The sequence below is a fragment of the Hyphobacterium sp. genome (assembly GCF_965229905.1).
Lineage (GTDB): Bacteria > Pseudomonadota > Alphaproteobacteria > Caulobacterales > Maricaulaceae > Hyphobacterium.
Genome location: NZ_OZ245930.1, coordinates 1,455,252 through 1,676,885 on the forward strand (window position 1 = coordinate 1,455,252; position 221,634 = coordinate 1,676,885).

Annotated in this window: 230 protein-coding genes, 1 tRNA gene and 2 pseudogenes (2 of these 233 running past the window's edge); 140 read left to right on the forward strand and 93 right to left on the reverse strand. The window is 62.8% G+C overall.

The window, feature by feature from the left end:
* The 3 genes in view from ACO08C_RS07350 to udk are tightly spaced (each overlapping or abutting the next) and all read left to right on the forward strand, a layout consistent with a single transcriptional unit that may run on beyond the window.
* Positions 1-113 carry the end of a COG4223 family protein gene (locus tag ACO08C_RS07350; RefSeq protein WP_421784475.1) on the forward strand. The gene continues 1,108 nt to the left of window position 1, outside the view, so the window shows 113 of its 1,221 coding nt (coding positions 1,109-1,221); its start codon lies off the left edge, out of view; the stop codon is at positions 111-113.
* On the forward strand, positions 110-1,549 hold the full coding sequence (locus tag ACO08C_RS07355) for a heme biosynthesis protein HemY (RefSeq protein ID WP_421784477.1): 1,440 nt from the start codon (positions 110-112) through the stop codon (positions 1,547-1,549). Before ACO08C_RS07350 ends, ACO08C_RS07355 begins: the two co-directional genes overlap by 4 nt.
* On the forward strand, positions 1,546-2,205 hold the full coding sequence (gene udk, locus ACO08C_RS07360) for a uridine kinase (protein ID WP_421784479.1): 660 nt from the start codon (positions 1,546-1,548) through the stop codon (positions 2,203-2,205). The genes ACO08C_RS07355 and udk overlap by 4 nt, the downstream gene beginning before the upstream one ends.
* On the opposite strand, the gene ACO08C_RS07365 is transcribed toward udk, so the two are convergent.
* Positions 2,186-2,845, reverse strand: coding sequence for a hypothetical protein (locus tag ACO08C_RS07365; RefSeq protein WP_421784481.1), 660 nt, complete (start codon positions 2,843-2,845; stop codon positions 2,186-2,188). The genes udk and ACO08C_RS07365 overlap by 20 nt on opposite strands.
* A 92-nt stretch (positions 2,846-2,937) precedes the next feature.
* Between ACO08C_RS07365 and ACO08C_RS07370 the strand changes: the two genes are divergently transcribed.
* Positions 2,938-3,013, forward strand: a tRNA-Thr gene (locus ACO08C_RS07370).
* Between the two features lie 331 nt (positions 3,014-3,344).
* Positions 3,345-4,871: a sodium/proline symporter PutP gene (putP, locus tag ACO08C_RS07375; RefSeq protein WP_421784483.1), complete on the forward strand. Its 1,527-nt coding sequence runs from the start codon at positions 3,345-3,347 to the stop codon at positions 4,869-4,871.
* Here the strand turns inward: putP and ACO08C_RS07380 are convergent.
* The 7 genes from ACO08C_RS07380 to ACO08C_RS07410 all read right to left on the reverse strand — a co-directional run bounded on the left by ACO08C_RS07380 (position 4,868) and on the right by ACO08C_RS07410 (position 12,071).
* Positions 4,868-5,800: a glutaminase gene (locus ACO08C_RS07380; RefSeq protein WP_421784485.1), complete on the reverse strand. Its 933-nt coding sequence runs from the start codon at positions 5,798-5,800 to the stop codon at positions 4,868-4,870. The two genes, putP and ACO08C_RS07380, sit on opposite strands and share 4 nt — an antisense overlap.
* A 42-nt stretch (positions 5,801-5,842) precedes the next feature.
* A complete protein-coding gene (locus ACO08C_RS07385) occupies positions 5,843-6,526 on the reverse strand; it encodes a hypothetical protein (RefSeq protein ID WP_421784487.1) in 684 nt (227 codons plus the stop codon).
* 68 nt (positions 6,527-6,594) lie between these two features.
* On the reverse strand, positions 6,595-7,260 hold the full coding sequence (locus tag ACO08C_RS07390) for a hypothetical protein (protein WP_421784489.1): 666 nt from the start codon (positions 7,258-7,260) through the stop codon (positions 6,595-6,597).
* Between the two features lie 106 nt (positions 7,261-7,366).
* Positions 7,367-9,334 carry an acetate--CoA ligase gene (gene acs, locus ACO08C_RS07395; RefSeq protein WP_421784491.1) on the reverse strand — a complete coding sequence of 656 codons (1,968 nt, stop codon included), beginning with the start codon at positions 9,332-9,334 and terminating at the stop codon, positions 7,367-7,369.
* A 68-nt stretch (positions 9,335-9,402) separates the two neighbouring features.
* The gene (locus ACO08C_RS07400) at positions 9,403-11,334 is read right to left on the reverse strand and encodes a sodium:solute symporter family protein (RefSeq protein ID WP_421784493.1); all 1,932 of its coding nucleotides are present in this window, start codon (positions 11,332-11,334) and stop codon (positions 9,403-9,405) included.
* Positions 11,335-11,342: 8 nt separating this feature from the next.
* Positions 11,343-11,633 carry a DUF4212 domain-containing protein gene (locus ACO08C_RS07405; protein WP_421784495.1) on the reverse strand — a complete coding sequence of 97 codons (291 nt, stop codon included), beginning with the start codon at positions 11,631-11,633 and terminating at the stop codon, positions 11,343-11,345.
* A gap of 135 nt (positions 11,634-11,768) precedes the next feature.
* A complete protein-coding gene (locus tag ACO08C_RS07410; RefSeq protein WP_421784496.1) occupies positions 11,769-12,071 on the reverse strand; it encodes a hypothetical protein in 303 nt (100 codons plus the stop codon).
* Between the two features lie 155 nt (positions 12,072-12,226).
* Between ACO08C_RS07410 and ACO08C_RS07415 the strand changes: the two genes are divergently transcribed.
* Complete coding sequence (locus ACO08C_RS07415) at positions 12,227-13,528, forward strand: PLP-dependent cysteine synthase family protein (protein WP_421784498.1); 1,302 nt, start codon at positions 12,227-12,229, stop codon at positions 13,526-13,528.
* A 20-nt stretch (positions 13,529-13,548) separates the two neighbouring features.
* Positions 13,549-14,718, forward strand: coding sequence for a cystathionine gamma-synthase (locus tag ACO08C_RS07420; protein WP_421784500.1), 1,170 nt, complete (start codon positions 13,549-13,551; stop codon positions 14,716-14,718).
* On the opposite strand, the gene ACO08C_RS07425 is transcribed toward ACO08C_RS07420, so the two are convergent.
* On the reverse strand, positions 14,715-15,551 hold the full coding sequence (locus ACO08C_RS07425; protein WP_421784502.1) for an SDR family NAD(P)-dependent oxidoreductase: 837 nt from the start codon (positions 15,549-15,551) through the stop codon (positions 14,715-14,717). The two genes, ACO08C_RS07420 and ACO08C_RS07425, sit on opposite strands and share 4 nt — an antisense overlap.
* A complete protein-coding gene (locus ACO08C_RS07430) occupies positions 15,548-17,038 on the reverse strand; it encodes a flavin-containing monooxygenase (protein ID WP_421784504.1) in 1,491 nt (496 codons plus the stop codon). Before ACO08C_RS07430 ends, ACO08C_RS07425 begins: the two co-directional genes overlap by 4 nt.
* Positions 17,039-17,166: 128 nt before the next feature.
* Between ACO08C_RS07430 and ACO08C_RS07435 the strand changes: the two genes are divergently transcribed.
* Both ACO08C_RS07435 and ACO08C_RS07440 read left to right on the forward strand, forming a co-directional pair.
* Entirely contained in the window at positions 17,167-17,964 is a 798-nt protein-coding gene (locus ACO08C_RS07435) for a DUF1295 domain-containing protein (protein WP_421784506.1), read from the forward strand.
* 165 nt (positions 17,965-18,129) lie between these two features.
* The gene (locus ACO08C_RS07440) at positions 18,130-18,996 is read left to right on the forward strand and encodes an SDR family oxidoreductase (RefSeq protein ID WP_421784508.1); all 867 of its coding nucleotides are present in this window, start codon (positions 18,130-18,132) and stop codon (positions 18,994-18,996) included.
* Here ACO08C_RS07440 and ACO08C_RS07445 read toward each other — a convergent pair.
* Positions 18,993-19,409, reverse strand: a complete 417-nt coding sequence (locus ACO08C_RS07445) for a DUF1330 domain-containing protein (protein WP_421784510.1) — start codon at positions 19,407-19,409, stop codon at positions 18,993-18,995. The genes ACO08C_RS07440 and ACO08C_RS07445 overlap by 4 nt on opposite strands.
* A gap of 131 nt (positions 19,410-19,540) precedes the next feature.
* On the opposite strand from ACO08C_RS07445, the gene ACO08C_RS07450 reads away from it, so the two are divergent.
* Positions 19,541-20,296: a hypothetical protein gene (locus ACO08C_RS07450; protein ID WP_421784512.1), complete on the forward strand. Its 756-nt coding sequence runs from the start codon at positions 19,541-19,543 to the stop codon at positions 20,294-20,296.
* Between the two features lie 106 nt (positions 20,297-20,402).
* Positions 20,403-20,837: a hotdog fold thioesterase gene (locus ACO08C_RS07455; protein ID WP_421784514.1), complete on the forward strand. Its 435-nt coding sequence runs from the start codon at positions 20,403-20,405 to the stop codon at positions 20,835-20,837.
* 737 nt (positions 20,838-21,574) lie between these two features.
* On the opposite strand, the gene polA is transcribed toward ACO08C_RS07455, so the two are convergent.
* The 3 genes from polA to ACO08C_RS07470 all read right to left on the reverse strand — a co-directional run bounded on the left by polA (position 21,575) and on the right by ACO08C_RS07470 (position 26,799).
* Positions 21,575-24,352 carry a DNA polymerase I gene (gene polA, locus ACO08C_RS07460; protein ID WP_421784516.1) on the reverse strand — a complete coding sequence of 926 codons (2,778 nt, stop codon included), beginning with the start codon at positions 24,350-24,352 and terminating at the stop codon, positions 21,575-21,577.
* Between the two features lie 767 nt (positions 24,353-25,119).
* Positions 25,120-26,601, reverse strand: a complete 1,482-nt coding sequence (locus ACO08C_RS07465; RefSeq protein WP_421784517.1) for an SLC13 family permease — start codon at positions 26,599-26,601, stop codon at positions 25,120-25,122.
* A gap of 9 nt (positions 26,602-26,610) precedes the next feature.
* Positions 26,611-26,799: a zinc-finger domain-containing protein gene (locus tag ACO08C_RS07470; RefSeq protein WP_421784519.1), complete on the reverse strand. Its 189-nt coding sequence runs from the start codon at positions 26,797-26,799 to the stop codon at positions 26,611-26,613.
* Between the two features lie 79 nt (positions 26,800-26,878).
* Here ACO08C_RS07470 and ACO08C_RS07475 point away from each other — a divergent pair, with 79 nt between their 5' ends.
* Complete coding sequence (locus tag ACO08C_RS07475) at positions 26,879-27,820, forward strand: ABC transporter ATP-binding protein (protein ID WP_421784521.1); 942 nt, start codon at positions 26,879-26,881, stop codon at positions 27,818-27,820.
* Positions 27,821-27,876: 56 nt separating this feature from the next.
* Positions 27,877-28,242, forward strand: coding sequence for a hypothetical protein (locus ACO08C_RS07480; RefSeq protein WP_421784522.1), 366 nt, complete (start codon positions 27,877-27,879; stop codon positions 28,240-28,242).
* Here ACO08C_RS07480 and ACO08C_RS07485 read toward each other — a convergent pair whose 3' ends face one another.
* The 6 genes from ACO08C_RS07485 to ACO08C_RS07510 all read right to left on the reverse strand — a co-directional run bounded on the left by ACO08C_RS07485 (position 28,243) and on the right by ACO08C_RS07510 (position 34,131).
* Positions 28,243-29,124 (reverse strand): ParB/RepB/Spo0J family partition protein, encoded by an 882-nt coding sequence (locus ACO08C_RS07485; protein WP_421784524.1) that lies wholly within the window; start codon positions 29,122-29,124, stop codon positions 28,243-28,245.
* Complete coding sequence (locus ACO08C_RS07490; protein ID WP_421784525.1) at positions 29,121-29,963, reverse strand: ParA family protein; 843 nt, start codon at positions 29,961-29,963, stop codon at positions 29,121-29,123. The genes ACO08C_RS07485 and ACO08C_RS07490 overlap by 4 nt, the downstream gene beginning before the upstream one ends.
* Entirely contained in the window at positions 29,953-30,606 is a 654-nt protein-coding gene (gene rsmG / locus ACO08C_RS07495; protein ID WP_421784527.1) for a 16S rRNA (guanine(527)-N(7))-methyltransferase RsmG, read from the reverse strand. The genes ACO08C_RS07490 and rsmG overlap by 11 nt, the downstream gene beginning before the upstream one ends.
* Entirely contained in the window at positions 30,607-32,469 is a 1,863-nt protein-coding gene (gene mnmG, locus ACO08C_RS07500) for a tRNA uridine-5-carboxymethylaminomethyl(34) synthesis enzyme MnmG (RefSeq protein WP_421788665.1), read from the reverse strand.
* A 94-nt stretch (positions 32,470-32,563) separates the two neighbouring features.
* A complete protein-coding gene (gene mnmE / locus ACO08C_RS07505) occupies positions 32,564-33,889 on the reverse strand; it encodes a tRNA uridine-5-carboxymethylaminomethyl(34) synthesis GTPase MnmE (protein WP_421784529.1) in 1,326 nt (441 codons plus the stop codon).
* Positions 33,890-33,894: 5 nt separating this feature from the next.
* Positions 33,895-34,131 (reverse strand): DUF6489 family protein, encoded by a 237-nt coding sequence (locus ACO08C_RS07510; RefSeq protein WP_421784531.1) that lies wholly within the window; start codon positions 34,129-34,131, stop codon positions 33,895-33,897.
* 80 nt (positions 34,132-34,211) lie between these two features.
* On the opposite strand from ACO08C_RS07510, the gene ACO08C_RS07515 reads away from it, so the two are divergent.
* The 5 genes from ACO08C_RS07515 to ACO08C_RS07535 all read left to right on the forward strand — a co-directional run bounded on the left by ACO08C_RS07515 (position 34,212) and on the right by ACO08C_RS07535 (position 37,288).
* Entirely contained in the window at positions 34,212-34,910 is a 699-nt protein-coding gene (locus ACO08C_RS07515) for a dienelactone hydrolase family protein (protein WP_421784533.1), read from the forward strand.
* Complete coding sequence (locus ACO08C_RS07520; protein ID WP_421784535.1) at positions 34,911-35,528, forward strand: glycerophosphodiester phosphodiesterase family protein; 618 nt, start codon at positions 34,911-34,913, stop codon at positions 35,526-35,528.
* Positions 35,525-35,740, forward strand: a complete 216-nt coding sequence (locus ACO08C_RS07525) for a hypothetical protein (RefSeq protein ID WP_421784537.1) — start codon at positions 35,525-35,527, stop codon at positions 35,738-35,740. Before ACO08C_RS07520 ends, ACO08C_RS07525 begins: the two co-directional genes overlap by 4 nt.
* Positions 35,737-36,531: a LytR/AlgR family response regulator transcription factor gene (locus ACO08C_RS07530; RefSeq protein WP_421784538.1), complete on the forward strand. Its 795-nt coding sequence runs from the start codon at positions 35,737-35,739 to the stop codon at positions 36,529-36,531. Before ACO08C_RS07525 ends, ACO08C_RS07530 begins: the two co-directional genes overlap by 4 nt.
* Before the next feature lie 133 nt (positions 36,532-36,664).
* Positions 36,665-37,288, forward strand: a complete 624-nt coding sequence (locus ACO08C_RS07535) for a hypothetical protein (RefSeq protein ID WP_421784540.1) — start codon at positions 36,665-36,667, stop codon at positions 37,286-37,288.
* Positions 37,289-37,298: 10 nt separating this feature from the next.
* Here the strand turns inward: ACO08C_RS07535 and ACO08C_RS07540 are convergent, their stop codons facing one another.
* The 8 genes from ACO08C_RS07540 to hemE all read right to left on the reverse strand — a co-directional run bounded on the left by ACO08C_RS07540 (position 37,299) and on the right by hemE (position 44,081).
* A complete protein-coding gene (locus ACO08C_RS07540) occupies positions 37,299-37,925 on the reverse strand; it encodes a glutathione S-transferase family protein (protein ID WP_421784542.1) in 627 nt (208 codons plus the stop codon).
* Between the two features lie 66 nt (positions 37,926-37,991).
* Complete coding sequence (locus tag ACO08C_RS07545) at positions 37,992-38,933, reverse strand: alpha/beta hydrolase family protein (RefSeq protein ID WP_421784544.1); 942 nt, start codon at positions 38,931-38,933, stop codon at positions 37,992-37,994.
* Between the two features lie 30 nt (positions 38,934-38,963).
* Positions 38,964-39,536: a DUF1700 domain-containing protein gene (locus tag ACO08C_RS07550; protein ID WP_421784546.1), complete on the reverse strand. Its 573-nt coding sequence runs from the start codon at positions 39,534-39,536 to the stop codon at positions 38,964-38,966.
* Complete coding sequence (locus ACO08C_RS07555) at positions 39,536-39,886, reverse strand: PadR family transcriptional regulator (RefSeq protein ID WP_421784548.1); 351 nt, start codon at positions 39,884-39,886, stop codon at positions 39,536-39,538. The genes ACO08C_RS07550 and ACO08C_RS07555 overlap by 1 nt, the downstream gene beginning before the upstream one ends.
* A gap of 87 nt (positions 39,887-39,973) precedes the next feature.
* Positions 39,974-41,230, reverse strand: coding sequence for a transcription termination factor Rho (gene rho, locus ACO08C_RS07560; protein WP_421788667.1), 1,257 nt, complete (start codon positions 41,228-41,230; stop codon positions 39,974-39,976).
* 328 nt (positions 41,231-41,558) lie between these two features.
* Positions 41,559-42,023: a CopD family protein gene (locus ACO08C_RS07565; protein WP_421784550.1), complete on the reverse strand. Its 465-nt coding sequence runs from the start codon at positions 42,021-42,023 to the stop codon at positions 41,559-41,561.
* Positions 42,016-43,056: a ferrochelatase gene (gene hemH / locus ACO08C_RS07570; protein ID WP_421784551.1), complete on the reverse strand. Its 1,041-nt coding sequence runs from the start codon at positions 43,054-43,056 to the stop codon at positions 42,016-42,018. Before hemH ends, ACO08C_RS07565 begins: the two co-directional genes overlap by 8 nt.
* A 5-nt stretch (positions 43,057-43,061) precedes the next feature.
* Positions 43,062-44,081 carry a uroporphyrinogen decarboxylase gene (gene hemE, locus ACO08C_RS07575; RefSeq protein WP_421784553.1) on the reverse strand — a complete coding sequence of 340 codons (1,020 nt, stop codon included), beginning with the start codon at positions 44,079-44,081 and terminating at the stop codon, positions 43,062-43,064.
* 455 nt (positions 44,082-44,536) lie between these two features.
* Here hemE and ACO08C_RS07580 point away from each other — a divergent pair, with 455 nt between their 5' ends.
* Genes ACO08C_RS07580 through dnaQ form a run of 5 tightly spaced genes read left to right on the forward strand, consistent with a single transcriptional unit; the run spans position 44,537 to position 48,093 of the window.
* The gene (locus ACO08C_RS07580; RefSeq protein WP_421784555.1) at positions 44,537-45,373 is read left to right on the forward strand and encodes a pyruvate, water dikinase regulatory protein; all 837 of its coding nucleotides are present in this window, start codon (positions 44,537-44,539) and stop codon (positions 45,371-45,373) included.
* Positions 45,370-45,957 (forward strand): Maf family protein, encoded by a 588-nt coding sequence (locus tag ACO08C_RS07585; protein WP_421784557.1) that lies wholly within the window; start codon positions 45,370-45,372, stop codon positions 45,955-45,957. Before ACO08C_RS07580 ends, ACO08C_RS07585 begins: the two co-directional genes overlap by 4 nt.
* On the forward strand, positions 45,954-46,796 hold the full coding sequence (locus tag ACO08C_RS07590; protein WP_421784559.1) for a shikimate dehydrogenase family protein: 843 nt from the start codon (positions 45,954-45,956) through the stop codon (positions 46,794-46,796). The genes ACO08C_RS07585 and ACO08C_RS07590 overlap by 4 nt, the downstream gene beginning before the upstream one ends.
* Positions 46,789-47,397, forward strand: a complete 609-nt coding sequence (gene coaE, locus ACO08C_RS07595) for a dephospho-CoA kinase (RefSeq protein WP_421784561.1) — start codon at positions 46,789-46,791, stop codon at positions 47,395-47,397. Before ACO08C_RS07590 ends, coaE begins: the two co-directional genes overlap by 8 nt.
* Positions 47,398-47,400: 3 nt before the next feature.
* Positions 47,401-48,093 (forward strand): DNA polymerase III subunit epsilon, encoded by a 693-nt coding sequence (gene dnaQ, locus ACO08C_RS07600; protein ID WP_421784563.1) that lies wholly within the window; start codon positions 47,401-47,403, stop codon positions 48,091-48,093.
* Positions 48,094-48,105: 12 nt separating this feature from the next.
* On the opposite strand, the gene secB is transcribed toward dnaQ, so the two are convergent.
* Positions 48,106-48,621 carry a protein-export chaperone SecB gene (gene secB / locus ACO08C_RS07605; RefSeq protein ID WP_421784564.1) on the reverse strand — a complete coding sequence of 172 codons (516 nt, stop codon included), beginning with the start codon at positions 48,619-48,621 and terminating at the stop codon, positions 48,106-48,108.
* Positions 48,622-48,793: 172 nt separating this feature from the next.
* On the opposite strand from secB, the gene ACO08C_RS07610 reads away from it, so the two are divergent.
* The 3 genes from ACO08C_RS07610 to ACO08C_RS07620 all read left to right on the forward strand — a co-directional run bounded on the left by ACO08C_RS07610 (position 48,794) and on the right by ACO08C_RS07620 (position 51,106).
* Positions 48,794-49,396 (forward strand): Tim44/TimA family putative adaptor protein, encoded by a 603-nt coding sequence (locus ACO08C_RS07610; protein ID WP_421784566.1) that lies wholly within the window; start codon positions 48,794-48,796, stop codon positions 49,394-49,396.
* Positions 49,356-50,570 carry a murein transglycosylase A gene (locus ACO08C_RS07615; RefSeq protein WP_421784567.1) on the forward strand — a complete coding sequence of 405 codons (1,215 nt, stop codon included), beginning with the start codon at positions 49,356-49,358 and terminating at the stop codon, positions 50,568-50,570. The genes ACO08C_RS07610 and ACO08C_RS07615 overlap by 41 nt, the downstream gene beginning before the upstream one ends.
* Before the next feature lie 113 nt (positions 50,571-50,683).
* Complete coding sequence (locus tag ACO08C_RS07620) at positions 50,684-51,106, forward strand: Smr/MutS family protein (RefSeq protein WP_421784569.1); 423 nt, start codon at positions 50,684-50,686, stop codon at positions 51,104-51,106.
* Here the strand turns inward: ACO08C_RS07620 and hslU are convergent.
* Entirely contained in the window at positions 51,103-52,407 is a 1,305-nt protein-coding gene (gene hslU, locus ACO08C_RS07625; RefSeq protein WP_421784571.1) for an ATP-dependent protease ATPase subunit HslU, read from the reverse strand. The two genes, ACO08C_RS07620 and hslU, sit on opposite strands and share 4 nt — an antisense overlap.
* 87 nt (positions 52,408-52,494) lie before the next feature.
* On the opposite strand from hslU, the gene ACO08C_RS07630 reads away from it, so the two are divergent.
* Positions 52,495-52,926, forward strand: coding sequence for a VOC family protein (locus ACO08C_RS07630; RefSeq protein ID WP_421784573.1), 432 nt, complete (start codon positions 52,495-52,497; stop codon positions 52,924-52,926).
* Here the strand turns inward: ACO08C_RS07630 and hslV are convergent.
* From hslV to ACO08C_RS07645, 3 genes are all read right to left on the reverse strand, one after another.
* Positions 52,923-53,477: an ATP-dependent protease subunit HslV gene (hslV, locus tag ACO08C_RS07635; RefSeq protein WP_421784575.1), complete on the reverse strand. Its 555-nt coding sequence runs from the start codon at positions 53,475-53,477 to the stop codon at positions 52,923-52,925. The two genes, ACO08C_RS07630 and hslV, sit on opposite strands and share 4 nt — an antisense overlap.
* A gap of 63 nt (positions 53,478-53,540) precedes the next feature.
* Complete coding sequence (locus ACO08C_RS07640) at positions 53,541-55,640, reverse strand: putative bifunctional diguanylate cyclase/phosphodiesterase (RefSeq protein ID WP_421784576.1); 2,100 nt, start codon at positions 55,638-55,640, stop codon at positions 53,541-53,543.
* 221 nt (positions 55,641-55,861) lie between these two features.
* Positions 55,862-56,869, reverse strand: coding sequence for an adenosine kinase (locus tag ACO08C_RS07645; RefSeq protein WP_421784578.1), 1,008 nt, complete (start codon positions 56,867-56,869; stop codon positions 55,862-55,864).
* A 104-nt stretch (positions 56,870-56,973) separates the two neighbouring features.
* Between ACO08C_RS07645 and ACO08C_RS07650 the strand changes: the two genes are divergently transcribed.
* The gene (locus ACO08C_RS07650; RefSeq protein ID WP_421784580.1) at positions 56,974-57,876 is read left to right on the forward strand and encodes an ATP-grasp domain-containing protein; all 903 of its coding nucleotides are present in this window, start codon (positions 56,974-56,976) and stop codon (positions 57,874-57,876) included.
* Positions 57,877-57,927: 51 nt separating this feature from the next.
* Complete coding sequence (locus ACO08C_RS07655) at positions 57,928-58,395, forward strand: DUF6438 domain-containing protein (RefSeq protein WP_421784582.1); 468 nt, start codon at positions 57,928-57,930, stop codon at positions 58,393-58,395.
* Here the strand turns inward: ACO08C_RS07655 and nth are convergent.
* Positions 58,392-59,054: an endonuclease III gene (gene nth / locus ACO08C_RS07660; protein ID WP_421784584.1), complete on the reverse strand. Its 663-nt coding sequence runs from the start codon at positions 59,052-59,054 to the stop codon at positions 58,392-58,394. The genes ACO08C_RS07655 and nth overlap by 4 nt on opposite strands.
* Before the next feature lie 38 nt (positions 59,055-59,092).
* The gene (locus tag ACO08C_RS07665) at positions 59,093-59,710 is read right to left on the reverse strand and encodes a LysE family translocator (protein ID WP_421784586.1); all 618 of its coding nucleotides are present in this window, start codon (positions 59,708-59,710) and stop codon (positions 59,093-59,095) included.
* A 70-nt stretch (positions 59,711-59,780) separates the two neighbouring features.
* Here ACO08C_RS07665 and ACO08C_RS07670 point away from each other — a divergent pair, with 70 nt between their 5' ends.
* The 4 genes from ACO08C_RS07670 to ACO08C_RS07685 are packed head-to-tail and all read left to right on the forward strand — an operon-like array spanning position 59,781 to position 62,241.
* Complete coding sequence (locus ACO08C_RS07670) at positions 59,781-60,323, forward strand: DUF2244 domain-containing protein (RefSeq protein WP_421784588.1); 543 nt, start codon at positions 59,781-59,783, stop codon at positions 60,321-60,323.
* Between the two features lie 26 nt (positions 60,324-60,349).
* On the forward strand, positions 60,350-61,207 hold the full coding sequence (locus ACO08C_RS07675) for a methylated-DNA--[protein]-cysteine S-methyltransferase (protein WP_421784590.1): 858 nt from the start codon (positions 60,350-60,352) through the stop codon (positions 61,205-61,207).
* A 9-nt stretch (positions 61,208-61,216) separates the two neighbouring features.
* Positions 61,217-61,774 (forward strand): hypothetical protein, encoded by a 558-nt coding sequence (locus ACO08C_RS07680; RefSeq protein ID WP_421784592.1) that lies wholly within the window; start codon positions 61,217-61,219, stop codon positions 61,772-61,774.
* A gap of 2 nt (positions 61,775-61,776) precedes the next feature.
* The gene (locus ACO08C_RS07685) at positions 61,777-62,241 is read left to right on the forward strand and encodes a VOC family protein (RefSeq protein WP_421784593.1); all 465 of its coding nucleotides are present in this window, start codon (positions 61,777-61,779) and stop codon (positions 62,239-62,241) included.
* Between the two features lie 557 nt (positions 62,242-62,798).
* On the opposite strand, the gene ACO08C_RS07690 is transcribed toward ACO08C_RS07685, so the two are convergent.
* A complete protein-coding gene (locus ACO08C_RS07690; protein WP_421784595.1) occupies positions 62,799-63,413 on the reverse strand; it encodes a helix-turn-helix transcriptional regulator in 615 nt (204 codons plus the stop codon).
* 51 nt (positions 63,414-63,464) lie between these two features.
* On the reverse strand, positions 63,465-64,277 hold the full coding sequence (dapB, locus tag ACO08C_RS07695) for a 4-hydroxy-tetrahydrodipicolinate reductase (RefSeq protein WP_421784597.1): 813 nt from the start codon (positions 64,275-64,277) through the stop codon (positions 63,465-63,467).
* Positions 64,278-64,601: 324 nt separating this feature from the next.
* Between dapB and ACO08C_RS07700 the strand changes: the two genes are divergently transcribed.
* Positions 64,602-65,231: a TetR/AcrR family transcriptional regulator gene (locus ACO08C_RS07700; protein WP_421784599.1), complete on the forward strand. Its 630-nt coding sequence runs from the start codon at positions 64,602-64,604 to the stop codon at positions 65,229-65,231.
* On the opposite strand, the gene dnaJ is transcribed toward ACO08C_RS07700, so the two are convergent.
* Positions 65,232-66,404 carry a molecular chaperone DnaJ gene (gene dnaJ, locus ACO08C_RS07705; protein ID WP_421784601.1) on the reverse strand — a complete coding sequence of 391 codons (1,173 nt, stop codon included), beginning with the start codon at positions 66,402-66,404 and terminating at the stop codon, positions 65,232-65,234.
* Between the two features lie 60 nt (positions 66,405-66,464).
* Positions 66,465-68,384: a molecular chaperone DnaK gene (dnaK, locus tag ACO08C_RS07710; protein ID WP_421784603.1), complete on the reverse strand. Its 1,920-nt coding sequence runs from the start codon at positions 68,382-68,384 to the stop codon at positions 66,465-66,467.
* A 302-nt stretch (positions 68,385-68,686) separates the two neighbouring features.
* Here dnaK and ACO08C_RS07715 point away from each other — a divergent pair, with 302 nt between their 5' ends.
* Together ACO08C_RS07715 and ACO08C_RS07720 are read left to right on the forward strand one after the other, a co-directional pair.
* Positions 68,687-69,097: a DUF4157 domain-containing protein gene (locus tag ACO08C_RS07715; RefSeq protein WP_421788668.1), complete on the forward strand. Its 411-nt coding sequence runs from the start codon at positions 68,687-68,689 to the stop codon at positions 69,095-69,097.
* A 48-nt stretch (positions 69,098-69,145) separates the two neighbouring features.
* A complete protein-coding gene (locus ACO08C_RS07720; protein ID WP_421784604.1) occupies positions 69,146-69,769 on the forward strand; it encodes an alpha-ketoglutarate-dependent dioxygenase AlkB family protein in 624 nt (207 codons plus the stop codon).
* On the opposite strand, the gene ACO08C_RS07725 is transcribed toward ACO08C_RS07720, so the two are convergent.
* From ACO08C_RS07725 to hrcA, 6 genes are all read right to left on the reverse strand, one after another.
* Positions 69,766-70,974, reverse strand: a complete 1,209-nt coding sequence (locus ACO08C_RS07725; RefSeq protein ID WP_421784606.1) for a hypothetical protein — start codon at positions 70,972-70,974, stop codon at positions 69,766-69,768. The two genes, ACO08C_RS07720 and ACO08C_RS07725, sit on opposite strands and share 4 nt — an antisense overlap.
* A gap of 82 nt (positions 70,975-71,056) precedes the next feature.
* Complete coding sequence (locus ACO08C_RS07730) at positions 71,057-72,580, reverse strand: FMN-binding glutamate synthase family protein (RefSeq protein ID WP_421784608.1); 1,524 nt, start codon at positions 72,578-72,580, stop codon at positions 71,057-71,059.
* A gap of 114 nt (positions 72,581-72,694) precedes the next feature.
* Entirely contained in the window at positions 72,695-73,042 is a 348-nt protein-coding gene (locus tag ACO08C_RS07735) for a hypothetical protein (protein WP_421784610.1), read from the reverse strand.
* A gap of 11 nt (positions 73,043-73,053) precedes the next feature.
* Positions 73,054-74,346, reverse strand: coding sequence for a M48 family metallopeptidase (locus tag ACO08C_RS07740; protein ID WP_421784612.1), 1,293 nt, complete (start codon positions 74,344-74,346; stop codon positions 73,054-73,056).
* Between the two features lie 68 nt (positions 74,347-74,414).
* Complete coding sequence (gene grpE, locus ACO08C_RS07745) at positions 74,415-75,083, reverse strand: nucleotide exchange factor GrpE (RefSeq protein ID WP_421784613.1); 669 nt, start codon at positions 75,081-75,083, stop codon at positions 74,415-74,417.
* 20 nt (positions 75,084-75,103) lie between these two features.
* Complete coding sequence (gene hrcA / locus ACO08C_RS07750; RefSeq protein ID WP_421784615.1) at positions 75,104-76,174, reverse strand: heat-inducible transcriptional repressor HrcA; 1,071 nt, start codon at positions 76,172-76,174, stop codon at positions 75,104-75,106.
* A gap of 120 nt (positions 76,175-76,294) precedes the next feature.
* On the opposite strand from hrcA, the gene rph reads away from it, so the two are divergent.
* On the forward strand, positions 76,295-77,005 hold the full coding sequence (rph, locus tag ACO08C_RS07755; protein WP_421784617.1) for a ribonuclease PH: 711 nt from the start codon (positions 76,295-76,297) through the stop codon (positions 77,003-77,005).
* Between the two features lie 148 nt (positions 77,006-77,153).
* On the opposite strand, the gene ACO08C_RS07760 is transcribed toward rph, so the two are convergent.
* Together ACO08C_RS07760 and ACO08C_RS07765 are read right to left on the reverse strand one after the other, a co-directional pair.
* Positions 77,154-77,384, reverse strand: coding sequence for a helix-turn-helix domain-containing protein (locus ACO08C_RS07760; RefSeq protein WP_421784619.1), 231 nt, complete (start codon positions 77,382-77,384; stop codon positions 77,154-77,156).
* A 13-nt stretch (positions 77,385-77,397) separates the two neighbouring features.
* The gene (locus tag ACO08C_RS07765) at positions 77,398-77,940 is read right to left on the reverse strand and encodes a DUF2975 domain-containing protein (RefSeq protein WP_421784621.1); all 543 of its coding nucleotides are present in this window, start codon (positions 77,938-77,940) and stop codon (positions 77,398-77,400) included.
* A gap of 342 nt (positions 77,941-78,282) precedes the next feature.
* Between ACO08C_RS07765 and rdgB the strand changes: the two genes are divergently transcribed.
* Together rdgB and hemW are read left to right on the forward strand one after the other, a co-directional pair.
* Positions 78,283-78,900, forward strand: a complete 618-nt coding sequence (gene rdgB, locus ACO08C_RS07770; protein ID WP_421784623.1) for an RdgB/HAM1 family non-canonical purine NTP pyrophosphatase — start codon at positions 78,283-78,285, stop codon at positions 78,898-78,900.
* Positions 78,893-80,029 carry a radical SAM family heme chaperone HemW gene (hemW, locus tag ACO08C_RS07775; RefSeq protein WP_421784625.1) on the forward strand — a complete coding sequence of 379 codons (1,137 nt, stop codon included), beginning with the start codon at positions 78,893-78,895 and terminating at the stop codon, positions 80,027-80,029. Before rdgB ends, hemW begins: the two co-directional genes overlap by 8 nt.
* Before the next feature lie 7 nt (positions 80,030-80,036).
* Here hemW and ACO08C_RS07780 read toward each other — a convergent pair whose 3' ends face one another.
* Positions 80,037-81,371 (reverse strand): penicillin-binding protein activator, encoded by a 1,335-nt coding sequence (locus ACO08C_RS07780; RefSeq protein ID WP_421784627.1) that lies wholly within the window; start codon positions 81,369-81,371, stop codon positions 80,037-80,039.
* Between ACO08C_RS07780 and rsmI the strand changes: the two genes are divergently transcribed.
* The 7 genes from rsmI to ACO08C_RS07815 all read left to right on the forward strand — a co-directional run bounded on the left by rsmI (position 81,370) and on the right by ACO08C_RS07815 (position 89,255).
* Positions 81,370-82,269 (forward strand): 16S rRNA (cytidine(1402)-2'-O)-methyltransferase, encoded by a 900-nt coding sequence (gene rsmI / locus ACO08C_RS07785; protein WP_421784629.1) that lies wholly within the window; start codon positions 81,370-81,372, stop codon positions 82,267-82,269. The genes ACO08C_RS07780 and rsmI overlap by 2 nt on opposite strands.
* On the forward strand, positions 82,266-82,652 hold the full coding sequence (locus ACO08C_RS07790; RefSeq protein WP_421784631.1) for a YraN family protein: 387 nt from the start codon (positions 82,266-82,268) through the stop codon (positions 82,650-82,652). Before rsmI ends, ACO08C_RS07790 begins: the two co-directional genes overlap by 4 nt.
* Positions 82,653-82,711: 59 nt before the next feature.
* The gene (locus ACO08C_RS07795) at positions 82,712-83,377 is read left to right on the forward strand and encodes a BON domain-containing protein (protein WP_421784633.1); all 666 of its coding nucleotides are present in this window, start codon (positions 82,712-82,714) and stop codon (positions 83,375-83,377) included.
* A gap of 11 nt (positions 83,378-83,388) precedes the next feature.
* Complete coding sequence (gene gshB / locus ACO08C_RS07800; protein ID WP_421784635.1) at positions 83,389-84,333, forward strand: glutathione synthase; 945 nt, start codon at positions 83,389-83,391, stop codon at positions 84,331-84,333.
* 146 nt (positions 84,334-84,479) lie between these two features.
* Positions 84,480-86,018, forward strand: a complete 1,539-nt coding sequence (locus ACO08C_RS07805; protein ID WP_421784636.1) for a YifB family Mg chelatase-like AAA ATPase — start codon at positions 84,480-84,482, stop codon at positions 86,016-86,018.
* Between the two features lie 41 nt (positions 86,019-86,059).
* A complete protein-coding gene (locus ACO08C_RS07810) occupies positions 86,060-87,898 on the forward strand; it encodes an ATP-binding protein (RefSeq protein ID WP_421784638.1) in 1,839 nt (612 codons plus the stop codon).
* Positions 87,899-87,914: 16 nt separating this feature from the next.
* A complete protein-coding gene (locus ACO08C_RS07815) occupies positions 87,915-89,255 on the forward strand; it encodes an AmpG family muropeptide MFS transporter (protein WP_421784640.1) in 1,341 nt (446 codons plus the stop codon).
* Between the two features lies 1 nt (position 89,256).
* Here the strand turns inward: ACO08C_RS07815 and ACO08C_RS07820 are convergent, their stop codons facing one another.
* Complete coding sequence (locus tag ACO08C_RS07820; RefSeq protein ID WP_421784642.1) at positions 89,257-91,536, reverse strand: NADP-dependent malic enzyme; 2,280 nt, start codon at positions 91,534-91,536, stop codon at positions 89,257-89,259.
* A 119-nt stretch (positions 91,537-91,655) separates the two neighbouring features.
* Here ACO08C_RS07820 and mutS point away from each other — a divergent pair, with 119 nt between their 5' ends.
* The 5 genes from mutS to ACO08C_RS07845 all read left to right on the forward strand — a co-directional run bounded on the left by mutS (position 91,656) and on the right by ACO08C_RS07845 (position 100,412).
* Positions 91,656-94,325, forward strand: coding sequence for a DNA mismatch repair protein MutS (gene mutS, locus ACO08C_RS07825; protein WP_421784644.1), 2,670 nt, complete (start codon positions 91,656-91,658; stop codon positions 94,323-94,325).
* Positions 94,326-94,356: 31 nt separating this feature from the next.
* Positions 94,357-97,170, forward strand: coding sequence for a [protein-PII] uridylyltransferase (locus tag ACO08C_RS07830; RefSeq protein WP_421784646.1), 2,814 nt, complete (start codon positions 94,357-94,359; stop codon positions 97,168-97,170).
* A 3-nt stretch (positions 97,171-97,173) separates the two neighbouring features.
* Complete coding sequence (murJ, locus tag ACO08C_RS07835) at positions 97,174-98,736, forward strand: murein biosynthesis integral membrane protein MurJ (protein ID WP_421784648.1); 1,563 nt, start codon at positions 97,174-97,176, stop codon at positions 98,734-98,736.
* A gap of 36 nt (positions 98,737-98,772) precedes the next feature.
* Entirely contained in the window at positions 98,773-99,804 is a 1,032-nt protein-coding gene (gene trpS / locus ACO08C_RS07840; protein WP_421784649.1) for a tryptophan--tRNA ligase, read from the forward strand.
* A 74-nt stretch (positions 99,805-99,878) separates the two neighbouring features.
* Positions 99,879-100,412, forward strand: coding sequence for a copper chaperone PCu(A)C (locus ACO08C_RS07845; protein WP_421784651.1), 534 nt, complete (start codon positions 99,879-99,881; stop codon positions 100,410-100,412).
* Here ACO08C_RS07845 and ACO08C_RS07850 read toward each other — a convergent pair.
* Complete coding sequence (locus ACO08C_RS07850; protein WP_421784653.1) at positions 100,399-100,959, reverse strand: hypothetical protein; 561 nt, start codon at positions 100,957-100,959, stop codon at positions 100,399-100,401. The two genes, ACO08C_RS07845 and ACO08C_RS07850, sit on opposite strands and share 14 nt — an antisense overlap.
* 52 nt (positions 100,960-101,011) lie before the next feature.
* Here ACO08C_RS07850 and ACO08C_RS07855 point away from each other — a divergent pair, with 52 nt between their 5' ends.
* The 19 genes from ACO08C_RS07855 (at position 101,012) to infB (ending at position 119,090) form a co-directional block, all read left to right on the forward strand.
* Positions 101,012-101,488 carry a universal stress protein gene (locus ACO08C_RS07855; RefSeq protein WP_421784655.1) on the forward strand — a complete coding sequence of 159 codons (477 nt, stop codon included), beginning with the start codon at positions 101,012-101,014 and terminating at the stop codon, positions 101,486-101,488.
* Between the two features lie 62 nt (positions 101,489-101,550).
* Positions 101,551-102,102 (forward strand): NifU family protein, encoded by a 552-nt coding sequence (locus ACO08C_RS07860; RefSeq protein ID WP_421784657.1) that lies wholly within the window; start codon positions 101,551-101,553, stop codon positions 102,100-102,102.
* An 81-nt stretch (positions 102,103-102,183) separates the two neighbouring features.
* Entirely contained in the window at positions 102,184-102,798 is a 615-nt protein-coding gene (locus ACO08C_RS07865) for a malonic semialdehyde reductase (protein ID WP_421784659.1), read from the forward strand.
* Positions 102,799-102,809: 11 nt separating this feature from the next.
* On the forward strand, positions 102,810-103,442 hold the full coding sequence (gene tsaB / locus ACO08C_RS07870) for a tRNA (adenosine(37)-N6)-threonylcarbamoyltransferase complex dimerization subunit type 1 TsaB (protein ID WP_421784661.1): 633 nt from the start codon (positions 102,810-102,812) through the stop codon (positions 103,440-103,442).
* Positions 103,439-103,873 carry a ribosomal protein S18-alanine N-acetyltransferase gene (gene rimI, locus ACO08C_RS07875; protein WP_421784662.1) on the forward strand — a complete coding sequence of 145 codons (435 nt, stop codon included), beginning with the start codon at positions 103,439-103,441 and terminating at the stop codon, positions 103,871-103,873. Before tsaB ends, rimI begins: the two co-directional genes overlap by 4 nt.
* Positions 103,874-103,927: 54 nt before the next feature.
* Entirely contained in the window at positions 103,928-104,350 is a 423-nt protein-coding gene (locus ACO08C_RS07880; protein ID WP_421784664.1) for a Fur family transcriptional regulator, read from the forward strand.
* Positions 104,351-104,366: 16 nt separating this feature from the next.
* A complete protein-coding gene (locus ACO08C_RS07885) occupies positions 104,367-105,593 on the forward strand; it encodes a TCR/Tet family MFS transporter (protein ID WP_421784666.1) in 1,227 nt (408 codons plus the stop codon).
* Positions 105,594-105,659: 66 nt separating this feature from the next.
* Positions 105,660-107,030, forward strand: coding sequence for a tRNA (N6-isopentenyl adenosine(37)-C2)-methylthiotransferase MiaB (gene miaB, locus ACO08C_RS07890; protein WP_421784668.1), 1,371 nt, complete (start codon positions 105,660-105,662; stop codon positions 107,028-107,030).
* Complete coding sequence (locus ACO08C_RS07895) at positions 107,027-108,037, forward strand: PhoH family protein (RefSeq protein WP_421784670.1); 1,011 nt, start codon at positions 107,027-107,029, stop codon at positions 108,035-108,037. Before miaB ends, ACO08C_RS07895 begins: the two co-directional genes overlap by 4 nt.
* A complete protein-coding gene (ybeY, locus tag ACO08C_RS07900; RefSeq protein ID WP_421784671.1) occupies positions 108,024-108,497 on the forward strand; it encodes an rRNA maturation RNase YbeY in 474 nt (157 codons plus the stop codon). Before ACO08C_RS07895 ends, ybeY begins: the two co-directional genes overlap by 14 nt.
* On the forward strand, positions 108,494-109,345 hold the full coding sequence (locus tag ACO08C_RS07905; RefSeq protein ID WP_421784673.1) for a hemolysin family protein: 852 nt from the start codon (positions 108,494-108,496) through the stop codon (positions 109,343-109,345). The genes ybeY and ACO08C_RS07905 overlap by 4 nt, the downstream gene beginning before the upstream one ends.
* Positions 109,342-110,967 (forward strand): apolipoprotein N-acyltransferase, encoded by a 1,626-nt coding sequence (gene lnt, locus ACO08C_RS07910; RefSeq protein WP_421784675.1) that lies wholly within the window; start codon positions 109,342-109,344, stop codon positions 110,965-110,967. Before ACO08C_RS07905 ends, lnt begins: the two co-directional genes overlap by 4 nt.
* Before the next feature lie 100 nt (positions 110,968-111,067).
* Positions 111,068-111,490: a helix-turn-helix domain-containing protein gene (locus ACO08C_RS07915; protein WP_421784676.1), complete on the forward strand. Its 423-nt coding sequence runs from the start codon at positions 111,068-111,070 to the stop codon at positions 111,488-111,490.
* 100 nt (positions 111,491-111,590) lie between these two features.
* Positions 111,591-112,757 carry a methionine adenosyltransferase gene (metK, locus tag ACO08C_RS07920; RefSeq protein ID WP_421784678.1) on the forward strand — a complete coding sequence of 389 codons (1,167 nt, stop codon included), beginning with the start codon at positions 111,591-111,593 and terminating at the stop codon, positions 112,755-112,757.
* A complete protein-coding gene (gene trmB / locus ACO08C_RS07925; protein WP_421784680.1) occupies positions 112,735-113,424 on the forward strand; it encodes a tRNA (guanosine(46)-N7)-methyltransferase TrmB in 690 nt (229 codons plus the stop codon). The genes metK and trmB overlap by 23 nt, the downstream gene beginning before the upstream one ends.
* Positions 113,425-113,552: 128 nt before the next feature.
* Positions 113,553-114,095, forward strand: coding sequence for a ribosome maturation factor RimP (rimP, locus tag ACO08C_RS07930; RefSeq protein ID WP_421784682.1), 543 nt, complete (start codon positions 113,553-113,555; stop codon positions 114,093-114,095).
* Positions 114,092-115,801, forward strand: coding sequence for a transcription termination factor NusA (nusA, locus tag ACO08C_RS07935; protein WP_421784684.1), 1,710 nt, complete (start codon positions 114,092-114,094; stop codon positions 115,799-115,801). The genes rimP and nusA overlap by 4 nt, the downstream gene beginning before the upstream one ends.
* 15 nt (positions 115,802-115,816) lie before the next feature.
* A complete protein-coding gene (locus tag ACO08C_RS07940) occupies positions 115,817-116,416 on the forward strand; it encodes an RNA-binding protein (protein WP_421784686.1) in 600 nt (199 codons plus the stop codon).
* 118 nt (positions 116,417-116,534) lie between these two features.
* Positions 116,535-119,090, forward strand: coding sequence for a translation initiation factor IF-2 (gene infB, locus ACO08C_RS07945; protein ID WP_421784688.1), 2,556 nt, complete (start codon positions 116,535-116,537; stop codon positions 119,088-119,090).
* A gap of 36 nt (positions 119,091-119,126) precedes the next feature.
* Here infB and ACO08C_RS07950 read toward each other — a convergent pair whose 3' ends face one another.
* Together ACO08C_RS07950 and ACO08C_RS07955 are read right to left on the reverse strand one after the other, a co-directional pair.
* Positions 119,127-119,630 (reverse strand): nuclear transport factor 2 family protein, encoded by a 504-nt coding sequence (locus ACO08C_RS07950; RefSeq protein WP_421784690.1) that lies wholly within the window; start codon positions 119,628-119,630, stop codon positions 119,127-119,129.
* A 9-nt stretch (positions 119,631-119,639) separates the two neighbouring features.
* Entirely contained in the window at positions 119,640-120,095 is a 456-nt protein-coding gene (locus ACO08C_RS07955; RefSeq protein WP_421784692.1) for a nuclear transport factor 2 family protein, read from the reverse strand.
* A gap of 178 nt (positions 120,096-120,273) precedes the next feature.
* On the opposite strand from ACO08C_RS07955, the gene rbfA reads away from it, so the two are divergent.
* Genes rbfA through pnp form a run of 4 tightly spaced genes read left to right on the forward strand, consistent with a single transcriptional unit; the run spans position 120,274 to position 124,139 of the window.
* Positions 120,274-120,702, forward strand: coding sequence for a 30S ribosome-binding factor RbfA (rbfA, locus tag ACO08C_RS07960; RefSeq protein WP_421784693.1), 429 nt, complete (start codon positions 120,274-120,276; stop codon positions 120,700-120,702).
* Positions 120,702-121,658, forward strand: coding sequence for a tRNA pseudouridine(55) synthase TruB (truB, locus tag ACO08C_RS07965; RefSeq protein ID WP_421784695.1), 957 nt, complete (start codon positions 120,702-120,704; stop codon positions 121,656-121,658). The genes rbfA and truB overlap by 1 nt, the downstream gene beginning before the upstream one ends.
* A 32-nt stretch (positions 121,659-121,690) precedes the next feature.
* The gene (rpsO, locus tag ACO08C_RS07970) at positions 121,691-121,960 is read left to right on the forward strand and encodes a 30S ribosomal protein S15 (protein ID WP_421784697.1); all 270 of its coding nucleotides are present in this window, start codon (positions 121,691-121,693) and stop codon (positions 121,958-121,960) included.
* 37 nt (positions 121,961-121,997) lie between these two features.
* Complete coding sequence (pnp, locus tag ACO08C_RS07975) at positions 121,998-124,139, forward strand: polyribonucleotide nucleotidyltransferase (protein ID WP_421784699.1); 2,142 nt, start codon at positions 121,998-122,000, stop codon at positions 124,137-124,139.
* 57 nt (positions 124,140-124,196) lie between these two features.
* On the opposite strand, the gene ACO08C_RS07980 is transcribed toward pnp, so the two are convergent.
* Positions 124,197-125,048 carry a LytTR family DNA-binding domain-containing protein gene (locus ACO08C_RS07980; RefSeq protein ID WP_421784700.1) on the reverse strand — a complete coding sequence of 284 codons (852 nt, stop codon included), beginning with the start codon at positions 125,046-125,048 and terminating at the stop codon, positions 124,197-124,199.
* A gap of 180 nt (positions 125,049-125,228) precedes the next feature.
* On the opposite strand from ACO08C_RS07980, the gene ACO08C_RS07985 reads away from it, so the two are divergent.
* From ACO08C_RS07985 to ACO08C_RS08000, 4 genes are all read left to right on the forward strand, one after another.
* Positions 125,229-126,440 carry an acyltransferase family protein gene (locus tag ACO08C_RS07985; RefSeq protein ID WP_421784702.1) on the forward strand — a complete coding sequence of 404 codons (1,212 nt, stop codon included), beginning with the start codon at positions 125,229-125,231 and terminating at the stop codon, positions 126,438-126,440.
* Positions 126,441-126,523: 83 nt separating this feature from the next.
* Positions 126,524-128,986 (forward strand): prolyl oligopeptidase family serine peptidase, encoded by a 2,463-nt coding sequence (locus ACO08C_RS07990; RefSeq protein WP_421784703.1) that lies wholly within the window; start codon positions 126,524-126,526, stop codon positions 128,984-128,986.
* 70 nt (positions 128,987-129,056) lie between these two features.
* Positions 129,057-129,275 carry a hypothetical protein gene (locus ACO08C_RS07995; RefSeq protein WP_421784705.1) on the forward strand — a complete coding sequence of 73 codons (219 nt, stop codon included), beginning with the start codon at positions 129,057-129,059 and terminating at the stop codon, positions 129,273-129,275.
* Positions 129,276-129,306: 31 nt separating this feature from the next.
* Positions 129,307-130,107 (forward strand): DpnI domain-containing protein, encoded by an 801-nt coding sequence (locus tag ACO08C_RS08000; RefSeq protein ID WP_421784707.1) that lies wholly within the window; start codon positions 129,307-129,309, stop codon positions 130,105-130,107.
* A gap of 3 nt (positions 130,108-130,110) precedes the next feature.
* Here the strand turns inward: ACO08C_RS08000 and ACO08C_RS08005 are convergent, their stop codons facing one another.
* The 4 genes from ACO08C_RS08005 to ACO08C_RS08020 form a co-directional block, all read right to left on the reverse strand.
* The gene (locus tag ACO08C_RS08005; protein ID WP_421784708.1) at positions 130,111-130,929 is read right to left on the reverse strand and encodes an enoyl-ACP reductase FabI; all 819 of its coding nucleotides are present in this window, start codon (positions 130,927-130,929) and stop codon (positions 130,111-130,113) included.
* 18 nt (positions 130,930-130,947) lie between these two features.
* Positions 130,948-132,162, reverse strand: a complete 1,215-nt coding sequence (gene fabB, locus ACO08C_RS08010; protein ID WP_421784710.1) for a beta-ketoacyl-ACP synthase I — start codon at positions 132,160-132,162, stop codon at positions 130,948-130,950.
* 24 nt (positions 132,163-132,186) lie between these two features.
* Positions 132,187-132,717 (reverse strand): 3-hydroxyacyl-[acyl-carrier-protein] dehydratase FabA, encoded by a 531-nt coding sequence (fabA, locus tag ACO08C_RS08015; RefSeq protein ID WP_421784712.1) that lies wholly within the window; start codon positions 132,715-132,717, stop codon positions 132,187-132,189.
* Between the two features lie 136 nt (positions 132,718-132,853).
* A complete protein-coding gene (locus ACO08C_RS08020; RefSeq protein WP_421784714.1) occupies positions 132,854-133,348 on the reverse strand; it encodes an SH3 domain-containing protein in 495 nt (164 codons plus the stop codon).
* A 112-nt stretch (positions 133,349-133,460) separates the two neighbouring features.
* Here ACO08C_RS08020 and ACO08C_RS08025 point away from each other — a divergent pair, with 112 nt between their 5' ends.
* Complete coding sequence (locus tag ACO08C_RS08025) at positions 133,461-134,369, forward strand: MBL fold metallo-hydrolase (RefSeq protein ID WP_421784716.1); 909 nt, start codon at positions 133,461-133,463, stop codon at positions 134,367-134,369.
* A 97-nt stretch (positions 134,370-134,466) separates the two neighbouring features.
* On the forward strand, positions 134,467-136,557 hold the full coding sequence (locus ACO08C_RS08030; protein ID WP_421784717.1) for an alpha/beta hydrolase family protein: 2,091 nt from the start codon (positions 134,467-134,469) through the stop codon (positions 136,555-136,557).
* Positions 136,558-136,595: 38 nt separating this feature from the next.
* Here ACO08C_RS08030 and ACO08C_RS08035 read toward each other — a convergent pair whose 3' ends face one another.
* Positions 136,596-137,345, reverse strand: a complete 750-nt coding sequence (locus ACO08C_RS08035) for a HesA/MoeB/ThiF family protein (protein ID WP_421784719.1) — start codon at positions 137,343-137,345, stop codon at positions 136,596-136,598.
* Between the two features lie 70 nt (positions 137,346-137,415).
* Between ACO08C_RS08035 and ACO08C_RS08040 the strand changes: the two genes are divergently transcribed.
* Positions 137,416-138,693, forward strand: coding sequence for an ATP-dependent DNA helicase (locus ACO08C_RS08040; protein ID WP_421784720.1), 1,278 nt, complete (start codon positions 137,416-137,418; stop codon positions 138,691-138,693).
* 9 nt (positions 138,694-138,702) lie between these two features.
* Here ACO08C_RS08040 and dut read toward each other — a convergent pair whose 3' ends face one another.
* Both dut and coaBC read right to left on the reverse strand, forming a co-directional pair.
* A complete protein-coding gene (gene dut / locus ACO08C_RS08045; protein ID WP_421784722.1) occupies positions 138,703-139,155 on the reverse strand; it encodes a dUTP diphosphatase in 453 nt (150 codons plus the stop codon).
* Positions 139,156-139,179: 24 nt separating this feature from the next.
* Positions 139,180-140,378, reverse strand: a pseudogene (coaBC, locus tag ACO08C_RS08050) (bifunctional phosphopantothenoylcysteine decarboxylase/phosphopantothenate--cysteine ligase CoaBC).
* A gap of 93 nt (positions 140,379-140,471) precedes the next feature.
* Here coaBC and ACO08C_RS08055 point away from each other — a divergent pair.
* A complete protein-coding gene (locus ACO08C_RS08055) occupies positions 140,472-140,882 on the forward strand; it encodes an MAPEG family protein (protein WP_421784724.1) in 411 nt (136 codons plus the stop codon).
* On the opposite strand, the gene ubiB is transcribed toward ACO08C_RS08055, so the two are convergent.
* The 5 genes from ubiB to ACO08C_RS08080 form a co-directional block, all read right to left on the reverse strand.
* The gene (ubiB, locus tag ACO08C_RS08060; RefSeq protein ID WP_421784726.1) at positions 140,879-142,447 is read right to left on the reverse strand and encodes a 2-polyprenylphenol 6-hydroxylase; all 1,569 of its coding nucleotides are present in this window, start codon (positions 142,445-142,447) and stop codon (positions 140,879-140,881) included. The genes ACO08C_RS08055 and ubiB overlap by 4 nt on opposite strands.
* A 60-nt stretch (positions 142,448-142,507) precedes the next feature.
* A complete protein-coding gene (locus ACO08C_RS08065) occupies positions 142,508-143,737 on the reverse strand; it encodes an RNA polymerase sigma factor (RefSeq protein WP_421784727.1) in 1,230 nt (409 codons plus the stop codon).
* Complete coding sequence (locus tag ACO08C_RS08070; protein ID WP_421784729.1) at positions 143,730-144,068, reverse strand: YciI family protein; 339 nt, start codon at positions 144,066-144,068, stop codon at positions 143,730-143,732. Before ACO08C_RS08070 ends, ACO08C_RS08065 begins: the two co-directional genes overlap by 8 nt.
* A 3-nt stretch (positions 144,069-144,071) precedes the next feature.
* Complete coding sequence (locus ACO08C_RS08075; RefSeq protein WP_421784731.1) at positions 144,072-144,422, reverse strand: YciI family protein; 351 nt, start codon at positions 144,420-144,422, stop codon at positions 144,072-144,074.
* Positions 144,423-144,506: 84 nt separating this feature from the next.
* Positions 144,507-145,274, reverse strand: a complete 768-nt coding sequence (locus tag ACO08C_RS08080) for a class I SAM-dependent methyltransferase (protein WP_421788670.1) — start codon at positions 145,272-145,274, stop codon at positions 144,507-144,509.
* A gap of 47 nt (positions 145,275-145,321) precedes the next feature.
* On the opposite strand from ACO08C_RS08080, the gene mutM reads away from it, so the two are divergent.
* The 7 genes from mutM (at position 145,322) to recF (ending at position 152,658) form a co-directional block, all read left to right on the forward strand.
* Complete coding sequence (gene mutM / locus ACO08C_RS08085; protein WP_421784733.1) at positions 145,322-146,185, forward strand: bifunctional DNA-formamidopyrimidine glycosylase/DNA-(apurinic or apyrimidinic site) lyase; 864 nt, start codon at positions 145,322-145,324, stop codon at positions 146,183-146,185.
* 99 nt (positions 146,186-146,284) lie between these two features.
* Positions 146,285-147,160, forward strand: a complete 876-nt coding sequence (locus ACO08C_RS08090) for a TraB/GumN family protein (RefSeq protein WP_421784735.1) — start codon at positions 146,285-146,287, stop codon at positions 147,158-147,160.
* A 131-nt stretch (positions 147,161-147,291) separates the two neighbouring features.
* Positions 147,292-148,068: an enoyl-CoA hydratase gene (locus tag ACO08C_RS08095; RefSeq protein WP_421784737.1), complete on the forward strand. Its 777-nt coding sequence runs from the start codon at positions 147,292-147,294 to the stop codon at positions 148,066-148,068.
* Between the two features lie 113 nt (positions 148,069-148,181).
* A complete protein-coding gene (gene rpsT / locus ACO08C_RS08100; protein ID WP_421784738.1) occupies positions 148,182-148,448 on the forward strand; it encodes a 30S ribosomal protein S20 in 267 nt (88 codons plus the stop codon).
* Between the two features lie 430 nt (positions 148,449-148,878).
* The gene (gene dnaA / locus ACO08C_RS08105; RefSeq protein ID WP_421784740.1) at positions 148,879-150,234 is read left to right on the forward strand and encodes a chromosomal replication initiator protein DnaA; all 1,356 of its coding nucleotides are present in this window, start codon (positions 148,879-148,881) and stop codon (positions 150,232-150,234) included.
* Between the two features lie 153 nt (positions 150,235-150,387).
* Entirely contained in the window at positions 150,388-151,506 is a 1,119-nt protein-coding gene (dnaN, locus tag ACO08C_RS08110) for a DNA polymerase III subunit beta (RefSeq protein WP_421784742.1), read from the forward strand.
* A gap of 18 nt (positions 151,507-151,524) precedes the next feature.
* Positions 151,525-152,658 carry a DNA replication/repair protein RecF gene (gene recF / locus ACO08C_RS08115; protein WP_421784744.1) on the forward strand — a complete coding sequence of 378 codons (1,134 nt, stop codon included), beginning with the start codon at positions 151,525-151,527 and terminating at the stop codon, positions 152,656-152,658.
* Here recF and ACO08C_RS08120 read toward each other — a convergent pair.
* Entirely contained in the window at positions 152,643-153,392 is a 750-nt protein-coding gene (locus ACO08C_RS08120; RefSeq protein WP_421784746.1) for a CPBP family intramembrane glutamic endopeptidase, read from the reverse strand. The genes recF and ACO08C_RS08120 overlap by 16 nt on opposite strands.
* 79 nt (positions 153,393-153,471) lie before the next feature.
* Here ACO08C_RS08120 and ACO08C_RS08125 point away from each other — a divergent pair, with 79 nt between their 5' ends.
* From ACO08C_RS08125 to ACO08C_RS08150, 6 genes are all read left to right on the forward strand, one after another.
* Entirely contained in the window at positions 153,472-154,116 is a 645-nt protein-coding gene (locus tag ACO08C_RS08125) for a TetR/AcrR family transcriptional regulator (RefSeq protein ID WP_421784748.1), read from the forward strand.
* Positions 154,116-154,733: a LysE family translocator gene (locus ACO08C_RS08130; protein WP_421784750.1), complete on the forward strand. Its 618-nt coding sequence runs from the start codon at positions 154,116-154,118 to the stop codon at positions 154,731-154,733. Before ACO08C_RS08125 ends, ACO08C_RS08130 begins: the two co-directional genes overlap by 1 nt.
* A 145-nt stretch (positions 154,734-154,878) precedes the next feature.
* Complete coding sequence (gene gyrB / locus ACO08C_RS08135; protein WP_421784752.1) at positions 154,879-157,299, forward strand: DNA topoisomerase (ATP-hydrolyzing) subunit B; 2,421 nt, start codon at positions 154,879-154,881, stop codon at positions 157,297-157,299.
* A 175-nt stretch (positions 157,300-157,474) separates the two neighbouring features.
* Positions 157,475-157,798 (forward strand): hypothetical protein, encoded by a 324-nt coding sequence (locus ACO08C_RS08140; protein ID WP_421784754.1) that lies wholly within the window; start codon positions 157,475-157,477, stop codon positions 157,796-157,798.
* A gap of 99 nt (positions 157,799-157,897) precedes the next feature.
* The gene (locus ACO08C_RS08145) at positions 157,898-158,599 is read left to right on the forward strand and encodes a histidine phosphatase family protein (protein WP_421784755.1); all 702 of its coding nucleotides are present in this window, start codon (positions 157,898-157,900) and stop codon (positions 158,597-158,599) included.
* 12 nt (positions 158,600-158,611) lie between these two features.
* Positions 158,612-159,064: a methyltransferase family protein gene (locus ACO08C_RS08150; RefSeq protein WP_421784757.1), complete on the forward strand. Its 453-nt coding sequence runs from the start codon at positions 158,612-158,614 to the stop codon at positions 159,062-159,064.
* Here ACO08C_RS08150 and thpR read toward each other — a convergent pair.
* Entirely contained in the window at positions 159,061-159,600 is a 540-nt protein-coding gene (thpR, locus tag ACO08C_RS08155; protein ID WP_421784759.1) for an RNA 2',3'-cyclic phosphodiesterase, read from the reverse strand. The two genes, ACO08C_RS08150 and thpR, sit on opposite strands and share 4 nt — an antisense overlap.
* 168 nt (positions 159,601-159,768) lie before the next feature.
* Here thpR and ACO08C_RS08160 point away from each other — a divergent pair, with 168 nt between their 5' ends.
* Positions 159,769-160,512, forward strand: a complete 744-nt coding sequence (locus ACO08C_RS08160; protein ID WP_421784761.1) for a Bax inhibitor-1/YccA family protein — start codon at positions 159,769-159,771, stop codon at positions 160,510-160,512.
* Between the two features lie 60 nt (positions 160,513-160,572).
* On the opposite strand, the gene ACO08C_RS08165 is transcribed toward ACO08C_RS08160, so the two are convergent.
* Positions 160,573-160,902, reverse strand: a complete 330-nt coding sequence (locus tag ACO08C_RS08165; RefSeq protein WP_421784763.1) for a DUF2794 domain-containing protein — start codon at positions 160,900-160,902, stop codon at positions 160,573-160,575.
* 407 nt (positions 160,903-161,309) lie between these two features.
* Here ACO08C_RS08165 and ACO08C_RS08170 point away from each other — a divergent pair.
* The 6 genes and pseudogenes from ACO08C_RS08170 to ACO08C_RS08195 form a co-directional block, all read left to right on the forward strand.
* Positions 161,310-161,651: pseudogene (locus tag ACO08C_RS08170) on the forward strand (ATP-binding cassette domain-containing protein); the annotation flags it as partial.
* Positions 161,628-161,969, forward strand: coding sequence for an AAA family ATPase (locus ACO08C_RS08175; protein WP_421788672.1), 342 nt, complete (start codon positions 161,628-161,630; stop codon positions 161,967-161,969). The pseudogene ACO08C_RS08170 and the gene ACO08C_RS08175, both read left to right, overlap by 24 nt.
* Positions 161,966-162,718: an ABC transporter permease gene (locus ACO08C_RS08180; protein WP_421784765.1), complete on the forward strand. Its 753-nt coding sequence runs from the start codon at positions 161,966-161,968 to the stop codon at positions 162,716-162,718. The genes ACO08C_RS08175 and ACO08C_RS08180 overlap by 4 nt, the downstream gene beginning before the upstream one ends.
* On the forward strand, positions 162,715-164,541 hold the full coding sequence (locus tag ACO08C_RS08185; protein WP_421784767.1) for a Gldg family protein: 1,827 nt from the start codon (positions 162,715-162,717) through the stop codon (positions 164,539-164,541). Before ACO08C_RS08180 ends, ACO08C_RS08185 begins: the two co-directional genes overlap by 4 nt.
* The gene (locus ACO08C_RS08190) at positions 164,538-165,563 is read left to right on the forward strand and encodes a DUF4340 domain-containing protein (RefSeq protein ID WP_421784769.1); all 1,026 of its coding nucleotides are present in this window, start codon (positions 164,538-164,540) and stop codon (positions 165,561-165,563) included. Before ACO08C_RS08185 ends, ACO08C_RS08190 begins: the two co-directional genes overlap by 4 nt.
* Positions 165,564-165,572: 9 nt before the next feature.
* On the forward strand, positions 165,573-165,950 hold the full coding sequence (locus tag ACO08C_RS08195; RefSeq protein WP_421784770.1) for a VOC family protein: 378 nt from the start codon (positions 165,573-165,575) through the stop codon (positions 165,948-165,950).
* On the opposite strand, the gene ACO08C_RS08200 is transcribed toward ACO08C_RS08195, so the two are convergent.
* Positions 165,947-166,684 (reverse strand): DUF1223 domain-containing protein, encoded by a 738-nt coding sequence (locus ACO08C_RS08200; RefSeq protein ID WP_421784772.1) that lies wholly within the window; start codon positions 166,682-166,684, stop codon positions 165,947-165,949. The genes ACO08C_RS08195 and ACO08C_RS08200 overlap by 4 nt on opposite strands.
* Positions 166,685-166,820: 136 nt before the next feature.
* On the opposite strand from ACO08C_RS08200, the gene ACO08C_RS08205 reads away from it, so the two are divergent.
* Together ACO08C_RS08205 and ACO08C_RS08210 are read left to right on the forward strand one after the other, a co-directional pair.
* Positions 166,821-167,372 carry an RNA polymerase sigma factor gene (locus tag ACO08C_RS08205; RefSeq protein ID WP_421784774.1) on the forward strand — a complete coding sequence of 184 codons (552 nt, stop codon included), beginning with the start codon at positions 166,821-166,823 and terminating at the stop codon, positions 167,370-167,372.
* Positions 167,365-167,733 carry a DUF6768 family protein gene (locus ACO08C_RS08210; protein WP_421784775.1) on the forward strand — a complete coding sequence of 123 codons (369 nt, stop codon included), beginning with the start codon at positions 167,365-167,367 and terminating at the stop codon, positions 167,731-167,733. The genes ACO08C_RS08205 and ACO08C_RS08210 overlap by 8 nt, the downstream gene beginning before the upstream one ends.
* A gap of 21 nt (positions 167,734-167,754) precedes the next feature.
* Here ACO08C_RS08210 and acnA read toward each other — a convergent pair whose 3' ends face one another.
* Positions 167,755-170,433: an aconitate hydratase AcnA gene (acnA, locus tag ACO08C_RS08215; RefSeq protein WP_421784777.1), complete on the reverse strand. Its 2,679-nt coding sequence runs from the start codon at positions 170,431-170,433 to the stop codon at positions 167,755-167,757.
* A gap of 244 nt (positions 170,434-170,677) precedes the next feature.
* On the opposite strand from acnA, the gene ccmA reads away from it, so the two are divergent.
* Genes ccmA through ACO08C_RS08245 form a run of 6 tightly spaced genes read left to right on the forward strand, consistent with a single transcriptional unit; the run spans position 170,678 to position 174,192 of the window.
* Positions 170,678-171,208, forward strand: a complete 531-nt coding sequence (gene ccmA, locus ACO08C_RS08220) for a heme ABC exporter ATP-binding protein CcmA (RefSeq protein ID WP_421784779.1) — start codon at positions 170,678-170,680, stop codon at positions 171,206-171,208.
* Positions 171,205-171,870 carry a heme exporter protein CcmB gene (locus tag ACO08C_RS08225; protein WP_421784781.1) on the forward strand — a complete coding sequence of 222 codons (666 nt, stop codon included), beginning with the start codon at positions 171,205-171,207 and terminating at the stop codon, positions 171,868-171,870. Before ccmA ends, ACO08C_RS08225 begins: the two co-directional genes overlap by 4 nt.
* A 28-nt stretch (positions 171,871-171,898) precedes the next feature.
* Positions 171,899-172,726 carry a hypothetical protein gene (locus ACO08C_RS08230; RefSeq protein ID WP_421784782.1) on the forward strand — a complete coding sequence of 276 codons (828 nt, stop codon included), beginning with the start codon at positions 171,899-171,901 and terminating at the stop codon, positions 172,724-172,726.
* A 58-nt stretch (positions 172,727-172,784) separates the two neighbouring features.
* Positions 172,785-173,513, forward strand: coding sequence for a heme ABC transporter permease (locus tag ACO08C_RS08235; RefSeq protein ID WP_421784783.1), 729 nt, complete (start codon positions 172,785-172,787; stop codon positions 173,511-173,513).
* Positions 173,510-173,668: a heme exporter protein CcmD gene (gene ccmD / locus ACO08C_RS08240; RefSeq protein ID WP_421784785.1), complete on the forward strand. Its 159-nt coding sequence runs from the start codon at positions 173,510-173,512 to the stop codon at positions 173,666-173,668. The genes ACO08C_RS08235 and ccmD overlap by 4 nt, the downstream gene beginning before the upstream one ends.
* Positions 173,665-174,192, forward strand: a complete 528-nt coding sequence (locus ACO08C_RS08245) for a DsbE family thiol:disulfide interchange protein (protein ID WP_421784786.1) — start codon at positions 173,665-173,667, stop codon at positions 174,190-174,192. Before ccmD ends, ACO08C_RS08245 begins: the two co-directional genes overlap by 4 nt.
* Here the strand turns inward: ACO08C_RS08245 and ACO08C_RS08250 are convergent.
* The 6 genes from ACO08C_RS08250 to dapF form a co-directional block, all read right to left on the reverse strand.
* Positions 174,189-174,755: a MarR family winged helix-turn-helix transcriptional regulator gene (locus ACO08C_RS08250; protein WP_421784788.1), complete on the reverse strand. Its 567-nt coding sequence runs from the start codon at positions 174,753-174,755 to the stop codon at positions 174,189-174,191. The two genes, ACO08C_RS08245 and ACO08C_RS08250, sit on opposite strands and share 4 nt — an antisense overlap.
* Positions 174,756-174,843: 88 nt before the next feature.
* On the reverse strand, positions 174,844-175,500 hold the full coding sequence (locus ACO08C_RS08255; protein WP_421784790.1) for an inner membrane-spanning protein YciB: 657 nt from the start codon (positions 175,498-175,500) through the stop codon (positions 174,844-174,846).
* A gap of 17 nt (positions 175,501-175,517) precedes the next feature.
* The gene (locus tag ACO08C_RS08260) at positions 175,518-176,357 is read right to left on the reverse strand and encodes an EamA family transporter (protein ID WP_421784792.1); all 840 of its coding nucleotides are present in this window, start codon (positions 176,355-176,357) and stop codon (positions 175,518-175,520) included.
* Positions 176,358-176,359: 2 nt separating this feature from the next.
* Positions 176,360-177,307, reverse strand: a complete 948-nt coding sequence (gene ftsY, locus ACO08C_RS08265; protein ID WP_421784794.1) for a signal recognition particle-docking protein FtsY — start codon at positions 177,305-177,307, stop codon at positions 176,360-176,362.
* Complete coding sequence (gene mtaB / locus ACO08C_RS08270) at positions 177,304-178,608, reverse strand: tRNA (N(6)-L-threonylcarbamoyladenosine(37)-C(2))-methylthiotransferase MtaB (protein WP_421784796.1); 1,305 nt, start codon at positions 178,606-178,608, stop codon at positions 177,304-177,306. The genes ftsY and mtaB overlap by 4 nt, the downstream gene beginning before the upstream one ends.
* Positions 178,609-178,642: 34 nt before the next feature.
* Positions 178,643-179,449 (reverse strand): diaminopimelate epimerase, encoded by an 807-nt coding sequence (gene dapF / locus ACO08C_RS08275; protein ID WP_421784798.1) that lies wholly within the window; start codon positions 179,447-179,449, stop codon positions 178,643-178,645.
* An 84-nt stretch (positions 179,450-179,533) separates the two neighbouring features.
* Here dapF and ACO08C_RS08280 point away from each other — a divergent pair, with 84 nt between their 5' ends.
* Entirely contained in the window at positions 179,534-181,723 is a 2,190-nt protein-coding gene (locus ACO08C_RS08280) for a prolyl oligopeptidase family serine peptidase (protein WP_421784799.1), read from the forward strand.
* A gap of 53 nt (positions 181,724-181,776) precedes the next feature.
* Here the strand turns inward: ACO08C_RS08280 and ACO08C_RS08285 are convergent, their stop codons facing one another.
* Complete coding sequence (locus ACO08C_RS08285; protein ID WP_421784800.1) at positions 181,777-182,670, reverse strand: hydrogen peroxide-inducible genes activator; 894 nt, start codon at positions 182,668-182,670, stop codon at positions 181,777-181,779.
* 129 nt (positions 182,671-182,799) lie between these two features.
* Between ACO08C_RS08285 and ACO08C_RS08290 the strand changes: the two genes are divergently transcribed.
* The 5 genes from ACO08C_RS08290 to ACO08C_RS08310 all read left to right on the forward strand — a co-directional run bounded on the left by ACO08C_RS08290 (position 182,800) and on the right by ACO08C_RS08310 (position 186,499).
* Positions 182,800-183,351, forward strand: a complete 552-nt coding sequence (locus tag ACO08C_RS08290; protein ID WP_421784802.1) for a peroxiredoxin — start codon at positions 182,800-182,802, stop codon at positions 183,349-183,351.
* Between the two features lie 88 nt (positions 183,352-183,439).
* A complete protein-coding gene (locus ACO08C_RS08295) occupies positions 183,440-183,973 on the forward strand; it encodes a carboxymuconolactone decarboxylase family protein (RefSeq protein ID WP_421784804.1) in 534 nt (177 codons plus the stop codon).
* 212 nt (positions 183,974-184,185) lie between these two features.
* Positions 184,186-184,452 (forward strand): hypothetical protein, encoded by a 267-nt coding sequence (locus ACO08C_RS08300; protein ID WP_421784806.1) that lies wholly within the window; start codon positions 184,186-184,188, stop codon positions 184,450-184,452.
* Positions 184,453-184,513: 61 nt separating this feature from the next.
* On the forward strand, positions 184,514-185,791 hold the full coding sequence (locus ACO08C_RS08305; RefSeq protein WP_421784807.1) for a dicarboxylate/amino acid:cation symporter: 1,278 nt from the start codon (positions 184,514-184,516) through the stop codon (positions 185,789-185,791).
* A 114-nt stretch (positions 185,792-185,905) separates the two neighbouring features.
* Positions 185,906-186,499 (forward strand): hypothetical protein, encoded by a 594-nt coding sequence (locus ACO08C_RS08310; RefSeq protein WP_421784808.1) that lies wholly within the window; start codon positions 185,906-185,908, stop codon positions 186,497-186,499.
* A 1-nt stretch (position 186,500) separates the two neighbouring features.
* On the opposite strand, the gene ACO08C_RS08315 is transcribed toward ACO08C_RS08310, so the two are convergent.
* Positions 186,501-188,711 carry a patatin-like phospholipase family protein gene (locus ACO08C_RS08315; protein ID WP_421784810.1) on the reverse strand — a complete coding sequence of 737 codons (2,211 nt, stop codon included), beginning with the start codon at positions 188,709-188,711 and terminating at the stop codon, positions 186,501-186,503.
* Between the two features lie 315 nt (positions 188,712-189,026).
* On the opposite strand from ACO08C_RS08315, the gene ACO08C_RS08320 reads away from it, so the two are divergent.
* A complete protein-coding gene (locus ACO08C_RS08320; RefSeq protein ID WP_421784812.1) occupies positions 189,027-189,359 on the forward strand; it encodes a VOC family protein in 333 nt (110 codons plus the stop codon).
* On the forward strand, positions 189,359-189,778 hold the full coding sequence (locus ACO08C_RS08325) for a DUF3052 domain-containing protein (protein WP_421784813.1): 420 nt from the start codon (positions 189,359-189,361) through the stop codon (positions 189,776-189,778). The genes ACO08C_RS08320 and ACO08C_RS08325 overlap by 1 nt, the downstream gene beginning before the upstream one ends.
* Before the next feature lie 759 nt (positions 189,779-190,537).
* Here the strand turns inward: ACO08C_RS08325 and ACO08C_RS08330 are convergent.
* Both ACO08C_RS08330 and ACO08C_RS08335 read right to left on the reverse strand, forming a co-directional pair.
* A complete protein-coding gene (locus ACO08C_RS08330; RefSeq protein WP_421784815.1) occupies positions 190,538-191,002 on the reverse strand; it encodes a hypothetical protein in 465 nt (154 codons plus the stop codon).
* Positions 190,983-191,195, reverse strand: a complete 213-nt coding sequence (locus ACO08C_RS08335) for a hypothetical protein (RefSeq protein ID WP_421784817.1) — start codon at positions 191,193-191,195, stop codon at positions 190,983-190,985. The genes ACO08C_RS08330 and ACO08C_RS08335 overlap by 20 nt, the downstream gene beginning before the upstream one ends.
* A 1,426-nt stretch (positions 191,196-192,621) precedes the next feature.
* On the opposite strand from ACO08C_RS08335, the gene ACO08C_RS08340 reads away from it, so the two are divergent.
* The 4 genes from ACO08C_RS08340 (at position 192,622) to ACO08C_RS08355 (ending at position 195,978) form a co-directional block, all read left to right on the forward strand.
* The gene (locus tag ACO08C_RS08340; RefSeq protein ID WP_421784819.1) at positions 192,622-193,041 is read left to right on the forward strand and encodes a DUF2306 domain-containing protein; all 420 of its coding nucleotides are present in this window, start codon (positions 192,622-192,624) and stop codon (positions 193,039-193,041) included.
* A gap of 95 nt (positions 193,042-193,136) precedes the next feature.
* Entirely contained in the window at positions 193,137-193,916 is a 780-nt protein-coding gene (locus tag ACO08C_RS08345; RefSeq protein WP_421784821.1) for a succinate dehydrogenase iron-sulfur subunit, read from the forward strand.
* 10 nt (positions 193,917-193,926) lie between these two features.
* Entirely contained in the window at positions 193,927-195,075 is a 1,149-nt protein-coding gene (locus tag ACO08C_RS08350) for a helix-turn-helix domain-containing protein (protein WP_421784822.1), read from the forward strand.
* A gap of 45 nt (positions 195,076-195,120) precedes the next feature.
* A complete protein-coding gene (locus ACO08C_RS08355; RefSeq protein ID WP_421784824.1) occupies positions 195,121-195,978 on the forward strand; it encodes a type II CAAX prenyl endopeptidase Rce1 family protein in 858 nt (285 codons plus the stop codon).
* Here ACO08C_RS08355 and ACO08C_RS08360 read toward each other — a convergent pair.
* On the reverse strand, positions 195,975-196,796 hold the full coding sequence (locus ACO08C_RS08360) for a 1-acyl-sn-glycerol-3-phosphate acyltransferase (RefSeq protein WP_421784826.1): 822 nt from the start codon (positions 196,794-196,796) through the stop codon (positions 195,975-195,977). The two genes, ACO08C_RS08355 and ACO08C_RS08360, sit on opposite strands and share 4 nt — an antisense overlap.
* Before the next feature lie 161 nt (positions 196,797-196,957).
* Between ACO08C_RS08360 and ACO08C_RS08365 the strand changes: the two genes are divergently transcribed.
* Positions 196,958-197,518, forward strand: a complete 561-nt coding sequence (locus ACO08C_RS08365) for a hypothetical protein (protein ID WP_421784828.1) — start codon at positions 196,958-196,960, stop codon at positions 197,516-197,518.
* 31 nt (positions 197,519-197,549) lie between these two features.
* Here the strand turns inward: ACO08C_RS08365 and ACO08C_RS08370 are convergent, their stop codons facing one another.
* A complete protein-coding gene (locus ACO08C_RS08370) occupies positions 197,550-198,221 on the reverse strand; it encodes a hypothetical protein (RefSeq protein WP_421784829.1) in 672 nt (223 codons plus the stop codon).
* Positions 198,222-198,468: 247 nt separating this feature from the next.
* On the opposite strand from ACO08C_RS08370, the gene ACO08C_RS08375 reads away from it, so the two are divergent.
* The 4 genes from ACO08C_RS08375 to ACO08C_RS08390 all read left to right on the forward strand — a co-directional run bounded on the left by ACO08C_RS08375 (position 198,469) and on the right by ACO08C_RS08390 (position 202,128).
* Complete coding sequence (locus ACO08C_RS08375; RefSeq protein ID WP_421784830.1) at positions 198,469-199,449, forward strand: cation diffusion facilitator family transporter; 981 nt, start codon at positions 198,469-198,471, stop codon at positions 199,447-199,449.
* Positions 199,450-199,480: 31 nt separating this feature from the next.
* Entirely contained in the window at positions 199,481-200,146 is a 666-nt protein-coding gene (locus ACO08C_RS08380) for a glutathione S-transferase family protein (protein WP_421784831.1), read from the forward strand.
* A complete protein-coding gene (gene queG / locus ACO08C_RS08385) occupies positions 200,127-201,173 on the forward strand; it encodes a tRNA epoxyqueuosine(34) reductase QueG (protein ID WP_421784833.1) in 1,047 nt (348 codons plus the stop codon). The genes ACO08C_RS08380 and queG overlap by 20 nt, the downstream gene beginning before the upstream one ends.
* A 586-nt stretch (positions 201,174-201,759) precedes the next feature.
* Positions 201,760-202,128, forward strand: coding sequence for an endonuclease domain-containing protein (locus tag ACO08C_RS08390; RefSeq protein WP_421784835.1), 369 nt, complete (start codon positions 201,760-201,762; stop codon positions 202,126-202,128).
* Between the two features lie 171 nt (positions 202,129-202,299).
* Here the strand turns inward: ACO08C_RS08390 and ACO08C_RS08395 are convergent, their stop codons facing one another.
* The gene (locus ACO08C_RS08395) at positions 202,300-202,695 is read right to left on the reverse strand and encodes a metallopeptidase family protein (RefSeq protein WP_421784837.1); all 396 of its coding nucleotides are present in this window, start codon (positions 202,693-202,695) and stop codon (positions 202,300-202,302) included.
* A gap of 79 nt (positions 202,696-202,774) precedes the next feature.
* Here ACO08C_RS08395 and ACO08C_RS08400 point away from each other — a divergent pair, with 79 nt between their 5' ends.
* Positions 202,775-203,227 (forward strand): MmcB family DNA repair protein, encoded by a 453-nt coding sequence (locus tag ACO08C_RS08400; protein ID WP_421788674.1) that lies wholly within the window; start codon positions 202,775-202,777, stop codon positions 203,225-203,227.
* Here the strand turns inward: ACO08C_RS08400 and ACO08C_RS08405 are convergent.
* Positions 203,224-203,772, reverse strand: a complete 549-nt coding sequence (locus ACO08C_RS08405) for an ActR/PrrA/RegA family redox response regulator transcription factor (RefSeq protein ID WP_421784838.1) — start codon at positions 203,770-203,772, stop codon at positions 203,224-203,226. The two genes, ACO08C_RS08400 and ACO08C_RS08405, sit on opposite strands and share 4 nt — an antisense overlap.
* A gap of 37 nt (positions 203,773-203,809) precedes the next feature.
* A complete protein-coding gene (locus tag ACO08C_RS08410; protein ID WP_421784840.1) occupies positions 203,810-205,123 on the reverse strand; it encodes an ActS/PrrB/RegB family redox-sensitive histidine kinase in 1,314 nt (437 codons plus the stop codon).
* Between the two features lie 113 nt (positions 205,124-205,236).
* On the opposite strand from ACO08C_RS08410, the gene ACO08C_RS08415 reads away from it, so the two are divergent.
* Together ACO08C_RS08415 and ACO08C_RS08420 are read left to right on the forward strand one after the other, a co-directional pair.
* Positions 205,237-205,887, forward strand: coding sequence for an SCO family protein (locus ACO08C_RS08415; protein ID WP_421784841.1), 651 nt, complete (start codon positions 205,237-205,239; stop codon positions 205,885-205,887).
* Between the two features lie 27 nt (positions 205,888-205,914).
* Positions 205,915-207,144, forward strand: coding sequence for a polyhydroxyalkanoate depolymerase (locus tag ACO08C_RS08420; protein WP_421784843.1), 1,230 nt, complete (start codon positions 205,915-205,917; stop codon positions 207,142-207,144).
* Here the strand turns inward: ACO08C_RS08420 and ACO08C_RS08425 are convergent.
* A complete protein-coding gene (locus ACO08C_RS08425) occupies positions 207,141-207,599 on the reverse strand; it encodes a hypothetical protein (RefSeq protein WP_421784844.1) in 459 nt (152 codons plus the stop codon). The two genes, ACO08C_RS08420 and ACO08C_RS08425, sit on opposite strands and share 4 nt — an antisense overlap.
* A 60-nt stretch (positions 207,600-207,659) precedes the next feature.
* Here ACO08C_RS08425 and ACO08C_RS08430 point away from each other — a divergent pair, with 60 nt between their 5' ends.
* Entirely contained in the window at positions 207,660-208,778 is a 1,119-nt protein-coding gene (locus tag ACO08C_RS08430; RefSeq protein ID WP_421784846.1) for a PQQ-dependent sugar dehydrogenase, read from the forward strand.
* On the opposite strand, the gene ACO08C_RS08435 is transcribed toward ACO08C_RS08430, so the two are convergent.
* Together ACO08C_RS08435 and ACO08C_RS08440 are read right to left on the reverse strand one after the other, a co-directional pair.
* Positions 208,775-210,400, reverse strand: coding sequence for a hypothetical protein (locus ACO08C_RS08435; protein ID WP_421784847.1), 1,626 nt, complete (start codon positions 210,398-210,400; stop codon positions 208,775-208,777). The genes ACO08C_RS08430 and ACO08C_RS08435 overlap by 4 nt on opposite strands.
* 83 nt (positions 210,401-210,483) lie before the next feature.
* Complete coding sequence (locus tag ACO08C_RS08440; RefSeq protein ID WP_421784849.1) at positions 210,484-212,328, reverse strand: transglycosylase domain-containing protein; 1,845 nt, start codon at positions 212,326-212,328, stop codon at positions 210,484-210,486.
* Positions 212,329-212,600: 272 nt separating this feature from the next.
* Between ACO08C_RS08440 and ACO08C_RS08445 the strand changes: the two genes are divergently transcribed.
* Together ACO08C_RS08445 and ACO08C_RS08450 are read left to right on the forward strand one after the other, a co-directional pair.
* Entirely contained in the window at positions 212,601-212,744 is a 144-nt protein-coding gene (locus ACO08C_RS08445) for a hypothetical protein (protein WP_421784850.1), read from the forward strand.
* Positions 212,745-212,838: 94 nt separating this feature from the next.
* Positions 212,839-213,054, forward strand: a complete 216-nt coding sequence (locus ACO08C_RS08450; RefSeq protein WP_421784851.1) for a hypothetical protein — start codon at positions 212,839-212,841, stop codon at positions 213,052-213,054.
* Between the two features lie 61 nt (positions 213,055-213,115).
* Here ACO08C_RS08450 and ACO08C_RS08455 read toward each other — a convergent pair whose 3' ends face one another.
* The gene (locus ACO08C_RS08455) at positions 213,116-213,643 is read right to left on the reverse strand and encodes a hypothetical protein (RefSeq protein WP_421784852.1); all 528 of its coding nucleotides are present in this window, start codon (positions 213,641-213,643) and stop codon (positions 213,116-213,118) included.
* Between the two features lie 62 nt (positions 213,644-213,705).
* Here ACO08C_RS08455 and ACO08C_RS08460 point away from each other — a divergent pair, with 62 nt between their 5' ends.
* Positions 213,706-214,686, forward strand: a complete 981-nt coding sequence (locus ACO08C_RS08460; RefSeq protein WP_421784853.1) for a glycerophosphodiester phosphodiesterase family protein — start codon at positions 213,706-213,708, stop codon at positions 214,684-214,686.
* Positions 214,687-214,982: 296 nt separating this feature from the next.
* Here ACO08C_RS08460 and ACO08C_RS08465 read toward each other — a convergent pair whose 3' ends face one another.
* A complete protein-coding gene (locus ACO08C_RS08465) occupies positions 214,983-215,546 on the reverse strand; it encodes a sterol desaturase family protein (protein ID WP_421784855.1) in 564 nt (187 codons plus the stop codon).
* 62 nt (positions 215,547-215,608) lie between these two features.
* Between ACO08C_RS08465 and ACO08C_RS08470 the strand changes: the two genes are divergently transcribed.
* Positions 215,609-216,253, forward strand: coding sequence for a TetR/AcrR family transcriptional regulator (locus ACO08C_RS08470; protein ID WP_421784857.1), 645 nt, complete (start codon positions 215,609-215,611; stop codon positions 216,251-216,253).
* 55 nt (positions 216,254-216,308) lie between these two features.
* Here ACO08C_RS08470 and ACO08C_RS08475 read toward each other — a convergent pair whose 3' ends face one another.
* A complete protein-coding gene (locus ACO08C_RS08475; RefSeq protein ID WP_421788676.1) occupies positions 216,309-216,524 on the reverse strand; it encodes a cold-shock protein in 216 nt (71 codons plus the stop codon).
* Positions 216,525-216,786: 262 nt separating this feature from the next.
* Here ACO08C_RS08475 and ACO08C_RS08480 point away from each other — a divergent pair, with 262 nt between their 5' ends.
* Both ACO08C_RS08480 and ACO08C_RS08485 read left to right on the forward strand, forming a co-directional pair.
* On the forward strand, positions 216,787-217,362 hold the full coding sequence (locus ACO08C_RS08480) for a hypothetical protein (protein ID WP_421784859.1): 576 nt from the start codon (positions 216,787-216,789) through the stop codon (positions 217,360-217,362).
* Positions 217,359-217,709 carry a hypothetical protein gene (locus ACO08C_RS08485; protein WP_421784860.1) on the forward strand — a complete coding sequence of 117 codons (351 nt, stop codon included), beginning with the start codon at positions 217,359-217,361 and terminating at the stop codon, positions 217,707-217,709. Before ACO08C_RS08480 ends, ACO08C_RS08485 begins: the two co-directional genes overlap by 4 nt.
* Positions 217,710-217,875: 166 nt before the next feature.
* On the opposite strand, the gene ACO08C_RS08490 is transcribed toward ACO08C_RS08485, so the two are convergent.
* Positions 217,876-218,046, reverse strand: coding sequence for a hypothetical protein (locus ACO08C_RS08490; RefSeq protein ID WP_421784862.1), 171 nt, complete (start codon positions 218,044-218,046; stop codon positions 217,876-217,878).
* Between the two features lie 188 nt (positions 218,047-218,234).
* Here ACO08C_RS08490 and ACO08C_RS08495 point away from each other — a divergent pair, with 188 nt between their 5' ends.
* The 3 genes from ACO08C_RS08495 (at position 218,235) to ACO08C_RS08505 (ending at position 221,192) form a co-directional block, all read left to right on the forward strand.
* Positions 218,235-219,251 carry an aspartate-semialdehyde dehydrogenase gene (locus ACO08C_RS08495; RefSeq protein ID WP_421784863.1) on the forward strand — a complete coding sequence of 339 codons (1,017 nt, stop codon included), beginning with the start codon at positions 218,235-218,237 and terminating at the stop codon, positions 219,249-219,251.
* A 100-nt stretch (positions 219,252-219,351) separates the two neighbouring features.
* Positions 219,352-220,242: an EamA family transporter RarD gene (rarD, locus tag ACO08C_RS08500; RefSeq protein WP_421784865.1), complete on the forward strand. Its 891-nt coding sequence runs from the start codon at positions 219,352-219,354 to the stop codon at positions 220,240-220,242.
* On the forward strand, positions 220,239-221,192 hold the full coding sequence (locus ACO08C_RS08505) for an alpha/beta fold hydrolase (protein WP_421784867.1): 954 nt from the start codon (positions 220,239-220,241) through the stop codon (positions 221,190-221,192). The genes rarD and ACO08C_RS08505 overlap by 4 nt, the downstream gene beginning before the upstream one ends.
* Positions 221,193-221,335: 143 nt before the next feature.
* Here the strand turns inward: ACO08C_RS08505 and ACO08C_RS08510 are convergent, their stop codons facing one another.
* Positions 221,336-221,634: the 3' end of a serine hydrolase domain-containing protein gene (locus ACO08C_RS08510; RefSeq protein ID WP_421784869.1), read on the reverse strand. 835 nt of this gene lie beyond the right edge of the window; the window shows 299 of its 1,134 coding nt (coding positions 836-1,134); the start codon falls outside the window, past its right edge; its stop codon occupies positions 221,336-221,338.

Here is a 221,634-nt window from a genome sequence, read left to right on the forward strand (position 1 = left end):
TGGCCGCGCAGGCCTGGCTCAACCAGGCCCAGAGCCGAATCGAGCTTAATGCGATTCTGAACCAGTTGCGCACCGCCCTGATTGCCGATGCCGGAGGCGCAGACCCGTCATGATCCGGCTGATCCTCGTTGTCATCGTCATCATCCTGGCTTGTGCGCTCAGTGTTTTCCTGACGCTCAATCCCGGCTCAGTGACATTTGATTTCCTGGGCCTGAGCGGACGCATGCCGTTTGCCTTGGCGCTCGGCCTGTTCCTGATTGCGACCTTCGTCATCTTGGTCGCCTGGCGGCTGATCCTCGGCCTGTGGACGGCGCCCGACAGTTTCCGGAAATTCCAGCTGCGGCGGCGCAAGGAGAAGGGGTTCGATGCACTGGAGAACGCGCTGATTGCAGCCGCTGCAGGCGAGGGCGAAGTCGCTGTGCGGCAAGCTGCCCGGGCCGATGCGCTGCTCGACCGGCCGGCGCTGTCGCGGCTGCTTGCGGCACGCGCGGCCGAGGCCGCCGGCAATCTCCCGGGGGCCGAAGCGCATTACGAGGCGATGCTGGATGATCCAAAGTCCAGGCTAGTGGCCCAGCGGGGATTAGCCCAGATCGCCCAGGGACGCGGCGCACATGCCGAGGCTGCGCGACATGCCAAGGCGGCCTTCGAAACGTCGAAATCAGCGAGCTGGGCGTTCGATTCCCTGTTCGATGCGCAAGTCGCGCAAGGCGATTGGACGGCTGCAACCGAGACCCTACTGGAGGGCGAGAAGCGGCGGCGAATTCCGCAAGACCGCGCCCGGCGTCGCCGCGCCGTTCTGCTCACCGCGCAGTCGCTGGAATGTGAGACGTCCGACCCGGATGCAGCGCGGAGTTTGGCGGAAAAGGCGGTCGCGGCAGCACCGGGCTTTGCTCCTGCCGTGGTACTGGCGGCGCGGCTTTTAGCTCCCGTGCGCAAGCACAAGAAGGCGGAAGACATGATCAAGACCGCCTGGTCGAGCGAGCCCCACCCCGCGCTGGCACGTGCGCTCGGCGATTTGCGCAAATCCGATACCAAGGCGAAGCGCGCCGAGCGGTTACGCCAACTGGCGACGGCCCGGCCCGAACATCGCGAATCCAAGCTGTTGCTGGCGGAGGCCGCATTGGATGAGGGCCAGACCACAGCAGCGAAGTCTGTGCTTGAGCCGGTGCTGAATCTCGGCACGCCCTCCGCTCGCCTGTGTGCGCTAGCAGCCCGAATGGCGCGGCAGGAGGGCGATGACCCAGCCGCGCGGCGGTGGATGACCCGCGCGTCGCACGCGCCGGGCGAAGCCGATTGGTCGGATATCGATGGCGAAGGCCGGCCCTTTGCCTATTCGCCGGACGACTGGAAACGCATGGTCTATGCCTATGGCGATGAAGGCCGATTGACCCATCCAAGATATGAGCGCTTCGAGATTGCGGCCGGTGCAGTGCCCGAGAATGCGTTGCTGGAAGCGCCGAAAGCGGCGCGCAGGACCGGCGCCCAACCGGCATATTTCGATGCTCCCCGTCCGCCGGATGATCCCGGCGTCGACGAGGAGGAGACATGACCCCGATAATTGTGGCGGTGACCGGAGGATCGGCCTCCGGAAAATCAACCTATGCCGACGCGCTGCGACGTCTGCTGGACCCGCTTGAGGTTCGGTTGATCGCAGAGGACGAGTATTACGGCGATCATGCCGATGAGCCCGGCTTCGACCCCCTGCGTTTCAATTTTGATGACGTCACCGCCCACGACCATGCGCTGCTTAGCGACCATATCCAAAGATTGAAGGCTGGCGAGACGGTCGAGGCGCCGCATTATGATTTCGTCACCCATCGCCGGCTGGAACAGACGCGGACGGTGAAACCGGCCGATGTCATCATTGTCGAAGGCATTCACGTGCTGGCCGATCCGGCTTTGCGTGATTTGTATGATCTTTCCATATATGTCGACGCGCCCGCCGATATCCGCTTGGCACGCCGGCTGCTGCGCGATGTGCGCGAGCGGGGGCGGAGCGTTGAATCAGTGGTGACGCAATATCTGCGGACGGTGCGACCGATGCATCTGGCACATACCGCGCCGGGAATCGAAACGGCCGATCTGGTCGTCGTCAACGATGCCGCTGCGGCCAGCCCCGAGCTGGAGGCCCTTTCGCCCTCGTTCGACAAGCTCGCCGCGCCCGCAGCGGTACGGATCAAGGCGCTTATGGAGGCGCGCGACTAGGCCGTTTCGGCGGCTCCGTAATGGCGTCGGGCTGCACCGCATTCCAATAGGCTTCCCGCCGGGATTGGCTGTTGATCCAAACTTCTTGATCGGCCTCGGCTCGCAAGATCCCCGCCTTTTCGGCGAATGGCGAGACATGCCACATGGTCTCATCCTGCCGGACAGGCTGGGGATTCGGGCTTTCGCGCTCTGGGCCAATCCAGGCAGAATCCACCTGGAAGAGGGGCGTTCTCTGTAGCGCCAGCTGCCAATGACGCGCCGGGCCGGCGACCGGTTCGTGCGGCAGGAGCATGCCCCACTGAATGAGACTGACCGAGACCATGGCCCCGATCAGGAGGAACTGGAATAGGCGCGTCGCGGCGGCCACCCGTCCCGGCTTTGGCCGGACGATGTCGGCCAGGAACAAAGCTGCGAGCGCTGCGAGCATGACCGTTATTGTGCCGAGCAGGCTGCCACTGGTGCCGCGATTGGCCAGAAACCAGTCATAGTACGCCCGATCTTCCATCGTGATCGCCGAGAAAGTCTGGAGGATCGCGAATAGCGCCGCTACGAGGACGATGCTCGTTGTCAGATCTGGCGCGTAGGCGACGCTCGGCCGAGCCGCCCGGGCCTGTTTAACGCGACTTGCGATTCGTCTCATGCCGCAACCTTAGCACGACGCATCGTCAAGCACATTTGGGATATTGCGGATTGCGGGAAGTGCGGTTAGGTTCCGCCGCCTTCAAGCCCGGCGCCGCTTTAGCTCAGCTGGTAGAGCAACGCATTCGTAATGCGTAGGTCGCGTGTTCGAGTCACGCAAGCGGCACCATCCTTCGCTCGCTCCGCGAGCTTCGGCTGGGCAAGCCAAATCGTCGAATTCGAGTGAAGGATGTCCCGCCGTAGCCTTGGCGAAGGCGGACTAAGTCCAATCCTTCCTCGCCTCCGCTCGGTCGATCGCCACGCGCCGAACGATATCGACAAAAGCAGATGCTGGATTGCGGCCGATTCCATCCCCGCCTTGACGTGAACCGCGCTAGATGTTCCACACAGGCGCACACACCCCAGTCCTATGCCTCGTGCTTGGCAAGTTGCCCGGTGAACGACGCGCGCGCTGCAATCCATCGCAGCGCCGGACAAGCGAAGAAGCGGAAATCAGATCCATGGAATTCGGAACCGGCGTTTCGTTGGCCGCATATTTCGTTCTCATGATCGGCATCGGTCTTTACGGATTCAAGGAATCGACCAGTGACAGCTCGGGCTATCTGCTCGGCGGGCGCAAGCTCGGACCGGCGGTCACATCCCTGTCCGCCGGCGCATCCGACATGTCTGGTTGGATGCTGCTCGGACTGCCCGGCGCGATGTTTGCCTCCGGATTGCCGGCGGCGTGGATCGCCATCGGGCTGCTGATGGGCGCGCTGGCCAATTACCTGATCGTGGCGCCGCGGCTGCGCGTCTATACGGAGACCGCAGATGACGCGATTACGATTCCCGACTATTTCGAGAAGCGTTTCGAGGACAGGTCCCGCCTGTTGCGGGTGATTTCGTCTTTGGTGATCATCCTGTTCTTCACGCTGTATACGTCTTCCGGCGTGGTTGCCGGCGGCAAGCTGTTCGATTCGGCCTTTGGCCTGCCGTATGAGCTCGGCCTGTTCGTGACCGCCGGAGTGGTCGTCGTCTATACATTGCTCGGTGGATTCATGGCCGTCTCCATGACGGATTTCGCGCAGGGCTGCATTATGTTCGTGGCGCTGGTCATGGTGCCGCTTGTCGCGCTGACGGGCATTGGCGGTTTCGACGGGCTGAACACCACGATCCGCGAGATCGACCCCTCCCTGCTGAATATTTTCGGCGGTGTGGGCCTGATCGGCATTATTTCCGCAATGAGTTGGGGTCTGGGCTATTTCGGCCAGCCGCACATCATCGTCCGCTTCATGGCGATCCGCTCGGTGAAGGATATTCCCACAGCGCGGAATATCGGCATGAGCTGGATGCTGGTGACGATCGTCGGCGCCATGGCGACCGGCCTCATCGGACTAGCGTGGGTTACTCAGAACGGTATTCCGCAGGATTATCTGGTGGGCGGCCAATTCGACGGCGAAACGATCTTCATCGTGCTGTCGCAAATCCTGTTCAACCCGTTTATCGGCGGCTTCCTGCTGGCAGCGATTTTGGCGGCCATCATGTCGACAATCTCCTCGCAGCTGCTGGTCTCGTCGAGTTCGCTGACCGAGGATTTCTACAAGATTTTCCTGCGCCGCGGCGCCAGTCAGAAAGAACTCGTCCTCATTGGCCGTGTCGCCGTTGTCGTCGTAGCGCTGGTAGCGATTGCGCTGGCCTGGAATCCGGACAGCAATGTGCTGACCTTGGTCTCCAATGCCTGGGCCGGTTTCGGGGCCGCTTTCGGACCGATCGTCATCCTGTCGCTGTTCTGGAAGAAGATGACTCGGTGGGGCGCCCTCGCCGGCATGGTCATAGGTGCCGCCACGGTTCTGATCTGGACCTATGTGCCAGTTCTGCCGACCGAGGCGGGCTTGTTGCCGCTCGGCAGCTGGCTCTATTCGATCGTGCCGGGCTTTCTCTTCTGCTTTGTGGCGATCATCGTCGTCAGCCTGATCTCACCGGGGCCGAAGCCATCGGTCGAGGCCACGCATGAAGAGGTAGAAGCCGAAATGGGCGGTGCTTCCTAGAAGATCGACAGCCGGGTCTTGCGCGCGAAGAGTTCCAGCGCCCGCGTGCCGGCCAGCGAATTGCCCAGCTCGTCGAGCTCTGGCGACCAGACACAGATCGCATATTTGCCCGGAATAACGGCGGCGATGCCACCGCCGACGCCGGACTTCGCCGGAATGCCAACCCGGAAGGCAAAATTGCCAACGCCGTCATACAAACCGCAGGTCAGCAAAAGCGAATTAATGCGCTTGGCGCGTAGTGGCGTCATCAGCTTTTCGCCGGTGCGTGGTTGGCGACCGCCCGCTGCGAGCGGCAGGAAGGCGCGGGCGACATCGCGGCAGCTCATCGCAATGGCGCATTGCCGGTAATAAACCGACAAAACGTCCTCGACCTTTGCGTTGAGATTGCCCTGGGCTTTCAGCAGGTGCGCAATGGCCGCGTTGCGATGGCCATGCTCAGCCTCCGAGCGCGCGACTTCCTCGTCGATATAGATGTCCTGTCGCGCGGCATACCGGCGGACCGAACCGAGCAGCGCCAGAACCGGGCTGACAGTGCGGGCCGTGATCGCGTCGGTGACCACGAGCGCGCCGGCATTGATGAAGGGATTGCGAGGCAAACCCTGCTCGGATTCGAGCTGGACCAGGGAGTTGAAAGCATTCCCGGACGGCTCGCGGCCGACCCGCTTCCACAAAGCGGCGGATCCCACCATTTTGAGTGCCAATTCCAGCGTGAAGACCTTGGAGATGCTTTGGATCGAGAAACAGCTGTCGGCATCGCCGGTGACGAATTCCGTGCCATCGACCGCGCAAACCGCCATGCCGAACCGGTCCCGCGGGACACGGGCGAGGGCAGGGATGTAATCGGCCACCTTGCCGCGGCCTATGGACTTGCGGGCTTCGGTCTCGATGTTCTCGAGCAGCGGCGTGAGATCGTTGGCGTTATTGCTCATCCCGGCAAAGGTAGAGAGAGGTTCAGCTTTGTGAACCTGCGATCAGAGGATTGATCTCACCTCGGCAATGCGAGCGTTAATATCCGCAACCGGTGCCGGGGTTGATTCTGGCAACGGCCCGCCTTCCGGCCAAAGCGCAATTAACCCATCCAGCGCGTCGATGAGATCGGGATTGTCCAGCCCTCGGGCATATTGGCGCGCCACAACGGAGAAGCCGTAAGCGTCCTGGTATTCACCGGGGTCTGTCACAATGCCATCGGTGACGCCGATCGCATATTCTTCTGCGGTGACGTCCATCAAATAGGCGATTATAGCGCGGGCGTCGCCACCGGCATTGTCCTGGAGCAATGCCAGATCGGCTTCAGCCGCGGCGAGCATTGGCTCAATCTCGTTGGCCGGACGGCCGGCGCCGAGTGCGGCGGAGACCTCTTCGAACACGCCAGCCTCGAAGCCCAGCGCGTCTATGCCCTCGCGCTCGGCCGCATGGGTTTCCGATACGGGATGTAAGAGATGCGGGGCGGCCTGTTCCGGCGCGCCAGCGCGATACAGTGCCAATCCCGCTTCGACATGCCCTGACATAAAGGCAACACGGAATTCGACCGGCAGGGTTTCCATGTCGCCGTATACTGCGACCGTTTCGCTCGCAGCGTCATCGCCAGCGCTGCACGCCGCCAGCGCGCTAGCCGCGACGACGATCAGGATCCCCGGTTTTACGATTGCCACCATGTTTGTCTCCCACGCAAACTCCGGAGACTACGCGATCGCAAATGGCTCGCAAGTCATACGGTAACGCTCTAGTCCGACGCCAAGCCGAGCATCAGATAGAAGGCCACCGGGGCCGCGATCATCGCCGGAATGACCAGCACCACAAAACCAAACTGCCAGACCAGCAATGCCGTCGCCATGGCTAATGTTGCCAGCGCGAAAGGCGCCGCCCGGTGCGGATCGCGCCCGAATTCGCGCAGCAGGCTGCCGAGCACGGGTACCGCCAAAACGATGCGGCCGAGAATTCGTACGCTCGCGAGACCGAAAGCGACCGATCGGCGATGAAAGTCGAGCGGTCCGATAAAGCCGTCCGCCTTGGCCAGGCCGATGGCGAGCACAGCCCCGCAGGCCACCGTCAGGCCGATGGCGGGCCAGGGCTTGCCGATCTGGTGAAGAAGGATGGCAGCGCTAGCCGTCAGCAAGAGTGTGGCCGGCATCATGGCGTGTTGGACCCAGCGGGCGGGCGCCCAGCGCGGCCGGGTGGTTCCAGCATAGCCCTCGATCGAGTTGGCGATGAAGGCCAGCCCCGCGATGTAGTGATAAAGTACAAGCGGGATCGACATGGCGATCAGCGAGGCGATCAGCGGCGCGTCCGAAATGCCCGGCTTGGGTCCAGGGAAGGCCATCCAAAGTCCGGCCCAGATAAAAAGCGGTGACAACATGAAGACGCCGATGGCGTAGGGCAAAAAGCGCATGAACCAAACCCTCCTCTCGATCGCTCCGCGATATGGGGATGTTGGCTGCCAAAGCCAGAGGCCATGCCTGCGGCCCGGGCGCACATAATTTGAGTGGGGATATTCGTTAAACGGCGGGACGGTTGGCAACGAGGTCGTCGACGACGGCAGGTTCGGCGAGCGTCGACGTGTCGCCCAGCGAGCCGAGCTCGTTTTCGGCGATCTTGCGCAATATCCGGCGCATGATCTTGCCGGAGCGGGTCTTGGGCAAACCCGGCGCGAACTGGATCACATCCGGCGTGGCGACGGGTCCGATCTCCTTGCGGACATGGGCTTTGAGCTCGGTTTCCATATCGGCGGTCGGCTCGGTGCCGGCATTGAGCGTGACGAAGCAGTAGACGCCTTGGCCCTTTATGTCGTGCGGATAGCCGACCACGGCGGCTTCCGCGACGTCGGGATGGGCGACCAACGCACTTTCGATCTCGGCGGTGCCCAAGCGGTGGCCGGAGACGTTGAGCACGTCATCGACCCGGCCGGTGATCCACCAGTAATGGTCGGCATCGCGGCGCGCGCCATCGCCGGTGAAATAGAGGTCGCGATAGGTGGTGAAGTAAGTTTCGGCGAAGCGCTTGTGATCACCATAGACGGTGCGCATCTGACCGGGCCAGGAGCGCTTGAGGACGAGATTCCCGGCCAGTTCGCCCTCACCTTCAATGAAATTGCCCTCGTGGTCGACCAGCGCCGGCTCGATCCCGTACATTGGCTTGGCGGCGGCGCCTGGCTTGAGATCGTGCGCACCGGGCAGCGCTGAAATCATGCAGCCGCCGGTCTCGGTCTGCCACCAGGTGTCAACGATCGGACAGCGGCTTCCCCCGACAACACGGTGATACCAGGCCCAGGCCTCAGGATTGATCGGCTCGCCGACGGAGCCGAGCAGACGCAGGCTGGAAAGATCATGTCCTTCCACCAGCGCGTCGCCTTCGCGCATCAGGGCGCGCAGCGCGGTCGGGGCGGTATAAAGCACGTTGACCTTGTGCTTGGCGCAAACCCGCCAGAACCGGTCGGCGGCCGGCCAGGTCGGAATCCCTTCGAAAACCAAGGTAGTAACGCCGTTTACCAGCGGGCCATAGGTCAGATATGTGTGACCGGTGACCCAGCCGATATCGGCGGTGCACCAGAAGATTTCACCGCGCTGGACCTCGAAGACCGTATCGAAGGTGAGGGCGGCCCAGAGGAGATAACCGCCGGTGGTGTGCAGGACGCCCTTGGGTTTTCCGGTGGAGCCCGAAGTATATAGAATAAAAAGAGGATCTTCCGCGTTCATCGGTTCCGGCGCGCATTTGGCATCGACCTCGAGCGCCAGTTCATGATGCCAGAAATCGCGATTTTCGACCCAATTGACCTTGGCGCCGGTGTAGCGGACGCAAAGGACCGCCTTGACATTGCCAGCAATTTCAATGGCCTTGTCGACATTCTCTTTCAGGGGGACCGGCTTGTTGCCGCGCACGCCCTGATCTGCCGTGACGATGAATTCGCTTTCGCAATCCTTGATCCGCCCGGCCAGCGCTTCAGGGGAAAACCCTCCAAAAACAACGGAGTGGACGGCCCCGATCCGCGTACAGGCGAGCATCGCATAAATCGCTTCGGGGATCATCGGCATGTAGAGCGTGACCCGGTCGCCCTTCGCTACACCGAGCTTTTTGAGCTCGTTGGCCATGCGGCAAACATGATTGTGAAGCTGCCTATACGTGATCGCAGAGTGAACTCCAGGATTATCTCCCTCCCAGATCAAGGCGACATCATTACACCGCTCTTCGAGATGCCGGTCGATGCAATTGTAAGAGACGTTCAGAACGCCGTCGGCGAACCATTCGATCGACAGATCGTCCGGGTCCCAGCTGACGTTCGAGATCTCGGTCGGCGTCTTGATCCAGTCGAGGCGCCGTACCTCCTCGGTCCAGAAAGCATCGGGCTCCTCGATCGAGCGGCGGTAGCGCTCTTCGTATTGCGCCCGGCTCGTCCGGCTGTACGGCTCGTATTCCTCAGGAACGGGAACCCGCTCCGGCGCGGTTCCGATCTTAGAGTCCTGCGGCATGGCCCTCTCCTTCAGCGCGCGGCGGATGCTTGCGCAGTGAAGGCCAAGTCCCTGAAGGCATCAAGGCGCTAATCTGCAGAGGAAGGCGGGTGACCGACATGGGCGCGGGCTGACGGAATGCGGATGTCCTCGACCATGTCGCGGATCGCGGCCGGCGGTGCCGGCGTTAGAAGCGCCACGCCGATCGAGGCGCCGAAGGCGATGATCATGCCGATCGTCCCGAATCCTTCCGGCGAGATGCCAAGGAACCAGTCGGCTTCGGCGCCCATGGGTAAGCCCGGCACGATGCCGGTAAAGGCGGTGACCGCAAGTGCGGCTGTCGCCGCGGCAGACAGGAGCATCCAGGGCATTCGTCCCTTCGCATGGGTGCCGAAATGCAGGATCAGAAGGGCCAAAGTCGCCAGGACCCCACAAGCTCCGAGAACGGCGGGCGAGAAGCCGATCTTGAAATGGACGATATAGGCGGCGGTGACGACGAGGCCGGTCGTCATGCCGGCAATCGCGCCCTGTTTGTTCATCCGGGTCCAGAAAATGCCCAGCAATATCGCCGGGAAGAAGCTGGCGGCTGCCAGGCCGAACGCGAAGGCGACAACGGCGGCAACAAAGCCCGGCGGGTTGATGCCGGCATAGATCGCCACGAGCACGGCGGCGACAGCGGCGAGCCGGGCGGTCAACAATTCCTGGGTGTCGCTCATGCCGGTGAACAGAACCTTGCGGCAAAGATCGTGCGAGACCGCCGAGGAAATGACCATCAACAGGCCCGCCGCGGTCGACAGCGCCGCCGCCAGCCCGCCGGCGACGACCAGCCCGATAACCCAGGGCGGCAGGCCGCCGATCTCCGGGTTGGCGAGCACGAAAATGTCGCGGTCGAGGCGGGTAACCTCATTGGTTTCGGGATCGGCACGGTACTGGATGCGTCCGTCGCCATTGCGGTCCTCGGCATCCAACAGGCCGACATCGCGCCAATTGTAGAACCATTCCGGCGTGTCGCCCTCGCCCAGCGTCGAGCGATCAATCGTGCCGGCGGCGGCTTCCTCCGACCAGGCGCTTTCATTGACCGTGTCGATAAAATTGGCGCGGGCGAAGACCGCCACGGCCGGTGCCGTGGTGTACAGGATGGCGATGAAGACCAGCGCCCAGCCGGCGGATTTGCGGGCATCCGAGGCCTTTGGGACCGTGAAGAATCGGATGATGACATGCGGCAGGCCGGCGGTGCCGACCATCAGGGCGAACGTAATCGCGAACACGTCGATCTTCGGCTTGCTGCCTTCGGTATAGGCATTGAAGCCAAGATCGGTGAGCGTGCGGTCGAGGTTCTGGAGGAGTGGCGTGCCGTCCTGCGCATTGCCGATGAAACCGAGCTGCGGAATCGGCGTGCCGGTGATCTGCAGCGACAGGAAAATGGCCGGCACCATGAAAGCGAAGATCAAGACGCAATACTGGGCGACCTGGGTGTAGGTGATGCCCTTCATGCCGCCGAGGGCGGCGTAGAAAAGCACGATGATGGCACCGACGATGACGCCGGCCTCGATCGGCACGTGCAGGAAGTTGGAAAAGGCAATGCCAACGCCGCGCATCTGGCCGGCAATGTAGGTGAAAGAGATGAAGAGTGCGCAGATCACGGCGACGATGCGGGCTGCCTGCGAGTAATAGCGGTCACCGACAAAGTCCGGCACGGTGAACTTGCCGAATTTGCGCAAGTATGGCGCCAGCAGGAGGGCGAGCAGAACGTAGCCGCCGGTCCAGCCCATCAGATAGACCGAGCCGTCATAGCCGGAGAAGGCAATGATGCCGGCCATCGACAAAAAGGAGGCGGCGCTCATCCAGTCGGCGGCCGTGGCCATGCCGTTGAACACAGGCGGCACATCGTGACCGGCCACATAGAAATCATTGGTCGAAGCGGCCCGGGCCCAGATCGCGATGGCGATGTAGAGGCCAAAAGAGGCGATGACGAAGAGACCGGTCCAGAACAGGGTGGGCTCAAGGCCGAGAAGGGTCATGGCGCGCCCTAACCCTGGTCGTCATCAATGTCGTATTTCCGCTCGATTCGGTGCATCAGCGCGGAATAGACAAAGATCAGGATAACGAAGACATAGATCGCGCCCTGCTGGGCGAACCAGAAGCCAAGCGGCGCGCCGCCGATCGAGAAATTGTCCAGCCAGTCGCGGAACAGGATGCCGGCCCCGAAGGACACCGCCGCCCAGATGGCGAGCAACACTGCCATCAGCCGCAGATTGTCCCGCCAATACGCCTTGTAGGCGGCCTCCGAGATATCGTGATCGGGTCGCGATTCGGACATGTCGGCCATTCCTCCCCAGCTGAGCCGGAGCCGACTTTATCGCAGCCATTCCCGACGGCCACCCTTGAATAAACGGACGGAAGAAGCGGGCCGGCAGAGCGCGGCCGGCCCGCCGATCGGGAAGGAATCAGGCGGCTACCAGCGCCGGTCGCGACGATCCTCACGACGATCGCGAACGTCCTCCTGCGTATCGCGCACATCTTCACGGGCGTCGTAGACGTCCTCGATGATGTCGCCGATGCCGGTAAAGCGCTTGGCGTCGCGAACATCCTCGCGGGCGTCCCGCACGTCTTCCCTGCGGTCACGCACATCCTCGTGGCGATCGCGAACGTCTTCCAGCCGGTCGGCCCGCTGACCATGACCGGGATGGGCAAGGGCGGGCGCCGACAGGCCGCTACACAGAATGGCAGCGGCCATCAGGGTGTTTACAGTCCTCATAACGGACCTCCAGACTTCATCCCTCGCCGGAAGAACGCCCGGCGCCGTGAATTCCGTCGCTGCGGCTGATCGCCGACGGAGCGCCCTTGTGGACTTTCGGCACGGCCCCAAATAGGAGGTGGTCGAGATATCCGCCGGCCCGCTGGGAGCGCCAGATGAAATTCCACGCAAACATTCTCGATGCCATCGGTAATACGCCGCTGGTCAAGCTCAACAAGATCGTGCCGGAAGGCGCCGCGACAATCCTGGCGAAATGCGAGTTCCTGAATCCGACGGGTTCGATCAAGGACCGGATGGGCCCCTACATTATCGAGCGGGCGGAAGCCGAAGGGCTCTTGAAGCCGGGCGGCACGATTGTCGAAAACACGTCGGGAAATACCGGCCAGTCGCTGGCCATGGCCGCGGCCGTGAAGGGCTATCGATGCGTCTTCACGCTGCCCGACAAGATGAGCCAGGAAAAGATCGACATGATGCGCGCCTATGGCGCCGAAGTGGTGATCACGCCGACCGACGTGCCGGGCGACAGCCCCGACCATTATGTCAACACCGCCAAGCGTATCGCCGAGGAGACGCCGGGCGCCTTCTATGTCGACCAGTATCACTCGCAGTGGAATATCGAGGGCCATTACCACAATACGGGCCGCGAGATTTTCGAGCAGACCGATGGCGGAAAATTCGACGTCTTCATGGGCGGAACCGGCACGGGCGGAACGGTGTCCGGCGTCGGCCGCTACATGAAAGAGCATGCGCCCAACGTGCGGATCATCGGCGTCGATCCGCTGGGTTCGGTCCACTACAATTTGTTCAAGACCGGCCGGCTGCCAGCGGCCTATGTCTATTCGGTCGAGGGGATCGGCGAGGATATCGAATGCCGCGCCATGGATTTCTCCGTTGTCGACGACATGGTGCAGATCGACGATTGGGAGAGCTTCCATGTCGGCCGCGCGTTGGTCCGCGAGGAAGGCCTGTTCTGCGGCGGGTCGTCCGGCTCGATCGTGGCCGCGGCGATCGAAGTCGCCAAGAAGCTTGGACCCGACAAGACGATTGTGGTGACACTCTGCGACAGCGGGACGCGCTATATCTCCAAATACCTGTCCGACCAGTGGATGGAGAAAAACGGCTTCTTCAGCGAGCATAATTTGCTGGGGCCGGTCGCCGATCTGGTCGCCCGGCGCTCGTCGCTGACCGCCGAGGCCAAGGCCGACGCCGCCGACATCCAGAAGATGATGGATGAGGGCGATCTCGATTATCTGCCGCTGCACGAAGGCGACGACTTTACCGGGATCGCGACCCGCGATGGCCGGCGGCTGTCGATCGGCGGCATCCTCTTCGCCGAAGCCCGGATCGAGGAAATACCGCACATTCTCAAGCGCGGCGATACGGCGCTGGTGATGACGCGCGACGGTGTCGTCGGCGTGGTCACGCAAAAGGAATATGCCGCCCGCGTTGGCGGTTAACACGAGGAAGGACGCGCGAGATGAGCGGCGAGAACCAGAAGTTTGCCACGCGGTGCATTCATGCCGGCCAGTCGCCGGATCCGACGACCGGCGCGATCATGACGCCGATCTACCAGACCTCGACCTATGTGCAGACCAGCCCGGGCGAGTTCATCGAGAATTATGACTATTCCCGCTCGGCGAATCCGACGCGGACTGCGCTCGAAGCGAATATCGCCAGCCTCGAAGGCGGCCGGCACGGAATCGCCTTCTCCTCTGGCGTGGCGTCGCTGGCGGCCTGCATTCATCTTCTGAAATCCGGCGATCACGTCCTTTTATGCGACGATGTCTATGGCGGCACGTTCCGCATGTTCAACAATGTCTTCGCGCAGCTCGGGATCGAATTTTCGCGCGTCGACATGACCGACTTTGACGCCACCCACGCGGCGATGACCGAAAAGACCAAGCTGGTCTGGCTGGAAACGCCGACGAATCCGACGCTGAAAGTGGTCGATATAGAAGCCGTCGCGCAGATCGCGCATGAGGGCGGCGCACTGTGCGTGGCCGACAATACCTTCGCCTCGCCCTATCTGCAGAACCCTTTGGCGCTGGGCGCGGACATCGTTTCGCACTCCTGCACCAAGTATCTCGGCGGCCATTCCGATCTGGTCGGCGGCATCCTGGTGACGGCGGACGACGAGCTCGCCGACAAGCTGCATTACATCCAGAATGCGGTCGGCGCTGTGCCGGCGCCGATGGATTGCTTCCTGCTGCTGCGGTCGACAAAGACGCTACATGTGCGCATGGAGCGGCATTGCGAGAACGCCGGGCGGATCGCCGACTGGCTGGTCGGCCGCAAGGGTATTTCCGACGTCATTTACCCGGGGCTGAAGAGCCATCCGCAGCACGCGATCGCCGCCAAGCAGATGCGCGGCTTTGGCGGCATGATCACGGTTACGCTGGAGGGCGGACTGCCGGCCTCGCGGAAATTCCTGGAATCACTGCAGATCTTCTCGCTCGCGGAAAGCCTGGGCGGGGTGGAATCGCTGGTCGAACACCCGGCGATCATGACCCACGCTTCGGTCGATGCCGACAAGCGGGCTGCGCTGGGCATTGATGACGGGCTGGTGCGCCTGTCCTGCGGGATCGAGGATGGCGACGATCTGATCGCCGATCTCGAACAGGCGCTGGATGCTGCGAATTCGGTCTAGCTGGCGTCAGGCGCGCTCATCATGAGACGTTTGCGGATCAGATCCCAATATCGGGTCGGCAGGATCCGTTCCATCCACATCAGGGTGTGAGCGTCCCGACCCACAAAGATGCGGGGCTTGCGGCGCTCGATACCGCGCAGGATAATTCCGGCGGCTTTGGGCGGCGGCATGACCAGCGACTGGTCCGCCGCCTTTTGGCCGATGGCATATTCCTCGTCACTGACCCCCACGCCGCGCTCCGCCGTCTTGGCGATATTGGTCGCGACGCCGCCCGGATGCACGGTGGACACGCCTATCGGCGTTCCGTGCAGCTCGTGGCGCAAGGCCATGGTAAAGCCGCGGACGCCGAACTTGGCGGCCGAGTAGGCGGTCTGGCCGGCCGGCGCGATAACACCGAAGATCGAGGAGATATTGGTGATATGGCCTTGGCCGGTTTCACGCATCAGCGGCAGGAAGGCGCGCGTTGTTCGGATGACTCCTTGCAAGTTGATGTCGATGACGCGGTCGAATTGTTCCGCGGTGACCTGATCGAACATGCCGCCCAGCGCCACACCGGCATTGTTGAACAGAAGATGCGCTTCGCCATGCGTCTGGCGGACCTCGGCAGCGAAGGCCTCGATGGCCGCCGGATCGGAAACATCGACGATGTGGGTGGTGACGCGGCGGTCATTCGAGCGCAAACCCGCTGCGGTCTCTTCAAGACCCTCGGCATTGATGTCGGCGAGGGCAAGATGGCAGCCGCGATCGGCAAGCTTTTGGGCCAAGGCGCGGCCGATTCCGCTGGCACCCCCGGTAACGATGGCGGTCTTGCCGGCAAAAGCCAGGCGGCTCATTCGGCCGCCTCAAGAACCGGCGTGTCCCGCTTCGCGGCAGCTGCCTTGCGGAATTGCATGGCGCCGTCATCGATCCGCCCGAAGCGGATGGCCAGCATATCGGCCATGTAATTCATGTGGACCTGCCAAGGCGTTTTCGGTCCCTGTTTGGGCAAACGATCGCGGGCGCGCTGGAAATAGCCCGAATCGAGCAGTTTCAGCGGCTCGCGCGGCATGGCAGGGTCCGGCACCGGAACCGCATAATCCGCCCCGGTCTTGTCGAGATAGTTCAGCGTCCGGAAAACCCGTTCGCAGGTCAGATCGATCTTCAGTGTCCAGGAGGCGTTCGTGTAACCGAAGGCCATCGCCATGTTGGGCACATCGCTGACCATCATGCCGCGATAGACGACGTGATCAGGCGGATTGACGGTATGGCCGTCGACATTGAGCAGGATGCCGCCCATCAGTTGGAGGTTCAGCCCGGTGGCCGGGATGATCAGATCGGCTTCCAGAAATTCACCTGATTTCAGCTGGATGCCGGTTTCGGTGATGCGCTCGATATGATCGGTGACGATTGAGGCGCGGCCTTCGCGGAGCGGGGTGAAGAAGTCACCGTCGGGCGCCGCGCAAAAGCGCTGGTCCCAGGGCTTGTAGCTGGGCGAGAAGTGTTTCCCGACATCAATGTCCGGACCCAGCGCCTTCTGGGCTTCTTTCAGCACCGCCTTTTTCACGAAGTCCGGGAAACGCTGCGCCATCTGAAAGATCAGCATGGTCTGGAGAATATTCTTGTAGCGGGTGATGCCATAAGCCATTCGCGCCGGCAGCACTTTGCGCAGAAAGTTCGCGGTGCGATCCACGGTCGGTCGCGCGGCGATATAGGTCGGCGAGCGCTGCAGCATGGTGATGTGAGCCGCGGTATCGGCCATGGCCGGCAACAGGGTCACCGCCGTGGCGCCGGAGCCGATAATCACCACTTTCTTGCCGGCATAATCGTAATCTTCCCGCCATTTCTGGGGATGAATAAAGTCACCCCGGAAATCCTCGACGCCCGGAAACTCCGGCAGATAGCCAGCGTCATAGCTGTAATAACCGGAGGCGAGGAAGAGGAAGCGCGCGGTATGCTGTTCGACGCCGTCGGGTCCGTTGACCTTGACGGTCCAGCGCGCGGTGTCCGAGTCCCAGCGGGCCGAGGTCGCTTTCCGCTGGAAACGGATATGCTCCATCATCCCGTCCTCGCGGGCGGTTTCGGACACATAGTTGCGGATCGCCGGCCCGTCGGCGAAGACCTTGCCATCGACCCAGGGCTTGAAGGCGTAGCCGAAGGTGTACATGTCGCTGTCCGAGCGGATGCCCGGATAGCGGAAGAGGTCCCAGGTGCCGCCGATCTGTTCGCGCGCCTCAAGGATGCGGTAGGTCTTTCCCGGGCAGCGCTCGATGAGATGGTGGGCCATGCCGATCCCGGACACGCCCGCCCCGATGATCAGGACATCGACTTCGGTTTCCGCCATCCCATTCCTCCCCAAGGCCGAATGCGGGTGAACGCTGTTCACTATGCCAGCGGCGGCGCGCGCGTCAAACCGGAGCGGCATGACGGATCGGCAAATCACGCTAGATTGCACGATCAGGGGAGGACGCAATGGACAATATGACAATGCATCTGCTGGCCGGGATCAATCTCGGCCTTGCCGTGGTGCTGTTTCTGGCGCTGTGGCTGGTTGCGCTGCGGATCCGGGATGCCAGCTTTGTCGACGCCTTCTGGGCGCTCGGCATGGTGGTGATCGCCATTGCCAGCCTGTGGCTGCATGCCGGCGATCTGGAGCGCCAGCTGGTGGTGACCGGGCTGTGCGTGATCTGGGGGCTGCGGCTGGGGCTGCATCTGTTCGGCCGCTGGCAGCGCGAGGGCGAGGACCGGCGCTATGCCAGCCTGTTCCAGCGGGCGCAGAACCGCGGGCTGGGATTCGCGGCGGCGAGCCTTGTCCTGGTCTTCCTGCCGCAATCCGTCCTGATGTGGATGGTCAGCCTGCCGGTGCAGCTGGGCCAGTTCGGCGAGGGTTTCGGCCTACTGGGCATGGCGGGAATCGGGCTCGCGATCTTCGGGATCGCCTTCGAGAGTATCGGCGATTATCAGCTCGAACGCTTCCGGAAGGACCCGGCCAATGCCGGTAAGGTGATGGATCGCGGGCTGTGGCGCTATACGCGCCATCCCAATTATTTCGGCGATTTCTGTACCTGGTGGGGATTGTTCCTGATTGCCGCCGAAGCCCCTTGGGGCTGGCTGGCTTTGCCGGGCCCGCTGTTCCTGAGCTGGACGCTGATCAAATGGAGCGGCGCGCCGCTGCTGGAGCGCGGCATGGCCGAGCGCCGGCCCGGCTATGCCGACTATGTCCGGCGGACCAGCGGATTCTTTCCCTGGTTTCCGCATAATCCCCGCTGAACTCGGCCGCTCCATCGGCATTGTCGCCGTCAGGGCTTCGGCGGCCACACCGTCGCGACTTCGGGAATTTCCGGTTCGATTGTTCCATCTCTCAGGCGAGTGCCTACATAGGGCGGGCTGTGCCGCGCTATGGTGTGGCGGCGCAGACCTATTGGGGAGATCTCCATGAAGATCCTGCTCACTGGCGCCAGCTCCGGCTTTGGGCGCCTCTTTACCCAAAGCCTGATTGCCGATGGACATGAAGTCGCTGCGTCGATGCGGGGCGCATCGGGCAAAAACAAACCGGCGGCCGAAGATCTGGAAAAACTGGGCGCGACGATTGCCGAGATCGATGTGACGGACGATGACAGCGTGACGTCGGGAACGCAGGCGGCGATTGAGGCGCTAGGCGGGCTCGACGTCCTCATCAACAATGCGGGCGTTGGCGTGAATGGTGTCACGGAAGCCTTTACGGCGGATGACCTCCATCGGCTTTTTGATGTCAATGTCTACGGCGTCCAGCGAATGAACCGCGCCGTGCTGCCGACCTTCCGGTCGCAGGGGTCGGGCCTGCTGGTTCACATCTCCAGCCTGCTCGGACGCATCACGCTGCCCTACTACGGTCCCTACAATGCAAGCAAGTGGGCTCTGGAAGCGCTCGCCGAAAATTACCGCACCGAGTTGTCCGGGTTCGGAATCGAGTCGGTCCTGATCGAGCCGGGTGGTTTTCCGACGGAATTCGGCGCCAACTTGTTGAGCCCGTCCGACGCTGACCGCGAACGCCAGTATGGCGGCTTTGCCGAAGCCAAAACGGCCGCCGGCGAAAGGTTCGCGGAATTGTTGGCCGCCAATCCGCAACAGGACCCGCAGATTGTTGCCGATGCCGTACGCGATCTGATCGCCATGCCGCGCGGCAAACGGCCTTTCAGGACGCCTGTCGACAAGATCGGAATGGGCGATCCGGTAGTCGGCTACAATGATTACGCCGCCAAGATCACCAAGGGAATTTACGGCAATATGGGCCTTGGCGATCTGCTCAAGCTCGCTGACTAGCCGAAGCGGTTTTCGCCTGTCGATGGCGCGTGACGGATCAGGCGGCTGTCGCTGACCGCGGCCCGGCGATGCGGTACCGCATCGGCCTGATAGAGTGGATCGGTCACCATTTCGAGAAAAGCGGCGGCTGCCGGATAGTGGGCGACAAAGGCGATGTCCCAGAGCTCGTCGGCCGGTCCAATCAGCACCAGCCGCGGTTCGCCGCGCCAGACAATTCTTCCACCCACACGCTGGAAAATCGGCGCGCTGCGGCGGCCATATTCGGCATAGGCTTCAGCACCGGTGGCAGCACGGCCGTCGGGATAATCCGCCTTGTCGCGCAGGCGGATGAGATTAAGCATCTCGACCGGCTCGTCGCGTGGCAGCGACTTGAAGGTGTCAAAGGCGGAGCGTTCGGGGTCGATATAGGTCATATCGGTACAAGTCCTGATCCAAAAAGCGCAACGATGCTAACCGGTTCGCCTAACACGCGAACAAATATTTCTCGCAATTGAAGGTGACCTCTCCCGGCTTTCCTGTTAACTTATGCGTAAGGGGAGAGTTGATGAAGCGGACGATCGAGATCATCTGTGCTGGCAGCGTCGCGCTTGGCGGGCTGACCATTGGCATGGTCGGACCGGCCGGTTCCGAGGCGCCCGATTGGGATCCACAGTCCGCTGTGCTGGCCTCCTTTAGGACCGATCCCGTACCGCAGGTTTCGGCCGCGACGGCGCGTACCGCCACGGCTGTGATGAGCGTGCGCGAAAACTATCGCGATGATTTCTCCAGCTCGCGGACGCGGTTCGTGCTGGCCGACCCGCCCGGTCCCGGCGAGCTGGTGATCGAGGGAGAGACCTCTGTCGAAGAGGCCTTCCAGCGCAATTCCTTTACCGAGGACGATGTGATCCGGCCGACGACAACGGTGCGCGTGGCCGCACCGGTCGCGAACACGGCCGGCGATACGGTAGTGACACCCTATGCCGGTGTCGCGCTGACACCGGAAGGCACGGAGGCGCGCGTGGGTGCGCGGTTGCGGATCGGCGATGGGCGCGGGTCGAAATCGCGCTGGTATCTGTTCGCTGCAGCCGAACGCCAGGCGCTGTTCTATGACACCCAGGAATTCCGCCGTCCGATGCGGGCGATCGACATCACCCCCTACACGGTGATCGGCGATATCCAGGCCGGTGTCGCCTACCGCATGAATGACAGCACGGACCTAGCGCTGGCTTATGTACATCGCGACTGGGCCTATCGCTATGGCGTCGATGAGTGGGAAGAAACCGAAGGCTTTGCCGCCTTCTCGGTCGTCTCGCGCTGGTAGCGTCCAACCGCTCGCCGTTTCCGAATAGACCTCATTCTGCATTGCGGACCTGATCCGCCGTGGCGGCATGCTTATATTTGCCCCAATAGATGCAGGAGGCGAGCCAATGGCGGCGATCTGGCATGGCGGGGCGTTTCCGCTGGAGAAAGTACAATTCAGCGACCGCAAGACCATGGCGGATGCCATCGGCATCGAAATCATCGAAGCCGGCGATGACTGGGTGCGTGGCCGCATGCCGGTCGATCACCGCACGCACCAGCCTTTCGGCCTGTTGCACGGCGGTGCTTCCGTGGCACTGGCTGAAACGCTGGCCTCGGTCGGCGCTTATTGCACCGTCGATCCCGCAACCCATGCCGCGGTCGGCATGGAGATCAATGCCAACCATTTGCGCCCGGTTTCCGACGGTTTCGTCTATGGCGAGGCGAAAAATGAGTCGATGGGCCGGACGACGCAGGTCTGGACGATCCGCATCACCAATGAGAAGGGCAAGCTGGTCTGCCTGTCGCGCTGCACGATGGCGATCATCAAGACCGGCGGGTGAGGCGGCGTCGCGAAGAAGCTGAACGAGTATGTCATCCCGGTCAGGCAGAGCCTGATCCGGGACCCGTGCCGGGCCTTCAACGTTACGGAGTGGATCCCGGGTTCTCGCTAACGCTCACCCCGGGATGACGGGGGAATTGTTCCAATAGTCGGCCCCTTCCCCTTCCCTTGATGGGGAGAGAAGGCCGCGAAACCAAAAACGCACCTCATGGTGAGGCGCTGGCCGCTTGCCCCCGCGAAAGCGGGGTCAGACCAGCCCCGAACCATGCAAAGCGGGTGGTCTCTCGTCTTTCGAGGGCGGCGCCGCCGCCACCTCAAGATGAGGTGAGAGGGTGGCAATGGAGTGGTCACGCCCAGCAAAAGGAGGAGGGCAAGCTGGTCTGCCTGTCGCGCTGCACGATGGCGATCATCTAGCATGGCGGGTGAGGAAGGTTCTCGGGTCAAGCCGGAGGATGACGGGTGTGTTGATTTGAGCGGCGCGTTTTTCCCCTCCCCTTGATGGGGAGGGTCGACGATCCGTCAGGATCGGCGGGGTGGGGTGATTGCTGTATCGCCGTGCTGAAAAACCCCCACCCCTACCCCTCCCCACAAGGGGGAGGGTAAAGAAGTCCTTTTCTCAAAATCCCCGCCTCCCTCCGGCTTGCCTGCACTCACGAAAGTGGGTGACCGGAGGGTCTCAATGCAAAGTGCCGTTCATCGAGATGCTCCGATTAAATCGAAGGAAGACGGGTGGGCGCGCTAATGCGCTTCGCCCCAATGGGCGCCGGCATTGGCGTCCACGTCGAGCGGGACCGATATCTCGATAGCCGGGCCGGCGGCTTTCGACATGACGTCCTTGGCAAGCGCAATGAGGTCGTCGGCCTGGTTTTCCGGCACTTCGAAGACCAGCTCGTCATGTACCTGCAACAGCATGCGCGCGTCGAGCCCGGCCTTGTCGATCGCGCCGGGCAGGCGGATCATGGCGCGGCGGATGATATCGGCGGCCGAGCCCTGGATCGGCGCATTGATCGCCTGGCGCTCGGCGAACTGTCGCATGTTCGGATTCTTGTCCTTGATCGAGGGCAGGTGCGCGCGGCGGCCGAAAATCGTCTCGACATAACCCTTGTCGCGAACCTCCTCGCGTTTGGCGTCCATATAGGTCTTCACGCCCGGGAATTTCTCGAAATACTTGTCGATGAAGCTTTTCGCCTCGTCGCGGTCGATGCCGAGATTGTTGGCGAGGCCGAAGGCGGAAATCCCGTAAATGATGCCGAAATTGATGGCCTTGGCCTGGCGCCGGACCATCGGGTCCATGTCCCTGACCGGCAGGTTGAACATTTCCGACGCCGTGAGCGCGTGGATGTCGTCGCCGCGCTTGAACGCATCCTTCAGCGCCGACACGTCGGCGATATGGGCGAGCAGGCGCAATTCGATCTGAGAATAATCGGCAGCAACCAGCACATTACCGGGCTCGGCGATGAAGGCTTCGCGGATCTTGCGCCCCTCCTCGGTGCGGATCGGGATGTTCATCAGGTTGGGATCGGACGAAGCCAGGCGCCCGGTCGAGGTCGCGGCCAGCGAGAAGGAGGTGTGGACCCGCCCGGTGTCGGGATTGATCGCCTGGCCGAGCGCATCGGAATAGGTGGATTTCAGCTTCGCCGCGCTGCGCCAGGCGAGGATGGCCTGCGGCAATTCATGGCCGTCATTGGCGAGGCCTTCGAGTACGGAGACATCGGTCGACCAGGCGCCGGTCTTGGTCTTCTTGCCGCCAGGCAGACCCATTTCACCGAACAGGATCTCGCCGAGCTGTTTCGGGCTGCCGAGATTGAATTTCGAGCTGGCGAGGTCGTGCGCGCGATCCTCATGCTCGGCCATTTTCTGGGCGAAGTCCGAGGACAGGCGCGCCAGCTGCGCCTTGTCCACCTTGATGCCGGCGCGCTCCATGTCGGCGAGCACTTTCGGCATCGGCCGCTCGATCGTTTCATACAGCGTGGCCTTGCTTTTGCCCGCGACGCTGGGCTTGAGAATTTCCCAGAGGCGCAGGGTCACATCGGCGTCTTCAGCGGCGTATTCGGTGGCCATGGCCAGATCGACCTCGGCGAAGCTGATCTGGCTCTTGCCGGTGCCGCAGACCTCCTTGAAGCTCATCGGCGTGTGGCCGAGATGCAGTTCGGACAATTCGTCCATGCCATGGCCGTGCAGCCCGCTTTCCATCACATAGGAGAGGAGCATGGTGTCGTCATAGGGCGCGACATTGATGCCATAGCGGGCGAGGACGGCGAGGTCGTATTTGATATTCTGGCCGACCTTGAGGACAGAGGGGTCCTCGAGCAGCGGTTTGAGCGCGGCGATGGCATCGTCCATCGCGATCTGGTCCGGCCGCTCGCCGCCGCCCAAGAGATCGCCGGCCGTGCCGTGATCGAGCGGGATGTAGCAGGCTTTTCCCGGCCGCGTGGCGAGGGAGATGCCGACCAGCCTGGACGCCACGGCAGAGAGACGGTCGGTCTCGGTGTCGACGGCGATGACCCCGGCCGCGTGGCTGGCGGCGATCCAGTTTTCGAGATCGGCCATCGTCGTGATGCATTCGTATTTCGAACGGTCGATGGGCGCGGTTGCATCGCCGGTCGGATCCGCTGCCGGCGCGCCCAGCGCCTCTTCCACCCGCCGGGTGATGGTGCGGAATTCCATGGATTTCAGAAACGCCACCAGGGTCTCGGCCTCCGGGTCGGCTGTGCCGAAGGCATCGAGGCCGGTTTCCACCTCGACATCGGTCTTGAGTGTAACCAATCGCTTGGAAATAAGCGCTTTTTCGGCAAATTCGATGAGGTTCTCGCGGCGCTTATTCTGCTTGATCTCCTCGGCGCGCGACAGGAGCGTTTCGAGATCGCCATATTCCTCGATGAGCTGGCTCGCCGTCTTCGGACCGATGCCCGGCACGCCGGGCACATTGTCGGTGGAATCGCCCATCAACGATTGCACTTCGATCACCTTGTCGGGGCCGACGCCGAATTTCTCGACCACCCCGTCCGGGCCGATGCGCTTGTTCTTCATCGTGTCGAACATGGTGATGTTGTTGTCGACCAGCTGCATCAGATCCTTGTCGGAGGAAACGATGGTGACCTTGGCGCCCTTGGCCTCGGCCTGGCGGGCATAGGTGGCAATCAGATCGTCGGCCTCGAAGCCCTCCATCTCGATACAAGGCGCCCCGAAAGCGCGGGTGGCATCGCGGATGATGGAGAATTGCGGGACGAGGTCTTCCGGCGGCGGCGGCCGGTTGGCCTTGTATTCGGGATAGATGTCGTTGCGGAAAGACTTGCCGGAATAATCGAAGATCACGGCGAGATGGCTCGGCTCGTCCTCGCCCTTAAGATCTTCGAGGAGCTTCCAGAGCATGTTGCAGAAGCCCTGCACCGCGCCGACCGGCGTGCCGTCCGAGCGGGTCAGCGGCGGCAAGGCGTGATAGGCGCGGAAAATATAGCCGGAGCCGTCGATCAGATAGACGTGAGAGGTCTCGTCGACTTTGCGTTCCACCGCCATTTTGCCGTCCTTCCTCGCTGGAGCGTCAAGCTAGGCGGGGTTGCGGGGTGAGGCAATTGGCGGGTGCGGCTGGGGCCTGCCGAACGGCTCGATTCGTGCCGTTCTATTTGGGCACCGCTCTTTTCCCCGTCATCCTGACGAAAGTCAGGACCCAGAGTGACGGTGACGCGCCGCACACCGGCGCGCAGTCGGCGCAGCGGCAATGCTGACGGCTGGTTGGCTCAGGGCGTGCCGATGGAGAAGGCGCAACTGGGTCCCCGCTTTCGCGGGGATGACGTATGGGGCATTCGCGAAGGGAATCTGCGAACAGAGATGACCTTTCATGCCTTGCCGAGATTTTTTCGGCGCCAGGTTTTCAGGTCACGGGCGCGCTAGTGCCGCTTCGCGGTTTCACCCTTGAGCTGACAACCCGGCGCGAAAGACTGGCCGGCATGGCTTGTAAGGCGGGGTCGGCCTTGGCTTTCCCCTCCCCTTGCTGGGGAGGGTCGGCTATCCTTCAGGATCGGCGGGGTGGGGTGAACCAAGCTACGGAATACCCCCACCCCTACCCCTCCCCACAAGGGGGAGGGGAAATCTCGTCTTCTCCCACACGTCATCCCCGCGAAAGCGGGGAACCAGAGCCACGGTGACGCCGTAATGACAGGCGCGCAGTCGGCGCAGCGGCAATGCTGACGGCTGGTTGGCTCAGGGCGTGCCGATGGAGAAGGCGCAACTGGGTCCCCGCTTTCGCGGGGATGACGGATTTTATTGAACCATCGGTGGCGATCTCACCCCGGAAACACCACGGGTCCCAAGAGGGCGCCCAGCGCCGCGATCACCACCGCACCGGCAAGATTCAGGCGTACGCCCGCCTTCATCATCTGACCTTGAGTGACCGCGCCTGAAGCATAGACAATCGCATTCGGCGCGGTGGCCACCGGCAGCATGAAGGCGAAGCTGGCGGCAATCGCCACCGGCACGATGAGGCGCTCGGCGGGGAAGCCGGCGCCGGCCGCCATCGCCGCGAGGACAGGCAAGAAGGCCGAGGTGGTCGCGACGTTCGAGGTCAGCTCGGTCAGGAAGATCACCATCAGGACGAGGCAGAAGATGAGGAGCGGTGCCGGAAAGGCGGCGAGAAAGCTCATCTGTCCGCCCAGCCAGTCGGCGAGACCGGTGGCGGTCAGCGCGGCGGCCAGCGACAGCCCGCCGCCGAAGAGGACGATGACATTCCAGGGCAGACGAGCGGTATCTTCCCAGTCCATCAGCATGCGGCCCCTGTCGGCACCTTGCGCGCCGGCCGGAATGAGGAAGGCAAAGAGCGCGCCCAGGAGCGCGATCTGGGTGTTGGACACGCGAAGCGTGATCGAGAGATCGAGCGCCTCGGTGATCCAGCCCAGTAGCGGGTTCCAGAGATAGGCCTGGCCCATCCACAGCGCTGCGACGATTGAAAACAGGATGGCGACACGCGCTTCCGGCGCGGTGATGCCGCCGAGCGCCTTGAGATCGTCCTCGACGATGCGGCGCGCGGCGGCGCTGTCGACCTTGCTGGTCAGATTGAAGGCGAAGCGGGTGAGAATGAACCACATGATCGGGATAAAGAGGATGACGGCGGGCAAGCCGATCATCGACCAGGTGACCGGATCGATGGTTCGGCCGAACTCGGCCTCGAGAAATCCGATGGCGATGAGATTGGTCGGCGTACCGACAAAGATACCGACGCCGCCCACCGAGGCGGCATAAGCGACGCCCAACGCCAGCGCGACCGGAAAGTGCGGGCTGGCATGGCCCTCCTTCATCACTTCCTGCGCGACGCGCAGCGCGATCGGGATCATCATAATCGTCGTTGCCGTGTTGGAAATCCACATGGAGAGGAGCGCGGCGGCGGTCATGAAGCCGAAGACGAGAAAGGACGGGCGGCCGCCGAAAACCTTCACCACATTGAGCGCGATGCGGGTGTGGAGATTCCACCGCTCCACCGCCAGCGCGATGATGAACCCCCCGAGTAGCAGCATGACGATGGGGCTGGCATAGGGACTTGCCGTTGCGCTCACCGAATTGATCCCCAGCAAGGGAAACAGTGCGAGCGGGACAAGCGCCGTCGCCGCGATCGGGATGGCTTCGGTCGCCCACCAGGTAGCCATCAGCAAGGCCAGCGAAGCGAGCAACCAGGATTCGCGCGAGAGTCCGTCGGGCAGGGGTAAGAGCTGGAGTCCGAGAGCGAGGAGGAGACCCGTGACCAGGCCGATATTCTGGGCGGAGCTACGGGCCATGTTTCCGGGCTAGTCGCCGGCGTGCGCCGGACCGCCGCGCAAGACAAAACGGCGGTCGCAATAGCCGCATTCGGCATAGCCGGTATCGCGGTCGATCTCGTAATATACCTTGGGATGGCCGAGTGCGCCGCCGCCACCGTCACAGGACACGCGGTGCTGGTCCGTCACGAGGATCTCGGGCGGTTGCGGTGCGGTCATGTCAGGGCTCCGATAGACAGGCGGGTATGCGCCGCATAGTTATGGCTCCGACCCCGAAGCGTCAATCAGGACATGTGCCATGACCGACCTCCCCGACCATGCGCTTGAAGCCGTTGATCTGAAGAAGACCTATGCCGGTGGCAAGGAAGCGCTGAAAGGCGTGACTTTGCGCATCAAGCGCGGTTCGATTTTCGGCCTGCTGGGGCCGAATGGCGCGGGCAAGTCGACCTTTATCAATATTTTCGCCGGCCTGGTGAACAAGTCCGCGGGGCAGGCTGTGATCTGGGGCCGCGATATCGACAAGGAGCCGCGCGATGCGCGCGCCGCGATCGGTATCGTGCCGCAGGAAATCAATATGGACGTGTTCTTTACGCCGTTCGAAACGCTGGAGCTGATGGCCGGCTTCTACGGCGTGCCGAAATCCGAGCGGCGGAGCGAGGAAATTCTGGCCGCGGTCGGCCTTACGGACAAGCGCGATGCCTATGTCCGGCAATTGTCCGGCGGGATGAAGCGGCGGCTGCTGGTCGCCAAGGCGCTGGTCCATAACCCGCCCATCTTGGTGCTCGACGAGCCGACGGCGGGCGTCGATATCGAGCTGCGGCGTCAGCTCTGGGCCTATGTGCGTGAACTGCATGCCGCCGGGACGACGATTGTGCTGACAACACACTATCTCGAAGAGGCACAGGAATTGTGCGACGAGATTGCGATTGTCGACCAGGGCGAAGTGATCGCCTGCGAGCCGAAGACCGAGCTCCTGAAACGCATGGACACCAAAACGCTGGTGATCGATCCGGTGTCGCCGCTTAGCGCCGTGCCGGAGAGTCTGGCGGGGCACGAGGCGGAGCTGCGCGACAGCGGGGAGCTGGCCGTTTCCTACAAGTTCGGACGGCAGTCGGTCGCGGAAATCATTGAAAAATTTAATGCTTCGGGCGCGCGAATAGCGGATCTGCGGACCGAGGAGCCTGATCTTGAGGACGTGTTCATGGCGCTGACCTATCAGCGCAAGGACAGCGCCGCCTAGACACGCCTTGATTTGGCCGCATGCGGCGGCAAGGCTCTTCGGCAAGGAGAATTGCCATGTCCGCCATACGCCGCGCCTTTGCCTTCATCGTCTCGGTCGGCCTGTTCCTGTTCCTGACCTATGTCTTCACGCTGTTCTTCGAACCGCAAGGGCAGGACGGTTGGGTGACGGCGCTGATCCTGATTGGCGTTTCGGGGATCGGATGCGTGCTGCTCTATGCCTGGATCGCCAAGCCGGGGCGGAAATTTCGTTCCCGTGAACCGGATGACAGCGACCCTGGCGCGCTCGGGCTCGGACTGACAGGGCTGGGCGTTGGCGCACGGCGGCGGCGCGATGATGTCGAGCCCGACAATCTCGGTGGGCGGCGGCGCGATCGCGACTCGGATGGCGAGACCGACGGCGATCTCAGCGAGATGGGCTGATCAGCCGGCGTTCAGGCGGCGGCATATATCGTCGAGCTGATCAAGCTTGGTATAGCGGATCGTCACCGATCCAGCCTCGCCGGACTGGCCCTTGCCATGATCGATTTCGACCGTAAGCCCGAGCCGATGCGAGAGATCGGCTTCAAGGGCGCGCGTATCCGCGTCCTTGGCCGGTTTGGCCGGCCTCGTTTCGGCGGCGCTCTTGCCCACAGGCGCCTTGGCCAGCTTCTCGGCCTGGCGGACATTAAGCCCATCGCGAATGATCTGCGCGGCCAGCGCAGCCGGATCCGGTGCAGTTGCAGCCGCGCGGGCATGGCCGGCGGATAAGCGCCCCTGCACCAGATGGTCCAGCACGGGGTCCGGCAGGGCGAGCAGGCGCATCATGTTGGCGACGTGGCTGCGGCTTTTTCCGACGGCGCGGGCGATTTCGTCCTGGGTGTGCTCGAAACGATCCACCAACTGCTTGTAGGCGCGGGCTTCCTCGACCGGGTTGAGATCGGCGCGTTGGACGTTTTCGACGATGGCGATTTCCAGCGTCTCGCGATCGGTGAGATCGCGGACGAGAACAGGAATCTCGTGCAGCTTCGCGCGCTGGGCGGCCCGCCAGCGGCGTTCGCCGGCAACGATCTGATATCCGGGACCGTCGGGTGCCGGACGGACGAGAACTGGCTGCAGAAGGCCCTTCTCGGCGATGGAATCGGCGAGCGCATCGAGCTCATCGCCGGAAAAGGAGCGGCGTGGCTGGTCGGGATTGGGCGTAATATCCTCAATGGCGATCAGCCGGGTGCCGCGAGCGGCATCGCCCTCTTTTTCTTGGACATCACCGTCGTTCAGAAGCGCGGAAAGACCCTTTCCGAGTCCGCGCGTGCGTTCCGCGCTCATGCCGGAACCCTTTCATTATCAACAGCTTGTCGTTTTTCCTGTTGGACGATTTCTTTGGCGAGGGCGAGATAGGCCTGGCTGCCCGTGCAATTGAGGTCATAAAGCAGGACCGGCTTGCCGAAGGAGGGCGCTTCGGACACCCGGACATTCCGCGGGATCAGTGTCTTGTAGACTTGGTCGCCGAAATGTTCGCGCACATCTGCCTCGACCTGGCCGGACAGATTGTTACGGCCATCAAACATGGTGAGGACGACGCCCTGGATGGCGAGCTTCGGATTGAGGTTGATGCGGACGAGATCGATCGTGCGCATGAGTTGGCTCAATCCCTCCAGTGCGAAGAACTCGCATTGGAGTGGAACCAGCACAGAGTCAGCAGCTGTCAAAGCATTGACGGTCAACAGGTTCAACGAGGGTGGGCAATCGATCAGGACATAGTCGCAATGCTGACCGGCGTCAGCCAAGCGCTTGCGCAATCGGTCGATCGCATGCCGCATCCGGTAGGAGCGGCGCGGCGCAGCGGCCAATTCGAGTTCGGCGCCCGAGAGATCCGGATCCGAAGGGGCCAGTGCGAGGTTCGGCACGAGTGTGTCAACGAGCGCGCGCTCCAAAGGTTGCTCGCCGACGAGCACATCATACGTCGTGACCTTGCGGTCCGCTGGCGGCACGCCGAGGCCGGTGGAGGCGTTGCCCTGCGGGTCGAGATCAAGGATCACAACCTGCTTACCGACGGCAGCGAGCGCAGTACCGAGATTGATCGTCGTCGTGGTCTTGCCGACACCGCCCTTCTGGTTGGCAATGGCGACCACCTTGGGCGCTTTCGAACGCGGATCAGCGGGCATGACGGTTTCCCTTCTTCGGCCGGATCGCGGAGAGCCGGAGTATGACTCCGTCTGCGCTGGTCTGACTCGGCAGAACTTCCGTGTCGAAGGTCCAGTATTTACGGGCATCCGTCAATTCCTGACGGTAGCTCTGACCCTTCGGAAAGAGGGCGATGCCGCCGGTTTTCAACAGCGGATAGGCATATCCCAGAAGTTTGTCGAGCGCTGCGACGGCGCGCGCCGTAACAATGTCGAAGCGCTCGGTGCGGTCGATCGCCTCGACGCGGCAGTTCTCGACGCGCGCCTTGGCGCCGGTCGCGTCCAGCGAAGCCTGGATGAAGCGGGCTTTCTTGCCCACCGATTCCACCATGGTCAGCGCGGAGTCGTCGAGCTGCCGATCGGCGATGGCGAGCGCAAGGGCAACGCCGGGAATGCCGGCGCCGGCGCCAATGTCGAGCCAGCGCTGCGGACCCGGCGGAGCGTGGTCGATCAACTGGAATCCGTCCAGCGCATGACGACTCCAGAAATCGTCCATCGTCGACCGTCCCACCAGGTTGGTGGAGCGGTTTGCTTCCGCCAACAAGTCGTGCCAGCGCTGAAACGCCGCCAGTGTTTCACGTGAAACACCAGTCGCTTTCTGAAAGTCTTCAGGGCCGAACGCCACTTAGCCCGCCTTCCGGGCCGATTTGAGGTGGGCCAGAATCGCGGTGATAGCACCTGGCGTCACGCCCTCAATGCGGCTGGCCTGACCCAGCGTTGCCGGGCGGACAACGCCGAGCTTCTCTTGGGCTTCCGCCGACAGGCCGCCGACACGGCGATAATCGAAATCGGCAGGAAGGCGGATCGCCTCGTCCTTGCGGAAGGCGAGGATGTCGGCTTCCTGGCGCTCGATATATTGCGCGTAGACCGCCTCGATCGAAAGCTGTTCGGCGATGGACGATGGAATGTCCGCAAATCCATCGGAAAGCCGGACGATGTCCTCCCAGCCAATATCGGAATAACTGAGCAATTCGAGCGCCGAGCGTCGGCGGCCGTCCTGATTGATGGTCAGGCCGGCACGCCCGGCCTCTTGCGGAGTCAGGGAGAGTCCAGCCAAGGCCTGGCGCGCCTCATTAAGGCGAGTCAGCTTGAGTCGGTAAGTACGCTCGCGCACCGCAGATACGCCACCCCATTCCATGGCAAGAGGAGTCAATCGTTGATCGGCATTGTCTGCGCGCAGCGACAACCGGTATTCGGCGCGGCTGGTAAACATCCGATAAGGCTCACTGACACCTCGAGTCACAAGATCGTCGATCAACACGCCGATATAGGCGTCCGAGCGCCCGAGCGTGATCGGGTCCGAGGCGGCGGCGCGACGCGCTGCATTCAGTCCGGCCATCAGGCCCTGCGCCGCGGCTTCCTCATATCCGGTCGTGCCGTTGATCTGGCCGGCAAGATAGAGTCCGGGCGCAGCGCGCACTTCGAGAGTCGCGTCGAGCTCACGTGGATCGACATAATCGTATTCGATGGCATAGCCGTAGCGTGCGACTTCGACATTCCCGAGCCCGGGAATGGTGCGCAGGAACTGATCCTGGATCGCGTCCGGCAGCGAGGTCGAGATGCCATTGGGATAGATCCAATCGCTGTCCAAGCCTTCGGGCTCCAGGAAAATCTGGTGGCTATCCTTGTCGGCAAAGCGATGGATCTTGTCCTCAATCGACGGGCAGTAACGCGGTCCGCGCCCGGAAATGCCGCCCGAATAGACTGCAGATTGGTCCAGATTGTCAGCGATAATGGCGTGCGTCTTTGCAGTCGTTTGCGTGATCCTGCAGGCGATCTGCGGCACCCGAATCGCGTCGGTCAGGAAGGAAAACGGCACCGGCGTTTCGTCCGCAGGCTGCATGTCCAGGCCGGACCAGTCGATACTGTCCTTGATCAGGCGTGCCGGCGTGCCGGTCTTCAGCCGTCCCATGCGCAGACCAAGACCATAAAGCCGGTCGGCCAGGCCGATCGCCGGCTTCTCGCCAAACCGGCCGGCCGGGATCCGCTCCAGGCCGCGATGGATAACACCCTTGAGGAAGGTGCCGGTAGTCAGCACGATGGCGGCACACCTCCAGCTGCGCCCGTCGGCGGCGGAGACTCCCGTAACGCGACCAGCATCGTCGACGATCAGATCCTCAATGGCTGCCGCGTCAATCGTCAGATTGTCGATCGCCGCGAGCTCCACTTGCATGGCCTCGCGATAAAGTTTCCGGTCTGACTGGGTACGCGGACCGCGCACTGCGGGCCCCTTCGACCGATTCAGCAGGCGGAACTGGATTCCGGAGGCATCAGCGACGCGGCCCATCAGCCCGTCGAGCGCGTCGATTTCGCGCACGAGATGGCCCTTGCCGAGCCCGCCAATCGCCGGATTGCAGGACATTTCACCGATCGTCGCCGGATTATGTGTGAGCAGCAGCGTCCGCGCGCCCATGCGGGCGCTCGCTGCCGCGGCTTCGCAGCCGGCATGGCCGCCGCCGATCACGATGACATCCCAGGTCGCGGACATCGGTTTCATTACCTCCAATTCGGGCCGCGCTATGTATGCGTTCCGCGCGTCCGAGTCGAGGGGGCGCCCGATTGTTTCACGTGAAACAGTCCGGCTATTTCCCGATACAGAAGCGCGAAAAGATCGCATCGAGGACGTGCTCGACATCGATACGCCCTGTCAATTGCTCCAGCGCGCGCACCGCCAGCCGCACATCCTCACCCGCCAATTCGGGGTCGAAGAGTTGTTGTTGGGCCCGCACCAATGCGTCGCGCGCTGCCTCCACACTGCGCCGGTGGCGGATACGGGAGAGGGCTGGAAGCTCACGCTTTGACAGCCGTTCCGCGACGATTGCGGAAAGCCGGCGCTCCAGCCCACCCATGCCCTCACCGGTGCGGGCGGAAACCGAGAGATCGGGCGCACGAGAGTCAGGAAGAGTCAGAGCCGCCGGCAAGTCCGCCTTCCCGAATACGATGATATCCGATTTCTCCAAGACTGGAGTCATCTCCTGATTCCAGCGGGCACCACCATCCAGCAAACCGATCACGAAATCCGCCGAGTCAGCACGAGTCAGGGCGCGCTTCACGCCTTCGCGTTCGACCACGTCCTCGGTCTCGCGCAATCCCGCCGTGTCAGCTAGAGTCACCGCAAAGCCACCCAGATCCATGCGGACTTCAACGATGTCGCGCGTCGTACCGGGAATCTCGGTGACGATGGCGGCGTCGCGCCGTGCGAGCGCATTCAGGAGGCTCGACTTGCCGGCATTCGGCGGGCCGATAATGGCGATGGAAAAACCGTCGCGAATCCGTTCGCCACGGCGGTCATCGTCGAGATGCCCGGCCAGGTCGTCAGCAAGCGCCGCGAGAATGGGCCCGGCTGTCCGGGCCAGCTGTTCGGGTACGCCCTCTTCATCGGGAAAGTCGATCTCACCTTCAATGGCGGCCAGAACGTCAATCAGACGCTGTCGCCAGTCTTCGTATAACGCCCGCAGCGAGCCTGACATCTGCGCCAGCGCCTGCTCGCGTTGCGCCGAGGTCTCGGCATCGATCAGGTCGGCGAGTCCTTCCGCCTCGGTGAGGTCGAGCTTGCCGTGTTCGAAAGCTCGCCGCGTGAACTCGCCCGGTTCCGCCAAGCGCGCACCGAGCTCCGACAACCGGGCCGCCAGGGCCTCGATGACGGCGGGGCCGCCATGGATCTGGAACTCGGCACTGTCTTCGCCGGTAAAGCTGTGCGGGCCGGCAAACCACAAGACGAGGCCCTCATCGATCAGCGTGCCGTCTCCGTTCTGAATCTGTCGCAGGGCGGCATATCGGGGGGGCGGTCGCCTGCCTGTAATCGTCGCGTCAACAATCGCACCGGCCTGCGTTCCCGACAGGCGCATCACGGCCACGCCAGACCGGCCCGGCGGCGTCGCCAGGGCAAAAATGGTGTCCGCAGCCATAGCGGTCAGTCCTTGCCGGTCTGCCCCGCCTGGCGCATCAGCGACAGGAACTGGTCCTGCATCTGGCCGCCGAAGCTCATCCAGTTGCGCATCAGCACGTCGGGCTCCAACGACGCCATGTTCTCCTGCATCCGCTTGGTCATTTCCTTGACCATCAGCTCGTTGACCGGCGCCACATCGGGCAGGCCGAGAAAGGCGCGCGCTTCTTGCGGCGTGCAGTCGATATCGATCTTGACCTTCATCGCAGCCCCACTTGTTGTCACGGTTCAGCGTTATATCCTGCCCAGCGTTTCGTTCAAAAATCAATGATTGGGAGATCTCCATGGCCTCCGAAAGGATCACGATCCACTCACCTGACGGCGACTTCTCGGCCTACCGCGCCAAGCCGGCCGGAGGAAAAGGTCCGGCGATTGTCGTTCTGCAAGAAATCTTCGGCGTGAACCAGGTCATGCGGGACATTTGCGATGATCTTGCCGGGCAGGGCTATGTCGCGATCTGTCCCGACCTATTCTGGCGTATCGAACCCAATATCGACATCACCGACCGGAGCCAGGCCGAATGGAACAAAGCCTTTGATTTATTCGGGAAATTCGACATTGAATCGGGGCTGAAGGACATCGCGCAGACTGTCGATCTGGCCCGCCGCGACGCGTCAGGCAATGGTAAAGTCGGCGCGATCGGCTACTGCCTGGGCGGCTTGCTGGCCTATCTGACCGCGTGCCGCACCGATGTCGAAGCGTCGGTCGGATATTATGGCGTCAACATACCGAAATTCCTTGAAGAATCGGAGAAAATAACCGGGCATCTCATGCTGCATATTGCCGGCCAGGACCAGTTCGTCGATGCGGATGCACAAGCCGCCATGCATCGCGGCCTCGATGACAATCCGCACGTGACATTGCACGATTATCCCGAACAGGATCACGCATTCGCGCGTCGCGGCGGAGACCATTTCGACGCCGATGCCGCCGATCTCGCCAATACGCGCACCCGCGCCTTTCTTCAGAAACACCTGCGCTAGATGACGCCCTGGCTCGTCTTTCTCGCCGGCCTCGGCGCCGGTCCGGACCTGCCGCCGGTCAGCGCCTTGCTGGATTGTGCGCGTGAGACCGATATCACGTTGGTCGCCGCCCATCGCGCCGGCGGGTTTGCTTCGGGTGTGCCGGAAAATTCCCTGGCCGGGATACGCGCTGCCGCCGAGCTTGGTGCCGCCTTTGCCGAAGTCGATCTGCGCGAAACTGCCGATGGCGAGATCGTGCTGATGCATGACGTCACGCTGGATCGGACAACCACCGGCACGGGTGCGGTCAGCGATTACACGCTGGACCAGCTCCGGCAGTTCTTCGTGGTTGATCTCAACGGTACTGAAACAGGCGAGCCTATCCCGACACTGGAGGATGCCTTTGCAACGGCGCGCGAGGCAGGCATTTATCTCGAACTTGACCTGAAAGGGATTTCCCCGGAACGCGCAGCGCAGATCGTGCGCGACGCCAACATGTCCGCCCATTCGATCATCATTGTGTACGACGCCGATGATGCCGCCCCGATCCAGGCGGTCTCGCGCGAGATCGGCATTTCCTTGCCTTTCGCGGATCGCGAGCGAGTGCTCAACAGCGAGCTGGATTTTCTCCGCTGGTGAGCTGGATGGGCCGCGGCATTCCCGATGCGCGGACCGAAGCCTTTCTTACCGGGCAGGGGATCGAGACGGCAATGCATGACTTTCCCGGAGAGCGCGACGGCACGATCGACTATGCGTTTATCGACGCCATGCACATCGAATTGCTGGCGTCCGACGATCCGGCCGCGGCCGTCGAGGTGCTGGGATCGTGGAGAGGGGTCTGCCCGCGATGAGCCGATACCGGCGGGTTCTCGGCTATGCCGCGCTCGGCCTGATTGCCTGGCTGGCCATGATGGTGGTGTCAGTCGTTCCGGTCTGGATCGATCGGGTGCGGCTGGACCTGCCCGTTGACCCTGCCTATCTCGCGCTTGGCTATGCGATTGGATTTGCGCCCTGGCTGGTCCTGTTTCCGGCAGTTTTCGCTTTCGGTGAGCGCGAATCCCTGAATCGCGTGCGATGGCCGGCCACGGTGTTGCGCACCGCCTGGCTGGCGCTGTCGGTGTTCGGCTTCATCATCGCCTATTTGTTCTTCGTCTATGCGCCGCTGACCGGACAATCGGCGACGCAGGCGCTGGCCTCGCAACAAATCACGCAATGGCTTTGGGACGGATCCTTCTTTGTGATCAGCTATCTGGCCGGCCGGCTGTACGGGCTGCGGCAACGGCACAATCCTCCGGCCGGGCGCATCGCGGTGAAATCGCCCGACCGCGTTGATTTCGTGCCCATTTCGAGCCTTCTGGCGGTCACCGGTCAGGGCAATTATGCCGCGCTGATCAGCGAAACCCGCGAAGTGCTGCACCGGGCGACGCTGGCCGAGATGGAGAAAAAGCTGTCGCCGCACGGTTTCTGCCGTATCCACCGGTCGCATCTCGTGCGGCCCTCGGAAATCGTTTCGGTGCGTCTCAAGGCCGGGCGCGTCCGCGAGGTGACCCTGCCGGGCGGGCATCGATTACCGGTGAGCGAGTCGCATGCCGGACATCTGTCGGCGCATCTCTCCGATCCGGTCACCACGCTTATCGACTGAATGTTTTTGTCCTTCCAGAGCGCGATTTCGTCCCTTGGCGGGCGCGTTCCATCCCTTCCTCATGGCAGCCCACTGGCGGCTGCGACGTCCAAGCGCTAACGCGAATTCTCCAAACCTTATCAGGGAGAAAACCGTGAAAGCCATCCTCCTCGCGTGCTCCGCGCTCGTCCTGGCTGCGCCTGTGCAGGCGCAAATCCCAGCGGCGGCGCCCGACGAATACGTCAATATCTGCGACAGTACGCCCTATACCGAATTCGATTTCTGGGTCGGCGACTGGGTCGCGCTCGATTACGACACCGGCATCGTCCAGGGCATCGATCGGGTCGAGAAAATCGCCGATGGCTGCGCCATTCATCAAGACTGGACGCAGCTGACGGACCGCTATCGCACGCCCGGAGCGCCGGTCCGCTATTTCGGCGAGTCGATTACCGCACCGATCAATCCGCCCGATGGCGGCTGGCAGCAGGTCTGGGTCAATCAGGGTGGCGGCGGCGCCGTGACACTGCGCGGCGGCCTCGATGAGGACGGCACCATGGTCATCGCAACCGACGATCGCGAAGTGCCGGACGGGCGGTCCTTCCGCCAGGTGTGGTATTGGGATCCGCTGGATGACGGCCGCATTCATTCCTGGGGCGAGGTGCAGATCCGTCAGGCCGGCGAAAGCGAGTATTCAGAGACCCAGATTCCCTGGAATCTCATATACATTCCGCGTGCCGATGCGCCCGATCTGATGGCCGCTCCGGACGACGCTGAATAACCTTCAGGGCCTAGTCGGCGCTCGCACGCTTCCAGCTGTCGAGCGCCGTCACCCGCTTGAAATAGGCTTTCAGCCCGTCAGGCACATCGTTGAATTGCTTTGCCAATTTTACCAGAAGCAGCATGTAGACCACTGACATGTCAGCAAGAGTCAGGCGGTCGCCGGCTAGCCATTCACGTCCGTCCAGACCGCGCTCGGCAATGAGTTTGGCCTGCTTGTCGAATTCCGCTTTGGCCCAGCGGGCGAGCGCCGGATTACGCTTGTCCTCGGGTAGCAACATGGTGTGCGCGAGCATCAGGCTGTTGGCCATGACCATGCTGGCCTCGCCAAAATGAAGCCATTCCAGATAACGCGCATAATCCGGTTCGTCCGGGGTTACGACCAAATCTGTCGGCCCGTAGCGGCCGGTCAGATACTGCATCATGGCAAGCGATTCGAGCATCAGCGTGTCGCCATCGCGCATGGCCGGGATCTTCTGCAACGGATTGACCGCCTTGTAGGCCTCTCCGCCGACCCGGCCGTGCACGAATTCCGGCCGCTCGAGCGTGTAGGGAATGCCCATCTCCTCCATCACCCAGCGCGGACGAATGGCGCGCGTCATTGGCGCGTAATACAGGGTGATATCGGGTGTAGGCATGGCGGGCTCCGTTTCCGGTGAGGTCGGTCCGCCTACCTCACCGGAAACCGCCAAAGGATCAACCGCCTATTGCGTGGCCTTCAGTACCCAATCCACACCCGTGGACAGTAATTCCGCATCCAGCGTGAAATCCGTCAGGTTCTGGTATTCGGTTTCGCCAGCCGGATCGCGAATCAGTAGGTGGTTTACGTCAGCAAACATGTGAAGGTCCACAGAGCCGCCGGTTTCGCGGATCGCCTGTGCCAGGGACCAGGCCTGCTCCGGTTCGATCTGCCAGTCCGACCACCCCTGCAAAATGATCACCGGCGATTGAATACCGGCCGCAAGGGCCAAAGGATCCATGTGGAAGGCTTCCAGCAGCGTCGCATTCTGCTCGATCATACCCATCCATTGGGCCCGCAGGTTTTCGAATACGATTTCGCGCTCGGCCGGATCCTCTGTTTGTTCAGCAGCGTTCAGCCGCAACTGGTAGTCCAGGACGTCCGGCAGAGACCGGCCGGGCGAAGCCACCAGCACAAGTCCCGCCAGATCTTCGTCCTGCGCAGAGATCAGCGACGCGATCATGCCGCCCTCGCTATGGCCCAGCACAAAGACGCTATGAGGATCAATGGCGGCATGGTTGCGCGCCCGTACGATCAGGCGCCGGCCGATCTCCACCATGTCGTGGATCCCCATATCACTCCAATTGCCGCCGGATTCACCTTGGCCGGCTTCGTCAAAGGTCAGCACCGCTACTCCAGAATCGATAAAGGCATCGCGCCACGCAGGGTGGGCCGCATACCGGCCATCGAACAGCGAGGCTTCGCGATCCTGCGCGCCAGAGCCCGAAATCAGCAGCACGACCGGGACCGCTGCACTCACCCCGTCCGGCAGAGCCAGATCGGCCGCGATGGTGTGGCCGTCCGGAGCGAGGATCTCGAAGGTCTCGCGGGACTGGGCCTCGGCGAAGGCTGAATTTAGGCCAGCCGATAGCGCTGCCGCGCCAAGCGCGGCTATTAACATGTTCATTTTACTTTCCTTTTTTAATCCAGGCCGGGTCTACCGGCGCTTCAACAATCCCGACACGACGAGGCGGGAAAACAAAAGGGTGAGAACGGTCGTGATCCCGCCGGCGAGCGCCATTGCGGGTGCCATGAGAACGCCAAGATATTCACTGGTTCCGGGCGGTGGACCATCGCCTGCCATCACCCCAAGGGCAAACGGCCTTACGTCCGGTCCGATCCAGAGCCCGGTCTGGGCCGGGAGGATGAGTTCAACGACGACCAGCAGGAAGAAAGTAGCCGCGAAAAGATAGCCAATGGACACAATGATGAAGCCCGCGAAGGCGACCAAGCTGCGTCCCGCCCGCGCCAGCAGACCGATCAGCAATCCGCCGGGCATTCCGCTGAGCAGGGCCCGCCGCAATTGCGCATCTTCGAGAAACCCTCTCGCATACCGTTCGGGCGATCCGAAACCGGCCAGTGCCTCTGACAGGCTGTCACTGCCCTCGCGTTCGCAATCCTCGAGATGGGACCGCGTCTCATCCATGATTTCCCGCCGCTCCTCGGCACTCAGTGACGCCAGACAGGCTTCCAAACGCTTCAGGAATCCGGATGTCGTGGGATGGGCCATTATTGTCCTCCATCGACCATGTTGGAGAGATCCCGCTGAAAGCCGTGCCATTCGGACGTCATCAATCCGAGCAGCCGTTCACCGTCAGCGGACAGTTTGTAATATTTGCGGCGCGATCCGCCGTCTTCGGCCTCGACCCAGCGGCTTTCGATCTTGCCGGCTTTTTCGAGACGTTTGAGCAGGGGATAAATGCTGCCTTCGCTGACCTCGAAACTCGAGCCGCGCGACAGGGCGTTGAGGATTTCAAGCCCGTAGGCTTCGCGGCGGCCAAGATAGGCCAGTACGGCCAGTTCGGCCGCGCCCTTGCGGAGCTGGGATTTCCAGGCGGTGAGCAGGTCTTTGTCTTGCATAACACGTATACATGTAATGCAAGTAACCTTGCTATGCAAGTATTAAGTCCACAAAAGAGGGCGCGGTGAGCGCCCTCCATTGCAAAATCAGGTGTTCATGGAGTCGAAGAAATCGGAATTCGTCTTCGTTTCCTTGAGCTTGGACAGAAGGAAGTCGATCGCATCCTGGGCGCCCATCGGGTTGAGGATTCGGCGCAAGACATAGGTTTTCTGGAGATCGACCTTGTCGACCAGCAGCTCTTCCTTGCGGGTACCTGATTTGAGAATGTCGATCGCCGGGAAGACGCGCTTGTCGGCGACTTTCCGGTCGAGCACGATTTCCGAGTTACCGGTGCCCTTGAACTCCTCGAAGATCACCTCGTCCATACGCGAACCGGTATCGATCAGGGCCGTCGCGATAATGGACAGCGATCCGCCATTCTCGATATTCCGCGCGGCGCCGAAGAAACGCTTGGGCCGCTGAAGCGCATTGGCATCGACACCGCCGGTCAGCACCTTGCCCGAGGACGGAACCACGGTGTTGTAGGCGCGGCCGAGACGGGTAATCGAGTCCAGAAGAATGACCACGTCGCGGCCATGTTCGACAAGGCGCTTGGCTTTTTCGATCACCATGTCGGCGACCTGGACGTGGCGCGTGGCGGGCTCGTCGAAAGTCGAGGAGATGACCTCGCCCTTCACCGTGCGCTGCATGTCGGTCACTTCTTCCGGGCGTTCGTCGATCAGCAGGACGATGAGGTAGCAATTCGGGTGATTGGTCTCGATCGCGTGAGCAATATTTTGCAAAATCATCGTCTTACCGGTACGCGGCGGGGCGACGATCAGCGCCCGCTGACCCTTGCCAATCGGTGAAACGATGTCGATGACGCGGCCGGTCTTGTCCTTCTTGGTCGGATCCGGCAGTTCGAGATTGAAGCGCTCATCAGGATAGAGCGGCGTCAGATTGTCGAAATGCACCTTGTGGCGCGCCGATTCCGGATCGGTGAAATTGATCGCGGAAATCTTGAGCAGAGCAAAATAGCGCTCGCCATTGCGCGGGGATCGGATCTCGCCTTCCACTGTATCGCCGGTGCGCAGGCCGAATTTCTTGATCTGGTTGGGCGAGACATAGATGTCGTCCGGCCCGGCCAGGTAATTCGCTTCCGGAGAACGCAGGAAACCGAACCCGTCCTGCAGGATCTCCAGCGTGCCGCCGCCATAGATCTCGACGCCGCGCTGGGCGACTTCCTTGAGAATGGCGAACATCATGCCTTGTTTGCGCATGGTCGCGGCGTTCTCGATGTCGAGCGCCTCAGCGACCTGCAGCAATTCCGTCGGCTTTTTCTCCTTCAGCTCCTGGAGCGACATGCGGGCAATGCCTGCCAGCTCAGGCGGAAGGGTTTTGGGTTCATCATCGGCGTCGACATCGCCATTGTTCTCGTTTTCGGAGTCAAGATCGTCGTCGTCGTTATCGATCTCGTTTTCATTGTCGGACATGGAATTCTCTAAAGGGCTGGACTTGAAGCGGAAGCCGGGCGCGCCGGTCTGACGGACTCCGCCCGTCAGCGGGCAGAACAAAACGGGTTTGTCAGGGTCGTCGGGTTCGCCAATCTGGCGCACACCGCAGGATAGGCATTCCGCGGAAGCGGAACTTGGTTGACGAGTGACACACGCCTTGCGGCGCGTCAAGGCACATTCAGGTCAAGGCGACAGTCGCAACAAGCACAATGATGATTGCTACAAGAGCCGGAATTTCATTGTAAATCCGGTATTTGCGCTGAGACCATGTATTGTTGCCGGCCTCGAACGCCTTTTTCCTGACGGCGAAGATATGGTGAAGACCGGTCATGACCGCAATACCGGCGAATTTCACCAGCCAATCCCATTGATGGAAAATCGCCCATCCTCCAGCGCGCTCGGTATTCGACCAGACGAGCAAAATGCCGAAAATCCAGGCCGCGATCATGGCAGGGTTCATGATGAATTTCAGAAGGCGATGTTCCTGCAGTTTCAATACGGTATCGAGTTCGCCGCCCGGCTCCGCCTCACAATGATAGACGAACAGCCGGGGCAGATAGAGCAAACCCGCCATCCACGCGATCACCGCAAGGATGTGCAGACCCCGCAGCCAATCGTAAGCACCAAGAATGAAATCAGCCATGGGCCTTATTTGCCGGGTTGGGACATTGGGAAAAGCCTGACGGACAGATACGTTTTCCGCAAGGCGGTTTCAGGCCGACAGGACCTGTCAGCGCGTCCAAAGTCAATGCGACCAGGCTGTCGATAAAGGCTGTGTCGACCCCCAGCGCCGGTACCCGAAGATAGGTCCCGATGCCCTTTTCATGGGCGAGTTCGGCATATTCGTCATCAAGCTCTACAAGGGTTTCGATGTGTTCCGACACGAATGCGATCGGCGTCAGGAGAATGCCCTTTTCGCCCGCTGCGGCGCGGTCGATGGCATCTTCGGTTGACGGCCCGATCCATTTCAGCGGCCCCACGCGGGACTGGTAGCAGATCTGCCAGTCCGGGAGTTCGGGCAGGCGTTTCATCACCGCGGCACAAGTCTGCTCGATCTGCCACTGATAGGGATCGCCCTTCTTCACCGTGCGCTCCGGCAATCCGTGCGCGGACAGCAGAACGCGGATGTCCTTCGGCGCTCCGGCGGCCTGCCAGCGCTTTCGCAGCAGATCTGCATGTGCCGCAATAAAGCCTTCGGCCATCGGATAACAGCAGATGGTTCGCGCCTCGCCGCCCCCAGCCTTCATCCAGCCGGTCAATGACGAGCCTGTGGTTGAGGTCGAGAATTGCGGATAGAGCGGCAAGAGCACAATCTCGTCCGGCGACCAGGCTTCGACTTCGCGGACAGTGTCTTCGAGGAATGGGTGCCAATAGCGCATCGCCGTGAAGATGCGGAACTCATGATCGGGCGATCGGTCAGCAAGCCGCTCGTGTAACGCCTGGGCCTGTTTCCGGGTTTCCGCGAGCAGCGGCGACCCGCCGCCCATCTTGGCATAATTCGCCTGCGCTTCCGGTGTGCGTGTGGTCGAGATCAACCAGGCCAGGAATTCGCGGATCGGTCCAGGCGCGGAAATGATCGCCGGATCCCTGAAAAGGTTGCGCAGGAAGGGTTTTACGTCATCGGGCCCATCCGGTCCGCCCAGATTGAACAGCACCACTGCGATTTTCTGCGCCATCGGCTTTAGCCTCGTATCCGCTCCACCAGCTGCTGCACATGTTCGATCGGTACGTCCGGCGTGATGCCGTGACCGAGATTGAAGATATGTGGCCGGCTTTCGAACGCGGAAATGATCCGGTCTGTTTCCGCGTCAAGCGCCTGGCCTCCGGCGCCGAGTACTGCCGGATCGAGCTGGCCTTGCAGGGGCATTCCTTCCGGGAGATTGTTTACCGCCCAATCTGCGTCGAGACCATGATCGAGGGCTAAGGCCGTTACACCGGTCTGCTCGGCATAGCGGCGATAGCTGATACCGGCGCCTTTCGGAAATCCGATAACGGGCTGGTCGATTCCGGCGGCGCGCAGGCCGTCAATGATCCGCTTGGTCGGCCGGATCACGACATCGTTGAACATTTGCGGTGGCATGCCTTCTGCCCAGCTATCGAACAGTTTCAGGACTTCGGCGCCCGCCCGTGCCTGCATGACGAGATACCGCACGGTGGAATCGGCGATCAAATCGAGCAATCGGGCCATGGCTTCTGGATGCTGCCAGTACATCCGCCGGGCATTCCAGCGGTCCTTCGAACCACCCCCCTCAATCATGTAGGTCGCGACCGTCCAGGGTGAGCCGGCAAAGCCGATCAGCGTGGTCGTACCGGGCAGCCGGCCGGAGACGATCGAGACGGTCTCGCCCACCGGTCCGAGTATGTCTTCAACAGATCCGATCTCGAGTGTCCTGATGTCATCTGCTGTCAACGTATCCAGCCTTGGTCCTTCGCCCGGCTCGAACCAGACTTTCCGGCCCAGTGTCATTGGGATGAGAAGAATATCTGCAAACAGGATTGCAGCGTCGAAGCCAAACCGGTCGATGGGCTGCAAGGTGACGGCTGCTGCTTTTTCCGGCGACAGGCAGAAGTCGATGAAGTTCTTGGCGGTCGCCCGGACCTGGCGGTATTCCGGCAGGTAGCGCCCAGCCTGACGCATTAGCCATACCGGAGGACGTTTCGGTCTGACTCCGTTCAGGACGTCGAGAATAATCTTGGTCATGACCGGAGGGTTAGGGGCGAAGGTCCCGGAAGGCAATCCAGATTAACCACATGTCCTCCTGATCCCTTATTATAATTAAGAAATATTGGGGGAGTCGTTGGCGTGTTCGCATCCGGGGAGAACGCCATTCTGCACGGAATTCACGTTTTCCGAACCTGTTTGTAAAAATTCGAACATCATTCTGTTTGTAATCGGCATAAATCAAAATACGGTATAACTTTCAATATTTTGGTATGAAATTATCGCCGGATAAGCTGTTGATAGGTGACGTAATGTGTTAACCGGTGCCGATCCGCTCGGATTTGTCCACGAATGTGTCAGGATGTGAATTGCCGTTGGACAAGTTATGGCTCTTTCCCCGATGATTAACGCTTGGCCTCGACCGGTCTGGCGAGGTGTTAACGGGGCCCGAATTTGTTAACAGTCTGTTAACCCCGAACTGGTGTGCAATCACTATGACTTCCCAAGCATCTGGCCAGCGCCGGTTCCATGTCCATCTTGTCTCGGATTCGACCGGTGAAACACTGGGCGAGGTGATGCGCGCATCAGTGGCGCAGTTCGAAAGCGTCGAAGTGATTGAACATCTCTACGCCCTCGTGCGATCGCCGCGGCAGATGGATCGTGCGCTTGCCGAGATCGAGCGTTCGCCCGGCGTGGTCATGTACACGATCGTGTCGGCGGCCATGCGGCAGAGGCTGGAAGATCATTGCCAGAAAATCGGCACGCCCGCGATCGCGATCCTGGATCCGATCATTGCGACCCTATCTGGCTTCCTCGCGTTGCCGCCGTCGAGCCGCGCGGGCGCACAGCATGACCTCGATGCGCAATATTATCAGCGGATCGAGGCGCTCAATTACGCCATCATGCATGATGACGGGCAGGGCGGTAATCTCGAGGGCGCCGACGTTGTGCTTCTCGGCGTCAGCCGGACGTCCAAAACGCCGACCTGTATTTACTTGGCGCATCGCGGAATCAAGGCCGCGAACATTCCGTTGGTGCGCGGCGGCGAAACACCGCCGGCCGTTACGGCCCTGAAAAACCCGCTGGTTGTCGGCTTGACGGCGTCGCCCGAGCGGATCGTGCAGATCCGGCGGAACCGCCTTTTGTCGCTGAACGAAGCGCGCGATACGGATTATATCGACGATGCGTCGGTGAAGGACGAAATCATTGCGGCGAAACGCATGTTTGCGCGCCATGGCTGGCCGACGATCGACGTGACGCGGCGGTCGGTCGAGGAGACCGCGGCGAAAATCCTCAACCTGGTCAATGACAGAAAAGGCAAGTCGACGTGACACCGCTCATACTGGCCTCTGGGAGCGCCATCCGGCGGCAGATTCTCGAGAGCGCCGGTATTCCGTTCTCCGTCCAGACATCGGGTGTCGACGAGGACTTCATCAAGGCCGGCTGGCAAGGCGGCGATCCCTCAGAACTCGCTGTCCGGCTGGCGGAAGCCAAGGCGCGGGCGCCGCAGGTTGCGTCCGATGCGCTGGTGCTGGGTGCCGATCAGGTTTTGAGTTGCGAAGGCGAACTGTTCGACAAGGCGCGCTCGGTCGAAGAGGCGCGCCAGCGATTACAACACCTTCGAGGCAAGACGCACACACTCCATTCCGGTCTCGCGGCGGTCAGGAGCGGTGACGTCGTCTGGCGATATCGCACGGAAAGCCATCTCACGGTCCGGACCTTCTCCGACGCATTTCTTGCAGACTATCTGGATAAGGCCGGTGATGTGTTGACCGCCAGTGTCGGAGCTTACGCCTATGAAGGTCTTGGTGCGCAGTTGTTTGATCAGGTGGAAGGCGATTATTACGCCATTCTCGGCCTGCCGCTGCTGCCGGTCCTGGATCTCCTGCGCCGCGAAGGCGTGATCGCGTTATGATCAGTGCGCAAACCCGGATTGCCGGCGTGATCGGACATCCGATCGGGCATTCGCTGTCGCCGGTCCTGATGAATCACTGGATTGAAGCCACCGGGCTCGACGCAGCCTATATCGCCCTGCCCGCGCAGGCCGATCTCGATGCCGCCGCGATCCGTGACCTGGCGAAGACCGGTTTCGCGGGCCTCAACGTCACCCTGCCGTTCAAACCGCTTGCCCTGAAGGCTGCCGACAGCGCGTCCAATGTGGCGCGCTCGGTGGGCGCAGCCAATCTCTTATTGTTTCGCGAGGGCTCGATCATCGCCGACAACACGGATGTTGCCGGGGCTCGCGACGCACTGGCGGCGGCCGGTTCCGGATTTGAAGGCCGGACCGTCCTAGTCCTGGGCGCGGGAGGTGCCGCTCAAGCGATCTGCGCGGCCGCGCAAGCCGATGGCGCGGTGCGCATCCTTTTGGCCAACCGGACGCCTGAACGGGCCACGAAGCTGGCCGCCCGTTACGAGGGGGCCGAGTTCATCGCGTGGGATCGCCGTTCGGAAGCGCTAGAGATCGCAGATATCGTCGTCAATGCGACGCAATTGGGGCTGGATGGACGGTCCTGTCCCCTTGAGAGCTGGGATGGCGCGCGAGCGGATACGGTCGCCTTCGACACGGTGTATTCGCCCGCTTCGCGTCCGTTCCTCGATGATGCGCGAAAGGCTGGCCTAACCTGTATTGACGGTCTCGCCATGCTGATCGGACAAGCCCGGCCATCCTTCCGGCAGCTCTTTGACTGCGAGGTACCAGAGCGTGTTGACGCCGAAACCCTCCTGAGAAAAGCGTTGGCGGATAAAAATGTATAAGCTCGGCCTGACCGGATCGATCGGAATGGGCAAGTCGACCACCGCCCGCATGTTCGCCGGGGCCGGCGTGCCGGTCTTCGATTCCGATGCAGTCGTACACAGGCTCTATGCGCAAGGCGGGGCGGCTGTCGCGCCTGTCGAAGCGGCGTTTCCGGGCGTGACAGAAGCGGGCGCGATATCGCGCCAGAAACTGTCGGCCGCGCTGTCGCGCGATCCGTCAGGATTCGATCGTCTCAACCGCATCGTTCATCCGCTGGTGGCTGAAGAACGCGCGCGCTTTCTCGCCCAAGCGAAAGCCGGCCGCCATGAACTGGTTGTCTTCGATATTCCACTTCTTTTCGAGACCGGCAGTGAAGCCTTAGTCGATGGCGTTCTGGTGGTGACGGCGCCGACCGACGTGCAGCGCGAGCGCGTTCTTTCACGTTCCGGCATGACCGAAGAAAAATTCGCGAAAATACTGGCGCGGCAGACACCGGACGCCGAAAAGCGGGCGCGCGCCGATTTTCTGATCGATACGTCAGAGGGCTTGGAGGCCGCGCAGAAAGCTGTGGAGTCCCTGATCGCGGAATTGAGCGCACGCTCAAATCAGGACAGGACTTAGTCCATGCGCGAGATTGTCTTCGATACGGAAACCACAGGACTCGACCCGCAGACCGGCGACCGGATCACCGAGCTCGGCTGCGTCGAGGTCGAGGATTTCATTCCGACGGGCCGGACCTGGCACGCCTACGTCAATCCGCAGCGCGGCATTCCCGAAAAAGTTACGGAGATTACCGGGCTGACCGAGGAATTCCTGGCGGACAAGCCCCTGTTCAAGGACGTCGCCGACGGTTTCCTCGACTTTGTCGGCGATGCCCGTGTGGTGGCCCACAATGCGCCTTTCGACCGTGGCTTCATCAATATGGAGCTGGAGCGGATCGGCAAGCCGGTGATCGCGAACGAGCGCTGGGTCGATACCGTGGTGATGGCGCGCAAGAAGTTTCCGGGTGCGCATGCCTCGCTCGACGCGCTGTGCAAGCGCTTCGGAATTTCACTTGAAAGCCGCGACAAGCACGGCGCGATTATCGATGCGTTGTTGCTGGCCGATGTCTATCTCGAGCTCAATGGCGGGCGCGAACGCGCGCTCGACCTGGCCGGCGACAGTGGTGAATCCGGAGGCGTCGTCACTTTCCCGAAGCGGCCGGCGCGCCCGGTGCCGCTAAAATGCCGCCTGTCGAAAGACGAACAGGCGGCTCATGAAGCTTTTGTCGAATCGCTCGGCGAGCGGCCGGTCTGGAAGTCGACCGGTCTGCTTTAGGCGCTGAACCGGTTACTGAACCGGCGTTTCGCCATCCTTCGCTGCGGCGCCGGCCTGCTGTTGACGCACTAATTGCTGGCGGTAGAGGCCAGCAAAATCGATCGGCTCCAGCATCAGCGGCGGGAAGCCGCCATCGCGGGTCGCATCCGCGAAAACGCGTCGCGCATAGGGGAAGAGGAGCCGCGGGCACTCGACCAGCAGCATGGGCTGACGCGCGGCATCGTCGAAGTTCAACAGTTCGAACAGGCCACCATAGGCGAGTTCGCAGATGAATGTCGTATCGTCTTCGCGCTTGGCTTGGGCCGACATCATGATGGTGACTTCGTAGGTGTTGTCCTCAACGCCGCGGGCCTGAACATCTATATTGATATCGATGCTGGGCTGCGCCTGGTTGGCCCGCAACGTGGCGGGAGCACCCGGATTCTCGAAGGACAGGTCCTTCACATACTGCACCAGCATCCGCATTTGCGGCATGTTTTCAGGAATATTGTTCTGCGGATTACCGCCTGTTTCCGGCGTATCAGCCATACTTGTATCTCCAGCCCGTAGTCCGGCGGTCAGCGCGTGACGGCCGTTTGACGAAGCCGCGCGGGTAACATGTGCGCGCGGAGGGGGCAAGACGCAGGCTGCGGGCTGACTCAGACCGAAACCCACCCTATGTTACGCTATCGCAGATCAAGCAGGAGTCCTCGGACGCGCCATGGAGTTGATCACTCTCCTCATTGCCGCCGGAGCAGCGGCGTTTTTCGGTTATCGCCTCTTCACAGTGCTGGGCCGGAAAACCGGCCATACGCCTGATCTGCGCCCGGTGACCCCGGCCAGTGACAAGAAGGCCGATCCGGCCGAGCTGTCGCCGGCAATGACTGAAGGTCAGCAACCGAAAGGCTGGGTCGTCGACATGGATCCGGCGCTCTTCCTGGAAGGCGCACGCAAGGCTTATTCGATGATCGTGGAAGGCTTCGCCAAAGGCGACCGCGATGCGCTGAAGCCACTGCTCACACCGAAAGTCTTCGACCGGTATGAGAAAGCGATTTCCGACCGCGAACACAAGCAGCAGGTTTCGACCACGGAGATCGAGCGGATCTCCGAAGCCGAATTGCTGGAAAGCCATTGCGACGGTGACACGATCCGCGTCAAAATCCGGTTCAAGGCCGATATATCAACCGAAACGAAAGACAGCGCCGGCAAGACCGTGTCAGGTGATCTGACCCGCCTGACGACGGTCGAAGAAATCTGGACGTTCGAAAAGGATGCCGAGAGCCGTGATCCGAACTGGAAGCTTGCCGGCGTTCGCACGGCTTAGCGTTTTATCGCTGTGCCTTGTTCTTATCGCATGCAGCCGGGAGCCGGCCGCGCCCCCGCCTGAACCCGAAATCGAGACCGATACGCCGGCCCGACCGGTCTTCGAGGTATTGCGCTGGGACGATATTGCGGCTTGGCCGCAGCTGGATCTTGGCCCCGCGGCGCAAGCTTTCGCGCGATCATGCCGCGCGATCGAAGATCAGGCCGCCGATTCTCCACTCTCCGAACTTGGCCCGGCCTATGGAAGCCGAGGCGAATGGCAAGCCGTGTGCGCCGAGCGCAGCGCCTTGGCGCCGCGCGCATTCTTCGAATCCCGGTTCATACCCGTTCGTGTGCGTTTCGGTGGCCAGGCCACCGGCCTGCTGACAGGTTATTACGAACCCGAAGTCGCGGTCCGGCGCGCACCGGGAGGGGAGTTCACCCATCCGGTCCGGGCGCGACCGGGCGACCTTCTAAGTGCCGATCTCGGGGCTTTTGCCGACGACCTGGCCGGACGGCGCCTTGTCGGGCGGGTGGAGGGAAATCGCTTCATTCCCTATCGCGAACGCGATGAGATCGAACGCAGCGATAGTGGCGATGTACTCGCCTGGGGCCGGCCGGTCGACATCTTCTTCCTGCAAATTCAAGGCTCCGGCAGGTTGGTGTTTGAGGATGGCGAAACCGTGCGGGCAGCGTTCGCCGCCCATAATGGCCAGCCTTACGTCTCGATCGGCCGCGAGCTGGTCGCGCTCGGCGAGCTGGAATTGCATGAGGCGTCGAAAGCTGGAATCGAAGCCTGGCTCGCGGAAAACGGGCCCGGCGCGACCGCCGAACTGTTCTCAGTCAATCCGCGCTATGTTTTCTTCGGACTTGAGCCTTTGCCGGATCCCAACCTCGGTCCCCGCGGTGCGGCGGGTTTGCCGCTGACGCCGATGGGGTCTGTAGCCGTCGATCCGGGCTTTCTGCCATACGGCGTTCCGGTCGTGCTCTCGGCCGATCTTCCCGGAGAGGACGGGTGGACGGGTGTCGTGGTGACCCAGGATACAGGCGGTGCCATCACCGGGCCGCTGCGCGGCGATCTGTTTTATGGCTGGGGTGAAATGGCGGAGCGCCGTGCCGGATCGACGCGATCTGAAGCCGGCTGGATTGTGCTTGTGCCGCGAAGCGTGGCCGAGCGTCTGACCCGCGCGTCATGAAAAAGCGGGTTCTCCGCCCGGAAGAGCGTCAAATCTGGCGGCACGTGACCAGGACGGTCACACCACTCGATCCAAAGGGCGTGCCCGAACCCGACCGACCAACGGATCAAGCCGTGCCGGATGTGACCGGGTTGGGGCGCGCCCGGCCGGTTTCCAAGCCGAAACCGGAGTCGCCGCGATCACCGGCACCGCCTCAGGACCGGTCGGCAGAACGGCGGTTAAGACGTGGCCGGGTCGAGGTCGATGCGCGCATCGATCTGCATGGCATGACGCAGGACGCGGCCCGCACGGCGCTCGGTCATTTCCTGCATGGCGCGCGCTCGCGCGGCTTTCGCTGCGTGTTGGTGATCACCGGCAAGGGGAAAGCCCTCTCGCGGCTGCGCTCCGAAGGTGAATCCGCGACCGGGGTGTTGAAGCGGCTTTTGCCGGACTGGCTCGCCGAAGCGGAATTGCGTCATCTGGTGACCGGATTCGCACCGGCCCACCGTCGCCATGGCGGCGACGGGGCGTTCTATGTCACGATCCGGGCGCTCTAGAGGATGAATTTTGACAGATCGGTGTCCTGCGCGAGATCACCGACAGCGTCACGCACATAATTTCCGTCGATATGGATCGATTCACCCGCGCGATCCGACGCCGTGAACGAGATTTCCTCGACCAGTTTCTCCATGATGGTCTGCAATCGCCGCGCTCCGATATTCTCGACACTCTCATTGACGCGCGCGGCCAGGCCGGCGATTTCCTCGACGGCGTCGTCGGAGAAATCGAGGGTCACATCTTCAGTGCCGATCAGGGCTGTGTATTGCTTGATCAGGCTGGCCTCGGGCTCGGTCAGGATACGCTTGAAGTCGTCCTTGGTGAGGGCCCGCAGCTCGACCCGGATCGGCAAACGCCCCTGTAATTCCGGCAGCATGTCAGAGGGCTTGGCAATGTGGAAGGCGCCCGAGGCGATGAACAGGATGTGGTCGGTTTTCACGGGGCCGTGCTTGGTCGAGACGGTCGTGCCCTCGATCAATGGCAAGAGATCGCGCTGCACGCCTTCGCGGGAGACATCCGCTCCGCGGGCATCCGAGCGCGCGGTAATCTTGTCGATCTCATCCAAGAAAACGATACCGTCATTCTCCGCCAATTGTATGGCCTCGGCGGTGATCGCCGCGTCGTCTATCAACTTGTCGGCTTCCTCGGCAATCAGCGGATCATACGCTTCGCGTACCGTTGTGCGCACCCGCTTTGTCCGTCCGCCAAAACCCTTACCGAGGATATCGGAGAGATTGAGCACGCCAGCCCCACCGGGCATGCCGGGTATATCAAGCTGCTGGAAGGGCGATCCTGAATCCGCCAGCTCGACCTCAATCTCCTTGTCGTCGAGCTCTCCGTCGCGCAGACGTTTGCGGAAACTTTCCTTCGTGGACTCACTGGCGCCCGGCCCCACCAGCGCCTTCAGCACGCGGTCTTCGGCGGCTTTGTGGGCGCGCGCCTTTACCGATTCCCGCTTTTCTTCGCGAACCATGCCGATAGCGACTTCGACGAGGTCACGGGCGATCTGGTCGACATCGCGGCCAACATAGCCAACTTCGGTGAACTTGGTGGCCTCGATCTTGATGAAGGGCGCCTTGGCGAGCTTGGCCAGGCGCCGCGAGATCTCGGTCTTGCCGACACCGGTCGGGCCAATCATCAGGATGTTCTTGGGCGTCACCTCTTCGCGCAGACCTGGCTCGAGACGGCGGCGGCGCCAGCGATTGCGCAGGGCGATGGCGACGGCGCGCTTGGCGTCCTTCTGCCCAATGATGTGGCGATCAAGCTCGGACACTATTTCGCGGGGCGAGAAATCGGTCATGTTCAGAAAGGGCTTTCCGGTCTAGGTGTTGAGGCGAGATGTAGTCCCGCGAGACGGGTTCCACAAAGGCTGAAGCTGAGAAAACTCATGACAGATGCGCAAAGGCCCCGCTTTCACCTCGCCTTCCCGGTTCACGATCTGCAAGCGGCGCGCACTTTTTATGGCGATTTGCTGGGCTGTCCGGAAGGACGGGAAGATCCCGGCCACTGGATCGATTTCGACCTGTTCGGCCACCAGGTCGTGGCGCATTACGCGCCGGAGGAATGCGGCGGTGCCATTGCCAACGATGTCGACGGCAAGAAAGTGCCCGTCCGCCATTTCGGCCTGTTGATGAAATGGGCGGATTGGGAGGCGCTGGCGGACCGGCTTCAGGATGCGGGGGCAGATTTCCTGATCGAACCGTATGTGCGCTTTGCCGGCAAACCCGGTGAGCAGGGCACTTTCTTCATCATCGATCCCAGCGGAAATGCACTGGAGTTCAAAACTTTCCGCGATGAAGGCCAGATTTTCGCGCGTTAGGTCTCCATCACCTCGATGGTCAGCTGGTCATTGGTGTAGACGCAGATGCGCGCGGCAATCGCCATCGCTTTGCGGGCGAGCGTTTCGGCATCATCCTCGTATTCCATCAGGGCGCGCGCCGCAGACAGCGCGTAATTGCCGCCCGAGCCGACCGCGACAACCCCGTCTTCCGGATCGAGCACATCGCCGGCGCCGGTGATCAGAAACGTCGCGTCAGCATCGCCGACGATGAGCATGGCATCGAGGCGGCGAAGGTAGCGATCGGTCCGCCAATCCTTGGCAAGCTCGACACAGGCGCGGGCCAGCTGGCCGGAATGCTTTTCCAGTTTCGACTCGAGGCGTTCGAACAGGGCGAACGCATCGGCTGTGGCGCCGGCGAATCCGGCGACCACCTTGCCGCCGGCAAGGCGCCGGACTTTCTTGGCGTTGCCCTTCATGACCGTCGGTCCGACCGAGACCTGACCATCCCCCGCGAGGACGAACTTGCCGTTCTTGCGAACACCGAGAATGGTGGTGCCGCGCCAGCCGGGATTCGGTTTGTCTGTGGTCATACCTGCCTCCGCAATGGGACAGCAGAGTTGGGCTTCGCGGAAGCGAACGTCAAGCCGTGCCGGTCAGGCGGAGGCGGCCTGGATGTCGTCGGCGAGGCTCGCGCGGGCGTAGGATTCGAAGTCCTCCGCTGGCACTGGCTTCGAGAACAGATAACCCTGGGCCAGTGTCGCGCCTTCCTCGCGCAGCGCGGTCAGCTGCTCGGTGGTTTCGACACCCTCAGCCACCGTTTTCAGCTTGAGCGCTTTGGCCAGGGCCAGGATCGTCTCGACCACGGCATGCGAGTGCGGATCTTGCGCCATCGACCGGACGAAGCTCTGGTCGATCTTGAACACGTCGAACGGCATGCGCGTCAGATAGGACAAAGAGGAGTGACCGGTGCCGAAATCATCGATGGCGAATTTGACGCCACGATTCCGGAGCGGCTGGACCTGATCGATCACGCGTTGCGGATCGCGCATCGCAATCGATTCGGTCAGCTCGATCTCGAGCAGCTCAGGCGGCAGTCCGGTTTGCTCCAGGACTTCCATCACATTGTCGGCAAAGCCCGGACGTTCAAACTGAATTGCGGAGACGTTCACCGCGATCGGCAGGACCAAGCCCTCACTGGCCCAGGACGCGGCCTGTTCGCATGCGGCTCGCAGAACCCAGTCGCCGATCTCGCCGATCAGACCCGATTCTTCCGCCGCTTCGATGAAGTGGCCGGGTGTGAGCAAGCCCGATGTCGGATGGTTCCAGCGCACGAGCGCTTCCGAGCCGGCAATGACGCCATCTTTCATGCGCACTTTCGGCTGATAGAAGACGGCTAGCTGATCGTTCTTGACCGCATCGCGCAGCTCGTTCTCTAGCACCAGGCGCTCGAATGCGGACTGATTCATAGATTGCTCGAAGAAATGCACGGCATTGCCGCCGGACTGCTTGGCGTGGGCCATGGCCAGATCGGCATGGCGCAGCAGGCTTTCCGGCTCTGCACCGTCCTGCGGGAAGGTCGCGACGCCAACGCTGATGCCGAGGAAGACCTGGTGACCGGAGACGTCAAAGGGGCGGCTGACGGCATTGATTATCTGTTGGGCGAACCGGGCGATATCGGATGAATTCTCGACGTGCGGCACCAACAGCGTGAATTCGTCTCCCCCCAGGCGCGCCACCATGGACGGCTCGCTCTGGCCGCCTTTGGACAGGTCGAAGCCGCGTGCCGTCTCGCGCAGCCGGCGGGCGACCATTTCCAGAAGGCGGTCACCTTCGCCGATGCCGAGAGAATCGTTCACCCGCTTGAACCGGTCGAGGTCCAGGAACATGACGGCGCCCGTGGTGTTTTCCTCGACAGCCTTGCGCGTCACCCGCTCGACCTCCTTGCGGAACCGCTCGCGGTTCGGGAGCTCGGTGATCATGTCGACATAGGCGAGGCGGTGGATCCGTTTCAGGTTGGAGTCGATCCGGGAGAGCATGCGATTGAACGCATTGGCGAGCACTTCCAGCTCGTCGCCGGTTTTCACATTCAAGCGGATATCCAGCGATTTGGACGACGCCGTCCGCGCCGCATCGGTCAGCTGGCCGATGGGGCGCAGCGAGAAGTAAACAAGCGCCCCTGCGACTGGCAGCAGGATCAACATGGCAAGGGTGGCGGTCAGCATGTGCCGCTGCAAAGCCCGGCGTCCGGCGGCCCGCAATTCGTCCATCGGCGACTGGGTGTAGACCACGCCCGTCAGCCGGCCCGCAGAACTGTAGATCGGCGCGGCGACATGTACGGCGCCATCGCGGGTTTCAGTGCGCGTTTCGCCAGAGCCGAGGGCCATGACGACGAGCGGATCGGCGGCCAGAGCGGATTCGATCGCATTACCGGCATTGCTGTGTACCAGGATCCGGCGCCGGGCATCCGCAATGAAGGCTTCGGTGACATCGTCTCGTTCGGCGAAACGGGCGATCCGGGCTTGCAGGCGGTCACGATCGTCAGAAACAATGTCTTCGGATGCGTTGAGCGACAACATTTGCGCCTTCATGCCGGCGCGCTCGATCAGTACGGCCGTATGTTCCTGGCGGTCGCTCATATTCTCGATCACCATCAAGAGCGCTGCGGTCGCGATCATCAAGAAAGCCGTCATGACCGTGAATTTCATGGTCAACGACCGCATAAAGCGCGATATCAGGCTGTGAAGCGGTGCCATTGAACGCCCTTAATTCCTGAACCAAGGGCCGTTCGATGCCGCGGCAAGTCCCATGTTCCGATGGATCTGTCCGCCAAACATTTTTCCAACCACCCTGATTTTTCTTCTCATTCAGGATGAAAATGGCAGAAAGGGCTTGAAACGTGGTTAAGGCGCGAATCAGTTTTCGTTAATGGGTATGGATCGCATTTTCAGACCGGGATTAAGCCACCGGTAAGACCTCATGCGCTGTCGAGGTCGATGCCGCGTTGCTGGGAGAGGACTTTCAGATTTGTGTTCGGCCGCGCGCCGATGTGGGAGATGATTTCCGCGGCGGCGATCGCGCCGAGGCGGCCGGAGGTTTCGAGATCGCGGCCTGTCGCCAAGCCTGTCAGCATGCCAGCGGCGAACAGATCCCCCGCCCCTGTCGTGTCGACAATTTTTTCAACCGGTTCCGCTTCGATGGCGACCGAATGACCATCCTCAATCAGGACAGCGCCTTTCTCGGAGCGGGTGACGGCGGCGATGCGGGTTTCCGCTTTCACGGCGGCCAGCGCGTCGTCGAAATCGTCGGTCTCGTAGAGCGACAGCAATTCGGCTTCGTTCGCGAAGAGGATATCGATGTGATTGCGGACCAGCTGGCGGAAGGAGGCCCGGTGGCGATCAACACAGAAGCTGTCGGACAAGGTCAAGGACGTCAGGCGGTCTGCGGCCTGCGCGATCTCCGCGGCGCGCACGAAAGCCGCCTTGGCCTCGTCGCGATCGAACAGATAGCCTTCAAGGTAGGTGATGCGGGCCGCGCCGATCTTCTCGGCGTCGATATCCTCTTCCGAGAAGAAGACCGATGCGCCGAGGAAGGTCGACATGGACCGTTGCGCGTCAGGCGTCACATTGATCAGGCATCGTGCCGTGAGTGGGCCGTCTTTTAGCGGCGCCGTGTCGTAATCGACCCCGGCGGCATTCAGATCGTGACGGAATATCTTGCCCAGCTCGTCGTCGGCGACCTTGCCGATGTAGGCGCCCCGCGCGCCCAGGGCGGCGATACCCGCCAGCGTGTTTGCTGCCGATCCGCCCGAGACCTCCTTGCCCGGCGCCATGGCACTGTACAGCGTTTCTGCGCGCGCCTCGTCGATCAGGGTCATGGCGCCCTTCTCGATCGATTGAGCCCGCAGGAAGTCATCATCGCACTGCGCAATCACATCCACGATGGCATTGCCCACACCAATGACGTCGTAACGGGCTCGACCCATTTTCAGCTCCTTTTATTGCCGATGTCCGGCAAGACGGCGGCCTAGCGCGGCCCCGGCGCAGCCGCAAGCTTGCGGACTGCGTTGCAAAGCGCTAACCGCGCCGCATGAGACGCGTCGCCTTCCTTACCGCCTCCTGTGTTGCGGGCGAGTCGCCGGATGCCCGCGAGGATGCCTGGGAGCATGCGTTAGAAATGGCCGCGCTGGCTCCGGCCTGCAAACACCGCATGATCGCCCTCGAAGAGGTGATCTGGGATGATCCGGCATTCCAGCCTTCAGAGTTCGATGCTGCTGTTGTCGGCACCTGCTGGGACTATATGCAGAAGCCGGAATTGTTCTTGTCTCAGATGGAACGGGTTTCGACGGCGACGCGCTTGTTGAATCCGCTGGCGATATTGCGCTGGAACAGCGACAAGGCCTATTTCCGCGACCTGGCAGAGGCCGGCGTTCCGACCATCCCGACAATCTGGGAAGAGCGTGCGACCGCGAAGGCCATCGCGGCGGCGTTCGATGAACTCGGCGCTGACCGGATCGTGATCAAGCCAAGGATCGGCGCCAGCGCCTGGCGGCAATGCCGGTTGCGCCAGGGGGACAGCCTGCCCGATGCGGCGCTCTTGCCGCCGGGCGATTGTCTGATCCAACCCTTTCTCAAAGCGGCCGAAAGCGAGGGCGAACTCACGCTCCTTTTCTTCGATCGCGTTTTTTCTCACGGATTGATCAAAAAGCCGAAGGCCGGCGATTACCGCACACAATCGCTTTATGGCGCGACCGAGGCACCGGTGGACCCGCCCTCCGACGCCCTGGCGGTTGCGCGTGCCGCATTGCAGGCGGTGGACGGCGCCCTGCTCTATGCGCGGGTTGATCTGATGCGGGGCGATGATGGCGGGTGGAAGATCATGGAGCTCGAACTGATCGAGCCTTATCTTTATCCCGAGCAAGGCCCGTATACCGGCGCCCATTTTGCGGCTGCGCTCGACCGGTTGTTATCCAAGCACGATCTAGTGTCATGACACCATCGGCGTTTTGCGGCAGGGTGCCGCTTAGCCCGCCGGGAGACTTTCATGCGCGCTTTCCTGCTGAGTACATCGCTGTTCGCGCTCGCAGCCTGTGCGACCGAGCATAATTCCATTGAAGCGATTCAGGTGTCAGAGAGTGCCTGTTTTGGATCTTGCCCCATTTACGAGCTTACTGTCACGCCGGACGATCAATACGAGCTCAATGGCCGCCGGTTTACGCGGATCAACGGGTTTTCGGAAGGTGAGCTAACGCCCGGGAGTTATGCGCTGATGCAGGATCTTCTGGAGAACGCGAATTTCTTCTCACTGCCCGAAAACTACACATTCGCCAATCCAGACGTTTGTCCCGGCCCGCAGCTCTCCGACATGCCGTCGATCACGATCAGCTATACGACGCAGCGGCGGATGCACACCGTGACGTGGTATCAGGGGTGCAGCGCGCCTGTGATGCGGGATTTGCGTGACGGATTGCGCGATGCGTTTGGCTATGAAGAGATTGTGCGCCCGGGCTAGGCAGGCGTTTTTTCCTCAAACCGGCAGAGATCGGCGACCGCGCAGTTCGGGCAATCCGGCTTGCGCGCCTTGCAGGTATAGCGGCCGTGCAGGATCAGCCAGTGATGCGCGCCTTTCAGATATTGCCGCGGGGTGATGGCCTCGAGCTTTTGTTCGACCTCAAGCGGATTCTTGCCGGGCGCAAGGCCTGTCCGGTTCGATACGCGGAAGATGTGCGTATCGACAGCGATGGTCGGCTCTCCAAACGACTCGTTCATAACGACATTGGCGGTCTTGCGCCCAACGCCAGGGAGTTTCTCCAGATCCTCGCGGTTGCGGGGCACCTCCCCGCCGAAGTCCTCAAGGATCATCTTTGACAGCGCGTAGACATTCTTGGCTTTGTTGCGGAACAAGCCGATCGTCTTGATATGTTCGCGGATACCGTCTTCGCCGAGCGCGATCATCTTTTCCGGCGTGTCGGCGATCGCAAACAAAGCCTTCGTGGCCTTGTTGACTCCGACATCCGTTGCCTGTGCCGAGAGCGCGACGGCGACCACGAGCGTGTAGGGATTCACATAGTCGAGCTCGGTCGCCGGTTCCGGCCGCACTTCGGCCAATCGCGCGTAAAAATCGGTCGCTTCTTCGACGGTGAACGGGCGGAGTTTGGGCTTTCGCGGCATGGACGTGACCTAACCTGCCCTGCCGCGCCCGCCAAGGCTTATCGCGCTGCGGACAGGAAGAGCCAGACCGCGATGCCGACCAGCGCCACCGACAGGACGCGCCGGATCATCCGGTTTTGCGCTTCGTCGTCGATGAACGTCCGCAAGCTCCCTGCGAGCAGAACAAGCAAGGCGTGAATGGTCGTGGCGATGGCAACCGAAGACAGGGCGAGCAGCAAGGCCTGCGGCTGTGCGGGGAGGCTGGGCGAGATAAATTGCGGCATGACCGTGATGTAAAAAACCGCCGCTTTGGGATTCAGGGCATTGATAACGAAACCGCGGGCCGCATGAGCTGTATGCCGCGCGGTGCGGAGGGCTGTGGACGACTCGCCGGCGGCTCGCCAGCCTTCCCATGCGAGATAGAGCATGAACAGCGCGCCAGCCCACCGCAAAGCCTCATAGGCGAGGTCGGAACTGGCGATGACCGCCGCCAGGCCTATGGCTGAAAGGCCGGCGAGAAATGCAAGCCCCAGTCCGATGCCCACTGTCGCGGCAAGCCCGGCTTTGCGGCCTTCCGAGATGCTCAGGGTTACGAGCCACGCCATGTTGGGGCCGGGCGTCAGCTCAATCAGCAGTGCTGCGAACGCAAAACCGAAAAACAGTGCGGGATCTATCATGTCTCGCGCTTAGCCGGAATGTGCGCATGCGTCACGCGACATCGGGCAGGTAGCGTCTATATTGCAAAGCGTGAGCGCACCAATTGAAACCCTGCCGCCCGTTGCGGCTTTGCCGGACGACGTTGACGGAACGCTATTCATGGATGCCATTCTGGCACCTCATCGCTCATTGCCGAATCCCGGTTTCGTAATTCTGATGGCGGTTTTGTGCGGTGTGAGCTTCGTGGCGGGCATTGTGTACTGGCGAATGGGGGCCTGGCCGGTGCCTTTCTTTTTCGGTCTTGACGTTCTTCTGGTCTGGCTGGCTTTCAAGATCAGCTACCGGGACGGACGCCGCCGGGAAATCATTCGCATCGCGCGCGATCGTATCCTGGTCCACCGGCTGCATCCGAATGGAGCGGTCCGGCATTTCGTGCTGCCCACAGGCTGGACACGGGTGATTGTGCACAAGCCCGGCCTGCATGATGCGGCCGTCGAGCTTGCGTTTGCCGGCCGGCGTTTGCTCGTCGGGTCGTTTCTGAGCCCTTCAGAACGGCCGGACCTTGGCAAGGCCATTGAGAAGGCGATCATCCGGGCGCGCGCGATTCCGGCGCAAGAAACGGGTGGCGATTAGATCCGGCGGAGTTCATCCTCAATTGCATGACACGCTTTTCCGAGCCGATTTCCTACGACCTTCATGCCGCGCAGCGCGACTATGAACGGGTGAGCGAAGCGCTGAGTTTTCTCGGTGAACACTGGCAAGACCATCCCGATCTCGACGCGGCAGCGCGTTCGGCCGGTCTGTCGCCGCATCATTTTCAGCGCATATTTTCCCGCTGGGTCGGCATGAGCCCGAAGAAGTATATTGGCGCACTTGCGCACGATGCGGCACGCGAAGCGCTGGATGGGGGTGCGAGCGTTCTCGATGCCAGCTTCGAGGCCGGACTGTCCGGCCCCAGCCGTCTGCACGACCTGTTCATCGCGCACGAACAGGTGACGCCTGGCCAGGCACGCGCGAAGGGCCAAGGTCTCGATTTTGTCTGGGGTGCCACGCCGACGCCTTTTGGAACCGGCGTGTTTCTGGTTGCGCCACGGGGCCTGTCGGCGCTGGCATTTGCCGAGCCTGATATCGAAACGGCCTTCGAGGATTTGCGGTCGCGTTTTCCGGCGGCGCGATTCGATCGCGATGATGCTGTCGCCAATGACTGGGCGCAGCGGATTTTCACCGCTTATGGTCAGCCTATACCCTTGGCCCTGTACGGAACGCCTTGGCAGCGTCAGGTCTGGCGCGCCCTGCTATCCATACCGCCGGGCCGGACGGTCAGCTATCGCGATATCGCCGCACAGGTCTGCCTGCCGAAGGCGGCGCGCGCCGTCGGTGCCGCGGTCGGAGCCAATCCGGTCAGCTGGCTCATCCCGTGCCATCGCGTGCTGGCTGCCGACGGACGCCTCACCGGGTATCACTGGGGTGTCAGCCGGAAGCGCGCCATGCTGGCCTATGAGGCCGTCAGCGCCTAGATTTGGCGCATGATCAATCCGTTTGTTATCGCTGCGGTCGTCGCGGTGCTTGCCGTGATCGCCCTGCTGCTCCGCTGGATCATCGCGGTGCGAAGCCTGTCGGCCGATGCCCGCGCCGAATATGTCGGCCGGCAGGCCGACCGGGCGCACACGATCAGCGGCGTGGATGCGGCGACATTTGTGCGCATTTATGTCGATGCCTATGCGCCGCGCTGGACACTCTATGCATCGTTGGCACTGCTCGGGGCGATTGTCATCACCCCGCCGGCGCTGCTCGGCCTTGTCGCCTTCTGGAACTGGCTAACGGCGGTGCTCGCGGCCAGCGATCTGTTCGCGCCGGGCTATTACCCTTGGATGTTCTATATCTTTTTCGGTCTCGTCGGCGCCTGGGCGCTGTGCGGCTTTCTCGCCGCCCGGTTCCATCATCAGCGTGCGCCGGAGGCCTTTCAGGCAGCATTGATGAGGGCGCGCGGTGAGCCGCTGGACGATGTGGTGATCAAGCGTCAGCGGCCGAAATGGGCGCGCCGGGCCAGCGTTATTGCTGCCAGCAAGGAAAACAGGACTTAGAGATGGAATATCTGCACACCATGATCCGGGTATCGGATGTCGACGAGACGTTGCGGTTCTTTTGCGACGGGCTGGGGATGAAGGAAATCCGCCGGGTCGATAGCGAGCCGGGACGGTTCACGCTGATTTTTCTGGCCAGTCCCGACGATCTTAAGCGGGGTGGTTACACTGGCGATGAAAGCCCCATTCCGGCCGGACTACCAACAATCGAGCTCACGTATAACTGGGATCCCGAGGCGTATTCCGGCGGCCGGAATTTCGGCCATCTGGCCTATCGCGTGCAGGACATCTACGCAGTGTGCTCGCGGATGGCCGGCCTCGGTTACACGGTGCACCGCCCACCCCGTGATGGCCGCATGGCGTTCCTGAAATCTCCGGACGGAATTTCCATCGAACTTTTGCAGGCCGGCGAGGCACGGGAGCCGCAGGAACCGTGGGCGTCGATGGAGAATTCGGGCAGCTGGTAAAGTGGTGGCTTAGCCGAACCAACGGCTAAGCCACGCTATCGCAGAAACTACGCGTACTGTATGAGTTTCCAAGTAACCGCTTTGCCTCCGTAAGGCGGCATGCGGTTGCCCTTGGCAATCGGGGCGGTTGTCGTTGGGGTGGTCGTTACCTTCCACACTCCACTTTCCGGGCAGCTCTCACCAGTGCGTGCAGTCGTTCCAATAGGTTTTTTCATCTTGATTTCTTCCTACGGCCAACTGTTGACAAAACGTTCGGGCGCAGTGAAAGAAGAAACCGTTCGTAGCGTCTTCTGACGTGACCGACACGATTCGGTGGCCGTGAGCCGCTCGTTTCGATCAAGGGGGCGGTGTGGACTAGACATCGCCCCCTCCCTAATTTCTGGATGCCATAAAATCAGGATCGATCAAGCGGTTTTTTGGCACTCAAAACCTGCGAGTGTCAAGCGTCTGAAAATAATCTGATTCCGTGATGTCAAGAACATTATTGAGGCGCTATGCTTTCCGCAATTGATAGCGAATCAGCTGAATAATCTAATAAATCGAATCATTTAGCCGAATCAGGCGCGTAGCTTGATCCGGCGGATGCGTTCGGCCCGCAGATGAACCAGATTGTCATCTACTGACAGTGTAAGCACGCGCATCTCGCCGATCGGCGTCATCGATACGGCGAGCCCCTCGACTTCCTGATCGGCCTCATCGAGATCGACATAGACGATGCGGACTTTGAACCGATTGGCGATAGCGCGCTCGAAGGCCGCCAAAACCGGCGCAGCGGGCCGCAGCTTGTCAGTAAGTGACAGCAGCGGATGGGATTCAAGCCGCCGGACGCGCTGATCTCCTAGCATTTTCGCCAGCGCGTCCTGGGCGTGTACGGCGTCACCGGCCGCTTCTTCATCGGCTGTCAGCGCGATCAGGCGGGCACCGCGCCACAGGATCTGCGCCTGCCGCCAGGTTAGCGAGATCGGCGGTGGCCCGTCATCCGGTGCCAGCCAGTATCCGAGACCGGCCTCGCCCTCGATCGGCACGCCGGAATCGATAAGCTTGGCCATGTCACGATAGATCGTGCGCTCGGACACGCTGAAACGGTCGGCGATCTGCTGCGCGGTCAGGGAGCCCGGCGCGGCGGCTTTCAGCGTCCTGACGATGTCGACGAGGCGGCGGGCACGGCTCATGTCAATTCCTGACTGACTTGCCGTTGTTATGCCCCGGACCGTGATTTGCGGTCAATCGCTGCCGATGACATCCCGCATGCTGTAGAGGCCCGCGGATTGATCATGAAGCCAGTGCGCGGCGGTCAGAGCGCCGACGGCAAACACGCGGCGGTCGAGGGCGCGGTGGCGGATCGTGATCTCTTCATGGTTGGATAGAAAGCTGACATCGTGATCGCCGATCACGGCGCCGCCGCGTTGCGATGCAAACCCGATGGCACCGGGCCGCCGCCGGCCATTCCCGGCCGCGCGGCCCTTCTCGGCTACCATGTCGAGCATCTGTTGACGGGCGTTGGCGATGGTCTCGCCGAGCGCCAGGGCGGTGCCGGACGGGGCATCGATCTTGAAGCGATGATGGGTTTCGGAAATCTCTGCATCCCACAATTCCGCCGGCAGCGCGGCCGCCGCGGTGGCGACCAGCATCTCGACCAGCGACACGCCAATCGAAAAATTGCGCGCAGTGAGGATGGGAATCGTCTTGGAAGCCTTCTCGATGAGATCCGATTGTTCTTCCGACAGTCCCGTTACGCCGCAGACCAGGGCCGGACCGCCGCGGTCACTTAGGCGCTGGGCTACCGCGGCAGCGGACTGAGGGGTAGACGCGTCGATAACAATGTCCGCTCCATCGAGGGCATCCTCCAGCCTCACGACACTCATGCGGTCCATCCAGGCGGCGCCCGCGAGCTCGCCGAGATCCCGCTCAACATGTTCGGAATCCGCCCTGACAACACCGCCGGCCAATGTGAAGCGTTCATCGTCAATCACTTCGCGGGCAATCGTGCTGCCGAGTCGGCCTCCGATACCGATAATTGTGACGCCCAGCGGCATTCGCCTCTCCATTTCCTTCGACCAAATCGCGACCAAACCCGGACCGGGTTGCGGACGCGATCCTTCTTATATCGGTGACAAATCTAAGAGGAGTCTGAACGCGGCCATCGGTACCGGTGGGGCAAGGCCGGACCCGGTAAGAGTCCCGCCAGGCGGAGTCCGAAAAACTGAATCAGAAATTCGGCCCAACCGTGTGGAAAGGCGATAGAATTCGCGCGCGGCGTGTCCCTCCTCTATAAGAACTGGAATTCAATTCTAATAATGGCTAGACTGCCGGTTCCTGATGAGTTTCAGCATGATGCAATAGGAATGAAGGCGAAAGCGATGTCGCTCGATACAGAGGCTGGCCGTGAACCCGGCGTCCGCCCGGCGATGCAGGCGCGCAGCCGGGCGACGCGAAAACGCATTCTGAAAGTGCTGGCGCGGGCTTTGGACGATCAGACGATCGACAAGCTGACGGTTGCCGATATCGCCAAGCAGGCCAAGTCATCGGTCGGAGCCTTCTATGGGCGATTCGAGGATAAGGCCGCGGCTTTGGATGCGCTTTACGCTGATCGCATGGAGTCACTTATCCTGTCCTTGACGGACGCTAATGATGAAGCCCGGCGGCACCGTGACGTGCACCGCTGGATCGGACAGATGGCCGGCGCCTGTCTGACGCACGCGATCACCAACCGGACGCTGCTGGTGAGGATCGCCGGGCGCACCGGCGACTTGGCCGCGCCGCCGGACTCGTTCCAGACGCATCTGGCGCAGACGATCAGCGCGCTGAGAATAAAGCCGCCCCACTTCGCGCCGGTGGCGGCGGATTTCATGTTGCGGCTGGTGCTGGGGCTGAGCCGGGATGCGGCCCTGTTTCAGCCGGAGCTGCAGGACGATGAAACGGCCCGCAAGGCGTTCGCGGCCGATGTCCAGAAAGCGGCGCTCTGGTATCTGACGGCGCCGTCAGCCTAGCTAGACGCTGGGCCGCCCGTCCTCGCTGGTGAGATCGTCCCAGAAGCGCTTGGCCTTGCCCATGAATCCGTCAGATTCCGGATTGCAATTGCCGCCGGATATTTCACAGAATTCCTGCAACAGCTCTTTTTGCCGTTCGGAGAGATTGCGCGGCGTTTCGACATAGAGCTCGACGATCATGTCGCCGCGCGGTCCACCACGCAGGCGCGGCATGCCCTTGCCTTTCAAGCGCATCCGTTTGCCGGTCTGGGACCCGGACGGAATTTTCAGCTCGGCCTTGCCGCCATCGATGACCGGGCAGCAGATTGACCCGCCAAGCGCGGCGGTCACCATGGGCACGGTCGCCCGGCAATAAAGGTTCGGTCCGTCGCGTTCGAACAAATCATCATGCCGAATCGACACGAAAATGTAGAGATCGCCGCGCGGACCGCCGCGGGCCCCGGCCTCGCCCTCACCGGCGAGGCGGATGCGCATGCCGTCCTCAACGCCGGCCGGAATGTCGACATCCAGCTTGCGGATCTTGCGGACCTGGCCGACGCCGTCACATTCACCACAGGGCGTCGTGACAGTCTTTCCCTGACCGCCGCAGCGCGGGCAGGTCTGGCGGATGCGGAACATGCCATTGCCGGCGGTGACTACGCCGGCCCCCGCACATTGCGGACAGGTTTCCAGCGAGGTGCCGGGCTCGGCGCCGTCGCCGTCACAGCGCTCGCAGGTCAGATTGGTCGGGACTTTCAGGGTTTCCGACTTGCCGCCGAAGGAGTCCTGGAGCGAGATTTCGAGATCATAGCGCAGATCGGATCCGCGCGCGGGGCCGGTCCGGCGGCCACCGCCGCGGCGACCGCCCATCCCATTGAACACATCGCCAAAGACCTGTTCGAAAATGTCCGCGAAATCCGCGGATTGGGCACCCCCGCCGAACGGACCCTGACCGCCACCCATACCGTTCTCGAAAGCGGCATGGCCCATGCGGTCATAGGCTGCGCGTTTCTCGGCATCGGACAGGACCGCATAAGCCTCGCCGACTTCCTTGAAGCGCGCTTCGGCTTCCTTGTCGTCCGGATTGCGGTCCGGATGGTATTGCATGGCGAGCTTGCGGTAGGCGCTCTTCAGCGCCTTGGCGTCGACCGACCGGTCAACGCCGAGCACTTCGTAGTAATCCCGCTTGGCCATGAAACCACCTCATCGTGACGGAGGCGCCTGGCGGCACCCCCGTCATTAAGACTGAAAGCCTTAAGCGCTTTCTTTCTTGTCGTCGTCGGATTCATCGCCATCGACTTCGGAATATTCCGCGTCGACCACGTCCTCATCCTGATCCGAGGCCGCATCATCGTTCGAGGCTTCGGCCTGCTGCGCGGCATACATAGCCTCGCCGAGCTTCATGGCGGCTTGGACCAGCGCTTGTGTCTTGGCCTGGATCTCGGCGGCATCCTCACCGTCCTTGACGGCTTTCAGCTCATCCGCGGCTGTGGTGATCGCGTTCTTTTCCTCATCACCGACCTTGTCGCCGAACTCTTCGAGCTGCTTCTCGGTCTGGTGCAGGAGCGCCTCGGCATTATTGCGGGCCTCGACCAACTCCTTGCGTTTCTTGTCAGCGTCGGCATTGGCTTCGGCATCCTTGACCATCTTCTCGATGTCATCGTCGGACAGCCCGCCGGAGGCCTGGATCCGGATCTGCTGTTCCTTGCCGGTGGCCTTGTCCTTGGCCGACACGTTGACGATGCCGTTAGCGTCGATGTCGAAGGTGACCTCGATCTGCGGCATGCCCCGCGGTGCCGGCGGAATGCCCATCAGGTCGAACTGGCCGAGCAGCTTGTTGTCGGCCGCCATCTGGCGTTCGCCCTGCGAGACCTTGATGGTCACCGCCTGCTGATTGTCCTCGGCCGTGGAGAAGGTCTGCGACTTCTTGGTCGGGATCGTCGTATTGCGCTCGATCAACGAGGTGAAGACGCCGCCCAGCGTTTCGATGCCCAGCGACAGCGGGGTGACATCAAGCAGCAGCACGTCCTTCACATCGCCTTGCAGCACGCCGGCCTGGATGGCTGCGCCCATGGCGACAACTTCGTCCGGGTTCACGCCCTTGTGCGGCTCCTTGCCGAAGAAGCCCTTCACGGCTTCCTGGACCTTGGGCATGCGTGTCATGCCGCCGACCAGCACGACATCGTCAATGTCGGAGGCCGACATGCCGGCGTCTTTCAAAGCTTTCTTGCACGGCTCGATCGTGCGCTTGACGAGATCCTCGACCAGCGCTTCCAGCTTGGCGCGCGACAGCTTCATGGTCAGGTGTTTCGGACCCGAGGCGTCAGCGGTGATGAAGGGCAGGTTCACCTCGTAAGACGAGGCCGATGACAGCTCTTTCTTGGCCTTCTCGGCTTCTTCCTTGAGGCGCTGCAGGGCCAGCTTGTCATTGCGGAGATCGATCGCGTTCTCTTTCTTGAACTCGTCGGCGAGGTAATCGACGATGCGGAGGTCGAAGTCTTCGCCGCCGAGGAAGGTGTCGCCATTGGTGGCCTTCACCTCGAACACGCCATCGCCGATCTCGAGAACCGACACGTCGAACGTGCCGCCGCCGAGGTCGTAGACCGCGATCGTCTTGTTTTCACCCTTGTCGAGGCCGTAGGCGAGCGCCGCCGCGGTCGGCTCGTTGATGATGCGCAGGACTTCCAGCCCGGCAATCTTGCCGGCGTCTTTTGTCGCCTGGCGCTGGGCGTCGTCGAAATAGGCGGGAACCGTGATGACGGCCTTCTCGACCTTGTCGCCGAGATAGGCTTCGGCGGTTTCCTTCATCTTCTGAAGGATGAAGGCGGAAATTTCGGAGGGCGAATATTTCTTGTCGCGGCCCTGAACCCAGGCGTCATTGTTGTCGGACGGGACGATCTTGTAGGGCACCATGTCGGCGTCCTTCTTGACCATCGGGTCGGACATGTTGCGGCCGATGAGGCGCTTGATCGCGAAAAAGGTCTGTTCGGGGTTGGTCACCGCCTGGCGCTTGGCCGGCTGACCGATCAGGCGTTCACCGTCTTCGGTGAAGGCCACAACCGACGGCGTGGTCCGCATGCCCTCGGCGTTCTCGATTACCTTGGCGTTGCCGCCGTCCATGACCGCGACACACGAGTTCGTGGTCCCGAGGTCAATACCAATCACCTTGCTCATGACGTCATCGTCTCCGTTTTCTTCTTGGGCGGGGTTTTCCCGAGCGGCCGGCTGGCCCGAAGCGCCAACCGGCGTGATGAAAACCCCCCATGGGTTCAGGCCCTGCCGCCTGCGTCATCTGTTACGTTTGCCGGTGACCCGGCTCGATGGCGGAGATAGGAAGGCGCGCCATAACCCGCAAGGGTTTACGGAGAATCAATTCAGGCGGTTATCGCAGGGTTTTCAGCTATAATGTCCATTCAAGGGAGGTAAGGCCGATGATTGCTTGGCATAGATCACTTGGACTGCTGACCGCCGCCGGTATGGCGTCCACCGTATGGGCTCAGGACGGCAATAGCGGAAATTCCCCTAGCGGGGGCCTGACCGACGCGCAGCGTGACAGGTTCGAGAACGCCATCAACAACGATCTAGACTCCGTCCGGGATCATTCAGGTTCGCCGGCAGAAACGATCAGCGACAGTACCAGCTCACGCGCCGTCACCCATGGCGAAGGTCTCGTTCTCGGGGATACGGCATACAGTCCCGGCAGCAATAGCGGTGGGATCATTGAATACGAGCTTGAACATGTCGTCGATCAGGCCGGCAACGAATCCCAACCACAGAGCTCCGAGGCTGGCGAGGGCGAGACGGACGATGAGCGCGTCGGCCGGCAACGGCTTGATCGCCCCATCGAGCGCCGGACCCGAAGCCGAAGTATTCCCGATTCAAGGTAAGGGACAGCGGATTCGGGGGTCGGTCGGTTTCCAAACCATAGCTTGACGATGATACAGGCCGCTTTCCCGGCAGGATTTCGGTTCCTGCCTGAGTACTTCAACCGGCAGGCGCAGCGCGCCCTGATGGACGCCGTTCTGGCTGCAAGGGAGACAGCCCCCTTCTATCGGCCTTCCATGCCGCGCACCGGCCAACCCCTCAGCGTCACAATGACGAATTTCGGTCCGCTCGGCTGGGTGACGGACAAGGAAAAGGGCTATCGCTACGAAGCGTCCCATCCGGAAACCGGGGCGCCCTGGCCGGATCCGCCGGAGTTGCTGACGACGCTCTGGCGGGATGTGGCCGATTATCCGGCACCGTTCGAAGCTTGCCTCGTCAATTATTACGACGGCCAATCGCGCATGGGCTTGCATGTCGACTGGGATGAAGAGGCGACCGATGCGGCGGTGGTCTCGGTTTCGCTGGGCGACAAGGCACGCTTCCGGATTGGCGGGCCGGCGCGCAAGGGCAAGACGCACTCACTGATCGTCTCATCGGGCGATGTGGTGGTGCTGGGAGGTGACGCACGGCGCTGCTATCACGGCGTGGACCGTATCTATCCGGGGACTTCGACGCTGGTGCCCGGCGGCGGGCGGATCAATCTGACCTTAAGACGCGTGTCCGTGCCGCGTTAGTCGTCGTTTGCGGCGAGGGAAATCGCAGCAATTGTCACAAGCAAGGCGCCGAGACTGACCGGATCGCGATCGACTGTCACCGATGTCAGCACACCATCGGAAAATGTCAGACTGGTCGCGTCGCTCGATACTGCAGTCGCAAACATGTCCGCCGACATGGCGTGACCGGGCGGCCCCATCACGATCGTGTTCAGCTGGAAGGCCGGAACGACCATCGAGATCTCGCTTCGAAGGGTTTCACCGAAGGTGTCCGGGTCCGATGGGCAAGCGCGATCAATCGCGGCTGCAGCCGCATTGGTCATTGCCGCGCCGTCCGGCGATACCGAGCTGAGGCAATGGAAGGACACGTCAAAGCGGTCCGGTGCAGCCAAGCGGAAATATGTCGACCGGTCGCTGTTCTGGCCAATGTCAACATAGAGCCGGCCCATTGCCTGGCGGACGGAGGGGGAGTCACCGTGTCCGGCTGGGCGCCTGATCACAGCAAGCCCAATGCTGCCAACATCCTGCCGATGGGTTCGGCGCAGATTGTCGCCGCACTCGCCGACCGAGACTTCACGGCCCGGCAACGGTGCCGACGCGGTGCAGGACCGGGTTACCTCCAGGATGAGACTGCCGATTTCGGCCGGCGGACAAACACTGATCGTCTCGGACGCGAGCAGGCAGGATGCCTGGCTGCTCCTCAAAGCATAGCTCGTCGAATATACGGGTGCGCCGTCCGGGCCGCCGGCTGTAGGCACCGCCGGGTCAGCCGGTTCGATGCCGGGCGCGAAGGGTTCACTAAAAAAATCGATCGTATCGCGCAGATTGCCGAGCTGTGACAGGATTTCGACGGTTTGCGGTTCGGACGATGCGTTGGCTGTGTTGAGCAGCCCATCGGCGACCGTGAGGGTGAAATTGTCCGATGTCAGCAGATTGGTCGAATAAGTGAGCTGGAACCAGTTCAGCGGATCGCTATCGGGAACGGTGTTCGCCGACGCGCCCACCGTCCAGCGCCCATCCTTGGCGTGGGCGAAATCAATCTGAAGGCGTGTAACCGGCAGGCCATAAAGCATGTAGTTTCTGCGTTCGAAGCGGGTCGAGGCATCCGTCGCGCTTCGGCAAGCCTGAAGCGATGTTCCGTTGGCGCAAAGCTGAGCCGACTGCACCATGGTGCCGCAACCGGCTGCTGCGCAGGCCAACAATATGGCCGCCAATATCCTGATCATGCCCACCTCCCCACTTGAAAACAATCTATACGGGAAAGGCTTGCAATTCAATCGTGCATAAGGCGAGCGCGATCTGGAGCGATCAGGGCTGAACCGGGAATTTCGGTTCGCCTGCCGTCCGGCCGGGCGGGATGAAGTTAAGATCGTCCATGGAGATCGAGCGTCCGTCGGCCTGGACCAAGCGCACATGCATGGGTTTGAGGCGGCGCGGTTCGGCGACACCGCAGGAATGGGCGATGATCTCGACATGCCGGCGAAGCGTGTCGGCATAGGTCGCGACCTTTTCCGCCTTGTCTTTCGGTACAAGCCCGCGCTGTAGCGACTTCTTGTGCGTGGTGACGCCGGTGGGGCAGGTATTCTTGTGGCATTTCAGCGACTGGATGCATCCCAGGGCGAACATGAAGCCGCGGCCGCACTGGACGAAATCCGCACCCGCCGCGAGTGCCCAGGCGGCGGCCGAGGGCAGCAACAGCTTGCCGGACGCGATGATGCGAATGCGGTCTTTCAAATCGTGCCGGCGCAGAATGTCGGCGACCATGGGCAGGCTTTCGCGGATCGGCAGGCCGACATTGTCCATCAGCGCCATCGGCGCGGCCCCGGTGCCGCCATCTCCGGAATCGACGGTCATGAAGTCGGGCGCGCTCTCCATGCCGCGCGCCTTGATGTCCTCGCACAGCTCCTCGATCCAGCCATAAGCACCGACGACAAATTTGATGCCCACCGGCTTGCCGGCGACCTCCCGGATATGGGCGATCATGTCGAGCAGGTCGCCATTGCTGGCGATTTCGGGATGACGGTTGGGAGAGTGCGAGGCCTGGCCTTCCGGAATGCCGCGGATCCGCGCGATCTCGCGGTTGACCTTGCGTGCCGGCAGAATGCCCCCCTTGCCGGGCTTGGCGCCCTGCGAGAGTTTGAGCTCGAACATCTTGACCTGCGGGATGGCGGCCATGTCCTTCAGCTTGTCGTCCGACAGGCGGCCCGTGTCATCGCGGACGCCATATTTGGCCGTGCCGATCTGGAAGACGATGTCGCAACCGCCCTCGAGATGCCATTCCGACAGCCCGCCCTCGCCCGTGTTCATCCAGATGCCGGCTTTTGCCGCGCCGCGCGACAGGGCTTGCACTGCCGGCTTGGACAGCGAGCCATAACTCATGGCGGAAATGTTGAAGAAGGAGGGCGCGTCATAGGGTTCGCGGGCCTGCGGGCCGATGCGCATCGGTTCGGTCGCGGCGATGTCGTCTTCGAGCACCGGATAGGGGCAGTTGACGAAGATCGCCGTGCCGACCGGGGTCAAAGGCTTGGTGGAGCCGAAACCGATCGTGCCGCCATGGCCGCGCGAGGAGCGCTCAACCCAGTCACGCTCGGCGCGGTTAAAGGGTAATTCCTCGCGGTCCAGGGCGAAGAAATACTGCCGAAAGAACTCACCCAGCGAGGTGAACAGGCTGCGGAAGCGGCCGACGACGGGATAGTTGCGGCGGACAGCATCGCGGGTTTGGCTGATGTCGCGCACATACATGAACAGCACGGCCAGGGCGGCCAGTCCGATCGCGAAAATGAAGAGCTGGGTCAGAATGCTCAGCGCTTCCATCGCCCATGTTGGCAGCATGATGTCCTCCCGGTCCTCGATCGCGCCGCGAAGCATGGCAGAGGCGCGCGGGCGAGAGAAGGAAAATACCGGTCACGGCAGCTGACGAGACCGTCAGGCGCGCCGGTTTCGGGTTCACGCCAGGGCGAGGCGGGCGAGTGTGCCGATCACGGCGAGCGTGAAGGGCAGGATGAACGCGCGGACCACGCGGACGGCCCAGCTTTCCCGGAGGAAGAAGATGTCCCGCACCCAGCCGTCGGGTTGCCCGGTCAGCTTGCGGGCGCGGGTCTGCAGGACGCAGCGCCCTCGATTGATCAATAGTCCGGCCAGAATGGTGAAGGGCGCGATCAGCGCCCAGATTGCAGCCATGCGCCAGTGTCCGGTTGTCGCAAAGACAATCAGAACCGCGAGCGCCGCCAGACAGGCGGCAAGGATCGCTGTGTGGACCAGCCGCAGCCAGAACAGCTGTTGGTCTGTCGTCATGCGGTGAGCGGTCAGTCGGTTGCCGATTGCGCGGCCAGGTCGCGCATGATTGCTTCGGCGCGGTCGAGCCGCAATTCCGGTGTCTGGTCTTCGGCGCCGAGTGCCAGCTGACCGGCTTTCCACTGCATCGACATGGCGACCCGTGCACGGCCCGACGGATGATCGAAGAAGACAAATTCCTCCAGCGCGCCGGGATCGATTTTGCGATACGCAGCGAGGCGTAGTGCGGCGGTCGCGAACCCGTCGGGCGCGCGCGCGGCGTTGAGCCCGAACAGGTCGGCCTCGGCCTCATTGGTCCGGATGACCGTGTTGGCGACCGGCGTCATCAGGAAGAAAAAGACGGACAGGCAGGCCGCGAGCAGCGGCAGGCCGGCGATGTCGGAAATTCCGGTGATGCCCCAGCGCGCGCCGAAGCGCTCGTTCAGGACACGAAAGAGCGCGTCGGTGAAGGCAAAGCCGATGGCCAGCAGCACTGCAAAGACGGTGAACATCTCCCAGAGATGGTTGAGCGCGTAATGGCCCATCTCATGGCCCATGACGGCGAGCACCTCGTCGGAGTCGGTATTGTCGATCAGCGTGTCGGACAGCGCGATCCGGGTCGTGCCGAAGAGGCCGTTCACATTCGCGGTGATGCGGTTGGACTGGCGCGAGACATCGAAGACATAGACGTCATCGGCGGGAATGCCATTGGCTTCGGCGAGGGCGAGAATGTCGTCGCGCAGCTCGCTCTCCTCCATCGGCGTGTACTCGTTGAAGAGCGGATCGATATAGACCGGCGAGACGAAGATCGCGACCGCCAGCAGGACCACCGACACCGCCGCGCCCCAGATCCACCAGGCGCGCTTGGCGATCCGCAGCACCAGGTAGAACAGGGTCAGGAAAATCGCGGCCATGATCACGCCGGTGACGAGGCCGATCGCCTGTTCGCTCATCCAGCCGCCCAGCGTCATGGTCGACAGGCCATAGGCATGCTCGCGGAAATAGCCCTGCCAGAGCGTCAGCGGGAACAGGAGGAGGGTCGTCACGACGGTGTAAACCGCCGCGTAGATCGCGACCGTCAGGGAGGTTGATTTCACCATGCCCTTCACGCGATCGCGCAAGCCTTTGGAAAGCCCGGTCTGCAAGAGCAGGAAGGCGACCACCAGGCCGGCGACCAGATTGATCAGGATGAGCCAGTAGCCGCCCTCATAATAGGCGTCCGAGCGCGCCCGGGCAGCGGCATCCATGGTGGCGATATAGGCATCGGTCGCAGCGGCGGGATCGAAACCGGTCACCGACGCTGCGGCAAACAGGCCGTTCAGCATGACATCTCCTCCCCTGTCAGGAGCGGAGGGGACGCCAATTCCGGTGGGAAATCAATCCTTGCGGACGATCAGGCCTTCACGTCGACGCCGGATCCCGGCTCGTCATCACCCGCCGCAGCGGAGTCATCATTGGCGGCCTGCGCTCCGGCGGAGACCGCAACCATGGCGGCCCGCAAGGTCCGATCGCCGATCATATAGCCGGGCGCGAAGCTGGCGGCGATGCGGCCGGCCTTATGTTCGGAAGGGATCTGGGTTGTGGCCTGGTGGCGGTTGGGATCGAAGGCTTCGCCCGGTTCCGGATCGATCTTCTTCACGCCATGGCGCTCGAGCGCGGAAAGCAGCGATTTTTCCGTCAGGGCGACGCCATCGACGAGGGTTTTCGCGGGACCTTCGAGATTCTCGGCCTGCGCCGCCTGCAAGGCACGCGAGAGATTGTCGGCCACGCTCAACACGTCGCCGGCAAAGCGCGAGATCGCGTATTCGCGGGCATCCTTGACGTCGCGCTCGGCCCGGCGCCGTGTGTTCTGGATCTCGGCGGCGGTGCGCATCAGCTTGTCGCGCGTTTCCTCGAGCTCATCCTGTAAAGCCCGCACAGCGTCTTCAGGGGAAGGATCGGCGCTTGCCGCCGCTTCGGCTTCGGCGGTTTCGAGCGCGGCTTTCTCGGCCGCTTCGATTTCCGCGATCCGATCCTCGATCGGTTGATCGTCCGTGTCCTGTGCGGTCTTGTCTTCAGCCATTTTCACGTCCTCTTGCCCGTCTAGCTGCGGGATTTATCCAGTAGCCGGCCCACCACGCGGGCCGTGTAATCGACCATCGGGATCACGCGCGCATAATTCAGACGCGTCGGGCCGATGACGCCCAGCGCGCCGATGATGCGGCGGTCGGAGTCCATATAGGGAGCCACGATCATACTTGAACCCGACAGGGAGAAGAGCGGGTTCTCGGCGCCGATGAACAGGCGGACGCCGTCGGCATCGCGGGCCTTGTCCAACAGGGCGATCAGGCCCTCCTTGCGCTCCAGCTCGTCGAACAGCAAGCGCACGCGTTCCAGGTCTTCGGCGGCCTGGAGATTGTCGAGCAATTGCGCCTGACCGCGGACGATGAGCGCACGCTCGGTACCGCCCGACCAGTCGGCAAGCCCCTGTTCGACAAGGGATTGTGCGGCTTCGTCGAGCGCCGCGCGGCGTTCGGCCATTTCCGCGCGGATCTCATCGGCGGCCTCTTTCAGCGTGCGGCCCTTGAGCCGGGCCGACAGGTAGTTGCCGGCTTCGATCAGCGCCGAGGACGGCAAACCGTCCGGCGCGATCATCATGCGGTTCTCGACCGAACCGTCCGCACCGACGAGAATGGCCAGCGTCTCATGCGCCGAGACCGGCACAAATTCGACATGCTTGAGCGGCATCTCCCGCGAAGGTGAGGTCACCAGCCCAGCGCCGCCCGCGAGCCCGGCCAGCATGGAGGAGGCTTCCGAGAGCACATCGCGGACATTGCGTTGGCTGCCGGCGACGCGGGATTCGATGGCGTCCCGGTCTTCAGGCGCCGGTTCGCCGACTTGCAACAGGCCATCGACGAACAGGCGCAGACCGGCATGCGTGGGCAAGCGACCGGCGCTCTGGTGCGGCGCCGTCAGAAGGCCGATCGCGGCCAGATCCGACATCGTGTTGCGAATCGAGGCGGGCGACAGCGCCATGCCCTGGCGCCGTGACAGGGTCCGCGAGCCCACCGGATCGCCGGTATCCAGATAGGTTTCCACGATCTCGCGGAAGATCATCCGCGAGCGTTCGTCGAGATCCGTGAGATTCGGCGTGGACCGGTTTTCTTCCGACATATCGGCTCTCAGTTAGGACAAGGCTGAAACGGGTTCAATTGTGGCGTGCCGCTGGAAACGGTTTACGCCTGCCAGACCCGCGTCTAGACGGTCGGGCGAGAACCGATTGGAGACCGCCCCATGAGACCTTATGGCCGTGCCCTCGACGCGCTTCGCGATGTCAGCATCGAAACCGGCGTATCGCCTTATGCCGAGGGGTCCTGCCTGATCCGCTTCGGCAATACGCATGTGCTGTGCACGGCGTCGGTCGAAGAGAATGTGCCGCCCTGGATGCGCAATTCGGGGAAGGGCTGGGTCACTGCCGAATACGGCATGCTGCCGCGCGCGACCCATACGCGCGGCCGGCGCGAGGCGGCTGCGGGCAAGCAATCCGGCCGCACGCAGGAGATCCAGCGCCTGATCGGGCGTTCATTGCGGGCGGTGATTGACCTGAAGGCGCTCGGCGAACGCCAAATCACCGTCGATTGCGATGTCATCCAGGCCGATGGCGGCACCCGCACCGCAGCGATTACCGGCGCTTGGGTCGCGCTGAAACGGGCGATCGGCTGGCTGATGGAGGAAGGCCTGCTGGAAACCGATCCGGTCTATGGCCAGCTGGCTGCCGTCTCCTGCGGCGTAGTGGACGGCACGGCCCGCCTGGATCTCGAATACGAGGAAGACCGGGTGGCCGAGACCGATGCCAATTTCGTGCTCACCGTGGACGGCGGAATCGTTGAAATCCAGGCTACTGCGGAAGACAAGCCGATGACCGAAGACGATTTTGCCCGACTGTTTACCCTGGCGCGCAAGGGTGTCGCGGAGCTAGGCGAAATCCAGAAATCCGTATTATAAGGAAAAAAGAAGCAGCGGGAGCGCGCTGGGGGGCTAAAAAATGGCCCGATCGGCGCTCTTGGGAAGGGGCGTATATGCCGATCAGGCCCGCTCCCGCTGCTTCTCACCAACCGGCCGGGGACCCGTCCGGGGGTGATTGTGATCCGGATCAGGCGTCAGCGCCGTCACCGTCCTCATCATCGTCGTAGCTAAGAAGGTCGCCAGGCTGGCAATCCAGCACCTCGCACAACGCTTCCAGCGTCGAAAATCTTACGGCCTTGGCCTTTCCTGTCTTGAGGATGGACAGGTTGGCCATGGTGATGCCGACCCGGTCGCACAGCTCTGTCAACGACATGCGGCGCTCGAGAAGCATCCGGTCAAGGGTGACGCGAATGGGCATGACGCGCGCCTCCCTAAATCGTCAATTTCTGTTCCTGGCGCATTCGGGCTCCTTCGCGGAGCACCTGGGACAGCACCAGGAGGGCGGCCACGGCGAACCATGAGCCAAGGTTGAGATCGAAGCGTGACAGCTCCACGCCGCCGATCCGGTAGTCGAAGACGGCCAGCGAAATCGCGACCAGTCCCTGCGCGGCATAGCGAACGTTCTGATAGACCGCGATCGCCACCGCGATGACCCGGAGATGACCGGCATTCTCAGGGACAAAGGGATCCCCTGCGATCAGTGTCCGGACGATCAGCCGCAAACGGTGAACGATCACCATCAGGGCCAGAATTTCCGCGACAGCGAGCGGCAACAGGACGACGAGATCGACGACGCTGCGCAGCGAGCTGGCGGCGGATTCGGGAATCCAGCCAAAGAGCTGAAACCCGAAGACAAGGGTGGCACCGAGGAAACCGACTGCACTGACAGTCAGCACCGCCCACAAGAGGTACCAAACAATATCGAGCAGCCATTTCAGCCCCCCGATCATCGGACCCGGTTTGATTGCCTCCATATTTCCCCTTGCCCCATTTTCGGTACCCGGCGGCGCCTCACGCTACCGCCGGGACCCATGTATCATCATGCGACCGTCGAGGTCAGCGCGGCAACTATGCCGGATCCAACCGCGATGATAAGGAACGCATTAATCACAGCTGCCGCAAAGAACCGGGCTGCACCATTTTCGGACCTGACCATTTTCATCTCTCCTGTGTTTCGTTTCAATCGACCAGAGTGTTCTATTTTGTCTGCCGGACGATCATTTCGCCGTCCGTGGATTTATCGATAAACATAAAAAACGCGCGGCGCAAGCAAAAATATCGTTTTTCGATATGAATTTTTCGAAAGGCGATAAAAAATGGGGGTGAATCGGTACGTGTCGGAGGCGAAAAACTGGGTTCTTGCCTCCCATAATAAAGGCAAAATCAAAGAGATAAGCGATTTGCTCGCGCGCCGCGGAATCGTGCTGCGATCCGCTGCAGATTTTTCTTTGCCGGAGCCGGACGAGACCGAGAACAGTTTTGAAGGGAATGCCCTGTTGAAGGCGCGGACCGCCTGCGCGGCGACCGGATTGCCCACTCTGGCCGACGATTCGGGGCTCTGCGTTGCGGCTCTCGGCGGGCAACCGGGCATTCATTCGGCCCGATGGGCCGGCGAGCCGCGCGATTTCGACAGAGCCATGAAAAAGGTTCAGGACGGCCTTGAGGCGACCGGGCAGGATGACCGGTCTGCGGCTTTCGTCTGTGTTCTGGCGCTCGCCCTCCCCGACGGGTCGCACCGCTTTTACGAAGGCCGTGTCGAGGGCGAGATTGTCTGGCCGCCGCGTGGAGATCACGGCTTCGGCTATGATCCGATCTTCCGTCCGGAGGGAGAAAGCCGGGTCTTCGCCGAAATGAGTTCGGTAGAAAAGGCCGGTTTGAGCCACCGCGCTCGCGCGATGTCAAAGCTCATGTCCGCCGAGTTCGGCGATGAATGACACGCCGCTTGGCCTCTATGTGCACTGGCCGTATTGCGCACGAATCTGCCCCTATTGCGACTTCAATGTCTATAAGGCGCGCGGGGATGACGACGCGTTGTTCGCGGCGTTGCTGGCCGATCTCGATTACTGGCAGCGGCATGCCGACGGACGGAAGCTGGTTTCGGTGCATTTTGGCGGTGGAACCCCGTCTCTGCTTTCCGGCACGCAAATCGCCCAATTGATAGCCAGGGCGAGCGATTGTTTCGGTTTCGCGCCGGGTGCCGAGATCGGGCTGGAAGCCAATCCCAATGATGCGGCGCGGTTCGAGGACTATGCCGCTGCCGGTATCAATCGCCTGTCGCTCGGCGTGCAGAGTTTCCGGAACGAGGCGCTGACCGCGCTGGGACGCGACCATGATGCCGCCGCGGCGCGTCAGGCCTGGGATCTGGCGCGGGAACTGTTCGGTTCGGTCTCACTGGATCTCATCTACGCCCGCGAAGGTCAGGGCGTGGCTGATTGGGAAGCGGAATTTGGCGCAGTCCTGTCGCTGCAGCCCGATCATCTCTCGACCTATCAGCTGACCATCGAGCCGGGCACAGCGTTCGAGCGGCGGGTGAAGCGTGGCGAGCTGGTGCCGCCGGAGGATGATCTCGCCGCGCAGCTCTATTCCACGACGCAATCCATGTGCGAAGCGGCAGGGCTCGCCGGTTACGAAATTTCCAACCATGCCCGCGCGGGACATGAATCGCGGCACAATCGGCTGTACTGGGAGGGCGGGGACTGGATCGGGATCGGTCCAGGCGCACACGGCCGGATCGGCTGTTCCGAGAATGGCGGCCGGATCGCCAGTGATACGGCGCGGCGGCCGGCCGATTATGTGCAGCGTGTGGCCGAAACCGGCACGGGGTCCCGGGTCGAGACGCTGTCCGCGCTGGATGAGGCCCGCGAACGGATCCTGATGGGCCTGCGCGTTGCCGAAGGGCTGGATGTTGCGGCACTGGAGGTCGCAACCGGCCTCGGTCCGGACGAGGAAGAGGCAGGGCGGTTTCAACGGCAGGGATTGCTGACGCTGGCAGGCGGCCGGCTCTCACTGACGCGCGGTGGCCGGCTTTATGCCGACGGCATAGCCCAAGCGCTTTGCCCCTGATGCGCCGCTAGAAGACCGCCGGGTCAAACTGGCGCGGTGCCGGGTCGATGACCCGGAATTCGTCGCGGCGAACTTCATACACGGCGAGACCGCGTTCGATCCGGCCGTCGGCGCGGAACCGGAACAGGCCGTCGGCGCCGTAAAATCCTTCCGGGTCCTCAAGCGCTTCGCGGCTGAAATCGCCTTCGCCGGACAGGAATATTGCCAGCAGAACCGCGTCATAGGCATGGCTGGCAATACGCGACGGGGCGTCACCGAAAGCGGCCTCATACTGTTCGACGAAGGCTGCATGCGCTTCGTCATCCGGGCCCGCAAACCAGCCGCCATGGAGGACGGGTTCGCGCCGTGTTTCATCGTCATTCCAGAGGCCGGTGCCGAGGAAGCGGATAATCAGCGGGTCGATCTCGTGATAGGGCAATAAGGGCCCCAGCGTGCGCAAGCGGGTTCCGCCTTCCGGCAGAAGGACGGCCTGAAAAGGCGCATCCGGCGAGGGCTGCCATTCGCGCGAGCGGAACTGCATGGCTTCTTCCGCCTCAAGGCTTGTGAAGCCGAGTTCCGCGAGCCGGCGTGCCGCCGATGTCATGGCTTCGACGCCGCCGACATAGGTCTCTTCGGCTGCCAGATAGGCGCCGTTCTGCTCCGCCGAATCCTGCAGTGCATCGCGCACCGTCGAACCGTAGGTTCCACCGGGTCCGATAAAGGCAAAGCGCTCGACGCCCAGCAGTGAAACATACTCAACGATCCGGGCGACTTCCTGTTCGGGCGGCAGACTCAACAGGTAAACGCCATTGCCGGCAATGCTGGTATCGGTTGAAAAGGCCAGCACCGGCACATCATAGCGGCTGGCGATTTCGCCGGCGGCGGCCGCGGCCGTGCCGAACAAGGGCCCGAGAATGATGTCGGCGCCATCGTCGATCGCGGCTTGCGCAGCTTCACGGGCACCTTCGGCTGTCCCGCCTGTATCCTTCGGAATCAGGACCAGCGTTTCCGGCCCGTGTTCGAACAGGGCGAGCTCTGCGGCGTGCAGGAGGTTGGCCGCTTCGCTGCGCGCGGCCGAATTGGCATGGCTGAAAGGCAGGAGCAAGGCCGCCCGCGTCAGGTCGCGATCTTCGAGATGACGCGGGACGACGCCGTCCTCGCGTTCGGCGGGCGGCGTTTCGGTTTCCGGCGGCTGTTCCGGCAGTTCGATCTCGACCGGCACGGGCGGTGGCGGCGGCGGAGGAGGCGGGGCCGACGTGGTGGCGCAGGCGGTTGCCGCCAACGCGCCTGCCGTGGACAGCAGCGAAACCACAACCGGTCTTGGTAAGTTCCGCCAGAAGCGCAAAGATGCAGGAAGAATCATGGCCAATCCGCTTTCAGATATTTCCGGCGAAGCTAGCCGCCGCGCGCCCAGGCCGCAACCGCCGGAGCCGGGTCTCAATATCGTGTCGACACCGATCGGCAATCTGCGCGACATCACGCTGCGGGCGCTGGATGCGCTGGCCGGGGCGGACCGGGTTTATGCCGAGGACACGCGGGTGGCCGGAAAGCTGCTCAATGCCTACGGCCTGTCACCGAAGCTCCACGCCTATCACGATCATAATGGCGCAAGGGTGCGGCCGGCCATCCTGGCGGCGCTGGCCGCCGGAGAGCGGGTGGTGCTGATCTCCGATGCCGGAACGCCGCTGATCTCCGATCCGGGCTACAAGCTGGTGCGCGACGCGATCGACGCCGGCCATCCGGTGCGCGCCCTGCCCGGCGCATCGGCCCTGCTGGCCGGGCTGGCGGCGTCCGGCCTGCCCAGCGACGCCTTTCATTTCGCTGGATTCCTGCCGCCGAAATCCGGAGCGCGCCGCAACCGGCTAAGCGAGCTGGCGGCGGTTCCCGGCACGCTGGTCTTCTATGAAACCGGCCCGCGTCTCGCGGCCAGCCTGGCGGACATCCATGCCGTTCTGGGCGATCGCGAGGCGGTGGTCGCGCGCGAGCTGACCAAGCGGTTTGAGGAGTTCCGGCGCGGCCCTGCGGCGGCGCTCGCGGCGCATTACGCCGAACAGGGTGCACCGAAGGGCGAGATCACCCTGCTGATCGGGCCGGGAGATTGCGCACCGCCGGATGCGGCGGATATCGATGCCGAACTGGCTGCGCTGATCCCGGAGATGGGCGTGAAAGGCGCTGCCGGTAAGCTGGCCCGGCGTACGGGCCTGGCCAAGCGCGATCTCTATGCGCGGGCGCAGGCGCTAAAGGATGGTGGCAGCTCATGACGGGCGGGCGCCAGGCTGCGGAACAGTTCGGCCGCCGCGCCGAATCCGTGGCGGCGCTGTGGCTGTTCCTGAAAGGCTACCGCATCCTCGCGCGCCGCGCGCAAACCGGCGTTGGGGAGCTGGATCTGGTGGCGCGCAGGGGCGGCGTTCTGGCGATCGTCGAGGTCAAGGCTCGTCCGAACTTGCGCTTGGGCCTCGAAGCGATTTCCTGGCAGCAGAAACAGAGGATCATGCGGGGCGCGTCGGGTTTCGTCAGCCGCCGCCGCGAGTTGGCGGGACTGGCGATCCGTTACGATCTGATCGTGATCCGGCCGTGGCGGCTGCCGCATCATGAGCGGCAATTTTTCTGGCCGGAGGGCCGCGCGGCGATGGACTTTAATTGAACGGAATCATTTGCGCAGATAGGTTGGCCGCAGGCTGTCTCCTGCGGAGTCAAAGACACATGAAGTTTTCCATCCTGTCGGTTCTTCTGGCGCTTGCCCTGGCCGGGTGTGCTGCGGTTCAGCCCGAGCGGTCGATCGGCCGCGATCTCGACGACACCAATGCCTCGCTGTCGATCAAGGCGGCGATGACCCGGGCCGAGGGCTATGCGCTCGACGGGGTCGATGTGGAGGTCACCGACGGTGTCGCCCTGCTCACCGGCACGGTGCCGCGCGACGAAGACCGGCGGCAGGCCGAGTGCCTGGCCTGGTCAGCGCTGGCCGTGCGTGCTGTCGAGAACGAGGTGGCCGTCTCCAATGCAATAAGCTTGCGCGACGGGGCGCGCGATGCCTGGATCACCCAGCAGATCCGTGGCCGCCTGTTGCGCGACCGCTCGGTGCGGAGTGTGAATTTCAATGTCGAGGCGGAAAACGGGCGCGTCTTCCTGCTCGGCATCGCGCGCACGCGCGGCGAGCTGGAACGCGCTGCCCAGCACGCCTCTCTGGTGGACGGTGTCACAGAGGTCGTCACGCTGGTACGTGTGGTCGGTGAAGAGCGCGCGCCGGTGGCACGGGGCGCGCGGCAAGCCGCGGCCTGCGGCGGCGAGGCGATTCCGTCGGGCGATAATCTGCCGGCACTGGACGCGCCTGAGGATCTTCGCTCCGCGCCCGTCACGCCGATCGACTAGGTGAGTATTTCATGACGCTCCGCATCGCGGTCCAGATGGACCCCATTTCCTCCGTCGACATCAATGGCGATACGAGTTTCGCTTTCATCGAAGCGGCGCAGGCGCGCGGTCACAAGGTCTGGACCTATCAGCCGAAACACCTGTCTTGGTCGATGGGGCTGATCACGGCCCGCGCGAAACCCGTGACGGTACAGCGGATCAAGGACCAGCCGGCCATCGAAGGTGAGGCCGAGACCCTGGATCTCGCCAAGGATGTCGATGTGATCCTGATGCGCCAGGATCCGCCCTTCGACATGTCCTACATCACGGCATGCCATGTGCTCGAATACCTCAAGGGTAAAACGCTGGTGCTCAACGACCCGAAATGGGTGCGCTCGAGCCCGGAAAAACTCTTACCGCTGGATTTTCCCGAGCTGATCCCGCCGACGCTGATCTCGCGCGATCTGGCGGAGATCAAGGCGTTCCGCGCGGCACACAAGGACATCATCCTGAAGCCGCTTTACGGCAATGGCGGGGCGGGCGTATTCCGCGTGAAGCCGGATGACGGGAATTTTTCGTCCATGGTAGAGATGTTCTTCGGGCTTAATCGCGAGCCAATCATCGCGCAGGCCTTCCTGCCCAATGTCGCCTCCGGAGACCGGCGCGTCATCCTGATCGACGGTGAACCGGTGGGTGTGATCAACCGGGTGCCGCAACCTGGCGAAACGCGCTCGAACATGCATGTCGGCGGGCGCGCCGAGGCGGCTGAGCTGAGCGCGGCGGATCGCCATATCTGCGAGACGATCGCGCCGGTCCTGAAAGAGCGGGATCTCGTCTTTGTCGGTATCGATGTGATCGGTGACCGGCTGACCGAGATCAATGTGACCTCGCCAACCGGGGTGCAGGAGCTGAAACGGTTCTCCGGCACAGATGCCGCGGTCCTGTTCTGGGATGCGGTGGAGCGCCGATTAGCTTGACATTCGTCACACAACCTTGACTCGAAGTCTGTTTTTGTTCTTATATTGTTCCTGTTTTGGCCAAAGGGTTTTTCACCTTCTGTGGAAAACTGGCGGTTTCCCAGAGGGTTACGGCATGACCTGGTGGGGCGGGACGGAGCAGAACCATGGGCGCAAGCACGACGACAATTGCGTTTGAAGGGGCCGAGGCGCGCCGGGTCGATGTCGAGGTCCAGTTCACCGGCGGTCAGCCCGCCTTCATGGTGGTCGGCCTGGCCGACAAGGCGGTGGCCGAAAGCCGCGAACGGGTGCGGGCGGCCTTCGCGGCCATCGGGCTATCGCTGCCGCCGGGCCGGGTGATCGTCAACCTGGCGCCAGCGGACCGGCCGAAAGAGGGGGCTCATTTCGATCTCCCCATCGCGATCGCGATGATGGCGGCGATGAATGTCGTCCCGCCGGATGTCGCGGCCGATCATCTCGCCATGGGCGAGCTGGGGCTGGACGGATCGATCAATCCGACCCCGGGCGCCCTGCCGGCAGCGATGGCGGCGAGCCGGCTCGATCTCGGTTTTATCTGTCCGGAGGCCTGCGGGCCGGAGGCGGCCTGGGCGGGCGGCGAATTGTCCATTCTGGCGCCCGCCTCACTCATCCAGCTGGTCAACCATTTCAAGGGCCGGCAGATGCTGGCGCGCCCCGTGCCGGGCGATCTGGTCGATGCGCGGCCCGATCTCGATCTGAAAGACGTTAAAGGCCAGGAGAGCGCCAAGCGGGCGCTCGAGATTGCGGCGGCGGGCGGACACAACCTTCTGATGACCGGTCCGCCCGGATCCGGAAAATCGATGATGGCCGCGCGATTGCCGGGTCTATTGCCGCCCTTGTCGGCACAAGAACTCCTCGATGTGTCGATGATCCAGTCGGTGGCCGGGTTGCTCCAACGCGGGCGATTAACCCGTTCGCGCCCCTTCCGGGCCCCTCATCATTCCGCGTCGATGGCGGCGATGGTGGGCGGCGGGCAGCGTGCCAAGCCGGGCGAAGCTTCGCTGGCGCATCATGGCGTTTTGTTTCTCGACGAGCTGCCGGAATTTCATCCGCAGGTGCTCGACAGTTTGCGTCAGCCGCTGGAGACCGGCGAGATCGTTGTGGCCCGCGCGAATGCGCACATCGCCTATCCCGCTCATTTTCAGCTGATTGCAGCGATGAATCCATGCCGCTGCGGCTGGGCCGGTGCCAATGGCGAGGCCTGCAAGCGCGGGCCGAGATGTGCCGCCGACTATCAGGCGCGTGTGTCCGGTCCGCTGATGGACCGCATCGATCTGCATGTCACCGTGCCGCCGGTGACGCCGGCCGATCTCGCCTTGCCGCCGCCGCCCGAGGGGACGGCGGAAGCGGCAGACCGGGTGGCCCGGGCGCGGGAGGCGCAAACCGAACGCGGACGACTGAATGCCCGCCTGACCGCCGATCTCATCGATCATGTTGCCGAACCGGACCGCGCCGGGCAGCAATTGATCAATCAGGCGGCGGAGGCGATGGGACTGACCGCTCGTGGTTATCACCGGGTGCTGCGCGCGGCCCGCACCATCGCCGATCTCGATGGCGTGGATGGTGTCCGCCGGGTCCACATCGCCGAGGCCTTGTCGTTGCGCCGTGCGGCGCCCGGCGCCGGACTGGCCCGCAGCGGGCGAATCGCCATGGCCACCAGGGTCTAAGGAAGCGCTTCCTTAACCGGTCGACGGATAAACCTGCCGGCATGTCTGATGCGAACGCCCCGTCGAACCCGTCGGCCGAGGCCGAGGCGGCGCTAGCCGCCCTGGATGCGGCCGGCGAAATGGCCATGCTGCGCGCGGAAGACGGCCGGGTGCAATTCGTCAATCACGCCTTCCTATCGGCTTTCGGCGGCAAGCGGTCGGACTGGATCGGCCGCTGGTTCGCGGTGGCTCCAGCCGCCCCGGTAGAAAAAGGCGCGCGCCGGTTCGAATCGCTGATGCGGACGCGATCCGGCAATCGCTGGGTGGAATGGGATGAGCGGCCGGTCGAAAGCGGCGGATCGATTTCGATCGGGCGCGATGTCACCGATCAGCGCGACGCCGTCGAAGAGCGCCGGCAGGCGGAAGATGCCCGCACGCGGTTCTTTGCGTCCGTCACGCACGAATTGCGCACCCCGCTCGCCGGTGTGAAAGGGGTCGCCGACCTCTTGGCAACCACCCCGCTGCAAGCCGATCAACGCGAATATGTCCGGGCGGTCGCCGACAGCGCGGTCCACGGCCTGCAGCTGATCGACGAAATCCTCGACCTGTCGCGGCTCGAGGCCGGGCATTTCGATTTCCGACCCGAACCGGCCCGGCCCGCCGACATTGCCCGCCATGCCGTGGAACTTCTGGCGCCGAAAGCGGCCGAGAAAGGCCTGGCAATCGCCAGCGTTGTGCATGACAGCGCACCGGAAGAAGTGTTGGCCGATATCGGCCGGGTCCGCCAGATCCTGTTCAATCTTTTGGGCAATGCCGTGAAGTTCACGCAGTCCGGCGGTTGCTGGGTGGAGTTGTCGGGTGACATCGACAGCGAGGACCGGGCGCGGCTGATCATCACCGTGCGCGATACCGGTCCGGGCATCGACCCGGCCGATCAGGCCAAGATATTCGATCATTTCGAGCGCGGCAGCGGCCCGGCACAGCTCGCTGAAAGCGGGGCGGGGCTCGGCCTGTCCACCGTCAAAAAGCTGGTTGAGGCCATGAATGGCGAGATCGGCTTGCAAAGCATGCCCGGGGATGGCGCATCCTTCTGGGCGGCCCTGCCCCTGCCGGTCCGCAAGGGCGCTCGCATCGACCGTCCGCTCGCCGGCGAGCAGGTGACCATTGCTTCGCCGGCATCGGTGATCCGCAATGCCCTGTCGGCGCAAGTTCTGGCGCTTGGCGGTGAAGCGCGGACGCTGTCCAATCCGGATCGCCTGAGCGCCGCGCGCGGCACGACGCTGCTGCTCGACGCGAAATGGGCGGATCGCGCAAAAGGCAGCGGCGCCAAGCGCGCCCTGATTCTGGCCGAGGCGGCCGAAAAAGACCGCATCCGCGATAATCCGCCGGAGGGCGCGGACGGGTGGCTGGTCCTTCCGGTCCGGCGGCAAAGCCTGGAACGCTTCATTGGACGGGATTTGCCTGGCCGGGCGGGCGACGCAAACCGTCTGGAGGGCGAAGGTTGGCCGCTCGCCGGGCTGCGGATTCTGGTCGCCGAGGACGACCCGGTGAATGGGCTGATTGCCGAGCGCACTCTGCTGCGGCTCGGAGCCCAGCCGGAGCGGGCGCAAAACGGACGCGAAGCGCTCGACCGTTTGCGTATGGGCGGGCTTGATGTTGCCCTGCTGGATCTGCGCATGCCGGAAATGGACGGTCCGGCCGTTGCCAAGGCGTTGCGCGGTGAAGGCAACAACCTCCCGCTTGTGGCGCTGACGGCGAATACGTCGGACGCCGACCGGCGGGCCTGCCTCGAGGCCGGCATGAACGCATTCCTGACAAAACCCGTGGATCCTGAAACCCTTACCGGGACTTTGCTGAGCTTGTCGAAAGCGCAAAACCGTTTCAGGGTCGTGTCCGGATAAGCCGGAGACTTTGCCGATGACGGATGCAAGCCTGCCAGGGGATGAGACGCGCAGCTGGCAGCGGACGGTTCTCGTCTACTTCACACCTGTCATGCTGTCGATGCTGATCCTCGGATTTGCGTCCGGCTTGCCGCTCTACATGGTCTTCCAGAAACTGTCTTTCTGGTTGCGGGATGCCGGTATCGAGCGATCGACAATCGGCTTCTTCTACTGGGTGACGCTGTCTTACACGTTCAAATTCCTGTGGGCGCCCATTGTCGACAGGGTCCAAATCCCGTTCCTGCATCGCGCGCTCGGGGCGCGCCGCTCATGGATCGTCACGGCGATCAGCGGCACAGTAATCGGACTGGCCATCATCTCACAGACTGATCCCACACAGGGCCTCCTGCCCGTGGCGATTGGCGCGATTCTCTTGTCTTATTCCGGCGCAACACTTGATGTGGCTATCGATGCCTGGCGTATCGAGTCGGCCCCGAACCGGATGCAGGCCAACATGGCAGCGGCTTATTCGTTCGGATATCGCATTGCCTACATGACGTCGGGGCTCGGGTTGGCGATCTCTGAATGGTCGAACTGGTCGGTGTCCTTCCTCGCCATGGCAGGGGCGATGGCCATCTCGGCGGTACTGGTCTTCTTCATGAAGGAGCCGCAGGCAGGTGTTGCCAAGCGCGGGCTAGAAGGCTCGTTCGGAATGAAGGTCGTCAATGCGGTCTGGGAACCGTTCAAGCAATTCCTGGGGCGGTTGGGCGGCTGGCTTTTGCCGGTCATCCTCCTCGTCATGATCTATCGCATGTCGGACTTTACCATGGGCGTTATGGCCAGTCCGCTGTATGCGGACATCGGCTTCGACCGTGCCATTGTCGGCGGCATCCAGAGCGGTCCGGGGCTGGCCGCGACCATGATCGGGTTGTTCGTCGGCGGTATCGCCGTGTTCCGCTTCGGTCTGATGCGCGCGCTCGTCATCGGGCTGGTGATCACGCTCATCACCAACGGCGCCTATGCTTGGCTGGCAGCGACAGCCGATTCCGACAGCATCTGGCAGCTGACCGTGGCGATCGTCGGGGACAATCTCGCGGGCGGTTTCGTGACCACCGCTTTCATCGCCTATCTGTCCAGCCTCGTAGATCCGGCCAATGCCGCAACCCAATACGCGCTGATCAGCTCCTTCTACGCTTTCGTGGCCAAATTCCTGTCAGGGTTTTCGGGTGTGCTCGCGGACGCGGTCGGCTATGTGAACTTCTTCCTCATCACGGCGGCGTGGACAGTGCCCGCCGGGATCGTCCTGTTCATTATCATGACCATGGGACCGAAGGCCGCGACCGGGCAGCACAAATTCGCCGAACGCGAAACCGTCTGACCTACTCCGCTGCCATGCCGTCGGCCGAGAGATCGTACGCAGCGAGCGCTGCCAGGGTGGCGATCTCGGTGACGGGGGCACCAAGCCGGGCGATCTGAACCGGTTTTTCAAATCCCAGCAGCATCGGCCCCAGCACCGTTGCGCCGGCACCTGCGCCCATCAGCCGGGTGGCAATCGAGGCCGAGTGGATCGCTGGCATGACCAGCACATTGGCTGGTCCCGACAGGCGCGAGAACGGGTAGAGCAGGCGATGCGCCGAATCGAGCGCGACATCGGCCGCCATCTCGCCTTCATACTCGAAGTCGACCTCACGTTCGTCGAGCAGGCTGACCGCCGCCTGGAGCTTTTCCGAGCGTTGGCCGGCCGGATTGCCGAAGGTCGAATAGGATAGGAAGGCGACGCGCGGATCGAAGCCGAAACGGCGGGCCGCCGCCGCGGCTTCGCAGGCAATATCGGCCAGCGCCGGGGCGTCGGGGAATTCCGTCACATTGGTATCGGCAATGAATAGCGTGCGGTTCTTGGCGAGCACGATCGACATGCCGATGACCCGTTCGCCATTGGCCGGATCGAGCACGCGGGAAATATCCTGCAGGGCGGCGTCATAGTTCCGGGTGACACCGGTCACCATGCCGTCGGCATCGCCGAGCTTGACCATGCAGGCGGAGAAGACGTTGCGGTCATTATTGACCAGCCGCTGGACATCGCGCTTCAGATAACCTTCGCGCTGGAGCCGCGAATACAGGAAGGCGGCATAGTCGGAATTGCGTTCCGACAAGCGTGCATTGACGATTTTCAGCGCGTCTTCGGGCACGCCGACCAGGCGCATATTGGCGCGCGTCTGTTCTTCGCGGCCGACCAGGATGGCTTCGCCCAATTCCTGATTCTGGAACGCGTACGCGGCGCGGATGACAGAAGGCTCCTCGCCCTCGGCGAAGACGACGCGTTTGCCTTTTCCGGCGACCGCTCCCTGGATGCGCTGCAACAGCGCGGCAGTCGGATCGAGGCGCCGGGCGAGCGAGGCCCGGTAAAGCTTCATGTCGTCGATCGGCCGCCGGGCGACGCCGGTATCCATCGCGGCCTGCGCGACATAGGGCGGAACGTAGGAAATCAGCCGCGGATCGAAGGGCGAAGGAATGATGTATTCCCGGCCGAAACTTGGCCGCTGGCCATGATAGGCGGCGGCCACCTCGTCCGGCACGTCCTCTTTCGCGAGATTGGCCAGCGCGGTGGCGCAGGCAATTTTCATTTCCTCGTTGATCGTGCGGGCGCGGACATCGAGCGCTCCCCGGAAAATGTAGGGAAAGCCCAGCACATTATTGACCTGGTTCGGATAATCCGAGCGGCCGGTGGCCATGATCGCATCCTTGCGGATCTTGCGGACGATTTCAGGCCGGATTTCCGGTTCGGGATTGGCCATGGCGAAGATGATCGGATCCTTCGCCATGGACTTGACCATGTCCTCGTCGACCGCACCGGCGACCGACAGGCCGAGAAAACAGTCAGCGCCCTTCAGCGCTTCGGCGAGGGTGCGGGCCTTGGTCGGCGCGGCATGAGCGGCCTTCCACTGGTTCATGCCGTCTTCGCGGCCCTGATAGATGGGTCCGCGCGAGTCGCAGAGAATGCAGTTGGCGGCTTTCACGCCCATCGCCTTAAGCAGTTCGAGCACGGCGATCCCGGCGGCGCCGGCGCCGTTAACGACGACTTTCAGCTTCGACATGTCGCGCCGCGTGATCTCGCAGGCATTGATGATGCCGGCGGCAGCGATGATGGCGGTGCCGTGCTGGTCATCGTGAAAGACCGGGATGTCGAGGCGCTCGCGCAGCTTCTGCTCGATGATGAAGCAGTCCGGCCCCTTGATGTCTTCGAGATTGATACCGCCGAACGTTTCGCCGAAACGCGCGACGCATTCGATGAATTGGTCGGGATCGTCTTCCGAAACCTCAATGTCCATGCCGTCGATGTCGGCGAACCGCTTGAACAGGACGGCCTTGCCTTCCATGACCGGCTTGGAGGCCATCGGTCCGAGATTACCAAGGCCGAGAATGGCTGTACCGTTCGAGACCACCGCGACCATATTGCCTTTCGAGGTGTACTCGTAGACGGCGTCGGGATCGGCGGCGATCGCCTTCACCGGTGCGGCCACGCCCGGCGAATAGGCGAGCGACAGATCGCGCTGGGTCGCCATCGGCTTGGTGGGCTGAAGGGCAAGTTTGCCGCGGGTCGGCTGGCTGTGGAATTTCAGCGCGTCTTCGTCGGCCACGGGGCTGGTGCGGTCGGGCATTGCGGCATTCCCGGTTCGGAAATCAGGATGGGTGCTTCGAACCTAACGCCGCGTGTCACCGACGCAAGCGTCATGACCGCTTGCGAAGCCCTCGAATCCCGGCCAATTTCGCCGCCCTCATGTCCCTGACCGAACTCAACGACCGCATCTTTCCAAGCGCCGAAGGCGCGACGCCGATGATGGCGCAATTCCTGGCGCTGCGGGAGGATACGCCGAAGGACGCGCTCCTGTTCTATCGCATGGGCGACTTCTACGAGCTGTTTTTCGACGATGCGAAGCGGGCGGCCGAAGCGCTCGATATTGCGCTGACACAGCGCGGCCAGCACCAGGGCGAACCGATCCCGATGTGCGGGGTGCCGGCGGCGACGGCCGAGGCCTATCTGGCGCGCCTGATCAAGGCTGGGTTCAAGGTCGCGGTAGGTGAGCAGCTGGAGGACCCCGCCGCTGCAAAAGCGCGCGGTGCGAAGACGGTCGAGCGTGGACTGACGCGCATTGTGACGCCGGGCACGCTGACCGAGGATGCATTGCTCGATGCGCGCAGTTCGAACCGGATTGCGGCGCTCGCGGAAACGGCCGCAGGTGGTGCCGCTTTGGCCTGGGCGGAAATCTCGACCGGCGAGTTTGCGGTCTGCGCCGTCGATCCCACTTTGATCGCGGCGGAAATCAGCGCGCTGGGACCGGCCGAACTGCTGGTCCAGGAAGACCGCTATGTCGCGGCGCGCGACTGGATCGCGGCCAACCGGATCACGCCGCAAGCCCGCGCCAAGTTCGATGCGAAGTCCGGTGAGCGCCGGCTGAAAGCCCGCTTCGACGTACAATCGCTCGATGCATTCGGTGATTTCGAAAATGCCGAGCTGGCGGCACTGGGCGCGCTGCTGGATTATCTCGAACTGGCGCAAGCCGGAGCTCCGGCCAAGCTATCGCCGCCACGCCAGGTCAAGGCCGGCCACGCGCTGCTGATCGATCCGGCAACCCGCGCCAGCCTGGAGATTGACCGGACCTTGTCGGGCGACCGGAAGGGCTCGCTGCTTGAGGTGATCGACGAGACGGTGACGGCCCCGGGCGCGCGCCTCCTGGCGGCGCGGCTGACGCGGCCTTCGACCGATCTGGACGTGATCCGCGCGCGTCAAGACTTGCTGGCACATTTCCTAGACTCACCGGTCTCGGATAAGGTCCGAGATCGTCTCAAGGCCGCCGGCGATCCGGAACGGGCGGCGTCGCGGCTGGTCTTGTCGCGGGGCGGCCCGCGCGATCTGGCCGCTTTGCGGGACGGGCTGAAGGAAGCCCAGGCACTGTCGGCGCTGTTGACGGGCGCTCCGGATTTCGAGGTCCCTGAACGCTTGCAGGCATTGGGTGGCCTGCTGGACGTCAACGCCCATCCGGCGCTTCAGACGCTTTGCGAGGACCTTTCCGCGGCGCTCGTCGAATCGCCGGGCATTGCGGTGCGCGATGGCGGTTTCATCGCCGGGGGCTGGATTCCCGCGCTCGACGAGGCCCGGGTCCTGCGTGACGATTCGCGCAAGCTGATCGCGGGTTTGCAGAAAACCTACGGCGAAGCGACGGGCGTTTCGAACCTCAAGGTCAAGCACAACAATGTGCTCGGCTATTTCATCGAGGTGACGGCCAAGCAGGCCGACCCGTTGATGGCGCATGACGATTTCATCCACCGCCAGACGATGGCGAATGCGGTGCGATTCACCACCGCCGAGCTGGCTGAGCTGCAAAGCCGCATCTCCGGCGCGGCCGACCGGGCGTTGGCGCTGGAGGCGGAGGCGTTCAACGGGTTCCGCGACCGCATCGAAGCCCTGGCCGAAGATATTCGCGTCATTGCGCGCGCGCTCGCGGAGATCGATGTCGCCTGCGCGAATGCGAAACTGGCAACGGAGCGAAACTGGGTCCGGCCGGAACTGGGTGAGATACCGGTCTTCCGGGTGAAGAGCGGCCGCCATCCAGTGGTCGAAGCGGCGCTCAAGGTGTCCGGCGAGGCCGGGTTCACGCCCAATGACTGCGCGCTGGCCGAGGATGGGCCCCGGCTCGTGCTCGTGACCGGTCCGAACATGGCCGGTAAATCCACCTATCTGCGGCAGAATGCGCTGATGCTGATTCTCGCCCAGGCGGGGTTGTATGTGCCGGCCGCATCGGCCGAGATCGGGCTCGCCGACCGGCTGTTTTCGCGCGTCGGCGCGGCGGACGATCTGGCGCGCGGGCGCTCGACCTTCATGAACGAAATGGTCGAGACATCGGCGATCCTGAACCAAGCGACGACGCGCAGCTTCGTGATCCTCGACGAGGTCGGGCGCGGTACGTCCACATTTGACGGGCTGTCGATCGCCTGGGCGGCGGCGGAACATCTGCACGAGGTCAATCGCTGCCGGGCGCTGTTCGCCACGCATTATCACGAGCTGACGCGCCTGGCCGACGAGCTGGAACTCGCCGGCAATGTCAGCCTGAAGGCGAAAGAGTGGAAGGGCGAGCTGGTGTTCCTTCACCAGGTTGCGGAAGGTCCCGCGGACAAGTCCTACGGGATCGAGGTGGCGCGCCGGGCCGGCCTGCCGAAGGCGGCGATTGCGCGCGCCACAACGATCCTGGAGCGGCTGGAAAGCGAGGATGCACCCGCTGCGGCACTGGCGGAGCTGCCGCTTTTCTCCAGCGTAGCCGTCGAAGCGCCGCGCAAGCCTTCGGCACTGAATGAACGCCTGCAACGCATCGAGCCGGATCATCTGAGCCCGCGCGAGGCGCTCGATTGCCTCTATGAACTCAAGCGTCTCAGCGACGAAGAGAAAGAGTGACGCTGTGAGCCCGGCCCGATAGACTCGCGCCATGCTAGTTTCCGCCCTTCCCGCCGCGCTTGACGGCCTCAAGCTCCGCGCCGAGCTGGCGGCCGCACTCGGCGAAAAGGGGTGGGCGGACCTGCCAGCCCGGCAGGGCGCCATCGTGCGGATCAAGGCGGCGATTGGTGCGGGCCGAGAAGCGGCCACCGACAAGCTGCGGGGGGCTACGGGCGGACTCGAAGCAGCGCGATTCCTGTCCGGTGTGATGAATGCGACCTTGGCGGCGGTGTTCGATTCCGTGGCCGCCGATCACGGCGCCGCCGGTCAGGAAGTCGCGCTGACGGCGATTGGCGGCTATGGCGCGGGAGAGCTGGCGCCGCGATCGGATCTGGATCTCCTGTTTCTCAAACCCAAACAGACCAGCGCGGCGCATGATGCCTTCGTGTCAGACCTGATCCAGATTCTCTGGGATTGCGGGCTGGAAATCGGCGGCGGGGCGACGCGCTCGGTCAAGGAAAGCCTCGAAATTGCCCGCGAGAATATCGGCGAGCGCACCTCGATGCTGTCGCTGCGCCATCTTGCCGGCAATCCGGCATTGGCGGAGATGCTGCGCCGGAAGTTGCGCGAAGAGGCGATTTCGAGTGGCGCGGCCTTTGTTGAAGCGAAGCTGGATGAGCGCGACGCCCGCATCCGCAAGGCTGGCGCGTCGCGCTATACGGTCGAGCCCAATGTGAAGGAGTCCAAGGGCGGTCTGCGCGATCTGCAGCTTTTGCGCTGGCTGGCGCAATTCCTGTACGGGGCGGACGCCTTCGAGCGCTGGGTGTCGTCCGGACTGCTGACCGTCTCGGATGTCGAGAAATATCTGCGCGCGACGGATTTCTTCTGGACGATCCGGTTTCATATCCATGAGCTCGTCGAGGGCAAGGACGACCGCTTGACCTTCGACATCCAGCCGGAGATCGCGGCCCGTATGGGCTTTGACGATGCCGAGGCGGAAAGCGCGGTCGAACGCTTCATGCGGCGCTATTTCCTGACGGCGATGGATGTCGGCAGTCTGACACGCCTTGTGTGCGCCAAGCTGGAAGCCGACCACCGCAAGTCGAGGCCCCGCGGCCTGGCCCGTTTCCTGCCGCGCACCGATGCGCCGGGCGAGCCCGCCGATTCATCGTTCCGGCTGGTCGACGGGCGGCTGGATTTTGCCGACCAGGCGGATATCGAGCGCGATCCGGTGCTCCTCATGCGGCTGTTCTGGGCGGCGTCGGCGATGGGGGCGGATCTGCATCCCGATGCCATCGCGGCGGTGGGTCAGAATATCCGGCGGGTCGACGAGGATTTCCGGTCGGATCCCCGGGCCGTGCGGGTATTTCTCTCGATCTTGCTGGATTCCGCGGCACCGCAACTGGTTTTGCGGCTGATGACCGAAGCCGGACTATTGGGACAATTCATTCCGGAGTTTGGCGAGATCGTCGCGCGGACCCAGTTCAACATGTATCACCGCTACACAGTCGATGAGCACACGCTCAACCTGATCGGCGTGTTGCGCGACATCGAGAATGGCGATCTGGAAGCCGACCATCCGGTGGCCACCAAGGTGATCCACGATATCAAGAACCGCCGGGCCTTGCATCTTGCGGCGCTGCTGCACGACACGGGCAAGGGCAAGGGCGATCAGTGTGTCGAGGGAGCGGCGCAAGCGCGCGCCGCCTGCACCCGACTGGGCCTGCCGAAGGCCGAAACCGAGCTTGTGGCGTGGCTTGTGCGGTCGCACCTCCTGATGAGCGATACCGCACAGCGGCGCGATATCGGCGACCCGCAGACCGTGATCGAGTTCGCCCGTGAGGTCGGGACCCTGGAGCGGCTCAACCTGTTGACCGTTCTGACGGTCATCGACATCCGGGCGGTCGGACCGGGTATCTGGAATGGCTGGAAGGGCCAGCTGTTGCGCGACCTCTATGTCGCGACGCGCAGCGTGCTGGAAAGCGATGCGTCGAACGAGGAGGCCTCGGACATCCGCGACATACTGCGGGCACAGGCCGACGATGCGCGGCGGGCGTTCCGCGAGAAGCTGGATCGGGTCGATTCCGATTTCGCCGAGCGCTGGACACGCGAGCTCGACGATGCCTATTGGCTTTCCTTTTCCGATGCCGACCGGTTGCGCCATGCCGCCTTTGTGCGCGCGGCCAAGGGCCGTGGCGATATCGTCGCGGCGGCGGCCCGCATCGACAAGAGGCGGGCGGCGACCGAAATCATGATGATGGCGCCTGACCGGCCCCGACTGTTCGCCGACATTGTTTCGGTGCTCGCCGAGCTCGGTGCCAATGTTGTCGGGGCGCAGGTTTCCACGACGGCTTCCGGTGAAGCGTTCGACGTGTTCTACGTGCAGGACATATCCGGTCAGCCCTATGGTGTTGACCGGGAACGGGCGCGCGATGCGCTGGCGGAGCGCGTCCGGAGGGCGGCCGCGGGATCGAAAACGCGAACGCTCACCAAGACCGCGCGTCGCCTGACCCAGCGCGCGGCCGCCTTTACGGTGGTCCCGACGGTGTCGATCGATGCCGATGCGGCAGAAACAGCGACCCTGATCGAGGCTTCCGGGCGCGACCGGCCCGGCCTGCTGGCCGATCTCTCGCAAGCCTTGGCGGATTCCGGGCTGGAATTGCAGTCGGCGCGGATTGACGGTTATGGCGAGCGCGCAACTGACGTGTTCTATGTGCTGAAAGACGGGAAAAAGCTGACGGATGAAGCGGAGATCGACTCCATCCGGGCGCAATTATTGACGGTCCTGGCGGAAGAAGAAGAGCGTGTCGAAGAACGCGCGCGCTCTCGTGGTCTCGCGCGGGCACGCGCCAGTGCGGGGCGCTGACGCGTGAAACTTTTGCGCTCCACTTTCGTGATTGGCGGGCTGACGGGTGTCAGCCGGGTCCTCGGCTTTGTCCGCGAGATGCTGCTGGCCGCAGCGCTGGGCACCGGACCGGTGGCGAACGCCTTTGTTGTCGCCTTCCGCTTCCCGAACCTGTTCCGGCGGTTCTTCGCGGAGGGGGCGTTCAACTCGGCTTATGTGCCGCTTTACGCCCGTACGCTGGAGGGTGAAGGCGCCGGCGAGGCGCATAGCTTTGCGCGCGACACGCTGTCGGTGATGATTGTCGTGCTCTCGGCGCTCACCGTGCTGGCTGTGATCTTCATGCCGGCGATCATGCGCTGGATCGCACCGGGTTTTCTGGATGATCCGGGCCTGTTCGAAATGGCGGTGCTCTTCACCCAGATCACCATGCCCTATCTCCTGCTGGTCTCGCTGACCGCAATGATGGGCGGCACGCTCAATGCGCACGACCGGTTCGCCCTGTCGGCGGCCGCCCCGATTGCGCTCAATGTGATCATGGTGGGCGTGTTGCTGGCGGCGCCGGATGACCCGGCGCGGACCGGGTTGTGGATCACAATCGCCGTGCCGGTTTCGGGTGTGGTTCAGGCGGCGATGCTGTTCTGGGGCTGCCGGCGTGCGGGGATCAGACTGTCGGTGCGATGGCCCCGCCTGACACCGAAGGTCAGGCGGCTGATCGTGCTGGGTGTCCCCGGCGCGATCGCCGGCGGTGTAACCCAGATCAACATTGTCATCAGCCAGCTGATCGCGACGTTTCAGGACGGGGCGGTGGCGCTGCTCTATTATGCCGACCGGCTGTATCAGCTGCCGCTTGGCGTGATCGGCATTGCCATGGGGGTGGCGCTCCTGCCGACGCTGTCGAAACGGCTGCGCAGCGGGGATGAGACCGGCGCGGCCGAAACGCTCAACCGGGCGATCGAGATTTCGCTGGCGCTGACATTGCCGGCGACGGCCGCCTTGCTGGTCATGCCCGGCTTGCTGGTCGAGGGATTGTTCCAGCGTGGCGCGTTCACGGCGGCGGATGCCGAGTCGACGCGGCTGGCGGTGCAGGTGTTTGCGCTCGGCCTGCCGGCCTTTGTGCTGATCAAGGTGTTTTCGCCCGGTTTCTTCGCCCGCGAGGACACGGCGACGCCCATGAAATTCGCGGCGGTTTCGATGGTGATCAATATCGCCGCCGGGGCTGCGCTGTTTTTCTGGATCCGCGACTTTGCGCCGGATCGGGGCCATGTCGGGCTGGCGGCGGCAACATCCCTGGCCGGCTGGATCAATGCCGGACTGCTGGGCTATTTTCTGGCGCGGCGCGGCGGGTTCGCGCCCGATGCGCGTCTGGCCCGCGCCCTGCCCCGTCTGGCGCTGGCGGCGGCGATTGCCGGTGGCGGGATGGCGGCAATCGAGCTCTACAGGACCAATATCGTGCCATTCGCGCTGGATTCGCGGCTGCTGGCGGCGGTCTTGGCGTCGGGCGCAGGCTTTGCGGTTTACGCCGCTGCCGCGTTGCTCACCCGCGGCGTGCGGATTTCGGAGTTGCGGAGCGCCTTCTCCCGTGGCTAAACCCGCGCCCTGACGCCCGCCAATCAGAGACCTCCGATGACCGATACCGCTCCGACCTATTCTGGCCCCCAACGCATCCTGTCCGGCATGCAGCCCACCGGCGGCCTGCATCTCGGCAATTATCTCGGGGCGCTGGTTAATTGGGTGGCGCTGCAGGAGCGCGGCGCGGCGTGCTTTTACTGCGTGGTCGATCTGCACGCGATCACCATGCCGCACAATCCGGCGGAACTCCCGGACGCGGTGCGCAAGGCTGCGGCGGCCTATATCGCATCGGGTGTGGATCCGGAGAAGTCTGCCGTTTTCGCACAGTCCTCGGTGACAGCCCATGCCGAGCTGGCCTGGATTTTCCAGTGCGTGGCGCGCCTCGGCTGGCTTGAGCGCATGACCCAGTTCAAGGACAAGGCCGGAAAGGACAAGGAGCGCGCCAGCGTGGGCCTGTTCACCTATCCGGTGCTCCAGGCCGCCGACATACTGGTCTACAAGGCGACCCATGTGCCGGTCGGTGAAGACCAGAAGCAGCATCTCGAATTGTCGCGCGACATCGCGGCGCGATTCATGCGCGATTTCGACTGTGACGGCTTCTTTCCCTTGCCGGAGCCGGTGATCCAAGGGGCGGGCACGCGGATCATGTCGCTGAAGGACGGGTTGAAGAAGATGTCGAAATCCGATCCGTCGGATCTGTCGCGGATCAATCTGTCGGACGATGCCGATACGATCGCGCGCAAGATCAAGAAGGCGAAAACTGACCCTGCCGCCCTGCCGGACAATGTCGAAGCACTGGCGGACCGGCCCGAAGCCGCGAATCTGGTGGGCATCTATGCGGCGCTGGCGGGGTCGTCGAAAGAACAGGTTATTGCCGAATTTGCCGGCCAGGGCTTCGGGGCGTTCAAGCCAAAGCTGGCCGAGCTGGCGGTCGAGCGCCTGGCGCCCGTCGCCAACGAATATGCGCGGCTGATCAACGATCCGGCCGAGATCGACCGGGTTCTGGCGAAGGGCGCGGAACGCGCCCGCACCGTCGCCGGCCCGGTGATCGCCGAGGTCAAGGACGTGGTGGGTTTCTGGCGCTGACCGGCGGTGATTTTGCCGCATTTTCGGATTCAGGTCCGGATGCCATTTTCCTGCCCAATGAATGGAGACGGTTGATGCGCGCAATCATGATTTGCGGACTTGGTTTGATTCTGGCGGCCTGCAGTGGCCCGGATGCGGAAACAGGTTCTGATATGGACACGGCCGGCCATGGGATGGATGTCGGCTTCTCAGGCGAGTCAGGCCCGGTCGCTGAACAGGAGACCGCGATCGATGTCCGCGCCAGCTGGATGCGCCCGCATCCGGGCGGGCGCGATGTCACCGCGGCCTATGTCGTTGTGCAGTTGTCCGAGGGCACAGAGGACCTCTTGACCGGCGCGCGGATTGAGGGCGCCGAGCGGGTCGAGCTGCACGGGCATTTCATCGGCGAGGGCGGCGTCATGCAGATGCGCGAGATCGGCCCGCAGCTCCTCACCAATGCCGGCCCGATGGTGTTCACGCCAGGCGGCCGGCATCTGATGGTGTTCGGTTTGGCGACGGTTGTGGAAGGCGACAGCGTCGAGGGCGTGCTGGAATTCCAGAATGCCGGCGAGGTGCCGGTGACGTTCGCGGTCCGGTCTATGCCGCCAGGTCAAGTCACGGAGTATTAGCGGTCCGGGCATAGGTTTCCGGATCATAGGGTTTCGCCGGCCGCGGCCGCAGAATCCAGGCGAGATACAGGCCGATCGCCATGCCCGGCAAGCCCACCAGCGCGAGCGGATTGCCCTCACGCAGGAAGTACAGGGCGAAGGCAGCCCCCAGCGCTGCCAAGGCCAGTCCGATGCACGGCAATAGCAGGCCTGACCAGAAGGGCTGGCCTTCAATAAATGCAATCGTTTCCGCGTGGGCCAGCGCCCTGGCGTGCAATGCGGCATTGAATTCGCGGAACCGGTCGGCGCGGTTTTCCCATTCGCCGATCGCTTTCCAGCTTCGCGAGCCGAAGAGGATGCGGGTATTATCCCGTCCGGTCAGGCGGCACAGGACCTGACTGTCGCGGCCCGCAAGCCCGATCGACAATCGGATTTCGCGTAAATCTTCATAGCGAATGGCGCGTTTCACGGTGCCGTTTTCGGTGACAGAAACCCGTTCGGCTTCGAGCGCGATCACTTGCTCGGCGGCCCCGGCCGAGCGGCGGTCTATATAGGTCGGGACGGTCATCGGGCGCATTCCTATCTGGACGAATGGGCCATGTCAGGCCAATTCTATGCGCATGAGCGATCATCGCCGCAAATTCCTGGTCGTGGCGGACCAGAGCGAGGAATGCCGGACCGCGCTGTATTTCGCGGCCAAGCGGGCGCAGGCCACCGATTGCGGCCTCGTGCTGTTGGCGGTCATCGAGCCGTCGAATTTCGATCATTGGATCGGTGTTTCCGAGACCATGCGCCGCGAGGCGGAAGAGGAAGCGACCGAGCTCTTGGACACGCTGGCCGAGGATGCCGAAGCGGTCATGGCCGAGCGTCCGGAGCTGATCTTGCGCGAGGACGAAAAGCGCGATGCGCTGGCCAAGCTGATCGAAGACGACGATCACATCTCCATTCTGGTGCTGGGCGCGGCCGAGTCCGGTGAAGGCCCCGGCCCGCTGGTGACGGCGCTGGCGCGCGGGCGCGGATTGACCGGTGCCCGGGCGATCCCGGTGACGGTCGTGCCCGGCGGCCTGTCGCGCGACGAAATCGACCAGCTGACATAGGCAAGGGTTGCAGGAGCCGATCAAAAGCGCCATTTCAGGGCTAACAGCTGTGAGTGCGCCCGATGTTTATCCAGACCGAAGACACCCCTAACCCGAACACAATGAAGTTCCTGCCCGGCCGCGAAATCGCGCCGGAAGAACCGCGGGAGTTTGCAACGCCGGAGGAGGCGGAAACCTCGCTTCTGGCGCGGGAATTGTTCGCCATTGACGGCGTGACGGGCGTGTTCTGCGGGGCGGATTATATCTCTGTCTCGAAAGACGAGACGGTCGACTGGCCGCATATCAAGCCGGCCATTTTCGGCACGCTGATGGACGCTTTGCAGTCCGGCCAGCCCTTGTTTGAAGCCTCGGACGGTGAGGTCGAATTCGAACCGGACAGCGGCCCGGCGAAAGAAATCAAGGAAATCATCGATACGCGGGTGCGGCCCGCCGTGGCGCGGGATGGCGGCGATATCATCTTCAAGGGCTTTGACGAGCAGACCGGGATTGTTGCGCTGGTGATGCGGGGCGCGTGTTCCGGATGTCCATCCTCGACGCTGACGCTCAAATCGGGGATCGAAAATCTTCTGAAGCATTATGTGCCGGAAGTCCGCGAAGTCGTGGCGGTCGGATAGACGGTTTTTCCGTTCCGGCGATTAAACAACCGCTCCTGGCGACCTATGTCCTCGGTCAACTTCAATTGACCAGAGGCCAAAATGCGCGATTCCGATACCTCCTCCTCAGCCCTTGATGAAAAGTCGCTGGACCAGCTGTTCCGCGACGGCCGCACCCATTATGCGTGGACCGGCCGGCCCGTCTCAAACGACACGCTGAAATCGCTCTACGATCTTTTGAAGATGGGTCCGACGAGCATGAACAATTCGCCGGCGCGTTTCGCATTTCTGACATCGGATGCCGCCAAGGAGCGGCTGAAACCGCACCTCATGCAGGGCAATGTCGAAAAAACGATGACCGCACCGGTCACCGTGATCGTCGCTTGGGACAAAGCCTTCTATGAGAACATGCCGAAGCTATTCCCGCATTCCAAAGGCGCGCGCGACATGATGAGGAAAACGGCGGACTCAAACGGTTTCCGCAATGGCACGCTGCAAGGCGCCTATCTCATCCTTGCGGCGCGGTCGCTGGGATTGGATGTCGGACCAATGTCCGGTTTCTCGATCGACGGTGTGGACGAGGCATTCTTCAAGTCCGATACGGCGCGTGCGAGCTGGACCACCAACTTTCTCGTAAATCTCGGTTACGGCTCCGGCGAAAAGCAGCACCCCCGGCTGCCGCGCCTTTCATTCGACGAGGCTGCGACAATCCTGTAAACGCCGCGGCCATGCGATTGCTGGCCATCGATACGACGGGTCCGGGCTGCGCCGTAGCCCTGCGCCGCCCCGGGCACGCGGATGTTTTTGCCCGAGAAACAATGGCGCGCGGCCAGGCCGAACGCCTGGCGCCAATGGTCGAAGAGGTTCTGGCCCGTGCCGGGCTGGCACCGCGCGATCTCGAGCGGATCGGTGTGTGCACCGGTCCCGGCAGTTTCGCGGGCAGCCGTATCGGCGTGGCCTTCGCACGCGGCCTGGCGCTGGCGACCGGAGCGGAGTGTGTCGGCATCAGCCGGCTCGCCTGGACCGTTGCGGATGCCGGGATCGCCGGCAAAGCGCTGGCCGTTCACGATGCGCGCCGTGGCGATGTCGTGGTGCAAGCCTTCGACGGCGGCGAGGCGCTGGCTGCACCCCGGACAATGGCCGTAGAAGCCGTTCAGACGGCGATCCGCGACGGCCGGCTCACCGGAGCATTGCTGGGCAGCGGTGCCCGGCTGATCAAATGCGCCGCGACGGGTGTGCGAGACGGTGAACCTGAACTGGGCGCGCTGCTGGACCTGACGGGCCGCGCCACGGCGCCATTCGGTCCGCCGAAACCGTTTTATGCGCGGCCGCCGGATGCAAATCTGCCGGGCGGGACATGACCGTCGCATCGATTGAGAAAACGGATTGCGGTCATCTGGCGGCTATCCATGCCTGCTGTTTCCCCCGGGGCTGGTCCGCGCCCGCCCTCGCGCGCTTGCTGGCGGAGCCAAATGTGATCGGTTTGCGAAGCGGTACGGGCAATTCCGGCGGGTTCATTCTGGTCCGAAAGGCGGTGGATGAGGCAGAAATCTTGACGCTGGCAGTCGATCCGGACTCGCGCCGCCAGGGTGTGGCTCGCCAGCTGCTCGCGGAAGCCGAGAAGCGGTTGGTCCTGGCCGGCGCCAAACGAATCTTCCTTGAAGTATCCGATCAGAACACGGCGGCGCGGGCGCTTTATGCGGCTGCGGGATATGGGAATGCCGGCCGCCGCCGGCGTTATTACTCGGACGGGTCGGACGCTCTGGTCATGGAAAAGACACTCGCGCAATAGACGAAGCGGCGCGACGGGCTTATGTCTGGGACAACGGATTGACGGGGACAGGATATGCCGGACCGCATTGAAAAACTCTGCATCGAAAAAGGCCTGCGTATGACCGAACAGCGGCGGGTCATCGCGCGCATTCTCTCGATGGCGGACGATCATCCCGATGCCGAAGAACTGCATCGGCGTGCGGCGTCAGAAGATGACCGGATCTCGCTGGCAACGGTATACCGCACCGTGCGGCTGTTCGAAGAGGCCGGGATCATTGAGCGGCACGATTTCCGCGACGGGCGAGCCCGTTACGAAGAAGCGAGCGACGATCATCACGACCATCTGATCGATTTGCGTTCGGGCGAAGTGATCGAATTCGTCAATGAAGAGATCGAACGCCTGCAGGAAGCCGTTGCGCGCAAGCTGGGTTACCGGCTGGTGGATCACCGGCTGGAGCTCTACGCCGTTCCCCTCGAGGCCGAAGACAAGCGCTAGGCTCTCAGGAGACGAGATGATTTCGCGGCGTCCCGGCCGACACGCGCTGGCCTTTATTTTCATTACGGTTCTGGTCGACATGATCGGGCTGGGCATCATCATTCCGGTGCTGCCGCAGCTAATTGTCGATCTGACCGGGCTGACACTGCCACAGGCGGCCCTATGGGGCGGCGCGCTGGCGACGCTTTATGCGCTGATGCAATTCGTGTGTGCCCCGATCATCGGCAATCTGTCTGACCGGTTCGGCCGCCGGCCCATATTGCTGTTCTCATTGGCGGGATTTGCGCTCGATTATCTGGTAATGGGGCTCGCCCCCTATCTCTGGGTGTTGTTTGTCGGACGCATCCTGTCGGGTATTTTCGGGGCGACGTACACGACCGCTGGTGCCTACATTGCCGATGTTTCGCCGCCGGAGAAGCGGGGAGCCAATTTCGGACTGATTGGCGCAGCCTTCGGTCTCGGTTTCATCATCGGACCTGTGGTCGGCGGCTTCCTCGGTGAAATCGATCACCGCCTGCCGTTTTTCGCGGCTTCCGCGCTGGGCTTCGCCAATCTTGTTTACGGCTTCATCGTGCTGCCGGAGACGCTGCGCGAAGAGAATCGGCGGCCATTCAAACTGTTCAATGCCAATCCGTTCGGCGCGATGCTGCAGATGCGGCAATTCCCGATCGTGTTCGGCCTGCTGGGCGCTTTCGCCCTGTTCTATCTCGGGCACGCTTCGCTGCCGGCGGTCTGGGCGTATTACGGGCCCGAGAAGTTCGGCTGGTCGGAGGCCGATGTCGGGTTGTCACTGGGCGCGGTGGGCGTGACCGCGGCTTTTGTTCAGGGCGTCCTGTCGCGCAAAGCCATTCCCGCGCTCGGCGCCAAGCGGGCGGCGGTTGCCGGTTTCTCGATCGCAGCCCTGGCCTATTTCGGCTATGCGCTCGCGCCGAATACCGGCGTGATGTACATCGTCATCGTCCTGGGTGCGCTCGCCGGCATTGGCGGGCCGGCGGTGCAGGGCATCATGTCGAACCAGGTGCCGGCCAATATGCAGGGCGCGCTTTCGGGCGCCACGACCAGCCTGTCCTCGTTGATGACGGTCTTCGGCCCGGGCCTGATGACCTACATCTTCTATACCTATTCGAACCGCGAGGCCGCGTTCTATTTCCCCGGCGCGCCATTTGTGCTCGCCGGGATGCTGACGCTGTTCGCCGTCTATATCATTGCGCGGGTGATCGGCCGGAGCGAGGTGACAGCCTAGGCGGGGCTTGCGATTCCAGTCGCTTTCCATCATAACCCGCGGCTCTTTGGCAAAACCGGGTTCGTCATGGCGCAAGAGCGCAAAAAGCTTTTCATCAAGACCTATGGCTGTCAGATGAATGTTTATGACAGCGAGCGCATGCGCGATGTGCTCGCGCCGCTGGGCTATGAGCCGTCGGACCGGCCGGACGATGCCGATCTGGTCATCCTCAACACTTGCCACATCCGCGAGAAAGCCGCCGAGAAGGTCTATTCCGAGCTGGGCCGCTTGCGTCCCCACAAGGACGAGAAGGCCTCGACCGGTGCACCGATGACGATTGCGGTCGCGGGCTGCGTGGCGCAGGCCGAAGGCGAAGAGATCATGCGCCGCGCGCCGGTCGTCGACCTGGTGGTTGGCCCGCAGACTTATCACAAGCTGCCCGAGCTGATCGCGCAGACCCACCGCGCGCGCGGCGAGCGGATGGAGACCGAATTCGAGCCGGTCGCCAAATTCGACGCGCTGGGCGGCGAGCGCCATGTCGAGGGCTATTCGGCCTTCCTCACGGTTCAGGAAGGCTGCGACAAGTTTTGCACCTTTTGCGTAGTGCCCTATACGCGCGGCGCTGAATGGTCGCGCCCGGTCGACCAGATTGTCCATGAAGCGCGCCAGCTGGCTGCGAAGGGCGTGCGCGAAATCACGCTGCTGGGGCAGAATGTGAACGCCTATCATGGCGAGCCGCCGGCCGGCGCGGAAGCCGACGGGGCTTGGGGGCTGGGGCAGCTCTTGCGGCATTTGGCGCTGATCGGCGGGCTGGACCGGATCCGCTATACGACCTCGCATCCCAATGACATGGACGATGCGCTGATCGCGGCGCATGCCGAGCTCGATTGCCTCATGCCCTATCTGCATCTGCCCGTGCAGTCGGGTTCGGACCGGATTCTCAAGGCGATGAACCGGCGGCATAGTTTCGCCGATTATGCCCGGATCATCGAGAAGATCCGGGCGGCACGGCCCGATATCGCGATTTCCGGCGATTTCATCGTCGGTTTCCCGGGTGAGACCGATGGCGATTTTGAAGCCACGCTGCAGGGCGTGCGCGAGATCAATTATGCTTCGGCGTTCAGCTTCAAATATTCCCGCCGGCCCGGTACGCCGGGCGCCGCGTTGCCGGGTCAGGTGGCCGATGAGGTCGCTTCCGAGCGGCTGCAAAGACTGCAGGCGCTGCTAGAGACCCAGCAGAAAGACTTCAACACGGCACAGATCGGCCGCCGCCTGCCGGTGCTGTTTGAACGTGAAGGCCGTGATCCCGGCCAGCTGCACGGGCGCTCGCCCTATCTGCAAGCGGTGCATTGCGATGCGCCGTCCGGATTGATCGGCAAGATTGCAGAGGTCGAAATTGTGGGCGCCACGCGCAACTCGCTGGCGGGTCAATTGTCCGCGGAGGCGGACGCCGCTTGAGCCCGTCGAAGAAATCCCGCAGCCGGGCGGCCAAGCCGCGCAAAGATCCTGTCGAGACGCTTCATTTCGAGGATGACGCCCGCGTGCGCCTGCTCGCCGGATCCGGCGACCGGCATCTGATCCTGATCGAGGAGGAGCTGGGTGTCCGCCTGGCGGCCCCCGGCGGTGGGCAGATCCAGATTTCCGCCGCAGAGCCGCGCGCGCGGTTGGAAGCCAAGCGCGTGCTCAACCGTTTGTATTCGCGCCTCGAACAGCAGATGACGTGTGACGAGGCCGATGTGCGCTCCGTACTCCATCATGATGATGCGCAGGCCAGCGCAGCCGACTCCTCGGTGATTCGGGTGCCGCGCGGCGCGAGCTTCATGGCCCGCACGCCGAAACAGGCGGAGTATATCCGCGCGCTGCACGATGTGCGCGGCAGCGATCTGATCTTCGGCGTCGGTCCGGCCGGAACCGGCAAGACGCTGCTGGCGGTAGCCTATGGCGCGGCGCAGCTGGCTCTGAAATCGATCGACCGGCTGATCATTACGCGGCCGGCCGTCGAGGCCGGGGAAAAGCTGGGGTTCCTGCCCGGCGACCTGGCCGAGAAAGTCGATCCGTACTTGCTGCCCGTCTGGGACGCGCTGAGCGATTCGCTGGGCCGGTCGCAGATGGAAAAACTGCGCGAAGACAAGCGGATCGAAGTGGCGCCGCTGGCCTTCATGCGGGGCCGCACATTGAACCGCGCCTTCGTCATTGTCGACGAAGCGCAAAATGCCACGCGGGCGCAAATGCGCATGGTGCTGACACGCTTGGGCGAGGGCTCGCGCATGGTTGTCACCGGCGATCCGACGCAGACCGATCTCGACCACCGTCAGCCGTCGGGCCTGCCGGAAGCGCTGGATATCCTGAAAGGCGACAAGGCTGTGCGGATGATCCGCTTCGACCGGAAGGACGTGGTGCGGCACGATCTCGTGGCGCGGATTGTCGATGCCTATGAAAAACGCGACGCCGATGACCAAGGCTGACGCACCATCAATTGACGTACAGATTGACAGTGACGGATGGCCTCCGGCGGTCCGTCTGGCCAAGCTGTGCAACACTTCGATTGGTGCTGCAGCGATGCGCCTTGAACGTCCGGCCCACGGTGAAATTTGCGTGCTGTTCACCGATGATGCCCGGATGCGCGATTTCAATGATCGCTTCCGCGGCAAGGCGCAGCCCACGAATGTCCTGTCCTTTCCCGCGCACGGCGATGTAACCGACCGGCTCGGCGACATCGCGCTGGGCCGCGAAACTGTCTTTCGTGAGGCGGAAGAAAAGGCTATCCCGGTTGAGGACCATGTTTCGCATCTGGTGATTCACGGGTTCCTGCACCTGCAGGGGCTAGACCATCAGACCGATACGGAAGCAGAGGCGATGGAAGCATTGGAGCGAGAGGCGCTCTTCGACATTGGCGTCGCTGATCCCTACGAGGCCCGGCGATGAGTGACGAACCGAAAAGCCGAAGTTGGCGCGCCCGGTTGGGTCAGCTGCTCGGCAGCGCTGGCGACGCCGAGTCAGGCGATCACAATGGTTTTGCCGCAAACGTCCAGATCTTCGACCAGATGCAGGTCGCGGATGTAATGGTGCCGCGGGCCGATATTGTCGGCATCGAGATCAACACACCGCTGGGCGAGCTGATCCCGGCATTTGCCGACGCTGCTCATTCGCGCCTGCCGATCTATCGGGAATCGCTGGATGATCCGGTCGGGATCGCACACATCAAGGACGTGCTGGCGCAGCTCGTGCCGGTGGTATCCGAGCCCGTTTCGGACTGGTCAGGCCGCCGGATCCTGGAAGATATCCGCCGCCCGCTGCTGTTCGCGCCGCCCTCGATGCGCGCCATCGACCTGCTGTTGAAAATGCAGGCGCGGCGCATGCATCTGGCCCTCGTTGTCGATGAATATGGCGGTACGGACGGGCTGGTGACGCTGGAGGATCTTCTCGAGCCGATTGTCGGCGATATCGAGGACGAGCATGACGACGAATCGACGCCGGGCATCGTTCCGAAAGGAAATGGCGTCTGGGTCGCGGATGCCCGCGCGACGATCAGCGAGCTCGAAGCGATTACCGGCTATGCGATTTTCGACGTTGGCGATGACGATGACGTCGATACGCTGGGCGGGCTGGTGTTCATGATCGCCGGCCGCATTCCGGAGCGCGGCGAAATGATCCCACATGCGCGCGGCTTCGAGTTCGAAGTCCTGGATGCCGATCCGCGGCGCATCAAGCGTCTGCGCATCCGGCGCCGGCAGAAGCCAGCCGATTCCGCCAAGTCCTGGGAACCGGCATGACGGCACGCGCGATGATCGGGCAGCTTGCACATCACCTGGCTCCCGACGCGTTGCGGAACCGGCTGTTATCCCTGCGAAAATGGAAAGCCTGCGCGGCTCTGGCGGTGCTGGGCCTTGTTTCCGGGCTTTCCGCGTCACCCCTGCATGTCTTTCCGGCCCTGGCCATCGGTCTGACCGGGCTGGTCTGGCTGCTCGACGGCTCGCTTGAAACCGGCCGGCCCGTCAGGTCCGGCTTCTGGCGCGGTTTCGTCTTTGCCTGGGCGTATCTGGGGATTGGCGTGTTCTGGGTGGCCTTTGCCTTCTGGAACCGGGGCGGCGCCTTCGTGTTTTTCGGCCCGCTGGTGGCGATTGGCGGCGCGGCTTTCCTGGCGCTGTTTTGGGGCGCGGCGGGCGCGCTTTATGCGCGGATCGGGTTGCGCGGACCCGAACGGATCGTCGTGTTGGCCGTGCTGCTTTTGGCGGCAGAGGCGGCGAAAGGCCTGCCATTCACGCAATTTCCCTGGAACATCCCGGCGCATGTGTTCCCGGCGGGCGGCGCGGTGTCCCAATCCGCTGCCTGGTTCGGCGCCTGGGGTCTGAGCCTTCTGACGCTTTTGATGTTTACCAGCCCGGCGACTCTCGCCGGTCCGGGGCAGCCCATCCACAAAAGGCTGCCGGTATTGATCAGCCTGTTCGCCCTGGCTGCGCTGTATGCGTCGGGGACACAAAGGCTGATCCGGGCGGAGACGGCCTATTACCCCGACCTGACGTTCCGGTTGGTGTCTGTCGATGTCGATCAGCGCACCAAATGGGGCCCTGGCGGGGAGACACTCTTGCGCGACCGGTATCTCGAACTCACGGCGAGCGAAGGCGTCGAGGCGGTCAGCCATGTGGTGTGGCCGGAAGGTGCGCTGCCGCTCTTCCTGATCGAGGACGGTCAATCGATTTCCTCCCTGATGGAAATCCTGACAGATGGTCAGGTCCTGCTGGCGGGAACGCCGCGGCGGGAGCTGCGGGAAACCGATGGGTACCGGTATTACAATTCGATGGTCGCGATCTCATTTGACGAAAACCGGCCGCGGGTCCGTGGGCTTTATGACAAGGTCTATCTGGTCCCGTTCGGCGAATATGTCCCGCTAAGCGAGTGGTTGGCGTCATTTGAAATTTCCTCGCTGCAGGAATTGGTTGCCGGGTATTCGCCGGGCGAAGAAATCATCGTGATGGACGATGCGGAGGCGCCGCCGTTCACGCCGCTGATCTGCTATGAGGTGGTGTTTTCCGGCCTGATTCCAGCGGGCGGCGAGCGGCCGGCATGGGTGCTCAATGTGTCGAACGATGCGTGGTTCGGCCCGACGGCTGGGCCACGGCAGCATCTCAACATCGCGCGTTACCGGGCGATCGAAACCGGTCTCCCGATCATCCGTTCCGCATCGCGCGGCTTTTCCGGCGTGATCGATCCTTACGGCCGTATGCCGGTGACGATCGAGCGGCGTTACGAGGGGGTGACGGATGTCAGCCTGCCAAATGCAATCGAACAAACAGTTTTCGTGAATACTCGTGGGCTGCTGTTCTGGTTCATTTACGGCGCCTGTATATTTGGCGTTATGGCGATATTCGTCCAACGCAGGCGGCGCAGAGCCTAAATTACATCCAAGTCTGCATATAACCCTCGTCTTGCCGGAAATTTAGGCTAGTTGATGGGGCTGGGGACCGTCGCACAACTGTCATCGCCGGGGGGTGGCCATGAAACGAAATCCGCGAGAAGCGAACCAGATTGACGCACATGTCGGGTCTCGTGTCCGCTTGCGCCGCCAGCTTCTGAAAATGAGCCAGGAAAAGCTCGGCGAAGAGCTGGGTGTGACCTTCCAGCAAGTGCAGAAGTATGAACGTGGCGCGAACCGGATCGGGGCCAGCCGCCTGTTCAGCTTGTCGAAAGTCCTCGACGTTCCGGTGAATTTCTTCTTTGAAGGATTGTCTGGCGTCAGCGCACAAGGCGTCGCGGAATCCGAACAAAGCCCCATCGTCTACGAATTCATTCAAAGCTCCGACGGCGTGGCGCTGGCCGAAGCCTTTTCGCGAATCAAGACCCCGAAAGTCCGCCGCCGCGTCTTGGAGCTTGTGCGTTCGCTGGCCGATGGCGAAGAAGCCGCGGGCGACGGAAGCTGACAAAACTTGAGCGATTCATCGTCAACCGGTTGCACGCGCGCCTGGAAGCGCGTAATCGGCAGAACATATAAAGACATCTTTATATGAAAGGCGATGCGCAGTGAGCCGGAATTCCTACATCTTCACGTCCGAAAGCGTCTCTGAAGGACATCCCGACAAGGTTTGCGACCGGATATCGGATGCGGTGGTCGACCTGTTTTTGGGACGCGACCCCGAAGCGCGCGTGGCGTGCGAGACCCTGACCACGACCAACCGGATCGTTCTCGCCGGAGAAGTGCGGTCGTCGAATCCGGTTCATGCCGACGAGATCGAGGGGGTCGCGCGCGCGGCCGTGCGCGATATCGGATATGAGCAGGCCGGCTTCCATTGGCGGACGGCCGCTTTCGATAATTACCTGCACGAGCAGTCCGCAGACATTGCCATGGGCGTGGATGCCGCCGGCAACAAGGATGAGGGCGCTGGCGACCAGGGCATCATGTTCGGTTTTGCGACCGACGAAACGCCCGAGCTCATGCCCGCACCAATCCTGTATTCGCACCAGGTCCTCAAGGAGATGGCCCGGCAGCGAAAGCATGCGGAGCGATTGGAGTTCGAACCGGACGCCAAGTCGCAGGTGACCCTGCGCTATGAGAACGGACAGCCCGTCGGCGTGACATCGGTCGTGGTTTCGACCCAGCATCGCGAGGGCCTGTCGCCGGAGGATATCCGCGAGCTCGTGCGGCCAATCGTGCAAGACGTCCTGCCGGACGGCTGGTTCCCGCCGGAAGACGCGTTTTACGTCAACCCGACCGGAAATTTCGTGATCGGCGGCCCGGACGGCGATGCCGGATTGACCGGCCGCAAGATCATTGTCGACACTTATGGCGGTGCGGCGCCGCATGGCGGCGGCGCGTTTTCCGGCAAGGATCCGACAAAGGTCGACCGCTCGGCAGCTTATGCGTGCCGTTGGCTGGCCAAGAATGTGGTCGCCGCGGGTCTGGCCAAGAAGTGCACGATCCAGGTGTCCTATGCGATCGGCGTGTCCAAGCCCCTATCGCTCTATGTCGATTTCCACGGCACCGGCAATGTCGATGAGGCCAAGCTAGAAGACGCGCTGATGCAGATCGCAGATCTGTCGCCGCGCGGCATCCGCGAACGCCTCGGCCTGTCGCGTCCGATCTATGCGCGGACGGCAGCCTATGGGCATTTCGGCCGCACGCCGGACGATGATGGCGGCTTCTCCTGGGAAAAACTCGATCTCGTCGATGAGCTCAAATCGCTCGCCTGAGGACCCGCGTCTGCGCACATTCGGGCGGACCAAATCCAGGACCCTGTCGGCCCGGCAACAATCGCTTGTCGACGATCTGCTGCCGGAGATCGCCATTCCCGCCAGCGGCGAGGTCGACCCGGCCGCGCTATTGCCGGGCAAATCCGCCCATGTGCTCGAGATCGGCTTTGGCGGCGGCGAGCATCTGACTGGGCAGGCGCGATGCCATGCCGATCACGGATATCTTGGCGTCGAGCCCTTCATCAATGGTGTTGCCAAGGCGCTGACCCAGATTGAGGCAGCCGGGCTGACCAATGTCCGGCTGCTGGAAGGCGATGCGCGCGAGGTGATGGAACGCATGCCGGATCACTGCCTGGATACGATTTTCCTATTGTTTCCGGACCCCTGGCCCAAGGCGCGGCATGCCAAGCGCCGCTTCGTTCAGGATGATACGGCGGCAGAGTTTGTGCGCCTGTTGAAGCCCGGCGGGCGGTTGCGGGTGGCGACCGATGTGAAGGCCTATGCCGATCATGCGCTGTGGATTCTGCGCCGTGCGGAAGGGCTGGAATGGCAGGCGCGAAAGGCCGATGACTGGCGTCTGCCGCCCGCCGATCATCTGACGACGCGATATGAACGCAAGAATCTCGGCGATTGTGCGCCGGTCTTCTTCGATTTTGTGCGGGTGTGAGCGCGTTCTTGCGTTCTCGGCCTTATCGGCGTATATCGCTGCCAACACGTTCGATTGACGTTGGATAACGTCTGTCGGCGGCTCCGGACCGGGGCCGCCGTTTTTGTTGGCAAGACGGAGGTTTGCGCTTGCGCACCCGCACCGCACAGGACGACGCTCTTTACGCCCTCGCCGCGCCCGTGGCCGAGGCGATGGATATGGAGATCGTGCGGATCCGTGTAAAATCGGGCAAGCGTCAGACCGTCCAGATCATGGCCGAGAAATCGGAAGGCACGATGGATGTCGAGGATTGCGCGAAGCTGTCGCGGGCGCTGTCCGACATTCTTGAAGAGCAGGATCCGATCCGCGGCGAGTACAATCTAGAGATTTCCTCGCCCGGGATCGACCGGCCGTTGACCGCACCGGCGCATTTTGAGCGTTGGGCCGGGTTCAAGGCCAGGCTGGAGCTCGACCGGCTGGTCGAGGGCCGCAAGAAATTTACCGGACAGCTGGCCGGTTTCGAGGACAACTCGGTGCTGATCGACCTGCCCAACGAGAAAGAGACCGCGCTCATCCCGTTTGACTGGATTGCGGACGCCAAGCTCGTTCTCACCGATGAATTGATGAAGGCCGATCTCGCCGCGCGCGAAGCTTCGACCGATAACGACAACAGCAGCGGAGACACGCCATGAATATCGGCGTCAGTGCAAACAAGACCGAAATGCTCGCCATTGCGCGGGCTGTGGCCCAGGAAAAATCGATCGACGAGAGCATCGTGATCGAGGCGATCGAGGAAGCCATCGAGAAGGCGGCCCGCTCGCGCTATGGCGCCGAGCTTGATATCCGCGCCAAGATCGATCCGAAGACCGGCGAGATGTCGCTGACCCGCTGCACGACGGTGGTCGAAGAGGTCGAAAACGAGGCGCAGGAAATGGGCCTCGACGAAGCCAAGAAGATCGACGCCAACGCTGAGATCGGCACGGTGTTCTCAGAAGAGCTGCCGCCGATCGAGTTCGGCCGGGTCGCCTCGATGACGGCCAAGCAGGTGATCACGCAGAAAGTGCGCGATGCCGAACGTGAGCGCCAGTTCGAGGAATACAAGGACCGTGTCGGCGAAATCATCAACGGCATCGTCAAGCGCGTCGAATACGGAAATGTGTTTGTCGATATCGGCCGTGCCGAAGGCATTATCCGGCGCAATGACGGCATTCCGCGGGAAAACCTGAAGAATGGCGATCGCGTGCGGGCCTATATCTATGATGTCCGCCGCGAACTGCGCGGCCCGCAGATATTCCTGTCGCGCGCGCATCCGGACTTCATGGCGGCATTGTTCGCGCAGGAAGTGCCGGAAGTCTATGAAGGCATTATCGAGATTCCGGCCGTCGCCCGCGATCCGGGCTCGCGGGCCAAGATTGCGGTGATCTCGAATGATGGCTCGATCGATCCGGTCGGCGCCTGTGTCGGTATGCGCGGTTCGCGTGTGCAAGCCGTGGTGTCCGAGCTCGCCGGCGAGAAGATCGACATCATTCCGTGGAACCAGGATCCGGCGACGTTCATCGTCAACGCGCTGCAGCCGGCGGAAGTCGCCAAGGTCGTGCTGGACGAAGATGATCAGCGGATCGAGGTGGTGGTGCCGGACGATCAGCTGTCGCTGGCCATTGGCCGCCGCGGCCAGAATGTCCGTCTGGCTTCGCAGCTCACCGGCTGGTCGATCGACATTCTGACCGAGCAGGAAGAATCCGAGCGGCGCCAGAAGGAGTTCGCCGAGCGGACCGCCGCTTTCATGGAATCCCTGGATGTCGACGAGGTGATCGCGCAGCTGTTGGCGACCGAAGGTTTCGAGAGCGTCGAAGAGCTGGCCTATGTCGAACTGGGCGAGATCGCGATCATCGAAGGATTCGACGACGATACGGCGGTCGAAATCCAGACGCGCGCGCGCGAACACCTCGACAAGGTCGCGGCGGAACAGGATGCCAAGCGGACCGAGCTGGGCGTGGAAGATGCGCTGCTGGAAATCGATGGCGTTGATCTGCCGATGGCGGTGAAGCTGGGCGAGAATGGCGTGAAAACCGCCGACGATCTTGCCGGCTATACTCCAGACGATCTGCGCGGCTGGTTCGAGACAAAGAATGGCGAACGGGTCCGCGAGCCGGGCATTCTCGAAGACTTCGAGCTGAGCCAGGAAGATGCCGAGATGCTGATCCTGAAGGCCCGTGTGGCGGCCGGCTGGATTTCGGAAGAGGATCTGCCGCAGCCGGAAGTCGAAGAAGAGGCGGAAGGCGGCGTCGAGGACATCGATTTGAGCGATCTTGATCTCGATGCGCTGGAAGCGGAAGCGGCGGCGCTGGGCGTCGACCTCGATGCGGCACCGCAGGATGACGCGGAAACGCGCGAATAGGGAAGGCTGGCCATCGTGCGCGAGCGCCGCTGCGTCGTCACCCAGCAGAGCGGACCGGAAACGTCGCTGATCCGCTTTGTGGCCGGTCCGGAAGGCAATGTCGTGCCGGATATCTCGGCCAAGCTTCCGGGGCGCGGTGCGTGGGTGACGGCGGATGCCGAACACCTGGTGCTCGCGATCAAGCGCGGTCGGCTGGCGCGGGCTCTGGGCGGGGCGAAGGCGGACGAAAAGCTGGTCGCGGACGTCGAAGCCCTGCTGGCGCGCAAGGTGCTTTCGCTTCTCGGGCTCGCCCGGCGAGCGGGCGATCTCGCGGTGGGCATGGACGCGGTGCGTCTGGGCCTGAAGGCACAACGGCCGGCCTGGCGCATTGAAGCGTGCGACGGGGCGGCGGATGGGCGGTCCAAGCTGGACCGCCTGGCAGAGGGGAAATGGGGAGCAGTTCCGGTTGCGGGCTGCTTCCCGGCAGACCAGCTGGGACAGGCTTTGGGCCGCGATCACGTGGTGCATGCCGCCCTGGCGGAAGGCTCGCAATCGCGGGCTTTCGGAGAGATCATGGGCAAGCTTTCCGGCTTCCGGGAAATCGATCCGGGGCGTAAAGCAGGCGAGAGTGGTTGAATCCGGCTTGAAGCTGGCTAGGTTAGCGGGCTTTCAAGCCTTGAGGGACTTGAAATCGGGACGTTGGCTTTACGGCTGCCAGCGGTTTCCCGCAGTGATGCCGTGGTGAAAGGTTCGCATGAGCGACAACGACGATCGTAACCAGGGTGGTTCGGGCCGCCGGCCAATCTCGCTTAAGCGGGGCGGGTCCGGAACCGTGCAACAGAGCTTTGCGCGCGGCCGCTCCAAATCTGTGGTGGTCGAGAAGAAGCGCAAGCGCGTGGTCGGACCGCAGGGCGGCAGTGCGGCCCCCGGTGGCAAGCCGGCTGCCGGCGGTGCACCGAAGAAGAATGAATCCGCGCTGGCTGCCAAGGCGCGCGAGCTGGGCCTGTCCGAAGAAGAGCTGGTCGCCCGTCAGCGTGCCATTCAGCGCGCCCGCGCTGAAGCCGCTCAGAAGGAAGAGCGCCGCAAGTCGGAAGAGGCCGAGCGCAAGCAGCGGGCCGAGGAAGAACAGCGCCTGCTGGAAGAAAAGCAACGCCGGGCAGCCGAAGAGGCTGAAGAGGCGGAACGCAAGCGCCGGGAAGCCGAAGCCGAGGCCGCTGCCGCAGAGGCAGCCGCCAAGGCCTCGCCGGGCGATGCACCCGCAGCCCGGAAAGAGGCGCCGAAGCAAAAAGAACGTCCCCGGATCGACGATGATGCCGACGGCATGCTCGAATCCATGGGTGGGCGCGTGAAGAAAAAGGGTGCGGGTGGTCCCGGCCGTTCGACGCCGGACAAAAGCCGTACCAAGAATGATCGCGGCCGCCAGAAGGGCAAGCTGACCATCCAGAATGTTCTGGACGGTGATGAGGACCGTCAGCGTTCGCTCGCCTCGGTGCGCCGTGCCCGCGAGCGCGAAAAACAGCGCCGCGAACAGGGCGGCGATCGTGAGAAGATCCAGCGCGAGGTTGTACTGCCGGAAGCGATCACGGTTCAGGACCTGGCCGCACGGATGGCCGAACGGGCCGCCGATGTCGTCAAATACCTGATGAAGCAGGGCCAGATGGTCCGCGTGAACGACGTACTCGACAGCGACACGGCCGAGCTGATCATCGAGGATTTCGGCCATATCGCGAAGCGGGTCTCGGAATCCGATGTCGAGGAAGGGTTCATCTCCGACGACGATCCGGAAGCCTCGAAAAAACTGCGCGCGCCGGTTGTCACGGTCATGGGCCATGTCGACCACGGCAAGACATCGCTGCTCGATGCACTGCGCCAGACCGACGTTGCAGCCGGCGAGGCCGGCGGCATCACCCAGCACATCGGTGCCTATCAGGTGAAGCTGAAATCCGGCGACAAGATCACCTTCCTGGACACGCCGGGACACGCGGCCTTCTCGTCCATGCGCTCGCGCGGGGCGCAGGCCACGGATATCGTGATCCTGGTCGTGGCCGCCGATGACGGCGTGATGCCGCAGACGATCGAGGCCATCAAGCACGCCCAGGCGGCGGAAGCGCCGATCATCGTGGCCGTCAACAAGATGGACCGTGAAGGCGCCAATCCGCAGAAGGTTCTGACCGACCTTCTGCAACACGAAGTGATCGTGGAAAGCATGGGCGGCGAAGTGCAGGCGGTCGAGGTCTCGGCTTTGAAGAAGACCGGTCTTGGCGAGCTGACCGACGCGATCACGCTGCAGGCGGAACTGCTTGAGCTGAAAGCCAATCCGGACCGTCCGGCGGACGGAGTGGTGGTCGAAAGCCAGGTCGAGCAAGGCCGGGGGTCTGTCGCCACCGTGCTCGTCAAGCGCGGAACGTTGAAGCGCGGCGACATTGTCGTCGCCGGCGCCCAGTGGGGCCGTGTGCGTGCGCTGATCGACGAGCGCAACCAGCAGCTCAAATCGATCGGGCCGTCGCAACCGGCTGAAATCCTTGGGCTGGACGGTGCGCCCGAGCCGGGCGAATTGTTCGCGGTCGTCGACAATGAGGCCCGCGCCCGCGAGCTGGTCGACTATCGCCAGCGCCAGAAGAAGCAATCTGCAGCCGCTGCCGGCGGCGCTGGGGCTTCGCTGGAACAGATGCTGGCGCGTCTCAAGCAGAGCGATACCAAGGAAATGCCGCTGGTCGTGAAGGCCGACGTGCAGGGTTCTGCCGAGGCCATCGCCCAGTCGCTGGAGAAGATCGGCAATGAGGAAGTCACGGCGCGTGTCATTCACGGCGCGGCCGGCGGTGTGAACGAATCCGACATTCTGCTGGCGAAGGCGTCAGGTGCTCCGGTGTTCGCGTTCAATGTCCGTGCCAACAAGCAGGCGCGCGAGCTGGCCGAACAGGAAGGCGTCGAGATCCGCTACTACTCGGTCATCTATGACGTGATCGACGATGTGAAGGGCACGCTTGAAGGCATGCTGGCGCCGGAGAAGCGCGAGACCTTCATCGGCTATGCCGAGATCCTGGAAGTGTTCAACATCTCCAAGGTCGGCAAGGTCGCGGGTTGTAACGTCACCGAAGGCGTTGTGAAGCGTGGTTCCGGTGTGCGCCTTCTGCGCGACGACACGGTGATCCATGAAGGCAAGCTGAAAACGCTGAAACGCTTCAAGGATGAAGTCCCGGAAGTCCGCTCCGGCATGGAGTGCGGCATGGCTTTCGAGAATTATGAGGACATCCAGAAGGGCGACCTCATCGAGTGCTTCGAGGTCGAGGAAATCGAGCGCAAGCTCTAGACACGAAAAAGCCCCGGCCAGCGCCGGGGCTTTTTTCTAGTCGGCCGGCACGATTTCCTGTGCGGCGCCTTCATAATCGACGAAATCATACTGCTCGACGACGAGGCCGTCGCGAAGGTGGATGACCGTCGTCTGCGGCGCGGACCAACGGAACACCATGCCGTCCTGTTCGACGGGGTAGGTCGCATTCACACTGCCCATGAAGACATAGCGGTCATTGCTCTCATACGCCGTGTCCCACTCGAAATTGAGGGCGATCGGGTTGAACCGGGCGTCGAATTCGCGCAGCGCCGCCATGATCTCTTCACGGCTGTGATGGAGCAGCCCGGTTTCGCCCATACCTACCGCTGTCGGATCGGTGAACACAACGTCCTCGGACATATACTCTTCCATGGCGTGGAAATCGGCGGCCGAGTAGGCTGCCATATAGGCATCGATAATCGCTTGGTTGGCGGCGTCGGCTTCGGGATCCGAGTCCTGTGCCATGGCGGCGGTACAACAGAACACGCTCAGTGCGGCTGATGTCAGCAGGGAGTTCATGGTGTCCTCTTAGTCGTGGGTCAGCGCTGTCGCGCCGTCATAGTCGGTATAGTCGCGGTGCTCGGCGATATGATCGCTTTCAACCGTGATGATCGTCGTGATTGGAAAATTGTAGCTGTAGCGGGTGTCTTCGGTGCCGTAAGTTACGTCGATCGACCCGCGGTAAATCACCCGGCCGGGCGAGGTGAACACATCATCGAAATGATATTGCGCATGGGTGACGCCCCAGGCGCGAATGCCCGAAAGGATGGCGTCCGGACCCATCCAGTCGATCGGTCCGTCGAATCCCTCACGGCCAAAGGATGTCGGGTCGATGAAGCGGCTGCTTTCATTGAGCAACGCACCCATCGCCTCGAAATCCTGGGCTTGGTAGGCCTCCAGCCAGGCATCGGCGACCTGGCGATCGTCGGCGTTCGCGACCGACACTGTGCAAAGCAATAATATTCCAGCACAAAAGAAATTCATGGTTTATCTTCCCCTGTTGCTTTCTTTTAGCAATGGCCCGCCTAAATGCCAGTCACGAAAACGGGAGAATTGTGATATTTTCGACGGGCTTGCCTTCGGTGCTGCGGCGCGTTAAGTGGCGCGCCCTTCATCAGCGGCTGTGCCGGTTCAAACCCGGGCATTCGAAAGCGAGGCTCCCATGACACGTCACGGATCACCGCAAGCCGGCGCGAAAATGCCGTCGCAACGCCAGCTTCGCGCGGGCGAGCTGGTGCGCCATGCGCTCGTGGACATCCTGCGCCGCGAGGAGTTGCGCGACGACGCCTTGCATGGGGTGGATGTTACGGTGACGGAGGTGCGCGCTTCACCGGATCTCAAGACTGCCCGGGTGTTCGTCGCGCCGCTGGGTCATGGCGATCGCGAAGCGGTGGCTGCCGCGCTCAACCGGGCGGCTGGCTTTCTGCGCGGCAAGCTTGGCCGCGCGATCGAGATGAAGTTCACGCCAGAGCTGCGGTTTATCGCCGATGACCGGTTCGACCAGGCCAGCCGGATCGACGAGATCCTGGCCCGGCCGAACGTGAAGCGCGATCTCGATCCCGGTCTCGCCGACGACGAGGACGAGGACTGATGGGCCGCCGGAAAAGGGGCCAAGACATTCATGGCTGGGTGTTGCTCGACAAACCCTATGACATGACGTCGACCGAAGCGGTCGGGAAGGTTCGGCGGCTGTTCGACGCCAAAAAGGCCGGTCATGCCGGTACGCTCGATCCGCTGGCTACCGGGCTGCTACCGATCGCCCTTGGCGAAGCCACCAAGACCGTGCCGCTCGCCCAGGAAGGCGACAAGACCTATCGCTTTACGGTGCGTTGGGGGGAATCAACGGATACGCTCGATGCGGAAGGCGACGTGACGGCGCGGTCCGATATCCGGCCGGACCGTGCGGCGATCGAAACCGCCCTGCCGCGCTTCGTGGGCGATATCGAGCAGGTGCCGCCAAAGTTTTCGGCCATCAAGATCGACGGCGAACGCGCCTACGATCTGGCGCGTGACGGTATCGTGGTCGAGCTTGAGCCGCGACCGGTGCGGATCGAACGCCTGGAAATCGTCGGCATGCCGACGGCGGATGAAACCGTGTTCGAGATGGATTGCGGCAAGGGCACTTATGTCCGCAGCCTGGCGCGCGATCTCGCGTTCGAACTCGGCACGGAAGGGCATATTTCCGAGCTTCGCCGGACCCGCGTGGGCGGGTTCACGGAAAGTGCTGCCATATCGCTGGACGAATTGGCAGATTTGGCCCATAAGGGCCGCGCTTTTGAGGGGCTTGCCCCGGTTGAGACCGCGCTGGACGACATCCCGGCGCTGGCCGTGACCGAGGATGAAGCCGCTCAAATTCGTCAGGGACGGGCCATCGTCCTGCTTCCGCGCATTGCGCAGGAGCTCCGCGCTCTCCGACGCCCCCGAGACATTTCCGGTAAGGACGGGTCTCGCATGGCGGTGGCGATGTGCGGCGAGATGGCGGTCGCCCTTGGCGAGGCCCAGGCCGGCAAATTCCAGCCGTCCCGGGTCTTCAATCATAACGCCTAGCGCCCGAGAAACGGGCAAAGAAAGGATATCCGATGTCGATAACGCAAGAGCGCAAAGGCGCGCTTATCAACGAGTTCGCACAAGGCAAGGCCGACACCGGCTCGCCCGAGGTCCAGATCGCGATCCTGTCCGAACGGATCAGCAACCTTACCGAACACTTCAAAACCCACAAGAAGGACAACCACTCCCGTCGTGGCCTTCTGAAAATGGTGTCTCAGCGCCGCCGCCTTCTCGACTACCTGAAAGGCAAGGACGAAGGCCGCTACAAGGCGGTCATCGAGAAGCTGGGCCTGCGCCGCTAGACGACAATTCCCACGACGGGATGAAAGCACGTACGAGATGTTTGAGATTCACAAAGAAACGATTGAATGGGGCGGCCGCGAGCTGACCCTCGAGACCGGCAAGGTTGCCCGTCAGGCTGACGGCGCGGTCATGGTCACCTATGGCGAGACCACCGTCCTGGCGACGGCTGTCGGCGTCAAAAACGTGAAGCCGGGGACCGACTTTTTCCCGCTGACCGTCAACTATCAGGAAAAATACTTCGCCGCCGGCAAAATCCCCGGCGGTTTCTTCAAGCGCGAAGGCCGGCCGACCGAAAAGGAAACGCTGACCTCGCGCCTGATCGACCGTCCGATCCGGCCGCTGTTCCCGAAGGGCTTCAAGAACGATGTCCAGGTGATGATCACGGTCCTGTCGCACGACATGGAAAACGATCCCGACATTGTCGGCATGGTCGGAGCGTCCGCCGCGCTGTGCATTTCCGGCCTGCCCTTCATGGGCCCGATCGGTGCGGCCCGTGTCGGATATATCGACGGCGAATACGTTCTCAACCCGCAGGTCGACGAGATGGTCGAAAGCGCCCTGGATCTCGTTGTCGCGGGTACCGGCGATGCCGTGATGATGGTGGAATCGGAAGCCAAGGAGCTGTCCGAGGAGATCATGCTGGGCGCGGTGATGTTCGGTCACGAGCATTTCCAGCCGGTGATCGATGCGATTATCCGCCTGGCGGAAAAGTCGGCGAAAGAGCCGTGGGCGTTCGAGCCGGAAGACCATTCCGACATCGAGGCCAAGGTCCGCAAGATCGTCGAAAGCGATTTGCGCAAAGCCTACAAAATCACCGACAAGTCCGAGCGCTCGGCAGCCGTTTCCGCAGCCAAGGACAAGGCCAAGGAGGCCTTGGGCGAAAGCGAAGACAATCCGGAAGGCGTTCCGGCCATTCTGCTCGGCGACGTCCTGAAATCGGTCGAATCCTCGATCGTTCGCGGCGACATCATCAAGACCGGCAAGCGCATTGACGGCCGCAAGCTGGACGAGGTCCGCAACATCGTGGCCGAAGCCGGCATCCTGCCGCGCACGCACGGTTCTGCCTTGTTCACGCGCGGCGAGACGCAGGGTCTCGTCGTGGCGACGCTGGGCACCGGCGAAGACGAGCAATTCATCGATGCGCTGACGGGAACGTACAAGGAGCGCTTTATGCTCCATTACAACTTCCCGCCCTACTCGGTCGGTGAGACCAGCTTCCGTCTGGCTCCGGGCCGCCGCGAAATCGGTCACGGAAAGCTGGCCTGGCGGGCGGTTGCCGCCGTTCTGCCGAGCGCCGAGGACTTCCCGTACACGATCCGTCTGGTCTCGGAGATCACCGAATCCAACGGGTCGTCGTCGATGGCGACGGTGTGCGGCGCCTCGCTGGCCCTGATGGATGCCGGCGTGCCGATCACGCGCCCGGTTTCCGGTATCGCCATGGGCCTGATCAAGGACCCGGACGGCGTGGCCGTCCTGTCCGACATTCTCGGTGACGAGGACCATCTCGGCGACATGGACTTCAAGGTGGCCGGGACCACCGAAGGCGTCACCTCGCTGCAAATGGACATCAAGATCGCCGGCATCACCGAGGATATCATGAAGACCGCGCTCGAACAGGCGAAGGGCGGCCGCATGCACATCCTCGACAAGATGAACGAGGCGCTGGGAACGGCGCGTGAAGAAGTTGGCGAATATGCCCCGCGCATCGAGACGATCACCATCCCGACGGACAAGATCCGCGACGTGATCGGCACCGGCGGCAAGGTGATCCGCGAGATCGTGGAAACCACCGGCGCCAAGGTCGATGTCAATGATGACGGCGTGATCAAGATCGCCTCGTCCGACGCCAAATCGATCAAGGCGGCCCTGGACTGGATCCGCGGGCTGACCGCGGAGCCGGAAGTCGGCGAGATCTACAAGGGCAAGGTCGTCAAGGTGATGGACTTCGGCGCCTTCGTGAACTTCTTCGGTCCGAAGGACGGGCTGGTGCACGTCTCGCAGATGAAGAATGAGCGCGTCGGTCATCCGAAGGATGTCGTGGCCGAAGGCGATGAAGTCTTCGTCAAGCTGATGGGCTTCGATGATCGCGGCAAGGTCCGCCTGTCGATGAAGGTCGTCGACCAGGAGACCGGCGAAGAGATCAAGAAGGAAAAAGAACCGGCGGACGAAGAGGAATAGTCCTCTCCATCGCTGGCAGACTGAATGGCCCCGCCGGCGCAATCCGGCGGGGTTTTTCTATGCGGATACGAGACGGTCGCGATAGCGCCGGCTGCCGGGCACCTGATCGCCATTGGTCAGGGTCAATACTATGTCGCCTTCACCGGTTGGTGCGATTTCCGCAATTGCGGCTTCGTTGACCAGCCAGGAGCGATGGACGCGGATCGCCTCGACGCCAGCGCTGGCGAGCTGGGTCTGAAGCTCGGCCAAGGTGATGCGGGCTAGATGCTCGCCGGTTTCCAGTCGAATTTCAGCGTAGTTTCCAGCGGCTTTGGCGCTGATGAAGCGATCCGCTTCAATGCGGAGAATGCGGCCGCCGCATTTCAGGGTCAGGCGCTGCGTTGAGCGGGCGTGCTGGCGTGCGGCTTCGAGTTCGAGCGTGCCCATTTCGATCTGGCGGAAGACATAGATCAGCGCCAGCGGGCCGACATAGCCAGGAAGGAGCTTTCGGTACTCGTAGATGACGACCTGCAGCGGCGTATCGTTGAACAGGTCGTAGGGATGGTCGAACAGGACCGGCCAGACCGTGGCCCGGAATCCGGCCATCCAGGCGATCGTGATCGCCGCGAAGACCAGGCTCCCGGCAAAATGGACGGGCAGTGCCAGAGCCCAGCGGGAGGCTCCGATCGGCGCCAGCCGCTCCATCCGGCGGACGAAATAGAATAGCGGCAGAATGACGATCAGACTGGTGCCTTCCAGCACCCAAGGTTCGAAAAAGGGCGCGTCGACACCCTCGATGTCGCGTTCGATCAGGATCGATGTGGCGCCCACGATCCAGACCGCCAACAGGATGGCCGCCATGGTCCAGATGGCGCGGCGGCCGACGCGCGCTTCCGCTTCGCGTTCGCGCTGAAAGTCCGACTGGGTCATGGTTTCACTGTGCCATGAACGGGTCTGCAGGCAAGAAGGGGTGCGGCCGCCGGTCCCGTCAGACCGCCACTTGTCCCAGCTCAACCGATTTCATCCCCTACTGCCGCAATCGGTCCCGCCGGGCTTGGTTATCGCCGCAAGCGAGGCTTTGTTGAGATGCGGAACCAAAGGAGCGGGCCGATGGCCGACAGCCAAGCCGTTAATCCCAATGCCGTTTTCCAGCGCCGCCACGATCTCGACTGGCTGCGCATTCTCGCCTTCGGCTTGCTGATTTTCTATCATATCGGCGTGTTCTACGAGTCGGATGGCTGGCACGGGGCGAGCGTTTACCAGATCCCGGAACTCGAACCTTTCATGTCGCTGTCAAACCCGTGGCGCTTGCCGCTCCTGTTCTTCATTTCCGGCGTCGCGATCCGCTTTCTTTCTGACAAGATTGGTGTTTTGCGATTCGGGGCGGACCGGACCAGGCGGCTGTTGCCGGTGATCGTGTTCGGCATGTATGTCGTGGTTGCGCCGCAGACCTATGTCGAGGTCACCCGGACCGCGCAGTTTTCAGGCAGTTTCCTTGAGTTTTACCGGCTTTATGCGGGCGAGTGGGCGGGGCCTTGGAACGTCCATACGCCGACCTGGAACCATCTCTGGTATGTGGTCTATCTGTTTGTTTATTCGCTGCTTCTCGTGCCGCTATTACCGCTTCTGCGGTGGGTGGCGGATAGTCCGGCCCTGGCCTGGCTGGGCCGGCAGTTTGACCGCAAGCTGTTGGGATCCCTGCTGATGATCGCCCTGCCGGCGGTGCCGCTGCTGATCTACCGCTTTTCCCTGGTCCCGGCTTTCCCGGTCACCCATGCGCTGTTCGACGATTGGGCCAACCATGCGATAAGTCTCACCTTTCTCATCTATGGCTATATGATCGCCAAGAACCCGGCAGCCTGGAGGGGCGTCTACCGCGCTTTGCCGCTGACCGGGGCTCTCACCCTGATCTCCATGGTCACTCTGCTGACGGCCTACGTGAACTGGGAGGCGGTGCAGGCGGATGACAGCCTGCTTTTCGCGGCACGCGTGTTGCGCGTCGTCTATTCCTGGACGATGATCCTGATGCTGGCGGGGCTCGCCCACCGTTATTTGAACCGCGACGGACCGGTCCGGCGCTATTTCACCGCGGCGATTTTTCCCTACTACATCCTGCACCAGACGATCACCGTCGTGGCCGGACAATGGATCACGGGATTTGCGATTGGCTTTTGGCCGGAGTTCCTGCTGCTGACAACGATCACGCTGGGCGGGTGCGCGCTCGGCTATGAGGTGATCCGGCGGGTGCCGCCGCTGCGGCCGGTCTTCGGGCTGAAGCTTGTATCACGGCGACGAAATACCGTAGTGCAGCCAGCGGAATAGTGAGGGATTCCCACACCAGGCGGTGGACCCGGGAGGCGGTCACCCTATGATCTCTGTCAAAGAGATTTTCGGGGAGATAAGCCGTGTTCCGCCAGATTGCCTCCGCCATTGCGGTTTCCGGGTTGAGCCTTGCCACAGCGATTGCACAGGACGAGACCTACCGTCTGCCCGCACAGGATATTGTCGACATTGTCGATGCGCCCGAAGCGCCTTGGACGACGTTCTCGCCGGACCGGCGTCACCTCCTGCTGATCCATCGCGAAAGCCTGCCGCCAGTCGCGGAACTGGCGCGGCCGATGGAGCGGCTGGCGGGGATGCGGCTGGATGCGGCGACAAACGGCCGCCACGGCCCGCGTTCGGCCATCGGCCTGTCGGTGATCGACATTACCACCGGCGAGGAGCGCGCGATCGACTTGCCCGAGGATGCCGGCCTGTCGAATTTCGACTGGTCGCCCGACGGGCGCTATGCCGCCTTTGTGGTGACGCGCGACGACACGCTGTCGCTTTGGGTGGCCGATGTGGCGCGTGCCCGCGCCCGCGAAGTGATCGCCGACGGCGTCAACGCCGTGTTCGACCCGATCAGCTGGATGCCGGACAGCGAGACGCTGCTGGTGAATACCGTGCCGGCCGATCGCGGTCCGATGCCGGAACGTCCGGTGGTGCCCGCGGGCCCGGTGATCCAGGAGGCGGGCGGTTATGAAGCGCCGGTTCGGACCTATCAGGACCTTCTGGAAGACGCCCATGATGCGGCGCTGTTTGCCTGGATGGCGGAAACCCAGCTGGTGTTGGTCGATGCCCGGCGCGGCCGGCCGCGCCCGGTGGGCGAGCCGGACTTCATCTATTCTGCCGATCCGGCACCGGGCGGCGAGATGATCCTCATCGGCGCGATGCAGCAGCCCTTCTCATACGATGTGAACTGGGCGCGCTTTGCCGACCGCACCTATGTCATCGATCTCGACGGCGAGGAGATCGCCGAGATCGCGCGCCAGCCGATTGCCGACAATGTGCCGATCGGCGGTGTCATTTCCGGCCGCCGCAGCGTGGGCTGGCAGGCTTCCCACCCGGCGCGCGTGGTCTGGGCCGAAGCGCTCGACGGCGGCGATCCGCGCGTCGAGACCGAAGAACGCGACAGTGTCTGGATGCTGGACGCGCCCTTCGACGGCGAACCCGTCGAGGTGGCGCGTTTCGAGGATCGCTATTACGGGACGCAATTTACGACAGAAGGCGAGATGGGCATCGCGGTGGAATACGACCGCGACACACGGGTGATCCGCCGCTGGGTGGTCGATTTCGCCGAACCGGGCGCCGAGCCGCGCCTCGCCGAGGAGCGCAATTTGCAAGATTCTTACGCCAATCCGGGCTCACCGCTGACGGTGCGTAACCGGTATGGCCGGGCGGTGGCCGCCGTAGTCGATGGCTTCCTCCATTATACGGGCGATGGCGCAACGCCGGAGGGCGACCGGCCCTTCCTGCGCCGCGTCAGTTTCGAGACCTTCGAGGGCGAGGACGTCTGGCGCAATGCCGGCGAGAATTACGAGGAAGTGATCGGCCTCGTCGAACCGGACGCGTCGGTTTTCCTAACTTCGTATGAAGACCCGGTGACTCCGCCCAATGTCCGCTTGCATGACGGAGGCGAGGCCCGCTTCATCACGGAGTTTCCGAACCCGCACCCGCAGCTCAACGAGATCTCGCGCGAGCTGATCACCTATGAGCGCGAAGACGGCGTGCCGCTGTCGGCAACGCTCTACCTGCCGGCGGATTACGAGGAGGGCGACACGCTGCCGCTGCTCGTTTGGGCCTATCCACTGGAATACAATGATGCCGCGACCGCCGGTCAGGTGCGCGGCTCGCCCTGGCGCTTCACACGGGTCGCCGGCACCAGCCCGCGCTTCCTGGTGACGCAGGGTTATGCGCTGTTGGAGAACGCCACCATGCCTGTGGTGGGCGACGATCCGGAAACGGTGAACGACACCTTCATCGAACAGCTCGTCCTGTCGGCCGAGGCGGCGATCGACGAATCGGTGCGCCGCGGTTTCGGCGATGGCGAGCGCGTTGCGATCGCCGGCCATTCCTATGGCGCCTTCATGACGGCGCACCTGTTGGCGGCCAGCGACCTCTTCCGCACGGGGATCGCCCGCTCGGGGGCGTACAACCGCACGCTCACCCCGTTCGGTTTCCAGTCGGAACGGCGCACTTTCTGGGCTGCGCCGGAGGTCTATTTCGAATTGTCGCCCTTCATGCATGCCAATGACATCAACGAGCCGATCCTTTTGATCCACGGCCAGATCGACAATAATTCCGGCACCTTCCCGATGCAGTCGGAACGCATGTTCGCGGCGGTGAAGGGCAATGCCGGCACGGCGCGCCTGGTCATGCTGCCTTATGAAAGCCATGGCTATCGCGGGCGCGAGAGCGTGCTGCATGTGCTGGCGGAATCGATCGACTGGCTCGACCGCTGGGTCAAGCCGGAAGAGGACCCGACGGGACGTGATATGGCGGAGGACGAAGCCGAGGCCGCGCCGGAGGGTGAGGGGGCCGGGGGGTAGGCGAAACTTAGACCGACATGATAAACTATCACTGGCTGAAATTATAATCAACCAGTGATAGTATTTTACGGTGCCAAAGATCAGACTGATAAAGCGGGTGGACGCGTATGTCGTCTACACGGCCGAAGTTGAGGCAGATGACCCAGAGGATGCGGCGGAGGCGGTCTATTATGGGCGGCTGGACGTGCAGTGGGAACGCGACGGCGTCGAGGAATTCGATGCGATCCGCATTTCTGCAGAGAATGATCTTGGCATGGAAATAGACGGAACGGCGATTGGTCGTGCATAGGCCATAGTTTGTCGTTTGTCGCCCGTTGGCTATGCTTATTTGGCATTCGGCAGACGGGACAAAATCTGTGCGCCTTTCATTCGAAGAAACGCAGACCCCGTATACAAGCGGTAGCCAGTCAGCGCGACGTTGGACGGAAGATTGGGCCGCCGCGAACCTGTACTGCCCAGCCTGCGATGCCGACAGTCTGGCGGCTCTGCCAAACAACGCGCCCGTGGCTGATCTCGAATGCTCCGCGTGCGACGAGCAGTACGAGTTGAAGAGCTCGAAACGGTCTTTCGGCCGGAAGGTCGTCGATGGTGCTTATGCGACGATGATGACGCGCCTCCGATCGCGGCAGAATCCGAGTCTGCTATTGCTCAATTACGATGCAGAAGACCTGTCAGTCGACAATCTGATCGTCATTCCTCGTCGCCTCTTTACGCCGGAGCTGATCGAGAAACGCAAGCCGCTGGCGCCGGCGGCGCGGCGCGCAGGCTGGGTCGGCTGCAATATCATTATCGATCGTCTGCCCCGATCGGCGCGCATACCGATGATCAGAGATCGGCAGATCGTGTTCACGAAAGACGTTCGCAAGCAATGGCGGAAGATGGCTTTCCTAGAAGAAAAAGCCGACTCCGCGAAGGGTTGGTTGCTGGATGTGTTGGCGTGCGTCGAGAGCCTAGACTGCGAACGGTTTTCGCTCGCCGACATATATGCGCTGGAAGCCCGGCTACAGGCGCTATACCCCGGTAACAGCAATGTCCGGCCGAAAATCCGGCAGCAGCTTCAAGTGCTCCGAGACAATGGGATTATCGAGTTTCTCGGCGGCGGTGAGTACCGGCTGACCTAACCACTACTCATCCTCATCCATTGTCGGGACGGCGACCGCGTGGAAGCCGGCATCGACGTGCAGGGTTTCACCCGTGCAGGAATGGCCGAGATCGGAGAGGAGGTAGAGCGCCGCGCCGGCGACGCCTTCCATCTTGGTGTCTTCCTTCATCATCGACCAGTCGCGCCCGGTCTTCATCAGCGCCTTGCCGCCGGAAATGCCGGCCATGGCGAGAGTGCGCATCGGGCCGGCCGAGAGCGCATTGACGCGAATGCCCGACGGGCCGAGATCGCGCGCCATGTAGCGCGTCGAGGCTTCCAGCGCCGCCTTGGCGACGCCCATGACGTTGTAGGACGGAACGACGCGTTCCGAGCCGAGATAGGTCATCGTCACCATGGATCCGCCATTGGGCATCAGGTGCGAGGCGCGCTTGCCGGCATCGACGAAGGAGAAGGCGGAGATTTCCATCGCCCGGCGCCAGCCCTCGCGGGTGGTGTTCTCGGTGAAGGAGCCGACCAGCTCGTCCTTGCCGGCAAAGGCGATGGCGTGGACGAGAAAATCCATTGTGCCCCACTTGTCCTCAATGGCCTTGAAGCAGGCATCCATTGAGGCGTCATCGGTGACATCGGCGGAGAGCATGAAGGGCTCCTGGCCGAGGCTTTCAACGAGCGGGCGGACCCGCTTTTCCAGCGCTTCGCCCTGGTAGGAGAAGGCCAGCTCCGCGCCCTGCGCGGCGAGCTGCTGGGCGATGCCCCAGGCGATCGAATTCTTGTTGGCGACGCCCATGACGAGGCCACGCTTGCCCTTCATCAGATCGCCCTTGGGGAAAACGGTGTCAGACATGGCGGGATCCTCGCTGGGTTAGACTTTCGAGACGACGACGGTGCCGTTTGTGCCGCCGAAACCGAAGGAATTCGACATGGCGGTGTTGAGCTCGGCCTCGCGGGTTTCGGTGACGATGGGCAGATTCAGGGCCGCAATGTCCGGGTCCATCTCGAACACATTGATCGAGGGGGCGACGAAACCGCCCTGCATCATCAACAGCGTGTAGGCGAGCTCGTGTGCGCCGGCGGCGCCGAGCGAGTGGCCGGTCATCGACTTGGTGGCGGAGATCATCGGCGCGTTGTCGCGGAAGACCTCTTTCACCGCCTTCATTTCGGCAATGTCGCCGACCGGCGTCGCGGTGGCGTGCGGGTTAAGATAGTCGATGCCGGTCGTCACCGTTTCCATCGCCAGCTTCATCGAGCGCACCGCGCCCTCGCCGGACGGGGCGACCATGTCATAGCCGTCGGACGTTGCGGCATAGCCGGTGATCTCGGCGAGAATCGGCGCGCCGCGCTTTTTCGCGCGCTCGTATTCCTCGAGCACGAAGACGCCCGCGCCGGCGCCGCCGACAAAACCGTCGCGGTCCTTGTCGAAGGCGCGCGAGGCGTGTTCCGGCGTGTCATTGTATTTCGTCGACATGGCGCCCATGGCGTCGAACAGGTTGGAGAGGGCCCAGTGGATCTCTTCACAGCCGCCGGCGAACATGACGTCCTGCTTGCCCCACTGGATCTGCTCGGCGGCGGCGCCGACGCAGTGCAGCGAGGTCGTGCAGGCCGAGGTGATGGAATAGTTCACGCCGAGGATCTTGAACGGGGTGGCGAGCGTCGCCGAAGCGGTCGAGCTCATCGCCTTGGGCACGGCGAACGGGCCGATGCGGCGCGGACCCTTGTCACGGGTGATGTCGGCGGCATTGACGATGGTGCCGGCGGACGGGCCGCCCGAGCCCATGATGATGCCGGTGCGCGGGTCGGAAATGTCAGCTTCCGGCAGGCCGGAGGCGGCGAGCGCCTGTTCCATCGCCATGTAGCACCAGCCAGCGCCCTCGCTCATGAAGCGGTAGACGCGCTTGTCGACATGCTGGGCCGGATCGATGTCCGGCTTGGCGCCAACCTGGCACTTGAAATTATGGTCCGCGAAATCCTGCATGAAGCGGATGCCGGACTTGCCGGCCTTCAAGGAGGCGGACACCTCGTCGGCATTGTTTCCGATGGGGGAGATGACGCCCAGCCCGGTGATCACAACACGGCGCATTGATGAACTCCTTGTCGGGATGGATCAGCCCTGCTGACGGGCGAGATCTTCCGGTTTGAACAGGCCGACCTTGAGGTCCTTGGCCTTGTAGATTTCCTTGCCGTCGGCGAGCAGGCGCGCATCGGCGACGCCCAGGACCAGACCGCGGCGCACGACTTTCTTGAGGCTGATCTCATAGCGGACGGTCTTTACGTCCGGTGTGACCTGGCCGGTGAACTTCACTTCGCCGCAGCCCAGCGCCCGGCCCTTGCCGGGATTGCCGTCCCAGACCAGCCAGAAACCGACAAGCTGCCACATCGCATCGAGGCCGAGACAGCCCGGCATCACCGGATCGCCCGGGAAGTGGCATTCGAAAAACCATTTGTCGTCGGTGATATCGAGCTCGGCGATGACCTCGCCCTTGCCGTATGCGCCGCCCTCGTCGGAAATGTGCGTGATGCGGTCCATCATCAGCATGGGCGGGGCGGGCAGCTGGCCGTTTTCCGGCCCGTACAGCTCTCCGCGGGAGGAGCGCAGCAAATCTTCGTACGAAAGCGCGTTCGGACGTTCAGTCATGTTCGATCCCGAGCGGCGACGGTCCGCTGTTCTAATATGCGCGGAGGATCAAGCCGTCAGATACCCACCGCTTTCGAGCGTCAGCGGTATCATGAGGCTTTCGCGGGCTCAAGGCGGCGAGGCTGTGGGCGTGCCGTCAGTCGGATCCAAGGTCGGAGGGCATCAATCCCCAGACCGCATTTGCCTCGACCCAGCCGTGCAGGCCCTGCGCTTCGAGGCGGCACCAGCCGCCGGCACAGCGCTCGAGTTCGAGAATGGCGCCGGCATCGGCGATGGCCTCGATGTCGGAGTCGGCATCCGGCCGGATGTGGAGTGCGATCTCGCCGGGGGCATAAACCGTGCGGCGGCCGGAGAGCAATGAGCGGTGCATCCAGGTGACCTCACCGTCCGGGTCCTCGACGCGGCGCCAGTCGGGCGCTTCGGCGGTGACGCGCAGGGGCAGACCTTCCCGCACATAGCGCCAGACGATCGGGTGATCGCGGCTCGGCCCGGCGCGGCCATGGGCGACGCCCACCTTCAGCGACACGAAGCGCGGGACGGGATAGCCCGAAGGCGTATCGGCCATTTGCGCTCGTGCCGGAGGCGCCATCAGGCCGGCAAGAACCAGTGCGGTGATAAGCAAAACGCGCATGGAAAAGCCTTGCCGCAATGTCAGTGAACAGCGCGTAAACTGACCGAGATTGGCGAGACGGCGGCGGCGACCTGCCGTATAGTCTGCCAAACGCCTGAGAGGAGATCCGCCGATGAAAGCCCTGACCGCTCTGGCCGCCACGGCCGCCCTATCCGTTTCCGCACAGGCACAAGAGACCCGCGAGCTTGATTTTGAGGTCACGCAATTGCGCGGCGGTGTTGTGATGTTGTCGACCGGTGTGGCAGGCAATCTCGGCCTGCTTCTGGGCGCGGACGGCCTCTTGCTGATCGACGACCAGCTGCCCGGAACGGGACCGCAGGTCGAGGCGGCGATTGCCGAGATCGCCGGCGAAGGCGTGCCGCGCTTCATCCTCAACACGCACTGGCATGGCGATCATATCGGGGCCAATCCGCATTTCCATGAAGCCGGATCGACAATCGCCACCCACCACAATATCCGCACCCGCATTCTCGAGGCCGAGGATGAGTGGATTCAGGATGACGGCTTTCTGCCGGTGCTGACTTTCGGCTCGGACCTGCATTTCCACATGAATGGGGAGACAGTGCGCGCCGTACACGTGCCGACAGCGCATACGGACGGCGATGCGATCGTGTTTTTCGAGAGCGCCGACGTCATCCACATGGGAGATGTCCTGTTTTCCGGACTGTTTCCCTTCATCGATCTGCAATCGGGCGGCACGGTAGACGGCTTCATTGCCGCCATGGAGTTGGCCTACGAGATGGCCGGGGCCGACACGCAGGTGGTCCCCGGACACGGCCCCCTTTCGACGCGCGAGGACATTCAGGCCTCGATCGACATGGTGCGCGCCACGCAAGCGATCATCGCGCCGATGGCCGCGGACGGGATGTCGCTGGAGGAGGTGCTCGCGGCCGACCCGTTGGCCGCATATCACGATGACTGGAATTGGGGCTTCATCTGCACGCCGCGCATGGTGGCAACGCTGTATCACGATGCGGCCGGAACCGCGGGCGGCCAGCCGCTCGCCACGGCCTGCGATTAAGCCAGACCATCGTTGATTGCGGGATTCCGCAGCGATTCAATCGGGCATTGAAATTGCGCCATGCCGTGTTCTAGTCTTCCCTGAAAGGGGATTGTTGATGCTGTTATGCGTTTACGGTCTGCGCGCCGGCCTGGCCGGCTTGGTGGCGATACTGGCAGGTTGTCTCGTGACGGATTACGCCGGTGCTCAGGAATTCCGGCCGCACCCGGATTCTTTTCTGCGTACCGCCAATCACACCTTGCCGGAATTGTCGCCGGAAGGCCGTTATCTGGCGATTGTCGACTACGGGTCGGAAGCCTCGGCGGGCGGCGACCTTGTGATCTATGATCTCGATTCGCCGCAGCGCCAGACAATCTCGCGCACGGACCTTACCGGCTACAATGTTCATTATCTGATCTGGGCCAATGAACAGCGCTTGCTCGTCATCGTCGAGACGGTGGGCTATGTCGAATTCCGCGGCCAGCGCGTCCATGTTCCGGTCTTCCGCACGCTCAGCTTCGATCCCTATGACACGTCGCGCCCGGTCGTGCTGTTCCAGAACGAGCGGCAAAACGTGTTCCGAAATGTCAACAATGCCTTCTGGAGCTCTGTTGCCGATCTGTTGGAGCACGACCCCGCGCACGTTCTGATCCCTGCGTTTCGCGGCAATAATCTCGATCTCTGGCGGGTCAACGTGTTCACCGGCGATGCCACCAGCGTCGAGCGCGGCAATGACAATACGCGCTATTGGTTCACCGGGCCGACCGGTGAGGCGGTGATGCGCGTCGACGTCTACAGCCAAGGCCGGCGCTACACCGCCTTCACGCGGGCGCCGGGCGAACGCAGCTGGCAACGCACGGCGAATTACCTAACCAATGAACTGGCCGAGGCGCCGCCGGAGTTTGCATTTGCCGGCCATGGCGACGATGCCGGATCGATCTTCGTTTTCGGCCGGCCTGAGGGCGAGGATACGGTCGGCATTTACCCGTTCAATCTCGCCAACAGCGCATTCGGCACGCTGCTCGGAGGTGCACTGGATTTCGACATCACCCAGTCGATTATCGACAGCCGGACGCGCCGGCTGCTGGGTTATGTGCGGACCAACCGGCAGCACGACGTCGAGATCTTCGACGCGGACCTGGCCGCCGTCTATGCGGATATCGTCCGCGAATTTCCAGACGAATCGCTGATCATTCCCGACGGCTTCCGCGGCACGCGCATGCTGTTCTATGTCTCCGGGCCTGACGAGCCGGGCGCCATGTATCTCTACGATTCCCGAACCCACGAGATGATGCATCTGCGGTCGCTGCGGCCGAGCCTTGCCAATCAGAGGCTGGCCGAGGTGGAGATCGTCGAATACACGGCGCGTGACGGGACCGGATTGTTTGCCTATCTGACGCTGCCGCAAGGTGGCGCCCAAGCGAATACGCCGCTTCTGGTGTTGCCGCACGGCGGGCCCGAAGCACGCGATGTCTACGGTTTCGACCTGTTGGCGCAGTTCTTCGCCAATTCCGGCTATACGGTATTGCAGCCGAATTTCCGCGGTTCTGCCGGCTTCGGCCGCCGTTTTGCCGAAGCCGGTTATGGCCAATGGGGCGGTGTGATGCAGACTGATATCGAGGATGCGCTAGCGCATGTCGTGGAGAACGGGCGCGCCAATCCGGACAGGGTTTGCATCGGCGGTTTCAGCTATGGCGGCTATGCGGCGCTGATGGGCGGGGCGTTGACGCCCGGCCTGTACCAATGCGTGTTTGCCGCCGCGCCGGTCACCGATCTCGAGAGCTTTGTGCGCCACTGGCAACGAGAAGACGATGCGGCAGGCGAATACTGGGAAATGTCGATCGGCCATCCACGGCGCGATCGCGAAAGGCTAGCCGCGATGTCTCCGACCGAACTCGCCGACCGCTACACCATGCCGGTCTTCCTCGCCCATGGCGGCGAGGACGAAATTGTGCCCATGGAGCAGTCGGAAATGATGGCGGCCGCGCTGGCCGAAGCCGGTGTGGCACATGATTTTGCGATCTATGACCGGGCCGACCATTCCTTCTCGCGCCGGCTCGACATGCGTTCAGTGCTGAGTCTGACACGGCAATTGCTTGACCGGACGATCGGTCCGGACCGCGGCCGCTATGACAATGTGTTTTCGGAAAGTCCGCCGCAAAACGCGCCACTGGCGGGTGCGGCCGATGCTGGCCCCGGGCCGAAATAGGATCACTGGTACAAGAAATCGACGCGTGGCGACGCGCGTCAGTTAGCACCACACACCGGACAGGCCGGGTCCTTGGGTAAGGCTAGCGTGCGGCTTGTGCCAGCGAGGCCGTCATGCAGCCAGAGCTGGCCGGTCAGAGTTTCGCCCGCGCCGGTGATCCACTTGATCGTTTCGAGCGCCATCATCGCGCCGACAATGCCAGTGAGCGCACCGACGACGCCAACCCGCTCGCAGGTTTCGGCGTCAGGCGGAATCTCTGGCACGAAGCAGCGATAACACGGCTGGGCGGCGTCGAGGCCAGACGCGAAGATGCCGACCTGGCCGGACCAGCGTCCGACGGCGCCGGAAACGAGCGGCTTGCCGAGCATGTGGCAGGCGGCGTTCACTGCAAAACGGGTTTCGAAATTGTCGCAGCCGTCGAGGACGATGTCGGCGCTCGCGAGATGATGCTGCGCATTCGCTTCGGTGACCGAATCCTTCACGGCATCGACCGTCACATGCGGGTTGAGCGCGACAAGGTGCGCGCCGGCAATGGCCGCTTTGTCCTGACCGACATCGGCGGTCGAGAACTGGATCTGGCGCTGCAGATTGTCGAGGCTGACTGTGTCGGGATCGATGAGACGGATCGTGCCGATGCCCGCCGCGGCGAGGTAGAGCGCGGCCGGTCCGCCCAACCCGCCGGCACCGACAATGGCGACGCTCGACGCTTTCAGGCGCTGCTGGCCAGGGCCGCCAATCTCTTTGAGGACGAGGTGGCGCGCATAGCGCTGGATCTCTTCATCCGTCATGGCTTTCGGTTAGCACCGGGGCTGCCGTCTGCCTATGGCGGTTTGACAGCGAACAGGCCAGTGTGCGGCCATGCCGCTGCCCGCCGCCGATCCCACGCAGTCCGCGCTCGACCTGTTGCAGACGGGCCGGGCGCACATCTTCCTGACCGGACGGGCCGGCACCGGTAAGACAACCCTTCTGCGCCGCTTTCTCGAGCGCGCCGGGCCGCGCGCGGCCGTTGTGGCCCCGACCGGCGTGGCGGCGATGAATGCCGGCGGCCAGACCATCCATTCCTTCTTCCGTTTTCCGCCGCGCCTGATCGAGCCGCAGGATGTGAAGCGGTTGCGCCATGCTCGCGTACTGAAGGAGATCGAGACGCTGGTGATCGACGAGATCTCCATGGTGCGCGCCGACATGATGGCGGCGATCGACCGCTCGTTGCGCCTGCACCGCGACAGCGCCGAACCCTTCGGCGGGGTGCGCATGGTGGTGGTCGGCGATCTGGCGCAGTTGCCGCCGGTGGTGGACGGGCAAATCGCGCAATATCTCGACGAGGTCTATGGCGGGCCGTTCTTCTTCAACGCGCCGGGCTTCCGAGAAGCGGGATTTCTGCGGGTCGAGCTGGACACCGTGTTCCGACAGTCGGACCCGGACTTCATCGACATGCTCGCCGCGGTACGCGAAGGCGATGTCGGTGATCGCGAAGCAGACCTGCTGAATGAATGCGTGACGCCGGCGACGGGGTTCGATGCCAGCGCCACCCATGTCGTGCTGACGCCGACCAATCAGGCGGCGCATGACATTAACATGGCGCGGTTGGCGGCGCTGCCGGGCGATGTCTCTGCCTATAATTCGCGGACCGAAGGCCAGTTCGATGCGCGGCTTTTCCCGACCGAGGATCCGCTGGTTTTAAAGCCCGGCGCGCGGGTAATGATGATCCGCAACGACCCGTCCGGGCGCTGGGTTAATGGTACGATGGGCACGGTTGCCGAGCTGGAACAGGATGCCGTGCGCGTTCGGGTCGGCGAAGAGACGCACCGGGTCGAGCCGGCGGCGTGGGAACGCTATTCCTACACCTATGACGCGGCCAAGAAGTCGATCGACAAGTCGGTGGTCGGCGCCTTCAAACAGCTGCCCCTGCGGCTGGCTTGGGCGATGACGGTGCACAAATCCCAGGGGCTGACGCTGGACAAGGTCTATATCGATTTCTCGCGCGGCATGTTTGCACACGGCCAAGCCTATGTGGCGCTGTCGCGGGCGCGTTCGCTCGACGGGCTGAAATTGTCACGCCCCTTAAGGCCGCGCGATCTGGTGATCGACCCCAGGATCAATGATGTCGGGGCCTATTGCCATGACGCGCTGGTCTAGAAGGGTGCGCTAAACTCCGGTCGAACCAAAACCGCCCGTGCCGCGCTCGGTCTCGCCGAGCTCGGCGACCGGTGACCATTCGATGCGCGTGACGGGCGCGACGACCATTTGCGCAATGCGTTCGCCGCGCCGGATCTCGAACGGTTCGGTGCCGTGATTGATCAGATTGACTTTGATCTCGCCGCGATAATCGGCATCGACCGTGCCGGGCGAATTAACGATGGAAATGCCCCTCTTGGCGGCCAAGCCGGAGCGCGGCCGCACCTGCGCCTCGTAGCCGTCGGGCAGCGCAATGGAGAGGCCGGTCGGGATGAGTTTCCATTCTCCCGGCTGCAGAATGATGGGATCGTCTTCGGCGACGGCGGCGGGCAGGTCGAGCCCGGCACTGGCCGCGGTCTGGTAGGCGGGCAGATCAAGCCCGGCGAAGTGATCCAGCGGCGATACCTGGACGATCACGTTCATGATGGCCTCCCCGTTTGGGCCTGCCTAGCTTTTCGAGAAGTGAGCGTCCATGGCCGCGGCGAGGTTTTCCGCAAGTCTTTGCTTTGATGCGCGTGGCCAGAAGGTTTCGCCGTCTTTCGTGATCAGGAATGCCGCGTTTTCATCGCCGCCCATGGCGTCCCCCGACACGTCATTGGCGACGATCCAGTCGCAGCCCTTGCGGCGGCGTTTGGCGCGGGCGCGGGCCCGCAGATCATGGGTTTCGGCGGCGAAGCCGATGACCAGTGACGGCCGCCTCTCCGCTTGCGCTGCCACGGTTCTTAGAATGTCCGGATTCTCGACCAGTTCGAGCACGGCGCCTTGCTCAGCCTTCTCTGCCTTGCGGGTGTGGGTTTGGGCCGGCCGCCAATCCGCGACCGCCGCGACAGCGATGAAGACGTCCGCCGGCAAAGCCGTTTCGACCGCATCGAGCATGTCGCGCGCCGTCTCGACCTGGATGCGGTCGACGCCCTTCGGGGCGGTCAGGCAGGTCGGACCGGAGACCAGAATAACCTCGGCGCCCTTGGCGGCGAGGTTCTCGGCGATCGCATAGCCCTGCTTGCCGCTGGAGCGATTGGAGAGGAAGCGCACCGGGTCGATCGGCTCGATGGTCGGGCCGGCGGTGACGATGATTTTCCGGCCGGTGAGCGCGCTCATGCGTCGGTTTGCGAGAGCAGGCGTTCGGCCGCATGGGCGATGGCCGCCGGTTCGGCCATACGGCCGGGGCCAAATTCGCCGCATGCCATCTCGCCGTCGTCGGGACCGACGAACTGGATGCCGTCGGATTTGAGCGTTTCGACATTGCGCCGCACGGCCGCATGCTCCCACATGCGCACATTCATGGCCGGTGCCATTAGCACTGGCTTGTCGGTGGCGAGAAGCGCGGTCGATGCGAGATCGTCGGCAAGCCCGTTGGCGCATTTGCCCATCAGGTCTGCGGTTGCGGGCGCGACGATGACCAGGTCGGCCGAACGCGATAACTCGATATGCCCCATCTCGACCTCGTCGGTCAGCGAGAAGAGATCGGTATAGGCTTTCTCGCCGGACAGGGCGGCGACGCTCAACGGCGTGACGAATTGTTCGCCGGCACGGGTCAGTATGGCGCGCACGCCGATCCCGCGCTTTTTAAACTCGCGCACGAGTTCCAGCGATTTGTAGGCGGCGATGCCACCGCCAATGATCAGCAGAACGCTTTTTTGCGACATGCCGTCCTCCTCTGCCGAGGTCCTAGCGCGAAAAGGCTCGCGAGGGGAGGCCAAAGCGCGTTAGCGTCATGGCGTTCATATAGGGAGGATCGCATGCCATCGATACTCGTTGCCGCGACGGCGCTCGCAGGACTGACCCTGTTTGTCTATGTCCTTCTGACTGTGGTCGGCGTGATCGCCAATTCCAAGGGAGAGCTGCCGAAGGAGTATTCGCTGACGAAGACGGGTGCGCCGCCGCCTGCCTATGTCGGGAATATTGGCCGTAATTTTGTCAACTTGCTGGAATTGCCGGTTCTGTTCTACGCGCTGGTCGCGTTTCACCTGGCGAGCAATATCGCGGTGTCGCCGACCCAGCTGGCGCTGGCCTGGGGATTTGTCGCACTGCGCTACGCGCACACGCTGGTGCACATCACCGTCAACACGCTGGGCATACGGTTTTTGCTGCACCGGATATCGGCGGTGGTGCTGGTTGTCATGTGGGTGAATTTCGCGCTGGGACTTTAGGTCAACGCAAAGATGGCCGCGCCCGCGACGCCGGCCAGCCCGGCCAGAACGCCATAGCCGATCCAGCGCCAGACGCGGCCGCTATTCTGGCGTCCGGCCAGCCGGTCGAGACTGTCGGCATCGAGGCGCACTTCGCCTGCGCGCAGCCGGGCGCCGGCCTCGGCCCAGTCCTCAATGGCTTCGGGAAGCTTGCGAACACTGCTGCGCAGCCGTGTGAAATCCTCCAGAAGGTCGGCGGCCATGCCTTCCGGACCGAGCTCACGCTTCATCCATTGTTCGACCACCGGGGCAGAGGCGGCCCACATGTCGTGTTGCGGGTTGAGCTGGCGGGCGACCCCTTCGGACTGCACCATGGTCTTCTGCAGCATGACCAGTTCGGGCCGCAGATGCATGTCGAACAGATCGGTGATCTCGAACAGCTGCAACAGGACGCGGCTCATCGGGACTTCGTCCGCGCGCTTGCCGAAGATCGGCTCGCCGACCGCCCGCAGAGCCGAGGCGAAGTCATCGATCGCATGGCGCGCGGGCACGTAACCCGCCTCGAAATGGGCGTGCGCGGCCCGCTTGTAGTCGCGGGTCAGGAAGCCGTGGAGGATGGTCGCGAGAAAGCGCCGCTCGTCACGGCCGATGCGGCCCATGATTCCAAAATCGACCGCCCAGAGGTTTCCGGCGCGATCCGCGAAGAGATTGCCGGCATGCATGTCGGCGTGGAATACGCCGGTCTCAAGGGCGGTGGCCAGAAAGGCGCGGGTCAGCGCGACCGCCAACGCTGTGCGGTCGATGCCCGCCGCGTCGAGCTGCTCGAGATCGGTCAGCGGTATGCCGTCGATCCACTGGGTCGTCAGAACGCGCTTGCTGGAGCGTTCCCAGTCAACCTCGGGGATACGGTAGTTCTCGGCGATGGCGGCGGCTTCGGCGAGTTCGCTGGCAGCGGCGGCCTCAAGCCGGAGGTCGGTTTCGAGCTCGGTGGCGCGGGCTACCGTCTCGACGAACTTCACCGGTTCCAGGCGTTTTGCCGCCGGCACCATGCGCTGGACAATGCCGGCGCCGAGCCGCATGGCGCGGATGTCGCGGGCGAGTCGGCGCTCGATGCCGGGCCGCAGGATCTTGACCGCCACGTCACGGCCGTCCGTTGTACGGGCCCTGTGAACCTGTGCCACCGAAGCCGCATTCATCGGTTCGCCGAACTGTTCGAAATGCGCCGACAGCGGGCCGTCGAGTTCACGCTCGACGATGGCGATCGCCTTGTCCTGCGCAAAAGCGGGCATCTGATCCTGCAATCGCGACAAGCCCCGCGCGAAGCGTTCGCCGACGACATCGGCGCGGGTCGCCAGCACCTGGCCGAATTTCACATAGGACGGGCCGAGCTTTTCCAGCGCGCGGGCCAGGCGTTCGCCCGGATTGGCGGCTTCGCCGGAGCGTGAGATCAGCCGGGTGAAGGCCGCGAAACCGCGCAGGGAGGGTGGAAACTTGTCCTGATATTCGCGCGGGAAAATGGCGTCATAGCGCGCCAGCATGAAGCCGGCCCGTGCAAGCCGGGCGAGAGAGGAAAGCGTCCGCATCATCGAAGAGAGGGTTTAGTGCGCCGTAAGCCGGATGGCGAGCGTGGTATGCCGTCGCACGGTTCAGAGCATGGCGCGACGATTCAGGAGATAGGCGCGGACTGACGGGTCGGCGGAGAGGCCGGCGGCCTTGTCATAAGCGCTTTGCGCGGCTTCGGTTTCGCCTGCCAGCTGGAGGATGTGGGCCCGGGTCGCCCAGTAGGGCTGGTGCGTGGCCACGCGATCTGCCGGCAGGGCATCCAACGCGGCAATCGCTGTTTGCGGATTGTCGGTTTGGGCGATCGCTGCCGCACGGCCGATCAGGGCGCCGAGTGTCGGGCTCAGCGCCACCAGGCGCTCGTAGATGGCGCGGATTGCCGTCCAGTCGGTTTTGCCCGTCACGCGGCGGGCATTGTGCGCCGATTGCAGCGCGGCTTCGAGCTGAAAACGTCCGGGCCGGCCCATGCGGAGCGCTGTGCCCAATAGGGTCTCGGCTTCGGCGATCAGTGTGTCATCCCATTCGGACCTGTCCTGCTCGTCGAGCGGCACGAATTGGCCGCCGGCGCCGCGCCGGGCATCCCGCCGGGCTTCGCAATGCAGCATGAGCGAGAGGAGGCCGGCGGCTTCCGGTTCATAAGGCAAGAGGCGGCCAACAAGGCGGGCCAGGAAGATGGCCTCATCGACAAGCCGGGTCTCGGCGAGCTCGTCCCAGCCGGCATTGTAAACCGCGTAGATGCCCTGCAGCACGGCGTCGAGACGGGCCGGCCAGGCATCCCGCTCTGGGATGTCGAAAGCGATGGGCGCCTCGCGCATCCGCGCCTTCAGCCGGCTCAAGCGCTGGCCCATGGTCGCCGGCTTGATGAGGAAGGCGCTGGCGATACGGGCGGCATCAAGGCCAAGCACGGTCTGCAGCATTAGCGGTGTCTGGAGGCCGGCCTCGATGTCCGGATGGGTGCATACCAGCATCAGTTTGAGCCGGCCGTCTGGGATGTCTTCGGTTTCGTTCATGGCCGACTGGCCTTCCTCCACCAACAACAGAAGCGCACCGGCATGCGTCCGTGCCGTCGCCGATTTGCGGGCCCGGTCGGTGAGATAGCGCCGGGCCGTGGTCAGAAGCCAGGCTTCGGGTGCGTCCGGCGGGCCGGTTTTCGGCCAATGCGCCAGCGCCCGGGCAAAGGCTTCGGCGAGCGCCTCCTCGGCGGCCGAGATATCGCCGCAACGGGCGGCCAAAATGGAGAGGATCCGGCCATAGGCCTTGCGGGCGGCTGTTTCCGCGGCGCGCCGGGCCAGATCCTCCCCGCTTGTTTTAGCCATAATCCGGAACGGGCCGGACCTCGACCTTGCCAGTCCTGGCGACGGGACACCGCCGCGCCCAGTCGATGGCTTCGTCCATGGACGCCGCCTCGATCCGGTAATAGCCGCCGAGCTGCTCTTTGGTGTCGGCATAGGGCCCGTCTTGGACGGTATCGCCCGAGACAATGCGCGCGGTTGTGGACGGATCAAGGGGGGCGCCCTCAACAAAGGCGCCGGCCTTGGTCAGGGCTTCGGAATAGGCCATGTGTTCGCCGATCACGGCGTGCTGTTCAGCCTCGCTCATATCTATCCAGGCCTGTTCGTCATCGTGCAATAAAAGCAGGAATTGCATGGCTTAGTCCTCCATTTCCGACATGGCGCGAACGGGGCGCACTTCGACGGCACCGGACCCGGCGGTGGGTGCCCGCGAGGCGATTTCGAGCGCTTGGTCGAGATTTTCGGCCTCGACAAGAAAAAAGCCGCCAAGCTGTTCCTTGGTGTCAGCATAGGGCCCGTCCTGGACTTTCCCCGATTTCAGCGTTGCGGCCGTGTCGGCCGGATGAAGGCAGGCGCCGCTTGCCAGTTTGCCGCTTTCACCCACGGCTTGCGAGTAGGCGCTCCAACCCGGCCAGTACTGGGTGTTGGATTTATCGTCACGGGCGGAGAAGTCCGCCGCATTCTCATAAAACAGTATGGCGTATTGCATCTGTTGCTCCCGTCAGAAGTCGACCGGTCAACCCGGACAGCTTCCAGACGGATGAGCCTCGCCGATTTCGACAGGGTCGTGAAATTAAATCCGCCAGCCGGTGTGGAGCGCCGCGATGCCGCCGGAATAATTGGTGATTTTGATCTGACCGAAGCCGGCCTCCGCGAGCTCGGCGGCGAAATCGTCCTGGCTCGGGAAGCGGCGGATCGACTCGACCAGATACTGATAACTCTCGCGATCCTTGGCGATGATTTCGCCGAGGACAGGGATCGCATTGAAGGACCAGGCGTCATAGATGCGCTCAAGCGCGCGGGTCGTGGGTCGCGAGAATTCAAGGCAGAGGAAACGGCCGGCCGGTTTCAGCACACGGTGCATTTCCTTGAGCGCGGCGATACGGTCGGTGACATTGCGGATGCCGAAGGCGATGGTGACGCAGTCCGCCGTGCCGTCTTCGAAGGGCAGACATTCGGCATTGCCGGTGACCCAGGTCAGATTGGCGCCGCCGCCGCGCTTCAAACCGGCACGCAGCATTTGCTCGTTGATGTCGCAGATTACGGCGCGGGCCGGATCGCCTCCTCGCGTCTTGCGGCGCTTTTCGGCGCGCGCCACGAAAGCGCGGGCGAGATCGCCGGTACCGCCGGCAACATCGATCAGCATCTCGCCGGGCTGCGGGTTGGCGCGCTCGATCGTCATGTCTTTCCAGGCCCGGTGGATGCCGAGCGACATGAGGTCGTTCATCAGATCATAACGCGCGGCCGAGCGGTCGAAGACGCCCCGAACGAGGCCGGACTTCTCCTCGCGGGGCACGTCGCGGAAGCCGAAGGATGTGGTTGGGGATTGCGTGTCGGTCATCGCGGCGGACAATAGGACAATGGCATTTCCTAAACCAGCGCGACATCATGCCCGAGCTTCCCGAAGTTGAAACCGTCCGGCGCGGGCTGGAACCGGCCATGGCCGGACGGCGGATTGTCCGCGCCGAGGCGCGGCGTCCGGATCTGCGATTTCCGTTCCCGGAGCGCTTCGCCGAGCGGCTGGCCGGGCGGCGGGTCGAGCGGCTCGACCGGCGGGCGAAATATCTCCTGTTCCGGCTCGATAGCGGTGAAACGCTGCTGGCACATCTCGGCATGTCCGGCCGCTTCACGGTTCATGGGCGGGCGGGCATGCAAAAGCCCGGCAAATTCGTGCACGCGCCGGCGACGCTGGAGAGGCACGATCATGTCGTCTTCGACATGGAGGACGGCGGGCGCGTTGTGTTCAATGACCCCCGGCGCTTCGGATTCATGGCGCTGTTTGCCAGCGAGGCCGAGGACGCGGTGCCTTATCTCGACGGCCTGGGACCGGAACCAAATTCGAATGCCTTCTCCGCCGCTTTCCTTACGGAACGCTTGCGCGGCAAAGCGGCGCCACTGAAAGCCGCGCTGCTCGATCAGCGCGTCGTCGCCGGGCTCGGCAATATCTATGTCTGCGAAGCCTTGCACCGGGCGCGATTATCGCCGCGGCGGATGGCGAGAACGATCGGTCCGCAACGGGCCGAGCGGCTGGCCGGGGCGGTGCGCACGGTGATCGACGAGGCGATTGAGGCTGGGGGATCGAGCCTAAAGGACTTTGCCTCGGCGGACGGCGAGCTCGGCTATTTCCAGCACACTTTCCGTGCCTATGGCCGTGAGGGCGAGGCCTGCGTCACGCCCTGCTGCGGCGGCACGATCCAGCGCATTGTACAGTCGGGACGTTCGACCTTTTTCTGCCCCGATTGTCAGCGATAGGGGAGACCCGCGGGCCGCTAGTCCCGCTTTGATCGGCGGCGGCCAGCAGCGATAAATCGCCGAACCGGCCCCCCTGACCGGTCAAGAGGAGATCCTTGCATGACGATGTTCAATACGGTGACCGGCGGTTTTCTGTCCGCTCTGATGTTGGCGGGAGCGGCTATGGCCGATCCCTCGCTCTGGCACATCGAGGATGAGGACAGCGACGTCTACATTTTCGGCACCGTCCATATCCTGCGGCCCGGTCTGGAATGGCAGTCCGACGAGGTGATGAGGGCGTTTGAAAGCGCGGACACGGTCTATTTCGAGGCGCCGGTCAACGACCCGGCCGAGGCGGCCGGCATGCAACAGATACTGATGGCGAATGCGCTCAATCCGGCGGGTACGACACTGTCCTCACTGGTCAGCGACGAAGCCTGGAGCCAGATCGAGGCTTTTGCGCCGCGGGTCGGCGTCACGGCTGCGCAGCTGGAGCCCTTGCGTCCCTGGCTGGCGACGATCCAGCTCGGCGTCGGTTTCATCATGATTTCCGGATACGACCCCCAGTCCGGCGTCGAGGCGACGCTCTGGCCGCAAGCCAATGAGGCCGGCAAGACGCTGGCCTATTTCGAGACCGTGGAAGAGCAGATCGGCTTCTTCGCGAACCTGCCGCAGGACATCGAAGTCGCGTTGCTGGAAGAAACCGTGGCCGATTTCGAGACCGCGCCCGATCAGCTGGATACGCTGGTGGCGGCCTGGGCCGATGGCGATCAAGCGACGATCGACAATGTCATGAATGCCGAGATGCGCGCGGACGCGCCGGAAGTACATGATGTCATCATCGTGCAGCGCAATCACCGCTGGGCAGGTCAGATTGAGGATATCCTCGACGGATCGGGTACGGTGTTCATCGCGGTCGGTTCGGGCCATCTGCCTGGCGAAGAAGGTGTGATCTCGCTCCTGCGAGATCGCGGTATCGTGGTGTCCGGGCCCTAGCGCCCGCTCAACGGACCGCGAATTGCCACAGCCTGGCGAATAGGGGGTGGTGACCCCGGCGCGCGATTGCGTTATAGCGGCGCGCTCGTGATTTCGCGCAGCAACCGGCTGCGAACCAATGGAGGCCTCGGGTGGGCTACAAGACAATCCAGGTGAAGACCGAAGGCCGCGTCGGCGTTATCACGCTCGACCGGCCGGAAGCGCTGAACGCGCTTTGTGACGAGTTGACCACCGAGCTTGCGGACGCGCTGGACAAGTTCGGCGCCAATGACGGCATTGGTTGCGTTGTGTTGACGGGTTCGAAGAAGGCATTCGCCGCGGGCGCCGATATCAAGGAATTGGTCAGCCAGGATTTTGTTGGCCTTTACATGCACGACCCGTTTGAAAAAACATGGGAGGCCGTAGCCCGCTTCCGCAAGCCGATCGTCGCTGCGGTCTCAGGCTATGCGCTGGGCGGCGGCTGCGAGATCGCGATGATGTGCGATTTTATCATTGCCTCGACATCGGCGAAGTTCGGCCAGCCGGAAATCAATCTCGGTGTGATGCCCGGTGCCGGCGGGACCCAGCGTTTGCCGCGTGCCGTCGGCAAAGCCAAAGCTATGGACCTGTGTCTGACAGGCCGCATGATGGATGCCGAGGAAGCCGAGCGGGCCGGGTTGGTCAGCCGGGTCGTGGCGGTTGACGATCTGCTGTCGACGGCCATGGAGGCGGCTGAGACGATCGCTTCGAAATCGCTTCCGATCGCCATGATGACCAAGGAGTCGATCAACCGGTCCTTCGAGATGGGGCTGACCGAGGGCGTGCGCTGGGAGCGCCGCGTCTTCCAGTCGCAATTCGCGACCGAGGATCAATCCGAGGGCATGGCGGCGTTCGCTGAAAAACGTGCCGCGCACTTCAAGCACAAATAGCCTGCGGCAAGAGTTGACGCGCGATGCGGGGCCAAGTATATGCCCCGCCTCACGCGCGATCCCCTGTAGGGGCGCAGCGATAAACGTTTGAACAGAATAACGGATACGGCTTCATGGCGAATACAGCCTCAGCAAAGAAGATGGTGCGCAAGCTTGCCCGCCGCACCGCGATCAACAAATCGCGCCGCTCGCGGGTGCGGACTTTCATCAAGAAAGTCGACGCTGCGATCGTTGCAGGCGATTCCGGCAAGGCGCGTGACGCCCTCGTGAAAGCCGAGTCGGAAATGATGCGCGCGGTGAACAAAGGCGTGTTTCACAAGAATACCGCATCGCGGAAAATTTCGCGCATGTCGGCCCGCGTGAAGGCGATGTCGGCCTAAGTTTCGAAAGACACATCCGAATTTCCAGAACGCCCGCTATCGACGATAGCGGGCGTTTTCTTTGGGCGTTGGAGACCGTGAATTCGGACCGGATTTGGGGTGCTGCGGTGCGGCAAAAAAACATGCAGAAGCCAAATTCCTATCCTTTCACGGATTTTCTCGTGTCAAGCGAAGAATCACCTGAATCGGGACTAAAGTTATGTTGACCGGGCAAGGTCGCTGAGTAGTCTAAGGGCTTCAGGCGTTCATTCCTATGCGGATCAATAATAGCGCTGCCGGCGGTCGTGTATGCGAGCGCGGGAAGGGATAATTTTGCCTGACAAAGCAATAGCTTGGCTTCAATAATGGAGCCCAATAAGAGGGTGTGGGGGACATGTCGGCGACGTCCAGTACTGCGTTAAAATCACATCAGAAACCGTCGAATTTGGGGATGGCAGGAGGCGTCTGGCGAGAGGTTCGCGCACACTTGCGCCGCGAGTATGGCGATACCGTTTTCTCGTCGAATATGGCGCGTTTGCGGGTACGTGAAGAATCCGATGGCAGCCTGACCGTGATAGCGCCCAACCGGTTTTACCGGGACTGGGTCGACGATCATGCCGGTGCGCGTCTGCGCGCGCTCTGGAACCAGTATGATCCGTCCGGCCGTGCGATCCGGCTCGTGGCCGAGCAGGACCTGGAAGCCGCTCCGAAACCGGTCACGGCGCCCAAGCCGGTGAGCGTGGTGAAGGACAACTATGCCAACGATGCGCAATCCCGCGCCGTGCATGACCGTTTCACGTTCGACACCTTCATGGTCGGCCCTTCGAACGAGATGGCGTCGGCGGCCGCCCGTGCCGTCGTGAACGCTTCGCCTTCGCCGTTCAATCCGGCGTTTTTCTATGGCGATTACGGAGTGGGCAAGACCCATTTGCTGAATGCCATCGCGCACTCGGTCGAGCTCGGCGGGGCGCGCCGCAAGGCGCTCTACCTGACCGCAGAAGAATTTCTTTCCGGCTTTGTCAGCGCGATGCGCAAGAAGGATACGATCAGCTTCAAGGAATCGGTGCGCCGCGTTGACGTCCTGCTCATCGACGACGTTCATTTCATCGCCGGAAAGCCGAAGACCGAAGACGAGTTCCTGCACACGGTGGCATCGCTCATCGCCGATGAGAAACAGGTGGTCCTGGCGTCACACAAAGCGCCTGCCGATCTCGACGTCTCAGATCCGCGGTTGGCGTCTCTTCTCAAGGGCGGTTTTGCCTGCGAGATGCGCAAGCCGGATCTCGATCTGCGGCGCAAGATCCTCGACTGCAAGATCGCACAGGCAAGCGGTCATTATCCGGAACTGACCGTGCCTGAAACGGTGCGCGATTTTCTCGCCGCCCGGATGACGGCCAGCGCGCGCGAACTGGAAGGCGTGCTGAACAATGTGATCGGCCGCACCGCGCTGCTCGGCCGCCCGGTCACAATGGAGGCCGTCGAGGCGGCCTTGCGCGAGCTGTCCATCGTGTCGGAGCGGCGTGTGACGGTCGATCTGATCCAGAAAACCGTGGCCGAACGGTTTGGCGTGAAGGTGTCGGATATCCTGTCGAAGCGGCGGACAAAAACCGTCGTGAAGCCGCGCCATATTGCGATGTATCTGGCCAAGACCATGACGACGCGGTCGCTGCCGGATATCGGCCGCCGCTTTGGCGACCGCGATCATTCGACCGTCATTCATGCGGTCAACAAGATCACCGACATGATCCAGGCGGGCGATCCGGTGAAGGACGAAATCGAAGCCCTGTCACGCGAAATCCGCGGCTAGCGTGCGCCGGCCGGCCTGCTGCTTTCCGGCAGGCCGGGGCGTATTGCGTTTGGGAAAATTTCGCTATGCTCCGCCCCCCGGGGACGAGGCGATTCATAAAAAAGTCGCACGAAGCCGTGTTTCCGGACAGCGAGGCGGGACGACGGAAACGACATGAAACTCACGATAGAACGCGCAGCACTGCTGAAAGCCCTTGGCCACGTCCAGGCCGTTGTCGAACGGCGGAATACGATCCCGATCCTGTCCAATGTGTTGATCACGGCGGGTTCGGATGGAGCGAGTTTCGCGGCCACCGATCTCGATATCGAAATCCAGGAAAGCGCTGTTGCGCATGTCGATCGTGAAGGCATGGCGACGGCGCCGGCTCATACGCTTTATGAAATTGCCCGCAAATTGCCGGATGGCGCCGATGTGACACTGGAACTCGACGGCGATGATCCGCGCTTGAGCCTCAAGGCGGGCCGTTCGAGCTTCTCGCTGCCATCGTTGCCGCCGGGCGATTTCCCGATGATGCCGGCCGAGGATTTGCAACATTCCTTTGCGCTGGAAACCGACGCGCTGGCGCGGCTGATCGACAAGACCCGGTTCGCGATCTCGACCGAGGAAACGCGGTATTATCTCAACGGTATCCACCTGCATGCTGCAGACGAGAAGGGCCGCAAGACGCTGCGCGCCGTGGCGACGGACGGACACCGGCTGGCGCTCTCGGAATGCGATCTTCCGGACGGGGCGTCGGGCATGCCGGCGGTGATTGTGCCACGCAAGACTGTGCAGGAGGCGCGCCGCCTGCTCGAAGATGCCGACGATGATGTCCAGGTCTCGGTCTCGGACGGCAAGATCCGCTTCGGCTTCGGCCGGGCCGTTTTGACGTCGAAACTCATCGACGGCTCTTTCCCGGACTATGAGCGGGTCATTCCGCGGTCGAACGAGAAGCTGATGTCGGTCGACAATAAGCGCTTTGCCGAGGCGGTCGACCGGGTCGCGACGATTTCGATCGAGAAATCGCGTTCCGTAAAGCTGACGCTGGACGACGGGGTGCTGACGCTGGCGGTGAACAATCCGGAATCCGGGCAGGCGACGGAAGAGGTTCCGGTCGACAGCGAGGAAAGCGGGTTCGCAATCGGCTTTAATGCCCGTTACATCCTGGACGTGGCCGGACAGATCGAAGGCGACGAGGCACGATTGCACTTCGCGGACCCGGCGTCGCCGACGCTGGTGACGGATTCCGGTGATGCGGATTCGCTCTACGTGCTGATGCCGCTGCGCGTTTAAGCGGCGGCAACACCGATCATGACACCCGCCGCGCTCTCCCGATTGCGGCTGACCGATTTCCGCAATTTCGAGACTCTCGATCTGGACCTCGATACCCGTCCGGTGTGTCTGTCCGGGCCGAACGGGTCGGGCAAAACCAACATTCTTGAAGCGATTTCCCTGTTGGCGCCGGGACGCGGATTGCGCGGCGCCGAAAGCGAAGAGGTATTGCGGCGGGAGGGTGATGCGGCGGCCACGGCCTGGGCGGTATATGCCGAGGCACGGGACACAGGTGGCGACACGGCCAGCCTGGCGTCCGGCTTACTCGAAGGCGGTCGGCGGCAAACGCGGATGAATGGAAAGCCGGGATCCCGTGCTGCATTGTCCGAGTTTTTGCCGATGATCGTGCTGCTGCCGGAGCATGACAGGTTGTTTGCCGGGCCGCGCGCTGACCGGCTGAAATTTTTCGATCGCCTGGTGTCGGCGTCGGATCCCGCTCACGGAGAAACGCTGACCGCCTATGAGAAGCTCCGCTCGCGCCGGCAGCGCCTGCTGGAACGAGGGCGGGCCGATCCGCATTGGTTGTCGGCGCTGGAGACCGATCTGGCCGGGCATGGCGTTGGCCTGGCGGCGGGACGTCTGGCAGCCCTGTCGCGCCTGCAGGATGCGATCGATACGGCACAGGACGATGTGTTTCCAAAAGCGGATCTGGCGCTAAGCGGCCTCATCGAGGCCCATCTCGCCGAGGGTGCGGAGCTACGCGATGCAGAGGACCGGCTCGCAGATGCGTTCGCCGAGGGCCGCGATCGGGATGCCGCGGCTGGCCGGACGCTGACGGGCGGCCCTCACCGCAGCGATCTGACCGCGCGCCATCGCGGCAAGAACCAGCCGGCGGGGCGCTGTTCGACCGGTGAGCAAAAAGCGCTGATCATCCGGCTGGTCCTGGCTCAAGCCCAATCATTGGCGACAGGCGGTCATCGCATGCCGCTTCTGCTGCTTGACGAAGCCTGCGCACATCTTGATGCCGAGCGGCGCGCCGGTCTGGCTGCGGCCATTCTTGCACTCGGTGCACAGGCTTGGTTGACGGGCGTCGAGGCGAGCCTGTTCTCGTCCTTCGGCGACAGGGCCCAACATTTCTCTGTTGAGTCCGGCGCCGTTCAGGCGGTGGCCTGAGCGGTCGGGCGGGCCTGGACCATCAGCGCAAACATTCCGCCGGCGATGACGTCCACGGCGATGTGAAGGACGATAACGGGCAGCAGCGAGCCGCCAAACCAATAGAGGCTGGTTAACAGGGTGGTCAGGGCCGCCACCTTCAGCATGCCGCGCCAGCCCTGATAGGCATGAAGCGCGACAAACAACGCTCCTGCAGCCAGCGCCGCAGCCCACAGTGGCAGCACAAAGCCGAGCACGGCGATCAGGAAGCCGCGATAGACGATTTCTTCGGCGATGCCGGCGGTGACGGCCAGCCACTGGAAGCCGCGGCATTCGCGGATCGAGCGCGGCCGGATGATTTCGAGATCCGGGGCTTGCTCAAGCTGCCGGAATATCCGCTCACGTAGTGACGGCCTGAACACCAGCCGCAGGAAGTCCACGAACAGAAAGCCAATGATGAGCGCGACAACCGTCCAGCTTACCCAGAGCCGCCATCCCGAACCGAGAGTGACGCCCATCTCGGCAAAACTTCTGCCCGATAGCGCCCAGGCCAGAATGGCGATCGCGCCGAGCAGCAGAAGCTGTTGAATGATTGCAACGTACTGATCGTGGCGCCAACCCTCGGGAAGCTCGCCCGCCGCCAGGCGTTTCCGCACATTTCGATCCTGAAGCATGATGCGGACAGAGAGGACGATGACGAGCAATGCGCCCGCGGCGGCGGCATACGGTTGAACAAATTCACTGGACAGGGTCATCTGGATGCTCCTCGCTTAATCCGGCAGATTGGCGCAATATGAATCCGAATTCGGATTCGGAAATAGGGGTGCGATTGACGTGAGTCAAGGGGAAAGCCGACCCGTTCAGGCAAGATCGCGCCAGACGCGAGCGAAGATCGTCGATGCTCTGGCTGCGCTGCTCGACGCATGGCCGATGGATCAGATCACGATGCCGATGATTGCCGAGACGGCGGGCATCGCCGTCGGCACGCTGTATGGCCGGTTCAACAGCCGCGAGGCGCTGATCCCGGTTGTCTTCGAAATCTACGAAACGCGGCTCTTGTCCTTCATGGGCGGCGAAGGCCGGATCGAAATCGATAAGGATGGCGGTCTGTTCAACGCGCTGAAGCAATCGGTCGCGGCGGCATGGGTGTTTCTCAATGCGAACCGGAACCTGATCCGCGCGGTCTATATGTATGGCCGCCGGCATCCAGACCTCGTGGGCGAGGAATGGTCCGGATATATTGAAAGCGCCGTCGAGAATATGCGGAAGCTGCTGACATTGTTTAGTAAAGAGGTGACCGTCGAAGACCCCGACCGGGCGGCGCGGATGATGACTTATCTGTTGAATGTGATCCCGATCGATCTCGGCCTCTATGGACGCGATGGTGTGGGCGCAGCGCTGTCTGTGGCGGAAGACGATTTCGTGGAAGACGTGGCGCGAACCCTCTACGGCTATTTGACGGCGAGACCCGCCGCCTGATGTCGTTCGAGAATTACGCCCTGTTCGGCGCCGCGCTTCTGGTTCTCTTCTTCACGCCGGGGCCGGGAAATGTCGCCATGGTCGCGCGGACGCTCGACGACGGCCCGGCGCATGGCTTCGTCTATGGCGGCGGCATTATCACCGGAGACATTTTCTGGTTCACGCTGGCGGTGACCGGGTTGACCGCGGCCGCGGCGCTGGTCGGGCCGGCGGGCTGGGTGTTCAAGTTTGTCGGCGTGACGATCCTGCTTTGGTTTGCCTGGAAAGCCTTCCAGTCCTTCCGCCACCCCGAAGTCACGCGAATCCGCAAGACAACGCACCTTGGCCTGGCGGCGACGTATATGGCGGGAGTGGCGATGCCGCTCACCAATCCCAAGCCCATTGTCTTCTACCTGACGCTCCTGCCGAGTTTCTTCGATCTCTCGCGGATCGATGTACCTGCCTATCTGGCGATGGTCTCGATCATGCTGGCCATGTATCTGCTGACCGCGACAGTGCATGTCGGCTTAGCGCACAGGGCCCGTGTCTGGTTGCAGGAAAAGGGCGTTAAACGCTGGGCGGATGCCGTGACGGCGGTGGTCATGCTGGGCATTGCGGCGCTGCTGATTCTGCGCTGATCGCATCATTTTCGAGATTGATTGCGGAGCGAAATCCGCGGGCGCTGCCCGTGACCCGCAGGGCTTTGATTTTTAACCCGAATTGCCGCCGCGTTTCTGCGCTTCAGCCATGGCGCCCGCGCTCCGATTCAGCTAAACTAAATGCATGGAAGAAAATACGAATCAGGAATACGCGGCCGACTCCATCAAGGTCCTGAAAGGGCTCGATGCGGTCCGCAAGCGCCCGGGCATGTATATCGGCGATACCGATGACGGATCCGGCCTGCACCACATGGTCTATGAAGTCGTCGACAACGCGATCGACGAAGCACTTGCCGGGCATGCCGACGCCGTAACCGTCACACTGCACGCGGACGGCTCCGCCAGCGTCACCGACAATGGCCGCGGAATCCCGGTCGACCGGCACGAGGAAGAGGGAGTCTCGGCTGCGCAGGTCATCATGACCCAACTGCATGCTGGCGGGAAATTCGACCAGAATTCCTACAAGGTTTCGGGCGGTCTGCACGGCGTCGGTGTGTCGGTAGTCAATGCGCTCTCGGAATGGCTCGACCTGAAGATCTGGCGCAATGGCAAGGTGCACGAGATGCGCTTCCGGATGGGCGATCCGGAAAACGGCGAGGATTTGCGGGTCACAGGCGAAGCGCCGAAGCGCGACAATGGCAAGCCGTTGAGCGGAACCGAAGTCCGGTTCATGCCGTCCGACACGATTTTCAGCGATATCGAATTCAAGCGGGACACGCTGATCCACCGGCTGCGCGAGCTGGCCTTCCTGAATTCCGGCGTGGTGATCGTGTTCCGCGACGAGCGCGGCAGCGAGGCATTCGAGGAGCGCATGGTCTATGAGGGCGGCGTCGCAGCCTTTGTCGAGCATCTCGACCGCGCCAAGCATGCGATTTTCAAGCCGCCCGTGCTGATCACCGGCGAGCGTGAAGGCGTCACCGTGGAAGCGGCCCTGGAATGGAATGATGGCTATCACGAGAATGTCCTCTGTTTCACCAACAACATCCCGCAGCGCGATGGCGGCACGCACCTGGCCGGTTTCCGGGGCGCGCTGACGCGGGTGATCAACACTTATGCGGCCTCGAGCGGGCTGGCGGCGAAATCGAAGGTGGCGATCACCGGCGACGACGCGCGCGAAGGGCTGACCTGTGTGTTGTCGGTGAAGGTGCCGGACCCGAAATTTTCCTCGCAGACCAAAGACAAGCTGGTGTCGTCCGAGGTGCGGCCGGCGGTCGAGGGCATTTGTTACGAGATGCTGTCGGAGTGGTTCGAGGAGCATCCGAACGAGGCCAAGGGCATCGTGTCGAAGATCATTGAGGCCGCCGCAGCCCGCGAGGCGGCCCGCAAGGCGCGCGAGCTGACGCGGCGCAAATCGGCGCTCGACATTGCCTCCCTGCCCGGCAAGCTCGCCGATTGTCAGGAAAAGGATCCGGCAAAATCCGAGCTTTTCATCGTCGAGGGTGATTCCGCCGGCGGCTCGGCCAAGCAAGGCCGGGCGCGGGAATTCCAGGCTGTGCTGCCGCTGCGCGGCAAAATCCTGAATGTTGAGCGCGCCCGCTTCGACAAGATGCTGTCTTCGGAACAGGTCGGCACGCTGATTACTGCGCTGGGCGCCGGGATCGGCCGCGACCAGCTCGACATGGACAAGCTGCGCTACCACAAGGTGGTGATCATGACCGACGCCGATGTCGACGGCGCGCACATCCGGACGCTCTTGCTGACTTTCTTCTATCGGCAAATGCCGGAGCTGATCACGCGCGGCCATCTCTATATCGCCCAGCCGCCGCTCTACAAGGTCTCTCGCGGGCGCTCCGAGCGCTACATCAAGGACCAGGCTGAGATGGACAGCTATCTGATCGAGGAAGGCTGTTCCGAAGCGCTGTTGCGGCTCGCGAATGGCGCAACGATCGCCGGGGCGGATCTGGCAGACCGGGTTGAGCAGGCGCGGCTGGTGAAGCTGGCGCTCGACCGAATGGCCGCGCGGGCGCCGGTGTTTGCGGCCGAGGCCGCTGCCATGGCCGGTGCTCTGGTGCCGGATGTCACACCGGAAGCGGCCAGCGCGGCTGCTACGGTGCTGAACCGGTTCGCCGAGGAAGGCGAGGATAATTGGTCCGGTGAGGTCTCCGAAGACGGGCACCTTGTGTTCAAGCGTGAGGTCCGCGGCGTCACCGAAACGGCAGTGCTGGAAGAGGCGCTGCGGGTGTCACCCGAAGCGCGGCGATTGTCGGAGCGCGCGCTGGCGATTGCCGGCGATTTCGCCGGGCCGGCAACATTCGTCACCAAGTCGAACGAAACCGTGATCCACACACCGAGCCAATTGATGGACGCGGTTACGTCTGCCGGTGCCAAGGGCATGAAAATCCAGCGTTATAAAGGCCTGGGCGAGATGAATGCTGAGCAACTCTGGGAGACCACGCTGGATCCGGATGCGCGATCTTTATTGCAGGTGAAAATCGACGAGCTCGCCGAGGCAGATGACCTTTTCACCAAGCTGATGGGCGATCTGGTGGAGCCCCGGCGCGATTTCATCACAGCGCACGCGCTGGAAGCCGAGGTGGATGTTTAAACCACCGGCTTAAATGTCTGATTACCCTTACGGGCTAGTGTTCGCGATCAGAACAGATCGAAGGTTCGGCACAATGGCGGCATTCGGAAAGCGCGGTGTCTCAAATTCAGCCTCCCGGCCCGCCGAAGCGCGGAGCACGCAGGATGCTCCGGCCGCGGCAGGAAAGGCCAATAGCTTGCCGCCTCGTGTGCCCACCGGACTGAACTGGAGCGAGCCGCTTTCCATCAAGACCATCAACATAACGCTGGTTCCCGACAAACCCGGCGTGTTTGCGCTGATGGCCGGCGAAGACGAAGCCGACATTGTTTATCTCGGCGGCACCAAGGATCTGCGCAGCGAATTCCAGACGGAGGTCGCGTCGCAGGCCGGGCTGGTTCATCCGCATGCCCAGTATTTCAGCTATGCGGTAGCACTGACCCCGAATGAGCAGGCGGAGAAGGAGATCGCCATCTTCCGCCGCCGGTACGGCCGGATTCCGCGTCTGAACAGCGGCTTCTAGCGAGAAACAGGCTCTCTCAACGAATTGTCATCGTGCCGGGTATCGCCATGCGCGCCCGGACAGGTTACAAGACGCGCCTCTTACCCTAGGGGATCTGTCTTGAAGCCGATCATTCGCAGCTTGGGCCATGCCCTGCCAAGCATTGCCTATCCCGCTTACCTGATGCGGACGGCGGCGTTTGCGCTGGCCACGATCGCGATCGGTCTGATCGCATCAGCGTCTGCCGCGGCGCAAGCGGCATTTGATCGTCCGGCTCTGCTGGCGCTTTCGAATGCAGACCTTGCCGAGGCCATTACGATGGCCGACCGGCATGTACTGATTGTGCGCCATGCCCGCAAGGTATCCGAGGACTGCAACGCGCTCGACTGTCCGTTGGGAGACGATGGCGAGGCGATGGTGGCGCGTCTCGACGCCTTGCTGGGGACGCCGGATTTTGACGCTGTATACTCGTCGAGCGCCTGCCGGACTTATGAAACCGCTCTAGCGGCTGGTCCTGTCGTTCAGCACGCCGCCGCGCCCAGCGCACGGGGTATGTGCGGTGGCGGCGTCGCCGAACGCGAGCGGGCCGACGCGCTCCAGGACGCTGTCGCAAGCAATGCGCGCTGGACGTTGATTGCCGAGCATTCCAATACGAGCTGCGGCTGGGTCGCGGCGATCGCCGGAGAAGCCGTTCTGGCGGACACGCCGTGCGATGGCGGCCAGCTGGCGTCGAGTGATTACGGCGATATTTTTTGGCTCTATCGCCAGGGTGAGGGTTGGCATCTCACGGTGCTCGAACGGGCGTTCGACGTTTCAGAGTGACGGCTTTTGCTCATGCGCCCGCTCATCCCACCGCCTGTCATCCTGATCTTTTTCATCGGCATTGCGTTGGGTTTGGACATCCTTTCACCGCTGGACTTTCTGACGCGGCAAGCGCGCCTGCCCTTGGTCATTCTGTTTGCCGGGCTTGGCATTATGGTCGCCGCGCTTGGCATTATGGCATTCCGGCGCCACCGCACCACAATTAATCCGCACCGGATCAATGAGGCGAGCGCTCTGGTGACTACCGGCATTTACCGGCTGACACGCAATCCGATGTATCTCGGCATGCTGCTCGTCCTGTTCGCGGTCGTTGCGTATACGGGAGACTTGATGACGCTGCTTGCGCCGATAGGTTTCATCGTGACGTTGAACCGCCTCCAGATCCGACCGGAAGAACGCGCTCTAGTGGCGACATTCGGTAATGCCTACTCGGCCTATTGCGACCGTGTACGGCGCTGGATTTAGACGAGCGGGTATTCAGCTTCGATCCGATACGGATTTTCGCCGAGCCCCTTCTGCCAGGAGGAGTAGAGATAGAACCGGTCCGCCTGCCAGACGGGTGTCCGGAACAAGGCGTGGCGCCGTTCGAAAGCCTTCACGCGATCCAGGTCCGTGTGGCCCAGATAAGCCATCGTGACATGGGGTTTGAAGCCGCGGCGCTCGGGCGCCAATCCGGCCCGGCGGGCGGCGCGTTCGCATTTCTCCGCCAAACTCTTCAATTGGGGATTGGGTGCGAGACCAAGCCAAATCGCGTGCGGATCCACGCCGCCGAAGCTGCCGGCGCCATGGATGGCGAGTTCGAAGGGCGCACAGCGGATTCGGCCGAGTTCGTGGTCGAGCTCCTCGGCGAGGCGTTCATCCATCTCACCAAAGAAGCGCAATGTGATGTGCATGGCGTCCGCCAGTCGCCATCGCGCGCCTGGGACCCCCTTTTGCAAGGCGGTCAGGCGATCCGCGATAAGCGGCGGAACCGGAAGGGCGGCAAATAAGCGTAGCGACATGTTGATCACATTGGCGCGGGCTGCAGATTTTTGAAGCCCAACACTCAGGAGGGATTCGGTTCGTGCCCGTCTCCCCTTGCCAGCCAAGCCGCCTGCCACGATATTCACAGCCAAAGGGTTGCGCCATCGCGGTGCGCCCCTCTTCGCGTTGAAAGGAAGAAAATCACCATGAATGACAGCTATCGTGGATATGGAAATGTTGCCGGCGCGATGGACATGTCCGTCGATGCCGGCCTGCGCGGCTTCATGCTCGGCGTCTACAACAAGCTGGGCATCGGGCTTCTCGTGTCGGGCCTGTTGGCGCTCGCGACCGCTTACGTGCCGGCGGTTCAGCAATTGTTTTTTGTGGTGCAAGCTGGCCAGCTCGTCGGCGTGACGCCGCTGGGCATGATCGTTCAATTCCTGCCTCTCGTGCTGATCTTCGGCTCGATGTTCTTTATGCGCAATCCGACCGCGTCGGGCAGCGGGCTCCTGTATTGGGCCGTTGTCGCCTCGATCGGTGCATCGCTGGGCGTCGTCTTCCTGATCTACACGTCGACGAGTATTGCGACGACCTTCTTCGTGACGGCCGCGGCGTTCGGTGGCCTGTCCCTGTGGGGGTATACGACCAAGCGCGACCTGTCGGGCATAGGCAGCTTCCTGATCATGGGGTTGATCGGCCTGATCATCGCGATGATCGTCAACATCTTCCTGCAAAGCGAGATGATGGCGTTCGTAATCTCGGCTATCGGTGTGCTGATCTTCTCGGGCCTGATTGCGTTCGATACGCAGCGCCTGAAAGCCACCTATTATGCGCTCGGTGGTGACCAGGCACAGATGGCTGTCGCGACCAATTTCGGCGCGCTGTCGCTGTACATCAACTTCATCAACCTGTTCCAGTTCCTGCTGATGTTCCTCGGCAGCCGCGAATAGGCCGATACCGCATAAGGTTGACGAAACCCCGGTCCTTGTGGCCGGGGTTTTTTCTGGCCGTCACTCGATCACCTGAAAACGGCGCTTGTCGAAGAATTTCAGCAGATTGGACAATTCGTGCCCGCGTTTCAGAATGGCCCCGCCGGGCGCCAGAATAGACCATGCGCCTTGCCGTTTTGCCTGCGCCGGCACTTTCTCGATGCGGTATAGCGGGAACTCGCTGGCGCGCCGGAATATCGAGAAAACGGCGCGATCTGCAATGCCGTCAATCGCGTAATCCTTGCACTCGCCGCTCATCACCAGCCGGCCATAGACCCGCAATATCGCGTCCAGCTCCGTTCGGTCGAACATGACGGGTAAGGTTCTGGCCGAACTGGATAATCCCCTCATACGCGAAACACGGCTCCCTGATTCTCGTGCGACTTACTGTGCCGCGTATTCGTTACGAAGTATTCACGCACTGCCACAAAGCCGTCAAATTTCGGTCTTGCGAAGGCCTCAACCTCGCCCGAGCTTTTCAGTCGTCGGCCGGGCGGTCAATTCAGTCTGCATGGTCCAGGTTTCAGACAGCCCCCCCAGCCCCCCGGATCAGCAGCCATTCTGCGCCGGCCGACACCCCATCCCTTTACCTTGCCGCCACGTCCATCTGGTCAAGCTGGGCGACGCAAGTTATCGCTATACGCCTACGCCATCTGACATCGGAGGTCGTCCGGCGCGCCATGCTGAGTGTTGATTCCGTCGTCAAGACGTTCGGACGCCGCCGAGCGGTGAACCGCGTATCGTTTGAATTGGCGGCCGGTGAGGTGCTCGGCTTTCTGGGGCCGAATGGAGCGGGCAAGACCACTGTGATGCGAATGATCGCCGGGCGGTTAGAGCCGGATGCCGGCACGGTCCGGGCCGGTGGCTTCGATATGGTCTCGGAACGGCGACGCGGACAGCGGCTTGTCGGTTATCTGCCGGAAGGCGCGCCAGCCTATCGGACAATGACACCACGCGAATTCGTCGGCTTCTGCCTCGCAACACGCGGCTGGACCGGAAAAACTTTGGCGGCCGCCCGGGATCGTGCGCTGGAACGCGCCCGCTTGGGCGACGCCGCAGATCAGCAGATCGGCACCTTGTCGAAGGGCTATAAACGCCGGGCGGCGCTGGCGGCCGCGATATCGCACGATCCGCCACTCCTGGTGCTGGATGAACCCACCGACGGGCTCGACCCCAATCAGAAACACGAGGTGCGCGCGTTGATCCGCGAGATGGCCGCCGACAAGGCGATTATCGTCTCGACGCACATTCTCGAAGAGGTTCCGGCTGTTTGCAGCCGGGTAATCGTCATCGCGGAAGGCGGCATTCTGGTGGATGAAAATCCGGATGAGTTCGCGAGCCGCGCGCGGACCGGACGGCTGGACGATGCCTTCCGGTCGCTGACGCGCCCGGTCAGACCGCAAGAGGCCGCCGCATGAGCGCCTGGCCGTCGGGATTTGCCGCGGTCTACCGGCGCGAGATGCGGGCCTGGTTCACAACGCCCCTCGCCTATGTGTTCCTGGCGGCTTTTGCGTTTGCAGCGCCGACCTTCGCGTTCAATATCGGGCGGTTTTTCGACACCAACAGAGCCGACCTCGCCCCCCTGTTTACCTACATGCCCTGGCTCCTGATGATCCTGATGCCGGCACTGGCGATGCGCGCCTGGGCCGAAGAACGCGATCGCGGGACGCTTGAAATCCTGTTGAGTCTACCGGTTTCGGTGGCGTCCGTCGCCCTCGCCAAATTTGCAGCCGCGTGGACGGTTGCCGGCGGCGCGCTGGTGTCGACCTTCCCGATGTGGATTGCCGTCAACTATCTGGGGTCCCCGGACAATCTGGCAATCGCAATTGCCTATCTCGGGGCTTTCCTTCTGGCCGGCGGATATCTGGCAATCGGGCAGGGCTTGTCGGCGGCGTCCGGCAGCCAAGTGACGGCGTTCGTGCTTTCCGTCCTCGCGGCGCTTCTGCTGACCATGGCCGGCCTGCCGCTGGTGACGGAAACCCTGTCGGGATCGGCGCCGGCATTCCTCGTTGAAGGTCTGGCCTATGCCAGCGTGCTGGAACGGTTTTCAGCCTTTGAGCGCGGCGTGGTCGGGCTGGCCGATCTGATTTATTTCGTCGCGCTGATCGCCTTGGGTGTTGCAGCCGGGGGGCTGCAAATCGGCGCCAGCCGTGAGGCCGGACGATGAGCCGCCGCGCGCATTTGGCAAGCTTGCTTGTGGCGCTGCTGGCGGGCTTTGCCGGACTCAACATGCTGGCCGCGCATCTTTTGGCCGATACCCGGGTCGATATCACTCAGGGTGGTCTTTACCGGTTGTCGGACGGCACGCGCGACATCATTGCCGAGACCGACGAACCAGTCCGGTGGACTTTCTATTATTCCCGCCGCACCGCGGCCGATTACCCGGAAATCCGGAGCTATGGCGCGCGCGTGCGTGGGCTATTGGAAAGCTATGTGCTTGCCGCCGACGGCCGGATTGCGCTCACCGAGATCGACCCGGCTCTGTTTTCGCGCGCCGAGGACGATGCGCTGGCGGCGGGGATAACTCCCGTTCCGGCGGGCGAAGGCGACCGGATATTTTTTGGCCTTGTCGCCGAGAACGCCGTGGATGACCGGCGTGTGATTGCTCAGTTCTCGGCGCAACGCGAAGCCTTGCTGGAATACGATTTGTCACGACTGCTGGCCGAATTGTCGCGAACGGCGGCCCGGCGCGTCGGTGTTCTGACCAGCCTGCCCATACGTCCAGATTTGCGCGGTGCGCGGCCGAGCCATGTGATCGACGAGATCGCAGCAGCATACGAGATCGCCTGGATCGACAGCAGTTTTTCCGCTCTTCCTGACGCCGACGCGCTGGTGGTCATTCATCCGCCGCGCTTGGCGGCAGACCAGATATACCAGCTCGATCAATTCGTTTTGCGTGGCGGACGGCTGATCCTGGCACTGGACCCCCTGGCGCTCGCCGCTTTCCGGGCGGGACCGGATGGCTTGCCGCCTCCCAATGCCCGCCGGTCGACCGGCCTGCCGGAATTGCTGTCGGCCTGGGGCGTCACAGTTCCTGAAGACGAAGTCGCCATGGATCGTGCGTTGGGCTTGCCGGTGCAGATCAACGAGGATGGCCGCAGCGCCATCCGTTCCTATCCGCTTTGGTTTTCCGCCGGTCCCGTGCAGCTGAGCGCCGAAGATCTGTCGACGGCCGATTTGCAGCGCGGCGTGAATTTCGGTTCGCCCGGTCACATCCGCTTGTCGCCGGTCGACGGGTTGGCCGTGCGCATTCTCGCGCAAACCAGTGAGGACGGCGCGCTGATTGCCACCGAGACCGCTGCGGGCAATCCGTCGCCGGCAGCCCTTCTGGCGGACTATGAGCCGGCCGAGCGTGCACCTGTGCTGGGAGTCCGGCTCAGCGGGCTGTTCCCGAGTGCGTTTCCCGACGGTGCACCCGCGCAGCAACCGGATGACCATCTGCCGATTTCCGCCCGGTCCGGCGACGTTGTGGTTATGGCCGACGTGGACTGGCTCGATGATCCGTATTTCCTGCGCGAGGATCCGGCTTTCGGGCTTTCGATCGTGGCGGACAATCCGGGGTTTCTGCTGAATCTGATCGACCTGGCCGTGGGCGACCCGGCATTGCTCGAGTTACGCTCCCTGCCAATCTCTGCACGCCCAATGACCCGTGTTGAGTCTTTACGAGCTGCCGCCGCAGCGGCCTATTCGGATGAACAGGCGGCTCTGGAGGCGAGGGCCGAGGTCATCGACGCCGAATTGGACGCGCTTTTGTCCGGTCGCCCGCCGACCGACGGTGCGGACACACCGCTCGAGACCCGAATAACGCAATTACAGGCGGAAATGTCAGAAGCCCGAAACCGTCTGCGTGCGATCGAGCGGAGTTTTCGGCAGGATATTGACCGTCTTGAGTCGGCGCTCCGCTTCTGGACGCTGTGGATGCCACCCCTGATCATTCTCCTGACCGGGCTGGGGATCAGCATCTGGCGCCGCCGCAGGACGTTGTCATGACCGCTACCCTGATCCGGCGGCGGCAAGCCCTTATCGCGCTTGGTGTGGCGGTGCTGCTCCTCGTGTCTGGCCTGTCGGTCGCCTTCTGGCGGACCGGCGACAGCATCAGCCCGCCGCCCGCAACCCTGACCCCACGTCTGCCGGATGATCAAGCCCTGGTCTTCGAGATGGAGATCGAATCGCCCGCCGAACGGATCCTATTGTGGCGGGGATTGCAGGGTTGGATTCTGGTTTCCCACGAGGGGTTTCCTGCGGATTCCGACCTTGCCGGCCGATTGATTGCGGCGATCGCCGCGCTTGAGCCGATTGGCGAACGAACGCGGCGTCCGGCTCGCTATGACGCGCTGGGTCTGGGCGATCCCGATAGGCCCGATGGCGGCACGCGGTTGGTGATGCGCGATGGCAATGAGCGGGTGCTTGCTGATCTGATCATCGGCCGGCAGCGGCCAGATGGCCGCCTCTATATCCGGCAGACCGGTAGTCCGGAAAGCTGGCTGGTCAGCGGCTTCGTTCCGGAGGTCGCGTCTGCGGCGCAATGGATGGAGCTGGACTTCCTGGCATTGGGGCGCGCCGCCATACGGGAGGCGTGCGTATTGCCGGAACGCGGAGCCGGTTATTGTTTGCGGCGGCCGAGCCTGAGCTCAGAAAGCTTCGACATCGTGTCTCCGAATGGCTACCGCCTTGTATCGCGGGGCGCGGGCGATGGCGTTGCAACAACGCTGGCCCGCGTCCGCTTCCGTGATGTCCGGCCGGCGCGCGACATCCGCGGTCCGCGCGATGCCGAACACCGGATCACGACGGTGAACGGCCTTGAGCTCACGGTATCGGTTTTCCGGGAGGATAACGGATACTGGGCCCGGCTCGTCGCCGTCGCACAAAGCGACGCGGCCCGCGAAATGGCGGTGGCGATCAATGACCGCGCTGATGGCTGGGCTTTCCTGATGAGCGATCTGACCGTCGACCGTTTGATACGGCCCCTGCCGGGGTTGGCGGTGCAGGTGAGCGAACCGCCGCGAGAATAGAAAGCCGTCATGCAGCTCAACCAGATCACCCTGAATGTTCGCGACATCGCGGAATCGCGAAACTTCTATCTGTTGCTGGGGTTCCGCCTGTTGGTCGACAGCCCGCATTATTGCCGGTTCCTTGCGCCTAACGGCGATACGAGCTTCTCGATCCATGTTTCCCAAACGGTCGAGACCGGTGGTGCGACGCTTTATCTCGAGAGCGAAGATATGGACGCCGATTTCTTCAAGCTGTCGGCCGCCGGGATTGCGTTCGATACGCGTCCGGCAGACCAGGGCTGGCTCTGGCGGGAAGCAGAGTTCCGGGACCCGGACGGGCATCGATGGAAACTCTATCATGCCGGGAAGAACCGGCTCGATCCGCCCTGGCGTGTGAAAGACGGCTAGTCCGCGTCAGCCTGCATCGAACGCTGGAAATCGGCGACCGCGTATACCGGTCCACCCGCACCGCCTTGAATAATCATCACACCGGCCAGGCCGTCGGGCAATGCCGCGCCATAGCTGTCCGGACCCGCCTGCCACTCGCCGAGCTCGAACAGCGCAGTGACGGGATTGTAGACGCGGATTTCGCGGCCGGCATTGCGACCGCCTTCGATGGCGACGGTTCGCCAGCCCGGCACATAAGCAGCGAGATAGACGGTGGCGGGCTCCTGAGCCGGCACGCCGCCATCGATATCGATCGTGAAATTGCCCTCGCCATGATGCTCGACATCGATCTCGATGGAATCGGTGAGCGTCATGCGGCGGTTCGCAATCTGCGACAACAGCCCGTCAGGTTCCGAGCCGCCGGCTTCCGATGCTCCATCGATCACGAATTGCGGCGTGTATATCCGGGCCAGGTCGAGGCGGGACTTGTAGGCGCGTTGGCGGTCCGTGAATTCCGGCCGGGCATAAGTATCGGACCATCCATAGATGTCCCAATAATCGACGCTGAAGCTCAGTGCGATAACGTCCTCGCGGGTATCCAGGCGCCCGAGATACTCGTTCGCCGCAGGACAAAGCGGGCATCCCTGGCTGGTGAATAATTCGATGAGGACGGGGCGCGCGGGCGCATTCGCCGGTTCGTGGGCCGGACCGGTGAGCGTCATTGCGAAAAGGAGGCTGATCAGGGCGTTGATCATAATTCCTAGATAGTGTTGCCCCTGATGACCCGCGAATCACAACGGCGTGACGTTCTGGCACGAATTTTCGCGGCAATTGAACCTTTTGCAGCTCTATACCGACTTAACGCGCAAGAGAACAGACGGGAAAGTTGGCGTGGCGCAACCCGAAACCTCGCGGATCCTCGATGAATATCTCATCCTGTCGGCCATGGCCGGCAGCCGGCTGGCGTCGGGCAGGCTCGCCCAGCGCTGGTATCCGCGCTATCTGCGCACCGCGCGGCGTATCTTGGGCGAGCCGGATCTTTCCGAAGACGCCGTACAGGACGCCTGGATCGCGATCTGCGGCGGCTGGACATCCCTGTCGGACCCGGCGAAGTTTCCAGCTTGGTCGTTTGGCATTCTGTCGCGCAAATGCGCGGACATTCTGCGAAAACGCGTGCGGGACCGTTCGCGCTATGCCGACGGTGAAAGCGATGCGGCGTCCGCAACAGCGAACGACGCCGAAAACCGTATGGCCATTCATGAAGCCTTTGGTGCGCTTGGCCCTGACCACAGGATCGTTGCCACCCTGTTTTTCGGCGAGCAACTCAGCCTCGCCGAGATTGCCGTCGCGACAAAAGTGCCTGTGGGCACCGTCAAGTCGCGGCTTTTCCATGCTCGCCGCCAGCTGAAGGCGGCGTTAACCGGGAGTGAAACCCATGAGTGATTTCAACACGACGCTCAACCAGGCCCTGACCGAGGACGAGGAGAGCTTCCTGCGCCGGCTCGATGACGAACCCGGCCTGTTCGAGCAATTGGGCAATACCTTTCAGGGCAAGCTCAAATTCTGGACCGCCTACGCCTTCGTCATGTCGTTCGTGATCTTTATCGCGGCAATCTATTGCTTCTGGCAGCTGCTAAATGCCGAAACGACACGCGGACTCATCCTGTGGGCCACCGGTACCTGGTGCCTGCTACTTTCCGTTGGCCTGACCAAGATCTGGTTCTGGATGCGCATGAACCACATCGCCATGCTTCGCGAGATCAAGCGCATCGAGCTTTATCTCGCGAAGAATGACCCGGTCTAGCGTGCGGAAAGCGGACTGAAATCAGCCCACAGCCAGGCGCCGCAGAACGTAGTGAAGGATGCCGCCATTGCGGTAGTATTCCAGCTCGTTTTCGGTATCGATCCGCGCCCGCGCCTTGACGGTCTCGGTGCGGCCGTCGGCGAAGCTGATCGTAACATCCAGGATCTGGCGCGGTTTCAGCGTGTCGATGCCTGAGATCGACACCTGTTCGTCGCCGGTCATCCCCAGCGTTTCCCAGCCCGTGCTTTCGAACTGAAGCGGCAGGACGCCCATGCCGATCAGATTGGACCGGTGAATACGCTCGAAGCTCTGCGCGATAACGGCTTGGACGCCGAGCAGGCGCGTGCCCTTCGCCGCCCAGTCGCGCGAGGATCCCGTGCCGTACTCCTTGCCGCCGATGACGACGAGTTGCGTGCCTTCCGCCTTGTAGGCCATGGCTGCCGTATAGATGTCGTCCTTTTCGCCTTCCGGCCATTTCTTGGTGAAACCGCCTTCGAGCCCGTCGAACATGCGGTTCTTGATCCGGATATTGGCAAAGGTGCCGCGCATCATCACTTCATGATTGCCGCGGCGCGATCCGTAGGAGTTGAAGTCGCGAGGCGCGACCTGGTGTTCCTGCAGATAGGTCCCCGCCGGGCTGTCGGCCTTGATCGATCCGGCCGGCGAAATGTGGTCGGTGGTGATGGAATCGCCGAACAGGCCGAGAATGCGGGCGTTCGAGACATTGCCGGGCGCCGTGGCCTCCATGCTCATGCCGTCGAAATAGGGCGGGTTCTGGATATAGGTCGAGGTGGTGTCCCAGTCATAGGTCTGACCGCCCGTGACCTCGATATTCGCCCAGATGTCATCGCCCTTGAAAACGTCAGCATAGCGCGAGGCGAACATTTCCGGCGTTACGGCCGAGCGGACCGCTTCCGCGATTTCCGCATTGCTCGGCCAGATTTCCTTGAGGAAGACCGGCTCGTTCTCTTCGTCATAACCGATCGGCTCATTGTAGAGATCGATGTTCATTGATCCGGCAATGGCGTAAGCAACGACCAGGGGCGGCGAAGCCAGATAATTGGCGCGCACGTCGGGGCTGATCCGGCCTTCGAAATTGCGGTTGCCGGAGAGCACAGAGGTGGCGACAAGGTCGCCTTCCTTGATCGCCTTGGCGATCGGCTCGGGCAGCGGGCCGGAATTGCCGATACAGGTCGTGCAGCCATAGCCGACGAGCTGGAATCCCAGAGCGTCGAGATCGTCCTGCAGGCCCGCCTTGGCGAGATAGTCTGTGACGACCTGTGAACCCGGCGCCAGCGACGTCTTGACCCAAGGCTTGACCTTGAGGCCGCGTTGCAGCGCATTGCGGGCCAAAAGGCCGGCGCCGAGCATGACGGACGGGTTCGATGTGTTGGTGCAGGAGGTGATCGCCGCAATCACGACATCTCCATGGCCCAGCGAGTATTTCGTACCTTCGACTTTGGCGCGCTTGTGCGCCTCGGACATCTTGTCGAATTCCTCGTGCAGCGTCATCGCGAACGCATCGGCGGCATTGTCGAGCGGAACGCGGTCCTGCGGACGTTTAGGTCCGGCGAGCGAAGGCACGACCGTCGACAGGTCGAGTTCGAGCGTGTCGGTGAACACCGGGTCTTCGTCATAATCCGGGCGGAACATGCCCTGCGCCTTCGAATAGGCTTCAACGAGCTTGACGCGTGCGGGATCGCGGCCGGTATCTGTCAGATAGGTCAAGGTTTCATTGTCGACCGGGAAGAAGCCGCAGGTCGCGCCGTATTCCGGAGCCATATTGGCAATGGTGGCTTCGTCAGCGAGCGAGAGATGATCAAGGCCGTCGCCGAAGAATTCCACGAATTTGCCGACCACACCCTTCTTGCGCAGCATCTGAACGACCATCAGCACAAGGTCGGTGGCGGTCGCGCCTTCCGGCAACTCGCCGGTCAGCTTGAAGCCGATCACTTCGGGGATCAGCATGGAGACCGGCTGGCCGAGCATGGCGGCCTCGGCTTCGATACCGCCGACACCCCAGCCCAGGACCGACAAACCGTTGACCATGGTGGTGTGGCTGTCCGTTCCGACCAGCGTGTCCGGATAGGCGACGGTTTCGCCGTCTTCGTCCTTGGTCCAGACGGTCTGGGCGAGATATTCGAGATTGACCTGGTGGCAGATGCCGGTGCCCGGCGGCACAACGCGGAAATTATCGAATGCGCTGGCGCCCCATTTCAGGAATTTGTAGCGCTCGCCATTGCGCTCGTATTCGCGTTCGACATTGCGCTTGAACGCGTCGGCAGATCCGAACACGTCGACCATCAGCGAGTGGTCGATCACCAGATCGACGGGAACCTGCGGATTGATGCTCTCCGGATTGCCGCCGAGTTGTTTCACTGCGTCGCGCATGGCCGCCAGATCGACCACGGCCGGCACGCCTGTGAAATCCTGCATCAAAACGCGCGCCGGGCGATAGGCGATCTCGGTGGTGGACTTGCGTTCGCGTACCCATTTCGACATGGCCTCGATATCGGAGCGGGTGACGGTCGTCCCGTCCTCGTTGCGCAGGAGATTCTCGAGCAGCACCTTCAAGGACGCCGGCAACCGCGAAACACCGTCCAACCCGTTCTTCTCGGCCGCTTTGAGGTCGAAATAGACATAGGTCTTGCCATCGACATTCAGTTCGCGGCGGCATTTGAAGCTGTCGAGTGAGGCCATCGGGGAGTTTCCTTATCGGGTTATCGCGCGCCCGTATATCGTGTGGCGGCAGGTGTGTTTGCGCGCGTTTTAGACGCAGTGGCGGGAGGCTGCAATGCGTCCGTGACGTGATCGCGGCTTGACCCGCTTCTCCGCACGGGCGAAATCGCTCCCGATGACCGCCGGGGCCTTCTCTCCCAATCCTCTTGATGCGAGGGCGATTACGCTTCAGCGCGGGGGCATTCCGCTTATCGAGAATCTTTCGTTGACCGTGCAACCGGGCGAGGCGGTGGTTCTGCTGGGCCGCAATGGCGTCGGCAAAACGACATTCCTGCGGGCATTAGCCGGTGTCCTCCGCCCCGCCGGCGGCGGTGTATACTACGGCGATACGCCCGTAAGCGAAGCGGCGGCACGGTCCTGCGCCCTTCTCGGTCACGAGAATGCCTTGAAGCCTGACGAGACGCCGCGGCAAAGCCTGACTTTCTGGTCGCGCTTGGCGGCTTCGCCGATATCGATCCAAGAAGCATTGACGGCAATGGGCTTGCGCGCGCTTGCGGACCGGCCGACCCGCCGCCTCTCGCAAGGCCAGAAACGCCGCGTGGCGCTGGCGCGCTTGCTGGTGCTCGACAGGCCCGTCTGGCTGCTGGATGAACCCGCTGCGCCGCTGGATTCCGATGGCCGGCAGCGCCTGTCCGATATCGTGATGGCGCATCGTGCCCGCGGCGGCCTCGTGATTGCCGCCACGCACCAGACGCTGGACTGGCCGGATGCCCGGACGCGGGAATTGGTCCGATGAGGTCGGCTTCACTCTTCTGGCGGGAAGCCAGGCTTGCCCATGCTGGCGGTGGCGGACCGGCTGCCCCGGCCGCGTTCTTTATTGCGTGCCTCACGCTGGCGCCGCTGGCGGTCGGCCAGTCGCCGGCGACCCTGCTTGCGGCAGGTCCCGGCCTGATCTGTTTCACCGCCTTGCTCGCCGTTCTGCAGGGCGCGGAGCGGCTTTTCGGCGAGGATGTCACCGACGGGACGCTGGAAGCTTATGCGCTGTCCGGTCTGCCGCTGTCGCTGATCGCGCTTGCGAAGGTCCTCGGCGTGGCCCTGGCGACGCTTTGGCCGCTGCCGCTGATCGGGCTGGCGGCGGCGCTTTCCTACGGATTGCCGCTGCCTGCGGCCGGTTTCCTGACTTTGGCGCTGGCTGCCGCCATTCCCGGATTGTCGCTCGCGGTTGCAATAGCGGCGGCGCTTTCCGCCGGAGCGCGGCGAAGCGGGCTGGTCATTGCCCTGATCGCAGCGCCGTTGACCATCCCCTTGCTGGTGTTCGCGGCCAGTGCGGGACGCGCATCGCTCGTCGCAGATCCAGCTGCAGGTGCAAACTTATTGCTGACCTGTGCCGTCAGTCTGTTCTTAATCGCCCTGGCGCCGTTCGCCATATCGGCGGCGCTCAAGGCTCGTCTGGAATAGGCGAACGGCCTGTGCTTTGATCCCGGGCATGCGATACCTGTCTGCCTGCCTGCTCTGGCTGTCTTGCCATCTGCCCGCCCTTGCGCAGGCGGACATGACGCGGATCGTGGCCCACGCGCCGGGCCTCTATGACATCGAAGTCCGTTTCGATCCCGCATTGGCCGAATTCAGCGACATCCATTCCGCACTGCTGGCTGATGAGCTGGAAGGCGTATCGGAACTGGCGCAGCTGGCGATTGCCGATCATGCCCGCTGGCTCGCTGACGCCCCGGAATGGAGCTGGAACGGTTATTTCAGCTCGACCGAAATCCGTGTCGCCTTCGCTGGGCAGGGGGTGATCAGCCTTTCGCGGGCAACAAATTATTATACGGGCGGCGCGCATCCCAATCAGGGGTTGGCGCCACTGCTGACACGTGATGCGCGTTACGAGCCGGTCGAACTGGCGGCGCTATTCGCCGACCCGGCAATCGACTCTCCTGCGATGACGGCGCTGTTCTATGCGGTCTATCGCGAACTGATGGCTTTGAAGCGCGAACGGCTAGGCGACGATTTCGACGAATCCATGGAGCGCGAGACCTGGATGGCGTCGCTGGCTGCCGATCCCGAGGCTTTTCCCGGATTCACGCTCATTCCCAACCGGTCAGGCGATGCCGCAGCGGGACTGATGTTCCTATTCGAACCTTATCATGTCGGCTCCTACGCCGAGGGCAGCTACGAAGTGCCGGTTCCGCTGTCGGTTTTCGCAGATTTTCTGGCGGCGGACTGGGCCGATGTCTTTGAAGGCTTGCCGGAACTCGACGTTCTGACTGCTCCCGGGGATGAGCTGGAACCCATTGTGTCCAGCTCCAGCGAATAGGAGTGCGGCAATAGAGACCTTGTTCGCACGCGCTGCGCGGGCTAACGCCTAGCCAGACATGTTCAGCTATCTCGCTAATCCGAAACGCTTCGAGGCGTTCGCGCGCATCGCGATCCCGATCTGTGGCTGGGCCGCGCTGGCTCTGATCGCCGTGGGCTTGTGGTTCGGCCTTGTCGCTTCGCCGGTGGACCGCTTCCAGGGCGACACGGTGCGGATCATGTATGTCCATGTGCCGTCCGCCTGGCTGGGGCTCGCGCTCTATTTTGCGATGGGCATCGCCAGCCTGATCTACTTCATCTGGCGGCATAATCTGGCTGATGTGGCGGCCGTGGCGATTGCGCCCGTTGGCGCGGTGTTTGCGGCGCTCTGTCTCGCGACGGGCTCGATCTGGGGCCAGCCGACCTGGGGCACCTGGTGGGTGTGGGACGCGCGGCTGACCTCGATGTTGATCCAGTTCCTTCTCTTCCTCGGCTATATCGCGCTTCGCGCCGCGATCGAGGACGACCGCCTAGCGGCACGGTCCGGCGCTATCCTCGCGATGGTCGGGCTGATCAATCTTCCGATCGTGCGGTTTTCGGTGGAATGGTGGGATGGCCTGCTGCACCAGGGCGCGACCGTGTTTCGCGCCGATGGTCCGTCCATTCATGGCAGCCAACTTTTGCCGCTGGGCCTGATGGCAGTCGGGTTCAGCCTGCTGGCGGCCTGGATGGTTTTATACCGGATGCGGAGCGCGATTATGGCGCGTAAGGCTTGCAACCTTCAACGGATCCGCGAGGCGAAGGCATGAGCGGCGTAATTGAGCCCGGGGCCTATATGGGCTTTGTGTGGTCGGCTTATGCGCTGACGGCGCTGGGCGTCGCAGGGCTGATCGCTTTTATCCTGCTGGAACGGCGGCGGGCCGAGCGGCACCTGGCGCGCGAGGAAGACGAGGCCGAGCAATGAACTGGCTGCGCCTGGTACCTGTGGCCGTCCTCATCCTGACCGCCGGCCTTTTGGCTTTCGTTTTGCTGACCCGCGATGAGCCGACGCAAACCGATCGGCTGATCGGCGAGGCGCTGCCGGCTTTCTCTCTCGACGCGGCAGATGGCCACGCAGGCTTTTCGCCGCAGTCTTTGCGTGGCGAAGCCTATCTGCTCAATGTCTGGGGCTCGTGGTGTCCGCCCTGCGAGGTCGAACATCCGGTTCTGATGTCGCTGGCAGCTGAGGGCATACCGATCTACGGGATTGCCTGGCGCGACACGAATGAGAGCGCCAACGGATTCCTGGCACGGCTCGGCAATCCTTTTAGTGGCGTCGTACTCGATCCTGCCGGAGCGGCAATCATCGAGCTGGGCGTGACAGGGGCGCCTGAAACCTTTGTGGTGGACGCCGACGGAGTCATCCGTGCGCGTTGGGCCGGACCGCTGACCGATGAGGTGGTGGCAAGGGTGATCCGCCCAGCGCTCCAGGCCGGCCCCAGCCGCTAGTCTCCGGACTTCTTTTTCGCCTTTTTCTTGGCTTTCTTCTTGGCCTTCTTCTTGGCTTTTTTCTTGGCCTTCTTCGCGGCTTCCTTGAGCTTTTTCTTCTCGGCTTTCTCGCGGGCCTCGTCTTCTTCGATGGTCAGAGCGATCCGGCTCAATGTGACCAGAAAACTCTTGCGCTTGTTTTTCGGCAAGGAAGACAGGATGGCGTGATCGGCTGACCGCGCGCCCGGCAAGGCCCGACCGAATATGGCACGGCCTTCCTCGGTCAGGAACACGGCGTTTGCCCGGGCATCGCCGGCGACGTTTTCACGCCGCAAGAGCCCGCGACCGACCATGCGTGAGACCAGCTCGGCGAGGGTTGATCGGTCGATCCCGGTTTCTTTCACGAGATCGGTCTGCGTCAGCCCTTCGCGGGCCGCGGTGGCGGCCAGAACGGCAAATTGGCGCTGGGTCAGCTTGTCGCCGGTCGACAGATTCTTGGCGAAACGTTCAGCAGCAAATTGCTGAGCCCGGTGGAGGAGGTGACCCGGGGATTCGGTCAACGCGAATTCGGTTTCCTCGCCCATATCTAGTCCCACCCTGGCTAGAGACCCTCAAACTCTAGCCAAGAAGTGTCACGGATCAATGACATTCGTCCGGCTACGGAAAATCTGTTTACGCCGCGGATTCCGATTCTTCCGATTGGCTCTCGATCTGATGGCGGAGAAGGATCGGAATGTTGGCCAAAGCGAAGCCAAAGGTCAGGGCCATGATGACCAGCTTGCCGTTGGCCCAGAAACTCTCACTCCAGGAAAGGCTTTCAATCCAACGCGAGGATTCAAGAACGACGGAATTGTCGATATGGCGCCACAGAAATTCGTTGAATGCTGCGAGAAACTGGAAGAATAGCGCCCAGCGCACACCGAGGATCCACCAGATCCGGTCCGGGAGCTCGAAGATCGATCCGAACAGCGCCTTCCAGACATTGAACCCGAACGCAAAGCAGCCAAGAATCACGAATGAATACAGCAGGTTGATGATTGTCGGTTTGATGTAAACGAAGATCGGATCCTGCAGGTAGATCGTCATGCCACCAAAGGCGAGCACGATCACCGCCGAAATCACGAGCAGGGGCGGGAAGCGTTTCTGGATGAGCCCCGCATGGGCCAATGCGATGGTCACCCCAATCATGAAGGTTCCGGTGGCCCAGTAGATCGCCTGATCCCCGACGACATTGCGGCCGACATTATAGACAATGATGAAGGCGATGACCGGGCCCACATCGGTGAGCAATTGCGCACCCTGTCCCGCCGTCTTCTTGGCCTGACTCATAAACTGCCTCCTCGTTTCTATCCGGCTTGGAGCATTACGAGTCCCGCGGCAAGAAGGATTGCCAGAAGAATTCGTCGGCTGCCAAAGGGCTCTTTCAGAACGAGAGCGGCGAGGACCGCACCGAACACGACGGAGGTCTCGCGCATGGCTGCCATGGGCGCGACCGGGGCGATGGCCAGCGCAAACAAGGCAAATCCGTATGACGCTGCGCCGACCAGACCCGCGACACAACCACGCCTGAGTTCTCGACGGGCGATCAGCGGCCATTGCCGGCCGCGCCGCACCAGAGCGGCGATTGTTATCGGCCAGCAGGTGAGCGCGAAAAACCAGGCGAGATAGCTGATCGCATTGCCGGTCGCACGTACGCCGGAGGCATCGTTGACGGAATAGAGCGCGGTCATGCCGGCAGCGATGAGCGCGAAAGCCAGCGCCTTGGCTTTCGGAATGCGCGACGAGTCCGGCCAGGCGAAACCGATTATCGCCAATGTTGCGATGCCCAGACCGGTGATCTCGACGAGGTTCAACTGCTCGCCGAGCACAATCACCGCCGCCAGGCCAGCCAGCGCCGGTGCGGCGCCGCGCATCACAGGGTAGACGAGGTTCATGTCGCCGCGCTCGAAGGCGGCGATCATCACCATCTGATAGCAGAAATGGATCGCCACGCCGGCGATCAGGAAGGTCCAGGCTTCTGCGGGCGGCAGCGGAAACAGGACAAGCGCCGGCGAGACCAGCACCGCCGCAGTCAGCATCAGCACGGAACGGAAGACCAGCTTGTCCTCCGCCTGCTTGGTCAGAAGACCGACAAAGCTGTGAAAGAAGGCGGACGCCAGCATGGCTGCTGCGCCCAGCCACTCCATGGTCACGCCTCGTCCAGTCCGGCGATGGCGCGCGAATAGGCGCGGGCGTTGAAGGTCTGGAGATCGTCAATGCCTTCGCCAATGCCGATCGCGTGGATCGGGAGGGCAAATTTTTCGGCGACTTGCACCAGCGCCCCGCCTTTGGCGGTGCCATCCAGCTTGGTCATGATCAGGCCGGTCACATTTGCCGCTTCGCGGAAGGCTTCGGCTTGGGACAGGGCATTCGAGCCCACCGTGCCATCGAGGACCAGGATCACCTTGTGTGGCGCGGCCTCGTCGACTTTCTTAAGAACGCGGACGATTTTGCGCAGCTCGTCCATCAGCTCGGTCCGGTTCTGCAGGCGTCCAGCGGTATCGATTAAAACCGCATCGAGACCCTCCCGTTTGGCGCGCTGGACTGCATCAAAGGCGAGGCCGGCGGCATCCGAGCCGATATCGCGTATCTCAACGGGAAGACCGGCGCGTTCGCCCCATACGGAAATCTGTTCCACGGCGGCGGCGCGGAATGTGTCGCCCGCGACCAGCAGACAAGACTGGCCATCGTGCTTCATGCGCGCGGCAATCTTGCCGAGCGTCGTGGTTTTGCCGGAGCCGTTGACGCCGACGAACAGCACGACTTCCGGCTTGGCCCCGCGGCCAATCTCCAGCGGCGCTTCAAGCGGGGCAAGCGTTTCGGCGATGGTCTCGGCGAGCGCGGTCCTTACTTCCTCGTCAGTGATCTCTTTCTCGAAGCGGTCGCGGGCCAGCCGGTCGGTGACGCGCATAGCGGTCGCGGTCCCGAGGTCGGCAGCGATGAGCGCGTCTTCGAGCTGTTCCAGTGTTTCGGCGTCGAGCTTCTTCTTGGTGAAAACGGCGGTAACGCTGTCGGCGATGGAGGTCGATGACCGTCGCAGGCCGGCGGTCAGCCGGGAAAAAAAACCCGGCTTTTTCGGGGAGTCCCTTTCGCTCACGCCGGTTCTCCCAGGAGGTTGGCGCCGGACCGCCCGGTGATGCGCAGGGGGAGCATGGCGCCAGCACGCGCGGTGATCTTGCCGACCTTGATGCCGGCGAAATTCGGCGCCCGCGCAAAGCCGGGTTTTTCGACCAGCCCCAGCTGCAGGCTGCCGATCATTCCGTCCAGATGACGGTGAAGGGCGGTCTCGGCCTTTTCGCGCAATTGCGCGGCGCGCGCCTTCACCACATGCCGATCAAGCTGCGGCATGCGTGCCGCCGGAGTTCCCGGGCGCGGCGAAAAAGGGAAGACGTGCAGATAGGCGAGCTCGCACTGGTCGACGAGATCGAGCGTGTCGGCGAACATGGCGTCGGTCTCGGTCGGAAAGCCGGCGATCAGATCGGCGCCGAGTGCGATCTCCGCCCGCGCCGCTTTGAGGCGTTGGCAAAGCGCAATGGCATCGCCGCGCAGATGGCGGCGCTTCATGCGCTTGAGGATCATGTCGGACCCGGCCTGCAGGGACAGGTGCAAATGCGGCGCGATGCGATGATCGCCGATGACGGCGTCGAACAGGGCGTCGTCGATCTCGATCGCATCGATGGAGGACAGGCGCAGCTGCGGCAGGTCCGGGCATTGCGACAGGATGGATTGAACCAGGCGGCCAAGCTTGGGCGTGCCGGGAAGGTCAGCCCCCCAGCTGGTCAAATCTACACCGGTGAGGACGACTTCCTGGAAACCGTTGCCGACCAGCGTCTTCACCTGCTCAACGACATCGCCGGCGGGGACTGATCGGCTGTCGCCGCGGCCGTAGGGGATGATGCAGAAGGTACAGCGGTGATCGCAGCCGGTCTGGACCTGGACGAAGGCGCGGGCGCGGCCATCGAGCCCGTCGACCAGATGACCGGCGACTTCACGAACCTTCATGATGTCGGAGACGCGGGTCTTGGCTTTGCCACCGAGCAGCACGTCGGGACGGAAGGTCTCGGCTTTCATCTTGTCGTCATTGCCGATCACGCGGGTCACTTCCGGCATGGCGGCGAACTCGCCGGGATCGATCTGGGCGGCACACCCGGTGACGATGATCGGCTTGTCGGGATTGGCACGGCGGGCGCGGCGAATGGCCTGGCGGGCTTGGCGCACGGCTTCATTGGTGACCGCGCAGGTGTTGACGATGATCGCGCCTTCGAGCCCTGCGGCCTCGGCGTGGCCGCGCATGACCTCGCTCTCCCAGCTGTTCAGCCGGCAACCGAACGTCATCAGTTCGTTCGTGCCCTGATCGGCCGGGGCCGCTGGCGTGGTGTGAACATCCTGGTCGGACATAAGGCCGCCTAAGTGGGGAAAAGCATCGGCGCGGTCAAGCAAGCTCCACTTCGCCCTCAAGCTCGACCGGTCCCTCCAGCCAGACATGATTGTCGTCGTGCCAGTCGATCTGCAGCGTGCCGCCATCGACTTCCACTGTGCAGATGCGCTCCAGCAAACCCTTTCTGTGTCCGGCGACAACTGCAGCGGCTGCGCCTGTGCCGCAGGCGAGCGTGAGCCCCGTGCCGCGTTCCCAGACGCGCAGGCGAATATGGTTGGCTGCCCGTACCTGCATGAAGCCGGCATTGACCCGCTCGGGGAAAAGCGGGTCTGTTTCGATGCGTGGCCCCAGGGTCTTGATCGGCAGATCATCGAGGGTGTCGACGACGAATACCGCGTGCGGATTTCCCATCGATACGGCGCCGGGGCGATCGAGCCGAAGGCCGCCGAGCTCAATCGTGTAGTCCAGCCCCACCGTGTCCATCTCACGCGAGAGCGGAATATCGCGCCAGCCGGTCCGGGCTTCGCCGAGATCGACCCGCATTCTGAAACCGTCGGTGCGAATGGTCTCCGTGATGCCGTAATCCGCTTCGAGCCAGGCCGATGCCGACGATTTGTCTTCCGTCAGATACCATCCGGCACATCGCGCACCATTGCCACAAGCGCCGACCTCGCTGCCGTCGCGGTTCCAGATTCGGTAGCGCGCATCGGCTTTCTCGCTTGATTCAAGCTTGAGCAGCTGATCGAAACGGTGCGTGCGCCCCCAACGGGATATCCGCTCCGGTGCGATGTCCACGTCGTGCCCGCGGGCGTCGACGAGCAGGAAAGCATTGCCGGTCCCGTTCATCTTCAAGGCGCGCATGACAGAGTCCTTACTGGGATTAAGCTTGAATCGCAGGCGGGCCGCGCTAGGGATAACGCCAGCCATATTTGTGGAGCGAACCCTATGCTGCAACGCTTTTTGACCGCGACGGCCGCCGGTGCCCTGCTGGTCGCCTGTTCCGAGCCGGCCCAAGAGACCTCCGAGACCGACATGACGGACGCTGCCGAAACAATGCCGGAAGATACGTCCGCAACACGCGATATTGTCGAGATCGATCCGGCCAATGATGCGCGGGTGTGGCTTGAAGAGGTTGAGGGCGAACAGGCTCTGGAGTGGGTTGAAAGCCAGAACGATCGGACTTTCGCGCAGCTCCAGGGCGATCCACGCTATCAAGATCTCTACGACGCGGCCCTCGAAGTCTATCAGAGCAATGACCGCATCCCGTACGGCTCCTATCAGAACGGTTTTGTCTGGAATTTCTGGCGTGACGCCGACAACACGCATGGCCTGTGGCGGCGCACCAGCCTGGACAGCTATCTGTCCGACAATACCGAGTGGGACGTTGTGCTGGATCTTGACGCGGTCGCCGAAGAGGAAGGTGTGAACTGGGTCTGGCAAGGTGCCAACTGCCTGGGCCCCGATTATACACGCTGCATCGTCACGCTATCGGACGGCGGTCAGGACGCTTCGGTACGCCGCGAATTCGATCTGGAGTCGCGCACTTTTATCGAGGACGGGTTTGTTTCGCCGGAAGCCAAGGGCGGCATGAGCTGGGTTGACGAAGACACCGTGCTGTTCGGTTTTGCGACCGATGACGAGAATTCGACGACATCCGGTTATCCCGTCGCGGTTTACCGTTGGGAGCGCGGAACGGCGATTGAAGACGCCACAGAAGTGCTGCGCGGCGACCGTGAGGATGTCGGCCTCTTTGCCTTCCGCGTGGAAGACAATGCCGACAATGTCTACATGATGGCGTCTGAAGCGGACACATTCTTCGAGACGACCTGGTGGCATCTGCCGGCCGAAGGCGAGCCGATGTCGCTGCCGATCCCGGCCCGGTCGTCGCTGACCGGCCTCTATAACAATCAGCTTCTGTTCACGCTGGAAGAGGAATGGGACCGCGGAGAGGGCGAGACCTATCCGCAGGGCGCCCTTTTGTCGTTCGATATGGGCGAGTTTGCCGAGAGCGGCGAGATCGGGGCTGTTGCGACGGTCTTCGTGCCGGGAGCGCGGCAATCCATCGGGGGTGTCGGCGTTTCCGGTGGCACGGTGCTGATCCAGATCGACGACAATGTCACGGGCCAGCTCTGGCGCTTCGATTTCGACGGATCGGAATGGTCTTCGATCCGGATCGAAACCCCCGAAAACATGACGCTGGGCCTTTTTGGCACCAGCCCGCACCATGATCTGGCCTTCCTCAATGCCGAGGGCTTCCTGACACCGGACTCGCTTTATGTGGTCGATGCGGATGCGGGTTCCGTAGAGGCGGCTGATTCAATGCCGGCCTGGTTCAATGGCGACGATCTGATCGTCGAGCAGATGGAAGCGGAATCCGCTGACGGCACGATGATCCCGTATTTCATCGTGCGCCATCGCGACACCGAGATGAACGGATCGACACCGACGCTGCTGTATGCCTATGGCGGTTTCCAGGTCTCGATCCAGCCGAGCTATTCGGGTGTGCGGGGCCGGCTATGGCTGGAGCGGGGCGGCGCTTACGTGGTCGCCAATATCCGCGGCGGTGGCGAATTTGGTCCGGCCTGGCACCAGGCGGGGCTGATGATGAACCGCCAGCGTATCTATGACGATCTGATCGCAGTCGCGGAAGACCTGATAGAGAGCGGGTTGACCAGCTCGGAGCGTCTGGGCGTCTATGGCGGTTCGAATGGCGGCCTGTTGACCGGTGTGATGTATACGCAGCGCCCGGATCTGTGGGGTGCCGTTGTCTCGGCCGTGCCGCTGCTCGACATGCTACGCTATCACACGCTGCTGGCCGGCGCGTCTTGGATGGGCGAATACGGTGATCCGAACGATCCGGACGAGGGCGGCTTCTTGCGGACGATCTCACCCTATCACAATGTCGATGCCAGCGGCGACTATCCGCCGATCTATCTCTACACGTCGACCAAGGATGACCGTGTGCATCCGGGCCATGCGCGCAAGTTCGCCCACCTGTTGGAGGAACTCGGCCACGACTATCTGTACTATGAGAACACGGAAGGCGGGCACTCCTCGGCGGCCAATCTGGCCGAAAGTGCGCGGCGGGATGCATTGCTCTACACCTTCCTCAGCCAAGAGCTGATGGACGAGTAAGGCGCTTCGTCTGAAGTTGAAATCGCCCCCGGCTCTCACAGCCGGGGGTTTTTCTAGACGAGGCCTTTGAGGCTTTCTGCAATCAGCCGCGCTTCGGCTTCCCGGGCCGATCCCTTACGCCACGCCATGCCGATCTCACGGCCAATGACGGCAGGTGTAAACGGCCTTACGACAAGCTCGAGTCCGTCCGTAACCCCCCCTTCAACGGCCAGCCGCGGCAGGAGGGTGGCGCCCAGCCCGGACTTCACCATCTGCGCCAGAGTGTGAAGGCTGGTGGCGGCGAAGTCGGAACGTGAGGACGCGGCCGAACAGACCGCAAGCGCATGGTCGCGGAGGCAATGTCCATCCTCGAGCATCAGCAGCTTTTCATCATTCAAGTCGCTGGCGGTGATTCTATCACGCTTGGCGAGGGGATGATCCGGTGCTGCGGCGAAGAGAAATTCGTCCGCTCCTACGGCGACGCTTTCGATCCCGGGCGCATCATACGGCAGGGCAATCAGCGCAGCATCGAGGTTGCGGGCGCGCAGGCCATCCAGCAAACGCTCCGTCAGGTCCTCGCGCAGGTAAAGCTGCAATCGGCTGTGGGCCTTCGACACAACAGGAAGCAACCGCGGCAAGAGGAAGGGCGCGATCGTCGGGATGACACCGAGGCGGAAGGGACCGCTTAATGGTTCGCCGGCGGCGCGGGCGGCCTGCACCAAATCCTCAGCCTCGGCCAACGTGTTCCAGGCGCGCGCGACAGCGGCTTCGCCTGCGGGTGTCAGGGTGGTGCCGCGCGCCCCGCGCTCGACAAGTGTCACACCGAGTGTGGCTTCCAGTTCCTTAATCGCTGCGGACAGGGTGGGCTGGGTGACATGGCACGCTTCGGCGGCGCGGGAGAAGTTGCCCTCGTCAGCCAAAGTCACCAGAAACCGCAACTGGCGAAGGGTTGGAAGTTGGGTGTTCATTGGCCATTGATATAAACTATGTCAATCCAAAAAACAATTCATTTGATTTATGAAATTGGCACTCTCATATCCGCGGCGTTCGAGGGGCATGCGCCCCGTAAACATAGAAAAACAAAGAGGTCAGACATCATGATGGGAATAGGCGAAAAGCTGCCGGAATTTGAAGTGACGGGCGTCAAGCCGGGCTTCATGCAGCACGAAGAGAATGGTGAGAGCGCGTTCCAGGCGGTAAATCAGGACAGCTTCGAGGGCAAGTGGAAGGTTATCTTCTTCTATCCGAAGGACTTCACTTTTGTGTGCCCGACCGAGATCAAGGCATTCGCCGATCTGAACGGCGATTTCGACGATCGTGACGCCGTCGTGCTCGGCGGTTCGGCCGACAATGAATTCTGCAAGCTGGCGTGGCGCCGCGATCATGCGGATCTCGAAAAACTGCCGATCTGGCAGTTTGCCGACACGACCGGCTCGCTCATTGACGCTTTAGGTGTGCGTTCGGACAAAGGCGTACCGCTGCGCGCGACATTCATTGTCGATCCGCATAATGTGATCCAGCACGTCTACGTCACCAATCTGAATGTCGGCCGGAACCCGGAAGACACGCTGCGGGTTCTCGACGCCCTGCAAACCGACGAACTCTGCCCGTGCAACCGCGCTGTGGGCGGAGAGACTCTGGCCGCGTAACCCATCGCGACCTGACCGGGGGCACGCCGGGCCACCTCCCCCCAGAGCCCGGCGTGCCTCTTTTCCCAAGAAACAACGGAGACACGCCATGAGCCTTGAAGCGCTCAAGAACGAACTGCCCGATTATGCGAAGGACCTGAAGTTGAACCTGTCCAGCCTGGCGCGTGAAACGGTGCTCGACGATCAGAAGAAGTGGGGTGTGTTCCTCGCCTCGGCGCATGCTGTCGGCGTGCCATCCGTGGTGCGCGCCATGGAGGCGGAAGTGTCGGACAAGCTATCTGCGGAAGCCAAGTCCGGCGCGAAAGCAGCGGCCGCCATCATGGGCATGAACAATGTGTACTACAGGTTCGTGCACCTGGCTTCAGCAAAGGATTACAAGACCTTGCCGGCAAAGCTCCGGATGAATGTGATCGCCAATCCGGGCGTAGACAAGGCCGATTTTGAGCTCTGGTCACTTGCGGTTTCGGCAATCAATGGCTGCGGCATGTGCATCGACAGCCACGAAGCTGAACTGCGCAAGCATGGCGTGTCCGCCGAACAAGTCCAGGCGGCGGTCCGGATCGCTTCGACCATCAATGCGGTTGCTGCGGTGCTGGATGCAGAATCTGCAATCGCAGCCTGACCGGCGATCGCATAAGTGAATCTGAAGGGCGTCCCTCGGGGCGCCCTTTTCGTATCTGCAACAAAACTGTCACAAACGTGGACAATCCGGCTTCCCGCTGGAATTCAACCATTTCGCCTCATGCACGATTGATTTTGACTTCCTTAATATTGTCCGTATAGTCACAAATTATGGGTCAATTTTATAGCATAAGCCATACCACGGATGCGCCAATGCGCGATTGGCATGATGGCGGCGAAGCCGCGAATTCACGGCACTTTTTCTCGCGCAAGACGATGCGTTTCGCCAATGCCTATCGCGACGTGAAATGGCGCCGCCTTGGCGTGCAAGCCCTGATCTCGCTGATCCTGATGTCGGCGCCGCTTTCCTCCTGGCTGGGAGAGCTGGGATCTCTGTCCCTGCTCATCGGCGCCGGCCTCGGTGGTCTTACCGGCTATGTCGCCCTGGCAAAGCTATTGGATGCCGCACGCCGTCATTGACGCCATTCTCCGCTCGCCTAGTCTGCCGATCGACTAACGAACCGGCGGGGAGGCCGTGCTCATGTTCAATTGGTGGTTCGGCATAACGCTGTGGAAGCGTGTGCTCGGTGCGCTTGTTCTGGGTGTCGGTTTCGGCCTGTTGGTCCAGCAAGCGATGGGCGATGGGGCGGAGGCCTTCCTCGAAGCCTATATTCAGCCCTTCGGCGACATTTTCATCGCGCTCATCCGCATGATGATCGTGCCGCTGATTTTCACCACCCTGGTTGCCGGTGTTGTCGCGATGAAACAGCCGGCAAAGCTCGGCACGCTGGGTGTGATGACGATCGGCCTATATTTGATCACGACCTTCTTCGCGAATGTCATCGGGCTTGTCTTCGGGACCGTCATGCGGCCGGGCTCGGGCGCGAGCGAGTCGCTCGCGGGTGCAACGCCGGAGGCCATTTCGCAAGAACGGCCGAGTGGGTGGGACCAGATTCTCGACATCATCCAGAACCCGGCCGCTGCGATGGCCGAGGCGAATATTTTGGCGATCATTTTTTTCGCCGTGCTTTTCGGTGTCGGCATATTGCTGGCTGGCGACAAGGGCGACGCCGTCGGAAGGTTTTTCGAAAGCGCTTCGGAAGCGGTCTTGAAGGTGACCGCCATCGTCATGGAAACGGCGCCTTTCGGTGTCTTTGCGTTGATCGCGTATACGACCGTGGCCTATGGTATTGAGGCCTTCCAATCGATTTTCTGGCTGGTTCTGACGGTCTATCTGGGTCTGCTGACCCACATGTTGCTGGTCTATGGCGGGCTTATCAAGATTGTGCTGCGGTTGCCCCTGATCCGCTTTTTCCGCGGCATTTTCGACGCTCAGGCCGTGGCGTTTTCAACCTCGTCAAGCTCGGCGACCCTGCCGGTGACGATCACGAATGCTCGGCGGAATCTCGGTGTGAAAAAGGGCGTCGCCGCATCGGTGTTACCTTTGGGCGCCACCATCAACATGGACGGCACGGCACTCTATCTGGGCATTCTAGCCCTGTTTACCGCACAGGCTTTCGGCATCGACCTCACTTTCTCCAATTATGTGATGATTGCGGTGACGGCTGCCGTCGTTTCGATCGGCGCCGCGGGGATTCCATCGGCGTCGCTTTTCCTTCTCGCGACGGTGTTGAGCACGTTCGGCGCCTCGCCCGAACAGATTGCCCTGGTCGTGGGTTTCATCCTGCCGGTCGACCGGATCATGGATATGGGCCGCACAGTGGTGAATGTTACCGGCGATGCGGCGGTGGCGACCACGGTCGCAAAATGGGAAGGCGAGCTGGACGAAGAGGTCTTCCGCGATCCGGCCACGATCTAACCTGCCGCTGCTTATACGAAGAGGTTCCGGCTAATCTTGTGCTCCGGCCAGGTTCTGGCCGGTTCCTGATTATGCGCCACGTTCTGGCCGCATTTCCGCTACAATTTTGCAGTCATGGGTTGGGTCCGTTTTCTTCTGGCCGCCATGGCCTTGCCGATTGTCGTCGCAACTTTCTGGCTGGTTTTCGGCTGGCAGAGCGGCGGGGCGGGCGACTCGGATATGCCGGTTCTTGTTACCCAAGCGCCCAATTCCTGCGAGACTTTTCAGTCAAATGCGGTGGCTTTCACCTTGCAGGCCGAGCGCCGGATGGAGGCGGCGCCTGCGGAAGCTTATGCCGCGGCGAGCGATGCGTTTGTGGCCTCAGAGTTGGCGGCCGTCGTGTGTCCGCCGCAGGACTGGGCAGCTCCGAAACTCCGGACGCGGCCGCCTGAATTGCAGCAAGCGGCTTACCGCCGGCTAGCGACGGGTTCGATCCGCGACCTCACCGCGGCCTGTACGGCCATGCAGGACAGCTTTATCGGCGAGGCAGGAATCGAAGCCTTGCTTCGGGCGACCGGCCAGACAGGATATGCGGTGCGTCTGAAAGACCGTTCGGCCTCCTTTGTATGCCCCGACCGGGCCCGTTATCACATCGATCCGGGCCGGCCTGCGCTCGGCGGATCCGGGCCGGAAATACCCACGCGCTGGCCCGAGCGGTCCTTGAGCTGAACTAGAATTCCCGTCCGATATAGACGAACACGGTCTGATCGCCGTGCTGACCCCGCCCATAACCGATAAAGGCCGGTCCGATGAGGGTGTTCACCGCGGCATATCCGGTCAGCGAGGACGTGTGTCCGAAATAGACATCCGTGCCACCGAGGTCCAGCGTGTATTCGGCATATTCGGCCAGCAGGCCGACCCAGATCGGGATCGCGCCGACAGCATCGGGCGATGTCAGGCGGCGATAGCCCTCGACCGCCACCATGTCGAACGAATTGACCGGCAGTTGGCGTTCGCCGATGGCAGTCAGGTTCCGGAATCCGCCGAGGAAGAATAACGCCTCCAGCGTCGAGCCTTCATCCTCGGAGCGCCCTGACTCGCCACGCACCATGCCGCCCCAGCGGCCCATGCCGAAGGCCTGCTCGCCGCGGAAATGGTAGCGCTCGAAGACGTCATCGAAGGGTTCGACATCAACGAGATCCGCGACCAGGCGCGCGTCGGCAATGACGGCGCGGCCCCCGGTCGGAAAGTCGGGATGATCCAGGGTGTCGAACTCGAACGTCAGACCCAGATCGGCGTTTTCGAGATCGATATCGCCGCCATCCTCCATCAGTTCGAAGGGCGTGTCATATTCACCATTCCGATAGCCGGCATCGACCGACAACCGGCCCCAGCGGCCGAAATCGCGGCCGATCTCGGCGCGGCCGAACAGGCGCGTGGTCCAGTATTCGTCGATCCGTATGCCGGCCAAATCGAGCGGAATCGGCGTGCCCAGATACCCTGCGCCCAGCTCGTAATAGAAGCGTCCGCCGCGGCCGAAGGGCTGCAGCCATGCGGCGCTGATCTCGATGTCGGAGCCGAGCGCGCCGTTCAGGGAAAACTGCGCGCCGGAGGCGTTCGCCGGCGCGCGGGTGTAGCGGGCCCGCAGCACGTAGCGCGAATCCTGATTGAAGGAGTTCGAAAGGGTGATGCCGGCCTGGAACAGGTTGCGGCCCAGCGGGCGCTCCGCCGTTCGCAGGGTGAGCGTGCCATCGGTTTCGAACCCGGCATCGATGGTGCCGAACGTATCGAGGCCCGCCACCTCGATCAGGCCTTCGCGAATATCCTCGCGGGTGACGGTATCGCCCGGCGAGATACCGAACCGGTCGGCGATCATGGCGTCGGAAACGATGGTCTCATTATCGATCCGCACGGCCGTGACGGTGCGGGCTCCGCCCGTGGCACGGGCCATGACAGGGTTCGGCCGGTCCAAGGGCGGCGCGGCGATCGCGGCAATCTCAGCCATGCGCGCGCGAAACGGTTCGGCGGCGATCATGCCGCTCTCGAAACCCTCGCCGGCGCGTTCGAAACTGCCGGTCGACAGACCCGAAAGATCCGGCCTTATCAAAATGTCGCGCTCGGTCAGCAGTTCGGCCTGCTCCGTGCGGTTGAGCCAGACCTGAACTTGCACGAGCTGTTGCGCGACTTGCACGACCGACGGGCTGGCCGGCGGTTCACCGGGTTCCACAGTGGTGTCGACCACGATGATGATGTCGGCGCCCATGTCACGCGCGACATCGACCGGCAGCTGCTTGGACATGCCGCCATCGATGAGGAGGCGGCCGTCAATCTCGCGCGGGTCGAACAGGCCGGGGACGGACATGGATGCCAGCATGGCTTCGACAATGTCGCCGTGATCAAGGATGACGGCCTGGCCGGTGCCGAGATCCGTTGCCACGGCGCGGTAGGGGATGGGCAGATCGTCGAAGTCAAAGGCCGGCGGCGCTTCGTCAAGAAGGTCCCGGTAAAAGCCCTGCAGGCCGCGCAGCGTGGTCACGCTGGACGGCAGGATCAGGCCGTTCTCGCCCCAACCTGCGATGTAATCCGAATAATATTCGTCCTGACGATCCTTTTCCCGGTAGGGCAGTTCCTCGCGGCCAAGCGTGTTGGTGATGAGCTGCGGCCAGTCGGCGGCTTCGAACTCGGTGCGCATTTCGCCGGGCGACCAGCCGGCAGCGTAAAGCCCGCCGACAACCGAGCCCATGGAGGTGCCGACAATGCAGTGGACCGGCACGCCTTCCTCTTCAAGCACCCGAATGACGCCGATATGCGTGTTGGCAAAGGCGCCGCCGCCGGACAGGACGAGGCCGATATCGGCCCCGTCGGTGTCATCATTGTCGCACGCCAGCGCGGCGGCAGACAGGCAGAGGCCGGCTGTAAGACCCGACAGGACGTGTTTCATGGCAGTCTCCCCTGGGCGCAGACTAACCCTTTGAGGCGGTTCAGGAAAACCGCAAAACCGGAGGTGGCGTGGAAAAAATGTGCGATTTTGATGTTTCACCTACTACTACGACTACTACTACTACGATCACTCCGGTTGACGAGCCGACGGTTTGGCCCGGGCGGGCGGAGGCCTGTCCGCCATCATACGGGCAGCGGGCGCTTCGGGGATAAGCTGTCCGCGACGCCATTGCGACCTTTCGCGTCCAACCCGATCCGCATAAGAAAGCGCAAGTCACATGTGCCGCCGAGATCGTCGCTGACCCCGGGTCTGAAAGTGCCGGATGTACGGGAGACCGTGGACTTCTATGTCGAGCGGCTTGCCTTCATGAATTCGCTCGGTTGGGAGGATGGTGGCGCGCTGATCTGGGCGGAGGTCGCGCGCGGCGACGCCCGGATCTGGTTTTTCCGTGACGCGCAGGACCGGGACAGTCCGACAAGCCTGACCGGATTTCTCTATATTTTCATGGACGATGTCGATGCGGAGGCGGACCGGACCAGACCCCATGTCGATGTTGTCTGGGGGCCGGAGGACATGGCTCACGGTCTGCGGGAAATCGGATTCGAGGATCTCAACGGCTACCGCCTCGTTTTCGCGAAGGATATGTGATGGCGACCGCATGGTATTCCGGAACGCCTTTGCCCTGGAAGCTTGGCCTGAAAGACGGGCAGGCGGCCTGTTTCGTTGATCTGCCTGAAAGTCTCCTTTGGCTGACGACGGCGGCGGAATTCGTGGATCTCACCGATACGCCCGAGCCGGGCGGCGAGGTGGATATGGTCCACCTTTTCGTAAAGTCGTGGGAGCAGTTGAATACCGCCTTGCCGGCCGCGCGGCTGGCGATCGCACAAGACGGCATGATTTGGGTGAGCTGGCCGAAGAAAGCCTCAAAGGTCGCGACCGATATGAGCGAGGATGCCGTTCGCGAGGCGGCTTTTCCGCTCGACCTGGTGGATGTGAAAGTCTGCGCTGTCGACGAGATCTGGTCCGGGCTGAAGCTGGTGATCCGGAAGGAAAAGCGGCGGCGCTAGCGAGGCGAGCGTTTCTCTTGGTGCAGGTTGTCACGGACGGCGAAGCGAGGGGGCGAGGCTGCCGGCGGCGCGCGTTCACCATGAGGTCTCGCTTTCCTCGTCCTGGCCTCTCCTCCCTCGTCCTGGCCTCTCCGCCCGCGTCATCCCCCGGCTTGTCCAGGGGATCCTTGCAAAGGCCAGTTCACCCCACCCCGCCGATCCTTCGGATCGCCGACCCTCCCCATCAAGGGGAGGGGAAAATTGCGTCGGCCCGACCTCATGGTGAGGTGCCCGGCGCCAGCCGGGCCTCGAACCACGCAGAGCGGTTGGCCTCCGATCCTTCGAGGCTCGCTGACGCTCGCACCTCAGGATGAGGTGACAGGGTGGCGTCATCCCTGCGATATCCGCTTTCGCTGGGCAGTGAACTCCGGCCTCTCTCGTCATCCCGGACGGGCGTGAGCCCGGTCCGGGACCTATGCCGGGATGTTGACGACACGGAATGGGTCCCGGGTTCACGCCTGCGGCGCGCCCCGGGATGACGAAGTGGAAACGGGGTTTTCGCCCCCGCACCATGAGGCAGACGTGCCTTTCCCTTGTTAGCGTCTTCCTCCGGCCGCGCTGGCGCGGACCGGAGGATCCCGAACACCTGGCGCTTTCAACCGAGGCCCTCCGGTCCCCCGCTTTCGTGAGGGCGGGCAAGCCGGAGGGAAGCGGAGTTTGGACCGGAATGCCGGCCTTTCACACCCCCTTTGTGCGAGGAGGGAGATGCCGTGCAACAGCCTAATTCAGTGCCGAGACATGCGTGTGCTGCAAGAGCAGAGTTCCGGATTCATCCGGGGCGATGACGAGCGAGACGCGCAGATTGTTTGGCACGCGTTGCCCGTCCGGCCGGATCATAACGCCTGAGAATATGGCCGCGATCGTGTGCACTTGGCCCACTGTCCAATATTGGCTGACGCTAGCCTCAAACTGAAATGCCGAACCGCCCTCGCAGAGGGATCTGAACTGATCGATTGCGTATGCTTTATCCGTGCCGAGCTGGCCGCGGACTCCGAAACCCGCCCAATGGCCGGCGGTGATCTCGTGGAGCAAGTCTGCGCTGCAGCGCTCGAAGACGTCTTCGAATTGCTCAAGCCGCTGGAGCGCTGACACTTGTTCGTTGGAGCCTTGCGCCCCTGCCGCAGGCGAAAGCCACGCACAGGTGATCAGCGCGGCCGCCAAGCCCCTAAGCATCGGGATCGACATTGGTTGATCGGCCTGAAAAAGGTTTGCCAAGCCATAGCGTGTGAATCAAAGCCACAATCGTCATGGCGGGGGCAGGCGCAGCAAAACCGGTCGGAATTTCTCCCTCCGCACCCCAGTCGAATGACATTTTCGCCGTGAATCCAAGCGCCAAAAGCCAGAAGATCAGAAGGGATGCCCTGGTTTCGGCAAACATTTTGTTGTCTCTTTTCATTGGTATATCCGCGGCAATGGAGACCAGCTTCTCACCACTTATGATTTAAGCCGGAAAGCGCGAAGCTATCAAGTTCGTTGGAGCCCAACGCTCCACAGCCACCGGCGACGGTACTTCACCGTGAGGCCTCTCCTCCCTCGTCATCCCGGGATGTTGACGACACGGAATGGGTCCCGGGTTCACGCCTGCGGCGCGCCCCGGGATGACGAAGTGGAAACGGAGTTTTCGCCCCCTCACCATGGGGCGGCCGTGCTTTTGCCTTTTCCGCTCGTCATCCCCCGGCTTGTCCGGGGGGATCTCCGCAAAGACCAGATCACCCCACCCCGCCGGTCCTGACGGATCGCCGACCCTCCCCATCAAGGGGAGGGGATAATTGCGTCGCCCCCACTTCATGGTGAGGTGCCGGGCGTCCGCTTACCAAAACGGCGCTTGCCCTCGTCATCCCCCGGTTTGTCCGGGGGATTCCTGCAAAGGCCAGATCACCCGGAACCGCGCTAGCGCGGCCGGGTGATGACGAGTTCAATACGGTTGCACAGCGCTTTATCCGGTCGGCAGGTGCTGTGTCTGCGAGCCCGGCGCCAAGCCCGGCGGCACCGCACCATGAGGTCCCTTCTCTCTCATCATCCCGGACGGGCGTGAGCCCGATCCGGGACCCATGCCGGCATTTTGACGACACGGAATGGGTCCCGGGTTCACGCCTGCGGCGCGCCCCGGGATGACGAAGTGGAAACGGGGTTTTCGCCCCCTCACCATGGGGCGGACGTGCTTTTGCCTTTTCTGCTCGTCATCCCCCGGCTTGTCCGGGGGATCTCCGCAAAGACCAGATCACCCCACCCCGCCGGTCCTGACGGATCGCCGACCCTCCCCATCAAGGGGAGGGGATAATTGCGTCGCCCCCACTTCATGGTGAGGTGCCGGGCGTCCGCTTACCAAAACGGCGCTTGCCCTCGTCATCCCCCGGCTGGTCCGGGGGATCTCCGCAAAGACCAGATCACCTCACCCCGCCGGTCCTGACGGATCGCCGGCCCTCGCCATCAAGGGGAGGGGAAATTGCGTCCCTCCACCTCATGGCGAGGCGGCCGGCGCCAGCCGGGCCTCGCACCACGCAGAGCGGTTGGCCTCCGATCCTTCGAGGCTCGCTGACGCTCGCACCTCAGGACGAGGTATGCGCGTTGCGGCATATACAATGGCGGGAATGGGCAGGGCGTCATCCCTGCGATACCCGCTTTCGCTGGGAAGTGAATTCGGGCCCCACCTCGTCATCATTGTGATCGCGGTGAGGGACGCGCAGTCCGCCCCATTTGATTCGGAGCCAAAAGACCTGCCCGTACAGCACGATAATCTACTTTGAAAATCAAAGTAATTGTGGTAATCAATTGACGAAGCAGGCCAGCCGGGAGCCGCACACATGACCTTCGAACCGCTCATTGAGGCGTCGCTTGCCATTCAAATCCACTTCTACACCGTGGTCCCGGCCTTTGTGCTGGGCACGGTCCAGATGGTTCTGCCGAAAGGCACGGTGGTCCATCGCTGGAATGGGTACATCTACATGGCGCTGATGATGGTCACCGCGACGGCGGCCGCCTTCATTCCCAGCTTCATGGGCCGTGGCGATGCGCTCATTGGCGGGCATTTCGGATATATCCACCTCTTCGTCGTTCTGACCTATGTCACCGTTCCCCTGGCGCTCTGGAGCGCAAGGCGCGGCGATGTCCGCGGCCATCGCGGCGCGATGATCGGTCTTTATATCGGCGGCATTCTGATTGCGGGCGGACTTGCCTTCATGCCGGGCCGCATCCTGCACGAAACGGTGTTCGGTCCTGTTTGAGCCCGTCCTGCGCCGGTGTGCCGCAGGCGGTCGACTTCCCCGCGGAGCGCTTTACATTCCCGAGCCGAAACACCGGACGAGTTGAGGGATTTCTCATGGTCGAACTGGCCCTGCCACGCGGATCCAAGCCCCAGAAGGGCAAGACCTGGCCGAAACCCGAAGGCGCAAAGAATACCCGCACTTTCAAGGTCTACCGCTATGACCCTGAAGAAGGCGGAAATCCGCGCTGGGACATCTATACGATCGACACCGACGATTGCGGCCCGATGGTTCTCGACGCGCTGTTCTGGATCAAGAACAATGTCGATTCGACGCTGGCTTTCCGGCGGTCGTGCCGCGAGGGAGTTTGCGGTTCGTGCGCGATGAATATCGGCGGCCGCAATACTATTGCCTGCACCAAGGGCATGGACGAGGTGAAGGGTGACATCCTGATCGCGCCCCTGCCGCACCAGCCGGTGGTCCGCGACCTGATCCCCGATCTGACGGATTTCTACGCGCAGCACGCTTTCGTGCAGCCCTATCTACAGACCAAGACGGCCGCGCCGGAAAAGGAATGGCGCCAGTCCGAGGAGGACCGGTCGAAGGTCGACGGGTTGTATGAGTGCATCATGTGCGCGTCGTGCTCGACGGCGTGTCCGTCCTATTGGTGGAATTCGGACAAGTATCTGGGTCCGGCGGCGCTCTTGCAGGCCTATCGCTGGATCGCCGACAGCCGCGACGAGATGACGGGCGAACGGCTGGACGATCTCGAAGATCCGTTCAAGCTTTATCGCTGCCATACGATCATGAACTGCGCCCAGGTCTGCCCGAAAGGGCTGAACCCCGCCAAGGCGATCGCCGAAATCAAGCAGTTGATGGTCGAGCGCGAAGCCTAGCGGGCAGGCGATGACGTTCGGACCCGCGAGCCTGTTTGCGGCGGCGGGTGCCGTATTATTCATCGTACTGGCGCTGCTGACGATGCTACAGCCCGGCCGCAACCGGCTTCGCCGCGCCCTGTTTGCGGTCTTTCTCGTCCTGTTCAGCTTGCCGCTTGCCAACATCGTCATTGCCGACAGCGGGCTGGCGCTGATTGAACCGCGGCTTTTGTTCATCGGCAATACGCTGGGCCTGGCAGCCGCGCCGGTGCTCTATCTGTTTGCGCGGTCTCTGGCCGTGGCGGGATTCGCGTTGCGCCCCGCCGCAGTGCTGCATTTCCTGCCACTCTTGATCATTGCCGGGCTGGTGGCCTGGCAGTTTCACCTCCAGCCCGAGGCGGTCCGGATCGCGGTCGCGACCGGGCAGGCCAGCGGCAGCTGGCTCGACGCACCGGGTTTCGTGCTGGTGATCTTCGCCTATCCGCTGGTCTATTTGTCGCTCACCCTGCTGTTGGCCTGGCGCTATGAGAAAGGTGCGCAAGCGACGCGTTCGGCCAGTGACGGGCGGGAATTGCGCTGGCTGGCCGTTTCGCTGACCGGCCTCTTCGGCAGCGCGGTTCTCAGCCTCGCGCACTATGCCGTGGTGCATATCTGGCCGGTCGCCGGCCTGTCATGGCTTTTAATGGCGCTGTTGATGGCCGGCAGTCTGGCGCTTGGCGTCTATTTCATCCTGTCGGCCTTTCGCAGCCTGGACACGGCGGTGCCGCTGGATTCGGGTGCGCTGTCGCCTGAAAAATATGGCGAGCACCGGTTGGAGGACGCCCAGCTGACCGAGCTGACGGCCGCGCTCGAGGCGCACATGGCGGCGGTGCGTCCCCATCTTGAGCCGGAGCTGACGCTGGAGGCGCTGGCCCGCGAGCTGCCGATGACCGGTCGGGAATTGTCGCAGGTGATCAACCGGGCGCACGGCCTGTCCTTCTACGAGTTCGTGGCGCGCTGGCGGGTGCGCGAAGCAAAGGACCGCCTGCGGGAGGATCCGGGCCTGTCCATCACCATGGCGATGCATGACAGCGGGTTTTCCTCGAAATCCTCCTTCGCCAAGGCTTTCCGGCGCGAGACCGGGTTGACGCCCTCGGCCTGGCGGGCCGAACGTTCGCATACGCGTCCGCGAACGACATAGGCGCGCAAAACAGGCAGACCGCACCCCTCTTCCGGAGGTGCTATCATGCTTGTTGTCGAGAATGGAATTGTCCGCGCGGAACCGGCGCGCCATCGCCGGGCGCTCCGCCTGACCGGCTTTTTTGCGCTCGCCTTTCTCCTGTCCTGGACGGGCGCCGGCGCTGTGCTGGTGCAATCGCACGCCGCGGCGGGCGCAGACTGGGCCGTGGATCTGTGGTCTCCGGGCCTCGCGCCACTGACCCTGCTGATGCTGTTCGGGCCATTGGCAGCGGCCATCCTCGCAATCATCTGGAATTACGGGCCGGGCGGGCTCTGGCGATTTCTGAAACGGGCCTTCCACGTCGACGTCCACCCCGCGCTGTGGCTGGGTGTGCTGGCGCTGCCGGCGCTCATCGCCGCGGCGGTCTGGCCGCTGTCCGGATTGACGGAGGATACGGCCAGCGCCCCCGCGCTGTGGCCGGCCGTGCTGGTCAGTGCCGGACAGATCGGCCTATTCTACCTGGTCTTCAATACCGAGGAGATCGCCTGGCGCGGCTATGCGCTGCCGCAATTGCAAGCGCGGCTGTCGCCACTGAGCGCCAATGCGGTGCTGACGCTGGTCTGGCTGGTGTTTCACCTGCCGCTGTTTGCCATGCCCAGCGGGCATCCGGCCGGTTATGGCCTGTTGCCATTCATCGCGATGGTCGTGCCGATCGGCTTCCTCATGGGCGCCCTGTTCAACCGTGCCGCGGGCAGCGTGCTGGTCGTGCATGTCTTGCACCAGGGCTTTAATGCGTGGGGCGAAGCCTGGCAGATTTTCCCGGTGTTCAGCGGCTCATCGCTGCAGATCTGGATATTCGTCGGGCTATTGTGGATTCCGGGGCTTGTAGCGATCGCCTGGCTGGCGTCGCGGCGGCGGGGCTAGCCGCGCTGCCAGGCGAGGGCCTCACACCGTTCGCGGATGATCGCCGTGGCGGCGGCCTCATCCTCGGGCAGTGATTTCGGATCGATCGGCTCACCGAACCGCAGCGGGTAGTGTGCGCCCTTCTTGCCGATAAAGCCCTGAAAGACCGTCATGTCCTTCAGCTCGGTGTGGATCTGGGCGAGCGCGTAATACAAGACCGGCATGCGCTGACGGACACCGAGCGGGATGATCGGCTGGCCAAACCGGCGCGCAAAGCTGACGGCGGTCGGCATCCAGGGCTTCTCGACCAGTTTCCAGCTTTTCCAGTTCCATTCCGCCATGCGGCCGGCCGGGAAGATCACCACGCAGCGCCCGGACTTGAAGGCTTCGAGGGCAGCGCGCAGCGTTTCGCGGGCGTTCTCGCGGCTGCGATGGTTTTGCCGCCATTCGACCGGGATGATGAGGTCTGACAGGCCGGGGCTGACGCGCAGTGCGTCGCGATTGGCGAAAAAGCAGACATCGGGGCGGTGTTCGCGCAGCGCGTCCCAGACCGCGACACCGTCGGCGATGCCGCCGGGATGGTTGGCGATGATCACACAGCCGCCGGATTCCGGGACGACTTCGAGGTTTTCGGGCACCGGCCGCAGATAGAGATAATCGCTGACCCATCGCAGCGTGTCGCTGCCGGAGCGCCCGGCAATGGCATCCGCTATCGCGACGGCCTTCCGGTAGCCCAGCGCCGGGAAGCCGACCGTCTTAATCGCCGACCAGACGCGTTCGCGCTGGCGCAGCTTGGGCGCGCGCTCCTCGATCAGCCGGTCGACAATGTGCCGGCTCATATCGTTATCCGGCGGCTCATAGGCATAGTCCATCTCGCACAGATCACTCCGGCCCGCAAAAAGGTGCAAGCGGCACCCGCATTAACCTGTTGGCAAGCTTTGGCACTCGCCTTGCGGGGGAATGTTCCAGTCTTAACGCACTGTTCACGATTGGAACGCTTATGGCCGCCATTGATACCGCGCAGTCCCCGTCACTGTTGTCGCGTCTGACCGCGCCGATCCGCAAGATTCAGCGCCGGGCGCTGCGCCGCCGCGGGCCGCTGGACGTGGCGCTTGAGGACTTTCTCGGCGACAGCGCTCAGCCGGGCGACAAGGTGTTGCTGCTGGGGGAAGACGGCGCGACGGCGGCAGCCTTTCTGGACCGCGGCGCGTTCGTCAATCTGGTGGCCGATGCGGGCGCGGCCGACCGGGTTGAGTCGATCTGTCAGCTGCGTGGCTGCCCTGCAAACCGGTTGCGCCTGTTTCCAAGCGTCGGCGCGTCAATGGTTTCGGGGGAGGTGGATTCGGTGTGGCTGGCCAAGACGGCGTCGCTGGCCGTTCTGGCCGCGCATTACCGTCACGCCAAGGGCCGTGTCCGGTGTGGCGGTACGGTGTATCTCGACGGGCTGACGACGGCGCACGGCAAAACGCTGTTCAATCAGATGAGCCACGACATGGCGTGGCGCCTCGATGAAGTGATTGCGGGCGATGTCGCCGTCTTCCGGCGCACCGGCGGTTTCTGATTCGCGCCGAGACTGTCTGGCAAACCGTTGACTAGTAAGGCTGCTGACCCGGGCGTTGCGGCGGGCCCTGGCGCTGCGGGCGGATCGGCGCGCGGACACGGTCCGGACGCTGCAGCCGGTCGCTCCGGATGGCGTCGGCGCATTCTGCGCTGGGCCGGCCGATGGGCAGCGGTTCCGGCACGAAACGGGCGGCGTTCAACTCTGCGTCCGCCAATTGCTCGTCGGTCACAGCGTCACGGATTTCGAGAATGGTCTCGTCATCCATGCGCGTCAGGCCGAGTGAGATCTCGCGGACATTATTGGTGTAGAGCAGCGCCCAGTAGGCGGCGAGCGCATCATTGCCGATCGCGTGATAATGGCGGGCCAGAGCGGCCTGCGATGCGCCCCAGCCAGCCTCGCCCGAGCGGGTCAGATAATGCTCGCCGGTTTCGCGGTAGGTGTCGGCATTCTCGCCGCCCGCGCGCGCGACCTCCAGCGCTGTCGTGCCGGCATAATACCAGGCGACTTCATAGCCGCCGCCAAACTCGGCGGCACAGGCGAAAAAGTCGTGGGCTTCGGCGGCATCGCCGCGTTCCAGTGCTTGCAGGCCCCGCCCGTACGCGGCATCGCCACCGGCGCCGCCGCGGAAGGTGCTGTCATCATCGACGCTGCCGCAGGCGGCCAGGAGAATGGAAGCGGCGAGGATCGGAAGTGCGTGTTTCATGGCGCGCATATTCACCTCACCAACCGGACGGGCGCAAGCCATAAGTCTGTGGTGAATCGTGCTGGCCGGGCGGGCGCGTCAGGGAGACAGGCCTTCGCAAAAAGGACCGGTTGGGAAAGGGCGGGGATCGGGGACATCCTTTCCCTTGCAGCCACCCGGCCAGCACATAAGCAACGCGGCTGCGTTTCATAATCCGTCGCAAACATGATGTTTGACGCTGCAAAACACTTCACGTCATAAGACGGCCATGCCGCACGATCATGCGCTCCACGATGCCGGGCCCGGCCGTCTCGCTCCGAAAGAGGCGCGCCGCATCACCGGGCAGGCCACCGCTTTCTCGGTTTCGGTCGCGACCATATTGGTGGTGACCAAGCTGGCGGCCTGGTGGATGTCGGGATCGGTAGCGATTCTGGCGTCACTCGCCGATTCGGCGCTCGATCTGGTGGCGTCGCTGATCACCTTCTTCGCGATCCGGTTCGCCGCCGAGCCTGCGGACCGCGAGCACCGGTTCGGGCATGGCAAGGCGGAGGCCTTCGCCAGCTTCCTGCAGTCGCTGTTTGTGGCCCTGTCCGCCGGTCTCTTGTTGCGCGAAGCCTGGCAACACTATGTCGAGCCGCGCGAGATCACCAATGGCGGCTGGGCGATCGGCGTGATGGTGCTGTCCATTGTGCTGACGGCCGGCCTGATCTGGTTCCAGACGCGGGCGGTGAAGAAAACCGGATCGGTGGCGGTGGCCGGCGACCGCGCCCACTATACGGCCGACCTGGCCTCGAATCTGGCGGTCATTGCCGGCGTTGCGGCGGCGACATTCCTGGCGCTGCCCGTGGCCGACCCCATCGTCGGCGCCGCGGTGGCGCTCTGGCTGTTCTGGTCGGCCTGGCAGGTGGCGCGCGGCGCCCTCGATCACCTGCTCGACCGCGAATTGCCGGATGCCGAGCGCGCGAAAATCCAGGCGATCGCCGAAGACGATGACCGGATTATCGACGTGCACCAGTTGCGGACCCGGGCGGCAGGGCCGCTGATCCATATCCAGCTGCACATGGGTCTCGATCCGAAACTGACGCTGGAAGCGGCGCACGAAATCGTCGTCGCCGCGGAGCGCCGCCTGCAGGCCGAGTATCCGGCCGCCGACATCATCATCCATCCCGATCCGCATGGAAAAGCCGAACCGCACGGGCTCGCCTTCCTGCAGGCGGAAAAGGATGATGAAGCGGTCAAAGACGCTTAATCCCGGCGCGAAATCGCCCTAGCCTGCCGCCATGCGTATTCTTCACCACTGGCCGCTCGATCCGGCGTCCCGCGCTGCGCGCCTCGCCCTGGCCGAGAAGGGGCTCGATGTCGATCTGGAAGAGGCCCGGCCGTGGTTGCGGGCCGAGCCGCTGTTCCGGCTGAATCCGGCCGGCGGCCTGCCCGTGCTGGAAGACAATGGTGCGACCATTGCCGAGGTCGCGCCGGTGCTCGAATATCTCGAAGAAGCCTATCCCGGCCAGCCGCTGATGCCGCGCGGGGCGGTGGAGCGCGCCGAGGTCAGGCGGCTGATCGGCTGGTTCGACGGCAAGTATAATGGCGAGGTCAACGCCTATCTGTTGCACGAAAAGCTGGAAAAGCGGGCGCAATCGCTCGGCGCGCCCGACCCGCAGGCGATCCGCGACGGGCGCGACCATCTGCGCTGGCACATGGATTACCTGTCCGGCCTCTTAGACGAGCGCGAAGGTCTGGCCGGCCCGCGCTTCACGCTGGCCGACATCATCGCCGCGGCACACCTGTCCTGCGCGGATTATCTGGGCGACGTGCCGTTTGACGAGTTCGCGCCGGTGAAGAACTGGTATGCGCGGATCAAGTGCCGGCCGGCTTTCCGCGGCTTGCTGGCCGACCGTTTGCCGGGCCTGCCGCCGGCCAAGCATTATGACGATCTCGACTTCTAAATCGCGGTTTGCCGCCCTGGCACAGGGCCTCGGCTTCGAGGCCGTGCGGGTCTGCCGCGCCGATGAAGCCTGGGACGCCGCCGGGCGGCTGGAGGCCTTCGTCGAGGCCGGCCGTCACGGCACGATGGGCTGGATGGAAACGACGCTGGAGCGCCGCAAGCAGCCCACCAATATGTGGCCGGAGGCGAAATCCGCACTGGTCGTGGCCATGAATTACGGGCCGGACTCGGATCCGCTCGAAGACCTGAAGGCGAAGTCGACCGGCAATATCTCCGTCTATGCCCGCCATCGCGACTATCACGACGTGATGAAGGGCCGGCTGAAACAGCTGGCCCAGGCCTTCGCGCGCGAGACCGGCGCGGAGGTGAAGGTGTTTGTCGACACCGCGCCGCTGATGGAAAAGCCGTTGGCGGAGAAGGCGGGGCTCGGCTGGCAGGGCAAGCACACCAATCTGGTGTCGCGCGCGCACGGCTCCTGGCTATTCCTGGGTGTGATGCTGACCACGGCGGCGCTAGAGGCCGATGCGCCGGGGCAGGATCATTGCGGCGCGTGCCGGGCCTGTCTCGACATCTGCCCGACGGATGCGTTTCCGGCGCCCTACCAGCTCGATGCGCGGCGCTGCATTTCCTACCTCACCATCGAACATGCCGGCCCGATCCCGGAGGAATTTCGCAAGGCCATGGGCAACCGCATCTATGGCTGCGACGACTGCCTCGCCATCTGCCCGTGGAACAAGTTCGCGAAGACGTCGGCGGAGGCCAAGCTGCAGGCCCGCGAGGATCTGAAACGGCCACCATTGGCCGAGCTGTTGACGCTGGACGATGCGGGGTTCCGGAGACTGTTTTCGGGCTCGCCGATCAAGCGGATCGGCCGCAACCGCTTTGTCCGGAACTGCCTGATCGCGGCGGGAAATTCAGGCGATGCGGCCTTGCGGCCGCTGGTCGAGGGGCTGCGCTCCGATCCCGATCCCGTGGTCGCCGAGGCGGCCGACTGGGCGGCGGGTGAGTTGGGGGTCGCGACGGATTGATGTGGGGCTCAGCGATTGAAGAGCGTCCAGAAAACCCGTCTTGCTCCGGCTTGACCGGAGCATCTCCAAGGTCATCCGTCTTCATGAGACCCTCCGGTTAAACCGGAGGGAGGCGGTATCTTCTTTGAGGTTTTCAGTTTCGTCATCCCGGGGTGAGCGTCAGCGAGAACCCGGGACCCATGCCGTATCGTCACCGTTCCGGAATGGGTCCCGGATCAGGCTAAAGCCTGTCCGGGATGACGAAGACGGAAACAGTTTCCCTTCACCTCGAAAGCCGGCCATTGGCTGGCCGCCTTCCTCTTCCCTCTCCCCTTTGAAAGGGGAGAGGGAGGGGCGCGAAATCGCCTTGCGATGAGCGACCGGGTGAGGGGTTCTACGTCCCGCGCACCCAAATAGCCTTCCATTCCCTTGCCGAGATGGTTTTCGGCGCCGGTTTTTCAAGTCAAGGGCGCGAAAGCGCCGCTTCGCGGTCTTCCCTCCCCATCAAGGGGAGGGGAAAACATGCCAACATCGCCAACACTTTCCCCTCCCCCTTGTGGGGAGGGGTAGGGGTGGGGGAAACATAATTCTCGTGCTAAGGTTGCGTATGATCAGCTGTGCCCAACGCCTCCGCAATTCCATGACCGACCATGAGCGTCTGATCTGGTACGCATTGCGCGGCTGGCGGGAGCAGGGATTCCACTTCCGGCGGCAGGCGCCGATTGGCAGGTACATCGTCGATTTCGTTTGCCACAGATACCGGCTCGTGATCGAGATCGACGGTGGTCAGCATGGATGGAGCCGCAATCGGCTAAAGGACATTAGGCGGGACACCTGGTTGCGCCGTCAGGGCTATGAAGTGCTTCGCGTCTGGAATGTCGATGTCCGAGAGAATCTGGACGGCGTTCTGGAGGGTATTCATGCGGCGGTGTCGGACAGGCGCCGTCGGCAGGAACAGGATACACGTTCGCGCTGACACCCCACCCTGACCGCTTCGCGGTCTTCCCTCCCCATCAAGGGGAGGGGAAAACATGCCAACATCGCCAACACTTTCCCCTCCCCCTTGTGGGGAGGGGAAATACTCTGTCGTTGCCGTTCCGGAATGAGTCCCGGATCGCTGACGCGTCCGGGATGGCGAAGGCTCCAATCAGGACTCCGCCGCGTCTTCGATGGCGTGCATGTCCGCGTCGGAGAGGCCGAAATGGTGGCCGATCTCGTGCACCAGGACATGGGCGATGAGGAATTTCAGCGAGACGTCGCCGCGATCGGCCCATTCGGCGAGGATCGGCTTGCGGTAGAGCCAGACCTGGTCCGGGAAGGCGACCGGATCGCCGACCGATTTCTGGGTCAGATCGACGCCGTGATAGAGGCCGGACAATTGATAGGGATCGGTCATGCCGAAATGATCGAGCGTCTCACGGTCGGCAAAGTCGGCGACGCGGATCGAGAGATTGCCGCACATATTGCGGAAGCCCGGCGGAAGATCGTTGAACGCCTCTTCGGCGAGGCCGGCGAACTGATCGATATCGGGGAGGTGGCGCATCGCTCTTAAATGGTCACAGAGGAGATGAAATCCAGAGCCCGCCTTGATTTCGGAACACAAGTGGAACATTGTGCCCGGCATGGACCCGCACGCGCTGGCCTCGAACGATAATCCGTCGATCGACGACGCCCGCCTCCTGGCGCGCGGCGCGGCGCGGCTGCTCTATGATATGGGGTATACGGCGATTCCGGAGTTTTCCTTGAGGACCGGCCGCCGGGCGGATTTGTTCGCGCTCGGTCCGAAGGGCGAAATGACGGTCGTCGAGATCAAGTCGGGCATGGCCGATTTTCGTGCCGATACGAAATGGATGGAATATTGGGGCTGGTGCGACCGGCTGTATTTCGCGGTCTCCGACCGGTTTCCCCATACCGTCATTCCCGAGCAGGCCGGGCTGATCGTGGCGGACGGGTTCGGCGCGGCCATCGTGCGCGAAAGCCCGCACGATCCGATCAACGCAGCGCGGCGCAAATCGGTGATGCTGCGGTTCGCGCGCACGGCTGCGGAACGGCTGGGCCGCGTGGGCGAACTTTAGCGCGGGGCGCGCTTGGCGAGGATGCGCTGCAGGGTCCGGCGGTGCATGTTGAGCCGGCGGGCGGTTTCCGAGACATTGTGATCGCACAGTTCGAAAACCCGCTGGATGTGTTCCCAGCGGATGCGATCGGCCGACATCGGATTGTCCGGCGGCGCCGGCTTGTCGCCGGGCGACAAAAGCGCTTTCACCACATCGTCGGCGTCGGCCGGCTTGGCGAGATAGTCGATGGCCCCGGATTTCACGGCCGCGACCGCGGTTGCGATATTGCCATAGCCGGTGAGCATGACGGCGCGGCAATCGTCGCGCGAAGCATGGAGAGCCCGGACCACGTCGAGCCCGTCGCCATCTTCCAGGCGGAGATCGACCACGGCAAAGGCCGGCGGATTGCCGCGCGCGATTTCCATCGCTTCGCTGACGGTGCCGACGGCGGAGACAATGAAACCGCGACTGGTCATGGCGCGGCCCAAACGGGTGCGAAACGGCGCGTCGTCGTCGACAATCAGAAGTGATTTGTCGTCCGGCAGATCAAGGTCGGTTTCGGTCATGCTTTCGGCTCATTTCCCTCTTTCACGCTTATTTTATTTAGTCCGGTTCCGGGACGGCTTCCACCCGGTTTCGCGGCCAGCTCACGCGGACCAGCGCGCCGCCGAGTTCGCCGCCATTGGCAAAGCGGGCCGAACCGCCCAGGCGTTCGATCATGGTGATGGCAATGAAGGTGCCGAGACCGAGGCCGCCGCCAACCTCGCCATTGCGGCTGGAAATATAGGGTTCGCCGATCCGGCCGAGCACATCGGGGGCAAAGCCGCGCCCGTCATCATTCAGCGTGATGGTCAGCTCGTTCTGGGTCCAGCCGGCCTCGATAACGACCCGGCCTCTCGCGAATTCCACTGCATTTTCGACAAGATTGCCGAGGCCGTAGAGCCATTCCGGCTGACGGCCGAGGACCGGCGGCGGTTCATCGCCCTCGAGGCGGATGGTGATGGACGCGCCCAGACCGCGCAGCGGGCCGCAGATCTCGTCGAGTGCGTCTTTCAAGGCGATGCGGTCATGCATCTTGTCGTGCGCTTCGCGCTGGGCCGACAGGCGGGTGAGGATTTCGCGGCAGCGCAAGGATTGCGAGACCAGCAGACCGGCGTCTTCCTTGAGCGGACCGTCGCCGATCTCGCGAGCCATTTCCTTAGCGGTCAGCTGGATGGTGGCGAGCGGCGTACCCAGTTCATGGGCCGCCGCGGCGGCCAGCGATCCGACGGCGGAGAGCTTTTGCTCGCGGGCGAGAATGGCTTGCGTGGCGGCCAAGGCCGCGCCCATGCGCTTGGCTTCGCGGCCGATACGCCAGGCGTAGGCGGCCGTAAAGGCAACGGCGATCACAAAGGCCGCTCCGAGCCCGGCGACGTAGAGCGGCGGCAGGTCGAGCTGTTCGCCGGCGCGCCAGGGCAGGGGCAGGGCGAATACCGCCATGGCGGCCATGCCGATCAGTCCGACGCCGGCAAGACCGAGCGCGTAACGCGGCGGCAGCGCCGCGACACCAATCGTGACCGGCGCCACCATCATGACCACGAAAGGGTTCTCCAGGCCGCCGGTCAGCATCAGCAGAAGGGCAAGCTGGAAGACGTCGAATCCGAGCTGGACAAAGGCTTCATGGTGCGAGGCGAGCTTCTGGATGTCGCGTGTCGCGATCAGGGCGATGTTGAGGAAGGCGCTGGCGGCGACGACCAGTCCGCACAGAGCGAGGGGCAGTTCGAAACCGAGAACGAGGCTGACAAACAGCAATGTGCTGCCCTGGCCGAGGACGGCGAGCCAGCGCAGGACGATCAGCGTGCGCAGGCGGATCCGGCCGAAGAAGGGGGCGACGCCGGGTGGCGGTGCGTCCTGGGTCAAATCATAGGCGGTCTGCATGATTTGACCTATATCCGCATTGTCCCCGGATCGGCCAGAAGATTGCACTTCGCTGCATTGCACAATGACGGTATCGGGGCCATGGTCTGCAACGCCATTTCTTGGAGTCGTGTTTGAAACAGGGTCAAGGACTACCGATCTGGGTCTTGCCGCTGGCCGCCGGTCTTGGCGCGCTGGTTCTGGTTTTTGCCATTCTGATGGTGCTCGATGCCCGGCCGCAGCCGACAAGCGGCGAGGTGACCTCCTCGGGGCGGGCGGATATTGGCGGCCCGTTCACGCTGGTCGATGAGACCGGGACAACTGTCACCGAAGCCGATTTCCTCGGCCGGCCCATGCTCATCTATTTCGGGTTCACTTACTGCCCGGACATCTGCCCGTTCTCGCTGCAAGTCATTGCTGCCGCGCTCGACGAATTGCCGGATGAACAGCGCGCCGAGTTCCAGCCGATGCTGATCACGGTGGATCCCGAGCGGGATACGCCTGAACAATTGGCGCTCTACGTGTCCAGCGACGCCTTCCCGGACAATCTGACCGGCCTGACGGGAACGCCGGAACAGATCGCCGCCGTCGCGTCGGAATACCGCGTCATCTATCGCCGCGTGCTGGAAGAGGGCGCACCGGAAGACACTTACACAATGGACCATACCTCGCTGATCTATCTGATGGACCGGCAGGGCGAGTTTCATTCGGTCTATGCGCATGGCACGCCGCCCGGGCAGCTGGCCCGGCGATTACAAGACTTCCTTGAGGAAAACCCCGGATAGTCCCGCGGACGCAATAAGGATTATTTCATGCTCTACAGCATGTTCGAAATCTCGAGACTGGCGCTGACGCCCTGGCGGGCGGCGGCCAATGCGACCCGCCGGACGCTGCGCGCGCCGTGGAATCCGGTGGGCGATACGCTGGCCGGGCGCGCCATGGCGGCGGGCGCCGACCTGTTCGAATCGATGACCCGCAAATACGGCAAGCCGGAATGGGACCTCAAGGCCACGGAAATCGACGGCAAAACGGTGCCCGTGACCCCGGCGGCCGTGTGGTCATCGCCCTGGTGCGATCTCGTGCATTTCCGCCGCGACGGCGCGCCGAAAGGCCAGCCCAAGGTTCTGTTCGTGGCTCCAATGTCCGGCCATTTTGCTACGCTGTTGCGCGGGACGGTGCGGACCTTCCTGCCGGACAGCGAGGTCTACATCACCGACTGGGTCGATGCGTCGATGGTGCCGCTCAATGAGCGCCGGTTCGACCTCAACGACTATATCGATCATGTCGCCGACATGATCCGGGCGATCGGCGAGGACGTGCATGTGGTCGCGGTTTGCCAACCCGGACCGCCGACGCTGGCGGCGATCTCGCTGATGGCCGAGGACAAGGATCCGCTGCGGCCGGCCTCCATGACCTTCATGGGATCGCCGATCGATGCGCGCCTGTCGCCGACGGTTCCCAACAAGCTGGCCGAAGAAAAGCCGTTCGAATGGTTTGAGAACAATGCCATTCATACCGTTCCTGCGCCCTATCCAGGGGCGCTGCGCCGGGTCTATCCCGGCTTCCTCCAATTGTCCGGCTTCATGCAGATGAACTGGGAACGCCATGTCGACGCGCACTGGCAGTTCTTCAATCATCTGGTCGATGGCGATGGTGACAATGCCGACAAGCACCGCACCTTTTACGATGAGTATCTCGCCGTCATGGACCTGACCGAGGAATTCTATCTTCAGACCATCCGGGACGTCTTCCAGGAGCACAAATTGCCGCGCGGCCTGCTCGAGCACCGCGGACGCATCGTCGATCCGGCCGCGATCACCGATATCGCGCTGATGACGGTTGAAGGCGAGAATGACGACATTTCCGGTATCGGCCAGACGCAGGCGGCTCACGACCTTTGCCGCAACCTGCCGGCCGGTCTCCAGCTGGACTGGATCCAGCCGAAAGTCGGCCATTATGGTGTGTTCAATGGCAGCCGCTTCGAACGCGATATCGCGCCGCGGATGAAGGCGTTCATGGTGGAAAAAGGCCGGAAAGCCTAGTCGCGCGCCGGGGCTAACAGGGCAAATGTCCAGCCCCCGAACGCGCCGCCGAGCGCCATCACGACAAGTCCCCAGAGATCGCGCGCCGCGGCGATCGGCGTGATCCCGACGCCGAGGACGGACTGGTAGTAAACCTCGATCGCGGTGACCATGACGGCGATGGTTGCAAAGCCGGCGAGCCCGTAGCCGACAGTGCGCAAGCCTCCGAGCCAGCGGGAGATGAGCGCCGCGGCAGGCAATGCGACAAGAAAGCCGATCGCTGTCAGTGCCACGATGGTGGGGGCGAATCCCGTCAGATCGGCCAGCATGGCTTCATTGCGCACCGCGAACGGAATGTCTGCACCGGCGCCCGCGAGGTAGAGCAGGACAACTTGTGTCGACAACAGCGTGGTTGCGATCCCGCCAATCAGAGCGGCAATCACGTAAGCCAAGATGGTTCTGATCCAGCGTGCCATTTGATATTTCCGTCCCCGACCTATCTATTCAAACTAGCGCAATACAGGAGGAGTGACAGCATGTGGTTTCGAGCGGCACTTTGCAGCCTGGCTGTGACGGTTCCGGCGGTAGCCCAGGAAGGCATCGCCAACACGCCCTTCAGCGGCGAGATCGAAGAGGTCGCGACCGGCCTCGACCGGCCCTGGGCGATCGCCTTCCTGCCCGATGGTGACCTGCTGGTGACCGAGCGATCGGGCCAGTTGCGCCTGATTGCCGGCGGCGTCTTGCAGGCGGAGCCGGTGTCCGGCCTGCCCGACATTCCGGTGACCCGCCAAGGGGGGCTGCTGGACGTCGCCCTGCATCCGGAATTTGCCGGCAATGGCGTGATTTATCTGACCCATGCGTCGGGCGAGGCGTCCGACAGCCGCCTGTCGGTGACGCGCGCGGTCTATGCTGACGGTGCGCTCACCGATGTCGACACCCTTTTCACGACGAATATCGGCAATGATACGGGCGGCCATTATGGTGGCCGCCTGACGTTTTTGCCGGACGGCACTTTCGTGTTCGGATTCGGCGAAGGCTTCGATTATCGCGAACAGGCACAGGATCCCTCAAACCACTATGGAACGATCATCCGGCTCAATGCCGACGGATCGGTCCCCGCCGACAATCCGGACATCGAGAATGGTGCGCCGGGCGTCTACTCGTACGGGCACCGTAACCCGCAAGGCTTGTTGTACGATGCCGAGAGCGGCCGCATCTACCAGCACGAGCACGGTCCGCGTGGCGGAGACGAGATCAACATCATCGAGCCGGGCATCAATTATGGCTGGCCGATCGCGACTTATGGCGTGGATTATTCCGGCGCCATAATCAGCCCGTACGAGACGTATGAAGGCACGCGTCAGCCCTTGCTATACTGGGATCGCTCGATCGCCCCGGCGGGTATGACACTCCATCGCGGCACGATGTTTCCGGAATGGAATGGCGATTTGCTGATTGCGGCCTTGCGGCCCGGAGATGCCGAAACGCAGTCCGGGCATCTGCGCGTTGTGGATCTTGACGAAGACGGCCAGCCCGCCGGCCAGAGTGTTTATCTCGGCGAGCGCGGGCAGCGGGTGCGGGATGTCCGCACCGCGCCGGACGGCAGCGTCTACGTGCTCACCGACCAGGGCGCGGTGCTGCGGCTGTCGCGTTAATTTTCGTCTTCCGGCGGAATTGCGGATATTGAAATCCCGGCGGCCGCGTAGTCGACAGACCCTGACGCGGCTTCCTCCACCAGGTCGCCGACACTGATCGGCTGGTCCGGCGCGATGCGCAATTCCAGCGTTCCGCCTTCGGCAACAAAGCTGGTCATCGCGGTGGAAAATTCGGCGAGGAGCTCGCGCGGAATTTCCGCCGGAGCGCCGAGTGTCGCCAGAGCGATCATGCCGCCGGCCTGCATGCGCAGATTTTCCTTCGGCACGCCCTGCACGGCCGAGCCGGCTGTCAAGGCGCGATCCAGCAGGGACAGGTCTTCCAGGCGGAATAGGAAATTGTTCAGCATCAACGGGCGGAGCATGTCGTACATGATGTCCGGCTCGACCTCGTCCATCGCCGGATTGACCTGCAAGGCGGCCATCGAATAGGCGAGCAGTCCCGACATGTCGCTTTCGACCTCGACGCGGAACCCGTCGCGCATTTCGAAATAATTGTCGTCCGTCGTGTAAGCCCGGTCCTCGTCGCGCTCGTACACGGAAGCTCCGGCGGCGACGAATTCGAGCTGCTGATACCCCATCATGCCGAGGCCCAGAGCGAGCTGTGCACCGAACGGATAATTCGTGTCCGGCGCGATGATGAGCGGGGTCATCTCGCTCTCATAGACCAGTTCATTACGGTCTTCCCGCGTGCTGGCGGTCAGCGAGTCTAGCGTCACAATGATGCCGCCGACATTGGCATCGAGCCCGCGAATGGTGGCGTTCTCATAGCCATTGAGCGGGTCGAAATCCTCCGGAATTTCCGGGATATCGGCGGTGATGTCCTCGTTCGGCACATCGGCCGAGAATGACGCCCCGGCCAACGCCATCTGCGCCGTGAACGGATAGGTGATGGCTTCGCCAATATTGTCGGCCGAAATTTCCGCGAGGCTGATGCGGACCAGGCCCGCCTCCTCGTTGCGGCCTTCAATCAGAAGGTTGCTGAGCTCGAAACGGCCAATTGAATAGTCCGCGAGGTCTTCGATCGCGAACCGGTCGAAGGATGCGGTGAAGGGCTCGGCTTCGTTTCTGCCGACCAGGCGGAAACCCTCGATGGCTAGCAGCCCGTAGGTCCAGCTGCCTTCGTCAACGTCGGCATCAACAATTGAATCGCCGGAAAAGCCCTGAGCGAATGCGCGCGCCATCTCCCAATTCGGACGCTCGACCAGGAATCGGTCAATTGCTCCGTCGCCTTCGCCGTCCGGGTCCGAGACGGTGATGTCTCGGATGTCCAGCTGGTCGAAAATGACATTGCCGTTGGCGTCAAATCGCGGCGCAGCCAGCGTCATCACTTCAGCAAGCGCCACTTCGGGTTCGGCCTCAAGGCCATTCATCTCGCGTGTGGCCGCATCTTCGTCGTCATCGAGTTGGAATACAACGCCGGTGAAGGTGTAGACGCCATCCTCAAAGCTGCGGCTGTCCCAGCTGACCGTGCCCTCGCCCGATTCGGCAAGGTGCAACGCCGCCAGGGCGCTGGCCGCCGTTTCTTCGTCGACGTCGGTCGTGGCGAATCCGTTCTCACCGGTATCCGCGCCGCAAGCCGCCAATACGAGGGCAGAGGCGGTGATGATCAAGGCGTGTTTCATGGAGGATCCTTGGCTGAGTATCTGTCACGGCCATTGAAACCGCTTGGCACACTGTCTGCCAGAGAAAAGTGACGCTGGTAAGGCTAGCCGCCGAGGCCTATCCGCGAAAGCAGCGATGAGATCGGATCGCGCGATTCCCGCGGCTCCTGAGCGACCTCTTCGGGTTCCTGCCATTGCGCCGCGACGGCCGCTTCCGGCGGTGCTTCCGACATGAAGGCGCGGAATATCGCGGCCGGCGGACCGGACCCCGCAGCACGGTCCGTCGGTGAGAAATCGTCATTGCCGACCCAAACCGCCGCCGTCAGCCCGCCCGTATAGCCGGCAATCCAGGCATCGCGATTGTCGTTGGTGGTGCCGGTTTTGGCCCCCGTCAGCGTGCCGGGAACGGCGGCAAACCGGGCTGTCCCACTGCGCGCTGTCGTTTCGAGCAATTGGCGCATCCAGGACAGGGTCCGCTGATCCATGACCGTTTCGGCCGGCGGCGCTTCGCGCTCCCAGAGCCGCTCGCCGTCAACGGTTTCGATGCGGACGATGGCGTGGCCATAAGCGCGCCGTCCGCCATTCGCGAACGCGGCAAAGGCGGTGGCCAGTTCGACGGGTGTGACCTCGAACGAGCCGAGCGCCATGGAGCGGTCGACCCGGATCTCGCTCTCGATCCCAAGGCGGCGGGCGAGCTGGGCGATATAACCATGCCCGGTTTCCTCGGCGATGCGGGCCGCAACGACATTTGAGGAGCGCGAGAAAGCGGTTTCCAGCGTCATCGGGCCGGAATATTCGCCATTGTAGTTTTGCGGTGACCAGTTGCCCCAGGCGACCGGCAAATCATTGCGCACATCGGTGGGCCGCAAACCGCCCTCAAAAGCGGCAGCATAAACGAATGCCTTGAACGCCGAGCCCGGCTGGCGCTGAGACAGCACCGCCCGGTTATACGGGCTCGTCGCATAGTCGATGCCGCCGACCATTGCGCGGATGGCGCCGTCGCCGGACAAGGCCACCAGCGCGGCCTGGTCGGCCCCCATGGCGCGGTCAGGGTCCGTCATGATCTGCCGGACGGCGTCCTCGGCCGCCCGCTGGGCATCGATATCCAGCGTTGTATGGATGACGATGTCAGCTTCCCGGTCGCCGGCAAGTTCGCGCGCTTCTGCCTCAATCCAGTCTATGAAATAGCCCGAGCCTGGCGTTGAGGCGGCGCGCGCGATTCGAACCGGCGTCTGGGCCGCTTCGATACGTTCGTCCTCGCTGATCCGCCCGGTTTCATACATCAGGTCGAGCACAACGGTGGCGCGGGCCGCCGCGCGATCGAGATCGGTGGCGGGAGAATATCGGGAGGGGGCTTTCAGAAGCCCCGCCAGCAGCGCGGCCTCGCCGAGCGAGACATTGCGGGCCGAGCGGCCGAAATAGCGCTGGGCGGCTGCCTCGACGCCATAGGCGCCGGCGCCGAAGTAAACGCGATCGAGATAAAGGGCGAGGATCTCGTCCTTGGTGAAGGCCTGTTCGAGCTGCCAGGCGAGCACCATTTCCTGAATCTTGCGGACAAAGGTGCGGTCCGGGGTCAGGAACAGGTTCTTGGCGAGCTGCTGGGTGATGGTCGATCCGCCTTGGACCACGCGGCCCGCGCGCACATTGGCCCAGATGGCGCGCGCAATGCCGCGCAGATCGATACCGGAATGGCTGAAGAAGCGGCGGTCTTCCACGGCGAGCACGGCATCGACGAGATAGGGCGGCAGGTCCGCGACGCTCAGGCTCGCGCCGTGGCTGGCGCCCCGGCGTGCGATGACGCGGTTGTCCCGGTCAAGATAGACCTCGCCGCCGAGCCGCGGCTGGGCCAGCTCGATATCCGAGACGTTCGGCAAATCGCGCGTGATGGCGATAAAAAGCGCGGCCAGCACAAAAAAGCCGATCAGGGCGAGGGAGAGAGTGGCGCGCATCCACGTAAATCGCGGCTTACCGCCGCCGGGCGGCTGGCGGCGCGGTGATGGCGAGGACTGGCGCTTGCGCCAGGGTGCGGGCGGCGTAGGGCGGCTCAAATGCGGATCCTTTCCCGGGTCGAGAGACGCAGGTATCCGGAAAAAGCTTGATCGCCTGACGGCGTTAAGGCGGCGTGAATGTGGCGAATCTTCATGGCGCTCACTTGCCAATCGCGACCGTGTGTTTCACGATTTCCCAACCTCCGCCAAGCCGGGGGGCGGGAGGGGCAATCATGTTGAAGCGTATTGGCGTTCTGATGCTGGCCTGTGCCGGCGCGCTGGCCGTGTCGGGCTGTATCACGCCTTATGAAGGTCGGCCGTCGACCTGCGAAGGCGGCGGGCCGAGCGATCCGAACTGGCCGTATTGCACCGGCTGACACCGGGTGTGCGATGAATGCGTGCTGAAGCCGACTTTCAGCTCCGGCTCACGCGCCATGATGTTGGCTGTGTTGACCGTAAGGGGAGGCCAACATGACCCATATTCCTGGAGATCTGCAGCTTGTTCTCGTTTCCGCCCTGGCGGCGTTGATTGTCGGCGGCGGGGTTCGCGTGTTCGGGGCGCGCTGGTTGCTTATGGCGATCTGGCATGCGGGCGGTGCCGCAATCCGCCGGCGCGGCGTGTTCACGCTGCTGCTGGGCGCGACCGCATCGGCTGGACTGGCGGCCGTCCAGGCGGCCGGTCTGTAGCCGCTGCACCCGGATGAACCGCCGGGACGTGCGGATCGCGCTCGCTTTGAGCCGTGCCGGATTATTCCCCGGCTTCGTCAGCGTGAATGAACTCAAACCCGATTGCTCCGCCGCCATAGCTGCCATTCAGATAATGCTCGGCGCGGTCGTTGAACCAGTCGGTCAGATGTTCGAACAGCAGGTTGAAAAAGTCCTGCAATCTTTCCTCGCTGACCGGCAGGCGGAAAGCGAAATCTCGGCCGCCGAGGATCGACACGTCGAGGTCGGGTCCCTGTTTCTCCGCGGAGACAACGAGCCGGATCCAGTCGCCGGTGTAGGATACGCGAACCGCAAGGCCGAAATTGATGGCGCTGAGCGGAAGAAAGCCACCACCGCTGACCGAGAAGGCGCCGGAGCCGTAATCGGCTGGCGAGAAGGGCCCCTCCGGCGGCACCAGGTATACACATTTCTTTTTGTCGCCGAGATAGCGGCAAAAACCCGTGGCCACGCGCTCGGCCAGTGAACGCACCAGGGTATAGTTGTCGAAACTGGCCTCGCCATAGCGGGCGGCCGCCTTGGCCAGAGCGTCAAAACGTGTGGCGGTGCTCATCACCGTCTCCCTTTTGTTACAGGTTCAGGCTAGCGTGCCGGACGGTCGAAGGGGAGAGGCGAATGACGCGCTGGTTGGTGATGGCAGGATTGGTCGGAGTAGCGGCCTGCTCGCAGGCGCCGGAATGGAACACGCTGTCGGGCGAGGCGCCACTGGTGATCGCGCATCGCGGGGCGAGCGGCGAACGCCCGGAACATACCATCGAAGCCTATGCATTAGCGCTCGATCAGGGGGCCGATGTGATCGAGCCGGATCTGGTGGTGACGGGGGACGGGGTGCTGATCGCCCGCCACGACGCCTATCTGTCGACAACGACCGACATTGCCAGCCGGCGCGAATTCGCGGACCGGCGGCGGGAGTTGTTCGGCCGGAATGACTGGTGGGTGATGGATTTCACCGCCGACGAAATCGCGAGCTTGCGGGCGATCCAGCCTTTCGACAATCGGGACCCGTCCTATGACGGCCAGTTCGCGATCCCGACCTTCGAACAGGTTCTCGACTTCGTCGCCGAGCGCGAGGCGGTGTGCGGTTGCCGCATCCCGATCGAACCGGAAGTCAAACACCCGGAAGAGTTCGCGGCGGCGGGGCTCGACCCGCTGCCGATCCTGAACCAGATCCTGCTTGACCATGGCCTATTTTCCGAGGACGCGCCGGTGGTTGTCCAGTCTTTCGATGCCGGTTTTCTGATCCGGATGAATGCGGTCGCGCCGGTGCGGCTGGCCATGCTGTACTCATCGCCGGACGAAGAGGGCGGCAATATGAATGGTTATCCGCTGGATGCGGTCGCGCAGTTCGCCGACGGGCTCGGTGCCAACAAGGCGCTGTTGCTGAACCCGGACGGGTCGTCGACGGGTTTGCTGGAGCAGGCGCACGCGCTGGGTCTCGAAGTGCATGCCTGGACCGTGCGCGACGACCGGACGCCGCTGGTCGGCGATAGTGTCGAGGATGAATTACGGGCGCTTTATGCGCTGGGCGTCGATGCGGTGTTCACGGATTTTCCGCCGACCGCCGTGCGGGTGCGCGACGAGATGTCAGGCCTGTAACGGCTTTCCGGCGTCCATTCCGGCGGGCGGTAGAGGCAGGCGAGCTTGTCGGTCCAGCGATGACAGGCGCGCATTTTCTGCCAAAGCCAGCCGAATCCGGCCGGGATGATCACGAGCGGATTGTTCGATGTGACGGGTTCGATGACGCCGTAGTCGGGCTCCTCGCCTTCCGGCTCATAAGTGCCCAGCCATTTGTCCCATAGGATCAGAACCTGCCCGTAATTCTTGTCGATATATTGCGGGTTACGGCCATGGTGGACACGATGGTTTGACGGCGTGGCGAGAATATTCTCCAGCTAGCCCAGTTTTCCGACGAGCGGTGTGTGATTGAAAATACCCCACAGATTTTTGAAGATCGTCACGATGACGATGACCTCGACCGGGATGCCGAGCAGGGCCCAGGGATAGATAAAAAAGGGCTGCAGCGGATCGCCGAAGGGGAATCCGCGCGAAGCCGTGGTCAGGTTTATTTTTTCCGACGAATGGTGCGGGTGATGGATGGCCCAGAAGAATCCCGTCCGGTGCCCGATCCGGTGAGCGAGATAATAAGCCAGGTCGTGGGCGATGAAGGCGGCAATCCATGTCCACCAAACGAAGCCGGGCGACATCAGGCGGAATTCGGCGTGGAGCCACGCATAAAGGGCGATCGGGACAATCGCCAAAATGGCCATCGAGATCAGGCTGGACAGGACGGACGTAAAAAAGCTGCCGCGCGCGTCGGCCGTGTCATAGCGATGCCGCGTCTGAAAGGCATAGGCGATGCGTTCAGCGGCGATCATTGTCAGGTACAGACCGAATAGCAGCCAAAAGCCGCTGGGCCCGGCCATGAAATCAATGAACGGGTTCGACGTCTCCAGCATCCCCTCCCACGACACTTTAGGGCCTTGCCGCCGGTCCGAAACCAGCTTACTGACTGATCAGTATGTCAGCGAATAAAAAAGTCCAGCCCCTTCCATCGAGGGCGGCCCGGAAGGCCAGAACGCGCGGCGCCATTCTCGAAGCTGCCGCTGACGTGTTTGCGGGCCGCGGCTATGATGGCGGGTCGCTTCCCGATATCGCGCAGCGGGCCGGCGTCAATGTTCCGCTGATCGTCTATCATTTCGGATCGAAGCGTGAGTTGTGGCAAGCTGCCGTCGACCACGTCTATGCGCGCTTCCAGACCTGCCAGGAGGAGGGGCTAAAGGCCGCCGCCGGATTGTCCGGGCGGGCCTTCTTCCGGGCCGTCATCCGGGCCAGCCTGCGCGCGCTAGTGGCCGAGCCCCGCTATATGCGGATCCTGTTCCAGGAAAGTGTGGCCGCATCGCCGAGGCTGACCTGGCTGGTCGAGACCCACCAGCGGCAAATGAGCGATCAGACGATTGCCCTGATCGAGGCGGCGCAGGCTGAAGGCCTGATCGCGAAAGGCGATCCGGCCCATCTCAAATATCTGGTCTCCGGAGCGCTATCCTTGCCGATCACCTTTGCGCCCGAATACGAGGTGCTGACAGGCCGCTCGCCTCTGACCCCGGATGCGCTCGAAGATCACATCGATTTGTGCATGGCGATCCTGTTTCGCGGCGCAGAATAAGAAAACGGCCGCCGGTTGCCCGGCGGCCGCGTCTTCGTCGATGACGATGTCGTGATTACTCTGCGTATTGCAGGTTCACAGCCTTCGGACCCTTGCCGCGCTTGTCCGGCTCGGTGTCGAAGGTGACCTTCTGGCCGTCTTCCAGACCCGGCAGGCCGGAAGCGTTGACTGCCGAGATGTGAACGAACACATCCGAACCGCCCTCTTCCGGGGTGATGAAGCCGAAGCCTTTGGAGTGGTTGAAGAATTTGACCGTACCTGTGGCCATGATAGAGGACCTTCCTCGAGAGGCACGCGCGTCCGCGGCCGTCGCAAAGTGTTCCTCCGGCGTCCCGGGGAACCATGCACTTGCTGTATCGGGGAAAGTCGGAAGTCTTACGTGCCTGATGGCTCAGGTATGCAAATAAAACAGTCTTGTATTTCCGCCGGGCCTGAACAGGCCGCCCGTGCCCGTGCTATATGCCCGAAAAAGGCAATGCACGCAATGAGCGAAAAGAGACGGTGACCAGCCCATGCCGAATGACACCAAAAACATGACCCGTCACGACGTCCTGCAATACGGCATTTCGGGCGCCGCACTGCTGTTCTCGGCGTTGGCGCTGTTGATCGCGATCATGGAACTCCGGGCGGCCCGCGATCAGCTCAATGCCGATGTCTGGCCCTATCTTCAGGTCGGGATCTCGCCTTCGGCCAGCGGCTTGGAGATCGTGTTCTCCAATCGCGGGATGGGACCGGCGGTCGTCCGGCGGGCGGTCATCGAGGACGGGGATGGCGGTGTCGCGATCGATCTCGCTTCGCCCAATTCCGCGCAATGGCGCCCTTTCTTTCCGAGCGGCTCGGACGTTGAGCTGAGCGCGACCTGGACGCAGGGCCGGGCCATCTCTCCCGACGAAGATGTCACCGTGATCGAAATCCGGGCTACACCTGACGATGGCGTGGAGCGGGAAAATGTGGTGTCGGCGCGTGACCTGCTGGAGATGATCACCCGTCACCCGGTGGAGGTCTGCTTCTGCTCGATCACCGGCGATTGCTGGTCGGAGCGCTCGGATTCCCTGGCCGGGCCCGAAGCCGTGCCCGTGTGTGAACCCGTGCGTCAGGACGACGAATGAACCGGCGCCGCGGATTCCTGGAGCGCCATCACCGTTCGCAGGCGCGCCGGCGCCAGCAATCGCGCGACGGGATGCAGCCGGCGACGATGATGCGGCTGGCCGGGCTGGTCGCCGCGGTGCTTATCGGGCTGGCTGTCTTCGTCGGTTTCGATGCCGAGCGCCTGGAAGGCAGCTGGGTCCAACAGTTTGCCAGCCTCGACGGGCTGACGCGGCCGGCCCTGTTCGGGGGGTCGGTTCTGGAGATTGCCGCGATCATTGCGATCGCCATCTATGCGGGCTGGGCGTTGTGGCGGACCCGGCGCCGCCAGTCCGATGATCCGCCGGACGACGAGTCCTCATTGCGCTGACGGGATTTCCTGCGTCCGCCCGCGCGAATGGCCGGTGGCCGCATGTCCAGCAGCAGGATGAGGATCAGCATCACCGCATTCAAAACGAGGCCGAGAAGAATCCAGACATTCATGCGGTCAGCCTTAATCGGCTGGGCCAGGGCCGGATAGGGGGATTGGCAAGCGCCTAATTCGGGGCAACGGGATCGTTGGAGGAGGGGTTGAGCCGGTTGCCTTCCGGGCGTGCCGGTTTCGCCTTGGCGCGGGACAAGGGGCGCATGTCGGCGGCCACGACGGCGATGAATGCCACGAACAACAGGACAAACACGCCCAGGGCGATCAGGAAATTCATCAACATGGCTGCGGTCTCCTTCCTGCTGTGAGGCAATGGCCACGGAAATAGAACGGCTGGCGCGTCGAAAGGTTCAATGACCGGCGCGGGCGCGGCAGCGCATTTTCGGGCTGGAAACCACACCTGCCCTCTCCCTATATGCGGCGGGACGGTATAGACCGGCCGCACCGGTCCGGACGAGGAAGGCAATCATCATGGGTTTGAGAGTCGCGGTATTCGGCGCTACGGGCGCTGTCGGCAAGGAAATGCTGACCATTCTGGATGAGCGCCTGTTTCCAGCCGACGAAGTGCACGCGCTGGCCACCCGCAAATCGCTGGGCGTCGAGGTGTCGTATGGCGACCGCGATCTGAAGGTGAAAGACGCCGCGACCTTCGATTTTTCCAAGGTCGATCTGGTCCTAATGTCGGCGGGTGCCGAAGCGTCACGCGAATGGGCGCCGAAGATTACCGCGGCCGGCGCGATGGTGGTCGACAATTCGTCCGCCTGGCGGATGGACGAGGCCGTGCCGCTGGTGGTGCCGGAAGTCAATCCCCAGGCGCTCGACCAGGCCAAGGGCAAGCGGATTGTCGCCAATCCGAATTGCTCGACCATCCAGATGATGGTGGCGTTCAAGCCGCTGCACGATCTCGCCGGTATCAAGCGCGCTTCGGTCTCGACCTATCAATCGGTTTCCGGCGCCGGCCATGCGGCGATGGACGAGTTGTGGACCCAGACGCGCGGCATTTTCGTCAACGATCCGGTCGAGAAGAACGAATTTTCGAAACAGATCGCCTTCAATGTCATTCCGCGCATTGGCGATCTTCTGAAAGGCGGCGTGACCGCCGAAGAACAGAAAATGGTCGACGAGACGAAAAAGATTCTCGACCCGTCCATCCGTGTGGCTGCGACCTGTGTGCGGGTGCCGGTCTTCGTCGGTCACGGCATTGCGGCGCATGTCGAGTTCGAAAAGCCGGTCTCGGCCAAGGAGGCGCGCGATCTGCTGCGCGAGTCGCCGGGCCTGATGCTGGTCGATAATCGCGAGGAGGACGGGTTCGTAACGCCGGTCGAAAGCGTCGGCGAGTTTGCCGTTTTCGTATCGCGTGTGCGCGAGGATCCGAGCGTTGAAAACGGGCTGGCGATGTGGATCGTGGCCGACAATCTGCGCAAGGGGGCGGCATTGAATGCCGTGCAGATCGCCGAGACGCTGAACAATCGCGGCCTGATCGGCTGAAACAGGCCGCGCGAATTCGTGACCGCCGAAGCGCAATAATCGGGTCGCGCCGGGAGCTTTGGTTTCTTAAATGGCCGTCTGAACGAAAGGCGGTCAGCGCATGACATCCTCTTCCGCGTCTCCCGCGCGGGCCGGCCTGGCGGCCGTGTCCGGCTATACGATCTGGGGGCTGTCGCCGATCTTCTACAAGCTGCTGGGTTTTGCCGCAGCGTCGGAGATCGTGCTGCACCGCGCCATCTGGTCCGTACCAACGCTGGCGCTGGTGATCTGGCTGGCACGCAGCTGGCCGCAGGTGGCCGGCGTGTTGACGCGGCCCAAGACGCTGGGTCTGCTCCTTCTGTCGGCCATCCTGATTGCTGGAAACTGGTGGCTCTTCATCTATGCGGTGAACACCGACCGCGTGCTGGAAGTTTCGCTCGGCTATTACATCAATCCGCTGATGAATGTGGCGGTGGGGATTCTCGTCTTCCGCGAGAGTTTCGGACGCTGGCGCGCCGCCGCGGTGGTGCTGGCGGCCATCGGCGTGATCAACCAGATTCTGACGGTCGGGACGTTGCCGGTGATCGCGTTGGCGCTGGCCGGGAGCTTCACCCTCTATGCCTATATCCGCAAGACGATCGCGGTTGACGGGCGGGTCGGGCTGTTCGTCGAGACGCTGATCCTGTTTTTGCCGTCGTTGATCGCACTCTCCTTCATCGAAGTGTCGACGGGCGGGCATTTCCTCGACGGGCCCTGGCCAGCCCTCCTGCTGATCCTGTCCGGGCCGATGACCGTGGCGCCTCTTCTGCTGTTCATCATCGGCGCGCGCGGATTGCATTTCGCGACCGTGGGCCTGCTGCAATTCATCGCCCCGACGCTTCAGTTCGCGGTCGGTGTCGCCTATGGCGAACCCTTCTCGGCCGCGCACGCGGTGACATTCGGCTTTATCTGGGCGGGGCTGGCATGCTTTGCTGTGTCGATGATCCGCCGCAGAAAGGCCGCGCCCGCATGAGTTTGCCCGATCCCGTCCGCCTGACATCCCACGACATCGAGCTGGCCGTGCGGCTGGGCGGTCCCGAGGACGGGGTGCCGCTGCTCCTCGTCCATGGCTGGCCGGAGCTGTCCTATTCCTGGAAGCCAGTCTGGCACCATCTGGTCAATGCCGGTTTCCGCGTCATCGCGCCGGACCTCAAAGGCTTCGGCGACAGCGATGCGCCGGACGATCCGGACCTCTACGGCATCGACGAGATGACCGCCGACCTCACCGGTCTCCTCGATACGCTGGGGATCGAAAAAGCCGTGTGGTGCGGGCATGACTGGGGTGGCATCATCATGTGGCAGGCCGCCTGCCTGGTGCCGGAGCGCTTCCTGGGCGCGATCGGGGTGAACACGCCGCACCTGCCGCGGCCGTCGACACCGCCCTCGGAGGCCTTCAAGGCGATGGGCGGCGAGGATCATTACATTTTGCAATTCCAGGATCCGGAGACGGTGCGCGCGGCGTTCGAAGGCCAGGAAGATGCCTTCTTCAATTACATCTTTGCCGCGCCGCCCCCGCCGGAATTGCTGGATCAGCTCTTCCCCGGCGTCACGCATATCGTCAAGAATTTCGCCAGGCATCCGGGCCGGCCGGAGAGCGAGCTCGTCGTCGGGGCCGAGGACCGTGCGATCTACGCAAAGGCCTATGCGAAGACGGGCGCGGTTACGCCGACCCATGTCTACCGCAATTTCGACCGCAATTGGGAGCGCATGGGCGGGGTGGACCACCGCCTGTCCATCCCCTGCCTGATGATCGCCGCGGACGCCGATTTCATGCTGCCGCCCATGCTGATGCAATGGATGCCGGCGCTGTGTTCGGACCTGGAATCGCACGTGCTGGAAGGCTGCGGTCACTGGACGATGTGGGAGCGCCCGGACGAGCTCGCGGCGTTTATCGAGGAGTGGGTGACGCGGCGATTTGGGTGATCTGCGTGGCTTGAGACTCTCCCCCTTTCCTCCCCCGTTTACGGGGGAGGTGTCAGCGGAGCTGACGGAGGGGGCAAGCCCCCCTCGGCCCTTCGGGCCACTCCCCCCGCAAGCAGGGGGAGAAAAAACGCACGGTTAGTTGGTTACAAACACCCATAGACCGCTTCGATCAGCTTTACCGCGCGGGGATCGCCGGCGAGGACTTCGCGCAGGCGGTTCGGCGTGAAACTTCCCGAGATGTGGCGCACCGGGTCGGCGAAACCGCAGGACCCGCCCAGCCCGTAATGGCCGATGGCTTGCGGTTCGGGACCATAGTGGCGGCTGTCGCGATTGCGCATGACGCCAATGCCGAACGACAGATCGAAGGGCAGGACGCGGTCTTCGCCGGCGACCTGCTCGGTCATAATTTCTTTGACAGTGTTTTCCAACAGGAGCTGTTCGC

Bases quoted from the DNA above. Each gene is read 5' to 3' on its own strand.
- ccmD (WP_421784785.1), top strand. From the start codon at position 173,510: ATGAGCGGCGTAATTGAGCCCGGGGCCTATATGGGCTTTGTGTGGTCG.
- ACO08C_RS07405 (WP_421784495.1), bottom strand. From the start codon at position 11,633: ATGTCCGAATCGCGACCCGATCACGATATCTCGGAGGCCGCCTACAAG.
- coaE (WP_421784561.1), top strand. From the start codon at position 46,789: ATGTATAAGCTCGGCCTGACCGGATCGATCGGAATGGGCAAGTCGACC.
- ACO08C_RS08365 (WP_421784828.1), top strand. From the start codon at position 196,958: ATGGCCGCCATTGATACCGCGCAGTCCCCGTCACTGTTGTCGCGTCTG.
- ACO08C_RS07865 (WP_421784659.1), top strand. From the start codon at position 102,184: ATGCGCGATTCCGATACCTCCTCCTCAGCCCTTGATGAAAAGTCGCTG.
- ACO08C_RS07885 (WP_421784666.1), top strand. From the start codon at position 104,367: ATGATTTCGCGGCGTCCCGGCCGACACGCGCTGGCCTTTATTTTCATT.
- rph (WP_421784617.1), top strand. From the start codon at position 76,295: ATGAGACCTTATGGCCGTGCCCTCGACGCGCTTCGCGATGTCAGCATC.
- ACO08C_RS08340 (WP_421784819.1), top strand. From the start codon at position 192,622: ATGACCTTCGAACCGCTCATTGAGGCGTCGCTTGCCATTCAAATCCAC.
- ACO08C_RS08120 (WP_421784746.1), bottom strand. From the start codon at position 153,392: ATGACCCTGTCCAGTGAATTTGTTCAACCGTATGCCGCCGCCGCGGGC.
- dnaK (WP_421784603.1), bottom strand. From the start codon at position 68,384: ATGAGCAAGGTGATTGGTATTGACCTCGGGACCACGAACTCGTGTGTC.
- ACO08C_RS07845 (WP_421784651.1), top strand. From the start codon at position 99,879: ATGCGCGCAATCATGATTTGCGGACTTGGTTTGATTCTGGCGGCCTGC.
- ACO08C_RS08040 (WP_421784720.1), top strand. From the start codon at position 137,416: ATGCCGCTGCCCGCCGCCGATCCCACGCAGTCCGCGCTCGACCTGTTG.
- ACO08C_RS08395 (WP_421784837.1), bottom strand. From the start codon at position 202,695: ATGCGCCACCTCCCCGATATCGATCAGTTCGCCGGCCTCGCCGAAGAG.
- rbfA (WP_421784693.1), top strand. From the start codon at position 120,274: ATGACACGTCACGGATCACCGCAAGCCGGCGCGAAAATGCCGTCGCAA.
- ACO08C_RS08410 (WP_421784840.1), bottom strand. From the start codon at position 205,123: ATGCAGACCGCCTATGATTTGACCCAGGACGCACCGCCACCCGGCGTC.
- ACO08C_RS07720 (WP_421784604.1), top strand. From the start codon at position 69,146: ATGATACAGGCCGCTTTCCCGGCAGGATTTCGGTTCCTGCCTGAGTAC.
- ACO08C_RS07440 (WP_421784508.1), top strand. From the start codon at position 18,130: ATGAAGATCCTGCTCACTGGCGCCAGCTCCGGCTTTGGGCGCCTCTTT.
- ybeY (WP_421784671.1), top strand. From the start codon at position 108,024: ATGACCAAGGCTGACGCACCATCAATTGACGTACAGATTGACAGTGAC.
- ACO08C_RS07985 (WP_421784702.1), top strand. From the start codon at position 125,229: ATGGCCGACAGCCAAGCCGTTAATCCCAATGCCGTTTTCCAGCGCCGC.
- ACO08C_RS08020 (WP_421784714.1), bottom strand. From the start codon at position 133,348: ATGCGCGTTTTGCTTATCACCGCACTGGTTCTTGCCGGCCTGATGGCG.
- ACO08C_RS07850 (WP_421784653.1), bottom strand. From the start codon at position 100,959: ATGACCGTCCCGACCTATATAGACCGCCGCTCGGCCGGGGCCGCCGAG.
- ACO08C_RS07650 (WP_421784580.1), top strand. From the start codon at position 56,974: ATGAGACGCGTCGCCTTCCTTACCGCCTCCTGTGTTGCGGGCGAGTCG.
- gyrB (WP_421784752.1), top strand. From the start codon at position 154,879: ATGGAAGAAAATACGAATCAGGAATACGCGGCCGACTCCATCAAGGTC.
- ACO08C_RS08325 (WP_421784813.1), top strand. From the start codon at position 189,359: ATGGCGACCGCATGGTATTCCGGAACGCCTTTGCCCTGGAAGCTTGGC.
- ACO08C_RS07680 (WP_421784592.1), top strand. From the start codon at position 61,217: ATGATCAATCCGTTTGTTATCGCTGCGGTCGTCGCGGTGCTTGCCGTG.
- ACO08C_RS07915 (WP_421784676.1), top strand. From the start codon at position 111,068: ATGAAACGAAATCCGCGAGAAGCGAACCAGATTGACGCACATGTCGGG.
- udk (WP_421784479.1), top strand. From the start codon at position 1,546: ATGACCCCGATAATTGTGGCGGTGACCGGAGGATCGGCCTCCGGAAAA.
- ACO08C_RS08405 (WP_421784838.1), bottom strand. From the start codon at position 203,772: ATGACCGAAACCGACCTTGATCTGCCGGACGACAAATCACTTCTGATT.
- ACO08C_RS07565 (WP_421784550.1), bottom strand. From the start codon at position 42,023: ATGGCTGATTTCATTCTTGGTGCTTACGATTGGCTGCGGGGTCTGCAC.
- ACO08C_RS08075 (WP_421784731.1), bottom strand. From the start codon at position 144,422: ATGCAATACGCCATACTGTTTTATGAGAATGCGGCGGACTTCTCCGCC.
- ACO08C_RS07520 (WP_421784535.1), top strand. From the start codon at position 34,911: ATGACGCCCTGGCTCGTCTTTCTCGCCGGCCTCGGCGCCGGTCCGGAC.
- ACO08C_RS08355 (WP_421784824.1), top strand. From the start codon at position 195,121: ATGCTTGTTGTCGAGAATGGAATTGTCCGCGCGGAACCGGCGCGCCAT.
- ACO08C_RS08070 (WP_421784729.1), bottom strand. From the start codon at position 144,068: ATGCAATTCCTGCTTTTATTGCACGATGACGAACAGGCCTGGATAGAT.
- ACO08C_RS08390 (WP_421784835.1), top strand. From the start codon at position 201,760: ATGATCAGCTGTGCCCAACGCCTCCGCAATTCCATGACCGACCATGAG.
- ACO08C_RS08330 (WP_421784815.1), bottom strand. From the start codon at position 191,002: ATGTCGATCCCGATGCTTAGGGGCTTGGCGGCCGCGCTGATCACCTGT.
- mutS (WP_421784644.1), top strand. From the start codon at position 91,656: ATGTCCCTGACCGAACTCAACGACCGCATCTTTCCAAGCGCCGAAGGC.
- ACO08C_RS07685 (WP_421784593.1), top strand. From the start codon at position 61,777: ATGGAATATCTGCACACCATGATCCGGGTATCGGATGTCGACGAGACG.
- ACO08C_RS07470 (WP_421784519.1), bottom strand. From the start codon at position 26,799: ATGACCGCACCGCAACCGCCCGAGATCCTCGTGACGGACCAGCACCGC.
- ACO08C_RS07820 (WP_421784642.1), bottom strand. From the start codon at position 91,536: ATGCCCGACCGCACCAGCCCCGTGGCCGACGAAGACGCGCTGAAATTC.
- queG (WP_421784833.1), top strand. From the start codon at position 200,127: ATGACGATCTCGACTTCTAAATCGCGGTTTGCCGCCCTGGCACAGGGC.
- ACO08C_RS08300 (WP_421784806.1), top strand. From the start codon at position 184,186: ATGCGCGATTGGCATGATGGCGGCGAAGCCGCGAATTCACGGCACTTT.
- ACO08C_RS08435 (WP_421784847.1), bottom strand. From the start codon at position 210,400: ATGAAACACGCCTTGATCATCACCGCCTCTGCCCTCGTATTGGCGGCT.
- ACO08C_RS07390 (WP_421784489.1), bottom strand. From the start codon at position 7,260: ATGCGCTTTTTGCCCTACGCCATCGGCGTCTTCATGTTGTCACCGCTT.
- dnaA (WP_421784740.1), top strand. From the start codon at position 148,879: ATGGCAGGAGGCGTCTGGCGAGAGGTTCGCGCACACTTGCGCCGCGAG.
- ACO08C_RS07700 (WP_421784599.1), top strand. From the start codon at position 64,602: ATGTCGCTCGATACAGAGGCTGGCCGTGAACCCGGCGTCCGCCCGGCG.
- ACO08C_RS08305 (WP_421784807.1), top strand. From the start codon at position 184,514: ATGTTCAATTGGTGGTTCGGCATAACGCTGTGGAAGCGTGTGCTCGGT.
- ACO08C_RS07450 (WP_421784512.1), top strand. From the start codon at position 19,541: ATGAAGCGGACGATCGAGATCATCTGTGCTGGCAGCGTCGCGCTTGGC.
- ACO08C_RS08255 (WP_421784790.1), bottom strand. From the start codon at position 175,500: ATGAGTCAGGCCAAGAAGACGGCGGGACAGGGTGCGCAATTGCTCACC.
- ACO08C_RS07735 (WP_421784610.1), bottom strand. From the start codon at position 73,042: ATGACGACAGACCAACAGCTGTTCTGGCTGCGGCTGGTCCACACAGCG.
- acnA (WP_421784777.1), bottom strand. From the start codon at position 170,433: ATGGCCTCACTCGACAGCTTCAAATGCCGCCGCGAACTGAATGTCGAT.
- ACO08C_RS07550 (WP_421784546.1), bottom strand. From the start codon at position 39,536: ATGGCCCATCCCACGACATCCGGATTCCTGAAGCGTTTGGAAGCCTGT.
- ACO08C_RS07415 (WP_421784498.1), top strand. From the start codon at position 12,227: ATGAAATTCCACGCAAACATTCTCGATGCCATCGGTAATACGCCGCTG.
- ACO08C_RS07645 (WP_421784578.1), bottom strand. From the start codon at position 56,869: ATGGGTCGAGCCCGTTACGACGTCATTGGTGTGGGCAATGCCATCGTG.
- ACO08C_RS08030 (WP_421784717.1), top strand. From the start codon at position 134,467: ATGCTGTTATGCGTTTACGGTCTGCGCGCCGGCCTGGCCGGCTTGGTG.
- ACO08C_RS07455 (WP_421784514.1), top strand. From the start codon at position 20,403: ATGGCGGCGATCTGGCATGGCGGGGCGTTTCCGCTGGAGAAAGTACAA.
- ACO08C_RS08490 (WP_421784862.1), bottom strand. From the start codon at position 218,046: ATGTTGATGAATTTCCTGATCGCCCTGGGCGTGTTTGTCCTGTTGTTC.
- ACO08C_RS07815 (WP_421784640.1), top strand. From the start codon at position 87,915: ATGACGGATGCAAGCCTGCCAGGGGATGAGACGCGCAGCTGGCAGCGG.
- rpsO (WP_421784697.1), top strand. From the start codon at position 121,691: ATGTCGATAACGCAAGAGCGCAAAGGCGCGCTTATCAACGAGTTCGCA.
- dnaJ (WP_421784601.1), bottom strand. From the start codon at position 66,404: ATGGCCAAGCGGGATTACTACGAAGTGCTCGGCGTTGACCGGTCGGTC.
- ACO08C_RS07435 (WP_421784506.1), top strand. From the start codon at position 17,167: ATGGACAATATGACAATGCATCTGCTGGCCGGGATCAATCTCGGCCTT.
- nth (WP_421784584.1), bottom strand. From the start codon at position 59,054: ATGCCGCGAAAGCCCAAACTCCGCCCGTTCACCGTCGAAGAAGCGACC.
- ACO08C_RS07545 (WP_421784544.1), bottom strand. From the start codon at position 38,933: ATGAACATGTTAATAGCCGCGCTTGGCGCGGCAGCGCTATCGGCTGGC.
- ubiB (WP_421784726.1), bottom strand. From the start codon at position 142,447: ATGATGCGGACGCTTTCCTCTCTCGCCCGGCTTGCACGGGCCGGCTTC.
- ACO08C_RS08350 (WP_421784822.1), top strand. From the start codon at position 193,927: ATGACGTTCGGACCCGCGAGCCTGTTTGCGGCGGCGGGTGCCGTATTA.
- ACO08C_RS07540 (WP_421784542.1), bottom strand. From the start codon at position 37,925: ATGCCTACACCCGATATCACCCTGTATTACGCGCCAATGACGCGCGCC.
- ACO08C_RS07675 (WP_421784590.1), top strand. From the start codon at position 60,350: ATGACACGCTTTTCCGAGCCGATTTCCTACGACCTTCATGCCGCGCAG.
- ACO08C_RS08310 (WP_421784808.1), top strand. From the start codon at position 185,906: ATGGGTTGGGTCCGTTTTCTTCTGGCCGCCATGGCCTTGCCGATTGTC.
- ACO08C_RS08360 (WP_421784826.1), bottom strand. From the start codon at position 196,796: ATGAGCCGGCACATTGTCGACCGGCTGATCGAGGAGCGCGCGCCCAAG.
- ACO08C_RS08035 (WP_421784719.1), bottom strand. From the start codon at position 137,345: ATGACGGATGAAGAGATCCAGCGCTATGCGCGCCACCTCGTCCTCAAA.
- ACO08C_RS07410 (WP_421784496.1), bottom strand. From the start codon at position 12,071: ATGAGGACTGTAAACACCCTGATGGCCGCTGCCATTCTGTGTAGCGGC.
- ACO08C_RS07445 (WP_421784510.1), bottom strand. From the start codon at position 19,409: ATGACCTATATCGACCCCGAACGCTCCGCCTTTGACACCTTCAAGTCG.
- ACO08C_RS07860 (WP_421784657.1), top strand. From the start codon at position 101,551: ATGTTTATCCAGACCGAAGACACCCCTAACCCGAACACAATGAAGTTC.
- ACO08C_RS07690 (WP_421784595.1), bottom strand. From the start codon at position 63,413: ATGAGCCGTGCCCGCCGCCTCGTCGACATCGTCAGGACGCTGAAAGCC.
- ACO08C_RS07610 (WP_421784566.1), top strand. From the start codon at position 48,794: ATGGAGTTGATCACTCTCCTCATTGCCGCCGGAGCAGCGGCGTTTTTC.
- trpS (WP_421784649.1), top strand. From the start codon at position 98,773: ATGACCGATACCGCTCCGACCTATTCTGGCCCCCAACGCATCCTGTCC.
- ACO08C_RS08370 (WP_421784829.1), bottom strand. From the start codon at position 198,221: ATGAAACACGCACTTCCGATCCTCGCCGCTTCCATTCTCCTGGCCGCC.
- polA (WP_421784516.1), bottom strand. From the start codon at position 24,352: ATGGCGGTGGAACGCAAAGTCGACGAGACCTCTCACGTCTATCTGATC.
- ACO08C_RS07760 (WP_421784619.1), bottom strand. From the start codon at position 77,384: ATGCCCATTCGCGTCACCCTTGACCGGATGCTTCTCGAGCGCCGCATG.
- ACO08C_RS08250 (WP_421784788.1), bottom strand. From the start codon at position 174,755: ATGGGCGAGGAAACCGAATTCGCGTTGACCGAATCCCCGGGTCACCTC.
- ACO08C_RS08430 (WP_421784846.1), top strand. From the start codon at position 207,660: ATGTGGTTTCGAGCGGCACTTTGCAGCCTGGCTGTGACGGTTCCGGCG.
- ACO08C_RS08400 (WP_421788674.1), top strand. From the start codon at position 202,775: ATGGACCCGCACGCGCTGGCCTCGAACGATAATCCGTCGATCGACGAC.
- dut (WP_421784722.1), bottom strand. From the start codon at position 139,155: ATGAACGTGATCGTCCAGGTATCGCCGCTGGATCACTTCGCCGGGCTT.
- ACO08C_RS07805 (WP_421784636.1), top strand. From the start codon at position 84,480: ATGGGCGCAAGCACGACGACAATTGCGTTTGAAGGGGCCGAGGCGCGC.
- ACO08C_RS07665 (WP_421784586.1), bottom strand. From the start codon at position 59,710: ATGATAGATCCCGCACTGTTTTTCGGTTTTGCGTTCGCAGCACTGCTG.
- thpR (WP_421784759.1), bottom strand. From the start codon at position 159,600: ATGTCGCTACGCTTATTTGCCGCCCTTCCGGTTCCGCCGCTTATCGCG.
- ACO08C_RS08425 (WP_421784844.1), bottom strand. From the start codon at position 207,599: ATGGCACGCTGGATCAGAACCATCTTGGCTTACGTGATTGCCGCTCTG.
- ACO08C_RS08195 (WP_421784770.1), top strand. From the start codon at position 165,573: ATGCAGCTCAACCAGATCACCCTGAATGTTCGCGACATCGCGGAATCG.
- ACO08C_RS08470 (WP_421784857.1), top strand. From the start codon at position 215,609: ATGTCAGCGAATAAAAAAGTCCAGCCCCTTCCATCGAGGGCGGCCCGG.
- ACO08C_RS07950 (WP_421784690.1), bottom strand. From the start codon at position 119,630: ATGAACTCCCTGCTGACATCAGCCGCACTGAGCGTGTTCTGTTGTACC.
- miaB (WP_421784668.1), top strand. From the start codon at position 105,660: ATGGCGCAAGAGCGCAAAAAGCTTTTCATCAAGACCTATGGCTGTCAG.
- ACO08C_RS08210 (WP_421784775.1), top strand. From the start codon at position 167,365: ATGAGTGATTTCAACACGACGCTCAACCAGGCCCTGACCGAGGACGAG.
- hemW (WP_421784625.1), top strand. From the start codon at position 78,893: ATGAATGACACGCCGCTTGGCCTCTATGTGCACTGGCCGTATTGCGCA.
- hslU (WP_421784571.1), bottom strand. From the start codon at position 52,407: ATGACCGATTTCTCGCCCCGCGAAATAGTGTCCGAGCTTGATCGCCAC.
- hslV (WP_421784575.1), bottom strand. From the start codon at position 53,477: ATGACCACAGACAAACCGAATCCCGGCTGGCGCGGCACCACCATTCTC.
- ACO08C_RS07980 (WP_421784700.1), bottom strand. From the start codon at position 125,048: ATGACCCAGTCGGACTTTCAGCGCGAACGCGAAGCGGAAGCGCGCGTC.
- ACO08C_RS08165 (WP_421784763.1), bottom strand. From the start codon at position 160,902: ATGAGGGGATTATCCAGTTCGGCCAGAACCTTACCCGTCATGTTCGAC.
- ACO08C_RS08335 (WP_421784817.1), bottom strand. From the start codon at position 191,195: ATGTTTGCCGAAACCAGGGCATCCCTTCTGATCTTCTGGCTTTTGGCG.
- ACO08C_RS07400 (WP_421784493.1), bottom strand. From the start codon at position 11,334: ATGACCCTTCTCGGCCTTGAGCCCACCCTGTTCTGGACCGGTCTCTTC.
- fabA (WP_421784712.1), bottom strand. From the start codon at position 132,717: ATGACTGAACGTCCGAACGCGCTTTCGTACGAAGATTTGCTGCGCTCC.
- ACO08C_RS07530 (WP_421784538.1), top strand. From the start codon at position 35,737: ATGAGCCGATACCGGCGGGTTCTCGGCTATGCCGCGCTCGGCCTGATT.
- ACO08C_RS08485 (WP_421784860.1), top strand. From the start codon at position 217,359: ATGAACCGGCGCCGCGGATTCCTGGAGCGCCATCACCGTTCGCAGGCG.
- acs (WP_421784491.1), bottom strand. From the start codon at position 9,334: ATGCCGCAGGACTCTAAGATCGGAACCGCGCCGGAGCGGGTTCCCGTT.
- ACO08C_RS08450 (WP_421784851.1), top strand. From the start codon at position 212,839: ATGACCCATATTCCTGGAGATCTGCAGCTTGTTCTCGTTTCCGCCCTG.
- infB (WP_421784688.1), top strand. From the start codon at position 116,535: ATGAGCGACAACGACGATCGTAACCAGGGTGGTTCGGGCCGCCGGCCA.
- ACO08C_RS08290 (WP_421784802.1), top strand. From the start codon at position 182,800: ATGATGGGAATAGGCGAAAAGCTGCCGGAATTTGAAGTGACGGGCGTC.
- ACO08C_RS07580 (WP_421784555.1), top strand. From the start codon at position 44,537: ATGACTTCCCAAGCATCTGGCCAGCGCCGGTTCCATGTCCATCTTGTC.
- ACO08C_RS08130 (WP_421784750.1), top strand. From the start codon at position 154,116: ATGTCGTTCGAGAATTACGCCCTGTTCGGCGCCGCGCTTCTGGTTCTC.
- trmB (WP_421784680.1), top strand. From the start codon at position 112,735: ATGAGCTCAAATCGCTCGCCTGAGGACCCGCGTCTGCGCACATTCGGG.
- ACO08C_RS08000 (WP_421784707.1), top strand. From the start codon at position 129,307: ATGCTTATTTGGCATTCGGCAGACGGGACAAAATCTGTGCGCCTTTCA.
- ACO08C_RS08245 (WP_421784786.1), top strand. From the start codon at position 173,665: ATGAACTGGCTGCGCCTGGTACCTGTGGCCGTCCTCATCCTGACCGCC.
- ACO08C_RS07475 (WP_421784521.1), top strand. From the start codon at position 26,879: ATGACCGACCTCCCCGACCATGCGCTTGAAGCCGTTGATCTGAAGAAG.
- ACO08C_RS07880 (WP_421784664.1), top strand. From the start codon at position 103,928: ATGCCGGACCGCATTGAAAAACTCTGCATCGAAAAAGGCCTGCGTATG.
- pnp (WP_421784699.1), top strand. From the start codon at position 121,998: ATGTTTGAGATTCACAAAGAAACGATTGAATGGGGCGGCCGCGAGCTG.
- ACO08C_RS07380 (WP_421784485.1), bottom strand. From the start codon at position 5,800: ATGAGCAATAACGCCAACGATCTCACGCCGCTGCTCGAGAACATCGAG.
- rarD (WP_421784865.1), top strand. From the start codon at position 219,352: ATGACATCCTCTTCCGCGTCTCCCGCGCGGGCCGGCCTGGCGGCCGTG.
- ACO08C_RS08230 (WP_421784782.1), top strand. From the start codon at position 171,899: ATGCGATACCTGTCTGCCTGCCTGCTCTGGCTGTCTTGCCATCTGCCC.
- ACO08C_RS08420 (WP_421784843.1), top strand. From the start codon at position 205,915: ATGCTCTACAGCATGTTCGAAATCTCGAGACTGGCGCTGACGCCCTGG.
- recF (WP_421784744.1), top strand. From the start codon at position 151,525: ATGACACCCGCCGCGCTCTCCCGATTGCGGCTGACCGATTTCCGCAAT.
- truB (WP_421784695.1), top strand. From the start codon at position 120,702: ATGGGCCGCCGGAAAAGGGGCCAAGACATTCATGGCTGGGTGTTGCTC.
- ACO08C_RS07810 (WP_421784638.1), top strand. From the start codon at position 86,060: ATGTCTGATGCGAACGCCCCGTCGAACCCGTCGGCCGAGGCCGAGGCG.
- ACO08C_RS08495 (WP_421784863.1), top strand. From the start codon at position 218,235: ATGGGTTTGAGAGTCGCGGTATTCGGCGCTACGGGCGCTGTCGGCAAG.
- mnmE (WP_421784529.1), bottom strand. From the start codon at position 33,889: ATGGCTGCGGACACCATTTTTGCCCTGGCGACGCCGCCGGGCCGGTCT.
- ACO08C_RS08065 (WP_421784727.1), bottom strand. From the start codon at position 143,737: ATGGCTAAAACAAGCGGGGAGGATCTGGCCCGGCGCGCCGCGGAAACA.
- ACO08C_RS08200 (WP_421784772.1), bottom strand. From the start codon at position 166,684: ATGATCAACGCCCTGATCAGCCTCCTTTTCGCAATGACGCTCACCGGT.
- rimI (WP_421784662.1), top strand. From the start codon at position 103,439: ATGACCGTCGCATCGATTGAGAAAACGGATTGCGGTCATCTGGCGGCT.
- ACO08C_RS08455 (WP_421784852.1), bottom strand. From the start codon at position 213,643: ATGAGCACCGCCACACGTTTTGACGCTCTGGCCAAGGCGGCCGCCCGC.
- hemE (WP_421784553.1), bottom strand. From the start codon at position 44,081: ATGACCAAGATTATTCTCGACGTCCTGAACGGAGTCAGACCGAAACGT.
- ACO08C_RS08465 (WP_421784855.1), bottom strand. From the start codon at position 215,546: ATGCTGGAGACGTCGAACCCGTTCATTGATTTCATGGCCGGGCCCAGC.
- ACO08C_RS07515 (WP_421784533.1), top strand. From the start codon at position 34,212: ATGGCCTCCGAAAGGATCACGATCCACTCACCTGACGGCGACTTCTCG.
- ACO08C_RS08080 (WP_421788670.1), bottom strand. From the start codon at position 145,274: ATGACCGACACGCAATCCCCAACCACATCCTTCGGCTTCCGCGACGTG.
- ACO08C_RS08445 (WP_421784850.1), top strand. From the start codon at position 212,601: ATGTTGAAGCGTATTGGCGTTCTGATGCTGGCCTGTGCCGGCGCGCTG.
- ACO08C_RS08480 (WP_421784859.1), top strand. From the start codon at position 216,787: ATGACCCGTCACGACGTCCTGCAATACGGCATTTCGGGCGCCGCACTG.
- dnaQ (WP_421784563.1), top strand. From the start codon at position 47,401: ATGCGCGAGATTGTCTTCGATACGGAAACCACAGGACTCGACCCGCAG.
- ACO08C_RS07855 (WP_421784655.1), top strand. From the start codon at position 101,012: ATGAGCGATCATCGCCGCAAATTCCTGGTCGTGGCGGACCAGAGCGAG.
- hrcA (WP_421784615.1), bottom strand. From the start codon at position 76,174: ATGTCGGAAGAAAACCGGTCCACGCCGAATCTCACGGATCTCGACGAA.
- ACO08C_RS07830 (WP_421784646.1), top strand. From the start codon at position 94,357: ATGCTAGTTTCCGCCCTTCCCGCCGCGCTTGACGGCCTCAAGCTCCGC.
- ACO08C_RS07630 (WP_421784573.1), top strand. From the start codon at position 52,495: ATGACAGATGCGCAAAGGCCCCGCTTTCACCTCGCCTTCCCGGTTCAC.
- ACO08C_RS07955 (WP_421784692.1), bottom strand. From the start codon at position 120,095: ATGAATTTCTTTTGTGCTGGAATATTATTGCTTTGCACAGTGTCGGTC.
- lnt (WP_421784675.1), top strand. From the start codon at position 109,342: ATGACGGCACGCGCGATGATCGGGCAGCTTGCACATCACCTGGCTCCC.
- mutM (WP_421784733.1), top strand. From the start codon at position 145,322: ATGCCCGAGCTTCCCGAAGTTGAAACCGTCCGGCGCGGGCTGGAACCG.
- rsmI (WP_421784629.1), top strand. From the start codon at position 81,370: ATGGCCAATCCGCTTTCAGATATTTCCGGCGAAGCTAGCCGCCGCGCG.
- ACO08C_RS07425 (WP_421784502.1), bottom strand. From the start codon at position 15,551: ATGAGCCGCCTGGCTTTTGCCGGCAAGACCGCCATCGTTACCGGGGGT.
- ACO08C_RS07905 (WP_421784673.1), top strand. From the start codon at position 108,494: ATGAGTGACGAACCGAAAAGCCGAAGTTGGCGCGCCCGGTTGGGTCAG.
- fabB (WP_421784710.1), bottom strand. From the start codon at position 132,162: ATGCGCCGTGTTGTGATCACCGGGCTGGGCGTCATCTCCCCCATCGGA.
- ACO08C_RS07510 (WP_421784531.1), bottom strand. From the start codon at position 34,131: ATGAAGGTCAAGATCGATATCGACTGCACGCCGCAAGAAGCGCGCGCC.
- ACO08C_RS07485 (WP_421784524.1), bottom strand. From the start codon at position 29,124: ATGAGCGCGGAACGCACGCGCGGACTCGGAAAGGGTCTTTCCGCGCTT.
- ACO08C_RS07655 (WP_421784582.1), top strand. From the start codon at position 57,928: ATGCGCGCTTTCCTGCTGAGTACATCGCTGTTCGCGCTCGCAGCCTGT.
- ACO08C_RS08180 (WP_421784765.1), top strand. From the start codon at position 161,966: ATGAGCGCCTGGCCGTCGGGATTTGCCGCGGTCTACCGGCGCGAGATG.
- ACO08C_RS07780 (WP_421784627.1), bottom strand. From the start codon at position 81,371: ATGATTCTTCCTGCATCTTTGCGCTTCTGGCGGAACTTACCAAGACCG.
- gshB (WP_421784635.1), top strand. From the start codon at position 83,389: ATGACGCTCCGCATCGCGGTCCAGATGGACCCCATTTCCTCCGTCGAC.
- rho (WP_421788667.1), bottom strand. From the start codon at position 41,230: ATGTCGCTCCAGGAGCTGAAGGAGAAAAAGCCGACGGAATTGCTGCAG.
- ACO08C_RS07725 (WP_421784606.1), bottom strand. From the start codon at position 70,974: ATGATCAGGATATTGGCGGCCATATTGTTGGCCTGCGCAGCAGCCGGT.
- ACO08C_RS07430 (WP_421784504.1), bottom strand. From the start codon at position 17,038: ATGGCGGAAACCGAAGTCGATGTCCTGATCATCGGGGCGGGCGTGTCC.
- ACO08C_RS07420 (WP_421784500.1), top strand. From the start codon at position 13,549: ATGAGCGGCGAGAACCAGAAGTTTGCCACGCGGTGCATTCATGCCGGC.
- ACO08C_RS08315 (WP_421784810.1), bottom strand. From the start codon at position 188,711: ATGAAACACGTCCTGTCGGGTCTTACAGCCGGCCTCTGCCTGTCTGCC.
- ACO08C_RS08055 (WP_421784724.1), top strand. From the start codon at position 140,472: ATGCCATCGATACTCGTTGCCGCGACGGCGCTCGCAGGACTGACCCTG.
- tsaB (WP_421784661.1), top strand. From the start codon at position 102,810: ATGCGATTGCTGGCCATCGATACGACGGGTCCGGGCTGCGCCGTAGCC.
- mtaB (WP_421784796.1), bottom strand. From the start codon at position 178,608: ATGTCCGACCAGGATGTTCACACCACGCCAGCGGCCCCGGCCGATCAG.
- ACO08C_RS08150 (WP_421784757.1), top strand. From the start codon at position 158,612: ATGCGCCCGCTCATCCCACCGCCTGTCATCCTGATCTTTTTCATCGGC.
- rpsT (WP_421784738.1), top strand. From the start codon at position 148,182: ATGGCGAATACAGCCTCAGCAAAGAAGATGGTGCGCAAGCTTGCCCGC.
- ACO08C_RS07480 (WP_421784522.1), top strand. From the start codon at position 27,877: ATGTCCGCCATACGCCGCGCCTTTGCCTTCATCGTCTCGGTCGGCCTG.
- ACO08C_RS07590 (WP_421784559.1), top strand. From the start codon at position 45,954: ATGATCAGTGCGCAAACCCGGATTGCCGGCGTGATCGGACATCCGATC.
- ACO08C_RS08460 (WP_421784853.1), top strand. From the start codon at position 213,706: ATGACGCGCTGGTTGGTGATGGCAGGATTGGTCGGAGTAGCGGCCTGC.
- ACO08C_RS07365 (WP_421784481.1), bottom strand. From the start codon at position 2,845: ATGAGACGAATCGCAAGTCGCGTTAAACAGGCCCGGGCGGCTCGGCCG.
- dapB (WP_421784597.1), bottom strand. From the start codon at position 64,277: ATGCCGCTGGGCGTCACAATTATCGGTATCGGAGGCCGACTCGGCAGC.
- ACO08C_RS07715 (WP_421788668.1), top strand. From the start codon at position 68,687: ATGGCGTCCACCGTATGGGCTCAGGACGGCAATAGCGGAAATTCCCCT.
- dapF (WP_421784798.1), bottom strand. From the start codon at position 179,449: ATGCGCGCCTTGAAGATGAACGGGACCGGCAATGCTTTCCTGCTCGTC.
- ACO08C_RS07730 (WP_421784608.1), bottom strand. From the start codon at position 72,580: ATGCTGCCAACATGGGCGATGGAAGCGCTGAGCATTCTGACCCAGCTC.
- ACO08C_RS08295 (WP_421784804.1), top strand. From the start codon at position 183,440: ATGAGCCTTGAAGCGCTCAAGAACGAACTGCCCGATTATGCGAAGGAC.
- putP (WP_421784483.1), top strand. From the start codon at position 3,345: ATGGAATTCGGAACCGGCGTTTCGTTGGCCGCATATTTCGTTCTCATG.
- ACO08C_RS07795 (WP_421784633.1), top strand. From the start codon at position 82,712: ATGAAGTTTTCCATCCTGTCGGTTCTTCTGGCGCTTGCCCTGGCCGGG.
- ACO08C_RS08090 (WP_421784735.1), top strand. From the start codon at position 146,285: ATGACGATGTTCAATACGGTGACCGGCGGTTTTCTGTCCGCTCTGATG.
- ACO08C_RS07740 (WP_421784612.1), bottom strand. From the start codon at position 74,346: ATGCTGAACGGCCTGTTTGCCGCAGCGTCGGTGACCGGTTTCGATCCC.
- mnmG (WP_421788665.1), bottom strand. From the start codon at position 32,469: ATGTCCGCGACCTGGGATGTCATCGTGATCGGCGGCGGCCATGCCGGC.
- ACO08C_RS08005 (WP_421784708.1), bottom strand. From the start codon at position 130,929: ATGTCTGACACCGTTTTCCCCAAGGGCGATCTGATGAAGGGCAAGCGT.
- ACO08C_RS08375 (WP_421784830.1), top strand. From the start codon at position 198,469: ATGCCGCACGATCATGCGCTCCACGATGCCGGGCCCGGCCGTCTCGCT.
- ACO08C_RS08345 (WP_421784821.1), top strand. From the start codon at position 193,137: ATGGTCGAACTGGCCCTGCCACGCGGATCCAAGCCCCAGAAGGGCAAG.
- ACO08C_RS07790 (WP_421784631.1), top strand. From the start codon at position 82,266: ATGACGGGCGGGCGCCAGGCTGCGGAACAGTTCGGCCGCCGCGCCGAA.
- ACO08C_RS07490 (WP_421784525.1), bottom strand. From the start codon at position 29,963: ATGCCCGCTGATCCGCGTTCGAAAGCGCCCAAGGTGGTCGCCATTGCC.
- ACO08C_RS07465 (WP_421784517.1), bottom strand. From the start codon at position 26,601: ATGGCCCGTAGCTCCGCCCAGAATATCGGCCTGGTCACGGGTCTCCTC.
- ACO08C_RS08285 (WP_421784800.1), bottom strand. From the start codon at position 182,670: ATGAACACCCAACTTCCAACCCTTCGCCAGTTGCGGTTTCTGGTGACT.
- ACO08C_RS08225 (WP_421784781.1), top strand. From the start codon at position 171,205: ATGAGGTCGGCTTCACTCTTCTGGCGGGAAGCCAGGCTTGCCCATGCT.
- ACO08C_RS08185 (WP_421784767.1), top strand. From the start codon at position 162,715: ATGAGCCGCCGCGCGCATTTGGCAAGCTTGCTTGTGGCGCTGCTGGCG.
- ACO08C_RS07640 (WP_421784576.1), bottom strand. From the start codon at position 55,640: ATGGCACCGCTTCACAGCCTGATATCGCGCTTTATGCGGTCGTTGACC.
- nusA (WP_421784684.1), top strand. From the start codon at position 114,092: ATGAATATCGGCGTCAGTGCAAACAAGACCGAAATGCTCGCCATTGCG.
- ACO08C_RS08440 (WP_421784849.1), bottom strand. From the start codon at position 212,328: ATGCGCGCCACTCTCTCCCTCGCCCTGATCGGCTTTTTTGTGCTGGCC.
- ACO08C_RS08380 (WP_421784831.1), top strand. From the start codon at position 199,481: ATGCGTATTCTTCACCACTGGCCGCTCGATCCGGCGTCCCGCGCTGCG.
- ACO08C_RS07555 (WP_421784548.1), bottom strand. From the start codon at position 39,886: ATGCAAGACAAAGACCTGCTCACCGCCTGGAAATCCCAGCTCCGCAAG.
- ACO08C_RS08160 (WP_421784761.1), top strand. From the start codon at position 159,769: ATGAATGACAGCTATCGTGGATATGGAAATGTTGCCGGCGCGATGGAC.
- ACO08C_RS08280 (WP_421784799.1), top strand. From the start codon at position 179,534: ATGCTGCAACGCTTTTTGACCGCGACGGCCGCCGGTGCCCTGCTGGTC.
- dnaN (WP_421784742.1), top strand. From the start codon at position 150,388: ATGAAACTCACGATAGAACGCGCAGCACTGCTGAAAGCCCTTGGCCAC.
- hemH (WP_421784551.1), bottom strand. From the start codon at position 43,056: ATGGCGCAGAAAATCGCAGTGGTGCTGTTCAATCTGGGCGGACCGGAT.
- ACO08C_RS08235 (WP_421784783.1), top strand. From the start codon at position 172,785: ATGTTCAGCTATCTCGCTAATCCGAAACGCTTCGAGGCGTTCGCGCGC.
- ACO08C_RS07765 (WP_421784621.1), bottom strand. From the start codon at position 77,940: ATGGAGGCAATCAAACCGGGTCCGATGATCGGGGGGCTGAAATGGCTG.
- secB (WP_421784564.1), bottom strand. From the start codon at position 48,621: ATGGCTGATACGCCGGAAACAGGCGGTAATCCGCAGAACAATATTCCT.
- ACO08C_RS08190 (WP_421784769.1), top strand. From the start codon at position 164,538: ATGACCGCTACCCTGATCCGGCGGCGGCAAGCCCTTATCGCGCTTGGT.
- ACO08C_RS07385 (WP_421784487.1), bottom strand. From the start codon at position 6,526: ATGGTGGCAATCGTAAAACCGGGGATCCTGATCGTCGTCGCGGCTAGC.
- ACO08C_RS08025 (WP_421784716.1), top strand. From the start codon at position 133,461: ATGAAAGCCCTGACCGCTCTGGCCGCCACGGCCGCCCTATCCGTTTCC.
- ACO08C_RS07355 (WP_421784477.1), top strand. From the start codon at position 110: ATGATCCGGCTGATCCTCGTTGTCATCGTCATCATCCTGGCTTGTGCG.
- rdgB (WP_421784623.1), top strand. From the start codon at position 78,283: ATGGGGGTGAATCGGTACGTGTCGGAGGCGAAAAACTGGGTTCTTGCC.
- ACO08C_RS08505 (WP_421784867.1), top strand. From the start codon at position 220,239: ATGAGTTTGCCCGATCCCGTCCGCCTGACATCCCACGACATCGAGCTG.
- grpE (WP_421784613.1), bottom strand. From the start codon at position 75,083: ATGGCTGAAGACAAGACCGCACAGGACACGGACGATCAACCGATCGAG.
- ACO08C_RS08260 (WP_421784792.1), bottom strand. From the start codon at position 176,357: ATGGAGTGGCTGGGCGCAGCAGCCATGCTGGCGTCCGCCTTCTTTCAC.